The organism is Streptomyces sp. NPDC041122, from assembly GCF_055592445.1.
The window spans coordinates 50577-278478 of the sequence record NZ_JBVIYQ010000005.1 but is presented as its reverse complement, the minus strand read 5'-3'; the positions used below and the strand labels follow the sequence as shown (position 1 = coordinate 278478).

208 protein-coding genes, 3 tRNA genes and 1 riboswitch are annotated in these 227902 nt (G+C 71.5%); of the genes, 118 read left to right on the top strand and 93 right to left on the bottom strand.

Annotated elements, in window-relative coordinates:
• Positions 1-91 precede the first annotated feature (91 nt).
• From ACZ6B8_RS20120 to nudC, 5 genes are all read left to right on the top strand, one after another.
• Positions 92-3670: an ATP-dependent helicase gene (locus tag ACZ6B8_RS20120; protein ID WP_471608052.1), complete on the top strand. Its 3579-nt coding sequence runs from the start codon at positions 92-94 to the stop codon at positions 3668-3670.
• Positions 3671-3826: 156 nt separating this feature from the next.
• Positions 3827-4528: a hypothetical protein gene (locus tag ACZ6B8_RS20115; protein ID WP_471079180.1), complete on the top strand. Its 702-nt coding sequence runs from the start codon at positions 3827-3829 to the stop codon at positions 4526-4528.
• A gap of 97 nt (positions 4529-4625) precedes the next feature.
• Positions 4626-8381 (top strand): UvrD-helicase domain-containing protein, encoded by a 3756-nt coding sequence (locus ACZ6B8_RS20110; protein WP_471608051.1) that lies wholly within the window; start codon positions 4626-4628, stop codon positions 8379-8381.
• A gap of 10 nt (positions 8382-8391) precedes the next feature.
• Complete coding sequence (locus ACZ6B8_RS20105; protein WP_471608050.1) at positions 8392-9795, top strand: dipeptidase; 1404 nt, start codon at positions 8392-8394, stop codon at positions 9793-9795.
• A 90-nt stretch (positions 9796-9885) separates the two neighbouring features.
• A complete protein-coding gene (gene nudC / locus ACZ6B8_RS20100; protein WP_471079190.1) occupies positions 9886-10833 on the top strand; it encodes an NAD(+) diphosphatase in 948 nt (315 codons plus the stop codon).
• A gap of 33 nt (positions 10834-10866) precedes the next feature.
• Here nudC and ACZ6B8_RS20095 read toward each other — a convergent pair whose 3' ends face one another.
• A complete protein-coding gene (locus tag ACZ6B8_RS20095) occupies positions 10867-11109 on the bottom strand; it encodes a mycoredoxin (protein WP_471079193.1) in 243 nt (80 codons plus the stop codon).
• A 69-nt stretch (positions 11110-11178) separates the two neighbouring features.
• On the opposite strand from ACZ6B8_RS20095, the gene ACZ6B8_RS20090 reads away from it, so the two are divergent.
• From ACZ6B8_RS20090 to ACZ6B8_RS20070, 5 genes are all read left to right on the top strand, one after another.
• Positions 11179-13470, top strand: a complete 2292-nt coding sequence (locus tag ACZ6B8_RS20090; RefSeq protein ID WP_471608182.1) for an ATP-dependent DNA helicase UvrD2 — start codon at positions 11179-11181, stop codon at positions 13468-13470.
• 163 nt (positions 13471-13633) lie between these two features.
• Complete coding sequence (locus ACZ6B8_RS20085) at positions 13634-13975, top strand: hypothetical protein (protein ID WP_471079196.1); 342 nt, start codon at positions 13634-13636, stop codon at positions 13973-13975.
• A gap of 169 nt (positions 13976-14144) precedes the next feature.
• On the top strand, positions 14145-14513 hold the full coding sequence (locus ACZ6B8_RS20080) for a WhiB family transcriptional regulator (protein ID WP_055565619.1): 369 nt from the start codon (positions 14145-14147) through the stop codon (positions 14511-14513).
• Positions 14510-14833 carry a hypothetical protein gene (locus ACZ6B8_RS20075; protein WP_471079201.1) on the top strand — a complete coding sequence of 108 codons (324 nt, stop codon included), beginning with the start codon at positions 14510-14512 and terminating at the stop codon, positions 14831-14833. The genes ACZ6B8_RS20080 and ACZ6B8_RS20075 overlap by 4 nt, the downstream gene beginning before the upstream one ends.
• A 153-nt stretch (positions 14834-14986) precedes the next feature.
• Positions 14987-15178 (top strand): hypothetical protein, encoded by a 192-nt coding sequence (locus tag ACZ6B8_RS20070; RefSeq protein ID WP_471079204.1) that lies wholly within the window; start codon positions 14987-14989, stop codon positions 15176-15178.
• Positions 15179-15193: 15 nt separating this feature from the next.
• On the opposite strand, the gene ACZ6B8_RS20065 is transcribed toward ACZ6B8_RS20070, so the two are convergent.
• Positions 15194-16603: an ABC1 kinase family protein gene (locus ACZ6B8_RS20065; RefSeq protein ID WP_471608049.1), complete on the bottom strand. Its 1410-nt coding sequence runs from the start codon at positions 16601-16603 to the stop codon at positions 15194-15196.
• Between the two features lie 41 nt (positions 16604-16644).
• Positions 16645-17787, bottom strand: a complete 1143-nt coding sequence (locus ACZ6B8_RS20060; RefSeq protein WP_471608048.1) for a ThiF family adenylyltransferase — start codon at positions 17785-17787, stop codon at positions 16645-16647.
• Between the two features lie 201 nt (positions 17788-17988).
• Between ACZ6B8_RS20060 and ACZ6B8_RS20055 the strand changes: the two genes are divergently transcribed.
• The 4 genes from ACZ6B8_RS20055 (at position 17989) to ACZ6B8_RS20040 (ending at position 21870) form a co-directional block, all read left to right on the top strand.
• The gene (locus tag ACZ6B8_RS20055; RefSeq protein ID WP_471079213.1) at positions 17989-18612 is read left to right on the top strand and encodes a M48 metallopeptidase family protein; all 624 of its coding nucleotides are present in this window, start codon (positions 17989-17991) and stop codon (positions 18610-18612) included.
• 117 nt (positions 18613-18729) lie between these two features.
• On the top strand, positions 18730-20406 hold the full coding sequence (locus ACZ6B8_RS20050) for a TerD family protein (RefSeq protein ID WP_471608047.1): 1677 nt from the start codon (positions 18730-18732) through the stop codon (positions 20404-20406).
• An 11-nt stretch (positions 20407-20417) separates the two neighbouring features.
• A complete protein-coding gene (locus tag ACZ6B8_RS20045) occupies positions 20418-21098 on the top strand; it encodes an AIM24 family protein (RefSeq protein ID WP_362364508.1) in 681 nt (226 codons plus the stop codon).
• Between the two features lie 16 nt (positions 21099-21114).
• Positions 21115-21870, top strand: a complete 756-nt coding sequence (locus ACZ6B8_RS20040; protein ID WP_362364511.1) for an AIM24 family protein — start codon at positions 21115-21117, stop codon at positions 21868-21870.
• A gap of 118 nt (positions 21871-21988) precedes the next feature.
• On the opposite strand, the gene ACZ6B8_RS20035 is transcribed toward ACZ6B8_RS20040, so the two are convergent.
• Together ACZ6B8_RS20035 and ACZ6B8_RS20030 are read right to left on the bottom strand one after the other, a co-directional pair.
• Positions 21989-22513 (bottom strand): NUDIX hydrolase, encoded by a 525-nt coding sequence (locus tag ACZ6B8_RS20035; RefSeq protein WP_471608046.1) that lies wholly within the window; start codon positions 22511-22513, stop codon positions 21989-21991.
• Positions 22510-23994: a zinc-dependent metalloprotease gene (locus tag ACZ6B8_RS20030; protein ID WP_471608045.1), complete on the bottom strand. Its 1485-nt coding sequence runs from the start codon at positions 23992-23994 to the stop codon at positions 22510-22512. Before ACZ6B8_RS20030 ends, ACZ6B8_RS20035 begins: the two co-directional genes overlap by 4 nt.
• A 191-nt stretch (positions 23995-24185) precedes the next feature.
• On the opposite strand from ACZ6B8_RS20030, the gene ACZ6B8_RS20025 reads away from it, so the two are divergent.
• The 4 genes from ACZ6B8_RS20025 to ACZ6B8_RS20010 all read left to right on the top strand — a co-directional run bounded on the left by ACZ6B8_RS20025 (position 24186) and on the right by ACZ6B8_RS20010 (position 27607).
• Positions 24186-25298 carry an SDR family oxidoreductase gene (locus ACZ6B8_RS20025; RefSeq protein ID WP_355803030.1) on the top strand — a complete coding sequence of 371 codons (1113 nt, stop codon included), beginning with the start codon at positions 24186-24188 and terminating at the stop codon, positions 25296-25298.
• A 147-nt stretch (positions 25299-25445) separates the two neighbouring features.
• Complete coding sequence (locus tag ACZ6B8_RS20020; RefSeq protein WP_471608044.1) at positions 25446-25910, top strand: molybdenum cofactor biosynthesis protein MoaE; 465 nt, start codon at positions 25446-25448, stop codon at positions 25908-25910.
• A 173-nt stretch (positions 25911-26083) separates the two neighbouring features.
• A complete protein-coding gene (locus ACZ6B8_RS20015; RefSeq protein ID WP_471608043.1) occupies positions 26084-26422 on the top strand; it encodes a hypothetical protein in 339 nt (112 codons plus the stop codon).
• A 93-nt stretch (positions 26423-26515) separates the two neighbouring features.
• Positions 26516-27607, top strand: coding sequence for a YlbL family protein (locus ACZ6B8_RS20010; protein WP_471608042.1), 1092 nt, complete (start codon positions 26516-26518; stop codon positions 27605-27607).
• A gap of 118 nt (positions 27608-27725) precedes the next feature.
• Here ACZ6B8_RS20010 and ACZ6B8_RS20005 read toward each other — a convergent pair whose 3' ends face one another.
• Positions 27726-28265, bottom strand: coding sequence for a PPA1309 family protein (locus tag ACZ6B8_RS20005; RefSeq protein WP_358711577.1), 540 nt, complete (start codon positions 28263-28265; stop codon positions 27726-27728).
• A gap of 148 nt (positions 28266-28413) precedes the next feature.
• On the opposite strand from ACZ6B8_RS20005, the gene ACZ6B8_RS20000 reads away from it, so the two are divergent.
• The 4 genes from ACZ6B8_RS20000 to ACZ6B8_RS19985 all read left to right on the top strand — a co-directional run bounded on the left by ACZ6B8_RS20000 (position 28414) and on the right by ACZ6B8_RS19985 (position 33731).
• A complete protein-coding gene (locus ACZ6B8_RS20000) occupies positions 28414-31356 on the top strand; it encodes a UPF0182 family membrane protein (protein ID WP_471608181.1) in 2943 nt (980 codons plus the stop codon).
• 50 nt (positions 31357-31406) lie between these two features.
• A tRNA-Met gene (locus ACZ6B8_RS19995) sits at positions 31407-31480 on the top strand.
• Between the two features lie 243 nt (positions 31481-31723).
• Complete coding sequence (locus tag ACZ6B8_RS19990) at positions 31724-33544, top strand: tetratricopeptide repeat protein (RefSeq protein ID WP_471608041.1); 1821 nt, start codon at positions 31724-31726, stop codon at positions 33542-33544.
• A 113-nt stretch (positions 33545-33657) separates the two neighbouring features.
• A tRNA-Met gene (locus tag ACZ6B8_RS19985) sits at positions 33658-33731 on the top strand.
• A 76-nt stretch (positions 33732-33807) separates the two neighbouring features.
• Here ACZ6B8_RS19985 and ACZ6B8_RS19980 read toward each other — a convergent pair.
• The 4 genes from ACZ6B8_RS19980 to ACZ6B8_RS19965 all read right to left on the bottom strand — a co-directional run bounded on the left by ACZ6B8_RS19980 (position 33808) and on the right by ACZ6B8_RS19965 (position 37323).
• Positions 33808-34938, bottom strand: a complete 1131-nt coding sequence (locus tag ACZ6B8_RS19980) for an ABC transporter substrate-binding protein (protein ID WP_471608040.1) — start codon at positions 34936-34938, stop codon at positions 33808-33810.
• Positions 34939-34976: 38 nt separating this feature from the next.
• On the bottom strand, positions 34977-35873 hold the full coding sequence (locus tag ACZ6B8_RS19975; protein WP_471608039.1) for an ABC transporter permease: 897 nt from the start codon (positions 35871-35873) through the stop codon (positions 34977-34979).
• Positions 35870-36664 carry an ABC transporter ATP-binding protein gene (locus ACZ6B8_RS19970; protein ID WP_471608038.1) on the bottom strand — a complete coding sequence of 265 codons (795 nt, stop codon included), beginning with the start codon at positions 36662-36664 and terminating at the stop codon, positions 35870-35872. The genes ACZ6B8_RS19975 and ACZ6B8_RS19970 overlap by 4 nt, the downstream gene beginning before the upstream one ends.
• 242 nt (positions 36665-36906) lie before the next feature.
• Positions 36907-37323 (bottom strand): Fur family transcriptional regulator, encoded by a 417-nt coding sequence (locus ACZ6B8_RS19965; protein WP_471079252.1) that lies wholly within the window; start codon positions 37321-37323, stop codon positions 36907-36909.
• 143 nt (positions 37324-37466) lie between these two features.
• Here ACZ6B8_RS19965 and ACZ6B8_RS19960 point away from each other — a divergent pair, with 143 nt between their 5' ends.
• Positions 37467-38918 (top strand): catalase, encoded by a 1452-nt coding sequence (locus ACZ6B8_RS19960; RefSeq protein ID WP_471608037.1) that lies wholly within the window; start codon positions 37467-37469, stop codon positions 38916-38918.
• Between the two features lie 64 nt (positions 38919-38982).
• Here the strand turns inward: ACZ6B8_RS19960 and ACZ6B8_RS19955 are convergent, their stop codons facing one another.
• The gene (locus ACZ6B8_RS19955; protein ID WP_471079258.1) at positions 38983-39387 is read right to left on the bottom strand and encodes a CBS domain-containing protein; all 405 of its coding nucleotides are present in this window, start codon (positions 39385-39387) and stop codon (positions 38983-38985) included.
• 268 nt (positions 39388-39655) lie between these two features.
• On the bottom strand, positions 39656-40456 hold the full coding sequence (hisN, locus tag ACZ6B8_RS19950) for a histidinol-phosphatase (protein WP_471608036.1): 801 nt from the start codon (positions 40454-40456) through the stop codon (positions 39656-39658).
• Between the two features lie 142 nt (positions 40457-40598).
• Between hisN and ACZ6B8_RS19945 the strand changes: the two genes are divergently transcribed.
• Positions 40599-41204, top strand: coding sequence for a TetR/AcrR family transcriptional regulator (locus tag ACZ6B8_RS19945; RefSeq protein WP_471608035.1), 606 nt, complete (start codon positions 40599-40601; stop codon positions 41202-41204).
• Between the two features lie 7 nt (positions 41205-41211).
• Here ACZ6B8_RS19945 and ACZ6B8_RS19940 read toward each other — a convergent pair whose 3' ends face one another.
• The 4 genes from ACZ6B8_RS19940 to ACZ6B8_RS19925 form a co-directional block, all read right to left on the bottom strand.
• Positions 41212-41535 (bottom strand): DMT family transporter, encoded by a 324-nt coding sequence (locus tag ACZ6B8_RS19940; protein WP_355803005.1) that lies wholly within the window; start codon positions 41533-41535, stop codon positions 41212-41214.
• 111 nt (positions 41536-41646) lie between these two features.
• A complete protein-coding gene (gene rsgA, locus ACZ6B8_RS19935) occupies positions 41647-42657 on the bottom strand; it encodes a ribosome small subunit-dependent GTPase A (protein WP_471608034.1) in 1011 nt (336 codons plus the stop codon).
• A gap of 17 nt (positions 42658-42674) precedes the next feature.
• A complete protein-coding gene (aroA, locus tag ACZ6B8_RS19930) occupies positions 42675-44021 on the bottom strand; it encodes a 3-phosphoshikimate 1-carboxyvinyltransferase (RefSeq protein ID WP_471608033.1) in 1347 nt (448 codons plus the stop codon).
• A gap of 32 nt (positions 44022-44053) precedes the next feature.
• Entirely contained in the window at positions 44054-44776 is a 723-nt protein-coding gene (locus tag ACZ6B8_RS19925) for a M50 family metallopeptidase (protein WP_471608032.1), read from the bottom strand.
• 49 nt (positions 44777-44825) lie between these two features.
• On the opposite strand from ACZ6B8_RS19925, the gene ACZ6B8_RS19920 reads away from it, so the two are divergent.
• The 10 genes from ACZ6B8_RS19920 (at position 44826) to ACZ6B8_RS19875 (ending at position 54976) form a co-directional block, all read left to right on the top strand.
• Entirely contained in the window at positions 44826-45647 is an 822-nt protein-coding gene (locus ACZ6B8_RS19920; RefSeq protein ID WP_471079276.1) for an SOS response-associated peptidase, read from the top strand.
• A 1-nt stretch (position 45648) separates the two neighbouring features.
• Positions 45649-46290, top strand: coding sequence for an alpha/beta hydrolase family protein (locus ACZ6B8_RS19915; protein ID WP_471608031.1), 642 nt, complete (start codon positions 45649-45651; stop codon positions 46288-46290).
• Between the two features lie 230 nt (positions 46291-46520).
• On the top strand, positions 46521-47195 hold the full coding sequence (sigR, locus tag ACZ6B8_RS19910; protein ID WP_355802991.1) for an RNA polymerase sigma factor SigR: 675 nt from the start codon (positions 46521-46523) through the stop codon (positions 47193-47195).
• The gene (rsrA, locus tag ACZ6B8_RS19905) at positions 47192-47500 is read left to right on the top strand and encodes a mycothiol system anti-sigma-R factor (protein ID WP_355802989.1); all 309 of its coding nucleotides are present in this window, start codon (positions 47192-47194) and stop codon (positions 47498-47500) included. The genes sigR and rsrA overlap by 4 nt, the downstream gene beginning before the upstream one ends.
• 173 nt (positions 47501-47673) lie before the next feature.
• Positions 47674-49038, top strand: coding sequence for an HD-GYP domain-containing protein (locus ACZ6B8_RS19900; protein WP_471608030.1), 1365 nt, complete (start codon positions 47674-47676; stop codon positions 49036-49038).
• Positions 49035-50285, top strand: coding sequence for an HD-GYP domain-containing protein (locus ACZ6B8_RS19895; protein WP_471079287.1), 1251 nt, complete (start codon positions 49035-49037; stop codon positions 50283-50285). The genes ACZ6B8_RS19900 and ACZ6B8_RS19895 overlap by 4 nt, the downstream gene beginning before the upstream one ends.
• A 196-nt stretch (positions 50286-50481) precedes the next feature.
• On the top strand, positions 50482-51462 hold the full coding sequence (locus ACZ6B8_RS19890) for a tetratricopeptide repeat protein (protein WP_361722140.1): 981 nt from the start codon (positions 50482-50484) through the stop codon (positions 51460-51462).
• A 62-nt stretch (positions 51463-51524) separates the two neighbouring features.
• Positions 51525-52175, top strand: coding sequence for a peptide deformylase (gene def, locus ACZ6B8_RS19885; RefSeq protein ID WP_471079291.1), 651 nt, complete (start codon positions 51525-51527; stop codon positions 52173-52175).
• Positions 52176-52472: 297 nt separating this feature from the next.
• A complete protein-coding gene (gene cyc1 / locus ACZ6B8_RS19880; protein ID WP_471079945.1) occupies positions 52473-53603 on the top strand; it encodes an epi-isozizaene synthase in 1131 nt (376 codons plus the stop codon).
• Complete coding sequence (locus ACZ6B8_RS19875; RefSeq protein WP_471608029.1) at positions 53600-54976, top strand: bifunctional albaflavenone monooxygenase/terpene synthase; 1377 nt, start codon at positions 53600-53602, stop codon at positions 54974-54976. Before cyc1 ends, ACZ6B8_RS19875 begins: the two co-directional genes overlap by 4 nt.
• Positions 54977-55042: 66 nt before the next feature.
• On the opposite strand, the gene ACZ6B8_RS19870 is transcribed toward ACZ6B8_RS19875, so the two are convergent.
• The 8 genes from ACZ6B8_RS19870 to ACZ6B8_RS19835 form a co-directional block, all read right to left on the bottom strand.
• Entirely contained in the window at positions 55043-56080 is a 1038-nt protein-coding gene (locus ACZ6B8_RS19870) for a ribonucleotide-diphosphate reductase subunit beta (protein ID WP_471608028.1), read from the bottom strand.
• Complete coding sequence (locus ACZ6B8_RS19865) at positions 56080-58473, bottom strand: ribonucleoside-diphosphate reductase subunit alpha (protein ID WP_471608027.1); 2394 nt, start codon at positions 58471-58473, stop codon at positions 56080-56082. The genes ACZ6B8_RS19870 and ACZ6B8_RS19865 overlap by 1 nt, the downstream gene beginning before the upstream one ends.
• Positions 58474-58605: 132 nt before the next feature.
• Positions 58606-58728: riboswitch (cobalamin riboswitch) on the bottom strand.
• 62 nt (positions 58729-58790) lie between these two features.
• Complete coding sequence (locus tag ACZ6B8_RS19860; protein ID WP_471608026.1) at positions 58791-59297, bottom strand: GNAT family N-acetyltransferase; 507 nt, start codon at positions 59295-59297, stop codon at positions 58791-58793.
• 89 nt (positions 59298-59386) lie between these two features.
• Positions 59387-60946: a monocarboxylate uptake permease MctP gene (gene mctP / locus ACZ6B8_RS19855; protein ID WP_471079948.1), complete on the bottom strand. Its 1560-nt coding sequence runs from the start codon at positions 60944-60946 to the stop codon at positions 59387-59389.
• Between the two features lie 74 nt (positions 60947-61020).
• Positions 61021-61290 (bottom strand): DUF3311 domain-containing protein, encoded by a 270-nt coding sequence (locus ACZ6B8_RS19850; protein WP_362364584.1) that lies wholly within the window; start codon positions 61288-61290, stop codon positions 61021-61023.
• Between the two features lie 120 nt (positions 61291-61410).
• On the bottom strand, positions 61411-61608 hold the full coding sequence (locus ACZ6B8_RS19845; protein ID WP_471079310.1) for a CstA-like transporter-associated (seleno)protein: 198 nt from the start codon (positions 61606-61608) through the stop codon (positions 61411-61413).
• On the bottom strand, positions 61605-63746 hold the full coding sequence (locus ACZ6B8_RS19840) for a carbon starvation CstA family protein (RefSeq protein WP_471608025.1): 2142 nt from the start codon (positions 63744-63746) through the stop codon (positions 61605-61607). Before ACZ6B8_RS19840 ends, ACZ6B8_RS19845 begins: the two co-directional genes overlap by 4 nt.
• Positions 63747-63857: 111 nt before the next feature.
• Positions 63858-64640, bottom strand: a complete 783-nt coding sequence (locus ACZ6B8_RS19835) for a GntR family transcriptional regulator (RefSeq protein ID WP_471079951.1) — start codon at positions 64638-64640, stop codon at positions 63858-63860.
• 325 nt (positions 64641-64965) lie between these two features.
• Here ACZ6B8_RS19835 and ACZ6B8_RS19830 point away from each other — a divergent pair, with 325 nt between their 5' ends.
• The 4 genes from ACZ6B8_RS19830 (at position 64966) to ACZ6B8_RS19815 (ending at position 69784) form a co-directional block, all read left to right on the top strand.
• Entirely contained in the window at positions 64966-66240 is a 1275-nt protein-coding gene (locus ACZ6B8_RS19830) for an extracellular solute-binding protein (protein WP_471079316.1), read from the top strand.
• A gap of 199 nt (positions 66241-66439) precedes the next feature.
• Complete coding sequence (locus ACZ6B8_RS19825) at positions 66440-67429, top strand: carbohydrate ABC transporter permease (protein WP_471079319.1); 990 nt, start codon at positions 66440-66442, stop codon at positions 67427-67429.
• Positions 67426-68256: a carbohydrate ABC transporter permease gene (locus ACZ6B8_RS19820; RefSeq protein ID WP_471608024.1), complete on the top strand. Its 831-nt coding sequence runs from the start codon at positions 67426-67428 to the stop codon at positions 68254-68256. The genes ACZ6B8_RS19825 and ACZ6B8_RS19820 overlap by 4 nt, the downstream gene beginning before the upstream one ends.
• Positions 68257-68263: 7 nt before the next feature.
• A complete protein-coding gene (locus ACZ6B8_RS19815) occupies positions 68264-69784 on the top strand; it encodes a glycoside hydrolase family 3 protein (RefSeq protein WP_471608023.1) in 1521 nt (506 codons plus the stop codon).
• A 168-nt stretch (positions 69785-69952) separates the two neighbouring features.
• Here the strand turns inward: ACZ6B8_RS19815 and nagB are convergent, their stop codons facing one another.
• Both nagB and ACZ6B8_RS19805 read right to left on the bottom strand, forming a co-directional pair.
• The gene (nagB, locus tag ACZ6B8_RS19810; protein ID WP_471079328.1) at positions 69953-70738 is read right to left on the bottom strand and encodes a glucosamine-6-phosphate deaminase; all 786 of its coding nucleotides are present in this window, start codon (positions 70736-70738) and stop codon (positions 69953-69955) included.
• 380 nt (positions 70739-71118) lie between these two features.
• The gene (locus tag ACZ6B8_RS19805; protein ID WP_471608022.1) at positions 71119-71877 is read right to left on the bottom strand and encodes an SDR family oxidoreductase; all 759 of its coding nucleotides are present in this window, start codon (positions 71875-71877) and stop codon (positions 71119-71121) included.
• Positions 71878-71986: 109 nt separating this feature from the next.
• Between ACZ6B8_RS19805 and ACZ6B8_RS19800 the strand changes: the two genes are divergently transcribed.
• Entirely contained in the window at positions 71987-72622 is a 636-nt protein-coding gene (locus ACZ6B8_RS19800) for a TetR/AcrR family transcriptional regulator (RefSeq protein ID WP_471079334.1), read from the top strand.
• A 376-nt stretch (positions 72623-72998) separates the two neighbouring features.
• Entirely contained in the window at positions 72999-74465 is a 1467-nt protein-coding gene (locus tag ACZ6B8_RS19795; protein ID WP_471079954.1) for a sensor histidine kinase, read from the top strand.
• Positions 74466-74681: 216 nt separating this feature from the next.
• Here the strand turns inward: ACZ6B8_RS19795 and ACZ6B8_RS19790 are convergent, their stop codons facing one another.
• Together ACZ6B8_RS19790 and ACZ6B8_RS19785 are read right to left on the bottom strand one after the other, a co-directional pair.
• Positions 74682-74939 (bottom strand): WhiB family transcriptional regulator, encoded by a 258-nt coding sequence (locus tag ACZ6B8_RS19790; RefSeq protein ID WP_016639615.1) that lies wholly within the window; start codon positions 74937-74939, stop codon positions 74682-74684.
• A 317-nt stretch (positions 74940-75256) separates the two neighbouring features.
• Entirely contained in the window at positions 75257-76225 is a 969-nt protein-coding gene (locus ACZ6B8_RS19785; RefSeq protein WP_471079336.1) for a diacylglycerol/lipid kinase family protein, read from the bottom strand.
• Positions 76226-76305: 80 nt separating this feature from the next.
• Here ACZ6B8_RS19785 and ACZ6B8_RS19780 point away from each other — a divergent pair, with 80 nt between their 5' ends.
• A complete protein-coding gene (locus ACZ6B8_RS19780; RefSeq protein ID WP_471079339.1) occupies positions 76306-76764 on the top strand; it encodes a hypothetical protein in 459 nt (152 codons plus the stop codon).
• A 66-nt stretch (positions 76765-76830) separates the two neighbouring features.
• On the opposite strand, the gene ACZ6B8_RS19775 is transcribed toward ACZ6B8_RS19780, so the two are convergent.
• The 3 genes from ACZ6B8_RS19775 to ACZ6B8_RS19765 form a co-directional block, all read right to left on the bottom strand.
• Positions 76831-77862 carry an RNA polymerase sigma factor SigF gene (locus ACZ6B8_RS19775; RefSeq protein ID WP_471608021.1) on the bottom strand — a complete coding sequence of 344 codons (1032 nt, stop codon included), beginning with the start codon at positions 77860-77862 and terminating at the stop codon, positions 76831-76833.
• The gene (locus ACZ6B8_RS19770; protein WP_062782207.1) at positions 77859-78272 is read right to left on the bottom strand and encodes an ATP-binding protein; all 414 of its coding nucleotides are present in this window, start codon (positions 78270-78272) and stop codon (positions 77859-77861) included. The genes ACZ6B8_RS19775 and ACZ6B8_RS19770 overlap by 4 nt, the downstream gene beginning before the upstream one ends.
• Positions 78273-78519: 247 nt before the next feature.
• The gene (locus ACZ6B8_RS19765; RefSeq protein WP_471079347.1) at positions 78520-78780 is read right to left on the bottom strand and encodes a UBP-type zinc finger domain-containing protein; all 261 of its coding nucleotides are present in this window, start codon (positions 78778-78780) and stop codon (positions 78520-78522) included.
• A 46-nt stretch (positions 78781-78826) separates the two neighbouring features.
• Here ACZ6B8_RS19765 and ACZ6B8_RS19760 point away from each other — a divergent pair, with 46 nt between their 5' ends.
• Positions 78827-80425 carry a Na+/H+ antiporter gene (locus ACZ6B8_RS19760; RefSeq protein WP_471608020.1) on the top strand — a complete coding sequence of 533 codons (1599 nt, stop codon included), beginning with the start codon at positions 78827-78829 and terminating at the stop codon, positions 80423-80425.
• Positions 80426-80450: 25 nt separating this feature from the next.
• On the opposite strand, the gene ACZ6B8_RS19755 is transcribed toward ACZ6B8_RS19760, so the two are convergent.
• The 5 genes from ACZ6B8_RS19755 to ACZ6B8_RS19735 form a co-directional block, all read right to left on the bottom strand.
• Positions 80451-81401: a 1-aminocyclopropane-1-carboxylate deaminase/D-cysteine desulfhydrase gene (locus tag ACZ6B8_RS19755; RefSeq protein ID WP_471608019.1), complete on the bottom strand. Its 951-nt coding sequence runs from the start codon at positions 81399-81401 to the stop codon at positions 80451-80453.
• 74 nt (positions 81402-81475) lie between these two features.
• Positions 81476-82066, bottom strand: a complete 591-nt coding sequence (locus tag ACZ6B8_RS19750; protein WP_471079356.1) for an N-acetylmuramoyl-L-alanine amidase — start codon at positions 82064-82066, stop codon at positions 81476-81478.
• Between the two features lie 139 nt (positions 82067-82205).
• Entirely contained in the window at positions 82206-82442 is a 237-nt protein-coding gene (locus ACZ6B8_RS19745; protein WP_471608018.1) for a hypothetical protein, read from the bottom strand.
• A gap of 137 nt (positions 82443-82579) precedes the next feature.
• Entirely contained in the window at positions 82580-84967 is a 2388-nt protein-coding gene (locus tag ACZ6B8_RS19740) for a bifunctional lysylphosphatidylglycerol flippase/synthetase MprF (RefSeq protein WP_471608017.1), read from the bottom strand.
• Between the two features lie 51 nt (positions 84968-85018).
• A complete protein-coding gene (locus tag ACZ6B8_RS19735; RefSeq protein WP_471608016.1) occupies positions 85019-85186 on the bottom strand; it encodes a hypothetical protein in 168 nt (55 codons plus the stop codon).
• Between the two features lie 183 nt (positions 85187-85369).
• Here ACZ6B8_RS19735 and ACZ6B8_RS19730 point away from each other — a divergent pair, with 183 nt between their 5' ends.
• From ACZ6B8_RS19730 to ACZ6B8_RS19700, 7 genes are all read left to right on the top strand, one after another.
• A complete protein-coding gene (locus ACZ6B8_RS19730) occupies positions 85370-86776 on the top strand; it encodes a family 2B encapsulin nanocompartment shell protein (RefSeq protein WP_471608015.1) in 1407 nt (468 codons plus the stop codon).
• Between the two features lie 102 nt (positions 86777-86878).
• On the top strand, positions 86879-88015 hold the full coding sequence (locus ACZ6B8_RS19725) for a family 2 encapsulin nanocompartment cargo protein polyprenyl transferase (protein WP_471608014.1): 1137 nt from the start codon (positions 86879-86881) through the stop codon (positions 88013-88015).
• Positions 88016-88460: 445 nt separating this feature from the next.
• A complete protein-coding gene (locus tag ACZ6B8_RS19720) occupies positions 88461-89141 on the top strand; it encodes a GNAT family N-acetyltransferase (protein ID WP_471608013.1) in 681 nt (226 codons plus the stop codon).
• Positions 89142-89630: 489 nt separating this feature from the next.
• Entirely contained in the window at positions 89631-90401 is a 771-nt protein-coding gene (locus ACZ6B8_RS19715; protein WP_471608012.1) for a hypothetical protein, read from the top strand.
• Between the two features lie 179 nt (positions 90402-90580).
• The gene (locus ACZ6B8_RS19710) at positions 90581-91210 is read left to right on the top strand and encodes an HAD-IA family hydrolase (RefSeq protein WP_471079378.1); all 630 of its coding nucleotides are present in this window, start codon (positions 90581-90583) and stop codon (positions 91208-91210) included.
• A gap of 494 nt (positions 91211-91704) precedes the next feature.
• Positions 91705-92649 (top strand): oxidoreductase, encoded by a 945-nt coding sequence (locus tag ACZ6B8_RS19705; RefSeq protein ID WP_471608011.1) that lies wholly within the window; start codon positions 91705-91707, stop codon positions 92647-92649.
• A 228-nt stretch (positions 92650-92877) separates the two neighbouring features.
• Positions 92878-93822, top strand: a complete 945-nt coding sequence (locus ACZ6B8_RS19700; RefSeq protein ID WP_471608010.1) for a sigma-70 family RNA polymerase sigma factor — start codon at positions 92878-92880, stop codon at positions 93820-93822.
• A gap of 59 nt (positions 93823-93881) precedes the next feature.
• On the opposite strand, the gene ACZ6B8_RS19695 is transcribed toward ACZ6B8_RS19700, so the two are convergent.
• Entirely contained in the window at positions 93882-96140 is a 2259-nt protein-coding gene (locus tag ACZ6B8_RS19695; protein ID WP_471608009.1) for a GTP-binding protein, read from the bottom strand.
• A gap of 145 nt (positions 96141-96285) precedes the next feature.
• Positions 96286-97416 (bottom strand): lysostaphin resistance A-like protein, encoded by a 1131-nt coding sequence (locus ACZ6B8_RS19690; protein ID WP_471608008.1) that lies wholly within the window; start codon positions 97414-97416, stop codon positions 96286-96288.
• Between the two features lie 220 nt (positions 97417-97636).
• Here ACZ6B8_RS19690 and ACZ6B8_RS19685 point away from each other — a divergent pair, with 220 nt between their 5' ends.
• Both ACZ6B8_RS19685 and ACZ6B8_RS19680 read left to right on the top strand, forming a co-directional pair.
• On the top strand, positions 97637-100258 hold the full coding sequence (locus ACZ6B8_RS19685) for a histidine kinase (protein ID WP_471608007.1): 2622 nt from the start codon (positions 97637-97639) through the stop codon (positions 100256-100258).
• 178 nt (positions 100259-100436) lie between these two features.
• Positions 100437-101105: a response regulator gene (locus ACZ6B8_RS19680; protein WP_471079395.1), complete on the top strand. Its 669-nt coding sequence runs from the start codon at positions 100437-100439 to the stop codon at positions 101103-101105.
• Between the two features lie 143 nt (positions 101106-101248).
• On the opposite strand, the gene sodN is transcribed toward ACZ6B8_RS19680, so the two are convergent.
• Positions 101249-101644: a superoxide dismutase, Ni gene (gene sodN / locus ACZ6B8_RS19675; protein ID WP_078075133.1), complete on the bottom strand. Its 396-nt coding sequence runs from the start codon at positions 101642-101644 to the stop codon at positions 101249-101251.
• Between the two features lie 144 nt (positions 101645-101788).
• Here sodN and sodX point away from each other — a divergent pair, with 144 nt between their 5' ends.
• A complete protein-coding gene (gene sodX, locus ACZ6B8_RS19670) occupies positions 101789-102223 on the top strand; it encodes a nickel-type superoxide dismutase maturation protease (RefSeq protein ID WP_471608180.1) in 435 nt (144 codons plus the stop codon).
• Here sodX and ACZ6B8_RS19665 read toward each other — a convergent pair.
• Positions 102106-102756, bottom strand: coding sequence for a CGNR zinc finger domain-containing protein (locus ACZ6B8_RS19665; RefSeq protein WP_362364653.1), 651 nt, complete (start codon positions 102754-102756; stop codon positions 102106-102108). The two genes, sodX and ACZ6B8_RS19665, sit on opposite strands and share 118 nt — an antisense overlap.
• Positions 102757-102848: 92 nt before the next feature.
• Here ACZ6B8_RS19665 and ACZ6B8_RS19660 point away from each other — a divergent pair, with 92 nt between their 5' ends.
• A complete protein-coding gene (locus ACZ6B8_RS19660) occupies positions 102849-103646 on the top strand; it encodes a methyltransferase (protein ID WP_471608006.1) in 798 nt (265 codons plus the stop codon).
• A gap of 164 nt (positions 103647-103810) precedes the next feature.
• Here the strand turns inward: ACZ6B8_RS19660 and ACZ6B8_RS19655 are convergent, their stop codons facing one another.
• Genes ACZ6B8_RS19655 through ACZ6B8_RS19645 form a run of 3 tightly spaced genes read right to left on the bottom strand, consistent with a single transcriptional unit; the run spans position 103811 to position 106513 of the window.
• Positions 103811-104563, bottom strand: a complete 753-nt coding sequence (locus tag ACZ6B8_RS19655; RefSeq protein ID WP_471079960.1) for an amino acid ABC transporter ATP-binding protein — start codon at positions 104561-104563, stop codon at positions 103811-103813.
• Positions 104564-104574: 11 nt separating this feature from the next.
• Positions 104575-105516 (bottom strand): amino acid ABC transporter permease, encoded by a 942-nt coding sequence (locus ACZ6B8_RS19650; protein ID WP_471079404.1) that lies wholly within the window; start codon positions 105514-105516, stop codon positions 104575-104577.
• Positions 105517-105556: 40 nt separating this feature from the next.
• Positions 105557-106513 (bottom strand): ABC transporter substrate-binding protein, encoded by a 957-nt coding sequence (locus tag ACZ6B8_RS19645; protein ID WP_471079407.1) that lies wholly within the window; start codon positions 106511-106513, stop codon positions 105557-105559.
• 669 nt (positions 106514-107182) lie between these two features.
• Here ACZ6B8_RS19645 and ACZ6B8_RS19640 point away from each other — a divergent pair.
• The 4 genes from ACZ6B8_RS19640 (at position 107183) to ACZ6B8_RS19625 (ending at position 110522) form a co-directional block, all read left to right on the top strand.
• Positions 107183-108406, top strand: a complete 1224-nt coding sequence (locus ACZ6B8_RS19640) for an NAD(P)-dependent malic enzyme (protein WP_471079410.1) — start codon at positions 107183-107185, stop codon at positions 108404-108406.
• Between the two features lie 163 nt (positions 108407-108569).
• Complete coding sequence (locus ACZ6B8_RS19635) at positions 108570-109532, top strand: zinc-binding dehydrogenase (protein WP_471608005.1); 963 nt, start codon at positions 108570-108572, stop codon at positions 109530-109532.
• A gap of 88 nt (positions 109533-109620) precedes the next feature.
• On the top strand, positions 109621-109830 hold the full coding sequence (locus tag ACZ6B8_RS19630; RefSeq protein WP_471608004.1) for a sigma factor-like helix-turn-helix DNA-binding protein: 210 nt from the start codon (positions 109621-109623) through the stop codon (positions 109828-109830).
• A complete protein-coding gene (locus ACZ6B8_RS19625; protein WP_471608003.1) occupies positions 109830-110522 on the top strand; it encodes a Clp protease N-terminal domain-containing protein in 693 nt (230 codons plus the stop codon). The genes ACZ6B8_RS19630 and ACZ6B8_RS19625 overlap by 1 nt, the downstream gene beginning before the upstream one ends.
• Positions 110523-110838: 316 nt before the next feature.
• Here ACZ6B8_RS19625 and ACZ6B8_RS19620 read toward each other — a convergent pair whose 3' ends face one another.
• Both ACZ6B8_RS19620 and ACZ6B8_RS19615 read right to left on the bottom strand, forming a co-directional pair.
• Positions 110839-112065, bottom strand: a complete 1227-nt coding sequence (locus ACZ6B8_RS19620) for a PadR family transcriptional regulator (protein ID WP_471608002.1) — start codon at positions 112063-112065, stop codon at positions 110839-110841.
• Position 112066: 1 nt separating this feature from the next.
• A complete protein-coding gene (locus ACZ6B8_RS19615) occupies positions 112067-112981 on the bottom strand; it encodes a DUF4097 family beta strand repeat-containing protein (RefSeq protein WP_471608001.1) in 915 nt (304 codons plus the stop codon).
• A gap of 185 nt (positions 112982-113166) precedes the next feature.
• Between ACZ6B8_RS19615 and ACZ6B8_RS19610 the strand changes: the two genes are divergently transcribed.
• Positions 113167-114024 (top strand): hypothetical protein, encoded by an 858-nt coding sequence (locus ACZ6B8_RS19610; RefSeq protein ID WP_471608000.1) that lies wholly within the window; start codon positions 113167-113169, stop codon positions 114022-114024.
• A gap of 77 nt (positions 114025-114101) precedes the next feature.
• Here the strand turns inward: ACZ6B8_RS19610 and ACZ6B8_RS19605 are convergent, their stop codons facing one another.
• The 5 genes from ACZ6B8_RS19605 to ACZ6B8_RS19585 form a co-directional block, all read right to left on the bottom strand.
• Positions 114102-114284: a DUF6104 family protein gene (locus ACZ6B8_RS19605; protein ID WP_003961784.1), complete on the bottom strand. Its 183-nt coding sequence runs from the start codon at positions 114282-114284 to the stop codon at positions 114102-114104.
• Between the two features lie 119 nt (positions 114285-114403).
• A complete protein-coding gene (locus ACZ6B8_RS19600) occupies positions 114404-118207 on the bottom strand; it encodes a multifunctional oxoglutarate decarboxylase/oxoglutarate dehydrogenase thiamine pyrophosphate-binding subunit/dihydrolipoyllysine-residue succinyltransferase subunit (protein WP_471607999.1) in 3804 nt (1267 codons plus the stop codon).
• Positions 118208-118475: 268 nt separating this feature from the next.
• Entirely contained in the window at positions 118476-119561 is a 1086-nt protein-coding gene (locus ACZ6B8_RS19595) for a HAMP domain-containing sensor histidine kinase (RefSeq protein WP_471079431.1), read from the bottom strand.
• Positions 119562-119574: 13 nt separating this feature from the next.
• Positions 119575-120315 (bottom strand): response regulator transcription factor, encoded by a 741-nt coding sequence (locus ACZ6B8_RS19590; RefSeq protein WP_055701842.1) that lies wholly within the window; start codon positions 120313-120315, stop codon positions 119575-119577.
• 65 nt (positions 120316-120380) lie between these two features.
• Positions 120381-121058, bottom strand: coding sequence for a spermidine synthase family protein (locus tag ACZ6B8_RS19585; protein ID WP_471079434.1), 678 nt, complete (start codon positions 121056-121058; stop codon positions 120381-120383).
• A gap of 193 nt (positions 121059-121251) precedes the next feature.
• On the opposite strand from ACZ6B8_RS19585, the gene ACZ6B8_RS19580 reads away from it, so the two are divergent.
• Entirely contained in the window at positions 121252-122145 is an 894-nt protein-coding gene (locus ACZ6B8_RS19580) for a rhomboid-like protein (protein ID WP_471607998.1), read from the top strand.
• Positions 122146-122154: 9 nt separating this feature from the next.
• Here ACZ6B8_RS19580 and ACZ6B8_RS19575 read toward each other — a convergent pair whose 3' ends face one another.
• Together ACZ6B8_RS19575 and ACZ6B8_RS19570 are read right to left on the bottom strand one after the other, a co-directional pair.
• Entirely contained in the window at positions 122155-123192 is a 1038-nt protein-coding gene (locus ACZ6B8_RS19575; protein ID WP_471607997.1) for a methyltransferase, read from the bottom strand.
• Between the two features lie 264 nt (positions 123193-123456).
• Positions 123457-123834: a DUF6355 family natural product biosynthesis protein gene (locus ACZ6B8_RS19570; protein ID WP_471079443.1), complete on the bottom strand. Its 378-nt coding sequence runs from the start codon at positions 123832-123834 to the stop codon at positions 123457-123459.
• A gap of 220 nt (positions 123835-124054) precedes the next feature.
• On the opposite strand from ACZ6B8_RS19570, the gene lon reads away from it, so the two are divergent.
• Positions 124055-126475 carry an endopeptidase La gene (lon, locus tag ACZ6B8_RS19565; RefSeq protein WP_471607996.1) on the top strand — a complete coding sequence of 807 codons (2421 nt, stop codon included), beginning with the start codon at positions 124055-124057 and terminating at the stop codon, positions 126473-126475.
• Positions 126476-126556: 81 nt separating this feature from the next.
• On the opposite strand, the gene ACZ6B8_RS19560 is transcribed toward lon, so the two are convergent.
• Entirely contained in the window at positions 126557-127393 is an 837-nt protein-coding gene (locus ACZ6B8_RS19560) for a lysozyme (protein ID WP_471607995.1), read from the bottom strand.
• A gap of 257 nt (positions 127394-127650) precedes the next feature.
• On the opposite strand from ACZ6B8_RS19560, the gene ACZ6B8_RS19555 reads away from it, so the two are divergent.
• Positions 127651-128184 carry a MarR family winged helix-turn-helix transcriptional regulator gene (locus ACZ6B8_RS19555; protein ID WP_471607994.1) on the top strand — a complete coding sequence of 178 codons (534 nt, stop codon included), beginning with the start codon at positions 127651-127653 and terminating at the stop codon, positions 128182-128184.
• Between the two features lie 64 nt (positions 128185-128248).
• Here ACZ6B8_RS19555 and ACZ6B8_RS19550 read toward each other — a convergent pair whose 3' ends face one another.
• On the bottom strand, positions 128249-129094 hold the full coding sequence (locus ACZ6B8_RS19550) for a hypothetical protein (RefSeq protein WP_471607993.1): 846 nt from the start codon (positions 129092-129094) through the stop codon (positions 128249-128251).
• Positions 129095-129451: 357 nt separating this feature from the next.
• Between ACZ6B8_RS19550 and ACZ6B8_RS19545 the strand changes: the two genes are divergently transcribed.
• Genes ACZ6B8_RS19545 through ACZ6B8_RS19525 form a run of 5 tightly spaced genes read left to right on the top strand, consistent with a single transcriptional unit; the run spans position 129452 to position 135331 of the window.
• Positions 129452-132466 carry a sensor histidine kinase gene (locus ACZ6B8_RS19545; RefSeq protein ID WP_471607992.1) on the top strand — a complete coding sequence of 1005 codons (3015 nt, stop codon included), beginning with the start codon at positions 129452-129454 and terminating at the stop codon, positions 132464-132466.
• 8 nt (positions 132467-132474) lie between these two features.
• Positions 132475-133026, top strand: a complete 552-nt coding sequence (locus ACZ6B8_RS19540) for a roadblock/LC7 domain-containing protein (protein ID WP_471607991.1) — start codon at positions 132475-132477, stop codon at positions 133024-133026.
• Positions 133023-133436: a DUF742 domain-containing protein gene (locus ACZ6B8_RS19535; RefSeq protein WP_362364716.1), complete on the top strand. Its 414-nt coding sequence runs from the start codon at positions 133023-133025 to the stop codon at positions 133434-133436. Before ACZ6B8_RS19540 ends, ACZ6B8_RS19535 begins: the two co-directional genes overlap by 4 nt.
• Positions 133417-134034: a GTP-binding protein gene (locus ACZ6B8_RS19530; protein WP_471079468.1), complete on the top strand. Its 618-nt coding sequence runs from the start codon at positions 133417-133419 to the stop codon at positions 134032-134034. The genes ACZ6B8_RS19535 and ACZ6B8_RS19530 overlap by 20 nt, the downstream gene beginning before the upstream one ends.
• A 58-nt stretch (positions 134035-134092) precedes the next feature.
• On the top strand, positions 134093-135331 hold the full coding sequence (locus ACZ6B8_RS19525) for a styrene monooxygenase/indole monooxygenase family protein (protein WP_471079472.1): 1239 nt from the start codon (positions 134093-134095) through the stop codon (positions 135329-135331).
• Here the strand turns inward: ACZ6B8_RS19525 and ACZ6B8_RS19520 are convergent.
• The 4 genes from ACZ6B8_RS19520 to ACZ6B8_RS19505 form a co-directional block, all read right to left on the bottom strand.
• Positions 135301-136458, bottom strand: coding sequence for a C40 family peptidase (locus ACZ6B8_RS19520; protein WP_471607990.1), 1158 nt, complete (start codon positions 136456-136458; stop codon positions 135301-135303). The two genes, ACZ6B8_RS19525 and ACZ6B8_RS19520, sit on opposite strands and share 31 nt — an antisense overlap.
• A gap of 381 nt (positions 136459-136839) precedes the next feature.
• Positions 136840-137112: a hypothetical protein gene (locus tag ACZ6B8_RS19515; protein WP_358776839.1), complete on the bottom strand. Its 273-nt coding sequence runs from the start codon at positions 137110-137112 to the stop codon at positions 136840-136842.
• 35 nt (positions 137113-137147) lie between these two features.
• On the bottom strand, positions 137148-137873 hold the full coding sequence (locus ACZ6B8_RS19510) for a TetR/AcrR family transcriptional regulator (RefSeq protein WP_471079479.1): 726 nt from the start codon (positions 137871-137873) through the stop codon (positions 137148-137150).
• 83 nt (positions 137874-137956) lie between these two features.
• Positions 137957-138895, bottom strand: coding sequence for an AurF N-oxygenase family protein (locus tag ACZ6B8_RS19505; protein WP_471079482.1), 939 nt, complete (start codon positions 138893-138895; stop codon positions 137957-137959).
• Positions 138896-139021: 126 nt separating this feature from the next.
• On the opposite strand from ACZ6B8_RS19505, the gene ACZ6B8_RS19500 reads away from it, so the two are divergent.
• Positions 139022-140128, top strand: a complete 1107-nt coding sequence (locus ACZ6B8_RS19500; RefSeq protein ID WP_471607989.1) for a ferritin-like domain-containing protein — start codon at positions 139022-139024, stop codon at positions 140126-140128.
• Between the two features lie 21 nt (positions 140129-140149).
• Here the strand turns inward: ACZ6B8_RS19500 and ACZ6B8_RS19495 are convergent, their stop codons facing one another.
• The 7 genes from ACZ6B8_RS19495 to ACZ6B8_RS19465 all read right to left on the bottom strand — a co-directional run bounded on the left by ACZ6B8_RS19495 (position 140150) and on the right by ACZ6B8_RS19465 (position 146819).
• Complete coding sequence (locus ACZ6B8_RS19495; RefSeq protein ID WP_471079488.1) at positions 140150-141610, bottom strand: penicillin-binding transpeptidase domain-containing protein; 1461 nt, start codon at positions 141608-141610, stop codon at positions 140150-140152.
• Positions 141611-141635: 25 nt separating this feature from the next.
• The gene (locus ACZ6B8_RS19490; protein ID WP_471079491.1) at positions 141636-143000 is read right to left on the bottom strand and encodes an FtsW/RodA/SpoVE family cell cycle protein; all 1365 of its coding nucleotides are present in this window, start codon (positions 142998-143000) and stop codon (positions 141636-141638) included.
• A 75-nt stretch (positions 143001-143075) separates the two neighbouring features.
• Positions 143076-143423 (bottom strand): SH3 domain-containing protein, encoded by a 348-nt coding sequence (locus ACZ6B8_RS19485; protein WP_471607988.1) that lies wholly within the window; start codon positions 143421-143423, stop codon positions 143076-143078.
• 94 nt (positions 143424-143517) lie between these two features.
• Positions 143518-144771, bottom strand: coding sequence for an ATP-binding protein (locus ACZ6B8_RS19480; RefSeq protein ID WP_471608179.1), 1254 nt, complete (start codon positions 144769-144771; stop codon positions 143518-143520).
• A gap of 80 nt (positions 144772-144851) precedes the next feature.
• Positions 144852-145640 (bottom strand): hypothetical protein, encoded by a 789-nt coding sequence (locus ACZ6B8_RS19475; RefSeq protein ID WP_471607987.1) that lies wholly within the window; start codon positions 145638-145640, stop codon positions 144852-144854.
• 68 nt (positions 145641-145708) lie between these two features.
• Positions 145709-146299 carry a class F sortase gene (locus ACZ6B8_RS19470; RefSeq protein WP_471608178.1) on the bottom strand — a complete coding sequence of 197 codons (591 nt, stop codon included), beginning with the start codon at positions 146297-146299 and terminating at the stop codon, positions 145709-145711.
• A 145-nt stretch (positions 146300-146444) separates the two neighbouring features.
• Positions 146445-146819, bottom strand: coding sequence for a hypothetical protein (locus tag ACZ6B8_RS19465; protein WP_471607986.1), 375 nt, complete (start codon positions 146817-146819; stop codon positions 146445-146447).
• Positions 146820-147099: 280 nt separating this feature from the next.
• On the opposite strand from ACZ6B8_RS19465, the gene ACZ6B8_RS19460 reads away from it, so the two are divergent.
• Positions 147100-147909 carry a nuclease-related domain-containing protein gene (locus tag ACZ6B8_RS19460; RefSeq protein ID WP_471607985.1) on the top strand — a complete coding sequence of 270 codons (810 nt, stop codon included), beginning with the start codon at positions 147100-147102 and terminating at the stop codon, positions 147907-147909.
• A gap of 3 nt (positions 147910-147912) precedes the next feature.
• On the opposite strand, the gene ACZ6B8_RS19455 is transcribed toward ACZ6B8_RS19460, so the two are convergent.
• Positions 147913-148341 carry a DUF4440 domain-containing protein gene (locus ACZ6B8_RS19455; protein WP_471607984.1) on the bottom strand — a complete coding sequence of 143 codons (429 nt, stop codon included), beginning with the start codon at positions 148339-148341 and terminating at the stop codon, positions 147913-147915.
• 101 nt (positions 148342-148442) lie between these two features.
• Positions 148443-149330, bottom strand: a complete 888-nt coding sequence (ligD, locus tag ACZ6B8_RS19450; RefSeq protein ID WP_471607983.1) for a non-homologous end-joining DNA ligase — start codon at positions 149328-149330, stop codon at positions 148443-148445.
• An 87-nt stretch (positions 149331-149417) separates the two neighbouring features.
• Here ligD and ku point away from each other — a divergent pair, with 87 nt between their 5' ends.
• Positions 149418-150524: a non-homologous end joining protein Ku gene (gene ku, locus ACZ6B8_RS19445; RefSeq protein WP_471607982.1), complete on the top strand. Its 1107-nt coding sequence runs from the start codon at positions 149418-149420 to the stop codon at positions 150522-150524.
• Between the two features lie 24 nt (positions 150525-150548).
• Here the strand turns inward: ku and ACZ6B8_RS19440 are convergent, their stop codons facing one another.
• On the bottom strand, positions 150549-151334 hold the full coding sequence (locus tag ACZ6B8_RS19440) for a thioesterase II family protein (protein WP_471607981.1): 786 nt from the start codon (positions 151332-151334) through the stop codon (positions 150549-150551).
• A 317-nt stretch (positions 151335-151651) separates the two neighbouring features.
• Here ACZ6B8_RS19440 and ACZ6B8_RS19435 point away from each other — a divergent pair, with 317 nt between their 5' ends.
• The gene (locus ACZ6B8_RS19435) at positions 151652-152017 is read left to right on the top strand and encodes a hypothetical protein (RefSeq protein ID WP_471079515.1); all 366 of its coding nucleotides are present in this window, start codon (positions 151652-151654) and stop codon (positions 152015-152017) included.
• 397 nt (positions 152018-152414) lie between these two features.
• The gene (locus ACZ6B8_RS19430; protein WP_471607980.1) at positions 152415-152648 is read left to right on the top strand and encodes a hypothetical protein; all 234 of its coding nucleotides are present in this window, start codon (positions 152415-152417) and stop codon (positions 152646-152648) included.
• 364 nt (positions 152649-153012) lie between these two features.
• Here the strand turns inward: ACZ6B8_RS19430 and ACZ6B8_RS19425 are convergent.
• Positions 153013-153084 (bottom strand) — tRNA-Arg (locus ACZ6B8_RS19425).
• A gap of 212 nt (positions 153085-153296) precedes the next feature.
• Between ACZ6B8_RS19425 and ACZ6B8_RS19420 the strand changes: the two genes are divergently transcribed.
• The 14 genes from ACZ6B8_RS19420 to ACZ6B8_RS19355 all read left to right on the top strand — a co-directional run bounded on the left by ACZ6B8_RS19420 (position 153297) and on the right by ACZ6B8_RS19355 (position 169399).
• On the top strand, positions 153297-153845 hold the full coding sequence (locus ACZ6B8_RS19420; protein ID WP_471079573.1) for a response regulator: 549 nt from the start codon (positions 153297-153299) through the stop codon (positions 153843-153845).
• Positions 153846-154011: 166 nt separating this feature from the next.
• Positions 154012-155079, top strand: coding sequence for an ArgS-related anticodon-binding protein NrtL (nrtL, locus tag ACZ6B8_RS19415; RefSeq protein WP_471607979.1), 1068 nt, complete (start codon positions 154012-154014; stop codon positions 155077-155079).
• 222 nt (positions 155080-155301) lie between these two features.
• Entirely contained in the window at positions 155302-156693 is a 1392-nt protein-coding gene (gene lysA, locus ACZ6B8_RS19410) for a diaminopimelate decarboxylase (protein ID WP_471079579.1), read from the top strand.
• Positions 156694-156787: 94 nt separating this feature from the next.
• Entirely contained in the window at positions 156788-158080 is a 1293-nt protein-coding gene (locus tag ACZ6B8_RS19405; protein ID WP_471079582.1) for a homoserine dehydrogenase, read from the top strand.
• Positions 158081-158086: 6 nt separating this feature from the next.
• Positions 158087-159145 carry a threonine synthase gene (thrC, locus tag ACZ6B8_RS19400; protein WP_471079585.1) on the top strand — a complete coding sequence of 353 codons (1059 nt, stop codon included), beginning with the start codon at positions 158087-158089 and terminating at the stop codon, positions 159143-159145.
• 273 nt (positions 159146-159418) lie between these two features.
• The gene (gene thrB / locus ACZ6B8_RS19395) at positions 159419-160336 is read left to right on the top strand and encodes a homoserine kinase (RefSeq protein WP_471079588.1); all 918 of its coding nucleotides are present in this window, start codon (positions 159419-159421) and stop codon (positions 160334-160336) included.
• 394 nt (positions 160337-160730) lie between these two features.
• Positions 160731-162788, top strand: a complete 2058-nt coding sequence (gene rho, locus ACZ6B8_RS19390) for a transcription termination factor Rho (protein ID WP_471607978.1) — start codon at positions 160731-160733, stop codon at positions 162786-162788.
• Positions 162789-163109: 321 nt separating this feature from the next.
• The gene (locus tag ACZ6B8_RS19385) at positions 163110-164240 is read left to right on the top strand and encodes an LCP family protein (RefSeq protein WP_471607977.1); all 1131 of its coding nucleotides are present in this window, start codon (positions 163110-163112) and stop codon (positions 164238-164240) included.
• Between the two features lie 172 nt (positions 164241-164412).
• Positions 164413-164634 carry a 50S ribosomal protein L31 gene (rpmE, locus tag ACZ6B8_RS19380; RefSeq protein ID WP_471079597.1) on the top strand — a complete coding sequence of 74 codons (222 nt, stop codon included), beginning with the start codon at positions 164413-164415 and terminating at the stop codon, positions 164632-164634.
• Positions 164635-164750: 116 nt separating this feature from the next.
• The gene (gene prfA / locus ACZ6B8_RS19375; RefSeq protein WP_471079600.1) at positions 164751-165827 is read left to right on the top strand and encodes a peptide chain release factor 1; all 1077 of its coding nucleotides are present in this window, start codon (positions 164751-164753) and stop codon (positions 165825-165827) included.
• A 46-nt stretch (positions 165828-165873) separates the two neighbouring features.
• Positions 165874-166719 carry a peptide chain release factor N(5)-glutamine methyltransferase gene (prmC, locus tag ACZ6B8_RS19370; RefSeq protein ID WP_471079603.1) on the top strand — a complete coding sequence of 282 codons (846 nt, stop codon included), beginning with the start codon at positions 165874-165876 and terminating at the stop codon, positions 166717-166719.
• Positions 166720-166768: 49 nt separating this feature from the next.
• Positions 166769-167416, top strand: coding sequence for an L-threonylcarbamoyladenylate synthase (locus ACZ6B8_RS19365; RefSeq protein WP_355802798.1), 648 nt, complete (start codon positions 166769-166771; stop codon positions 167414-167416).
• Positions 167413-168066 (top strand): arsenate reductase/protein-tyrosine-phosphatase family protein, encoded by a 654-nt coding sequence (locus ACZ6B8_RS19360; RefSeq protein ID WP_471079607.1) that lies wholly within the window; start codon positions 167413-167415, stop codon positions 168064-168066. Before ACZ6B8_RS19365 ends, ACZ6B8_RS19360 begins: the two co-directional genes overlap by 4 nt.
• A gap of 76 nt (positions 168067-168142) precedes the next feature.
• Positions 168143-169399: a serine hydroxymethyltransferase gene (locus ACZ6B8_RS19355; protein WP_471607976.1), complete on the top strand. Its 1257-nt coding sequence runs from the start codon at positions 168143-168145 to the stop codon at positions 169397-169399.
• Positions 169400-169490: 91 nt separating this feature from the next.
• Here ACZ6B8_RS19355 and ACZ6B8_RS19350 read toward each other — a convergent pair whose 3' ends face one another.
• Positions 169491-169886 (bottom strand): hypothetical protein, encoded by a 396-nt coding sequence (locus ACZ6B8_RS19350; RefSeq protein ID WP_471607975.1) that lies wholly within the window; start codon positions 169884-169886, stop codon positions 169491-169493.
• Between the two features lie 502 nt (positions 169887-170388).
• On the opposite strand from ACZ6B8_RS19350, the gene ACZ6B8_RS19345 reads away from it, so the two are divergent.
• From ACZ6B8_RS19345 to ACZ6B8_RS19295, 11 genes are all read left to right on the top strand, one after another.
• Positions 170389-171717, top strand: a complete 1329-nt coding sequence (locus ACZ6B8_RS19345; RefSeq protein WP_471079613.1) for an MraY family glycosyltransferase — start codon at positions 170389-170391, stop codon at positions 171715-171717.
• Positions 171718-172004: 287 nt separating this feature from the next.
• A complete protein-coding gene (locus tag ACZ6B8_RS19340; RefSeq protein WP_471607974.1) occupies positions 172005-172454 on the top strand; it encodes a hypothetical protein in 450 nt (149 codons plus the stop codon).
• Between the two features lie 276 nt (positions 172455-172730).
• Entirely contained in the window at positions 172731-173501 is a 771-nt protein-coding gene (gene atpB, locus ACZ6B8_RS19335) for a F0F1 ATP synthase subunit A (protein ID WP_469250278.1), read from the top strand.
• A 72-nt stretch (positions 173502-173573) separates the two neighbouring features.
• On the top strand, positions 173574-173819 hold the full coding sequence (atpE, locus tag ACZ6B8_RS19330; protein ID WP_016643250.1) for an ATP synthase F0 subunit C: 246 nt from the start codon (positions 173574-173576) through the stop codon (positions 173817-173819).
• A 41-nt stretch (positions 173820-173860) separates the two neighbouring features.
• Complete coding sequence (locus ACZ6B8_RS19325; protein ID WP_469249699.1) at positions 173861-174415, top strand: F0F1 ATP synthase subunit B; 555 nt, start codon at positions 173861-173863, stop codon at positions 174413-174415.
• Entirely contained in the window at positions 174412-175236 is an 825-nt protein-coding gene (locus ACZ6B8_RS19320) for a F0F1 ATP synthase subunit delta (RefSeq protein ID WP_471607973.1), read from the top strand. Before ACZ6B8_RS19325 ends, ACZ6B8_RS19320 begins: the two co-directional genes overlap by 4 nt.
• Before the next feature lie 111 nt (positions 175237-175347).
• Positions 175348-176937, top strand: a complete 1590-nt coding sequence (gene atpA, locus ACZ6B8_RS19315; RefSeq protein ID WP_471079622.1) for a F0F1 ATP synthase subunit alpha — start codon at positions 175348-175350, stop codon at positions 176935-176937.
• Between the two features lie 21 nt (positions 176938-176958).
• Positions 176959-177876 carry a F0F1 ATP synthase subunit gamma gene (locus ACZ6B8_RS19310; protein WP_471079625.1) on the top strand — a complete coding sequence of 306 codons (918 nt, stop codon included), beginning with the start codon at positions 176959-176961 and terminating at the stop codon, positions 177874-177876.
• Complete coding sequence (gene atpD, locus ACZ6B8_RS19305) at positions 177876-179318, top strand: F0F1 ATP synthase subunit beta (RefSeq protein ID WP_471079628.1); 1443 nt, start codon at positions 177876-177878, stop codon at positions 179316-179318. The genes ACZ6B8_RS19310 and atpD overlap by 1 nt, the downstream gene beginning before the upstream one ends.
• A 131-nt stretch (positions 179319-179449) precedes the next feature.
• The gene (locus ACZ6B8_RS19300; RefSeq protein ID WP_355802780.1) at positions 179450-179821 is read left to right on the top strand and encodes a F0F1 ATP synthase subunit epsilon; all 372 of its coding nucleotides are present in this window, start codon (positions 179450-179452) and stop codon (positions 179819-179821) included.
• Between the two features lie 146 nt (positions 179822-179967).
• Positions 179968-180417, top strand: a complete 450-nt coding sequence (locus ACZ6B8_RS19295) for a DUF2550 domain-containing protein (protein WP_471079632.1) — start codon at positions 179968-179970, stop codon at positions 180415-180417.
• A 132-nt stretch (positions 180418-180549) separates the two neighbouring features.
• Here ACZ6B8_RS19295 and ACZ6B8_RS19290 read toward each other — a convergent pair whose 3' ends face one another.
• From ACZ6B8_RS19290 to ACZ6B8_RS19280, 3 genes are all read right to left on the bottom strand, one after another.
• On the bottom strand, positions 180550-182418 hold the full coding sequence (locus ACZ6B8_RS19290; RefSeq protein ID WP_471079635.1) for a glycosyl hydrolase family 18 protein: 1869 nt from the start codon (positions 182416-182418) through the stop codon (positions 180550-180552).
• A 181-nt stretch (positions 182419-182599) separates the two neighbouring features.
• A complete protein-coding gene (locus ACZ6B8_RS19285; protein WP_471079638.1) occupies positions 182600-183250 on the bottom strand; it encodes a response regulator in 651 nt (216 codons plus the stop codon).
• Positions 183247-184437 carry a sensor histidine kinase gene (locus ACZ6B8_RS19280; protein WP_471607972.1) on the bottom strand — a complete coding sequence of 397 codons (1191 nt, stop codon included), beginning with the start codon at positions 184435-184437 and terminating at the stop codon, positions 183247-183249. Before ACZ6B8_RS19280 ends, ACZ6B8_RS19285 begins: the two co-directional genes overlap by 4 nt.
• A gap of 153 nt (positions 184438-184590) precedes the next feature.
• Here ACZ6B8_RS19280 and ACZ6B8_RS19275 point away from each other — a divergent pair, with 153 nt between their 5' ends.
• Positions 184591-185175: a hypothetical protein gene (locus ACZ6B8_RS19275; protein WP_471079644.1), complete on the top strand. Its 585-nt coding sequence runs from the start codon at positions 184591-184593 to the stop codon at positions 185173-185175.
• On the opposite strand, the gene ACZ6B8_RS19270 is transcribed toward ACZ6B8_RS19275, so the two are convergent.
• The 3 genes from ACZ6B8_RS19270 to ACZ6B8_RS19260 are packed head-to-tail and all read right to left on the bottom strand — an operon-like array spanning position 185172 to position 187337.
• Complete coding sequence (locus tag ACZ6B8_RS19270) at positions 185172-185759, bottom strand: cob(I)yrinic acid a,c-diamide adenosyltransferase (RefSeq protein WP_471079647.1); 588 nt, start codon at positions 185757-185759, stop codon at positions 185172-185174. The two genes, ACZ6B8_RS19275 and ACZ6B8_RS19270, sit on opposite strands and share 4 nt — an antisense overlap.
• Positions 185760-185772: 13 nt before the next feature.
• Entirely contained in the window at positions 185773-186528 is a 756-nt protein-coding gene (locus ACZ6B8_RS19265) for an ABC transporter permease (RefSeq protein ID WP_471079650.1), read from the bottom strand.
• Positions 186529-186554: 26 nt separating this feature from the next.
• Positions 186555-187337, bottom strand: coding sequence for an ABC transporter ATP-binding protein (locus ACZ6B8_RS19260; protein ID WP_471079653.1), 783 nt, complete (start codon positions 187335-187337; stop codon positions 186555-186557).
• An 84-nt stretch (positions 187338-187421) separates the two neighbouring features.
• On the opposite strand from ACZ6B8_RS19260, the gene ACZ6B8_RS19255 reads away from it, so the two are divergent.
• The 4 genes from ACZ6B8_RS19255 to ACZ6B8_RS19240 all read left to right on the top strand — a co-directional run bounded on the left by ACZ6B8_RS19255 (position 187422) and on the right by ACZ6B8_RS19240 (position 192364).
• A complete protein-coding gene (locus ACZ6B8_RS19255) occupies positions 187422-188060 on the top strand; it encodes a TetR/AcrR family transcriptional regulator (RefSeq protein WP_471079656.1) in 639 nt (212 codons plus the stop codon).
• Between the two features lie 150 nt (positions 188061-188210).
• The gene (locus tag ACZ6B8_RS19250; RefSeq protein ID WP_127909439.1) at positions 188211-189059 is read left to right on the top strand and encodes a 3-hydroxyacyl-CoA dehydrogenase family protein; all 849 of its coding nucleotides are present in this window, start codon (positions 188211-188213) and stop codon (positions 189057-189059) included.
• A 196-nt stretch (positions 189060-189255) separates the two neighbouring features.
• Positions 189256-189579, top strand: a complete 324-nt coding sequence (locus ACZ6B8_RS19245; protein ID WP_055696792.1) for an STAS domain-containing protein — start codon at positions 189256-189258, stop codon at positions 189577-189579.
• 247 nt (positions 189580-189826) lie between these two features.
• Positions 189827-192364 (top strand): ATP-binding protein, encoded by a 2538-nt coding sequence (locus ACZ6B8_RS19240; protein ID WP_471607971.1) that lies wholly within the window; start codon positions 189827-189829, stop codon positions 192362-192364.
• A gap of 71 nt (positions 192365-192435) precedes the next feature.
• Here the strand turns inward: ACZ6B8_RS19240 and nucS are convergent, their stop codons facing one another.
• Positions 192436-193107 carry an endonuclease NucS gene (gene nucS / locus ACZ6B8_RS19235; protein ID WP_362364886.1) on the bottom strand — a complete coding sequence of 224 codons (672 nt, stop codon included), beginning with the start codon at positions 193105-193107 and terminating at the stop codon, positions 192436-192438.
• 253 nt (positions 193108-193360) lie between these two features.
• Here nucS and ACZ6B8_RS19230 point away from each other — a divergent pair, with 253 nt between their 5' ends.
• Positions 193361-193753: an SCO5389 family protein gene (locus ACZ6B8_RS19230; RefSeq protein WP_468557075.1), complete on the top strand. Its 393-nt coding sequence runs from the start codon at positions 193361-193363 to the stop codon at positions 193751-193753.
• 72 nt (positions 193754-193825) lie between these two features.
• Here the strand turns inward: ACZ6B8_RS19230 and ACZ6B8_RS19225 are convergent, their stop codons facing one another.
• Positions 193826-194860 carry an LLM class flavin-dependent oxidoreductase gene (locus ACZ6B8_RS19225; protein ID WP_471079664.1) on the bottom strand — a complete coding sequence of 345 codons (1035 nt, stop codon included), beginning with the start codon at positions 194858-194860 and terminating at the stop codon, positions 193826-193828.
• A gap of 209 nt (positions 194861-195069) precedes the next feature.
• Here ACZ6B8_RS19225 and ACZ6B8_RS19220 point away from each other — a divergent pair, with 209 nt between their 5' ends.
• Positions 195070-195402: an ATP/GTP-binding protein gene (locus ACZ6B8_RS19220; RefSeq protein WP_471079667.1), complete on the top strand. Its 333-nt coding sequence runs from the start codon at positions 195070-195072 to the stop codon at positions 195400-195402.
• Positions 195403-195424: 22 nt separating this feature from the next.
• Here the strand turns inward: ACZ6B8_RS19220 and ACZ6B8_RS19215 are convergent, their stop codons facing one another.
• From ACZ6B8_RS19215 to mce, 8 genes are all read right to left on the bottom strand, one after another.
• Positions 195425-196417: an ABC transporter permease gene (locus ACZ6B8_RS19215; protein WP_471607970.1), complete on the bottom strand. Its 993-nt coding sequence runs from the start codon at positions 196415-196417 to the stop codon at positions 195425-195427.
• The gene (locus ACZ6B8_RS19210; protein ID WP_471607969.1) at positions 196414-197613 is read right to left on the bottom strand and encodes an ABC transporter ATP-binding protein; all 1200 of its coding nucleotides are present in this window, start codon (positions 197611-197613) and stop codon (positions 196414-196416) included. The genes ACZ6B8_RS19215 and ACZ6B8_RS19210 overlap by 4 nt, the downstream gene beginning before the upstream one ends.
• A 127-nt stretch (positions 197614-197740) precedes the next feature.
• On the bottom strand, positions 197741-198583 hold the full coding sequence (locus ACZ6B8_RS19205) for a hypothetical protein (protein ID WP_471079676.1): 843 nt from the start codon (positions 198581-198583) through the stop codon (positions 197741-197743).
• 73 nt (positions 198584-198656) lie between these two features.
• Positions 198657-199427 (bottom strand): ABC transporter permease, encoded by a 771-nt coding sequence (locus ACZ6B8_RS19200; RefSeq protein ID WP_471079679.1) that lies wholly within the window; start codon positions 199425-199427, stop codon positions 198657-198659.
• 3 nt (positions 199428-199430) lie between these two features.
• Positions 199431-200441: an ABC transporter ATP-binding protein gene (locus ACZ6B8_RS19195; RefSeq protein ID WP_471079683.1), complete on the bottom strand. Its 1011-nt coding sequence runs from the start codon at positions 200439-200441 to the stop codon at positions 199431-199433.
• Between the two features lie 76 nt (positions 200442-200517).
• The gene (locus ACZ6B8_RS19190; RefSeq protein WP_362364906.1) at positions 200518-201453 is read right to left on the bottom strand and encodes a coiled-coil domain-containing protein; all 936 of its coding nucleotides are present in this window, start codon (positions 201451-201453) and stop codon (positions 200518-200520) included.
• 182 nt (positions 201454-201635) lie between these two features.
• Positions 201636-205640 carry a polarized growth protein Scy gene (scy, locus tag ACZ6B8_RS19185; protein WP_471607968.1) on the bottom strand — a complete coding sequence of 1335 codons (4005 nt, stop codon included), beginning with the start codon at positions 205638-205640 and terminating at the stop codon, positions 201636-201638.
• 238 nt (positions 205641-205878) lie between these two features.
• The gene (gene mce / locus ACZ6B8_RS19180; RefSeq protein WP_471079690.1) at positions 205879-206319 is read right to left on the bottom strand and encodes a methylmalonyl-CoA epimerase; all 441 of its coding nucleotides are present in this window, start codon (positions 206317-206319) and stop codon (positions 205879-205881) included.
• Between the two features lie 138 nt (positions 206320-206457).
• On the opposite strand from mce, the gene ACZ6B8_RS19175 reads away from it, so the two are divergent.
• On the top strand, positions 206458-207660 hold the full coding sequence (locus tag ACZ6B8_RS19175) for an acetyl-CoA C-acetyltransferase (protein ID WP_471079693.1): 1203 nt from the start codon (positions 206458-206460) through the stop codon (positions 207658-207660).
• A gap of 42 nt (positions 207661-207702) precedes the next feature.
• The gene (gene meaB / locus ACZ6B8_RS19170) at positions 207703-208659 is read left to right on the top strand and encodes a methylmalonyl Co-A mutase-associated GTPase MeaB (RefSeq protein ID WP_471079696.1); all 957 of its coding nucleotides are present in this window, start codon (positions 207703-207705) and stop codon (positions 208657-208659) included.
• A 71-nt stretch (positions 208660-208730) separates the two neighbouring features.
• On the opposite strand, the gene ACZ6B8_RS19165 is transcribed toward meaB, so the two are convergent.
• Positions 208731-209444 (bottom strand): PepSY domain-containing protein, encoded by a 714-nt coding sequence (locus ACZ6B8_RS19165; protein WP_471079699.1) that lies wholly within the window; start codon positions 209442-209444, stop codon positions 208731-208733.
• Between the two features lie 149 nt (positions 209445-209593).
• Here ACZ6B8_RS19165 and ACZ6B8_RS19160 point away from each other — a divergent pair, with 149 nt between their 5' ends.
• Together ACZ6B8_RS19160 and ACZ6B8_RS19155 are read left to right on the top strand one after the other, a co-directional pair.
• Positions 209594-210259, top strand: coding sequence for a response regulator transcription factor (locus ACZ6B8_RS19160; RefSeq protein WP_471607967.1), 666 nt, complete (start codon positions 209594-209596; stop codon positions 210257-210259).
• A complete protein-coding gene (locus tag ACZ6B8_RS19155) occupies positions 210256-211749 on the top strand; it encodes a sensor histidine kinase (protein ID WP_471607966.1) in 1494 nt (497 codons plus the stop codon). Before ACZ6B8_RS19160 ends, ACZ6B8_RS19155 begins: the two co-directional genes overlap by 4 nt.
• Positions 211750-211780: 31 nt before the next feature.
• Here the strand turns inward: ACZ6B8_RS19155 and ACZ6B8_RS19150 are convergent, their stop codons facing one another.
• From ACZ6B8_RS19150 to ACZ6B8_RS19135, 4 genes are all read right to left on the bottom strand, one after another.
• On the bottom strand, positions 211781-212257 hold the full coding sequence (locus tag ACZ6B8_RS19150; protein ID WP_471079708.1) for a MarR family winged helix-turn-helix transcriptional regulator: 477 nt from the start codon (positions 212255-212257) through the stop codon (positions 211781-211783).
• 117 nt (positions 212258-212374) lie between these two features.
• Complete coding sequence (locus ACZ6B8_RS19145) at positions 212375-213181, bottom strand: AIM24 family protein (RefSeq protein ID WP_471607965.1); 807 nt, start codon at positions 213179-213181, stop codon at positions 212375-212377.
• Positions 213178-213828 carry an AIM24 family protein gene (locus tag ACZ6B8_RS19140; RefSeq protein ID WP_471079714.1) on the bottom strand — a complete coding sequence of 217 codons (651 nt, stop codon included), beginning with the start codon at positions 213826-213828 and terminating at the stop codon, positions 213178-213180. The genes ACZ6B8_RS19145 and ACZ6B8_RS19140 overlap by 4 nt, the downstream gene beginning before the upstream one ends.
• Position 213829: 1 nt before the next feature.
• The gene (locus tag ACZ6B8_RS19135) at positions 213830-214468 is read right to left on the bottom strand and encodes an AIM24 family protein (protein WP_471079717.1); all 639 of its coding nucleotides are present in this window, start codon (positions 214466-214468) and stop codon (positions 213830-213832) included.
• 165 nt (positions 214469-214633) lie between these two features.
• Between ACZ6B8_RS19135 and ACZ6B8_RS19130 the strand changes: the two genes are divergently transcribed.
• The 7 genes from ACZ6B8_RS19130 (at position 214634) to glxA (ending at position 221490) form a co-directional block, all read left to right on the top strand.
• On the top strand, positions 214634-214984 hold the full coding sequence (locus ACZ6B8_RS19130; protein WP_358711779.1) for a DUF3817 domain-containing protein: 351 nt from the start codon (positions 214634-214636) through the stop codon (positions 214982-214984).
• Positions 214981-215274: an MTH1187 family thiamine-binding protein gene (locus ACZ6B8_RS19125; protein ID WP_355802719.1), complete on the top strand. Its 294-nt coding sequence runs from the start codon at positions 214981-214983 to the stop codon at positions 215272-215274. The genes ACZ6B8_RS19130 and ACZ6B8_RS19125 overlap by 4 nt, the downstream gene beginning before the upstream one ends.
• Before the next feature lie 144 nt (positions 215275-215418).
• Complete coding sequence (locus tag ACZ6B8_RS19120) at positions 215419-216129, top strand: hypothetical protein (protein ID WP_471079721.1); 711 nt, start codon at positions 215419-215421, stop codon at positions 216127-216129.
• Complete coding sequence (locus ACZ6B8_RS19115; RefSeq protein ID WP_471079724.1) at positions 216126-216815, top strand: DUF4166 domain-containing protein; 690 nt, start codon at positions 216126-216128, stop codon at positions 216813-216815. Before ACZ6B8_RS19120 ends, ACZ6B8_RS19115 begins: the two co-directional genes overlap by 4 nt.
• Complete coding sequence (locus ACZ6B8_RS19110; protein WP_471607964.1) at positions 216812-217465, top strand: TetR family transcriptional regulator; 654 nt, start codon at positions 216812-216814, stop codon at positions 217463-217465. The genes ACZ6B8_RS19115 and ACZ6B8_RS19110 overlap by 4 nt, the downstream gene beginning before the upstream one ends.
• A gap of 230 nt (positions 217466-217695) precedes the next feature.
• Positions 217696-219519 carry a glycosyltransferase family 2 protein gene (locus ACZ6B8_RS19105; protein WP_471079730.1) on the top strand — a complete coding sequence of 608 codons (1824 nt, stop codon included), beginning with the start codon at positions 217696-217698 and terminating at the stop codon, positions 219517-219519.
• Positions 219520-219522: 3 nt separating this feature from the next.
• Positions 219523-221490, top strand: a complete 1968-nt coding sequence (gene glxA, locus ACZ6B8_RS19100) for a radical copper oxidase GlxA (protein WP_471607963.1) — start codon at positions 219523-219525, stop codon at positions 221488-221490.
• Between the two features lie 30 nt (positions 221491-221520).
• On the opposite strand, the gene ACZ6B8_RS19095 is transcribed toward glxA, so the two are convergent.
• Complete coding sequence (locus ACZ6B8_RS19095) at positions 221521-222543, bottom strand: glycoside hydrolase family 6 protein (protein WP_471607962.1); 1023 nt, start codon at positions 222541-222543, stop codon at positions 221521-221523.
• A gap of 63 nt (positions 222544-222606) precedes the next feature.
• On the bottom strand, positions 222607-223608 hold the full coding sequence (locus ACZ6B8_RS19090) for an ArsR/SmtB family transcription factor (RefSeq protein WP_471607961.1): 1002 nt from the start codon (positions 223606-223608) through the stop codon (positions 222607-222609).
• Between the two features lie 128 nt (positions 223609-223736).
• On the opposite strand from ACZ6B8_RS19090, the gene ACZ6B8_RS19085 reads away from it, so the two are divergent.
• The 4 genes from ACZ6B8_RS19085 to ACZ6B8_RS19070 all read left to right on the top strand — a co-directional run bounded on the left by ACZ6B8_RS19085 (position 223737) and on the right by ACZ6B8_RS19070 (position 227726).
• On the top strand, positions 223737-225047 hold the full coding sequence (locus ACZ6B8_RS19085) for an MFS transporter (protein ID WP_471079742.1): 1311 nt from the start codon (positions 223737-223739) through the stop codon (positions 225045-225047).
• Between the two features lie 10 nt (positions 225048-225057).
• Complete coding sequence (locus ACZ6B8_RS19080; protein WP_471079745.1) at positions 225058-225567, top strand: MarR family winged helix-turn-helix transcriptional regulator; 510 nt, start codon at positions 225058-225060, stop codon at positions 225565-225567.
• Between the two features lie 52 nt (positions 225568-225619).
• Complete coding sequence (locus ACZ6B8_RS19075) at positions 225620-225952, top strand: DUF3817 domain-containing protein (protein ID WP_358713685.1); 333 nt, start codon at positions 225620-225622, stop codon at positions 225950-225952.
• A gap of 73 nt (positions 225953-226025) precedes the next feature.
• Positions 226026-227726: an acyl-CoA mutase large subunit family protein gene (locus ACZ6B8_RS19070; RefSeq protein WP_471079749.1), complete on the top strand. Its 1701-nt coding sequence runs from the start codon at positions 226026-226028 to the stop codon at positions 227724-227726.
• The last annotated feature ends 176 nt before the right edge of the window (positions 227727-227902 follow it).

Genomic DNA, 227902 nt, shown 5'->3' with positions numbered 1-227902 from the left:
GGCGTAGCGTCGACGTCACGCATCCCCTTCACCCCGCGGCCGTCGCGCAGCCGCTCTTCGACCAGCAGACCCACCAGGACCGGCGACCCACGTGAGTTCCCCCTCTTCCACTCGGCACATCCGGCACCCGTCGCACCATCCGGTACGACAGGGGGCCAAGGATGGCTACCGACTGGTGCGTACGCCACCGGCGCCGGTGGCCCCCCCTCGCCTGGACGCAGGTCAGCGCCGTGTGGTTGACCACGAGGGCGGACCGATGCTGGTGCTGGCAGGCCCGGGCACGGGCAAGACGACCACGCTCGTGGAGGCCGTCGCCGAGCGCGTCGCGCGGGGCGGGGACCCGGCGCGCGTCCTGGTGCTGACCTTCAGCCGCAAGGCCGCGGTGGAGCTGCGCGACCGCATGGCACTGCGCGTCGGGGCGGCGCACGCCCCGCAGGCCACCACCTTCCACTCCTTCTGCTACGCCCTGGTCCGCGCCCACCAGGACGCCGAACTGTTCGTGGAGCCGCTGCGGCTCCTGTCGGGTCCCGAACAGGACGTGGCGGTACGTGAGCTCCTCGCGGGCCAGATCGACCTCGCGCAGGAGGGACACGGGCACATCCGCTGGCCCGACGAACTGCGCGCCTGCCTGACCACCCGCGGCTTCGCCGACGAGGTCCGCGCGGTGCTCGCCCGCAGCCGCGAGCTGGGGCTCGGACCGGACGCCTTGGACGCCTTCGCGCGCCGCAGCGGACGGCCCGACTGGGGCGCGGCCGCGGCCTTCCTCGCCGAGTACCTGGACGTCCTCGACCTCCAGGGGGTCCTCGACTACGCGGAACTGGTGCACCGCGCGGTGCTGCTCGCCCGCCGCCCCGAGGTGGCGCGGGCGCTCGGCGCGCAGTACGACGCCGTCTTCGTCGACGAGTACCAGGACACCGACCCGGCGCAGGTGCGGCTGCTGCACGCGCTCGCCGGGGGCGGCCGCACGCTCGTCGCCTTCGGCGATCCCGACCAGTCGATCTACACGTTCCGGGGCGCCGACGTGAACGGCATCCTGGAGTTCCCGCACGACTTCCCGCGTGCGGACGGCACACCGGCGCCGGTCGAGGTCCTGACGACGTCCCGCAGGTCGGGCGCGGAGCTCCTCGGCGCCACCCGGCTGCTGACCCGGCGCATGCCGCTGACCCGGCTGCCCGCGGCGAAGGTGCGGGCCCACCGGGAGCTGGCCCCGGTCAGGGAGGGCGGCCGCGTCGAGGTGTACACGTACCCGACGGCCGGCACGGAGCTCGACAACATCGCGGACATCCTGCGCCGCGCGCACCTGGAGGACGGGGTCCCGTGGGGTGACATGGCCGTGCTCGTCCGTGCGGGCGCCCGCACGATTCCCGCGGTGCGCCGCAGCCTGAGCGCGGCGGGCGTCCCCCTGGAGATCGACGGCGACGACATCGCCCTGCGCCACGAGCCGGCGGTGACGCCGCTGCTGACGGCGCTGCGGGTGGTGGCGACGGCGGTGGCCACGGAGGCGGACGGGGAGGTCTCCCACGGGGGCGCGCTGGAGGGCGAGGGCTTCGAGGGAGAGCTCTCCGGAGACGAGCTCTCCCAAGGCGAGTTCTCCGAAGGAGACGTTCCCGAAAACGGGCTCTCCGGAGACGACGCCGAAGAGGCCGCTCCGGACGGGGCGGGTGACGGGGCCGGTGGAGGGACGGACGACGATACGGAAGGTGCCGCCCCGCACCCGGCGGCAGCCACCGTGCACCCGGCGGCAGCCACTGAGGCCCCAGGGGCAGCCACCGCGTCCGCCGTATCCGCCGCCCCCGCCTGGCTCGACACCGAGACCGCGCTCACGCTGCTCACCTCGCCGCTGGCCGGCATGGACGCCGCCGATCTGCGGCGGCTCGGCCGCGCCCTGCGCGAGGAGGAGCGCGCGGCGGGCAACCACGTGCCGCCGCCCTCCGACGAGCTGCTCGCCCGCGCCCTCGCCGAGCCGGAGCGCCTCGTCGCGCACGACCCGACGTACGCCCGCGGCGCCCAGCGGCTCGGCACGCTGCTCCGCAAGGCCCGCGAGCGCCTCGCGGGCGGCGGCACCGCCGAGGAGGCGCTGTGGGAGCTCTGGGACGGCACGCCGTGGCCCAGGCGCCTGGAGCGCACCGCGCGGCGCGGCGGCGCGGCGGGCCGCAACGCCGACCGCGACCTCGACGCGGTGTGCGCCCTGTTCGCCGCGGCGGCCCGCGCGGAGGAGCGCACCGGCGGCCGCGGCGCCCTCAACTTCCTGGAGGAGACCGAGGCGCAGGACATCGCCGCCGACACGCTCACCCGCCGGGCGGCCCGCCCCGACGCCGTACGCCTGATGACCGCGCACCGCTCCAAGGGCCTGGAGTGGCGGCTCGTCGTGGTCGCGGGCGTCCAGGAGGGCCTCTGGCCCGACCTGCGCCGCCGCGGCTCCCTCCTGGAGGCCGACCGCATCGGCCGCGACGGCCTCGCCGAGCCCCTCACCCCGGGGGCGCTCCTGGCCGAAGAGCGGCGGCTGTTCTACGTCGCCGCCACACGCGCGCGTGAGCGCCTCGTCGTGACTGCCGTGAAGGCGCCCGCCGACGACGGCGACCAGCCGTCCCGCTTCCTCACCGAACTCGGCGTCGAACCCAAGGACATAACGGGCCGCCCGCGCCGCCCCCTGTCCGTCGCCGCGCTCGTCGCCGAGCTGCGCGCCACCACCGTCGACCCGCGCGTGAGCGACACCCTGCGCGAGGCGGCAGCCCAGCGCCTGGCCCGGCTGGCCGCGCTCAGCGACGCCGACGGCCGTCCCCTCGTACCGGCCGCGCACCCCTACCGCTGGTGGGGCATGTATGAACCGACGGTGAGCGAGGTGCCCCTGAGGGACCGCGACAAGCCCGTCGTGCTCTCCGGGAGCGCCCTCGACCAGCTCGCCAACACCTGCTCCCTGCAGTGGTTCCTGGGCCGCGAGGTCAAGGCGGACGCCCCGGCCACCGCAGCCCAGGGCTTCGGCAACGTGGTGCACGTCCTGGCCGACGAGGTCGCCTCCGGACGCACCCCCGCCGACCTCGCCGTCCTCATGGCGCGCCTCGACTCGGTGTGGGACGCGCTCGCCTTCGACGCCCCCTGGAAGTCGGCGCAGGAGAAGGAGCACGCACGCGTGGCGCTGGAGCGCTTCCTCCAGTGGCACGTGATGGACCGCGCGAGCCGCACCCCCGTCGCCAGCGAGCACGACTTCGACGTGACCCTGGAGGCCGGTCCCTACGAAGTCCGGGTGCGGGGCTCCATGGACCGCGTCGAACAGGACGCGGAAGGCCGTGCCTACGTAGTGGACTTCAAGACCGGCAAGCAGGCCCCGACCTCCGCCGAGGTCGCCCGCCACCCGCAGCTCGCCGTCTACCAGCTGGCGGTCCGCGAGGGCGCCGCCGACGACCTCTTCGACGGCGTACGCCCACAGCCGGGCGGCGCCGAACTGGTCCAGCTGCGCCAGGGCGCCGCCAAGAAGAACGGCGGCGAGAGCCTCCCCAAGGTGCAGGCCCAGGAGGCGCTCTCCGGGGAGTGGATCGGCGACCTCCTCGCGACGGCGGCGGGCAAGGTGCTCGACGAACGGTTCACGCCCACCACTGGCCAGCACTGCACCCACTGCGCGTTCCGCGCCTCGTGCAGCGCCCTCCCGGAGGGGCGCCACGTCGTGGAATGACCCAGGCGCGGCCCTCGGGCGCGGCCCCGGGCACACCAGTGGCAATTGTCACGTCGGCCACCTGGCGACGTAGCAGCACCGCCGCCGATCTAAAGTCACTGTAAAGACATGCTGTGCGCCGCCTGTTGGTGCACCTTTTCTAGGAGATACGCGTATATGGCAGCCAATCGGAAGCTCCTGGCAGTGGCCGTCGTCTGCGCCGCCGCCGTCATCGGCGTGACGGGCTGCAGCAGCGACAGCGGCGACAAGGACCCCTTCGACGGCATGAGCGCCGACAAGATCGCCGACAAGGCGTCCAAGGCGTCCAAGGACGCCGGGTCCTACACGATGCAGGGCCGAATGAAGCAGGGCGGACAGACGAGCGACATCGAGTTCGCCGTCGCCAAGTCCGGCGACTGCAAGGGCACGATGGGCTCGGCCAAGTCGGGCAAGGCCGAGTTCCTGTCCGTCGGGGAGTTCCAGTACTCCAAGGGCGACGACAAGTTCTGGGAAGCCAAGGGCGGCGGCTCGACGGCCGAACTCCTCAAGGGCCGCTGGGTGAAGCAGCCCACCCAGGGCGGCAAGCCCATCTGCAACCCGGACGACATGTTCAGCAACAAGAACCTCAAGCAGCTGAAGCGCGAGGACGACGCCGACGTCGACGGCAAGAAGGCCGCCGTCCTCACCCGCACGAAGAAGGGCGAGACCACCACCTTCTACGTGGCGATGGAGGGCAAGCCCTACTTCCTGAAGGTCGTCAACAAGGGTAAGGAGGGCCCCGGCACCGTGACGTTCGCCGACTACGGCAAGGCCGTCGAGGTCAAGGCCCCGCCGGCCGACCAGGTCGTCGACCCGAAGAAGCTGGGTTCGGCCTCCTGATCCCACGCTCCTGACCTGACGCTCCTCATGAGCGGGCGGTGGCCGCCCGCAGCCGGGCCGGCCCCGGTTGTCGGTGGCCACCGCTAGCCTCTCTGACGTGTCACCTCGCCTCACCGATCCCGAGCAGCTCAAGGAGCTCCTCGGCATCCCGTTCACCCCGGAGCAGACGGCCTGCATCACCGCGCCGCCCGCCCCGCAGGTGATCGTGGCCGGAGCCGGCTCCGGCAAGACGACGGTGATGGCGGCCCGCGTGGTGTGGCTGGTCGGCACCGGCCAGGTCGCCCCCGAGCAGGTGCTCGGCCTGACGTTCACCAACAAGGCGGCGGGCGAGCTCGCCGAGCGTGTGCGCCAGGCCCTCGTCAAGGCGGGCGTCACCGACCCCGACGCGGTCGACCCGGACAACCCGCCGGGCGAGCCGGTCATCTCCACGTACCACGCGTTCGCGGGCCGTCTCCTGACCGACCACGGCCTGCGCATCGGCCTGGAGCCCAGCTCCCGGCTGCTCGCCGACGCCACCCGCTTCCAGCTCGCCGCCCGCGTGCTGCGCGAGGCCCCCGGCCCCTACCCCGCCCTCACCCGGTCCTTCCCCGACCTCGTCAGCGACCTCCTCGCCCTCGACGGCGAGCTCGCCGAGCACCTCGTGCGCCCCGAGCGGCTCCGCGCGTACGACACCGAGCTGCTGGCGGCCCTGGAGGACGCCAAGCTCTCCAACGCCGACCTGCGCAAGGTTCCCGAGACCGCCGCGGCCCGGCTCGAACTGACCGAGCTCGTCGGCCACTACCGCGCGGCCAAGCGCTCCCGCGACCTCCTCGACTTCGGTGACCAGATCGCCCTCTCCGCGACGCTGGCCCGCACCCGCGCGGAGGTCGGCGAGATCCTCCGCGAGGAGTTCCGCGTCGTCCTCCTCGACGAGTACCAGGACACCTCGGTCGCCCAGCGCATCCTCCTGTCCGGCCTCTTCGGCGGCGGCACCGGACACCCGGTGACCGCCGTCGGCGACCCCTGCCAGGCCATCTACGGCTGGCGCGGCGCCTCGGTGGCCAACCTCGACGACTTCCCCGAGCACTTCGCGTACGCCGACGGCAGCCCCGCCACCCGCCACGCGCTCAGCGAGAACCGCCGCAGCGGCGGCCGCCTCCTGGACCTCGCCAACGGCCTCGCCGAGCCCCTGCGCGCCATGCACGCGGGCGTGGAGGCCCTGCGGCCCGCACCCGGCGCCGAGCGCGACGGCGTGGTGCGCTGCGCCCTGCTGCGCACCCACGCCGAGGAGATCGACTGGCTCGGCGACTCCATCGCCCACCTGGTGCGCACCGGCAAGGCGCCCGGCGAGATCGCCGTCCTGTGCCGCACCGCGACGGACTTCGCCGAGATCCAGCGCGCGCTCGTCGCCCGCGACATCCCCGTGGAGGTCGTCGGCCTCTCCGGGCTGCTGCACCTCCCGGAGGTCGCCGACCTCGTCGCCGTCTGCGAGGTCCTCCAGGACCCGGGGGCCAACTCCTCCCTGGTGCGGCTCCTGACCGGCCCGCGCTGGCGCATCGGCGCCCGCGACCTCGCCCTCCTGGGCCGCCGCGCCCGCCTCCTGGTCCGGCCCGGACACGCGGCGCCGGACGACCCGGACCGCCGTCTCGCCGAGGCCGTCGAGGGGGTCGACCCGGCCGAGGTGATATCGCTCGCGGACGCGCTGGACACCTTCCTGGAGTCGCCCCTGGAGCCGGACGACGTCTCCGGAGGAGACGACGGGCTGCCCTTCTCGGCCGACGCCCGGGTGCGCTTCGCGCGCCTCGCCGCGGAACTGCGCGAGCTGCGCCGGTCGCTCTCCGACCCGCTGATGGACGTGCTGCACCGCGTGCTCGCCGTCACCGGCCTGGAGGTCGAGCTCTCGGCGTCCCCCGGGGCGCTGGCGGCCCGCCGCCGGGAGACCCTCTCGAACTTCCTGGATGTCGCCGCCTCCTTCGCCGCGCACGACAACGGCGCCACGCTCCTGGCCTTCCTCGGCTTCCTGCGCACCGCCGCCCAGTACGAGAAGGGCCTCGACAACGCCCTGCCGGGCGGCGAGAACACCGTCAAGGTGCTCACCGCCCACAAGTCCAAGGGCCTGGAGTGGGACGTCGTCGCCGTCCCCGGCCTGGTCGACGGCGTCTTCCCGAGCACCAAGGGACGCGAGAAGTGGACCTCGCAGGCCAAGGTCGTCCCGCACGAACTGCGCGGCGACGCGGCCACGCTCCCCGACGTCGACGCGTGGGACGCCAAGGGCATGAAGGCCTTCCACGAGGCGATGAAGGACCACCAGCACACCGAGGAGCTCCGCCTCAGCTACGTGACGTTCACCCGCCCCCGCTCCCTGCTCCTCGGCTCGGGGCACTGGTGGGGGCCCTCCCAGAAGAAGCCACGCGGCCCCTCGGACTTCCTCCTGGCCCTGCACGACCACTGCGCGGCGGGCCATGGCGAGATCGAGGCCTGGGCGGACGAGCCGGCCGAGGACGAGGAGAACCCCGCCCTGCGGGAGGCGACCGGTGACCAGGCGTGGCCGCTCCCGCTGGACGACGACGCCCTGGCCCGCCGCCGCGCCGCCGCGCGGACCGTCCTCGCCCACCTGGACCGGCTCACGGGCGAGGACGCGGTGGCGCCCACCGGCGCGGGGACCGCGGAGCACGCCCGCTCCCACGCGGAGGCCCACCCGTCGGCGTACGACGACGTGCCCCCGGCCGACGACCCCGAATGGCCGCCCCCTCCGGAGGACGACGAGCCCCCCTACGAAGAGGTGCCCTACGAAGAGGCCCCCTACGTAGAGGCCGGTCTCCCCGATGCCGACCCGACCGACTGGGAGTCACTGGCGACGGAGCGCCCGACGGTCCCACATCCCGCGGCCACACCGGGCGACGCGTCCACACACCCCGACGCCCCGGCCGAGGGGGACCCGGCGCGCGGGCCCGCCGCCAGTGAGCACGCCCACGCGCGCGGCCCCGCCTCCGGTGAGCACGCCCACGCACGCGTGCCGCACCCCGCCCCCGCACCCGACGCCCGTCCCCACCCCGCCGACGGCGCCCCGGTGACCCGCCCCGCTCCCCAGGAGCCGGGCCTCGCCCCCCGCCTCACCCCGGAGGAGGCCCGCACCCTCGCCTCCTGGGACCGCGACCTGGACGCCCTCACCGGAGAACTCCTGCGCGCCCGCGAGGCGGTCAGGGACATCCCCGTGCCGGCCTCGCTCACCGCGTCCGAGCTGATGCGCCTGGCCGCCGACCCCGAGGGCTTCGCGCGGGACCTGGCCCGTCCCATGCCGCACCCGCCGCAGCCCGCGGCCCGCCGCGGCACCCGCTTCCACGCCTGGATCGAGTCCCGCTTCGAAGAGCTCACCCTGCCGATGCTCCCCCCGGAGGAGCTGCCGGGCGGCGGCCCGGACGAGGCCGAGATCGCCGACGAGCGCGACCTGGAGGCCCTCAAGGAAGCCTTCGAACGCACCGAGTACGCGCACCGCGCGCCGTACCGCGTGGAGGTCCCCTTCCAGTTCGTCATCGCGGGCCGTGTCATCAGGGGCCGCATCGACGCGGTCTACAAGGAAGGCGACGGTCCCGGCACGACGTACGAGATCGTCGACTGGAAGACCAGCCGCACCCGTACCGCCGACCCCCTCCAGCTCGCCGTCTACCGCCTCGCCTGGGCCGAGCAGCAGGGCGTCCCCCTGGAGTCGGTGAAGGCGGCCTTCCTCTATGTCCGCAGCGGGGAGACCGCGCGCCCGCGGAACCTCCCGGACCGGGCCCGGCTGGAGCGCATCCTCCTGGACGAGCCGACCGCCGCTCCGGACGGAGACCCGGCGGACCATCCGCCGGACGAGACCGCCCCGGATGGCGGATAGGCTCGTGACCATGAGCGAGACACCGGACAGCGCCGTCCGCACGTACATCGAGAACCACCGTGCCGCCTTCCTCGACGACCTCGCCGAGTGGCTGCGCATCCCGTCCGTGTCGGCCCAGCCCGACCATGCCGGGGACGTGCGCGCCAGCGCCGAGTGGCTCGCCGCCCAGCTCGAGGAGACCGGGTTCCCGGTCGCGGAGATCTGGGAGACGCCCGGGGCGCCCGCCGTCTTCGCCGAGTGGTCCTCCGGCGATCCGCAGGCACCCACGGTCCTCGTCTACGGCCACCACGACGTGCAGCCCGCGGCCCGCGAGGACGGCTGGGACACCGACCCCTTCGACCCCGTCGTCAAGGGAAACCGGCTGCACGCGCGCGGGGCGGCCGACGACAAGGGCCAGGTCTTCTTCCACACGCTCGGCGTCCGCGCCCACCTCGCCGCCACCGGCCGCACCGCGCCCGCGGTCAACCTCAAGCTGCTGATCGAGGGCGAGGAGGAGTCCGGGTCCCCGCGCTTCCGCGCGCTCATCGAGGCCCGGAAGGACCGCCTGGCGGCCGACGCCGTGATCGTCTCGGACACCGGCATGTGGTCGGAGGACACCCCGACCGTCTGCACGGGCATGCGCGGCCTCACCGAGTGCGAGATCGAGCTGCACGGTCCCGACCAGGACATCCACTCCGGCTCCTTCGGCGGTGCCGTCCCGAACCCGGCCACCGAGGTGGCCCGCCTCGTCGCCGGCCTCCACGACGAGCACGCGCGCGTGGCGATCCCCGGCTTCTACGACGGCATCACCGAGCTCACCGACCGCGAGCGCGAACTCTTCGCCGAGCTGCCCTTCGACGAGGAGAGCTGGCTGCGCACGGCCAAGTCCCGCAGCGCCCACGGCGAGGCCGGGCACACCACCCTGGAGCGCATCTGGGCCCGCCCGACCGCCGAGGTCAACGGCATCGGCGGCGGCTACCAGGGCGCGGGCAGCAAGACGATCATCCCGTCGTCCGCCTTCGTGAAGCTGTCCTTCCGGCTGGTCGCCGGCCAGGACGCGGACCGCGTCGAGGACGCCGTACGCGCGTGGGCCGCCGACCGCGTCCCCGCGGGCATCCGCCACACCGTCACCTTCAGCGCGGGCACGCGCCCGTGCCTGACCCCGCTCGACCACCCCGCCCTGCAGTCCGTCGCCCGCGCGATGGGCCGCGCCTTCGAACAGAAGATCCGCTTCACGCGCGAGGGCGGTTCGGGGCCGGCGGCCGACCTCCAGGACGTCCTCGCCGTGCCCGTGCTCTTCCTCGGCATCTCCGTCCCGTCCGACGGCTGGCACGCGCCGAACGAGAAGGTCGAGATCGACCTGCTGCTCAAGGGCGTCGAGACGACGGCCTACCTGTGGGGCGACCTCGCGGAGCACTGGCGCGATGCCCGCTGAAGCCCGCGCCGCGGCCCCACCGGCCACCGCGCACGTCCCGCCGCACGCCCTGCTGAACCACCCATTCCATCGGGGGAGTTGGAAGCACCTGTGACCACCTGGACCGACAGCACCGCAGACCGGCCCGTCTCACTGACCGCCCCGAGCGGCATCGACCGCGCGGCCCACCACCGCATGGACGAGGCCTGGCTCGCCGCGGCCTGGAGCCACCCCACGACCCGGGTCTTCGTGGTCTCCGGCGGCCAGGTGCTCATCGACGAGACGCCCGAGGGCCGCACCGAACTGGTGATGACACCGTCCTTCGAGGCGCCGCTCACCGAGGAGCACCGCTACTTCCTGGGCACGGACGACGACGGCGTCAGCTACTTCGCCCTCCAGAAGGACGCCCTGCCCGGCCGCATGGACCAGTCGGCGCGCCCCGCCGGGCTGCGCGAGGCGGGACTCCTGCTCTCCCCCCGGGACGCGGGCCTGATGGTGCACGCCGTCGCCCTGGAGAACTGGCAGCGCCTGCACCGCTTCTGCTCACGCTGCGGCGAGCGCACCGTCATCGCGGCGGCCGGCCACATCCGCCGCTGCCAGGCCTGCGGCGCCGAGCACTACCCGCGCACCGACCCCGCCGTGATCATGGCGGTCAGGGACAGCGAGGACCGCATCCTCCTCGGCCGCCAGGTCCACTGGCCCGAGGGCCGCTTCTCCACCCTCGCCGGCTTCGTCGAACCGGGGGAGTCCATCGAGCAGTCGGTGCGCCGCGAGGTCTTCGAGGAGGCCGGCGTCATGGTCGGCGACGTCGAGTACGTCGCGAGCCAGCCCTGGCCGTTCCCGTCCAGCCTGATGCTGGGCTTCATGGCCGACGCGACCTCCTCGGAGATCAACGTCGACGGTGAGGAGATCCACGAGGCCCGCTGGTTCTCCCGGGAAGACCTGCGGGCCGCATTCGAGTCGGGAGAGGTCCTGCCTCCCTACGGGATCTCGATCGCGGCCCGCTTGATCGAACTCTGGTACGGCAAGCCTCTGCCGAAGCCGGGGTCAGTGGGCTGAGCCCTCGCCGAATAGCCGGTCAGGCGCCGAGCCTCAGGCGCCCAGCTTCTGCTTGACCTGCGCCAGCGAGGGGTTCGTGAGCGTCGAGCCGTCCGGGAAGAGAACGGTGGGCACCGTCTGGTTTCCGCCGTTCGCCTTCTCGACGAAAGCCGCCGAGTCCGGGTCGTGCTCGATGTTGATCTCGGTGTAACCGATGCCCTCGCGGTCCATCTGGCCCTTGAGGCGGCGGCAGTAGCCGCACCACGTGGTGCTGTACATCGTCACAGTGCCCGGCATGTCTTTCGTGCTCCTTCGTCGCTCGGGGTGCGTGGTCGCAATGGATCGAACGTACGCGACCGGGCCACCATTCCCGTATTAGTACGACCGGTAGCGCCCCCCTGTGGACAACCGGCTCGTCCGCCCCTGGGGACCTGGCAGCATGGCGGGGTGACATCAGCAACGCACTCCACCCTCTTCCCGCAGGTCCCGGACTCCCCGGACGCGGTGCTCGACGGGCTCGACCCTGAGCAGCGCGAGGTCGCCACCGCCCTGCACGGGCCGGTGTGTGTCCTGGCAGGCGCGGGCACCGGCAAGACCCGTGCGATCACCCACCGGATCGCCTACGGGGTGCGCGCCGGAATGCTCCAGCCCGCCAGTGTGCTCGCCGTCACCTTCACCAACCGCGCCGCCGGCGAGATGCGCGGCCGCCTCCGTCAGCTCGGCGCCTCCGGCGTCCAGGCCCGCACCTTCCACTCCGCGGCCCTGCGCCAGCTCCAGTTCTTCTGGCCGAAAGCGGTCGGCGGACCGCTGCCCCGGATCGTCGACCGGAAGATCAAGCTCGTCGCGGACGCGGCCGCCGCCTGCCGCATCCGCCTGGATCGGAACGAGCTGCGCGACCTCACCAGCGAGATCGAGTGGTCCAAGGTCACCCAGACCGTCCCCGCGGACTACGCGGCGGCCGCCGCCAAGTCCGGCCGCGACGTCCCGCGCGACCCCGCCGAGATCGCCCAGCTCTACGGGGCGTACGAGGACCTCAAGCGCGACCGCGCCGTCATCGACTTCGAGGACGTGCTGCTGCTCGCCGTCGGCATCCTCCAGGACCGCCACGACATCGCCGAACAGGTCCGCGCCCAGTACCAGCACTTCGTGGTCGACGAGTACCAGGACGTGAGCCCCCTCCAGCAGCGCCTCCTGGAGCTGTGGCTCGGCGAGCGGGACAGCCTCTGCGTCGTCGGCGACGCCAGCCAGACGATCTACTCCTTCACCGGCGCGACCCCCGACCACCTGCTGAACTTCCGCACCCGCCACCCCGGGGCGACGGTCGTCAAGCTGGTCAGGGACTACCGCTCCACCCCTCAGGTCGTCCACCTCGCCAACGGCCTGCTCTCCCAGGCCCGCGGCCGCGCCGCCGACCACCGCCTGGAACTGATCTCCCAGCGCGAGTCCGGCGCCGAGCCGGTCTACACCGAGTACGTGGACGAGCCCGCCGAGGCCGAAGGCGCCGCCCGCCGTATCCGCGCCCTGCTCACCGACGGCGTCCCCGCCAGTGAGATCGCCGTCCTCTTCCGTACGAACTCGCAGTCGGAGATCTACGAACAGGCCCTGGCCGACGCCGGCGTGCCCTATCAGCTGCGCGGCGCCGAGCGGTTCTTCGAGCGCACCGAGGTGCGCGAGGCCGGAGCCGCCCTGCGCGGCGCGGCCCGCTTCGGGGGCAACGACGCCCTCCTCGACGACGTGGTCGACCTGCCCTCCCAGGTGCGCGCCGTGCTCTCCACCAAGGGCTGGACGACCGAGCCGCCCGCGGGCTCCGGCGCGGTCCGCGACCGCTGGGAGTCACTGGCCGCTCTCGTGCGGCTCGCCGAGGACTTCGCGCGGGCCAGGCCGGAGGCGACCCTCGCCGACCTCGTGGCCGAGCTGGACGAGCGGGCGAGCGCCCAGCACGCCCCCACCGTGGAGGGCGTCACGCTGGCCTCGCTGCACGCGGCGAAGGGCCTGGAGTGGGACGCCGTGTTCCTCGTCGGCCTCGCCGAGGGCATGATGCCGATCACCTACGCCAAGACCGATGAGCAGATCGAGGAGGAGCGCCGCCTCCTCTATGTGGGCGTGACCCGCGCCCGCGTCCATCTCTCCCTCTCCTGGGCCCTCTCCCGCTCGCCGGGCGGCCGCCCCAACCGCCGCCCCAGCCGCTTCCTGGACGGGCTGCGGCCGGGCTCCGGGGCGGGCTCCGGGGCCCGCGCCGCGGGCGGTGGCCCCGGTGGGGTCGAGCGGGGCAGCGGGGGCGGCGGTACCGGCCCGGCCGCCGGGCGTCGGCAGCGCAAGGCCCGCACCCCGGCCCGCTGCCGGGTCTGCGGCCGGACCCTGACCGAGGCGGGTGAGATGAAGCTCATGCGGTGTGAGGACTGCCCGTCCGACATGGACGAGGGGCTCTACGAGCGACTGCGGGAGTGGCGTTCGGGCCAGGCGAGGGAGCTGGGACAGCCCGCGTACTGCGTCTTCACCGACAAGACCTTGATCGCCATCGCGGAGGCGGTGCCCGAGGACGAGGGCGAGCTGGCGCGCATCCCTGGGGTCGGCGTCCGGAAGTTTCATCGCTTCGGGGCCGACGTCCTGGCCATCTGTGCAGGTCAGGAGCGTGTAAGGGGCGCCGATGGAGAATGATTCAAACTCGTCGAAAAAATAGTTTGCGCATGCGCAAGGAAGACCCATAGGTTCTTAGCACGGAAACGGCGGGCTTCTCCGAAGCCCACCTTCCGTGCTGTACTTGACAGTCCGCGGATCGGTTCCGGCCGATCCCCTAGACGCCGAGAGGAGGCGAATTCCAGTGATCAGCATCAACGAGAGCTTCATCAGCACCGCGAAAATGACCGATCGCTCGGTCGTCGCTTCCTGCCTGCTCGGCTTCTCGAACCAGGGCACCGGTCTGTCCGGCGGCATTCCCGCCGCTCGTCCGATGTCCGCCTCCCTGCCTCTCGCCGGCCTTGCCGTCCGCGAGGCCAGCGAGCGCAATGAGCGACCGACCAAGGCACCGGAAGCAGCAGTAGCGGAGGCGCAGGCTCAGACCTATGCCTTTGCGGCAGCCGGTGCCGGATTCCGGAAGCAGACGACGCAGCACCACATGATGTGGGCCTTCCGTGGGCTCGAACCCTGGAGTGATCCAGTCTGATCCTCGATCAGACAGGCGCCTTCAGGGCCGCGGAACCCCACCCGGGATCCGCGGCCCTTCTGTTTTCCCCGAAACAGGGAGACAGAGCGAAGGGGCCGACAGCAAGACCCGGTACCAGCCGCCAACCGGCCGACCCAGGCCGGCACGACCAGACGAGGAAAACACCACCGTGCAACTCGAAGCGCACGCCCCGTCCGTACCGCCTTCACAGACGCTCCCCCCGCCCGCACCCACGGAGGACCCGACCTTGACCCCCCTGACTGCGCTCACCGCGCTCGACGACGCCATCGAGAACCTCGGCGTACCCGTTCCCTGCCGTGCCTACGACCCGGAGGTCTTCTTCGCGGAGTCCCCGGCCGACGTCGAGTACGCCAAGTCCCTCTGCCGGACCTGCCCGCTGATGGAGGCCTGCCTCGCCGGCGCCAAGGAGCGGCGTGAGCCGTGGGGCGTCTGGGGCGGCGAGCTGTTCGTCCAGGGCGTTGTCGTGGCCCGCAAGCGGCCCCGTGGCCGCCCGCGCAAGAACCCGGTCGTCGCATGAGCACCGCCGGAACCATCGACCGCCCCCTGACGCACGACCCCACGAAGCAGGCCCCGATGAAGGCAGCCACCAGCGAGCCCGCCGGCTCCGCCACACCAGACTTCACCATCACCGGCGCGCATGTTCCGCGCCAGAACAGGACCCGTGAGATGCAACTCATCCCAGAAGCCATGGCTCGTGCGCATATGCACGAACGCCTGCGCGAAGCCGAGGCCCAGCGCCCGGCCGAGCGCCTGATGGCGGCCCGCCGCATGCAGCGCCGCGCGGAGCGCGCCTCGCTGCGTGCCCGGCGCGCGCTCGCCATCGCGGTCATGCAGTGACGGTCGGCCGAAGCCGACTGAGGACATCGCGCCGATGAGCCGCCGAGGCGGCCCGGCGCGATGAAGGAAACCCACGGGGAGCGGTCCGCACGGACCGCTCCCCGCAGTGCGTTGTGTCCACCGAACGCGCGCGCACGGCGATAGGGTCGCCGAGTGGACCAGCAGAACCCCCGGCCCGCCCAGACGGAGAACCTCGTGTGCTCCCGCTGCGGTGCGGTCGCCGAAGGCACGCCCCCGACGTGGACCTGCTCCGTGGAGAACGGTGCCCGTCACTACTTCTGCGACGCCTGCTCCCGCGACAACATCAGAGCCATCGAAGGGCGCCTCGACTCCCCCTGGTGGTGAGCGCCTCCGAGTGGCTCAGGCCTCCGCCGCCGTCGACCCCTCCCGGGCCCCCACGCGCTCCTCTTCCCCCGTGAGCTCCTCGGCTTCCGCGTACTCCTCGGTCTCCGCCACGAAGCCCGGCAGCCACTCCTCCAGCTCGTCGCGCATCCGCACCGTCGCGTTCAACTGGCACAGCACGCCGATGGTGCTCACCGTCACCCGGTGTATCAGGAGATACGCCGGGGGCAGGTTGAGATACCGGCCCAACTGGTAGGCGGGGGAGCGGACGTCGGCCAGTCGCGCGGCGTGCTTGCGCATCCAGGCGCGGGTGAAGGTGTACTCGTCGACGGCCATGGGCTCGATGATCGGCAGCAGATAGTCGAGCACCGCCTGCGGCTCCAGGTCGACGGACTCCTTGACGAAGCCCTCCTCCCGCAACATGTCGTAGACGGCGTCGGCCTCGCCCTCCAGCGTCATCCGCAGGGAGGTCCCGATGGTCGGGGGCAGTCCGTCGGGCAGCCGGTCCACCGTGCCGAAGTCGAGCACCCCGAGGCGGTGACCGCCCTTCTCGTCGGGCAGCAGACGGAAGTTGCCCGGGTGCGGGTCGGCGTGCAGCAGCCCGGTGCGCGCCGGGCCGGAGAAGAGGAAGTGGGCCAGCAACTGACCCGCTTGGTCGCGCTCCTCGTGGGAGCCCTCCGAGATCACCTTCGACAGGGGCGTCCCGTCCATCCACTCGGTGACCAGGACCTGGTCGCTCTGGTGGACCACCTGGGGCACCACCACATGCGGGTCGTCCGCGAACTCCTCGGCGTGCGCCTGCTGGGCCTGCGCCTCCAGCTCGTAGTCGAGCTCCTCCGAGACCCGGTCGCGCAGCTCGGCGATGAGCGGCTTGATGTCCATCCCCGGGATCAGCGGCCCGAGCAGCCGGGCGAACCGTCCGAGCTGGTTGAGGTCGGAGAGCAGCGCCTCGCCCGCCCCCGGGTACTGCACCTTGACCGCGACCTCACGGCCGTCCGACCAGACGGCGCGGTGCACCTGACCGATGGAGGCCGCCGCGGCCGGCTTGTCGTCGAACTCCAGGAAGTACTCCCGCCACTCCGTACCGAGACGCTCCTCCAGGACGGTGTGGACGGTGCTGGTCGGCATCGGCGGCGCCGCTTCCTGCAGCTTCGTCAGCGCCGCGCGGTACGGTCCGGCGATCTCCTCCGGCAGCGCGGACTCGAAGACGGACAGCGCCTGCCCGAACTTCATGGCGCCGCCCTTCAGCTCGCCGAGCACCTTGAACAGCTGCTCGGCGGTGCGCTGTTGCAGCTCCCGTCCGACGATCTCCGCGGACTTGCCCCCGATCCGCTTGCCGAGCCCCCAGGTCGCACGCCCCGCGAAGCCGAGTGGCAGCGCGGCCAGTTTGGCGGTACGGGTGACCGCCTTCCGGGGAAGATCAGACATGCGCCCCTCCAAGTCCCAGACAGCCGCGCCCTCACAGGCGGTTACCCGGCCATTGTTGCGTGCGGCTTCTCGTCAGCGGCGGGCCGATCCCCCTTAACGGACGCGCCGGCCCCACAAGAGCATGATGGATGCGGCCAAATCGGGCTCGAGTGCCACTCGAATCCGGGGACGGCCGCCTTCCATCGTGCACCCGCGCAGGAGGAGGGCTCCCCGTCCAGAAAGGCCAGCGCGTGCCCCGCAGTCAACCCCGCGACCGACGTCGACAGGGCCACGTCGCACGCGGCCACCTGCCGTGTGGTCCCCGAGCGCCACTGGGCCAGCATCCGGGGCCAGGTGGGATCGTGGTCCGCGCGCTGCCGGAAGAGACACTCGGCGCACGCCGTCGTCCCCGGCAGGACGAGGGGGCCCACCACTCCCGTGCCTTCGATCACCCCCGCGTACAGATGGGGTGTGCCCGAGGCGAGGAGCTCCTCGGCCGCGGCGGGAGCGGGGGCGTACGCGTCGAGTCCGTCCCGCGGGGCGATGATCACGAGCGACAGGCCCGCGGTGCCCTCCGGCTCGGTGGTCCCCCGGTCCGGCCTGCCCGGCGCCGCCTGCCGCACGACCCGGCGCGCGGCCGCGTCCCTCCGCTCCCCGACGGACTCGGCGGGCAGACCGCCCGGTGCGACGTCCCACGGCTGCACCTGTCCGCCGTCCACCACATCGACCCGGCCGACGCCCGCGGCCGCCAGCACCGAGGCGACCGCGGTGCCCACCCGGCCGGCGCCCCGGACCCGGACCCGTATGGTCCGTCGGGCCGCCATCTTCGCGATTGCACCGCCCGGCTCGGGCGACTGGAGCGACAGTGAGGCCAGGTCGGCCCGCAGCCGGTCCATGGCCCCGCCCCGCTCGCGCAGGGTGTCGGCCGCGGGCCCGCCGCCCGTCGAGTCGTCGAGCAGGCCTGCGCGGGTCAGTTCGCCGAGCAGTCTGTCCACATGTCCCTCGGGCAGCCCCATCCGCCGTGCCTCCTCGCGCAGCAGCGGCAGCCCGCGGGTGCCGTCCAGCAAGGTGAGGAAGCTGCTCGTCGCCGTGTCCATCGGGCCCAGCACCAGGGCGTGCGCCGGTGCCACCCCGAACTGCACGGTGCTCAGGTCCCGCCAGCCGCGCCGCAGCGCGGGCTTCACGATCGGATGCGTCAGTCGCATGGTCGTCCCCCGTCGGCCGGTCGGCGCGGTCCCGTCGCCGCGCCGATCGAATGCCAGAATGCCCGCCCCGCCCGAAGCCTGCCGTGCGTTGTCCACAGGCAGGGGGTATTCGTCGTACTAATCCGGCGCGCGGGGTGCGGAACGGCGCCGAACCGTCCCGGAGGCGGGACTTCCCCCATGCCCAGCGGGTAACGTCGGGGCGTGCCCGCCGACCCGTCCTCACGCGTCGCTGGGGAGACCTCAGCGCGTCGCGCCGGAACTCCACAGCGCAGCACGACCAGCCCGGCGCCGTCCGGCGCGAAGACCAGCGCGGTGGAGGTCAGACGGAGCGCCCGCCGCCGCCGAACGGTCTCCGCGTACCGGGAGGGCGATCGCACCGTCGTCCTCATCCCCGCCCGCATGTCCGAGGCGGAGGAGCAGCGCTGGGTCACCGTGATGCTCGACAAGCTCGCGGCGCAGGAGAGCAAGCGGCTCCTCGGCGACGCGGAGCTCGCCGAGCGCGCCGGGCAGCTGTCCGACCAGTACTTCGGCGGCCGCGCCCGGCCGGCCTCGGTCCGCTGGGTCACGAACCAGAACACCCGGTGGGGCTCCTGCACCCCGGCCGAGGGCAGCATCCGCCTCTCGCACCGGTTGCAGGGCATGCCCGAGTACGTCGTGGACTACGTCCTCGTCCACGAACTCGCCCACCTCCTCGTCCCGGGGCACGGCCCCCGTTTCTGGCGGCTCCTGGAGGCCTACCCCCGCACCGAGCGGGCCAGGGGGTACCTCGAAGGAGTGGTGTCGGCCAGCCGGTTGCCCCATTTGCCCGCCGCGCGCGAGGAGTGAACGTCCGCCGGGTCCCGCAGTTGTGTAGCGGGTCTGTACCGGCTTGGCTCGCTGTCGGTCTTTGCGGTTAGCCTGACGCGACGTATTCACATTCGGGATGGGGGACGGTCGTTACGTATGGCCAGGGAATTCCAACGCGGCCACAAGGCCAAGATCAGTGATCTCACTGCGGGCACCGACCTGTACGTCGGCGTACAGATCTCCGCCCCCGGGCTGACCTTCGACATCAGCTGCTTCGGCCTGGACGCGGGCGAACGGCTCTCGGACGACCGTTACTTCATCTTCTTCAACCAGCCCAAGTCGCCGGAGGAGTCGATCCAGCTCCTGGGCGCGCAGGCGGGCGACACCGAGTCCTTCCGGGTCACGCTCGACCGCATCCCGCAGCAGATCCAGCGGCTGTCGTTCACGGCGACGGTCGACGGCGCCGGCCAGATGTCGCAGGTCGCCTCCGGGTACATCCGCATCGTCGCGGGCGGCGAGGAAGTCGCGCGCTACGCCTTCACCGGCGCGGAGTTCTCCACCGAGCGCGCCGTCATGCTGGGCGACTTCTACCTGAAGGACGTCTGGCGGTTCGCCGCCATCGGCCAGGGCTTCGACGGCGGTCTCGACGCGCTCCTGAAGAACTTCGGCGGCGAGGTCGCCGAAGAGGAGCCCGCAGCCCCGCAACAGGCGGCCTCGCCGTCCTTCGCCCCGCCCGCCCAGGCCCCGGCCCCGCCCTCGTTCGGCGCCCCGGCCGCCGCACCGGCGCCCCAGGCACCGGCCCCCGCGCCCGCGCAGAACTTCGCGCCCCCGCAGGGCACCACTCCGCCCCCCGCGCCCGCCCCTGCCGATCCGTCGGTGCACGCCGCGCAGACCGTCGTGGCGCCGCTGCACCAGCCGCCGGGCGGCACCGTGCCGCCTCCGCCGCCTCCCGCGCCGTACGGCCACCCGCCCCAGCAGCAGCCCCAACACCAGCCGCAGCAGCCGCAGTTCGGCCAGATGCCCGGCCAGCAGGCGCCGGGCCGGACCGCGCCGCTGCCCCCGGGGTACGGTCAGCAGCCCCAGGCCCCGATGCCTCCCGGGTACGGCCAGCAGCCCCCGCAGGGCCAGTTCCCGGGGCAGCCCGCCGCGGGCCAGGCGCCGCCTCCCCAGGGCGCCGGTGTGGCCGCGGCCCTCCAGAAGTACCGCGAGGCCCCCACCGGCCAGCGCTGGACGCAGCAGAACGAGAAGCTGGTCCGCGTCGACCTCGGCGTCGCCGACCAGCCGATCCTCGCCCGCCAGGGCAGCATGGTGCTCTACCAGGGCAAGGTCGAGTTCAGCTACAAGGGAGCGGGCTTCGCCGGCCGCATCGTGGGCAACGCCACCGGCCAGGAGATGCAGCTGATGCGCTGTTCCGGCCGTGGCCAGGTCTTCCTCGCCGAGGAGGCCACCCACCTGCACCCCATCGAGCTCCAGGGCGACGCGATCTGCGTCTCCGCGGAGAACGTCCTCGCCTTCGACGAGTCCCTGCAGCACGAGGTGCGCAGGATCGAGGGCCACGGCATCCCCGGCGGCGCGCTGTTCGTCATGCAGTTCCAGGGCACCGGCACGGTCATCGTGAAGACCCACGGCGTGCCCGTGGTGCTGCCCGTCACGCCGACGACGTTCGCCGACTGCCACGCCGTCGTCGCCTGGTCGGCCGCCGCACAGGCGATCGTCTCCAGCCAGGTCCGGCTGCGCAGCAACGCGTACGCGGGCTCCACGGGGGAGAGCGTGAATCTCCAGTTCCGTGGCGCGCCCGGCAATTTCATCGTCGTCCAGCCGTACGAGGTCTGAGGGAGCCCGTCATGAATCAGCAGCTCGCGGGCTTTGCTCCCGCACCTGTCGCCACCCGCATGGAGAACCATGGCCACCACATGGTCAAGGTGGCCATGCAGACCGGCAACGACCTTCTCGCGCGCGTGGGCTCGATGGTCGCCTACGAAGGCTTCGTGCAGTACGAGCCCAATCCGCCCGCCGTCCGTCAGGTCGCGCGCGAGTGGATGACCGGCGAAGGCGCGCCCCTGATGAAGTGCTCCGGAGACGGCCTGCTCTACCTGGCCGACTACGGGGCGGACGTCGTCGTCATCAACCTGGCGGGCGACTCCCTCTCGGTGAACGGCACCAACCTGCTCGCCTTCGACGCGTCCCTCCAGTGGGGCGTCGAGCGGGTCAAGGGCATGGCCAAGTTCGCCGGACAGGGCCTGTGGAACATCAAGATCTCCGGCCAGGGCTGGGTCGCGCTGACCTCCCGCGGCACCCCGATCGTCGTCGACTGCGGCAGCGGCGAGGACGAGACGTACGTCGACCCGGACGCCCTGATCGCCTGGTCCCCGAACCTCAAGGTGAAGGGCAAGCGCAGCTTCAAGGCCGGCTCCCTCATCGGGCGCGGCAGCGGGGAGGCCTACCAGATGGGCTTCTCCGGACAAGGCATCGTCGTCGTACAGCCCAGTGAGGACAGCACCGACCGCCTCCGAGCACGGGGCTGAGGGGGAGCAACACACCATGCAGAGCCCACTTTTCGCGCACGCCGAACAGCAGACGCAGGAGCGCTACTCGGTCCAGAACCCGCAGCTGCTCCGGGTCGCCCTGGAGGGGCACGACGACGTCCTGGCCCGCAAGGGCGCGATGGTCGCCTACCAGGGGCTGATCGAGTTCGACGCCGAGTACCAGAGCCGGGGCAACCAGCGCGCCCGCGCGCACACCGGTGAGGGCCTCGACCTGATGCGCTGCCACGGTCAGGGCACGGTCTACCTGGCCAACCTCGCGCAGTACATCCACGTGGTGGACATCGAGCAGGACGGCCTGACCGTGGACAGCAGCTACGTCCTCGCGATGGACTCGTCGCTGACCCACCAGGTCATCGCCGTGGACAGCCAGTACGGCATCTCCGGCTCCGGCAAGTACCAGCTCAACATCACCGGGCGCGGCAAGGTCGCCCTGATGACGTCGGGCCAGCCGCTGATGCTGCAGGTCACGCCGGACCGGTACGTCAACGCCGACGCGGACGCGATCGTCGCCTGGTCCAACGGCCTGCGCGTCCAGATGCAGGCCCAGACCCATTCCTCGGGCGTCTGGCGGCGCCGCGGCAACACCGGCGAGGGCTGGGAGCTCAGCTTCATGGGACAGGGGTACGCCCTCGTCCAGCCCAGCGAGATGCTGCCGCCGCAGCACGCGGTCATCGGGCGGGGCGCCCAGGCGCAGTTCGGGGTGGGCCAGCAGGGCGCCCGGGGGGCGAACCAGGGCAACGTCTGGAGCTAGGCCCTCGTCCGGGCAGGGGTGACCGAGGGGCGCGGGGATTTCTGCGGGCCGTATGTGGCTGGTCGCGCAGTTCCCCGCGCCCCTTCGAGAGCCCCTTCGGGGCGCCTCGACGGTCCCCCTAGAGGCGTGCCCTTGTCGCCTGCACCAGGCGTACTACCGACTCGTCCGCCACCGTCGCCACCTCGTCGTACGCGAACCAGCGCAGGTCCAGTGACTCGTCGCTGATCGCCTCGACCGCGTCGGGCGGGGCGAGCGCGGCGTACTGCACGTCCAAGTGCTGCGTGCACGGCCCCGGGATCGGGTGTCGGTCCAGGCGGACGGGGCCGCCCGCGAGCAGCGTCAGGCCGGGCACGCCGGACTCCTCCGTGGCCTCGCGCAGCGCCGCCGCGTCGAGCGTCGCGTCACCCGGCTCGCAGTGACCGCCCATCTGGAGCCACATCCGCAGCTTCTTGTGGAGGGTCAGCAGGACGCGCCCGCGGGAGGGGTCCACCACCAGCGCGCTCGCCGTCACATGGCCGTCCGTGCAGGACTTCCACATGCCGCTGTCGCCGTGCGCGCCCAAGTGGTCCAGGTAGACCTGGCGCAGCTCGGGCTGGTCCTCGTAGTCCTTGAGCGCGAGGACCGTGTCGTCGTACAGACTCACTTGCCGTCTTCGCCCTTGTCCTCGTCGGTCTTGTCGGCCGCATCGGACGCGTCGGACTCGTCCTTGGTGAGGTCCGGCTTCGCGGAACCGCCGCCCGCCGCCTCGCCGAGCATCTTGTCCAGCTCGGAGAAGTCCAGCTGCTCGCGGTGGACGAAACCGTCCGGGTCGTCCAGGTCGGAGGCGGTCGGCAGCATGTCCGGGTGCTCCCACAGGCCGTCGCGGCCGTCGACACCGCGCGCGTCGGTGAGCGAGGCCCACAGGCGCGAGGCGTCCCGCAGACGGCGCGGACGCAGCTCGAGGCCGATCAGGGTGGCGAACGTCTGCTCGGCGGGGCCGCCCGTCGCGCGGCGGCGGCGCAGCGTCTCCCGGAGGGCGTCGGCGGACGACAGGCGCGGCTTGGCGGCGGTGTGCACCACCGCGTCCACCCAGCCCTCGACGAGCGCGAGAGCCGTCTCCAGGCGGGCCAGAGCGGCCTTCTGGGCGGGGGTGTCCTCCGGCTGGAACATGCCCTGCTGGAGCGCTTCCTGCAGTTGCTCGGGGTTCTGCGGGTCGAGCTGGCCGACCACGTCCTCCAGCTTGGCCGTGTCGACCTTGATCCCGCGCGCGTACCCCTCGACGGCTCCGAAGAGGTGCGAGCGCAGCCACGGCACGTGGGCGAAGAGCCGCTGGTGGGCGGCCTCGCGCAGCGCCAGGTACAGCCGCACCTCGTCCTTGTCGACGCCGAGGTCCTTGCCGAAGGACTCGATGTTCACCGGGAGCAGTGCGGCCTTGCCGGACGGGCCGAGCGGCAGGCCGATGTCGGTGGAGCCGACGACCTCGCCCGCGAGCACGCCCACGGCCTGGCCGATCTGCTGGCCGAACATGGCGCCGCCCATGGAGCGCATCATGCCGATCAGCGGGCCCGCCATGGCCTGCATCTCCTCGGGCAGGACGTCACCCATGGCCAGGCCGACGCGCTCGGCGACGGGGTCGACGAGCTCCTTCCAGACCGGCAGGGTCGCCTCGACCCACTCGGCGCGGCTCCACGCCACGGCCGTGCCGGACCCGGACGGCAGCGAGGTGGCGTCGTCCAGCCACAGGTCGGCCAGGCGCACGGCCTCCGCGACGGCGGAGCGCTCCGCGGGGCCGACGCTGGCGTCATTGGTGCCGTCCGCCGTGCCCTGGGAGACGGTCTGGCGGGCGATGTCCTTGGCCATGTCCCAGTTCACCGGGCCGCCCTCGTACGAGAGCATCTGGCCGAGCTGCTGGAACGCGGCACCCAGGTCGTTCGGGTTCATCGAGCCGAACATCGCGGCGAACGGATTGTCTCCGCCGCCGGCGCCGCCCGCTCCCGGGAACCCCCCGAAACCGAACGGGTTCGCGGGGCCACCTGCGCCTTGTCCCCCGCTGCTGCCCTCTCCAGGGGATTCCTTCTTCTTGCCCTCGTCGCCGTCTTCCGGCTCCTCCGGCGGAAGGCCGAATCCGAATGGGGTGTCACTCACGGGATTCCTCGGCTCGTCAGGCCGCCGGTAATCTGCCGGCGGCGGCTGCCCTACAACACCACCCAGCGTAGACACCATGACGGGATCGGGCCTCGGTGCTTCGCCGACCGGTGGCCTGCGGCAGGATGGATGCCACCTGGTACGTACGCGTCATTCGGGTACGTACTGAAGACAACCGCTGGAGACGCCCGGTGAGTTCCCCAGATCCTCAGGTTCGCGCAGCGCGAAACCCGTCAACCCCTGCGCCCGTCCGAGGGCCCGTCGTCGCCGTGACCGGCGCGGCCTCCGGGGTGGGCGCGCTGCTGACCGAGCGCCTCGCGGCCTCGGAGGAGATCAAGCAGGTCATCGCCATCGACGAGCGCCGCGGCGACTGCACACAGGCGCAGTGGCACATCCTGGACGTCCGGGACCCGGCCATCGCCGAGAAGCTGCGCGGCGCGGACGTCGTGGTGCACCTGGCGCTCGACCTCGACCTGGAGACCGACGGCGCCGCCCGCACCGCGTACAACGTGCGCGGCACCCAGACCGTCCTGACCGCAGCCGCCGCCGCGGGCGTGCACCGCGTCGTGCTGTGCACCTCCGCCATGGTCTACGGGGCGCTCTCCGACAACGAACTGCCCCTCTCCGAGGACGCGGAACTGCGCGCCACCGCCGAGGCCACCGGCGTCGGCGACCTCCTGGAGGTCGAGCGGCTGGCCCGGCGGGCGCCCCGCGCGCACCCCGGCCTCAACGTCACCGTCGTCCGCCCCGCGACCCTGGTCGGCGGCACGGACACGGCCCTGACCCGCTACTTCGAGTCGCCCCGGCTCCTCGTGGTGGCGGGCTCCCGGCCCGCGTGGCAGTTCTGCCACGTCGAGGACCTGTGCAGCGCGCTGGAGTACGCCGTCCTGGAGAAGGTCGACGGCGAGCTGGCCGTCGGCTGCGACGGCTGGCTGGAGCAGGAGGAGGTCGAGGAGCTCAGCGGGATCCGGCGCATGGAGCTGCCCTCGACGGTCGCCCTGGGCGCCGCCGCGCGGCTGCACCGCATCGGCCTCACCCCGTCCCCGGCCGGCGACCTCGCGTACACGATGTACCCCTGGGTGGTCAGCGTCAGCCGACTGCACGACGCCGGGTGGCGCCCGCAGTGGACCAACGAGGAGGTCCTCTCCGAGCTGCTCGACGAGGTCTCCGGGCGGCGCACCGTGGCCGGCCGGCGCCTGGGCCGCAAGGACGCCACGGCCGCGGGTGCCGCGGGCGCGACGGTGGCGCTGCTGGGCGCGGCGGCCGTCGTCCGCAGGGCGCGCAAGGCCCGCCGCAGGATCTGACCGGCGGCCACGCCCGCGTGGCCGGTCCGGTCCGGCCACGTGATCCGGCCCCTGGTCCGCCCCTGTAGGGAGCTCCAACGCGGCACGCGCGCGTGCCGGGCGAAAGGTCTATTCCGTGATGACGGTCCCGTGCGGCACCATGGCCGCATGGCACGCACCACGATGGACCACCCCGGCGAGCAGGCCGCGCAGGACCCGATCCGGCTGCTCGCGATCCGCGACACCCCGCTCTCGCTGGACGAGGTCTTCCGGGCCGTCGGCGACGACGCGGCGGGCGGCACCGCGCTCTTCGTGGGAACCGTGCGCAACCACGACGGCGGCGCCGACGTCGACGAGCTGGGGTACTCGACCCACCCCAGCGCCGAGGCCGAGATGCGCCGGGTGGCCGAGAAGGTCGTCGCCGAGTACCCGGTGCGCGCCCTGGCCGCCGTCCACCGGATCGGTGACCTCGCCGTCGGTGACCTCGCGGTGGTCGTGGCCGTCTCCTGCCCGCACCGCGCGGAGGCCTTCGACGCCTGCCGCCGGCTGATCGACGACCTGAAGCACGAGGTGCCGATCTGGAAGCACCAGCGCTTCTCCGACGGCAAGGAAGAATGGGTCGGCGCCTGCTGAGGGACGCGGGGGAGCGACGGCCGGGACGGCTGTCCTCTCCGGGGGCCGGGATGACCCGGTTGGTCCGAGTGGCTCCGGTTGCGTAACTCGACCCCTGCCGTAAGCGTTGACCATGCGGATGGTTAATCTGCTGATCAGTCAGTTGCGGTGGATCATGGGGTCGGGAGGTCGACATGGCATCACTTGCCTGGTTGCTGATTCCGCTCCTGGCAGCCGTCGGGGCGGGTCTGTGGGGCAGCTGGGCCGCCCGCAACCGGAGGTCCGGACGTACGGGCGACACGTCCGAGCTCAACGGCTACGCCGCGTTCCGCGAGGCGATGGAGAAGACCCGCGGGGTGCCCGAGCGACCCCAGGAGGCCGCGGCGCACCACGAGGCGGCGGCGCCCCAGGACGTCGTCGACGTCCCGCGCGCGGACGACGGCGATCCGCAGCTCCCGACGGACACCGACGCGGCGGCCGTGGTGGCCGAGGAGGCCCACGGCCTCCGGGAGAAGTCGCACACCGGTACGTAGCAGGGCTTCGGCGGCTCCTCGGTGCCGCCGCCGAGCCCCCGTACGGACCGGCCCCGGGGGTGCTCCCACAGGCAGGTCCCGTACTGTCGTTCCATGCCACGCCGCACCGCGACGATGCTCGCCTCCACCCTGATGCTGATCGCGCTGCTCTGCGCCGGAGTGCTCATCAAAGTGCCGTACTCCGAGATGTCGCCCGGCCCCACGGTGAACACCCTCGGCGATCATGACGGCGAACCGGTTCTGCAGATCTCCGGGCACAAGACGTACCCCACGACCGGCAACCTCAACATGACGACGGTCAGGGTCACCAGCGCCGACTACAACATGAACCTCGCGGAGGCCGTGTACGGCTGGCTGGCGCACGACAGCATCGTGGTGCCGCACGACACGCTCTACCCGGACGGCAAGACCGAGCAGCAGTCCTCCCAGGAGAACGCCGAGGAGTTCAGCCAGTCCCAGGAGAGCGCCAAGGTCGCGGCCCTCAGGGAGCTCCACCTGCCGGTGAAGTCCCAGGTCATCGTCTCCACCGTCTTCAAGGGCGACCCGGCCGAGGGCAAGCTGCACGCGGGCGACGTCATCAGGGAGGTCGACGGCAAGCCCGTCAAGGCCATGGAGGACGTCGCCAAGCTCGTCACCCGGCACGAGCCCGGCGAGCCCGTCACCTTCAGCGTCGTCCCGGTCAAGGAGGCGGCCGCGGCCGAGAAGGCCGGCAAGGAAGCGACGAGGACCCAGGACGTCAGGATCACGACGAAGGCGGCGGAGCGCGGCTCCGATCGCGCGGTCGTCGGCATCAAGGCCGGCACCGACCACACCTTCCCGTTCACCATCGACATCAAGCTGGCCGACGTGGGCGGTCCCAGTGCCGGACTGATGTTCGCCCTCGGCATCGTCGACAAGCTGACCCCGGACGACCTCACCGGCGGCCACTTCGTGGCCGGCACCGGCACCATCGAGGACGACGGCAAGGTCGGCCCGATCGGCGGCATCGAGATGAAGACCGTCGGCGCGCGCAACAAGGGCGCCGAGTACTTCCTCACCCCGAAGGCCAACTGCGCTGCCGCTGCGAGCGACGTCCCCGACGGGCTCGAGCTCGTCAAGGTGAACACCATCGCCGACGCGGTGAAGTCCCTGAAGAAGATCCGCGAGGGCGACACCGCCGACCTGCCGAAGTGCACCGCCTCCTAGGACGCGCGCGGAGATCCGCACGGAGGACCCGCGCGGACAGCTGTGCGCGGGTGGGACGCCCCACCCGCGCACAGAACGAAGAACGCACGGAACGAAGAAGACCTGCCGCGGCGTACCGCTAGGCGAACGTCGCCGCCAGCGCCTCGGCGAGACCCGGCACCAGCGCCGAACCCGTGAGGACCTCGGTCGGCGAGTCCTTCTCGCGCAGCCGCAGCGCGGACTCGCGCGCGCCGTCGCGGAGCACCGCGACGGTCATCCGGACCTCCTGGCGGTCCGGGTGCTCGGCCACCCACTTCGCGAGCTGCGCCTCGCTGAGGCCGTCCGGGACGGACGTCTCGGCGGACGGCGGCAGCATCAGGCGCTCCACCGTGAGCGCGCAGCCGGCCACCGCGTCCGGCCAGGCGATGGTGCCGAGGAACTCGTCCAGCGGCTTGTCGGCGGGGATCTCCTCCTGCTCGATGGGGGTGAGACCGGCGTGCTCCACGCCGTCGTCGAGGCCGAGCTGGGAGGCGAGGCCGGGTTCCTGGGTACGCAGTCGCGCCGTGTCGACCAGCGCGAAGAGGCGGGCGGGCCGGTCCCAGCCGAGGCCGGATACGTACTCGTCGATCTCGAGGACCGCCCGAGTGAGGGGGCTCGCTGCCATGGGAGTGTTGGACATGGTCACAATCCTGCCTCGTTAGTCCCGAGAAACGGGAACCGAGTAAAGCGTAGGTAAGTTGCATAGGTGTGGGTCCGCGATCTCGGGGGCCTGACGGACCAACAGCGAATCAACAGCGAACTTCGAGGTGCGCACCTTGGCTTTCCAGATGCCGGACCGCGGCGGAGGCCCGACGGGGCCACGGATCAGAGTGGGCCGACCCTCCCGGCGCGTCCGGACCCTGCTCATGACACTGGGGGTCCTGGCCGTCCTGGCCATGGCCTTCGTCATGTTCTCGGGCTTCTGGACGGACTGGCTCTGGTACCGATCGGTCAACTACTCATCGGTCTTCACGACGACCCTGTGGACCAAGATCGGCCTGTTCTTCGTCTTCGGCCTCCTCATGGCGGCCGCGGTCGGCGTGAACATCTGGCTGGCGCACCGGCTGCGCCCGCCGCTGAGCGCCATGTCGATGGAGCAGCAGAGCCTCGACCGGTACCGCATGGGCATCGCCCCGTACAAGAAGTGGCTCCTCATCGGGATCACCGCTCTGGTGGGGCTGATCGCGGGCGCCTCCGCGGCGGGACAGTGGCGTACCTGGCTCCTGTGGGTCAACGGCGTGTCCTTCGGCCAGAAGGACCCCCAGTTCCACATGGACGTGTCGTTCTTCGCGTTCGACCTTCCCTGGTACCGCTTCCTGCTCGGCTTCGGCTTCGCGGCCACGGTGCTCTCCCTGGTCGCCGCCGCCCTGACGCACTACCTGTACGGCGGGCTGCGCATCACCAGCCCCGGCGCGCGCGCGACCGCCGCGGCCACCGGCCACCTCTCGGTGCTGCTCGGTGTCTTCGTGTCGCTGAAGGCCGTCGCGTACTGGCTCGACCGGTACGGCCTCGCGGTGAAGTCCAGTGACTTCAAGGCGACGGGCAACTGGACCGGCCTTCGCTACGTGGACGCCAACGCGTACCTGCCGGCGAAGACGATCCTGTTCTGCATCGCCGTCATCTGCGCCATCCTCTTCTTCGCGACGCTCTGGCGGCGCACCTGGCAGCTGCCCGTCATCGGCTTCGGCCTGATGGTGCTCTCGGCGATCCTCATCGGCGGGCTCTACCCCGCGATCGTCCAGAAGTTCCAGGTCCAGCCGAACGAGCAGGCCAAGGAAGCGCCGTACATCGAGAAGAACATCGAGGCCACCCGGAACGCCTACGGCATCAACGGCGTGAAGCCGCAGGAGTACAAGGGCGCGGGCAAGGTCGACGAGGACCCGAAGAAGAAGCGCGACAACGCGGACACGGCGGCCAACTACCGCCTGAACGACCCGAACATCGTCTCGCCCACCTTCCAGCAGCTGGAGCAGGAGCGCAGCTACTACCAGTTCCCGCGGACGCTGGACGTGGACCGCTACAACGGCCAGGACACCATCGTCGGCCTGCGCGAGATCGACGTGAACAAGCTCGACAAGCGCAACTGGATCAACGACCACTTCGCCTACACCCACGGCTACGGCATGGTCGCCGCCAAGGGCACGGAGACGAAGCCCGGCTCCAAGGGCGCCCCGGCGTTCACCGAGTCCGGCCTGCCCACCACCGGAAACCTCGGTGAGTACGAGCAGCGGATCTACTACGGCGAGAAGACCAGCCAGTACTCGATCGTCGGCGGGCCCCAGAAGGAGCTCGACTACGAGGAGAACGGCGGCGGTCAGAAGACCTACAGCTACAAGGGCGACAGCGGCGTCAACCTCTCCAACCCGATCAACCGCGCGGCGTACGCGGTCTCCTTCGGAGAGCCGCAGATCCTCTACTCGGGCGCCATCGGCGACGGTTCGCGGATCCTGTACAACCGCACCCCCAAGGAGCGCGTCGAGGCGGTGGCGCCCTGGCTGACCATCGACGGCGACGTCTACCCGACGGTGGTGGACGGCCGCATCCAGTGGGTGGTCGACGCCTACACCACCAGCAACGGCTATCCGTACGCCTCGCGGACGACGCTCGGCGACACCACGGCCGACTCCCTGTCGCAGGCGGACAGCCAGCGCACGGTGATCGCCCAGCAGAACCAGGTCAACTACATCCGGAACTCGGTGAAGGCCACCGTCGACGCGTACACCGGTGACGTCAAGCTCTACACCTGGGACGACAAGGACCCGGTCCTGAAGACCTGGAAGAAGGCGTTCCCGGGCACCGTCAAGGACAAGAGCGAGATCCCGCCGAAGCTGATGGACCACCTGCGCTACCCGCAGGACATGTTCAAGGTCCAGCGCGAGCTCCTGACGAAGTACCACGTCACGGACCCGGGCCAGTTCTACAACGCGAGTGACGCCTGGCAGGTGCCGAACGACCCGACGAAGAAGGACGACAGCGCGGTCCCGCCGTACTACCTGTCCCTGAAGTCGCCGGGCCAGACGCAGCAGCAGTTCTCCCTGACGACGACGTTCACGCCCAGCGAGCGGCCCAACCTACGGGCGTTCATGACGGTCGACGCCGACGCCAGAAGCAAGAACTACGGCAAGATGCAGCTGCTCAGAGTCCAGGGCGACGTCGACGGACCCGAGCAGGTCCAGAACAAGCTGAACTCCATGACGGAGGTCGGCAACTTCGTCCGCGACATGAAGGGCGCCGACTCCGACGTCCTCTACGGCAATCTGCTGACCGTGCCCCTGGACGACGGCTTCCTGTACGTCGAGCCCGTCTACGTACAGGGACGCAAGTCGGCGTATCCGCTCCTGAAGAAGGTGGCCGTGTCGTACGGCACGGAGACGGCGTTCTCGGACACCCTCGGCGAGGGCCTCAACACGGTCTTCAACGCCGACGGGTCCACCAAGCCACCGGGCGAGGACGAGGACGAGCCGACCAAGCCGCCGAAGACCAGCGACCCGACGGTCCAGGCCGCGCTCGACGACGCCCAGGAGGCGTTCGAGGACGGCGAGACGGCCATGAAGAAGGGCGACTGGAAGGCGTACGGCGAGGCGCAGGAGCGGCTCCAGGAAGCGCTGGAGCGGGCTGAGAAGGCCTCCGCCAAGGCCGGCGACAAGAAGGGCGAGAACGCCGGTCAGGGCGCCGACAAGGGCGGCGACAAGAAGGCCGACGGAGACAAGGCGGCGGACGGCACCGGCTAGCGCCCGGTCGGGCGGCCCCCTCGCGCCGTGGTACGGTTTGGACACAACGGCGCGGGGTGGAGCAGCTCGGTAGCTCGCTGGGCTCATAACCCAGAGGTCGCAGGTTCAAATCCTGTCCCCGCTACTGCAAGGTGAAGGCCCGGATCCTTACGGATCCGGGCCTTCGTCGTGTGTGGGGGACCCGTGCGGAGGCCGGTGCCGGTCGTGTGCGGGTGTCCTATGCCATGTCGTGCGAACGGCGCGTGGTCGGGGGAGAGTTGGGGGATCTGTGTTTGACTTATCTCTCTGTGGGCATGTCGACAAAACGCTGAAGTGACCTCACTGGCTGCGGTATACCAGGTGTACCCAGGTTGCAGGTGGTGCGACGATGGACGTTATGGGGGACAAGGCAACTCTGTTGGAGAGAGGGCGGTTTGTGCAGTCGGCCGACCGGGAGGATCCCGGGGCGGCCGCCGAGGAGATGCGCCATCGGCTGGCCGCCGAGGCCGGCGACGTGGACGCGATGAGCGTCCTCGGAAGCCTTCTGCTGCGCCGCGGTGATCTCGACGGGGCCGAGTCCCTGCTGCGCGCCGCGACCGCCGGGGGCGACCGCGCCGCGGCCAACAACCTCGGCGTCCTGCTCCACCAGCGCGGCTACGCCGACGAGGCGGCCGGCTGGTGGCGGGTCGCCGCCGTCGCCGGCTCCGCCGCGGCCGCGCACGCGCTCGGCCGCCACCACCGCGAGCGCGGCGACGAGCCCGCCGCCGAGTACTGGCTGCGGCAGTCCGCCGAGGACGGCCACACCCTCGGGGCGTACGCGCTCGCCGACCTCCTGGAGCACCGTGGGGACGTCGGCGCCGAGCGCTGGATGCGCGTCGCCGCCGAGCGCGGCCACCGCGAGGCCGCCTACCGCCTGGCCCGCGCGCTCGACCGGCGCGCCACCGCGGAGCGTGGCGAGCGCCCCCCGCGCGCGGACCACGCCGACGACATCGCGCGCACGCCCGCCGACGAGGCCGAACAGTGGTACCGCCAGGCCGCCGCCCGCGGCCACCGCAGGGCCGCGCTGCACCTCGGCGCGATCCTGGAGCGGCGCGGAGAGCTCAAGGAAGCCGGACGCTGGTACCTCAACTCCGCCAAGGACGGGGAGTCCCGCGCGGCCTGCGCGCTCGGCTTCCTGCTGCGGGACGCGGGCGACGAGGAGAGCGCCGCCGTGTGGTGGCTCAAGGCGGCCCAGGACGGCGACGGGAACGCCGCGAACGCCCTCGGCGCGCTGCACGCGGAGCGGGGCGAGACCCAGACCGCCGAGCGCTGGTACCGCGCCGCCATGGACGCGGGCGACGTGAACGGCGCGTACAACCTCGGCCTGCTCTGCGCCGAGCAGGACCGCACCGCACAGGCCGACCAGTGGTACCGCCGCGCCGCCTACGCGGGCCACCGCGAGGCCGCCAACGCGCTCGCCGTGCTGCTGCTCCAGGGCGGCGACGCCGCCGGGGCCGAGCCGTGGTTCTCCAAGGCCGCGGAGGCCGGCAGCGTCGACGCCGCGTTCAACCTCGGGATCCTCTACGCGAGCCGGGGCGACGAGGCCGGCGCCCTGCGGTGGTACGAGCGCGCGGCCGCGGCCGGGCACACCGACGCCGCGCTCCAGGTCGGCACCGCGCGGCTGCGCGCCGGCGACGACCAGGAGGCCGAGCGGTATCTGCGCTGCGCGGCGGGCGGCGGCAGCGCCGAGGCGGCCTACCGGCTCGGCACCGTGCTCGACGCGCGGCGCCCGGCGGAGGCCCCGCCCGCGCTGGGCGAGCCCGCGGCGGAGAAGTCCGAGTGCGAGGAGTGGTACGAGCGGGCCGCCGAGCTCGGGCACCGCAGGGCCCAGGTCCGGGTCGGCATGCTCGCGGCGGGCCGGGGCGACGTCGTCGAGGCCGCGCGCTGGTACCGCAAGGCCGCGGAGGCCGGCAGCCGCAACGGCGCGTTCAACCTCGGCCTGCTCCTCGCCCGTGAGGGCAGTGAGCCGGAGGCGGCGCTGTGGTGGACCAGGGCCGCCGACGCGGGCCACGGACGGGCCGCGCTCCGGCTCGCCCTGCTCTACGCGCGCCGCGGGCAGCTGGCGCAGGGGCAGCGGTGGGCCTCGCGGGCGGTCGATCTCGGGCCCGCGGAGGTCGCCGAGCGGGCCGGGCGGCTGCGGGAGGCGCTGCGCCAGGAGCTCTCCGCGTAGGGCGCCGGGGCCCGCCGCCGGCCGCCGTACGGGGGCCGGGCGGGGCCGGGCCCGGCCCGGATGGGAACGGATTTGCGCTGGTCGTAGCCCTGACGTACTGTTGTGTTCACCGACGCGGGGTGGAGCAGCTCGGTAGCTCGCTGGGCTCATAACCCAGAGGTCGCAGGTTCAAATCCTGTCCCCGCTACTGATGGTCGAGGGCCGGAAGCCGATGTGCTTCCGGCCCTCGACGCATGTGTGGCGCCTTACGCGGGGCCCGCCCCTCACTTGTGGCCCACGGCCTCCTCGTACAGCTCGCGGTCCACCGCCTTCTCCTCCGGGACCCTGGCTCCGTCGAAGACGCCCGCCGCGCGGTAGGCGTCCTGGAGCCGGTCCGTCGTACCCGCGCGTATCTCCCAGTCCATGCGCAGCGACGGCGTGGAGAGCAGCGCGTCCTGGTCCGTGTCGAGCAGCTCGGCGAGCTCCCGCGCGAAGGCCTTGTCGGCCTTGTAGTCGCCGGCGAAGTAGGTGTTCACGGTCCGGATGTACGCGCGCAGCAGGGCGACGCCGGCATCCGGGTCCTTCTTCAGCAGATTCGGGCCGAAGAGCAGGCCGCCGAGCGGCTCCCCGCGGGGCTGGCCGCCCAGGAACGCGTACTTCTTGTCGCCGTCGACCTTGCGCCAGACCGGGTCGAGCAGCCACGCCGCGTCGGTGCCGCCGTTGCGCAGCGCGGTGAGCACGTCCGCCGAGCCCAGCTGCTGGAACTGGATCTCGTCGAGGCCGCCGCCGTGTTTCTTCAGCGCCCGGTTCATGGGGTACGCGATGACGGATCCCTTGCCGATCATCGTGCCGAGCGTGCGGCCCGCCATCGGGACGTGGGCGGCGGTCTCGTCCTTCTTCAGGCGTACCCAGAGGCCGCTCTTGGAGTGGGGGCCGGGGGAGAAGTTGCCGGCCGTCCACTTGATGTCGAACCCGCTGGTGATGCCGTTCATGACGGCGGCCTCGGGGGCCGCCCACTGGGCGTCGATGTCGCCCTTGGCGAGGAGCGGGAGTGCGTCGGGGGTGGGCAGCACCTTCAGGTCGACGTTCAGGCCCTCCTTCTTGAACTCCCCTTCCTCCAGCGCCATCTGGAGCGGTGCGACGTACTCGGCGCTCAGGGTGCCGGTGGCGATGGTCAGGCTGCGCTCCTTGGGGAGGGGCTCGGAGGCGGGGGTGCGCGGGGCGCAGCGGGCCGGGGCGCGGTCGGGAGCCAGGTCGGCGGGGTCGGTCCAACTGCCCTTTCCGCAGCCGGAGACGGCGGTGACGGTGCGGGGTTTCGCGGGGGCGGGCGGCGCCTGGTCGTCCTTCTTGGCGCAGCCCGCGGCGAGCAGGGCGCCCGCCATGAGCAGGGGGAGTGCGGTGGTGCGGATGCGCATGGTGCCTCCGATTGCTCGGCTCCGTACATCGGTTCGGGTCATGACTGGCCGCGGCCGCGGTCGCGCGGGGCCCACGGGGTGAGCAACCGGCCCGCGATCCGCACCAGTTCGGAGAAGACGACGCCGAGCACGGCGACACAGACGATGCCGACGAACATCACGTCGTTCTGGAAGAGCGCGCGCGAGTCGAAGATGAGGTGGCCGAGGCCGTCCGCCGCCGCGATCTGCTCCGAGGCGACGATGACCAGGACCGCGACGCCCGCCGCGATCCGCGCGCCGACCAGGACGGCGGGCAGCGAGGCGGGCAGCAGGACGTGGCGGAACATCTGCCAGGGCGAGGCGCCGAAGACCTGGCCCGCGTCGCGATGGCCGGAGGGTACGGCGAGGACCGCCGCCATCGTCGATATCCAGACGAAGAAGAAGACCGTGGCGGCGACGAGCGCGATCTGCGGGCCCTCGCCGAGGCCGAACATGTTCAGGAAGACGGGCAGCAGCGCCAGTTTGGGGATGACGTACAGGGCGTCGAGGGTGGGTTCCAGGGCGGCGCGCACGACGGAGAGCGAGCCCATCAGGAGGCCGAGCGCATATCCGGCGACCGTGCCGATCGCGTACCCCGCGAGCACCCGTTTCAGGGTGGCCCACACGTCCGGCCACAGGTCGCCGTCGGCGGCGCGGTGCCAGCCGTCCTCCAGGATCGTCTGCGGTGCCGGATAGACGCGGTCGTCGATCCAGCCGCTCACGGCGGCGAGCTGCCACAGCAGGATGAGGGCGGCGGGCACGCCGACGGCGAGCGACAGTTCGAGGGCGCGGCGCCGGCGATGGGTGCGCACCGGGTGCAACTCCTGCGGTCCCGGCCTCCTGACCAGCACCTCTTCCTGCGGGGGCGGATGCTTGCCGGGGCGCGGGGCCGGGCTCTTGCCGGTGGCGGTGGTCATGCCGCGGCCTCCGTGCCGACCTCGTCCCGCAGCAGGTCCCACAGCTCGCTCTTCAGCGCGGTGAACTCGGGGGCCGCGCGGACGTCGCCGCTGCGGGGGCGCGGGAAGGGCGGGCGGCGCTCGGCGATGACGCGGCCGGGCCTGGCCGACATCACCAGGACCCGGTCGCCGAGCACGATCGCCTCCTCGAGGCTGTGCGTGATGAACAGGGTCGTGGTGCGGGTGGTCTGGGTGAGGGCGAGGAGCTCGTCCTGGAGGATGGTGCGGAGTTGGGCGTCGAGGGCCGCGAACGGCTCGTCCATCAGCAGGATCTCGGGCTCCACGGCCAGCGCGCGGGCGATCGCCACGCGCTGCCGCATGCCGCCGGAGAGGGTGGCGGGGTAGGCGCCGGCGAACTCCGCGAGGCCCATGCGGGTCAGCCACTCGGTGGCCCGCGCGTCGGCCTCGCGGCGCGGGACACGCTGGATGTCCAGGCCGAACCGGACGTTGGCCTGGACACTCTTCCAGTCGTAGATGCCGTAGTCCTGGAAGATCATCGCGACCGGCCGGCGTGCGGCGGTACGGATGGTCAGCTCGCCGGCGCTGGGGCGCAGCAGTCCGGCGGCGATCCGCAGCAGGGTCGACTTGCCGCAGCCCGAGGGGCCGACGATGCAGGTGAACTCGCCGTCGGCGACGGTCAGATCGACCGGTCCGAGGGCGTGCACCGCCTTGGCGGCGCGGCCGAAGGTCCTGGTCACCGCGCGGGCGTGGAGTTTGGGCGGGGCGTGGAACTTGGGGTGCGGGTCTCCCACGGGGTCTCCTCGCGGAGGGGTGGATGGCGGGCGCCGCAGAGAATATGACGGGGCGTCAGATCTTGGAAGGGGTGCGCCGTGGCCGGAATGCGGCGCCGCCCGCGCGCCGCGCGCTGTCGAGGCCCGGTCGCCGCACAGCCCTGAGGCCCCCGGCACCTTGCGGTGCCGGGGGCCTCAGTGACGTACGAAAAGGGTCCGCGTGGGAGGCGGCTGCCCGGGAAGGTCCGTGCGGAGGTGGAGGGCTACGCCGACGCGCAGTTCGGGCACACGCCGCGGTACGTGACCTCCACGTCCTCGACCGTGAAGCCGAAGCGCTCGGAGTCGGGGAGGGTCGCGAGCGGGTTGCCCGTGGGGTGCACGTCACGGATGGCGCCGCAGCGGGCGCAGACCAGGTGCTGGTGGGGGCGGTGGGCGTTCGGGTCGTACCGCTTGGCGCGGCGGTCGGTCGAGACCTCGAGGATCTCGCCGAGGCTCACCAGCTCGCCCAGGGTGTTGTAGACGGTGGCCCGGGAGATCTCGGGCAGCTTGTCCGCGGCGCGGGCGTGCACTTCGTCCGCGGTGAGGTGGACGTGGTCCCCGTCGAGGACCTCGGCCACGACGCGCCGCTGTGCGGTCATGCGCCAGCCACGTCCGCGCAGTCGTTCCAACAGGTCACTCATGAGGGCCAGCCTAACAGGCGAGGGGGTCAGTTCCGAACAGGTGTGACTTTGGATCGTCGCTTGACTTAGACAAAGTCTATCGTAGGATCGAGTACGAACAACGTCCAAGGACAGGACTTGCAGGAATGACGCAGGAGGCGCACGTGACGCAGGGACCGCTCACCACGGAGGCCGGGGCTCCGGTCGCCGACAACCAGAACAGCGAGACCGCGGGCGTCGACGGTCCGGTGCTGGTCCAGGACCAGTTGCTGCTCGAGAAGCTCGCCCACTTCAACCGCGAGCGGATCCCGGAGCGGATCGTGCACGCCCGGGGCGCCGGCGCGTACGGCACCTTCACGCTGACCCGGGACGTCTCGCAGTGGACGCGCGCCAAGTTCCTCTCCGAGGTCGGCAAGCAGACCGAGACGTTCCTGCGCTTCTCCACCGTGGCCGGCAACCTCGGCGCGGCCGACGCCGTGCGCGACCCGCGCGGCTGGGCGCTGAAGTTCTACACCGAAGAGGGCAACTACGACCTCGTCGGCAACAACACCCCGGTGTTCTTCATCAAGGACGCCATCAAGTTCCCCGACTTCATCCACACCCAGAAGCGCGACCCCTACACGGGCTCGACCGAGGCGGACAACGTCTGGGACTTCTGGGGCCTCAGCCCGGAGAGCACCCACCAGGTGACCTGGCTCTTCGGCGACCGCGGCATCCCCGCCTCGTACCGCCACATGGACGGCTTCGGCTCGCACACCTTCCAGTGGAACAACGAGGCCGGCGAGGTCTTCTGGGTCAAGTACCACTTCAAGACCGACCAGGGCATCAAGAACCTCACCCAGGCCGCGGCCGACAAGCTCGCCGGTGAGGACCCCGACTCCCACCAGCGCGACCTGCGCGAGGCCATCGAGCGCGGCGAGTACCCGTCCTGGACCGTGCAGGTGCAGATCATGCCGGCGGCCGAGGCGGCGGAGTACCGCTTCAACCCGTTCGACCTCACCAAGGTGTGGCCGCACGCGGACTACCCGCCGATCGAGATCGGCAAGCTGGAGCTCAACCGCAACCCGGAGAACATCTTCGCCGAGGTCGAGCAGGCCATCTTCAGCCCCGCGCACTTCGTGCCGGGCATCGGCCCGTCCCCGGACAAGATGCTCCAGGGCCGCCTCTTCGCGTACGGCGACGCCCACCGCTATCGCGTCGGCATCAACGCCGACCACCTGCCGGTGAACCGCCCGCACGCCACCGAGGCGCGCACCAACTCGCGGGACGGCTTGCTGTACGACGGCCGCCACAAGGGCGCGAAGAACTACGAGCCGAACAGCTTCGGCGGCCCGCACCAGACGGACCGGCCGCTGTGGCAGCCCGTCCCGGTCGCCGGCGGCACCGGCAACCACCCGGCCGCCCGGCACGCCGAGGACAACGACTTCGTGCAGGCGGGCAACCTCTACCGCCTGATGTCCGAGGACGAGAAGGACCGCCTGATCGGCAACCTGGCGGGCTTCATCTCCAAGGTCTCGCGCGACGAGATCGCCGAGCGCGCGATCGACAACTTCCGTCAGGCCGACGGTGACTTCGGCAAGCGGCTGGAGGCCGCGGTCCAGGCCCTGCGCGGCTGACCCGCCACTTGTCGTGGAAGAGCGACGGGCCGGATCCCTTCGGGGGGCCGGCCCGTCGCCGTGTTCAGCCCGGCATGCCCGCGGCCGCGGCGCGTCGCACCGGGGCCCAGCAGCGGATGATGTCGCGGACCGAGACGATCCCGGTCGGTTCGTTGCCGTCCATGACGATCAGGTGCCGGAAGCCGCCGTGGGACATGGCGTCCGCGGCGTCCTCCAGGGTCCACGAGGGGCAGGCGAAGACGACGTCCGTCGTGGTGTGGGTGCCGGCGGTCTCCTTGTCCGGGTCCTGGTCGAGGCCCAGCGAGACGAGAATGTCGCGTTCGGTCAGGATGCCGACTCCGCAGGTGTCGGGGTCCAGGACGACTGCGGCGCCGACGCGGCGCGCCGACATCAGCCGGGCCGCCTGGCGGAGTGTGTGGGCGGGGCCGATGGTGAGGACCATCGAGCTCATGGCGTCGCGGACGAGCATGGGCGTGAGCCACCTCCTTGGTGAAACCGCGGTCTCCCGGAGGGCGAAGGATTGCCTCCGCTACCGGCTCGTGAGAACGGATTCACAAGTTCACAAGTGGGGGGACTCATAGAGTCGCAGCCCGGCCCGGGGCCAGCAAGGGGGCGCGTGCGGTCAGTTCGGGGCGCGTGGAGACGAAGTCGCGCCCCGCGAAGGGGTCCGGACGACCTGTCAGGAGCGCTGGTTGACGTCCCCGAGCCTCAGTAGCGCTGGTTGACGTCCCCGAGCCTCAGTAGCGCTGGTTGACGTACCCGAGCAGCTCGTCGTGGAGCAGGCCGTTCGACGCCGCGGCGTTGCCGCTGTGCGGGCCGGGCCTGCCGTCCAGGCCGGTGAAGCGGCCGCCCGCCTCCGTCACCACGATCGCGGTCGCCGCCATGTCCCAGAGCGAGAGCTCCGGCTCCGCGCACATGTCGACCGAGCCCTCGGCGACCATCATGTACGGCCAGAAGTCGCCGTACGCGCGCGTGCGCCACACCGCGCGGCTCAGGTCCAGGAACCCGTCCAGCGCGCCCTTCTCCTCCCAGCCGGTGAGCGAGGAGTACGCGAAGGAGGCGTCCTGGATGCGGTTGACCTTGGAGACCTGCAGCCGGGTCGCCGAGGTCAGACTGCGCCCCGTGTAGGCGCCGCCGCCCTTCGCCGCCCACCAGCGACGGCCCAGCGCGGGCGCCGAGACGACACCGACCACCGGCTGGTAGCCGCCTTCGCCCGCCTCCATGAGGGAGATCAGGGTGGCCCAGACGGGGACGCCGCGCACGTAGTTCTTGGTGCCGTCGATCGGGTCGATCACCCAGCGGCGCGGCCCGGTGCCCTCGACGCCGTACTCCTCGCCGAGGATCGCGTCGCGCGGCCTGGCCCGCTGGAGGTTGCCACGGATCAGCTCCTCGGCGGCCTTGTCGGCCTCGCTCACCGGCGTCATGTCCGGCTTGGTCTCGACCTTCAGGTCGAGGGCCTTGAACCGGTCCATGGTGGCGGCGTCGGCGGCGTCCGCGAGGACATGGGCGAGACGCAGATCATCGTGGTAGTCGGGCATGGGTGAACAGTATCGATCCCGTTCGGCGCGATCCACAGCGCCGGGTGGCGGGAGCCCGCCCCTGCGCGCGCCGGAGCTATTGACAGTGCTGCCGAGCCCGTCAACTCTGGCACGGGAGCCCTCTGGGCCCGGGGAGGCGACGATGCCTGCAGCACGGGAATCCTTACTGGACGCGGCGTACACGGCGCTCGCGCGGCGACCGTGGCCCGGCGTGCGCATGGTCGACGTCGCGGCCACCGCCGGGGTCTCCCGGCAGACCCTCTACAACGAGTTCGGCAGCAAGGACGGCCTGGCCCGCGCGCTGCTGCGGCGCGAGACGGACGGCTATCTGCACGGCGTGGAGCGGGCGCTCGCCGAGGAGCGCGACCCCGCCGACCGGCTCGCCGCCGCGGCCGCCTGGACCGTGCGCGCCGCCCGCGCCAACCCGCTGGTGCGGGCCGCGCTCACCGACTGCTGGAGCGAGCGGCTGCCCGCGCCGAGCCGGGTCGCGGGCTCCATCTCACCGGTGCCGGCGCAGCGCCGCGCGGACGCCGGGGTGCCCTCCGCCGCGGAGCTGCTCGCGCTGGTCCGGGACCGCGCGGTGCTCGCGCTCGGCGGCCGCGGCCGGGCCAGGGACCCCGAGCTCGCCCTCGCCTGCGAGAGCGCCGTCCGCCTCGCCCTGTCGTACGTCGTCGCGCCCGCCGGGAACGACGACGACCCCGCGGAACTGGTCCGCGGGGCCATCGGGCGCTGGGTGGGTGTGCGTTAGTGCCTGGTCAGTGCGCCGAGCCCGACAGCTGCAGCCCGATCACGCCGATGATGACGAACGAGATCGAGACGATCTTGAGCGTGGAGACCAGGTCGCCGAGGAAGATCATGCCGTAGATCGCCGTGCCGGCCGCCCCGATGCCCGTCCACACCGCGTACGCGGGCCCCACGTCCAGCTTCCGCAGCGCCAGGGTCAGCAGACCGAAGCTGCCGAGCGCGAAGGAGGCGAACGCGATGGTCGGCCAGAGCCGGGTGAACCCGTGGGACAGCTTCAGACAGACCGCGAAGCCGGTCTCCAGAACCCCGGCCACGATGACCAGCAGCCACGCCATGTCCCTGCCTCCCGTACCCGTCCACGATCCGCGGCGGATTCGTCTGGCTTGAATCCGGCTTGGTGCGATTATGCATTTACCTTTGCCGTCGCGGCGCAAACAACGGGGAGGTCAGTCGCCGTCGTGCCGCTCCCGGACCTCGAGCAGCCTGCGCAGCGAGTACAGCCGCGCCGGGTCCGCGTGACCGTCGGCCACCCAGGCGTCGAGGGCGCAGTCCTTCTCGTCGTGGCTGCAGCCGCGCGGGCACTGTGCCGTCCCCGGCTCCAGGTCGGGGAAGGCGAGGATGACGCGGGACGGGTCGACGTGGTTGAGCCCGAACGACCGCACGCCCGGCGTGTCGATCACCCAGCCGTCCGAGCCCTCCAGCGGCAGCGCGAGCGCGGAGGTGGTGGTGTGCCTGCCGCGCCCCGTGACCGCGTTGACGTGTCCGGTGGTGCGCCGCCGCTCCTCGGGGACGAGCGCGTTGACGAGCGTCGTCTTGCCGACCCCCGAGTGCCCGACGAAGGCCGTGACCTTGCCGTCGAGCAGCTCGTGCACCCGCGCGAGCTCCGCGCCGTCGGTGAACTCCTCGCGGCTGGTGACCACATACGGGATGTCGAGGGTGGAGTACGTCTCCAGGATCTTGTCAGCCGGCGCCAGGTCCGACTTGGTCAGCACCAGCACCGGCTCCAGACCGCCGTCGTACGCCGCCACCACACAGCGGTCGATCAGCCGCGGCCGCGGTTCGGGGTCGGCGAGAGCCGTGACGATGGCGAGCTGGTCGGCGTTGGCGACGACCACCCGCTCGTACGGGTCGTCGTCGTCGGCGGTGCGCCGCAGCACCGACGTGCGCTCCGCGATCCGCACGATCCGGGCGAGCGTGTCCTTCTTCCCGGACAGATCCCCGACGACCGCGACCCGGTCACCCACCACGGCGGCCTTGCGGCCGAGCTCACGGGCCTTCATGGCCAGCACGATCCGGTCGTCGACCAGCACGGTCAGCCGGCCCCGGTCGACGGTGAGGACCATGCCCTCGGCCGCGTCCTCGTGCTTGGGCCGGATGTGGGTACGGGGGCGGTTGCCCTTGCGGTTGGGGCGGACGCGGATGTCGTCCTCGTCGGGGTTCTTGCCGTAGCGGCGCATGGTTCTCGATCCGCCCGTCAGTTCCCGAGCATCCCGGTCCAGAGGTCGGGGAAGTCCGGGAGGGTCTTCGCCGTCGTCGCGACGTTCTCGATCCGCACGCCCTCCACCGCGAGGCCGATGATCGCGCCCGCGGTCGCCATGCGGTGGTCGTCGTAGGTGTGGAAGACGCCGCCGTGCAGCGTGCGCGGCCGGATGTGCAGGCCGTCGGCGGTCTCGGTGACGTCGCCGCCCAGTTCGTTGATCTCCTTGGTGAGCGCGGCAAGGCGGTCCGTCTCGTGCAGCCGCAGGTGCGCGACGCCGCGCAGCGTCGAGGGGGAGTCCGCGAGGGCCGCGACCGCCGCGATGCCGGGGGTGAGCTCGCCGACCTCGCTCAGGTCCACGTCGATGCCGTGCACCGAGCCGGAGCCGGTGAACGTGAGGCCCCGCTCGGTCAGTTCGCAGGAACCGCCCATCTCGGTGAAGATCTCGCGCAGCGCGTCACCCGGCTGCGTGGTGCGGGCCGGCCAGTCCGGGATCGTCACGGTGCCGCCGGTGACCAGGGCCGCGGCGAGGAACGGCTGGGCGTTCGACAGGTCGGGCTCGATGGTCAGGTCGCGGCCGAGCAGCGCGCCGGGGGTCACCCGCCACACGTTCGGCTCGCCGCCCGCCTCCGGGGTGTCCACCTGGGCGCCGACGGAGCGCAGCATGTCGACCGTCATCCGGATGTGCGGCATGGACGGCAGGGCGCCGCCCACGTGCCGTACCTCCACGCCCTGGTTGAAGCGCGGGCCGCTCAGCAGCAGGGCGCTCACGAACTGGGAGGAGGACGACGCGTCGATCTCGACCCGGCCGCCCTCCAGGGCGCCGCCGCCGTGCACGATCAGGGGGAGCGCGCCGCGGCTGCCCTCCGTGTCGTCGATCCGGGCGCCGAGCACGCGCAGCGCGTCGATCACGCCGTGCAGGGGGCGCTCGTACGAACGGGGATCGCCGTCGAAGCGGATCGGACCGTCGGCGAGGGCGGCCACCGGGGGCAGGAAGCGCATGACCGTGCCGGCGTTGCCGACGTCGACCGTGGCCGGGCCGTGCAGCCCGGAGGGGATCACCCGCCAGGCCTCACCGGTGGTGCCGGCGCCGCCGGCGACGGGGGAGCTGGAGGAGACCGTCTCCTCGATGCCGACGCCCATCGCGCGCAGCGCGCCGGCCATCAGCAGGGTGTCGCGGGAGCGCAGCGGCCGGCGCAGCCAGCCGGGCTCGGCGGCCAGCGCGGCCAGGACCAACGCCCGGTTGGTGACCGATTTCGAACCGGGGACGTGGACCGTCGCGGTGACGGCTCCGCTTGCGTGCGGGGCGGGCCAGAGGGCGGTGTGCGCCGGGGTTTCGGTCATGCCCTCACTTTAGTGGCTGGCAGGGGCACCGCTCAGACGTCGAGGAGCCACCGTGCCCCGCCCATCAGCGAACACAGCGACACCGCGTGGAAGAGGAAGAGCCACAGCCCCGCGGGCACATGGGTCAGGCGCGACAGCTGGTCCGCGTCCGAGTCGCCCGCGCCGCCGCGCCTGCGCTTGGACTGCAGCTCGAAGGCGGGACGTACGCCGCCGAGGAGCAGGAACCACACCACCGCGTACGCGAAGGCCGCCTGCACGTCGGTGTTCGCCAGCCAGGAGACGAGCAGGAAGGTGCCGCCGGTGAGGACCACCGTCAGGGCGCCGTACGCGTTGCGGATCATCACCAGCATCACGACGAGCAGCGCCGTCGCGATCCACAGGAACGCCGTGATGCGCCCGGAGGCGAGCAGCCACGCGCCGCCGAGGCCGAGCAGCGGCGGCGCGGTGTAGCCCGCGGCGGCGGTCAGGATCATGCCGAGCCCGGACGGCTTGCCGCGCGAGACGGTCAGGCCCGAGGTGTCGGAGTGCAGCCGGATGCCGTCCAGGCGCCGCCCGGTGAGCAGCGCGACGAGGCCGTGGCCGCCCTCGTGCGCGATGGTGATGGCGTTGCGGGCGAGGCGCCAGATGGTGTGCGGGACGACGACGGCGAGGGCGACGACGCCGGCGGCTATGACGAGCCACTGCTCGGGCGCGGGCTGCGTACCGAAGACACGGTCCCAGAGGTCGGGCAGGCTGGCGTTGGCGGTGCTTTCCATTGCTGGGACGGCTCCCTCGGGTCGTGCGCGGTCTGGCAGTCTGGCACGTATGTGCGGACGGTATGCATCGAGTCGTAGGCCCGAGGATCTCGCGGCGACCTTCGGGATCGAGAAGTGGGAGGAGGAGCCCGAGGAGGAGTTCGCTCCCGACTTCAATGTCGCGCCCACGAAAGAGGTCTACGCCGTCCTCGACCGCCCCCTGAAAGACGCCGACGACCCGCGTCCGGTTCGCCAGCTGCGCACCCTGAAGTGGGGCCTCGTCCCGTCCTGGTCCAAGACGCCCGAGGGCGCGGCCCGGATGATCAACGCGCGCGCGGAGACCGTGCACGAGAAGCCGTCCTACCGCCGCGCCTTCACCTCCCGCCGCTGCCTGCTGCCCGCCGACGGGTATTACGAGTGGGTGACCGCGCCGGACGAGCGGCAGCTGGAGGTCGAGGGCAAGAAGAAGCGGCCGCGCAAGCAGCCCTACTTCGTGACGCCCGCCGACGGCTCGGTCTTCGCCATGGCCGGGCTCTACGAGTTCTGGCGGGACAGGACGCTGCCCGACGAGCACCCGCTGGCCTGGTGGGTGACGTGCACGGTGATCACCACGGAGGCGGAGACCGCGCCGCTGGCCGTCGCGCCCGACGAGGGCCCGCGCGCGCTCGCCGACATCCACCCGCGCATGCCGCTGATGCTGACCCCGGACCGCTGGGACGCCTGGCTCGACCCGGCCCGCACCGACGTCGAGGAGCTGCGCACCCTCCTGGAGCCGCCGCCGCACGGACTGATGCGCGCCTACCCGGTCTCCACCGCCGTCAGCAACGTCCGCAACAACGGCCCGGAGCTGCTCAAGGAGCTCGACGGCCCCGAAGAGGGCACACTCTTCTGACGTGACCAACAGCGAGACCGTCGAGACCGACGCCGGTGTGGCCAGGATCACCTGGCACCCGGCCACCGCCAGGAGCGCCCGCCTCGTGCTCGCCGTCAGCCACGGCGCCGGCGGCGGCATCGAGGCCCGCGACCTCCAGGCCCTCGCCGCCGCCCTGCCGGCGCACGGCGTGAGCGTCGCCCTCGTCGAGCAGCCCTGGCGGGTGGCGGGCAAGAAGCTGGCGCCCGCGCCCAGGACGCTCGACACCGGCTGGCGCGGGATCTGGCCCGCGCTGGCGAAGCAGGGCCTGCCGGTGATCTCCGGAGGGCGCAGCGCGGGCGCGCGCGTGGCCTGCCGTACGGCGGCCGAACTGGGCGCCGCCGCCGTGCTCGCCCTGAGCTTCCCGCTGCATCCGCCGGGCAGGCCGGAGAAGTCCCGCGCCGACGAACTGCTCGGCGCCGGCGTGCCCACCCTCGTCGTCCAGGGCGGCAACGACCCCTTCGGGAAACCCGCGGAATTCCCCGAAGGGGCGTACGAGCTGGTGGAGATCCCCGGGGGCGATCACGGGTTCGCCGTGCCCAAGCGGGCGGAGATCGGGCAGGACGAGGCCGTGAAGCGCATCACGGACGCCGTGACGCGCTGGACGGGAATGTTGGACGCGTGACCTCTGTTGTGCGGACAGACGGTAAACGCCGTCGACAGCTGTTCGTACGAGAGGGAGTCCGCCGCATGGGTTCGACCATCTGCCCGAACCGCTCCAGCGCCGCTGACCTGGAGTGGACGGTGCTGAGCGCACCCAAAACCGCATCTATTCGGGCGGCGCGGGGAGCGGGTCGTCGTCTATCCTCCGATTCGAGTGGGACTGCTCTCGGTCCCGCCATGTCGTTGGAGGAGGTGGGTCCGGTCACTGGGACCGACGCAGGGACCGAGCACGGTCAGGCGGAGCAGCCCCGAGAGAGTGCGGAGACGGCCGCGGAGCGTTCGGCCCGCTTCGAGCGGGACGCGCTGACGTTCCTCGACCAGATGTACTCGGCGGCGCTGCGCATGACGCGCAACCCGGCGGACGCGGAGGACCTGGTGCAGGAGACGTACGCGAAGGCGTACGCGTCGTTCCACCAGTTCCGTGAGGGCACCAACCTCAAGGCGTGGCTGTACCGCATCCTCACCAACACGTTCATCAACTCGTACCGCAAGAAGCAGCGCGAGCCCCAGCGCAGCGCCGCCGAGGAGATCGAGGACTGGCAGCTGGCGCGCGCCGAGTCGCACATGTCCACCGGTCTGCGCTCCGCCGAGTCGCAGGCGCTGGACCACCTGCCCGACTCGGACGTGAAGCGGGCGCTCCAGGCGATCCCCGAGGAATTCCGCATCGCCGTCTATCTGGCCGACGTCGAGGGCTTTGCGTACAAGGAGATCGCGGACATTATGGGGACACCCATCGGTACGGTGATGTCCCGACTGCACCGGGGCCGCCGCCAGTTGCGCGGCATGCTGGAGGACTACGCCCGTGAGCGCGGGCTCGTCCCGGCTGGTGCCGGGGAGTCGAACGGAACGAAAGGCTCGGGCTCATGAGCTGCGGAGAGCCGCACGAGACTGACTGCAGTGAAGTCCTGGACCATCTCTACGAGTTCCTCGACCACGAGATGCCGGACAGCGACTGCACCAAGTTCGAGACGCACTTCGAGGAGTGCTCTCCGTGCCTGGAGAAGTACGGCCTCGAGCAGGCGGTCAAGAAGCTGGTCAAGCGCTGCTGCGGTTCCGACGACGTACCCGTCGACCTGCGGGCCAAGGTGATGGGCCGCATCGACCTCATCCGCTCCGGGCAGGCCGTGCCCGACCAGGACGTCACGCACGACGTCACCGCGTCCGAGGCCTGAACACCCGGCTTCCGCACGCCGGTCGACCGCCGGAGCCCGCTCCGGCGGTCCGCCGCGCACCGCTCTCCCCTCCCGTCGCTTCCCGTCACTCGAACGTGCTAATTAACGGCAGCCGGGCGCTGCCCGGGAGGCCCCCGTTCTAGTCTCCGACCTGGAACGGGGAGGAGAGATCCATGCGGTCGGTGCCGGCGCGGGCCCGCGTCCACATCCTGTGCGTCGCCCTCGCCGGCGGCGCCTGCGCCGTACCCGCGCCCGGCACGCGCCCGCCGTGGCCCGCCGTCCTCCTCCTCGCCGTGCTCTTCGCCGGCTGCGAGCAGATCAGCCGCTGCCGGCCCGTCGGCCGGCGCGTGCCGCGCGGCCTCGGCACCTTCTTCCCCGTGCTGCTCGCCGCGGTGTTCCTGCTGCCCCCGTCGGCCGCCGCCCTCGTCGCGCTGCCCGGCGCGCTCTGCGCCCGCGTCGACCGGCACCCCCGCGGCCTGCGCCGGCTCTGGCGCGCCGCCCGGCTCGCCCTGGCCGCCTGGGTCTCCGCGTGGGTGTACGCGGCGCTGGGCGGCCCCGAGGCCGGTGCCGCACCCGACTTCCCGTACGTCCTCGGGCCCGCCGGGGCGGCCGTCCTCGCCTTCTCCGCCGTCCTCGCCGCCCTCGACGGCGGCATCCTCGTGACCGCCGAGCGGGTGCCGGTGCGGACCGCCTGGCGCGGCCTCTTCGCGCGCTCCCTGGCCCCCGTCACCGTGCACGGACTCGCCGGCCTGATGATGGCCGTGCTCTGGGCCAGTCCGTACGGCCCGGCCGCCGCCCTGCTCGTCCTGCTCCCGATGGGCGTCTCCTGCTGGGCCTTCGCGCAGTACCACCGCGAGCGCGCCGCCCACCAGGCCACCATCCGGGCCCTCGTCCAGGCCGTCGACATCAAGGACAAGTACACCCGCGGCCACAGCGAGCGCGTCGGCCGCGCCTCCGTGCTGATCGCGCGCGAGCTGGGCCTGGACGACGAGCGCGTCGAGGTCCTGCGGTTCGCCGGAATCCTGCACGACGTCGGCAAACTCGGCGTCCCCACCCGGCTGTTGCGTAAGGACGGCCCGCTGACCGAGCAGGAGCGGCGCGTCATCGAACTGCATCCCGAGTACGGCCACGAGATGGTGCGCGGCATCGGCTTCCTCGGCGAGGCGCGGGCCGCGATCCTGCACCACCACGAGCGCATCGACGGCAGCGGCTACCCGTACGGCCTCACGGGCGCGCAGATCCCGCAGTGCGCGCGGCTCGTGGCGGTGGCCGACGCCTTCGACGCGATGACCTCCACGCGCTCCTACCGGCGGGCCCGGCCCGTCGAGACCGCCGTGGCCGAGCTGCGGCGATGCGCCGGCGCGCAGTTCGACCCCGAGATGGTCGCCGCCCTCGCCCGGGCCCTGGACCGGTACGGCTGGCACCCCGAGGTCACCGCGGACGTTCCCGAGCAGAGCGGAAACGTGTCTGCCGGAGCCGACACAGCCGTCACACCCGCCCCGCCCGCCCCGGCGGTCTCCCGTCCGGCGGCCCGGTGAGGACCGCCTCCCGGCTGCCCGCGGCTCTCACCTGTCTGGCCGCGCTGCTCGCCCTCGCCTCCCTCGCCCACACCCTCCGGCACGGCGTCACCGAGGGCCGGGTCGCCCTCGCCTTCGGGATGCTGATCACCCTCGGCGAGCTGGCCCGGTGGGGAGGCGGCCGCAGCCGGGAGTCCGCGCCGCTCGGCGCCGCCGGGGCGCTGGCGTACGCGCTGCTCGGCGAGAACTCCGGGCAGGCCACGCACCACGGGGTGCTGCAGGTGGTCGCGGTGGTCGTCGCGGCGGCCCTGGTGGGCGCGGTGCCCCATGTGGCGCTCGGCCGCGGCCCCACCCCCGACCAGTTGGCCCGCCGTGTGCTGACCGTCGGCTTCGCCGCCGCCTGCTTCCAACCCCTGTACAACTCCGGGCAGTTGGAGAAGCTGGTCGGGCACGGGCCGTACTACGCGCTCGCCATCGTCGCGCTGCTGGTCCTCACCGCGCTCTGCGACGCCGTCCTGGCCGCCGCCACCGCGCACGCCCGCACCCGGTGGCCGTTCGGGCCGCTGCTGCGCGAGGAGCTGCGGGCCACCCTCGGCATCAGCTCCGCCGTCTGCGCGACGGGCGCCGTCATGGCGCTCGCGGTGGCCGTGGCGGGGCTCTGGGCGCTGCCCGTCTTCAGCCTCCCGCTGCTGCTCACCCAGCTCTCCTTCCGACGGTACGCCGCGGTGCGGGCCACCTACCGGCAGACCATCGCCTCGCTGGCCCGGGCCACCGAGATCGCCGGCTACACCCCGCAGGGCCACGCCCACCGGGTGGCGGGGCTCAGCCGGGCCGTGGGGCGGGACCTCGGGCTCTGCGCGGCGGACCTCGCCGTCCTGGAGCACGCGGCCCTGATGCACGACATCGGCCAGCTCTCCCTCGTCGACCCCGTCCCGGCCGGCGCCACCGCGGCGCTGCCCGAGGCGGAGCAGCGCCGGATCGCCCTGCTCGGCGGCGCCGTCGTCCGCCAGACCGGGGTGGACGCCGCCGTCGCCGTCGTGGTGGAGCGCCAGGCCGATCCGTACCGCGAACAGCCCCTCACCGCACGTATTGTGCGGACCGCGAACGCGTACGACGAGATGGCGCGGGGAGAAGGACCCTCAGGGGCGCTCGACGGCCCGCTCCAGGCCCTGGAGCGGCTGCGCCTGGCCACCGGCCACGACTACCAGCCGGAGGTCGTGGAGTCCTTGGCCAGGGTGCTGTCCAGGGACAGGGGAGGGGGCCCGTAAGGTCCGGGCGGGACAGGGAGGTCCCGCGCACGGGCCTTACCTGGTGCACGGCTGGGTAACCCATGGGTAATGAGCGGCCGTCCGACCGTACGTGGTTGGATGCGAAGAAGAGGGTGCGCGGGGGTTCTGACCCGCGCGGCGCCCCATCGACAAGTGACCGACGCAAGACGTGGCAGGCGGGAATCAGGCGGGAATCGTGAGGATCTTCGGCAAGGGACGGCACCGGCCCTCCGCCTCATGGCGGCAGGCGACCGACCGCGCGTTCACGCTGATCGGCGACGGCCGGTACGAGGACGCGGGGGCACTGCTCACGCGCGCGGCGGATCTCGAACCCTGGTTGTCCGAGTCCTGGTTCAACCTGGCGCTGCTGCACAAGTTCCGGCACGACTGGGAACAGGCGCGGGCCGCCGGGCTGCGCGCCGTGGCGCTCCTGGACCGTTCCGCGGGCGCCCCCGACTGGTGGAACGTCGGCATCGCGGCGACCGCCCTCCAGGACTGGCCGCTGGCCCGCCGCGCCTGGCAGGCGTACGGCCTGCGGGTGCCCGGCGGGGTGGCCGCCTCCGGCGAGCCGACCGGCATGGAGCTGGGCAGCGCGGCCGTGCGGCTCTCCCCGGAGGGCGAGGCGGAGGTCGTGTGGGGCCGGCGGCTCGACCCGGCCCGGATGGAGGTCCTCTCCATCCCGCTGCCCTCCTCCGGGCGCCGCTGGGGCGAGGTCGTGCTGCACGACGGCGTCCCGCACGGCGAGCGGACGACGGCGGCCGGGCACTCCTACCCCGTCTTCGACGAGATCGAGCTGTGGGCGCCCTCGCCCGTGCCGACCTGGGTGGTCCTGCTGGAGGCGGCCACCGAGGAGGACCGGGACGCCCTGGAGCAGCTCGCGGCCGACGCGGGCTTCGCCGCCGAGGACTGGTCGTCCTCGGTGCGGCTGCTCTGCCGGATGTGCTCGGAGTCGCGGATGCCGAGCGACGAGGGCGACGGCGAGCACCTCGACCCGCACGACCACAGCGAGCCGGGCCACCCGGGTCCGCTCGGCCACCGCAGTCCGGGCGCCCTCTGGGTGCCGGAGCGCGAGTGCGGCCTCGCGGCGCCCGCCGCCCTGGTGCGCGGGCTGCTGGACGGCTGGGTGGCGGACAGCCCGGATTCCCGGGACTGGCGGGATCTCGAAGAGGTCTGCTGACCGTTCGCCGTAGGCTGTACCGGCACAACTGACGAGGGTTTCACGGAAGGCGTACGGCGGACATGGCGCAGGACACTGAGCAGCAGTACTCGGACGGGGTGCTCCCCGTCGACGACGAGGGCTTCGTCATCGACACCGAGGACTGCGAGGAGCGGGAGACGGCCTACCGCGAGCGCGGCACGTCCCGGCCCATCACGGTCGTCGGCAACCCGGTGCTGCACAAGGAGTGCAAGGACGTCACCGCCTTCGACGACGAGCTCGCCCGGCTGATCGACGACATGTTCGCGAGCCAGCGCGTCGCCCAGGGCGTGGGCGTGGCCGCCAACCAGGTCGGCGTCGACCTGAAGGTCTTCGTCTACGACTGCATGGACGACGACGGCGTGCGCCACGTCGGCGTGGTCTGCAACCCGGTGCTCCAGGAGCTGCCCGCCGACAGGCGCCGCCTGGACGACTCGGGCGAGGGCTGCCTCTCCGTCCCGACCGCGTACGCCCCGCTGGCCCGCCCGGACTACGCCGAGGTGACGGGCCAGGACGAGAAGGGCAACCCCATCAAGGTGCGCGGCACCGGGTACTTCGCGCGCTGCCTGCAGCACGAGACGGACCACCTGTACGGCTACCTCTACATCGACCGCCTCTCCAAGCGGGAGCGCAAGGACGCGCTGCGGCAGATGGAAGAAGGCACTCCGCGCTACCCCGTGGTGGCCAATGACTGACGCACGCGACGCCTGAGAGGCGTGGGAACCGCGTGACACGAGCGGCCCCTGGTCGGGAACTACCCCCTGACCAGGGGCCGTTGGCGTGAACCGATCGCCTGTGCGAGCAGAACAGGCTGTCCGGGAACCATATTCAGTCACGTACGGGGAGGTTCTCGGCACCCGGGGGTAGTGAATGGCGCAAATCTGTTCCCTGAACGGTCAGTTGTGGTGCTGAATGGAAAGCGCGGGGATACGCAACGGCGCGCGCCCGGTACGACGGAAGGGGCGCGTGTCCTGAAGGCGGCTGAAAGGGGAATGTTCGTGCCTGCATATTCCGGAAGCACTTCTCAGACACAACCACACACACGGCCAGGCACACCGGTGGTTACCGTCCCTCCGGCGCTGGCCGTTCCGGTGATCGAAGCGACGTTCCCTCGCCGTCTGCATCCGTATTGGCCAGAGCTTCAGGAGAAGTCGCGGACCTGGCTGCGCGAAATGCGGCTGATGCCCGCCGACAAGGTCGAACGGTACGCGGACAGCCTGTGCTACACCGACCTGGTCGCCGGCTACTACATCGGCGCGCCGGACGCGTTGCTGACCGCGATAGCCGACCTCAGCAGCTGGTTCTTCGCGTGGGACGACCGGCACGACCGGGACTCGGTGCACGGCAGGGCGGCACAGTGGCGGCGGCTCTGCCGGGGTCTGCACGGCACCCTGAACGACCCCCGGCAGTACCTGCAGCACAAGGACCCGTTGGTCGCGGGCTTCGCGGACTGCGTCCGTCGCCTGTACTCCTTCCTCGGCCCCAGCTGGAACGCCCGGTTCGCCCGGCACTTCCACCCGGTGATCGAGGCGTACGACCAGGAGTTCAGGAACCGGCGCAGCGGCACCGTGCCCACCGTCGAGGCGTACGTGGAGCTGCGCCGCCTCACCTTCGCGCACTGGTCGTGGATCGACCTCCTCGAACCCACCGCCCGGTTCGAGCTGCCGAACGCCGTGCGCAAGCACCCCGCGTACCGGCGTGCGGCGCTCGCGACCCAGGATTTCTCGGCCTGGTACAACGACCTGTGCTCGCTCCCGAAAGAACTCGCGGGCGACGAGCTGCACAATCTCGGAATCAGCCTCATTCACCACCAGGGAATGACGCTCGAAGAGGCGGTGCGGGAAGTCCACCGGCGTGTCAGCCGGTGTGTCACGGAATTCATCGAGGCGGAGCGGGATGTTCTTCTGTTCGCCGACGCATTGGCGGACGGAAGTCAGCACGGCAGGGAACTCTCGGACGCGGTGAAATCATGCGTCTTCAACATGCGGAACTGGTTCTCGTCCGTCTACTGGTTCCATCACGAATCGGGTCGCTATCGGGTGGACAGCTGGGACGACCGGTCCGTACCTCCCTATGTGACGGAAGAAGCGTTGGCGGAAAACGAACTGGTGGGTGAGGAATGAGCATCGAGTCCGCAATACCTGCGTCGGCCACTTCCGGGCCGGACCCGTTGCGCACACCGCCCCTCGTCCGGGGCGGCGTGCCGCTGCTCGGCCACGCCTGGAAGCTGGTGCGCGACCCCCTCGGCTTCCTCGCCGCGCTGCGCGACCACGGGGATCTCGTCCGGATCAGGCTGGGGCCCAGGACGGCGTACGCGGTCTGCGACCCGGAGCTCGTGGGCGCCCTCCTGAAGAACCCCGACTACATCGTCGGGGGCCCGCTCTGGGACACCCTGGAGGTACTCCTCGGCAAGGGCGTGGCGACCAGCAACGGCAAGCTGCACCGGCGCCAGCGGCGCATGATGCAGCCCTCGTTCCGGCCCGAGCGGATCGCCGACTACGCCAAGGTGATGGAGGAGGAGGCGCGCGCCACGGCCGCCCGCTGGCAGCCGGGCGCCACCGTCGACGTGAGCGCGGAGATGTTCCGCACCGCCGTGCGGATCGTCTCGCGCTCGCTTCTGGAGGTCGACTCCATAGGGGAGAAGGCGGACCGCATCGCGGACTCGCTGCACACGGTGTTCGAGGGGCTCTACCGTCGCATGGTGCTGTCGGTGGGGCCCCTCTACCGCGTCCCCACCCCCGCCAACCGCCGCTTCGAGCGGGCGCTCGCCGATCTGCACGCGCTGGTGGACGAGATCATCGCGGAACGCCGCGCGGCCGGACCCGGTGCCCCGGACGACCTGCTCGCGGAATTGCTGCGGGCCAGGGACGAATCCGGGGCGCTCATAGCCGACCGGGAGATCCACGACAACGTGGTATCGCTCGTCGTGGCGGGTGCGGAGAATGTGGCGTCGACGCTGGCATGGACCTTCCATCTGCTCACCGAACACCCGGAGCAGGAAAGGCGGTTGGTTGAAGAGGTAAATTCCGTGGCCCCCGATCGCGCGATCACATTCGCCGATCTGGCGGACCTGCCGCACACCCGCAATGTCGTCACCGAGGCGATGCGCATACGGCCGGCCGCCTGGATATTCACGCGCCGGTCGGTGGCCGAAACCGAACTGGGCGGCTATTCGATTCCGGCGGACGCGGACATCGTCTACAGCGTCTACGCGATGCAGCGCGACCCGCGTTCCTTCGAGCGGCACCTGGAGTTCGACCCGGACCGCTGGGATCCGGAACGTGCCGACGCCGTACCGGAGTTCGCGATGATGCCGTTCAGCGTCGGCAACCGGAAGTGCCCCGGCGACCACTTCAGCCTGGCCGAACTCGCCCTGATCCTCGGGACGGTGGCCCCGAAGTGGCGCCTCGAACCGGTCGGGGAGACCGACACCGGCACCCGCGTCGGCATCACCCTGCACCCCAAACGGCTCGTCCTGCGGGCCACCCCGCGCTGAACACGGCCGTGTGCCCGCCCCGCCGGCTCCGGCGGGACGGGCACACCGAGGCGCCGAGCGCCAGACCTAGAACTCGTCGTCGAAGGAGACCGACCCCTCGACCGCGACCTGGTAGGCGGAGGGCCGCCGCTCGAAGAAGTTGGTCAGCTCCTGGACGCCCTGCAGCTCCATGAAGGAGAAGGGGTTCTGCGAGCCGTAGATCGGCGCGAAGCCCAGGCGCTGCAGCCGCTGGTCGGCCACGCACTCCAGGTACTCGCGCATCGAGTCGGTGTTCATGCCGGGCAGACCGTCGCCGCACAGGTCGCGGGCGAACTGCAGCTCGGCCTCGACGGCCTCCTTGAGCATGTCCGTGACCTGCTGCCGCAGCGCGTCGTCGAAGAGCTCCGGCTCCTCCTTGCGGACCGTGTCGACCACGTCGAAGGCGAAGCTCATGTGCATCGTCTCGTCGCGGAACACCCAGTTGGTGCCGGTGGCCAGGCCGTGCAGCAGGCCGCGGCTGCGGAACCAGTACACGTAGGCGAAGGCGCCGTAGAAGAAGAGCCCCTCGATGCACGCCGCGAAGCAGATCAGGTTCAGCAGGAAGCGGCGCCGGTCGGACTGCGACTGAAGCCGGTCCAGCTTCTCCACCGAGTCCATCCAGCGGAAGCAGAACTCCGCCTTCTCCCGGATGGAGGGGATGTTCTCCACGGCCGCGAAGGCGGCGTTGCGGTCCTCCGGGTCGGGCAGGTAGGTGTCGAGCAGCGTCAGATAGAACTGGACGTGCACGGCCTCCTCGAAGAGCTGACGGCTCAGGTAGAGCCGCGCCTCGGGGGAGTTGATGTGCTTGTACAGCGTCAGCACGAGGTTGTTGGACACGATCGAGTCGCCGGTCGCGAAGAACGCGACGAGACGGCCGATCAGGTGCTGCTCCTCGGGCGTCATCTTGGCCAGGTCGGCCACGTCGGAGTGGAGGTCGACCTCCTCGACGGTCCAGGTGTTCTTGATCGCGTCGCGGTAGCGCTCGTAGAAGTCCGGGTAGCGCATCGGACGCAGGGTGAGCTCGAAGCCGGGGTCGAGCAGGTTCTTCTCACCCGCGGTGGTGGTGTGCAGTTCCGACTGGGACATTACTGGCAGGCCTCGCAGGACTCGGGGTTTTCCAGGGAGCAGGCGATGGCGTCTTCGGGGGTCGCCTGCGCGGGGACGGGGGCGGTGGCCGCGGCGTTCGAACCGCCGGCCGCGCGCGCGATGCGGGTGGCGGGGCGCGAGCGCAGGTAGTACGTGGTCTTCAGGCCCTGCTGCCAGGCGTACGCGTACATCGAGGAGAGCTTGCCGATGGTCGGCGTCTCCAGGAACAGGTTGAGCGACTGCGCCTGGTCCAGGAACGGGGTGCGCGCGGCGGCCATGTCGATGAGCCCGCGCTGCGGCAGCTCCCACGCGGTGCGGTACAGCGCGCGGACGTCCTCCGGGATCCAGCTGAAGCCCTGCACCGAGCCGCTGGCCTCGCGCAGCGCCTCGCGGGTCTGCGCGTCCCAGACGCCCAGCCGCTTCAACTCCTCCACCAGATAGGCATTGACCTGGAGGAACTCACCCGAGAGCGTCTCGCGCTTGAAGAGGTTGGAGACCTGCGGCTCGATGCACTCGTACACCCCGGCGATGGAGGCGATGGTGGCGGTCGGCGCGATGGCGAGCAGCAGCGAGTTGCGCATGCCGGTCGCGGCGATACGTTCCCGCAGCGCCGCCCACCGCTCCGGCCAGGTCAGCTCGACGTCGTAGTGGTCGGGGTGCAGCACACCGCGTGCGGTGCGGGTCTTCTCCCAGGCGGGCAGCGGGCCGTTGCGTTCGGCGAGGTCGGCGGAGGCCTCGTACGCGGCGAGCATGATGCGCTCGGCGATGCGGGTCGACAGGGCGCGCGCCTCGGGGGAGTCGAAGGGCAGCCGCAGCTGGAAGAAGACGTCCTGCAGGCCCATCGCGCCGAGGCCCACCGGGCGCCACCGCGCGTTGGAGCGCCCGGCCTGCTCGGTCGGGTAGAAGTTGATGTCGACGACCCGGTCGAGGAACGTGACGGCGGTGCGGACGGTCTCGTCGAGCCGCTCCCAGGCGATGTCGCCGTTCTCCACGAACGCGCCGAGGTTGACCGAGCCGAGGTTGCAGACGGCCGTCTCGCCGTCGTCGGTGACCTCCAGGATCTCCGTGCACAGGTTCGAGGAGTGCACGGTGTGGCCGGGCTCGGCGGTCTGGTTGGCGGTGCGGTTGGCGGCGTCCTTGAACGTCATCCAGCCGTTGCCGGTCTGCGCGAGGGTGCGCATCATGCGGCCGTACAGCTCACGGGCCGGGATGGTCTTCTTGGCCAGGCCCGCCGCCTCCGCCGCGCGGTAGGCGGCGTCGAACTCCCCGCCCCACAGGTCGACGAGGTCGGGCACGTCGGACGGCGAGAACAGCGACCACGGCCGGTCGGCGGCGACCCGGCGCATGAACTCGTCCGGGATCCAGTGCGCGAGGTTGAGGTTGTGCGTGCGGCGCGCGTCCTCACCGGTGTTGTCGCGCAGCTCCAGGAACTCCTCGATGTCGGAGTGCCAGGTCTCCAGGTAGACCGCGGCCGCGCCCTTGCGCCGCCCGCCCTGGTTGACCGCGGCGACCGAGGCGTCCAGCGTCTTCAGGAACGGCACGATGCCGTTGGAGTGGCCGTTGGTGCCGCGGATCAGCGAACCGCGGGAGCGGATGCGCGAGTACGAGAGGCCGATGCCGCCGGCGTGCTTGGAGAGCCGCGCGACCTGGTGGTAGCGGTCGTAGATGGAGTCCAGCTCGTCCTGGGGGGAGTCGAGGAGGTAGCAGGACGACATCTGCGGGTGGCGGGTGCCGGAGTTGAAGAGCGTCGGCGAGGACGGCAGGTAGTCGAGGCGGCTCATCAGGCGGTACAGCGCGGCGACCTCGTCGAGGGCGCGGACGCTGTCGTCCTCGGCCAGCCCGCTCGCGACGCGCAGCATGAAGTGCTGCGGCGTCTCGATGACCTGCCGGGTGATCGGGTGGCGCAGCAGATAGCGGCTGTGCAGCGTGCGCAGGCCGAAGTAGCCGAAGCGGAAGTCGGCGCCGTCGGCCAGCGCGGACTCCACGAGCGCGTCGAGCCGGGCGGCGTGCGCGGTGACGAAGTCGGCGGTGCGGTCCGCGATCAGGCCCTCGCGGTGGCCGACCACGATCGACTCGGTGAAGGTGCGCACGCCCTGCGTGGCGGCCTCGGCGGCGATGGAGAGGGAGAGCAGCCGGGCGGCGAGCTTGGAGTACGCCGGGTCCTCGGAGATGAGCCCCGCGGCGGCCTCGGTCGCGAGCGTGCGCAGCTCCGCCTCGTCGGCCCTGGCCGAACGGCCGCGCAGCGCGGCGGCCGCGACTCGGCCGGGGTCGGCGTCGGGGAGGTCGGCGGTGAGGTCGGTCAGGGTGCGCAGCAGCGCGGTCCCCGGCGCGTCGGTCACCTCGGCGGTCGTCGGTGACGGCGCTGACGCAGGTTCGGCAGGCGCGATGGTCACGTGGAGCTCTCCCTCGCTCGGCTCTGGGCCTGGGGGGAGAGGACGGCACACACGGGCGCACCCGGACAGGGCGGCGTACCGCGTCCACCGGCCCATTCCACGAGGCCCGGACGGTCGGCACCCGGGCCGGACGGCTCGGGTGCACTGCCGGCAGGTCTTCGGACTGCGCGTACGACAAAGACGTACACGTCCACCGTTGCGGGACAGTTCCGGACTTGCACCGGATTCCCCTGCGGCGACAGCGAGCACGAGCATACATCTTGTGCCGCCTCACTGAAGCAGGCCCACATCTTGTGTCGGATCGCGAACGGTACGGCCTAGAGTGTCAACGCGTAGGTGAGCAGCGGGAGACCGGGGATCGGGTACCAGTCGCGCTCCGGGGTGCGGACGAAGCCGAGGCGTTCGTAGAGCCGGTGTGCGGTCCGCATGGAGGGCGAGGAGGACAGCACCAGCCGGGTGCGGCCCGCCTGCCTGGACCGCTCGACGCACGCGCGCACGAGCAGTTCGCCGACCCCGCGCCCGCGCGCCGCGGGCGAGACCGCCAGCATGCGGATCTCCGTCTCGTCGCCCCGCGCGATGTCGGCCAGGGCCCCGCCGGACGGCACGAAGGTGACCCCGCCGAGCAGTGCGCCGTCCGCCGCGCCGTCGGCCGCGGCCACCAGGATCTCGGCGTGCGCCGCGCGCCCCGCCACGTCCCGCAGCACGGGCAGGTAGCGGTCCTCGGGGCCGTGGTCCAGATGTCCGTCGTCGAGGTAGGCCTGCGCGGTGAGGTCGCCCAGTGCCGCGTACTCCTCGGGATGTGCCGCTCTGATCGTGATGTCCATGGGGCGCAGTGTGCAACAGCGCACGACGAAGGGCCGCCGGTTTTCCGGCGGCCCTTCGCGGTCGGTGCCTCAGCAGTGCGGGAGCGGGATCAGTGCGCGGCGCCCGCGGTCGCCGGCGGCAGTTCCTCCACGACGCCGGGATCGCCCGCGTCCGCCGTGTAGTCCGCCGGGGATGTCTCGTCGACGCCCTCGGGGGCCTTCAGCGCCTTCAGGACGAAGGTGAGGACCACGGTGACCACCACGTTCAGGACGAAGGCGGTCAGGCCGATGTAGCCGATCTCACCGATGCCCGGGATGGTGTCGGAGGAGCCGCCGAAGTGCTTCTGCGTGGGCGAGGCGACGCCGTACGCGGCCAGCGTGCCGTAGACCATGCCGACCGCCCAGCCGGCGAGCAGCGCCCAGCGGTGGAACCACCGGGTGAACAGGCCGCCGACCAGCGCGGGCATCGTCTGCAGGATCCATATGCCGCCGAGCAGCTGGAAGTTGATCGCCACGGTCTTGTCCATGCCGAGGACGAAGATGAGGGCGCCCACCTTCACCAGGAGCGAGACCAGCTTGGAGATCTTGGTCTCCTGCTCGGGCGTCGCGTCGGGCTTGATGAAGTCCTTGTAGATGTTGCGGGTGAAGAGGTTCGCGGCCGCGATGGACATGATGGCGGCCGGGACGAGCGCGCCGATGCCGATCGCGGCGAAGGCCACGCCGGTGAACCAGTCGGGGAACATGTCCTCGAAGAGCTGCGGGATGGCCAGCTGGCCGTTGTCGACCTTGACCCCGGCCGCGATCGCCATGAAGCCGAGCAGCGCGAGCAGGCCCAGCATCAGCGAATAGAGCGGCAGGATCGTGGTGTTGCGGCGGATGACGTTGCGGTTCTTGGAGGAGAGCGTCGCCGTGATCGAGTGCGGGTACATGAAGAGCGCGAGCGCCGAGCCGAGCGCCAGCGTCGCGTACGTCCACTGGCCGGCCTCGGGCGGCGCGAGGGCGCCGCGCGGTTTGCCCGTGCCCTCGTTGACCACCCCGAAGGCGTCGCCGGCCTTGGCGAAGATGTCGTCGAAGCCGCCGAGCTTGATCGGGATGTAGATGATCGCGACGGCGATGACGAGGTAGATCAGCCCGTCCTTCACGAACGCGATCAGCGCGGGCGCGCGCAGCCCCGAGGAGTACGTGTACGCCGCGAGCACCGCGAACGCGATCAGCAGCGGCAGGTCCTTGACGAACCAGTTGGTGTCGGGGCCGCCGCCGATGCCCATGACGTCGAGAACGGCCTGGATGCCGACGAGTTGGAGGGCGATGTACGGCATCGTGGCGAGGATGCCGGTGACCGCGACCGCCAGCGAGAGGCCCTTGGAGCCGAAGCGCCCGCGCACGAAGTCCGAGGTGGTCACATAGCCGTGCTTGTGCGAGACCGACCACAGGCGCGGCAGGAACGTGAAGATCAGCGGGTAGACGAGGATCGTGTACGGGACGGCGAAGAAGCCGGCCGCGCCCGCCGCGTAGATCGCTGCGGGGACGGCCACGAAGGTGTACGCGGTGTACAGGTCGCCGCCGAGCAGGAACCAGGTGACCCAGGTGCCGAACGACCGTCCGCCCAGGCCCCATTCGTCCAGGGACTCCGTCTCGGCCTTGCGCCAGCGCGCGGCCAGGAAGCCCATCGCGGTGACCGCGACGAAGAAGAAGATGAAGACCCCGAGGGCGACGCCGTTCACGCCGCCCGATGCGAGTGTGGTCACTTTCCGGCACCCCCCTGGGCCTGCGCGGCCTTGCGGGAGCGCTGGTCACGCTGCCACAGCTTGTACGCGGTCATCGTCAGCACCGTGGAGATGAGCACCCACAGCATCTGGTACCAGTAGAAGAACGGGATGCCGATCAGGGTCGGGTCGATCTTGGCGTAGGAGCTCACCCACAGCATCGCCACGAAGGGCGCGACAAGGCAGACGGCGATGACCACGCGGACCGGCGTGACGACCGGTCTGTTCACTTCCGGCGCATCTGACATGTCGCGGCTCCGTTCCCTCACTTATCCCATGCTTAACGTGCGGGAAATCTAAGCCACAGTCTCGCGGTATGGAACCCCCGTCCGGATAACGGACGGATCACCGCCGCGCAATGTCCCTGCTCAGCAGCAGCGGAATCCCTGCCGGGGGTCCGACTCCTGCCGGTCCGTCCGCATCCGCTCGAATGCGCGGCGGCTGGGGACGGTTGCGTGCGGATGGTCCCTGCGGATATGCGCCACGTACCGTTCGTACGCGCTCTCGTCGGTCAACTCCCTGACGTACCACCGCATCCAGCGCACCCCGCGCAGCAGCCAGATCACGGCGTCACCCCCTCCCGCTCCCGCTCGCGCCGCTGCTCCTCCTTCTCCTCGCGGGTCGCGAAGAGTCCGGCCGGGGCGGTCAACCGCGATTCCACGTACGGGGCTTCCTGGAGGCGGGAGGCCTCGGGGGCGCGGACGTGCCGGACGCAGACGCGTGCGGCGTCCACGATCACGACGACGACGAGCAGCGCGAGCACCGCCGAAAGGATGCCGTCCACCGTGGAGTTGGTGACGACGGTGTGCATGTCGTCCATGGTCTTGGCGGGCGGCAGGATCTTCCCCTCGTCGATGGCGTCCCGGTAGTTGGCGCGCTGCTGGAAGAAGCCGACGCGCGGATCGCTGGAGAACACCTTCTGCCAGCTCGCGGTGAGCGTCACCGTCGCGTCCCAGGCGAGCGGGATCGCGGTGATCCAGGCCCACTTGAGGCGGCCGGACTTGACCAGCAGCGTGGTGCAGACGGCGAGGGCGACGGCGGCGAGCAGCTGGTTGGCGATGCCGAAGATCGGGAAGAGCTGGTTGATCCCGCCGAGCGGCTCGTGCACGCCCACCCACAGGAAGTAGCCCCACAGGCCGGTGACGGCGGCGCTGGTCAGCAGCAGGCCCGGCTTCCAGCTCATGTTCCTGAAGGACTTGTGGACGTTGCCGAGCATGTCCTGGAGCATGAAGCGGCCCACGCGGGTGCCGGCGTCGAGCGCGGTCAGGATGAACAGCGCCTCGAACATGATCGCGAAGTGGTACCAGAAGGCCCGCAGCGAGCCGCCGGTGACCTTGGAGAAGATCTCCGAGACACCGACCGCGAGCGTGGGCGCGCCGCCGGTCCGCGACAGGAGCGAGGACTCCTCGACGTGCCGGGCGGCCTGCGCCAGATCGGCCGGCGAGATGGTGTAGCCGAACCCCGCGACGGCCTTCGAAGCCTCCTGGACGGTGTCGCCGACCACGCCGGCCGGCGCGTTCATCGCGAAGTACAGGCCGGGGTCGATGATCGAGGCGGCGACGAGCGCCATGACGGCGACGGCCGACTCCATCAGCATGGAGCCGTACCCGACCATCCGGACCTGCGTCTCCTTCTGGATCATCTTCGGCGTGGTGCCGGAGGAGATCAGGGCGTGGAAGCCGGACAGCGCCCCGCAGGCGATGGTGATGAAGACGAAGGGGAAGAGCGAGCCCGCGAAGACCGGCCCGTCGCCGCGCGAGGCGAAGTCGGTCACCGGGTCCATCTCCAGCGTGGGCAGCGTGACCACGACGCCCACGGCCAGCAGCACGATGGTGCCGATCTTCAGATAGGTGGAGAGGTAGTCGCGCGGCGCGAGCAGCATCCACACCGGCAGGATCGAGGCGATGAAGCCGTACGCCACCAGCCAGATGACCAGCGTCGAGGGCGCCAGCGTGAAGGTGTCCGCGAGGGAGGACTCGGCGACCCAGCGCCCGCCGACGAGCGCGAGCAGCAGCAGCGCGACGCCGATCAGGGAGACCTCGCTGACCCGGCCGGGCCGCAGGACGCGCAGGTAGAAGCCCATCAGCAGGGCGATCGGGATCGTCATCGCGATGGAAAAGGTGCCCCACGGCGACTCGGCGAGCGCGTTGACGACGACCAGCGCGAGCACCCCGAGCAGGATGATCATGATGGCGAAGGTGGCGAGGAGCGCGGCGGCGCCGCCGAACGGCCCGATCTCCTCGCGCGCCATCTGCCCGAGCGACTTGGCGTCGCGCCGCGTCGAGAAGAACAGCACGACCATGTCCTGCACGGCGCCCGCGAAGATCACGCCGGCGATGATCCAGATGGTGCCGGGCAGGTATCCCATCTGGGCGGCGAGCACAGGACCGACGAGCGGGCCGGCCCCCGCGATCGCCGCGAAGTGGTGCCCGAGCAGCACCCGGCGGTCGGTCGGGTGGAAGTCGATGCCGTTGTCGAGCCGCTCGGCGGGCGTGGCCCGCCGTTTGTCGACCTTGAGCACCTTGTAGGCGATGAACTTCGAGTAGAAGCGGTACGCGACCGCGTACGAGCCGACGGCCGCCGCGACCATCCAGGCGGCCGACACCTCCTCGTCGCGGGCGAGGGCCAGGACAGTCCAGCCCGCCGCGCCGATCAGCGCGACGAGGGACCAGATGACGATGGATCGGGGATTCGCGGTGCGCACCGGGTCGTCCTCCCGTTCATCTTGCGATGACGTTCATCGTGCGATGACGGGAGGAACGTAGAGCAGCGGGGTGTTGCGCGCCAGACCCCCTGGGGGCGCGGTGCGCGAACCTCAGTCCGTGGGGCGCTTGAGGCGGGCGACGAACTTGTACCGGTCGCCGCGGTAGACGGAGCGCACCCACTCCACCGGCCGGCCGTTCCCGTCCAGCGAGTGGCGGGAGAGCAGCAGCATCGGCAGGCCCACGTCGGTGCCGAGCAGCCCGGCCTCGCGCGGGGTGGCCAGCGAGGTCTCGATGGTCTCCTCGGCCTCCGCGAGGTGCACGTCGTACACTTCGGCGAGCGCGGTGTAGAGCGAGGTGTACTTGACCAGGGAGCGGCGCAGGGCGGGGAAGCGCTTGGCCGAGAGGTGGGTGGTCTCGATGGCCATCGCCTCACCGTTGGCGAGCCGCAGCCGCTCGATGCGCAGGACGCGGCCGCCCGCGCTGATGTCGAGCAGCCCGGCGAGGGTGTCGTCCGCGGTGATGTAGCCGATGTCCAGGAGCTGCGAGGTCGGCTCCAGGCCCTGGGCCCGCATGTCCTCGGTGTACGAGGTGAGTTGGAGCGCCTGCGACACCTTGGGCTTGGCGACGAACGTGCCCTTGCCCTGGATCCGCTCCAGACGCCCCTCGACGACCAGCTCCTGCAGCGCCTGGCGCACCGTCGTGCGGGAGGTGTCGAACTCGGCGGCGAGGGTGCGCTCCGGGGGGACGGGGGTGCCGGGCGGCAGCGTCTCCGTCATGTCCAGCAAGTGCCGCTTCAGGCGGTAGTACTTGGGTACGCGCGCGGTGCGGCCGACGGTGGGAGCCTCCGCGGGCACGTCGACCCCGGCCTGGGAACTGCCCGCCTCGCTGCCCATGATCTGCCTTCCCGGCTCCTGTGCTGCTGCCGTCACCGGCTCCTCCGTCTGTCGCGGCTCACATCGTGGCACGTACCGGGCCATGGGGGCGCCCCCTGGTCGAGCGAAGTCGAGAGCTTGTGGGACGACTCCGCCTGCTCAGGTGTCGGTCCGATAACGGACGCGACTGCCCTTCTTATACACCCTTGACACCCCTAAAGGTCTAGGCCAAGCTCCCCGTACTGGTCTACACCATTAAAGACCAGGTTCCAGTCCCACGGGCAGATCTCGGTCCATTCGGTCGCTGCGGGTGGGGGGTTGACTGGCATCCCTTGAGGAGGGTGACGTGAAGCGCAAGCTCATAGCGGCCATCGGTGTCGCGGGCATGTTGGTCTCGGTCGCGGCGTGCGGCGGTGACGACGACGACAAGAAGGCCGGGGGAGCCGACAGCTTCAAGGGCGAGACCCTGACTCTCTGGGCGATGGACGGCTCCACGCCGGACCAGTGGCAGAAGGACGTCACGGCGGCCTTCGAGAAGAAGACCGGCGCGAAGCTGAAGTTCGAGGTCCAGCAGTGGAACGGCATCCAGCAGAAGCTGACCACCGCCCTCTCCGAGGAGAACCCGCCGGACGTCTTCGAGATCGGCAACACCCAGACCGCCGCGTACGCCAAGACCGGTGGCCTCGCCGAGCTCGGTGACCTCAAGGAGTCCATCGGCGCCGACTGGACCGACTCGATGAACAAGGCCTCGGTCATCGACGGCAAGCAGTACGCCGCCCCGTGGTTCGTCCTCAACCGCGTCGTGGTCTACAACAAGAAGGTCTGGGCCGACGCCGGCATCAAGGAGCTTCCCAAGACCCGCGCCGAGTTCCTCAAGGACCTCAAGCAGATCGGCTCCAAGACCGACGCCGAGCCGATCTACCTGCCCGGCCAGAACTGGTACCACTTCGTCGGCCTGACCATCGGTGAGGGCGCCGAGCTCGTCAAGAAGGACGGCGACAAGTACGTCTCCAACCTGAGCGACCCCAAGGTCGCCAAGGCCATGAAGACGTACAAGCAGTTCGCGGACCTCTCCAAGGCCCCCAAGAACAAGGACGAGGCCACCCCGCAGCAGGCCGAGGTCTTCGCCAAGGGCAAGACCGGCGCCTTCATCGGCATGAGCTGGGAGGCCGCGACCGCGATCAAGGCCAACAAGAAGATCGAGAAGGACATCGGCTTCTTCACGATCCCCGGCGCCACCGCCGACAAGCCCGAGGGCGTCTTCCTCGGCGGCTCCAACCTCGCCGTCGCCGCGACCAGCAAGAAGCAGGAGCTCGCCAAGGAGTTCCTCAAGATCGCGCTGTCCGACAAGTTCGAGGGTCAGTTCGCCAAGGAAGGCGGCACGATCCCGAACAAGAAGGCGCTGGAGTCCAACCTCAAGGGCAACCCGGCCGCCGAGGCCGCCGCTCCCGCCACCGCCGGCGGCGGCACCACCCCGCTGATCCCGGAGTGGGGCGCGGTGGAGAACCCGCCGAACCCGATCAAGAACTACATGACCGCGGTGCTCAACGGTAAGTCGCCTGCCGCCGCCGCCAAGCAGGTCGAGGGCGAGCTCAACAAGCGCCTGGCGCAGAAGCAGTAAGAACGCGTCCCCTGCCGGGGGCGGCGGGTGACACGACCCCGCTGCCCCCGGCGCATCCATGCGCTCTTCGCGCACTGCGCTTTCCTCGCGCACTCCGCGTTCTTTGCGCACTCCGCGCACGCTGCGTTCTCCGCGCCGCCCCCAGCGCTCCTCGCGCCGACCTCAGCGCTTCGCATTGCCCACGAAAGAGATGGCGAGCATGACCGTGCAGAAGACCGAACGGCCGCCCTCCGGCCCGACGGAGGTGGAGACAATCGACGGCGGGCCACGGCCGACGGGTCCGCGCAGAACCTCGGGCCGCCTGGCCGGCCTGACGCCCTATCTGCTCCTTGCCCCCGCGATCATCGTCACCCTGCTGCTGCTCGGCTGGCCGCTGGTCAACAACGGGATGCTGTCGTTCCAGAACCTCAACATGCGGCAGTTCATCCTGCACTTGACCGAGTGGAACGGATTCGACAACTACAAGGACGTCCTCACCGGCGAGGACTTCTGGCGGGTCTCCGGCCGCTCGGTCGCCTTCACCGCCGTCAACGTCGTGCTGATCATGGTGCTCGGCACGCTGGTCGGACTGCTGCTCGCCCGCCTCGGCCGGAAGATGCGGACGTTCCTGCTGCTCGGCCTCGTCCTGGCCTGGGCGATGCCCGTCGTCGCGGCCAGCACGGTCTACCAGTGGCTGTTCGCCCAGCGCTTCGGCGTCGTCAACTGGTTGCTCGCCAAGGTCGGCTTCGACTCGATGGCCGACCACGACTGGCTGGCCACCCAGTACTCGACCTTCTTCGTCGTCCTGCTGCTCATCGTCTGGATGTCCATCCCCTTCGTGGCGATCAACCTCTACGCCGCCACGACCACCATCCCCAAGGAGCTGTACGAGGCCGCCGCGCTGGACGGCGCGGGTGCCTGGAAGCAGTTCACCCAGGTCACGCTGCCGTATCTGCGGCCCTTCCTCTACGCCACGACGTTCCTGGAGATCATCTGGGTCTTCAAGGCGTTCGTCCAGGTCTTCACGATCAACGAGGGCGGCCCCGACCGGCTCACCGAGATCCTGCCCGTCTACGCCTACATCGAGGGCATGGGCAACCAGCACTTCGGCATGGGTGCCGCGATCGCCCTGCTCACCATCGTCATCCTGCTGGCCATCACCTCGTTCTACCTGCGGATCGTGCTCAAGCAAGAGGAGGACGAGCTGTGAAGCGCTCGCTGACGGGCCGGCTCTGGCCCAACCTGGCCGCCGTCGTCATCTTCGTCTTCTGTGTCTTCCCCGTGTACTGGATGTTCGCCACGGCCTTCAAGCCGACCGGCGACATCATCGCCGAGGACCCGGTCTGGTTCCCGACCGACGCCACGCTGGAGCACTTCAAGAAGGCGATCGACGCCGACCACTTCTGGACCATGGTCGGCAACTCGCTCACCGTGACGATCCTCGCGGTCCTCTTCTCCCTCATCATCGGCGTGACCGCGGCGTTCGCTCTCGCCCGAATGCGCTTCAAGGGGCGGCGCGGCTTCATCATCGGCTTCATGCTGGCGCAGATGGCGCCGTGGGAAGTCATGGTCATCGCGATCTACATCATCGTGCGCGACGCGGACATGCTGAACAGCCTGATCCCGCTGACCCTCTTCTACATGGTGATGATCCTGCCCTTCACCCTCCTCACGCTCCGCGGCTTCGTCGCCGCCGTGCCCAAGGAGCTGGAGGAGTCCGCCATGGTCGACGGCTGCACCCGTATGCAGGCCTTCCGCCGGGTGATCCTGCCGCTGCTCGCGCCGGGCCTGATGTCGACCTCGCTCTTCGGCTTCATCACCGCCTGGAACGAGTTCCCGCTGGTCCTCGTGCTCAACAAGGAAGCCGAGTCCAAGACCCTGCCGGTCTGGCTCTCCAGCTTCCAGACCGCCTTCGGCGACGACTGGGGCGCCACCATGGCCGCCGCCTCGCTCTTCGCCGTCCCGATCCTCGTCCTCTTCGTCTTCCTGCAGCGCAGGGCCGTGGCCGGCCTGACCGACGGCGCAGTGAAGGGATAACTCCGCCATGACGACACTCACGCACGCCGGTGACACCCTCACCCGCAACGCCCTGGCCGTCCTGCAGCCCGGCTTCGACGGCACCGCCGCCGTACCGGACTGGGTGCGCCACCGTATCGACGAAGGCCTCGCCTCCGTCAGCCTGTTCGGCCGCAACGTCCACAGCGCCGGACAGGTCGCCGCCCTCACCGCGCAGCTGCGCGCCGAGCGCGACGACCTGCTGATCGCCATCGACGAGGAGAGCGGCGACGTCACCCGCCTTGAGGTACGCACCGGCTCCTCCTACCCGGGCAACCACGCGCTCGGCGCCGTCGACGACACCACGCTGACCCGTGAGGTCGCCGCCGACCTCGGCCGCCGCCTGGCCGCCTGCGGCATCAACTTCAACTGGGCGCCGTCCGCCGACGTCAACGCCAACCCCGACAACCCGGTCATCGGCGTACGGTCCTTCGGCTCCGACCCCGAGCTCGTGGCCCGGCACACCGCCGCCTACGTCGAGGGCATGCAGTCCGCCGGCGTCGCCACCTCCGCCAAGCACTTCCCCGGCCACGGCGACACCGCGATCGACTCGCACCACTCGGTGCCGGTCATCGACGTGGACCGGGACGTGCTGAACTCCCGTGACCTCGCGCCGTTCCGCGCGGCCATCGCCGCGGGCACCCGGGCCGTGATGAGCGCCCATGTGCTGGCCCCGGCCCTGGACCCGGACAACCCCGGCACCCTCTCCCGCCGCATCCTCACCGGCCTGCTCCGCGAGGAGTTCGGCTACGAGGGACTCATCGTCACCGACGGCATGGACATGCAGGCGATCGCCGGCACCTACGGCTTCGAGCGCGGCTGCGTCCTCGCCATCGCCGCGGGCGCCGACGCCATCTGCACCGGCGGCGGCCCCTCGGACGAGGGCACCGTGCTGCGGCTGCGGGACGCCTTCGTCGCGGCGGTGCGCTCCGGCGAACTGCCCGAGGAGCGGCTCGCCGAAGCCGCCGACCGGGTACGGGCCCTGGCCGGCTGGGCCGCGGCGTCGGCGGGTCGGGGAGCGGGGGCCGGTCTCGCGGCGGGCGTGCCGGGGGGCACGCCCGACACCGGGATCGGCCTGGTCGCAGCGCGCCGCGCCCTGGCGGTCACCCGCGGCGAGACCTACGCGGCCCCCGTCTCCGAGGCCCCCTACGTCGCCACCTTCTCGCCGCTGCCGAACATCGCGGTCGGCGACGAGACGCCGTGGGGCGTGACCGCCGAGCTGACGGCCCGCTTCCCCGGCACGGAGTCCGGCACCTTCTCCGGCGACGGCGCGGGCGCCCGGGCGCTGGCGGCGGCGGGGGAGCGGCGCATCGTCGCCGTGGTCCGCGACGCCCACCGGCACGGGTGGATGGCCGACGCCCTGACCACCCTCGTCGCGGCCCGCCCGGACACGGTCGTGGTCGAGATGGGCGTCCCGCAGTCCGCCCCGACGGGCGCGATCCACATCGCCACCCGCGGCGCGGCACGGGTCTGCGGCGAGGCCGCGGCGGAGGCGATCACGGGCGCCTGACCCGACGCCCGGGAACCAGAAACGCAGCCCAGAAGCACGGGCCAGAAGCACGGCCGAGAAGCACGGGCCAGAAACGCAGCCCAGAAGCACGGGCCAGCAACACCGCCCCGCAACGCCGGAAGGGGCGCCCCTTCCGGCGTTCCTGACTCGTGGGGTGAGCTGTTCCCCCTACAGCCCCTGCCAGTCCGGCTTGTTCACGTACGTGTGCCGGAAGTAGTCCGCGAGCTTCAGCTTGGAGGCGGCCGCCTCGTCCACGACGACCGTGGCGTGCGGGTGCAGCTGCAGCGCCGAGGCGGGCACGACCGAGGCGACCGGACCCTCGACCGTCGCGGCCACCGCGTCCGCCTTGCCCTCACCGGTGGCGAGCAGCACCAGGTGCCGCGCCTCCAGGATCGTCCCGATCCCCTGGGTGATGACGTGGTGGGGCACCTGCTCGATGTCCCCGTCGAAGAAGCGCGCGTTGTCCACCCGCGTCTGCTCCGTCAGCGTCTTGATGCGCGTACGCGAAGCGAGCGAGGAACAGGGCTCGTTGAAGCCGATGTGCCCGTCGGTCCCGATCCCCAGCAACTGCAGGTCCACGCCGCCGGCCTCGGCCAGCGCCTTGTCGTACGCCACGCACGCCGACTGCACGTCCTTGGCGCTGCCGTTCGGCCCCATGAACGCGTCCTCGCTCAGCCCGAGCGGCTCGACGACCTCTCGCAGCACCACGGAACGGTACGACTCCGGGTGCCCGGGCGGCAGCCCCACGTACTCGTCGAGCTGACAGATGCGCGCACGCGAGGCGTCCACGGCCCCGGACGCAACCTTGGCGGCCAGCGCCTCGTAGATGGGCAGCGGGGTGGATCCGGTGGCGACACCGAGCAGGGCGTCAGGCTTACGGCGCACCAAGGCGGCCATGGCCTCCGCGATGAGCTCGCCGCCTGCCTTGGCGTCCGGGACGATGACAACTTCCACGCTGGGCCTGCCGATCTGGAGAGGGGGACTGTGGGGACTGGTGTCCGGGCCTCTGAGGGGACGTCGCGCGAGATTCAGGGGCACTCAGACGCAGTTGGTGGTATAGACCAATCTAGCAGAGCCGTGCCGCCAGAACAGTCGAATCCTCCAGTCCATGCTCGACCCTCCCCGCCCTCTCCGCCCGTCGAGCGAACCGGGCCCCGGACCTCTCCGCCCCCTCCGCCCGTCGAGCGAACCGGCCCCCCGGACCTCCCCGCCCCTTCCGTCGTTGAGCGAATCGGGCCCCGGGTCTCTCCGTCGCCTCCCCCGCGTCGAAGCGGATCGCGTCGCTCCCTCCGTCCTGCGTCGTGTCCGCCCGCGAAGGGAGGGACCGCTCGGCGTCACAATCCCAGCGCCGACCCACCCGTCGCGTCGATGTACTGCCCGGTGATCCAGCGCGCGTCGTCCGAGGCGACGAAGGCCACGATGTCCGCCACGTCCGCGGGCTGGCCTATGCGGTCGAAGGCCGAGTACCCCGCCATGTCCGCCCGCTGATCGGCCGGGAGCCCGTCCATCATCTCCGTCTGGATGATCCCCGGCGCGACCGCGTTGACCGTGATCCCGCGCGGGCCCAGCTCCTGCGCCAGCGTGTGGGTCAGGACGTTCACAGCGCCCTTCGTCATCGAGTACGCGATGGTGACCGGGAACGCGATGCGCGTGACGCCGGAGGAGATGTTGATGATCCGGCCGCCGTCACGCAGCCGGCCGAGGCCCTGCTGCGTGACGAAGAAGAGTGCCTTGGAGTTGACCGCGAACACCCGGTCGAAGTCCGCCTCCCGTACCTCTCCCACATGGCCGTAGAGCCCGATGCCGGCGTTGTTCACCAGGATGTCCAGGCCGTCCGCGTGCCGGTCGAACTCCGCCCAGAGCGCCTCGGCGTCACCGGTCACCCCCAGTTCCGCGCCGATCGCGAAGGCGGAGCCGCCCGCGCCCTCGATCGCGGCGACGGTCTCCTTCGCCGCCACCTCGTTGCTGCCGTAGTGCACGGCGACCCGCGCCCCGTCCCGCCCGAGCCGCTCCGCGATGCCCCGGCCGATGCCGCGACTCCCGCCCGTGACCAGCGCCGTCTTCCCCGCGAGCCTGCCCGTCGATGCGCCCATGTCGGGGCACCCCCTCTTTCTCCAGTGGCCAGTTCTGTATCGGTCGCTACAAAAAGAACCGTACCCGACTCTGACCCCATTCGCTAGTGCCCGCTATACAATTCACCCCATGGCGACGAAACAGCGCGGCCGTCCCCGCTCCTTCGACCGCGAGACGGCGCTGGAGCAGGCGCTGCACGCCTTCTGGGAACACGGGTACGAGGGGACGTCGGTCTCCGACCTGACGCGCGCCATGGGGATCGGGGCGCCCAGCCTCTACGCCGCCTTCGGCGACAAGCGCCGCCTCTTCGACGAGGTCGTCGTGCGGTACGACCACACCCACGGCGCCTTCGGCGGCCGCGCCTTCGAGGAGGAGCCGACGGTGCGCGGCGCGGTCTCACGGATGCTGCGCGAGGCCGCGGCCGAGTTCACCGCCCCCGATCACCCTCGCGGGTGCCTGGTCATCTCGGCGGCCACCAACTGCACGACGCCGGAAGTGGAGGAGGCCCTGCGCGAGCGGCGCAACGCCAATCTCGCGGACATCGAGACCCGCGTCCGCGCGGCCGTCGCCGCGGGGGAGCTGCCCGACGACACCGATCCCGTGGCCCTCGCCCGCTATACGGGAGCCGTCTTCCAGGGGATGTCGCAGCAGGCGCGGGACGGCGCCACCAGGGGTGATCTGGAGGCAGTGGCCGAACTCGCGATGCGGGCGTGGCCGCGCTCACGCCCGGTGGGGGACTCCGCCGGGCGATCCGGTCGGGAATGAGGCCTGGCGTCCGGTGCGCGAGTGGGAGAAAGTGACAACAACAAACATCTGTCGACGCATAGACATGGGAGAATGGTCTAGTCCACAATGCGTGGGTAAAGCCTCCGCTCTTCCCGCACAGGAGAGCGGATCGAGGAACCGGCGCTCTCTGCCCTGACCGCGTCGGATCCTCCCGATCGGCCGCTCAGTACCGCACATTCTGACGGCCGATGCACCTGAAGGGCTGCGGTGCCGTGGGCGGGTTGAGGGTCCCGCCCTGGCGCCGCGGCTCGTCGGGATCGCCGGAGCCCTCGACGCACATCCGGCGCCATCCCGCCGGAAACTCCACGGAGCGGGCCCACCGGACGCGAAAGGTACGCTCGCACACGTGCCCTCCATGAACGACCTCGTACGCCAGCACACCGCTCTCGGTGACTCCGATCTCGAGTGGCTGCATCTGCTGGTCTCGGAGTGGCAGCTGCTCTCCGACCTCTCCTTCGCCGACCTCGTGCTGTGGGTCCCCACGCTCGACGGCACCCGCTATGTCTCCGTGGCGCAGATGCGGCCGAACACCGGTCCCACCTCCTACCAGGACGACATGGTCGGACACCTCGTACCGCGTGGCCGCCGCCCCCTCCTCGACGCCGCCCTGGACGAGGGCCGCATCGTGCGCGAGGGCGACCCGGAGTGGCGCGAGGAGGTGCCGGTGCGCGTCGAGTCCATTCCGGTACGCCGGGAAGGGCGCGTCCTGGGCGTCATCGCCCGCAACACCAATCTGCTGACGGTGCGCACCCCCTCCCGCCTGGAGCTGACCTACCTTCAGTCGGCGTCCGACCTCGCACAGATGATCGCCGCCGGCTCGTTCCCGTTCCCGGGGCAGCAGGTCGACATGGACGCCTCCCCGCGCGTGGGCGACGGTCTGCTGCGTCTGGACGCCGACGGCATCGTGCAGTACGCGTCGCCGAACGCCCTCTCCGCGTACCACCGGCTCGGCCTCGCCTCCGACCTCGTCGGCCACCACCTGGGCACGGCGACGGCCGAACTCGCCCCGTCCCGCGGCCCGGTGGACGAGGCCCTGGCCAAGCTGGCGAGCGGCTGGGCGCCGCGCGAGTTCGAGATCGAGGGCGGCGACGGAGTGATCCAGCTGCGCGCGATCCCGCTCAAACCCAAGGGCCCCCGCATCGGTTCCCTCGTCCTGCTGCGCGACGTCACCGAACTCCGTCGCCGCGAGCGGGAGTTGATCACCAAGGACGCGACCATCCGGGAGATCCACCACCGGGTGAAGAACAACCTCCAGACGGTCGCCGCGCTGCTGCGGCTGCAGGCGCGCCGCATCGACTCCGCCACGGGCCGCGAAGCCCTGGAGGAGGCGGTGCGCCGGGTGGGTTCCATCGCCATCGTCCACGAAACGCTCTCCCAGAACCTGGACGAGCGTGTGGAGTTCGACGAAATCGCCGACCGGGTGCTCGCGATGGTCGCCGAGATCTCGCCCGGCAAGGTCGCGGGCCGGCGCACCGGGCGCTTCGGAATTCTCGACGCGGAAGTCGCGACACCGTTGTCGATGGTGCTCACGGAAATCCTGCAGAACGCCTTGGAGCACGGTTTCCGCGAGGGGGACACCGGCACGGTCGAGGTCTCCGCCGTGCGCGGCGGCACCAGCAAGGAAGCGCGACTGCTGATCACCGTTCAGGACGATGGCGTCGGGCTGCCCGAGGAATTCGACCCGCACCGCTCCGGCAACCTCGGTCTGCAGATCGTCCGCACACTGGTCGAGGGCGAGTTGGGCGGCACCTTCGACATGGTCCGCGCCCCGGAACGCGGCACCCAGGTGATCCTCGACATCCCGGTCCGCGCCGACAAGTAGCGCCGGTGGACGGCACCGCCTGGTAGCGGCGGCAAACGCCCGGCCGCTCCAGCTGTGCCCCGCCGTACACAGCAGTGAGCCCCGGACCGATGGGTCCGGGGCTCACTGCTCACGTTGCGATGCGCATCGGGGGTACTGCGCGGCTGCGGCTCGGGGGCGGGAGTTGCGTACACGCTGTACGCGCCGCCAAGCTCAGGCTCGTAAGGGGTGTGGGCGTCAGGCGCTGGCCTGGCGTGCACGGTTGCGAGCGGCGCGGCGCTTCATTGCGCGGCGCTCGTCCTCGCTGAGGCCACCCCAGACGCCGGAGTCCTGGCCGGACTCGAGCGCCCACTGCAGGCACTGCTCCATGACGGGGCAGCGGCGGCAGACGGCCTTGGCTTCCTCGATCTGCAGCAGCGCAGGACCGGTGTTGCCGATGGGGAAGAAGAGCTCGGGGTCTTCCTCGCGGCAAACGGCGTTGTGACGCCAGTCCATGGCTGCTACCTCTCCTTGGTATTACATTCAGGTTGCTTGTGAATGTGAACGCTTTCACGAATCCCCCCGCACGGGAAGGGCCGACGCCCAGTTGACTGGTGTGGACCTTGTGATGGAGGAGGGGTTCTGGCTCTCTGCGGGGCCGTTGTTGCGGGCCGTCCCGATCGCCATGTAGAGATTCGCAAACCTCGGCGGCGGATACAACCCCTTCAGGAAAGTTTTTTTTGATTCCTCAGTGTCGACTGGGTCACAGCCGTACTTCCATGGGGTGGACCCTGGCCTAAACGTTCGAGTGAAAGGACTTTAGGCCCTTCTACTCACACAATCACACGCAGTGCACGGCGTACGCCTGTGAACGTCACGCTCGTCCGCAGCCCCAAGTGGTCGCCGTCCATCTGAAGGGGCAGGGGCACCTTCGAATGCAAGGTGAAGTCCGTGAGGTCGTGGAGCGTAACCGCGTGCTTACCGTGCGGTCCGCGGTCCGGCGTCGACGTCAGGAGCTGGGTGCCGTAACGCGCCACCGCGGCCGTCGAGAGCTTCTTCAGGCCCAGGACGTCCAGGCCCGTGTCGAAGGAGGCCTGCGGGGACGCGTACAACGGGCGATTGCCCAGGTAGGAGTAGGGAGAGGTGTTGCACACTATCGACATCACCAGGTCGGTCACCGGGTCCTCGCCGGGCCGCTCCAGGGTGATCATTCCGTGCCTGCGGTGCGGCTCGTCCAGGAACTGACGGAGCACCTGGCGCACATAGAGGGCATGCGTCGAACGCCGGCCGAGCTCGCGCTGCTGTTCGACTCTGCCCACTACGCCGCCGTCGAAGCCGAGTCCCGCGCAGAACGTGAACCAGCGCGAGGGCACCGCCTCGTCCTCCGTACCCGGCGTGCCGCCCGCGATGCCCAGGCCGACCGTGCGCTCGCTTCCCTCGCGCAGGGCGTCCAGGAGGGCGCCGGTGGCCTCCACGGCGTCGTTCGGCAGTCCGAGAGCGCGCGCGAAGACGTTCGTGGAGCCGCCGGGGACGACGGCCAGGCGCGGGAGGCGGTCGGGATCGGGCCCGTGGTGCAGCAGGCCGTTGACGACCTCGTTGACCGTGCCGTCGCCGCCGAGGGCGACGATCAGCTCGATGTCCTTGCTCTCCGCGGCCTGCCGGCCGAGGTCTCTGGCGTGCCCGCGGTACTCGGTGGTGACCGCGTCCAGCTTCATCTCGCTCGCGAGGGCGTGGACCAGCACATCACGCGTACGCGCACTGGTGGTGGTTGCCGCCGGGTTGACCACGAGGAGTGCACGCATGCGCAGCAGACTACCTAGCGGTCTTTACCCGGCCTAGACCGAGGTGCCGGGGCAGGGGTGCCCGGAGCTACCCTGCAGGGGTGAGTACTGAGCGGAAAACCACCCCCGAAACCCCCGAGGCGCCCGCGCCGGGCCCGCGGCCCGCGCGGGTGACCGCCGCCGCGGCCCTGGTGGCGCTGGAGGGGCTCGCGCTCCTCGTGGGGGGTGTGTACATGCTTGCGATGGGTCTCGCGGGATCGCCCGACGATCCGAAGCAGGCCGAGACGGGTGGCGTCACGCTGATCGTCCTCGCGCTGCTTCCGCTGCTCGCCGCGCGAGGGCTGATGAAGCTGCGGCGCTGGAGCCGGGGGCCCGCGATCATCACGCAGATCATGGCGCTTCCGGTGGCCTGGCAGCTGTTGCAGGCCGACAGCGCGGCGATCCCCGCCGGTATCGTCCTCGCCCTCGCGGCGGTCGCCTCGCTGGTGCTCCTGATCCATCCGGCGACGACCGAAGCCCTCGGGATCCAGGGCCCCGGCAACGTGCAGGACCAGAAGTAGCGCCGACTACGGAGAGCGACCGCACCCCCGCTACGGGGAGTGACTGCTCCTCCCGCGCGCTCCTGCCTACTCCTCGACGAGCAGCTTCTCCCGCAGCTGCGCGAGGGTGCGGGCCAGCAGGCGGGAGACGTGCATCTGGGAGATGCCGACCTCCTGTGCGATCTGCGACTGGGTCATGTTGCCGAAGAAGCGCAGCAGCAGGATGCGCTTCTCCCGCGGGGGCAGGTCCTCCAGGAGCGGCTTGAGCGACTCGCGGTACTCGACGCCCTCCAGGGCCTCGTCCTCGGCGCCCAGGGTGTCCGCGACGGCCGGCGACTCGTCGTCCGTGTCGGGGACGTCCAGGGACAGCGTGGAGTAGGCGTTCGCCGACTCCAGGCCCTCCAGGACCTCCTCTTCGGAGATGGCCAGCTTCTCCGCCAGCTCGTGCACGGTGGGGGAGCGGCCGTGCAGCTGGGACAGCTCGGCGGTCGCCGTCGTCAGCGCGAGCCGCAGCTCCTGGAGCCGCCGCGGGACGCGGACCGCCCACCCCTTGTCGCGGAAGTGCCGCTTGATCTCGCCGACGACCGTCGGCGTCGCGTACGTGGAGAACTCCACGCCGCGCTCCGGGTCGAAGCGGTCCACGGACTTGATCAGGCCGATGGTGGCGACCTGGGTGAGATCGTCGAGCGGCTCGCCGCGGTTGCGGAAGCGGCGGGCCAGATGCTCGACGAGCGGCAGGTGCATGCGGACCAGCTGGTTGCGCAGCTCCGCGTACTCCCGACTGCCGTCCGGCAGGGAGCGCAACTCGACGAACAACGCGCGTGCGCCACTGCGGTCCTGCGGATCGTGCCGACCGTGCTCGTGCTCGCTCATGTTTCCCACCCGTCGCCCGCCGCCCCGGCCGCAGAGCTGCTTGGGCTCGTCCTTGGCGGTCGGCTCTGCCTGCTCCGACACATCGGCCACCCTCAGCGGAGCCGAATGCTCCGGCTCCTGGGGGTGCGGTTTGGCCTGCTGCTCGGGGATTCCGGTGGTCATACGGCGCGTCCCCTCCCTGCCGCCGACGGGCAGACTCTGTGTGCCGCGCTCTTCGTCCCGCACCGGCCCGTCCCCGTTCCTCACGCCGGCCCGGGTCCCGCGCCGCGCTTCTTGTAGAGGCTGATCGAGACGGTGTTGTCCTCGGCGACGGCGGAGTCGACCTGGCCCGCGAGGGCCGACAGCACAGTCCAGGCGAAGGTGTCCCGCTCCGGGGCCCGGCCGTCGGTCGTGGGTGCCGAGACCGTCACCTCCAACGAGTCGTCGACGAGTCGGAAGACGCAGCTGAGCACGGAGCCCGGCACGGCCTGCTGGAGCAGGATCGCGCAGGCCTCGTCGACCGCGATGCGGAGGTCCTCGATCTCGTCGAGTGTGAAGTCCAAGCGCGCCGCGAGGCCGGCCGTCGCCGTCCGCAGCACAGACAGGTAGGCACCCGCAGCCGGAAGGCGGACCTCCACGAAGTCCTGATTCCCGGGCTCGCCTGCGATCTGGGACACCCTCACCTCCAAGGTGGTACAAGCACTTTCGGGGCTCCGGGACCGCTGTCCTGCGGTGGTCCCGGACTGCGTCACACGGGTAACGCGCCACGTCTTTCAGCGGTGACGCTACCGCGCTCCCCAGATCCGTGTCCCGGGGACCCCGCCCGATGCTGTCACTCATAGTAAGCCTATGAGTACGGACAGTGGCTAGGGGTCGCGCAGGCCCAATTGGAAAGAACGGGCGCCGGGTTGACGTACCCAGGCGTCAGACGATCGAACCGTCCACGAAGCACCAACGCCAGCTCTCTCCCGGCTCGAAGGTCCTCATCACTGGGTGTGAGGTCTCCTTGAAGTGCTCCGTCGCGTGCTGGAAGGGCGAGGAGTCGCAGCAGCCCACATGCCCGCACTCCAGACACAGCCGCAACTGGACGGGGTGGCTGCCGGCCGCCTGGCACTCGAGGCACGTTTCGCTCAGCGGGGACACCTCGGGGTGCGGCAGCGCGGCGACGTGCGGGCACTCGTTCATGATTGCCAGGTTACGACGGGAACGCGGAGGGCGGAGGGGTCTGCCGATGGATGTACTGCCCCTGGTGGCACTGATCGCGGCGAGCGCCGTGGTGGCGGGGGCCGCACGCAGGACCCCCGTACCGGCGCCGCTGCTCCTGGTCGGGGTCGGGCTCATCGCCAGTTACGTCCCCGGCGTGCCCGACTACCACCTCGACCCGCACATCGTGCTGCCGCTGATCCTGCCCCCGCTGCTGCACACCGCCGCCCTGGAGAGCTCCTACCTGGACCTGCGCGCCAACCTCCGGCCCGTCGCGCTGCTCTCCGTCGGCTACGTCCTGTTCGCCACGGTCGCCGTCGGCTGGCTCGCGTACCTGCTCATCCCCGACCTGCCGCTGACCGCCGCGCTCGTCCTCGGCGCCGTGATCGCGCCGCCCGACGCGGTCGCCGCGACCGCCATCGCGCGCAAGGTGGGGCTCCCCTCGCGGATCACCACCATCCTGCAGGGCGAGTCCCTGGTGAACGACGCGACCGCCATCACCGCCTACAAGGTCGCCCTCGCGGCGGCGGTCGGCGAGGGCGCGAGCTGGTCGGGCGGCGTCCGGGAGTTCCTGATGGCCGCTGTCGGCGGGGTCGGGGTCGGCCTGCTCCTCATGGTGCCGATCCACTGGCTGCGCACCCACCTGAAGGAGGCGATGCTGCAGAACACGCTGTCGCTGCTCATCCCCTTCGTTGCCTACGCAGCCGCGGAACAGGTCGGCGCCTCCGGAGTGCTCGCCGTCGTCGTGGTCGCCCTCTACCTGGGGCACCGCTCCTGGCAGGTCGACTTCGAGACGCGGCTCCAGGAGGCCGCGGTGTGGAAGGTCGTCGCGTTCATCCTGGAGTCGGCGGTCTTCGCGCTCATCGGACTGCAACTGCCTGTGGTCCTCAAGGGGCTCGGCGAGTACAGCGTGGGGGAGGCGGTCTGGTACGCGTTCGGGGTCTTCGTCTTCGTGGTGGTCGCGCGGTTCGTGTGGTCGTACCCGGCGACATATCTGCCGCGCGGTGTCTCGGCCCGCATCAGGGAGCGGGAGAGCGACCTGGACTGGCGGCGTCCGCTGATCGTCAGCTGGGCGGGGATGCGCGGCGTGGTCTCGCTCGCCATCGCCTTCTCGATCCCGCTCGTCATGGACGACGGCGAGCCCTTCCCGGCGCGCAATCTTGTCCTGTTTCTGACGTTCACCACGGTGATCGGCACGCTCGTCGTGCAGGGGCTCTCGCTGCCGTGGCTGATCCGTGTCCTGAAACTGCCGGGCCGTGACGCGCAGGCACAGACGCTCGCCGAGGCGCAGGCGCAGAACGCCGCCTCGCAGGCCGCGGAGGAGCGGGTGAGGGAACTCATGCAGGACGAGCGCAATCGCCTGCCACAGCCCCTCCAGGACCGTCTGAGCACGGTTCTGGAGCGGCGCCGCAACTCCGTGTGGGAGCGGCTCGGCCAACCCAACCCGGTGACGGGGGAGTCGGCGGACGAGACCTACCGCCGCCTCGCGCGCGAGGCGATCGCCGCCGAGCGCGAGGTGTTCGTCAAGATGCGGGACGAACGGCGCATCGACGACGAGATGATGCGGACGCTGCTGCGCAAGCTGGACCTGGAGGAGGCTGCCGCCCACCGGGAGATCGAGGAGTGAGCGGGGCGGTCGAGGACCGAGCCGGTTATGTCCGGCCCGTGCCGCTGGTCTCTGCGGGCTCCTCACGCGTGCCGGTGATGACCGCGGTGAGGCGGGTACCGGGGCGGAAGGCGCCCTCTTCGGAGAGGGTCGTCAGGGCGTACAAGAGCTTGGCGACGTAGAGACGCTCTACGGAGAGGCCGTTCGCGTGGCCGTGACGCTCCTCGAAGTCCTCGGCGAAGGCGATGAGTTCGGGCGGGGTCCGGGCGTAGCCGCCGCAGTGGAAGCGCTCGTCCAGGCGCCAGTTGGCGGTGGGCCCACCGAACGCGCTGCGCTGCAGGGCCGCCGTGTCGGCGCCCAGGAAGCCTCCCTTGAGGACCGGTATGCCGAGCGCCTGCCGGTCGGGGCCGAGGCCGGCGGCCAGGCCCGCGAGGGTGCCGCCGGTGCCGCACGCCACGGCCGCCACGTCGGTGTGCTCGCGCAGCTCCTCGCCGAGCGCCGTACAGCCCCGTACGGCAAGGGCGTTGCTGCCGCCCTCGGGGATCACGTACGCGGCCCCGGCGTCCGCCACGCGCAGGAGCGCCGCGAGGGTCTCCGGATCGCTCTTGTGCCGGTACGTGGCCCGGTCGACGAAGTGCAGTCGCATGCCGTCGGCCACGCAGCGCGTCAGGGACGGGTTCAGGGGGCGGTCGGCGAGCTCGTCGCCACGGACGACGCCGACCGTGGCGAACCCGAGGAGGCGGCCCGCGGCGGCGGTGGCACGCAGGTGGTTGGAGTAGGCGCCGCCGAAGGTGACGAGGGTGTCGTGGCCGGCGTCGGCCGCCGCCCGCAGGTTCAAAACCAGCTTGCGGTACTTGTTGCCGGGCAGGTCCGGGTGGATCAGATCGTCCCGCTTGAGCAGCAGACGTACGCCGCGGCGGGTGAAGCGGTCGTCCGCTATGGGCTGCAGCGGGGACGGCAACCGGGGGCGCAGGCCGACGGGCGGGGTGGGGCACACCCCGCCATTGTCCCCCGGGGCGCGCCACCCGGCAGCGGAGCCCCGCGCCGGGGGCTTCCCGGCGCCACCCGGGCCTACTTGAGGCGCTCCCCGATGCGGTCGCGCATCCAGGCCATCGTGAACCCGAGCGGGTCGATCTTGCCCGGCTGCCACTCCAGGTGGCCGATCACCGAGCGCTCGGTCCAGCCGTGGACACGGCAGACCGCGGCCGAGACCCGCTCGATGGCGTCCAGCTGCTCGTCCGGCCACGGATCCTCGCCGTCGCCGAGGTTCTCGCACTCGAAGCCGTAGAAGTGGGGGTTGCCGTCGGTGTTCGCCTCGTTGTCCGGCGGCAGCCCCTTCTCGGCGATGACCGCGCGGAGCACGTCGTCGTCGCCGAGCCCCGCGTGGTTGGCCCGGCCGTAGCCGACCAGGTGGACCCGGCCGTCCTTGGTGATGACGCCGTGGCAGAGCGGCCCCGGGAGGGCCTCGGAGCCGTCGCGGCAGAGCTCGACCGTCTCCTCGCTGCCCGATGTCGCGGTGTGGTGGATCATCACGCCGTTCACGGGGCCCCAGGGGCCTTTGTGGTTGCGGTTGTGATGCTCCCAGTCGCCGACCTCGACGACGGTCACGCCTTCGTCCCGCAGGGCGTTCAGGAACGTGCTCGCGGACATGGGTGGGGACATGGCCGACTCCTTTGCGAGGCGCGACGGTCGCCGGTCGCGGACCGCCTCGTACGCCCTGCTTGTACCGGAACTCCGGTGCCCTCACCAGCTGTTCGGAAGCAATCCGAGGCCTGTTCGGGCACCGTGCGAGCCGATCCGGTCAGGCGCCGTGCAGAAAACCGTCGCCGTTCGCCGCGACGTGGGCCTCCACGGCCTGCAGCGCCTGCTGGGTGGCCTGGGCGGATCCGGTGCCCCGGCGCTCCGCGTAGTAGGCGGCGCCGAGCTTCTTCAGGAGGGCGTCGCCGGCGCGCTTCTCCTGCACCTCGTCGATCTTCTGCTTGCCCTGGGTGAGGCCCCGCTGGGCCTGCTCTTTGGCGCGATCCAGGAAGCCTGCCATTGCTCTCTCCTGCCGTTGGTGCCAAGGGTGCGGGCGGTACGGACACCCCCGCATGGGATGGAACGGTTGTACAGATCCGGGAGTTCCCGGGCATTTCACGCCGCCCCCTCAGACGGCCGGGGAAGGGGCACTCTGCCCTAGGTGGTGAGTCTGCGCATCAGGCGCACCCCCTGGGCGGGCTTCATGTGCGGGAGGTAGGCCTTGCCGATCGCCCGGGTGATGCTGGGCAGGGCGGCGGGGTCCGGGTAGCACATGTACATGGGCCGGTACTGGGGCTGGAACTTGGCCTTGAAGTTGAGCAGCGAACGGAATCCGTAGACCGGTTCCAGGGTGCGGCCCGCGTAGTCCAGCAGGCGCTGCAGAGCGGCGGGCGGTTCGGCGGTGTCGGAGCGGGCGAGCGGCGCCCCGGAGAGGCTGAGGAACTGCGCGCCCTCCTCCTTGAAGCCGAGCGCGGCGGACGCGATCAGGAACTCCATCGAGCCGCGGAACCCGTCGGAGCGGCGCCGCATGAAGTCCAGGGTCCAGCCCACCGGTGCGACGGGCGACCCGTCCGTGGCAGCGCCGGAATCGCCGTAGACGGGCATCCAGCTCGTGATGCCGTGCACCGTGCGGTCTTCGTCGACCGCCAGCAGGCAGCGCACGTGGGGGTCGTCCAGCTCGTCGAGACCTCCGAGCGTGAAGCCCATCTCCGGGAGGCCTTTGTCCGCGACCCACTCCTCGGAGATCGAGCGGATCTGGTCCGTCAGCGCGATGGGCGCCTGCGGGAAGGTGTGCCACTCCGCGGTGATGCCCTCCTTCTTGGCCTTGTTCAGGGCTGTACGGACGTCCTGCCACTTCTTGCCGGTGAAGACCAGCTCCGGCAGCGGCACGACGGTGTCCTCGGCGACCTGCACGGAGCTCCAGCCCAGGGCGTCCGTACGGGCCTTGGCGTCGGCGGTCACGCTGTAGAAGCAGGGGGTCCAGCCGCGCCGGTCGCAGTAGGCGGCGAATCCGTCGATCGCCTCCCCGCGCGCGGACGGCTCCCCGAAGGGGTCACCCGTGGTGAGCGCGACCGTGGAGTGCACGCGGTAGGCGACCGCGGCCCGGCCGTCCGCCGAGAACCAGTAGTGGTTGCCGGGCCACGTCGTCAGATACGAGAGCGTGGAGCCGCCGTGCGCGGCGAGCAGCGCACGCGCGCGGGTGACCGCGTCGGCGTCGGCGCGCATCAGGGGCTGCCGGAACGCCATGAAGAGGGCGATCAGGGCGACCACCCAGAACAGCATCCCGCAGTACTCGTACAAGGACAGCGCGGTGCCGCCGACCGGGATGGGGGCCTGGCCGCGGAAGAAGAACGGTTCGTAGCTGGGCGGCAGGAACTGGGTGGGGAGCCCCGCGACCAGCTTCCAGAACCTCGCGTCGGGCGTGAACTGGTCGCGCACCGCGTAACCGATGCCCACGTACGCGACACAGGCCAGCAGCAGCGTGCCGCCGACGGTCCCCGCGAGCCAGGTCACGGTGGTGCGCGACAGGCGCTGGTCGAAGAGGCGGCGGGCGAGGAACAGCAGCACCAGGACGAGCAGCGGCAGCAGCATCTGCTCGACGACCGCCTGGATCATGGCCGCCTTCTGGTCGGACAGGTCGCTGCCCTGAAGGACGTACTGGTCCGGATGCGAGGCGATGTCGCTCAGCAGGAACGCCATGAGGCCCAGCCACACCAGTTGCGCGGCCACCGTGATCCGCCACGCCGGCCGCAGGCCGCGGCGCAGTCCGTCGGCGAGCACGAACAGCAGCAGCGGGATGGCGACGCCCATGAGCATCGCGGGAGAGCCGTAGAAGCGGTCCTGGGCGCGGATGCGGGCACAGTCGGCGCTGTCCGCCCGGACACAGGCGTCCGCGACGTCCTGCGGGCTCGGTCCGCCGGACACGTACAGATCGAGGACGTTGAAGGGGCCGAAGGAGTCCTTGTAGAGCGTCGCGATCAGGGGGCCGATGGCGGAGGCGGCCACCACGAGCGCGACCAGGACGCGCCCCTCGGAGTGCGATGCGTGCGGCATCCGCAGACGGTGCGTGTGCCGGTGCGCGAGGGCGCCCAGCCCGAGGCCCACGACGACGCCGCCGAGCCGCAGTACGCCCTGGAGATGACCCACATACAGCGCCAGCATCAGCGGGAACACGATCAGGCACAGCTGCAGCCTGCGCCGCCACAGGGCGTCGAGCCGGAAGCTGAGGAAGGCGCCGAGGGCGCAGGCGCCGATCCCCGGCGTCGCCGTCAGCTGGCCCGAGAGGTCGCGCAGCCAGTCGTCGCCGCCCAGCGCACCCAGCTTGACCACGCCGGTGCCGAGCAGTGAGCCGAGCACCTGTCCGAGGAACAGGACGACGGCGGTGCGCGCGGAGCCCATGCGCTGCTCCGCGGCTGAGCCGAGGAGCAGCAACAGCAGGGTGGAGCCGATGTAGTTGCCGATGCCCGGACACCACAGGACCGAGGTGAGGGGCGTCCACCACCGGCCGTCGGCGAGGGCGGGCACCCCCGTGCCGATGTCGTTCAAGAGCGTAGGGGCGGGGCCGGCACCGAGGCTCCCGGTCAGGGCGCCCACGGCCTACAGCGCCACCACGACGAACACGGTCACCGGAGCGCGGCGGACCGGCTCGAACGCTCTGCCGACCCCGTGGAGCCAACGCACTGGGCCGCGCTCGCTCGGTGGCGCGAGCGGGGTCGGCGGCCCCGGCTCCCGCGCACCGGGGTCGGCGGCCTCGGGGGTGGTCATCTCCCGAGCCCACCAGGCTGCCCCACCCGGCACACCCCGGGTTGCGCCGAACGGGTGGAAACGTGCCTACTGCCCCGTCCCGAGGTGATCCATTCCCGCTCTTTTGTGTAATGGCGCGGCCACGCTCCGTGCTGGAAAGGTGGGGGAAGCAGATCACCGCTGGTATCCGGGAGGGCAAAGCCAATGTCGGTAGGCGAAGAAGTCCGTACTGAGTCGGAGAAGCCGCAGCAGAGCCTCGGCACGTCCGCCGCGCGGAATCTGGCCACGACCACCAAATCCGCGCCACAAATGCAGGAGATCAGCTCCCGCTGGCTGCTGCGGATGCTCCCTTGGGTCCAGGTGCAGGGCGGTACGTACCGGGTGAACCGCAGGCTGAGCTACTCGGTGGGCGACGGCCGGGTGGCCTTCGTGAAAACGGGGGATCGTGTGCAGGTCGTCCCGGCCCAGCTCGGCGAGCTCCCGGTGCTGCGGGACTTCGGCGACCACGAAGTGCTCGGAGAGCTGGCGCAGCGCTGCCAGCAGCGGGAGTTCGCCGCCGGAGAGGTACTGACCTCCTTCGGCAGCCCGGCGGGCGAGGTGTATTTGCTCGCGCACGGCCGCGTCGAGAAAGTCGGCGCCGGTCCGTACGGCGACGACACGGTGCTCGAGACGCTCGCCGACGGCTCCTACTTCGGCGAGCAGGCGCTCATCGACCCCGAGACCATCTGGGAGTACACGGCCCGGGCGGTGACGCCCTGCACGGTCCTCGCCCTGCCCCGACAGGACCTCGAACAGGTCGCGGAGCGCAGCGACTCGCTGCGCGACCACCTCCACCGGCTGCGGTCCATCCCGGCCCAGCGCACCAACAAGTTCGGCGAAGCGCCCATCGACCTGTCGGCCGGCCATGTCGGCGAAGCCGTCCTGCCGGGCACCTTCGTGGACTACGAAGCGTCCCCGCGTGAGTACGAACTGAGCGTCGCCCAGACCGTGCTGCGCATCCACACGCGCGTGGCCGATCTCTACAACCAGCCGATGAACCAGACCGAGCACCAGTTGCGGCTGACCGTCGAGGCGCTCAAGGAGCGCCAGGAGCACGAGCTGATCAACCACCGGGAGTTCGGCCTCCTCAACAACTGCGAGTACGACCAGCGGATCCAGCCCCACGACGGCGTCCCCAGCCCGGACGACATGGACGAACTGCTCAGCCGTCGGCGCGGATCCAAGCTCTTCCTCGCCCACCCGCGCGCCATCGCCGCGTTCGGGCGCGAGCTCAACAAGCGGGGACTCGTCCCCGAGACCATCGACATGGGAGGCAGCAGGATCCCCACATGGCGCGGTGTGCCGATCTTCCCGTGCAACAAGATCCCGGTCACCGAGGCCCGCACGACATCCATCATCTGTATGCGTACCGGGGAGGAGGAGCAGGGCGTCGTCGGTCTGCGCCAGAGCGGCATCCCGGACGAGATCGAGCCCAGCCTGTCCGTGCGGTTCATGGGCATCAGCGAGCAGGCGATCATCTCGTACCTGGTCTCCACCTACTACTCCGCGGCGGTGCTCGTGCCCGACGCGCTCGGCGTGCTGGAGAACGTCGAGATCGGCCGCTGGAGGTGAGCCGGCGTCCGTGTCTCGGGGCGCGGCACGGGGTACACCCTCTCCGTACGCGCCCGCAGGCCGAGGAACCGCCACCGTCCACATCCTTCACGGGGTGAGTCCATGACGGACACGACGACGGACACGGCAGGAACAGTGGACGTGCCGGAGCGGGCCCCCGTGCCCGGGCCCGGTGAGCAGCACGAGGCCGTGGAGATCCTGGCGGCAGCGCGCCGGTACGTCGATCCGGAACTGCGCAGGGCGATCGACTCGCTGCCCGGATCGTTGCGCCGGATCGCGCTCTACCACTTCGGGTGGGAGCACGCGGACGGCACACCGGCTGCGGGCAACGCGGGCAAGGCCATCCGGCCGGCGCTCGTGCTCACCGCGGTCCGGGCGCTCGGCGGCGACCCGGCCACGGCGGTGCGGGCCGCGGCAGCCGTGGAGTTGACCCACAACTTCACGCTCCTGCACGACGACGTGATGGACGGCGACACCACACGCAGGCACCGGCCGACCGTCTGGACCGTGTTCGGCGAGCCCGGAGCGATCCTGGCCGGCGACGCCTTGCAGGCACTGGCCCAGCGGCTGTTGGCCGAGGACCCCCATCCGGGGGCCTCGGAGGCGGCCTCCCGCCTCACGGCGTGTGTCGTGGAGCTCTGCGCGGGGCAGCTGGCGGACTGCGCGTTGGAGGACCGCAGCCCGGACGAGGTCACGTTGGAGGAGTGCCTCGCCATGGCGGAGGCCAAGACCGGGGCGTTGCTCGGCTGCGCCTGCGCGCTCGGGGCGGTGTACGCGGGCGCGGGGCGGGACGAGACCGACGCGCTGGACGCGTTCGGGCGGGAGGCGGGCCTCGCCTTCCAGCTCATCGACGACGTCATCGGGATCTGGGGCGATCCCGGCCGTACGGGTAAACCCGCGGGAGCCGACCTGGCGGCCCGCAAGAAGTCCCTGCCGGTCGTCGCGGCCCTGGCGTCGGGCACGCCGGCGGCGGCGGAACTCGCCGAGTTGTACCGGCGGCTGCCCGGCACGTCGCGGGGTGAGGGGTCCGGCGGCGAGGGAGCGGGTGCCGATGCCCTGCGGGATGCGGCGCGGGCGGCCCGAGCCGTGGAGAGCGCGGGCGGCCGGGACTGGGCGCAGGTACATGCGGCCGACCGGATGTCCCGGGCAGTGGACCAACTCGCCAGGGCGGTCCCGGACCCGGAATCGGCGGGGGGCCTCTTGGCGCTGGCCGAGTTCGTGACGCGGCGCACGCACTGAGGGGGTGTTCGGGCGGGCTGGGGGCCGACCTCTGGAGGGCGAGTGTTCTGGAGGGTGAGCGTTCGCTGTGGGGGTGAGGTGTTCAGGTTGAGGGGGCGCTGAGGGGTGGTCCCGTTGAGGGAGGTGAGGTGTTCGGGGGAGGCATTCGGGGGTGAAATGTCGGGCTGGAGGCAAGGGGACGGGGGGAGCAGGACGGAGGGTGAGGGACGGGGACGAGAGGGGCGATGGAGGCACGGGGGGATAGGGGCGAGAGAGCGAGAGGGGTGAGGGAGCCGCAGGGGTGAGGGGCGAGAGGGGGCGGGGCCGGTCGGGGGGCCGGGGCCTGTCCGCTCACGTTCGTGATCACTTACGCTGCAACCGACGTGCCGAGGCCGGGAGTTGTGTCTCCAGGTCTTGAGGGAAGGGGTGCGCGTCGTCGGAGGCGGTGAGCGGTAAGGGGCGCGCTGTGGGTGTGGCGATCCGGAGGGCCGGGGAGGGCGACCGCGAGGACGTGGTCCGGTTGCTCGATGTGGCGTTCATGGATGACCCCGTCAGCAGTTGGGTCTTTCCCGAGGAGGGGCGCCGGCAGCGGATGCACGGCGGGCTGATGCGGGCGTTCTTCGACATCGCGCTCAGCGAGGGATTCGTCGACGTCACCGAGGACGGTGCGGCCGTGGCGATGTGGTGGTCCATGCCCGCGGGGACGCCCGAGGGCGAGTCGCCGGGGGTGGAGTCGCCGGGGGCGGCGGCTCGTGAGGGGCGTGAGGTACGTGAGGCAGGGACGCATGAGGTGGGGGAGAGCGGGGAGGACGGGCCGGCGATGTTGCGTCAGATCGTCGACCCCGGCAACGAGCGAGTGGAGCTCATCGGGCGGTTGACCGACGCGATCCACCCGACGGACCGGACGCACGAGTATCTGCACCTCATCGCCGTTCATCCGGACCGGCAGGGGGAGGGGCTCGGCACCGCACTCGTAGCCGAGGTGCTCGAACGGTGTGACCGTGAGGGTCGGCACGCCTACCTGGAGGCGAGCAACGCGCGTAGCCGCGATCTGTATGCGCGCCTCGGCTTCACCTTCACGGGGACCACGCTCGACCTTCCCGACGGCCCACGCATGTGGCCCATGTGGCGTGAGCCGCGGGCCTGAGCCTGAGGGGGGCGGTGGCCATGGGGCCGCCTGCCCGGCGGAACCGGGAGTGCGGGTCGGCCCGGGCGCGGTGGCGCCGGGCGATCCCGGTCACGGTTGGGGATTCCTGGTCGTATTCCCGGTCAAGGCCCGGCCGTAAGCGCGTCCCGACCTGCAAGGAGGGCGAGTAACTCCTTCTGGCTCGAGGTCGTTGTCCGTTCCTGGCTCAAGGTCGTCGCCCGTTCGGGACGGTGTCCGAACGCGGCGGTAAGGTCCCGCGGGCCGGTGATGAGGCCGTCCGGGAGGGGATCGATGAAGGTGCGGTGGGGCGTACTCGCCCTGGTGGGTGTGGTGTTGGCGGGGTGCGGAGCAGGGTCCGGTACGGAAGAGGGCGACGCCTCGCTGCCCGCGTACGCGCGAGAGCCCGGAGTGCCGCGCGTACGTAGTGCGGAGGATTTACCTGGACTCCCCTTGGACCGCTATCAGTTCAGCAGCAGGGACCACGAACGTATGGAGCGGGCACGGAATCTGATGCAGCAGCGGTGCATGCGGGCCTTCGGGTTCGATGACTTCCCGCTCGAACCCGACACATTCGGCAAGCCCCGGATGGCGCAGAGCTTCACGTCGTGGGCGTCGTGGGAGTCCCCGTACGGCAGTCTCGACCTCGACCGGGTCCGACGCTGGGGATACGGCTTCGACCCCGAGCGTGCTGAGGCTCAAGTGGCGGAGCTGATGCCGAAGGGGCGGGAGGTGACGGCGCGGGAGGAGCCGGTGCTGAACGGGACCGAGGCCGGGGAGGGCGGGCCCTTAGTGGTGCGTGGACGGAAGGTTCCGGTGGGTGGTTGTTCCGCCGAGGCGGAGCGGCGTACCGGGGCGGGGGCCGGGGGGAAGGATCCGTCGGACTACGTTCTCCGGCGCACCGTGGAGATCGACAAGGCTGTTGCCAGGGATGAGCGGGTCCGCAAGGCGTTCGGTGACTGGTCGCGCTGTGTCGAGGGCAGAGGCTTCAAGGGGTACGGGAGTCCGGCGCGGGCGGCGGGCGACAAGGCGTGGCGGGAGGGCCGCGAGGACGGCAATACGAACCGAACGGAGCGGGAGTTGGGGACGGCCGTCGCCGACGTCGAGTGCAACCGGAAGCTGAACGTCGCCGGTGTGTGGTGGGCGGTCAGCAGCGAGAAGCAGCGCGAGGACCTGCGCCGTGACAGATCCCGTTATGAGGCCGTGCGCAAGGAACAGGACCGGTTGCGGGCCAAGGTGCGTGAGGTGCTCGGCGAGGCGTGAGGGCCGCGGACCGTGGACGTGGATGACGCAGGTGGAGGGCGGGATGCCGCAGGTCGGGGGTGGGATTCCGCAGGTGGGGCGGGCGGTGGGGGCAGGGGAGGCGGGCGTCCGGCGGCCCGTGGGGGAGGCGGGGGAGGCCGGGCGTCAGGTGTGCCGGGGGCGCGTGATAGACACGGGGGATGACGAGCCGCGGCCGGGCGTTCGACGCCGTACTGACTGACCTCGACGGCGTGATCCGCTTCTACGACATGGCCGAGCTGGAGGAGCTGGAGCGCGCGGCCGGTCTGCCGCCGGGCAGCACGGCCGAGGTGGCCTTCCGGCCCGAGACGGACATGCCGTTGATGCGCGGGGAGATCACCAAGGAGCGGTGGATCGAGTCCATCGCGGACGGGCTCGCCGACCGGGTGCCGCCGGCGCGCGGTCATGAGCTCGGGACGACGCTGGCCGAGGCCAAGTTCCGGGCCGACGAGGTGGTGGTGGGCCTGCTCCGGCAGGTGCGTGGGGCCGGGCTGCCCGTCCTGCTCGTCACGAACGCGACGCCGTGGCTCGCCGACGATCTCGCCCTGCTCGGTCTGACCGGGCCGGAAGGGTTCCTGGACGACGTGATCAGCAGTGCGGACCTGGGCATCGCGAAGCCGGACCGCCGGATGTACGAGACGGCGGCGGAGCGGGCCGGGGTCGGGGCCCGCCGTTGCCTCTTCGTGGACGACCGCCAGGAGAACGTCGACGCGGCCGTCGAGCTCGGGATGACCGGCCTGCTCTACCGTGAGCCGGCGGACCTGCGCGAGGTGCTCGCCCCGCTGGTCTGACGGCGGCGGATGTGGTCTGACCCCGGCGGACGTGGGCGGCCCCGATCCCTGGACGGTGCGGGGCCACGCCCTGCCGAGTGCCGAGTGCCGAGTGCCGACCGCTGGCCGCTGGCTGTTGGGCCGACCGCCGCTGGCGCGCGATGCAATGAGTCCCCTCCCGGCAGCAGGGCCCCCCAACTACGGCCCAGGCGCCGTGAGTTGCTCGACGAGTTTGCCGCCCCCCTGCCCTGCGCCTAGTCCTCCAGGAGCCGGGCGTCGTACAGGGCTGGACTCTCTGGACTCTTCATAACCAACTGCGCCGCGCGCAAAGCCTGTTGTCCCGGATCCGTACTGGCGCTCACGAAGGCTCGAGCCGTGTGGCGTGACGCCACTGACACCGGCTCCCCGGCCGGGTGGGAGGCCGGCTCCGCACCCCCGCCCGGCCGCCCGCCCGACCCTCATGGCACCAAGAGAACTACTTGACACTGAGTGTCACGCGGGGCAAGTTGTGTCACATGAGTCATCAGCGTGGCTGGACCGCCGAGCAGATTTCTGATCAGAGCAAGCGCGTCGCCGTCGTCACCGGCGCCAACAGCGGCCTGGGGCTTGCGACCGCCCGGGCCTTGGCCCGCAAGGGCGCGCGCGTGGTCCTCGCGGTGCGGGACGAGACCAAGGGGCGGGCCGCGGTCGCGCGGCTCACCGCCGAGATACCGGGCGCTGCACTCGAGGTGCGGCGGGTCGACCTGGCGGACCTGGACTCCGTACGCGCCCTCTCCGAGCGGCTGCACGCGGATCACGCGCGCCTGGACGTCCTCGTCAACAACGCCGGTCTGATGGCGCCGCCGAAGCGGCTGCTCAGCCCGCAGGGGAACGAGGTGCAGTTCGCCACTAACCACCTCGGCCACTTCGCCCTCACCGGTCTGCTGCTCGACCTCCTGGGGGCCGGCGACGACCCGCGCGTGGTGACCGTGAGCTCGCCCAACCACCGCCAGGGCGAGCTCTTCTTCGACGACATCAACGGCGAGCGCGCGTACTCGCCGATGGGTCACTACAACCAGTCGAAGCTGGCGAACGCCGTCTTCGGCCGGCAGCTCCATCAGAAGCTGACGGCGGCCGGGAGCCCGGTGCGCAGCCTGCTCGCCCACCCCGGCTACACCTCGACCAACCTGCAGACGAGCTCACCGGCGGGCCTGGTGAAGTTCCTGTTCGGGCGCCTGCTGCTGCCGCTCGCCCAGACTCCGGCCCAGGGCGCGCTGCCCATACTTTTCGCCGCGACCGACCCGAGCGTGACGGGCGGTCAGTTCATCGGCCCCGGTGGGATGGCCGAGCTGCGCGGCGCGCCGACGACGGTGGAGCTGGCGCCCCGGGCCGCGGACGCGGAGAACGGCCGCAGGCTGTGGGACCTGTCGGAGGAGCTGACCTCCGTGCGCTTCGCGTTCCCGGCCGCCACCCGACCCTGAGCCGCAGGGTGCCGCCCGCCTTCCGCACCCACGACGAAGCGACGGCCGCGCATGGTCGGGTCACCCCGGACGAGGCGCTGGCCGGGCCCCGGGCGAGGCGCCTGCCGGGGCCGCCCGGTCGAGACACCAGGGCGGCCCACCACATCGCGTGAGCGCATCCGGGTCGAACGGCCGTCCGCGCAGTCATTACTGTTCAGTTCCGTTGGCCCATACGAAAGAAGGCGGCGGATGAACGCGAACGGATCGGCGCAAGTCGCCCTCGCGGCACGGTTCGAGGAGCACAGGCCCCGGCTGAACGCGGTCGCGTACCGCATGCTCGGCTCGCTGAGCGAGTCCGAGGACGCGGTGCAGGAGGCGTGGTTCCGGCTGAGCCGCACCGAGGGGGGACCGGACGCGGGTGAGGTGCAGAACCTCGGCGGCTGGCTCACCACGGTCGTCGGCCGCATCTGCCTCGACCTGCTGCGTTCGCGGCAGTCCCGGCGCGAGGACTCCCTGGACGCCTCCCTGCAGGCTTACGGGGACACGCACATCCCCGACCCCGTCGTGACCCGCGTGGACGTGGTCGACCCCGAGCAGGAGGTGCTGCTCGCCGACTCGGTGGGCCTCGCCCTCCTGGTCGTACTGGAGACCCTGGCGCCCGCCGAGCGGCTCGCGTTCGTGCTGCACGACATGTTCGCCGTGCCCTTCGACGAGATCGCGCCCGTCGTGGAGCGCTCGGTGGCCGCGACCCGGCAACTGGCCAGCCGGGCGCGGCGCCGTGTGCAGGGCTCCACGCCGGCCGCCGAGACCGACGTCGCCAAGCAGCGCGAGGTCGTCGAGGCGTGGATGGCCGCCACCCGCTCCGGCGACTTCGACGCGCTGCTCGAACTCCTCGACCCGGACGTCGTGTTGCGCGCCGACACCGGCGAGCTCACCTCGGGTCTTTCGAAGGTGGTCCGGGGCATCTCGGCCGTGGTCGGGCAGGCGGCGATGTTCGCGCCGAGCGCCGCGGAGAGCCAGCACATGGTGCTCATCAACGGTATGCCGGGTCTCATCGGGCTGCCCGGCGGCCGGGTGGCCTCGCTGGGGTCGTTCACGGTGGCCAACGGCAAGATCGTGGAGATCAACATCCTCGCGGACCGCGAGCGGCTGCGGCGTCTCGACCTTCCGGAGATCCCGATCCTCGATTCCTGACGCCGGCCCGGCCGACCGGGCTGGCCGGGCCGACCGGGCCGGTGGGCGGTCGTGGGCCGTCACGTCATCGAGTGACGGCCCCCCTCCCGCCCTTCACAGCCCTCGTGCCTCTCGCGGCCCTCCCGCCTCTCCCATCCCTCCCGTCCCTCGCGCCCGCCGCCCTGCGTCCGCCGCACCACCCGCAGCAGATAGTCCTTGCGGTGGAGCGGATCGTGGTCCGTGCGGCGGCGCGCCGGGACCGTGCCGCCCCGTACCGGCTCGTAGTGGTCGAAGGCGGTCTCCCACTCGCCCTCGCCGCGCGTCAGTCCGGGAAGCAGCTGCTCCAGGGCGTGCACGTGCTGAGCGGGCACGTCCCCTTCCAGGCGGTACGAGGCGCCGTCGGCCGAGGGCGTGTGCGGGACGGCCCGCAGCCGGGCGAGGGCGGGCAGGACCGCTCCGACCGTGTCGGCCGGCACGTCGAGCACGAAGCGGTGCATCGGTTCGTGCACCGTCGTGCCCGCCGCGCGCAGCGCGTCCATCAGGACGAGCGGCGTGAGGTTGCGGAAGTCGCCCGCGGTGCTCGACATGCTCTTGTCGAACGTGCCGTGGGCGTGACTCTGCCGCGGCCAGTACCCGGCGTGCGTCATCGTCACCGCGCAGTCGGGGACGCGCCAGCCGTGGACGCCCTGCAGCAGCGTCTCCCGGACGGTCTCCTCGACGGCACGGAAGAACGCGTACGGCATCGAACCGAGCTCGACCCCGAGCCGGAACGTCACGCCGGCGCCCACCGGCGCGGGCTCGACCTTGAGGCCGACCGTCGCGAGGAAGGGGTTCGGCTCCTTGTCGATGATCTCGTACGCCGAGCCGGTGCCGACGACCCGCTCCACGCAGATCGTCGTGGTCTCGTGGAAGGAGACGTCGAGGCCGAAGTCCGCGGCGAGCGTCGCCTGGATGACCTCCTTCTGGACCTCGCCGTAGAGCGAGACCGACACCTCCCCGCGGCTGTCGTCCTGCCGCAGGTCGATCAGCGGGTCCTGTTCGGCGAGTCGGGTGAGCGCGAGGTGCAGCGCGCCGCGGTCGGCGGGGCGCAGCGGGGTGACGACCGTCTCCAGGGTCGGCGGCGCGAAGAAGCGGCCGCCGGGGTCGACTCCCTTGCGCGGTACGCCGATCACGTCCCCGACGCGGACGTCGCCGAGCCCCCAGAGCCTGCCGATCCGCCCCGCCCGGACCTCCGCGGCCCGCACGTCCTCGCCCCGGTCGAAGACGCGCACGGCGGTCACCTTGCCCGCGCCGCCGTCTTTGCCGGCGCCCGCACCTGTACTCCTCTTGGCGTTCGCGCCGTCCCCACCGTTGCCGGTGAGCACGCTGTCGCGCGTGCGGATCGTGCCCGAGAACATGCGTACGTACGCGATCTTCTCCCCGGCCGCCCCGCGCTCCACCTTGAACACGCTCCCGGAGACCGGGCCTTCGGCGTCCCCCACGGCGGCGGGCAGCAACTCCCGGATGCCCTCCACGAGTTCGGGAACTCCGGAGCCGGTCGCCGCCGAGCCGAAGAAGACCGGGTGCACGAGGGTGTCGTGCGTCTGACGGACCAGTTCGGTGCGCAGCCGCTCGTACGGGAGGGGCGCCGCGCCGTCCACGTACGCGGCGAGGAGCGCGTCGTCGTGACCGGCGAGCACCTCGGTCAGCCGGGCGACGAAGCCGGCGTCCCCGTGCGCTGCCGTGTAGCGGGCCTCGCGCGTGCCGATGCCGTCGACCGTGCCCATCGGGACGATGTCCGGGGTCAGCCGCTCGGCGATGTGGTCCAGGACGCCGTCGTACCGGGCGCCTCGCCGGTCCGTCTTGTTCACGAAGATCAGGGTGGGGATGCGCAACCGCCGCAGCGTCCGGAACAGGACGCGGGTCTGCGCCTGGACGCCCTCCACGGCGGAGACCACGAGCACGGCACCGTCGAGCACGCTCAGGACCCGCTCCACCTCGGCGATGAAGTCCGGGTGGCCCGGGGTGTCGATGAGGTTGACCGTGACGTCGCGGGCGGCGGAGACATTCGCGCCAGGAGTGACAACCATTGCGGCGGTGGCATCCGTAGCGGCGGTGACGTCCGCTGCGGGGGTGACATCCGTGGCGGGGATGACGAAGGAGACGACGGCGGATTTGATGGTGATGCCGCGTTGCCGCTCCAGGGCGAGCGCATCGGTGCGGGTGTTGCCGTCGTCGACGCGGCCGATTTCGTCGATGACGCCGGCGGTGTGCAGAAGCCGCTCGGTCAGGCTCGTCTTACCGGCGTCGATGTGGGCCAGAACGCCCAGGTTCAGAATGTGCGGGGCAGATGAATGCACGTACCGTCATGTCCTTTGCGGAAGTGGAAATTCCTTTCGTGTGGGACATGCACGAACGCCGCATTTCCGTCTCCTCCGCAGATTCCGCCGGACTCTCGCCGACGCGCACCAGTGCAGCAGTCGGGCGTCGGACGCGGCAAATGAATTAGCGAGGGGGACGTGTGTCCAAGGGCCACCCCTGCGCGGGTGCCGCCGCTGCCGCGCCTCGCGTCGACCCCTGCGCGCCTGCCCTCACATCCGCACTCGCTCTCACGCCCGCACCCGCACCCGCACCCGCACCCGCTTCCGCCCCAGCCCCCGCCTTCGCACCCGTGCTCAGCGTCGCGACCCCGTGCCGGGCCGCCAGCCGGAGCACGATCGCCGCGTACGCGCACACCGCCGTCACGTCGACGGCCACATTGAGCCAGTCCATGTCCGCGGCCGTCTCGTCCGAGGCGAGGCCGCCCGCGACGGCGGCCGAAACGCCCATCGACAGCAGGTTGTTGACGACATGGAGGCCGACCGCGGCCTCCAGCCCGCCCGTACGGACCGTCAGCAGCCCCGCAACCAGGCCGAACACCACGAGATCGGCGAAGCCCCACGGCGTTCCCCAGCCGTGCGCGGCGGCGAACAGCAGCGCCTGCGGCAGGACCGCCACCCACGGCGAGCGGACCCACGCCCCCACGGCCTGGGTGAGCCAGCCCCGGAAGACGTACTCCTCCGCCGACGCCTGGAACGGCACGAGCACGCACACCAGCGCGAGACCGAGCAGGAAGTCCGGCAGCCCCGCCCACTCCGTACCGCCCGTACTGCTGCCCGCCGGCTCGGGCAGCAGCATCATGATGCCCAGCGACGCGGCCATCACCGGCAGCCCGACCACCAGGCACCGCGCCAGCCAGCGCCACCGCGGCCGGCCCGTCACCGACGTCAGCGTGCCCGCCGGGCGCCGCTGCGCCCAGCGCGCGGCCAGGAACACGACCGGTGTCAGCAGGGCGAGCGACAGCAGGCTCTGTCCCGTCTCCCCGATGCCGCCCCAGACGCGCAGCCCATCCCCGTCGACGGGACGGTCCAGGAGCGCGCCCGCGATCTCGCCGAACATCACCACCACGAGCGTCACGACGAGGGTGCCGCCGAGCACCACACCGGTCCCGGCCAGCGGACGCCACCAGCGGTGCCGGCCCGTCACGTGGGCGAGGCGGTGGTAGGGGAGTGGTTCGGGAGCGGGGAGGGGCTCGGGGGCGGGGAAGTACGGGCCGGGCGCATACGGGGGGCGGCCCGGGAACGGCGTCGTGGTCATGCCCACCAGCATTCCGGCGGTGAGCCGCCGTCGCGTCCGCCGCCCGCACGATCGTGATCTCCAACCTGGGATAGACCTGCCCCGCGCGCACTCCTCCCGGGCCGCTTCCGGCTTCCTTCCGGCCCCCCTCTGCCCCCTCTCCGTCTCCCTCCCAGGGCGTGCGGGACGGGCATAGCGGACTTCCCGGCGGAAGATCACCCTCCGTATCATCGGGGCCACCATGGAACGGATAGGTGACGGGCGGTCGGCGCGTGACCGGCGGCCGATGCGGGGCGGGGAGTCGGCGCGTGGCCGGGGGCTGGTGCGGGACTGGCTGCTGCCCGTCCTGCTGACGATCCAGCAGCTGGCCTACTGGCCGGGCCGCGCGCTGCTCGACCACGAGGCGGTGGGCGCCGGCCGACTCGCGGCGGGGCTCGCGGCCGCGGTCGTGATCACCGCGGGACTCGGCGTACGGCGGCGCCGTCCGGTCGTCGCCGCGGTCACCGTCGAGGCGGCGCTGGTGGCCTGTCTGCCGCTCCCGGAGGACGCGACCCTGCTGCACGCGGTGGCCCCGCTGGTCGTCCTGTACTCGGTGGCGGTGCGCCGGCCCGGGCGGACCGCCGCCCTCGTCGGGGGCGCCCTCGCCCTCTGCGAGTCGGGCCGTTCGGCGGTGCTGCTCGGGTCGGGACTGGAGGCGGGCGGCGAGGCCGTGCTCAACGGCGTGCTGTTCCTGGCCGTGGCGGGACTCGGCCGCACCCGGCGCCGTTGGCTGGCCGGGCGCCGGGCCGCGGCGCGGGAACTGGCGCGGGCCGAGGCGGAACGGGGCCGGGCCGCCCTCACCGAACGCGAGCGTCTCGCCCGCGAACTGCACGACGTCAGCGCCCACCACCTCACCTCGGTCGTGGTCACCGCGGACGCCGCGCTGCGGCTCGGCGCGCGCAGGCCCGAACTGACGGCGGACGCCCTGCGCTTCGCGGCGGACTCGGGCCGCGAGACGCTGACGGCGCTGCACCGCCTGGTGGCGATGATGCGGGACCCGGCGGCGGCCGGCGAGGAGAGCGGCCTGCGGGACCGTGTCGACGAACTCGCCGACGGCTTCGCCCGCCTGGGCCCCCGCCCCACGGTGGACATGACACGTGACCTGGCCCCGCTGGCGGGCCCGGTGGCCGACGCGACGTTCGCCATCGTCCGGGAGGCCCTCACGAACGCGCTGCGCTACGCGCCGGGCGCGCAGGTATCCATCCGCATCCGGACCGCCGAAGCCGACGGCGCGGTGGAGTTGAGCGTGGAGGACGAGGGGGCGGGCGCCGTCGGCACCACGGATGCCGGTGGCGCCCGGCGGTCGCTCGGGGTCGGGTCCGGGTGCGGTACGGCGGGGGTGGGGGAGCGGGCGGCGGCGTCGGACGGCACGTTGGCGGCGGGGCCGAGCTCACCTGGCGGGGCGGGTGTGGCCGGCGCCGGTGGGTGGTCGCTCGGGGCGGGGCGGGGTACGGCGGGTGTGCGGGAGCGGAGGGCGCTGGACGGGGGCGCGGAGGAGGCGGGGCCGTGCCCGGGTGGCGGGGTGGGTGCCGAGGACGCCGGTGGTGACCGGCGGTCATGTGGGTCCGGGTGCGGTACGGCGGGTGCGCGGGTGCCGGGGTCGGACGGGGTCGCGGAGGAGGCCGGGTCGGGTTCGGGTGGTGGGTGGTCGCTCGGGGCGGGGCGGGGGACGGCCGGTATGCGGGAGCGGGCGGTGGCGCTGGGCGGCACGTTGGGGGCGGGGCCGCGTCCGGGTGGCGGGGGCTGGGCCGTGCGGGCGCGGCTGCCGCGTACGTCCGGAGTTCTGCGCGAACGGGCCGCACGCCACGCCGTGCTGCGCGGCCTGGACCTGTCCGACGGGGCGGTCGCCCTCGCCGCGGTCGCGTTCCCGCTCTTCCTCGTCGTCGCCGAGGACCCGGGCTCGGTGGTGTCGGCCGCCGGACCGGCCGTCGCGCACGCCCTGCCCCTGCTGTGGCGGCGCCGGGCCCCGTGGGCGGTGCTCTGCGCGGTCCTCGCCACCGCGTGGCTCCCCGCGCTCGGCCTCGCCTTCGGGCTGCTGTCACCGGCCGTGGCCCTGAGCCTGCTGGTGACGGGCGCCGGGGCGGAGTGCGCGGCGGTGTACGCGGTGGCGGCGTTCGCGGGTCCGGCGCGCCGGACGTGGCCGGTGACGGCGGTGGCCGCCGCCGGGCTCTCGCTCTCCTCGATCGCCCTCGCCACGGCCGACGGCAGCCCGGACCTCGGGGCGGACGGAGGCCTCGGCCTGCTGGTCTTCCTCGCGGGCATCCTCGGCACGGTGTTCCTGGTGCCGATGGCCGCGGTGTGGGGCCTCGGCGCGGGAGTGCGTACGCGCCGCGAACGCGTTCGGGCATGGGAGGACCACGCACTGACGGCGACGGTGTGGTCGGCGGTCGCGGAGGCCCACGAGGAGCGGCGCCGTATCGCCGGGGAGCTGCGCGGCGAGGTCCTGCGGCACGCCGACGCGGTGGTCTCCCGGGCGGAGGCGGGCGACCTGGACGGGGTCGCGGAGGAGGCGCGGGCGGGGTTGTCGGCGATGCGGGATCTGCTGACGGCGCTACGGGGGGTCACGGCTCCGGGCCCCCACGGTGCCGTTGGTGCGTCCGGTGCGTCCGGTGCGTCCGGTGCGTCCGGTGCGTCCGGTGCGTCCGGTGCGTCCGGTGTCTCCGGTGTCTCCGGTGTCTCCGGTGTCTCCGGTTCGCCCGTGGCCCCGGACCGTGACCCGCGCGCCCGAGCTGCCTACGCCTCCCCCGCCCCCGCACCGGAGCCACCGGGAGCGGTCTTGTCTCCCGTATCCCCTCAGGCTCTTCCGCCCTCTCGGAACCCTTGAGACCCCCACACCCCTCGTAACTCTTGAAACCCCTACAGCCTCACAGCCCCCCCCAGCCCCCCCCAGCCCCCCAGCCCCCAAAGGAGCCCCCACCATCACCCCCGACCCTGCCCCCGGCAGAGCCGCACCGGACACCCCCACAGACGACCCCCGCGCCAAGAGTTCGCCGGTCCGGGTGATGGTCGTCGACGATCAGGCCGTCGTCCGCGCCGGGTTCGCCGCGATCGTCGACGCGGAGCCGGACCTCCACGTGGTGGCCGAGGCCGGGGACGGCGCCCACGCCGTACAACTGGCCGCCGAACTCGTCCCGGACGTGGTCCTCATGGACATCCGCATGCCGGGCATGGACGGCCTCACGGCGACCCACCTGCTCACCACCGCCCCCGCCCCGGCCGCCCCCACCCCCCGCGTCCTCGTCCTCACCACCTTCGACCAGGACGCGTACGTCCACGACGCCCTGCGCGCCGGGGCCTCCGGGTTCCTGCTGAAGGACGCGCGGCCCGAGGAACTCCTCGCCGGCATCCGCATCGTGGCCGCCGGCGAGGCCATGCTCGCCCCGACCGTCACGCGCCGCCTGATCGACGCCTTCGCCGGCGCGGTCCCCACCCACGCCCCCGCCCCGGACCCCGGACTCCTGCGGTCGCTCACGCCCCGCGAGCGCGAGGTCCTCACACTGGTGGCCGCGGGCCGGACGAACGCGGAGATCGCCGACTGCCTCGGCGTCACGACCGGCACGGTGAAGTCGCACGTGAACGCGGTGCTCGGCAAGTTGGGCCTGCGCGACCGCGTCCAGGCCACGATCCTCGCCTACGACCTGGGCCTCGCCCGCCCCCGCCCCGTCCCGTAGACGGCCCGGCCCGGCACAGCAAAAGACCGCACCCGGCCGGCACGGACGCCTTCGCTCGATGACGGCGACGGCGACGTGCGGACCGGGTGCGGTCGAAAAGGCGATGCGACCCGCGTATCCGCGGGCCGGCGACCCGGTGCGGGTCAGGCCTTCTTGGTCTCCCAGAAGATCTTGTCGATCTGGGCGATGTAGTCGAGCGCCTTCTGACCGGTGGCCGGGTCGGTCGAGCCCTTGGCGGCCGAGAGGGCCTTGAGGGCGTCGTTGACCAGCTGGTGCAGCTCCGGGTACTTCTCGAAGTGCGGCGGCTTGAAGTAGTCGCTCCAGAGAACCGAAACGTGGTGCTTCGCGAGCTCGGCGCGCTGCTCCTTGATGACCGTGGCGCGCGCCTGGAAGTGCGCGTCGTCGTTGCCGGCCATCTTCTCCTGCACGGCCTTGACCGACTCCGCCTCGATGCGGGCCTGGGCCGGGTCGTACACACCGCAGGGCAGGTCGCAGTGGGCGCTGACCTTCACCTTGGGGGCAAACAGGCGGGAAAGCATGGTGCTGTCCTCCTCGTGATCGTCTTCTCAGGTGGGACATTACTCCGTGAGAGGCGGCTTTTCGCGAGTGCCCCCATGGGCTTAGGACAAAAGTCCAGGGTCAGACTGGGACTGGTGGAGGATAGGACCGGGGAGGTGCCGGTGATGCCGGAGCTGTCGCAGGAGAGCGAGCGCGGTAGGGCCCTTGTGCCGTGGGGCGCGGCGGAGGTGACGGGCCCTTCGATGGTGCCGACGCTCCGGCACGGGGACCGTCTGCTGGTGCGCTGGGGGGCGCGCGTACGTCCGGGTGACGTGGTCATCCTGTGCCACCCGTTCCAGCAGGACCTGTTGGTCGTCAAGCGGGCCACGGAGCGGCGCGAGGGCGGCTGGTGGGTGCTCGGTGACAACGCCTTCGCGGGCGGGGACAGCACGGACTACGGCGTCGTCCCCGAGGAACTCGTCCTGGGGAAGGTGTGGTTCCGCTACCGTCCGCCGGCGGCGGGGCGCCGCTCGCCGCTGGCGCTCGCGCGCTGGGCGCTGGGGGCCGTGCGGCCGGTGCCGGCCGAACGCTCCGTCTCCAGGCGCTTGCGGGCGCGGTAGGCGGCGACGTTGGCGCGGGTCGCGCAGCGGTCCGAGCAGTAGCGCCGGGAGCGGTTCGTCGAGGTGTCGAGGTAGGCGTTGCGGCACGGTGCGGCCTCGCACAGGCCGAGCCGGTCCACACCGTGCTCGGTGAGGTGGAAGGCGAGCCCCATCGCGGCGATCGCGGCGTACCCCGCCGTCGCGTTCGAGGGGTGGTCCGCCAGGTGCATGTGCCACAGCGGGCGCCCGTCGTCGTCCCGGTGGTCGTGGCCCGAGATCTGCGGGCTGACCGGGAACTCCAGGAGCAGTGAGTTCAGCAGGTCGACCGCGAGCGTCTCGTCGCCGCCGTCCGCCGCCTCGAAGACCGCCCGGAGCCTGCCCCGCACGGACCGGAAGCGCGTCACGTCGGAGTCCGTGGCGCGGCGGGCCATCTGCGTGCTCGGCCCGAAGAGCTCCCTGATCGCCTCGACGGACGTCAGCGTGTCCTTGTTGCGGCCCGGCTCCTCGCTGTTGACCAGGCGTACGGCGTAGTCCGAGTAATAGGCCAGTTCCACTTGTAGTCCTTACGAGGGCGGGCTATGGTCATTCCTGTCAGCCGGTAATGGCCGATTGCGGTACCAGGGTATTACGTACTGGAGGGGTTCTGATGACGGATACGGGGACGGGTACAGGGACGGGGACCGGGACCGGCGCCACGCCCGGCACCGACTGGCGCGCCTGGCAGGACAGCTGGGACCGGCAGCAGCAGTGGTATCTGCCCGACCGCGAGGAGCGCTTCCGCATCATGCTCGACATGGTCGAGGCCGTGGTGGGAACCGCGCCGCGCGTCCTGGACCTGGCGTGCGGTACGGGAAGTATTACGGACCGGCTGCTCCGGAGGTTCCCGGAGGCCACCAGCGTCGGCGTCGACCTCGACCCCGCCCTGCTCACCATCGCCGAGGGCACCTTCGCCGGGGACGACCGGGTCACCTTCGTCACCGCCGACCTGAAGGACCCCGACTGGACCGCCGCGCTGCCGCACGACAGCTACGACGCGGTGCTCACCGCCACCGCCCTGCACTGGCTCTTCAGCGAGCCGCTGGCCGCCCTCTACGGCCAGGTCGCCGGCCTCGTCCGGGACGGCGGCGTCTTCATGAACGCCGACCACATGCCGGACCCCGCGACCCCGCGCCTGAACGAGGCCGAGAGCGCGCTGCGCCACCGCCGGATGGACCGCGCCAAGGCCGGGGGCGTCCTGGACTGGAAGGAGTGGTGGCAGCTCGCCGCGCAGGACCCGCACCTCGCGGAGCCCACCGCCAAGCGGTTCGAGATCTACGGCGAGCACGCGGACGGCGACATGCCCTCGGTCGAGTGGCACGCGCGGACGCTGCGCGAGGCGGGCTTCGCGGAGGCCCGCGCGGTGTGGTCCTCGCCGTCGGACTCGGTGGTCCTGGGCCTGAAGTAGGGCCCCGTTTTTCCGAGGGGCGCCGAGGGGTTCCGAGGGGCGCGGGGAAGCGCGCGCCCGGCCGCGACGCACCTGCGGCCGAAGAGCCGCACGCGAAGGGGCCGGTACGGATCCACGATCCGTACCGGCCCCTTCGGCGACCGCTGACTGAAGCCGGCGGAGCCTTACAGCACCTTCGACAGGAACGACTGCGTGCGCTCCTGCTGCGGGTTGGTCAGCACGTCGCGCGGGTGGCCGGACTCGACCACCACGCCGCCGTCCATGAAGACGAGGCTGTCGCCGACCTCGCGGGCGAAGCCCATCTCGTGCGTGACGACGATCATCGTCATGCCGGACTCCGCGAGGTCGCGCATCACGTCGAGCACGTCGCCGACCAGCTCGGGGTCGAGCGCCGACGTCGGCTCGTCGAACAGCATCAGCTTCGGGTCCATCGCGAGCGCGCGGGCGATGGCCACGCGCTGCTGCTGGCCGCCGGAGAGCTGCGAGGGGTAGTTGCCCGCCTTGTCGCCGAGGCCGACCCGGTCCAGGAGCTGACCGGCGCGCTCCCGGGCCGCGGCCTTGGTGACGCCCTTGACCTGGACCGGCGCCTCCATGACGTTCTCCAGCGCCGTCATGTGCGGGAAGAGGTTGAAGCGCTGGAAGACCATGCCGATGTCCCGGCGCTGGAGGGCGACTTCGCTGTCCTTGAGCTCGTACAGCCGGTCGCCCTTCTGCCGGTAGCCCACCAGGTCGCCGTCGACGTACAGCCGGCCGGCGTTGATCTTCTCCAGGTGGTTGATGCAGCGCAGGAACGTCGACTTGCCGGAACCGGACGGGCCGATGAGGCAGGACACCTCACCCGACTTCACTTCCAGGTCGATGCCCTTGAGGACCTCTACGTTGCCGAAGGACTTGTGGACGCCTTCGGACTTCACCATGGCGGTCGTCATCAGTGCCCCACTCCCGAGCGGTTGCCCAGCGACAACATGTTGGCCTTGATCTTCTGGAACGGCGTGGCCGGCAGCGAGCGCGACGAACCGCGCGCGTAGTACCGCTCCAGGTAGAACTGACCGACGCTGAGGATCGACGTCATGATCAGGTACCAGCAGGCGGCGAGCAGCAGCGTCTCCACCGTCGCGCCGGACGAGGTGCCGATGTCCTGGGCGTACTTGAGGAGTTCGTAGTACTGGACGGCCGCGACCAGCGACGTCGTCTTCAGCATGTTGATGAACTCGTTGCCGGTCGGCGGGACGACCACGCGCATCGCCTGCGGCAGCACGACGCGGCGCAGCGTCTTGTTGTGGCTCATGCCGAGGGCGTGCGCGGCCTCGGTCTGGCCCTCGTCGACCGAGAGCAGGCCGGCGCGGCAGATCTCCGCCATGTACGCGGCCTCGTTGAGGCCGAGGCCGAGCAGCGCCGTCAGCATCGGCGTCATGAAGTCCGACCACTCGTCCTTGTAGATCGGACCGAGGTTGATGTAGTCGAAGACGAAGCCGAGGTTGAACCAGACGAAGAGCTGGACCAGGACCGGCGTACCGCGGAAGAACCAGATGTAGAACCAGGCGACCGACTGCGTCACGGGGTTCTTCGACAGCCGCATGATCGACAGGAGCACACCGCCGACGACGCCGATCAGCATCGAAAGGAAGGTGAGGATCAGCGTCTCGCGGACGCCCTTGAGGATGCGCTCGTCGAAGAAGTTGTCGGGGATCGCGCCCCAGTTGATGTCGCCCTGGGCGAAGGCGAGGACGATCGCGGCGAGGACGCCGATCGCCAGGACGGCGGCGACGTACCGGCCGAAGTGCCGTACCGGGATGGCCCGTATGGCCTCCGCCGGGCGGGCCTGAGGGACGTCGTCCGCGGGGCCCTTCTTGGAGATGTCGGGGGTCACGTGCGTGGCCTTTCAGCGACGGGGATGGGGGAGGGAGGGGTCACTTGCCGCCGTTGACCTTGGCTTCCTTGACCGCGCCGTCGTCGACGCCCCACTTCTTGATGATCTTCGCGTACTCGCCGTTCTTGATGATGGCGTCGAGCGCGGCCTGGATGGCGTCCCGCAGCTCGGTGTTCTTCTTGGAGATCGCGATGCCGTACGGGGCGGCCTCGACCTGCTCGCCGACCAGCTGGAAGTCCTTGCCGCCGCCCGAGGTCTTCACCGCGTACGCGGCCACCGGGAAGTCGGACGAGCCCGCGTCGGCGCCGCCGGAGCGCAGCCGGGCCTGGGCCTGCTGGTCGTTGTCGTACTGCTCGATGGAGATCTTCTTGCCGCCCTTGCACTTCTTCGACTCGGCCTTGGCCAGGTCGTGCGAGACGGTGCCGCGCTGGACGACGATCTTCTTCCCGCAGAGGTCGGCCCAGGTCTTGATGCCCTGGTCGTCGCCCTTCTTGGTGTAGATCGAGACACCGGCGGTGAAGTAGTCGATGAAGTCGACGCCGGTGCCGACCTTCTTGCCGTTCTCCTCGTCGATGCCCTCCTGGCGGTTCTTGGTGTCGGTCATGGCCGACATCGCGACCTGGTAGCGCTTGGAGCGCAGACCGCCGAGGAGGGTGTCGAAGGTGCCGTTCTCGAACTCGAACTCCACGCCGAGCTGCTTGCCGAGGGCCTCGCCCAGATCGGGGTCGATGCCGACGGTGTTGCCGGACTTGTCCTTGAACTCGACCGGCGGGTAGGCGATGTCGGACCCGACCTTGATGACGCCCGCGCTGCGGATGTCCTGGGGGAGCTTGTCGGCGAGCGGTGCGTCGCCGGCCGAGTCGCTCTTCTTGTCATTGGTCTGGTCGCCGCAGCCGGAAAGCAGCAGCGTGCCGGCGACCGCGATCGCGCCGACCGCCGTCATCCGTGACTTAACGGACTTGACTGCGGTCCTACGACAAAACGAGCTGGCGGTCATGGTGGGTCCTCCGGCGGATGAGGGAGTTGCCGATGGGTCGGGCACACACCTTCGGGTGTCGCGACCTCGTGTGATGACGGCATCTTGCCATTCGGACCGTCCGATTCTGGGTGCCGAAGATGTCAAAATCGGATAACGGGCGAGCCTCGAATCCCACCATCCCGGTACGGCCCGGTCGTAGGGGGGCGGGAGCGAATCGCCGTTAACCGATGAATATCCGGTGAATCTCGCTATGCGGACCGCTGGGACGCACTATTCGGAGAATTCGGACATCGGTCGGTCGAGGCCGGTAGGGGATACGGCCTTTCCGGGCGAGCGGCCCCATGTCGGAAAAGGCCGGTTACGACGATCTTGATCGCGGAATGGGCGCTACCGGAGATGGCACCGAGTGCCGTCTTACAGGTCATCCGCCCGGACCAGTGACACTCGTCCCGGCCTCGAGGGACGTCTGCGGAGCTGGCTGCAACCAATGTCACTCGCCCGTGCCCGCCGCCTTCGGGTACAAAGGTTGGCTACACCCCTCATCCGGGGCCCAGGGCGCGTGTGCGGCGCGCCCGCGTGTCCGTACCTCCCTCCGCCGACAGGCGGGGAACGGACGCGGTGCCCGCCCACTTCTCAACCGGGAGTGGACACCCTCAACTGATGAATAAGACTTAAGGGGTCAGACAAGTGGCAGCGGAGATCGTCAATCCTCGCAGCGACAGCAGTACGGATCACGAGGGCCCCGCGGGTGCGGCCGAGCCCTTCGATCCGGCGTTTGCGCTGCACCGCGGCGGCAAGATGGCCGTGCAGGCCACCGTGCCGGTCCGCGACAAGGACGACCTGTCCCTGGCTTACACGCCCGGCGTCGCGAAGGTGTGCAGCGCGATCGCCGAGCGGCCGGAGCTCGTCCACGACTACACGTGGAAATCCAATGTCGTCGCCGTGGTGACCGACGGGACCGCCGTGCTCGGTCTCGGCGACATCGGCGCCGAGGCCTCCCTCCCCGTGATGGAGGGCAAGGCCATCCTGTTCAAGCAGTTCGGCGGCGTGGACGCGGTGCCGATCGCGCTCGCGACGACGGACGCCGACGAGATCGTCGAGACCGTCGTGCGCCTCGCGCCGTCGTTCGGCGGCGTCAACCTGGAGGACATCTCGGCGCCCCGGTGCTTCGAGATCGAGCGCAAGCTGCAGGAGCGCCTCGACATCCCGGTCTTCCACGACGACCAGCACGGCACCGCCGTCGTCACGCTGGCCGCGCTGCGGAACGCGGCGAAGCTGACCGGGCGCACGCTCGGCGAGCTGCGCGCCGTCATCTCCGGCGCCGGCGCGGCCGGGGTCGCCATCGCCAAGTTCCTGCTCGAGGCGGGACTCGGGGATGTGGCGGTCGCCGACCGCAAGGGCGTCGTGAGCCGCGACCGGGAGGACCTCACCCCGGTCAAGCGCGAGCTCGCGGAGCTGACCAACAAGGCCGGCATCAGCGGTTCGCTGGAGGCGGCCCTCGACGGCGCCGACGTCTTCATCGGCGTCTCGGGCGGCACCGTCCCCGAGCCCGCGGTGGCCTCCATGGCGCCGAACTCCTTCGTGTTCGCCATGGCCAACCCGAACCCCGAGGTCCACCCCGACGTCGCGCACAAGTACGCGGCCGTGGTGGCGACCGGGCGCTCGGACTACCCGAACCAGATCAACAACGTGCTCGCCTTCCCCGGCATCTTCGCCGGTGCGCTCCAGGTGCGTGCCTCGCGCATCACCGAGGGCATGAAGATCGCCGCGGCCGACGCCCTCGCGGACGTCGTCGGCGACGAGCTCTCCGCGGACTACGTGATCCCGTCGCCGTTCGACGAGCGCGTCGCCCCGGCCGTCACGGCGGCGGTCGCCGCGGCGGCCCGTGCGGAGGGCGTCGCCCGCAGCTGACACCGGGTTCGCGCCGCCACCGCGCCCCCTGCCGCGCACCTCGTGCGGCAGGGGGCGCGGTGCGTGTGGCGCCCGTGGGTGAGCGGCGGCCGGGGGCGAGCGCGGCGCGTGTCACAGCCGTACGAGGTTCCGTCCGGGCCGAGGTGACGCCTAGGGTCACCTCATGTTCGCTGCCTACGCTGCTCGTATCGACCGTGACCAGCCGCTCGACGGCCTCGAGTTGGGGGAACGGCCCGCCCCCGAGGCGCGCTCCGGCTGGTCGACCGTGAACGTCAGGGCCGCCTCCCTCAACCACCACGACCTGTGGTCGCTGCGCGGGGTCGGCCTGGCCGAGGAGAAGCTGCCGATGATCCTCGGCTGTGACGCCGCCGGGATCGACGAGGACGGGAACGAGGTGGTGCTGCACTCCGTCATCGGGCAGAGCGGGCACGGCGTCGGGCCCCGCGAGGGCCGCTCGATCCTCACCGAGAAGTACCAGGGCACCTTCGCCGAGCGGGTCGCCGTCCCCACCTGGAACGTGCTGCCCAAGCCGAAGGAGCTCTCCTTCGCCGAGGCGGCCTGCCTGCCCACCGCGTGGCTGACCGCCTACCGGATGCTCTTCACCAACGCCGGGGTACGGCCCGGCGATTCGGTCCTCGTGCAGGGCGCGGGCGGCGGTGTCGCCACGGCCGCGATCGTGCTCGGCAAGGCGGCCGGCCTGCGCGTCTTCGCGACGAGCCGGGACGAGGCCAAGCGCAAGCGGGCGCTCGAACTGGGCGCGGTCGAGGCCGTCGAGGCGGGCGCGCGGCTTCCGCAGCGGGTGGACGCGGTGATCGAGACGGTGGGCGCGGCGACCTGGTCCCACTCGGTCAAGTCGCTGAAGCCGGGCGGCACGCTGGTCATCTCGGGCGCCACCAGCGGCGACCGCCCCTCGCACGCCGAACTCACCCGGATCTTCTTCCTGGAGCTGAAGGTGGTCGGCTCGACGATGGGCACCAAGGACGAGCTGGAGGACCTGCTGGCCTTCTGCGCGGCCACGGGTGTACGTCCGGTGGTCGACGAGGTGCTGCCCCTGGACCGCGCCAGGGAGGGCTTCGCCCGGCTGGAGTCCGGCGACCAGTTCGGCAAGATCGTCCTGGAGGTCTGAGCTCACCCCTCCTCTCCTCGCTGCTCCCCACCCCTCCCGCGTCAACCAAGGTTGACGCCCGCATGCATGTCAACGTAAGTTGACATGCATGACCGAAGCAACGGATCTCGCCGAGCGCGCGGGCGACCGCGACCCACGGATCGGGCTCCGCGCCGTGACCGCGCTGCGGAAACTGGTGGAGCAGCTGGAGGCCGTACAGGTGCGCACCGCCCGCCTGCAGGGCTGGTCCTGGCAGGAGATCGCCGCCGAGCTCGGCGTCAGCAGGCAGGCCGTGCACAAGAAGTACGGGAGGCAGTGATGTTCGAGAAGTTCACGGACGAGGCCCGCGCGGTGGTCGTGGGTGCGATCGGACAGGCCCAGCGGGCGGGCGCGGCGTCGGTCGACGACGGCCATGTGCTGCTCGCCCTGCTGTCCCTGCTCGACGAAAGCCCGGGCGCGGAGCCGGGCACCGCGGTGAGTGCGGGCGGGGGCGCCGGGCGGCCGGTGGCCGGTCGGGCCGCGTTCGCGCTGCGGGCCCTCGGCGCTGCGGACCGGCGTACGTCCATCGAGCGGGCCCTCGCCGACGCGCGGCGCCGCGGCGGGCTCTCGCGGGCCGACGCGCAGGCCCTCGCCGACCTGGGTGTGGACGTCGACGAGATCGTCTCCCGGGTGGAAGAGGCGCACGGGGTCGGGGCGTTGGCGGGCGCGGGCGCCCGCGCGGGTGCCGATGCCCTGGAGGGTGCCGGTGGCCTGGAGGGTGCCGGTGCGGGTGCCGGCGCTGGGCGGAGGGGCTGGCGGGAGCGGTTCGGCCGGGCGCCCTTCGGCAGGGACGCCAAGGAGGTCCTCGTGAAGTCCCTCCGGCTCGCCACCGCACGCCGTGACCGGACCATCGGCGGACACCACCTGCTCCTGGCCCTCGCGGTCCGCCCCGGAGTGATCTCGGAGATCCTCGCGGACCACGGTGTGACTTACGCGGCCCTGGAGCGGGCCCTCTACGGCGAAGCTGCCTGACCTCGCGGTTCGGGCGGGGCGGGCGGGGTGCAGGGGGTGTACGGGCCGTCCCGGCGGTCCGTACACGGAGCTCTGGCCGGGGAGGACCGGCAAGGTGCAGCCCAGCCGCCAGCTCGCCGTGAAGCGCTCGCCGGCACAGGCGGCCAGGCGGCCAGGCAGCCAGGCAGCAGGGAGGCCAGGTCGCGGGCCCGGACCCGCCCCGGGCCCAGTGAGTCGGCGCGGGCAGGCGCGGCAGGCAGGGCGGTGCCCCGTGCCCTGGCCCGGTCTCAGCGCCGCGCGGGTTCAGGCGGCCCAGGAGGCCGTGGGTCCCCAGGCGTCACGGGGTGCGGTCCGGGGTGCGCAGCGTGGCGGCGATGTGGGCCGCTGCCCGGGACAAGTGGCGGCGGGACTCGCGGAGTTGGTCCTCCGTCACCCCGTGGTCCCGGGCCGCGTCCCGGATGTCGTCCCGGAAACGGTCCAGGAGGCGGTCGAGGTCCCGGCCGGGGTCACCGGTGGAATCCTCGCGGGCCCAGTTGGGCACGTACTCGACGGGGAGATCCTCGGGGGCCGAGGTGAACACGGGCCCGGCGCCCGCGTCGGTGTCCGGAGCCGGTGCCCGGGTCGGCTTCTCCGCCCCGGTGTCGGCGCCGGTCTCAGCCCCCGGCTCCGTCCTCGACCCGGCGCTGGAGTCCGCCGCGTCGGAACGAGCACCGAAGTTCTTGCCGAAGTCCCGGCCGAGCCCCATGCCGAACTCGCCGAACTCCCTGGCCAGTTCCGCCATGCCTTCGCGAACGCCCGTCGGCCAGTCGCCCCGCGCGAAGTGGACCTGGACCTGTTCCTGTACCCGCCGCGCGATGCGCTGGGCCTCCTCCTGGGCCTCGCGGGCCTGGGTGCGGGCCTTCTCCTGGGCCTCCTTGGCCTGGCGGCGGGCGCGCTGGGCCTCCTCGCGGGCGCGGCGGCTCTCGTCCTTCGCCCGGCGGGCCTGCTCCTTCCACTCCTGCTTGGCCCGCTTGAACTCCTCCTTCGCCAGCCGCAGGCTCTCCTTGTCGCCCCAGACCCCGTCGAAGAACTCGCTCGGATCCGGGAAGGGCCTGCCGTGTGCCGAGCCGTCCTGCGCCGGACCACCCGCGGCCGAGCCCTCCTGGGCCGAACCCCCGTGGCCGGCACCGCCCGCGGCGCGGGCCTCCTTCGCGGCCGCCCGCATCTCGCGGCGCAGCTCACCGGCGGCTCCTTGCACGCCGTCGCGGATCTCGGCGGCGAGCTCGGCGACCGAGTCGCGGATCTCCAGCTCCAGATCGGCCAGCTCGCCGCTGCGGTCGGCCAGTTCGGCGCGGCCGGCGTCCGTGATGGCGTAGACCTTCCGGCCGCCCTCGGTGGTGTGCGTGACCAGGCCCTCGGCCTCCAGCTTGGCGAGGCGGGGGTAGACGGTGCCCGCCGAGGGTGCGTACAGACCCTGGAAGCGCTCTTCGAGGAGGCGGATCACCTCGTAGCCGTGGCGGGGGGCCTCGTCGAGCAGCTTGAGCAGATACAGACGCAGACGGCCGTGGGCGAACACGGGGGGCATGTCAGAGCACCTTCTTGGGGGTCGGGTCGTCGTTCGGGCCGTCCGGCGGCGTGGGGGCGGCGTCCGCCGGGACGACGTCCAGGGGGACCTCGTCGTGATGATCTTCCTCTGTCTGCGGCCTGCGCAGGAGCGCGATGGAACCGGAGACGGTCGTTGCCCTCAACCGGCCCCGGCCGGTACCCAGCCGGCCGGTGATCCGCTTGGCGCCCCATTGGCCGCCCACCCGAAGGTCCTCGAAGGCGTTCGACACCGCGCCGCTCGCGGTGTCCACCTCGACCTCGGCGTCCGCGGGGTGCGGCAGCCGGACCGCTATCTCGCCCGAGACGCTCGTCAGGGCGACGTCGGTCGGGCCGCCCGCCGGCGCCAAGTCCACGATCATCGAGCCGCTCACCGAGTCGGCCCGGACGGCGGGGCCCGCGGCCTCGACCACCGTCAGGGCGCCCGAGACGGAGTTGAAGCGGAGGTCGCCGGTCACGCTCTGGGCCTCCAGGCTCCCGGAGACCGTGGAGGCGCGGACCGGGCCCGAGAGTCCGAGCAGGGTCGTGTCACCGGTGACGCCCTTGACCTCGGCGCGCCCCTCGATGCCGGAGACCACGGCGCCCGCGCCGACCACGCCCACCTCGACGCGGGTCCCCGCGGGGACGGCGACGGAGACCACCGCGCTGCGGTGCCAGCCCTTGCGGTCGAGCCACTTCAGGAAGCCCTTCCAGGGCAGGTCGTCATAGGCGACCGTGAGGACGCCGTCCTCGTGGGTGACCCGCAGGGGCGGGCCCGTCATCTCGGAGATCTCCAGGCGGGCGGAACCTTCGTCGGTGCCCACCACGTTCACGGTTCCGTTGACCACCCGGACGTGAAGTGTCGTCACGGGGGCGTCGAACGTGAGCTTCTGTGGCTCGGCGACGGACCACTCAGACATGACCTGACCTCCCTGGCGGGCCCCTGGCGAGACCTCAACGCGCCATATCGCGTTCTCTTCCATTCACGATATATCGCGGATCGCGGAAGTCAAGACACACGAGAGAGTGAACCCGCCCCGGCCCCCGCCCCTACCCAGGCCCCGGCCTCTGCGCCGATTGTGCCGATCTGTCCTAGCGTGGGGTCATGTCGTCCGATGCATCCACGCCCCGCGCCCCCGGGACCTCCGGAGCCTCCGGGACCGGCGCGGCCGCCGGCGCGCTGCTGCTCTGCCGGGCCGCGCCCGACACCGTGGAGCCCGCCGCCCAGCTGCTGCGCGAGCGGATGCTGCTGGCCGAGGCCGGTTACGGCTGGAGCGTGCTGGTGCCCGAGGGCAGCCCGTGGCTGCACGGCGAGGAGCCGGTCGACCGGGTGCTCACCGGGTGGGCCACCGCGCTCGCCGTCGGCTCCGGCTGGCCGGTGCTCGCCCTGTGGTGGGACCGCGACTGGTCCGGCTGCACCCTCGCCGTGGGGTTCCGGCGGACCGTCGGCTACGAATGGCTCGCGAACGGCACGGCCGTGGGGGAGGACGAGGCGATGCGGACACTGGCCGCGCGGCTCGGCCTCGACCCCGTACTGGACATGCAGTCCCTGGAAGCCCTCACCCGCCCCGACCGGTCGGCCGACGCCCGCGCCCGGATGCTCGGCCTCCTCGCGGTCCTCTCCCGCACGGGGCTCACCCTTCCGCCCGGCCTCACCCCCGGCGCACCGGCCGACCGGTTGCGCGAGGTGGCACGGGTGCAGGAGGGCGTACGGCAGGTGGAGTGGCCCGGCTGGCGGGATGCGGTCCGAGCGGAGTTCGTCGCCGTCGAGCGGAGCCCGCTGGGCCCCTGGGTGCGCGGGCCCCGGGCGCGGCTGCTGGCCACCGCGCAGATCGTGGCGGGGCTGCCGCTCGCGGCGCGCGCGGTACGGCTGCGCAGCGGCGGCTGGGCCACGGCGGCCGGGCTGCTGCTGACTCAGGGCGTCGCGGGCCTCGCGTACGACCGGATGCGGACGCGGGACTGAGACGCCCCCTCGGGGCAGGGCGCAGTCACCCCGTGGAACAGGCGGGCGGAAGGCGCCCCGGTCGACACGCCCGCCGGCTACTCGTCCTCGTCCTCGTCGTCCAGCCGCGCCAGCCAGGTGGCCAGGCGCTCGACCGGGACCTCGAAGTCGGGGTTGAGGTCCACGAAGGTGCGGAGCTGCTCGGCGAGCCACTCGAAGGTGACCTCCTCCTCGCCGCGCCGCTTCTCCAGTTCCTCGATGCCACGGTCGGTGAAGTACAACTCAAGCTCCTGGTGGGGTGGGACTTCTTCGCCTTCATGGTAGGCGCCGACGCCGAAGGGCCCGCCCCCGAGTTCGTCTGAACCCGGGGGCGGGCCCCTGTGCGGAGAACCGTCGAGGACTACGCCTCGAAGACCTCGCTGAGCAGCTGCTCCTGCTCGGCCTGGTGGCGCTTGGCCGAACCGACCGCCGGGGACGAGCTGTGCGGCCGCGAGATGCGGCGCAGGCGCTCGCCGTGCGGGATGTCCGCGCCGACCGCCAGGTCCAGGTGGTCGATGAGGTTGAGGGCGATGAAGGGCCACGCGCCCTGGTTCGCCGGCTCCTCCTGCGCCCACAGGTACTTCTCGGCGTTCGGGTACTTGGCGATCTCCGCCTGGAGCTCGGCCCCCGGCAGCGGGTACAGCCGCTCGATGCGGATGATCGCCGTGTCCGTGGCGCCGCGCTTCTGCCGCTCGGCCTCCAGGTCGTAGTACAGCTTGCCCGCGCAGAAGACGACCTTGCGGACCGCCGACGCCTCGACCGACGCGTCACCGATGACCGGACGGAAGCCGCCCGTCGTGAACTCCTCAGCCTTCGAGGCCGCCGCCTTCAGGCGCAGCATCGACTTCGGGGTGAAGACCACCAGCGGCTTGTGGTGCGGGTTGTGCACCTGCCACCGCAGGAGGTGGAAGTAGTTCGACGGCAGGGTCGGCATCGCGACCGTCATGTTGTTCTGCGCGCACAGCTGGAGGAAGCGCTCGATGCGGGCGGACGAGTGGTCCGGGCCCTGGCCCTCGTAGCCGTGCGGCAGCAGCAGCGTGACGCCGGAGTGCTGGTTCCACTTCTGCTCGGCGGCCGAGATGTACTCGTCCACCACCGTCTGCGCGCCGTTGACGAAGTCACCGAACTGCGCTTCCCACATGACGAGGGACTCGGGACGGGCCAGCGAGTAGCCGTACTCGAAGCCCATCACCGCGTACTCGGAGAGCAGCGAGTCGTAGACGTTGTAGCGCGCCTGCTCCTCGGAGAGGTACATCAGCGGCGTGTAGTCCTCGCCGGTCGCGCGGTCGATGAGGACCGCGTGGCGCTGGCCGAACGTGCCGCGGCGGGAGTCCTGGCCCGACAGGCGGACCGGGGTGCCCTCCAGGAGCAGCGAGCCGATGGCGAGGGTCTCGCCCATGCCCCAGTCGATCGTGCCCTCTTCGACCATCGTCGCGCGGCGCTGGAGCTGCGGCAGCAGGCGCGGGTGGACGGTGACCCGGTCGGGGATGTTGACCTGGGACTCGGCGATCCGCTTGACGACCTCCTGGGAGATCGCGGTCTCGACGTGCACCGGGAACTCGGCCTGCGGCGCGGGGACCTCGGCCTGCGCGGGCTGCGAGACGGCCTCGCGGACCTCGGTGAAGACCTTCTCCAGCTGGCCCTGGAAGTCCTGCAGCGCCTGCTCGGCCTCTTCCAGGGTGATGTCGCCGCGACCGATGAGGGACTCGGTGTAGAGCTTGCGCACCGAGCGCTTCTTGTCGATCAGGTCGTACATCAGCGGCTGCGTGAACGCCGGGTTGTCCGACTCGTTGTGACCGCGGCGGCGGTAGCAGATGAGGTCGATCACGACGTCCTTGTTGAACGCCTGACGGAACTCGAACGCGAGCCGCGCGACGCGGACGACGGCCTCGGGGTCGTCGCCGTTCACGTGGAAGATCGGCGCCTCGATCATGCGGGCCACGTCGGTGGCGTACATGGAGGAGCGCGAGGACTCCGGGGCGGCGGTGAAGCCGACCTGGTTGTTGATGACGATGTGGACCGTGCCGCCCGTGCGGTAGCCGCGCAGCTGCGACATGTTGAGCGTCTCGGCGACCACACCCTGGCCCGCGAAGGCCGCGTCACCGTGCAGGGCGACGGGCAGGACGGTGAAGTCCGTGCCGCCCTTGTTGATGATGTCCTGCTTGGCGCGGACGATGCCCTCGATGATCGGGTCGACCGTCTCCAGGTGGGACGGGTTGGCGGCCAGCGAGACCTTGATCTGCTCGCCGTCCAGGCCGGTGAAGGTGCCCTCGGCGCCCAGGTGGTACTTCACGTCGCCGGAGCCGTGCATGGACTTGGGGTCCATGTTGCCCTCGAACTCGCGGAAGATCTGGGCGTACGACTTGCCGACGATGTTGGCGAGGACGTTCAGGCGGCCGCGGTGGGCCATGCCGATGACGACCTCGTCCAGACGCGACTCGGCGGCGCTGTCGAGCACGGCGTCGAGCAGCGGGATGACGGACTCGCCGCCCTCCAGGGAGAAGCGCTTCTGGCCGACGTACTTCGTCTGCAGGAAGGTCTCGAAGGCCTCCGCCGAGTTCAGCCGGCGCAGGATGCGCAGCTGCTCCTCGCGCTCGGGCTTGGTGGCGTGCGTCCGCTCGATGCGGTCCTGCAACCAACGGCGCTGCTTCGGGTCCTGGATGTGCATGAACTCGACGCCGGTGGTGCGGCAGTACGAGTCGCGCAGCACGCCGAGGACGTCGCGCAGCTTCATCATCGACTTGCCGGCGAAGCCGCCGACCGCGAACTCCCGCTCCAGGTCCCACAGGGTGAGGCCGTGCTCGGTGATGTCCAGGTCGGGGTGCTTGCGCTGCTTGTACTCCAGCGGGTCCGTGTCGGCCATGACGTGGCCGCGGACGCGGTAGGAGTGGATCAGCTCGAAGACGCGGGCGGCCTTCGTGACGTCGTCGTCGTGCGAGGCGTCGATGTCCTTGAGCCAGCGGACCGGCTCGTAGGGGATGCGCAGCGCCTTGAAGATCTCGTCGTAGAAGTCCTGCTCGCCGAGGAGGAGGTTCGCGACGATCCGCAGGAACTCGCCGGAGGCGGCGCCCTGGATGACCCGGTGGTCGTAGGTCGACGTGAGCGTCATGACCTTCGAGATGCCGAGCTTGTTCAGGGTGTCCTGGGAGGTGCCCTGGAACTCCGCGGGGTAGTCCATCGAGCCGACGCCCATGATGACCGACTGGCCGGGCATCAGACGCGGCACGGAGTGGACGGTGCCGAGGCCGCCGGGGTTGGTCAGGGAGACCGTCACACCGGTGAAGTCGTCCATGCCGAGCTTGCCGTCGCGGGCGCGCCGGACGATGTCCTCGTAGGCCTGCCAGAACTCGAAGAAGTTCAGGGTCTCGGCCTTCTTGATGCCCGCGACGACCAGCTGGCGGTCGCCGTTGGGCTTCACCAGGTCGATGGCGAGGCCGAAGTTGATGTGCTCCGGCTTGACCAGGGTGGGCTTGCCGTCCTTCTCCACGAAGGAGTAGTTCATCGACGGCATGGCCTTGATGGCCTGCACCATGGCGTACCCGATGAGGTGCGTGAAGGAGATCTTCCCGCCGCGGGCGCGCTTGAGGTGGTTGTTGATGACGATGCGGTTGTCGAAGAGCAGCTTCACCGGGACCGCGCGGACCGACGTGGCCGTCGGGACCTCGATCGAGGCGTTCATGTTCTTCGCGACGGCGGCCGAGGGGCCGCGCAGCGTCACGTACTCGGGCCCGGCCGGGGCCTCCGTCGCGGGCTCCGCCTTGGCGGCGGGCTTCGCGGCCGGCTTGGCCTCCGCGGGCTTGGCGGCCTGCTTCGCGGCAGGGGCCGCGGCGGGCGCGGACTTCGCGGGAGCGGCCGGAGCAGCCGCGGCCTGGGCCGCGGGCTTCGCCGGGGCGGCGGGGGCGGCGGGAGCAGTGGTGGACGCGGCCCCCGCGGCCGTGTCACCCGCCGGCTCGGCCGGGGCGGCGGCACCGGAGGTGGCCACCCCCGGCTTGTAGTCGGCGAAGAAGTCCCACCAGGCTCGGTCGACCGAATTCGGGTCCTGGAGGTACTGCTGATAGATCTCGTCTACGAGCCACTCATTGGGACCGAAGGCTGCGGCAGGGTCCTTGCCCTGCCCGTCTTGGTCGGTCGAGATGCTCGAGCTACTGGGGGACTGTGACGACACGGCGGTAACCGCCCTCTTCCGCTTCACAAGGTGATGGACAGCGGAAATAAAGGCTACGCCTCCCAGGGCGTGAGATGCAGACCGGGCCCGGCATCCGTCGCGTAAGTCACACTGGATCGATGGTTTCGGCGCACTGAATGGCGGGAAACAAGCGAGGTTCTGCAACGCCAGATGGCCGCGCGGGTACGCCTGAGGGACGTCTACGCGCGGCAGCGGCTCCCGGGTGCCCGTGACCAGCACCGCGAAACGCTTGTACTCGAACCCTACGTCAACTTCGCGCCTCGGGCAGGCCCGGAAGAGTGACCTGGATCCGGCAGCCACGAGGGGATTCGGCCACCCCGATGTGCCCGCCGTGGAGGTCCACCGCCCACCGCGCGATGGCCAGGCCGAGGCCCGTTCCGCCGTCGTTGCCCGCCCCCTTCCCGGGGGCGCCGGCGTGGCTGCCCCGGTTGAAGCGCTCGAAGACGCGGTGCCACTCCGACTCCGGGATGCCGGGCCCCTCGTCGAGCACTTCCAGGTCGAGCGACTCGGGGCAGGGGCCGCGCCGGGCCCGGACCGTCACACGTCCGTGCGGCGGGCTGTGCTTGACCGCGTTGTCGATGAGGTTCGCCACGACCTGGTGCAGCCGCTCCGCGTCCGCGTGGGCCGTCAGCTCCGGCGGCGAGACGTCGAGGTGCAGATGGACGTCCGTACGGGTGTGACTGCCGGAGCCCGACGCGATGCCCGCGCGCGCGGAGGCCACCATGTTGGCCTCCTTCAGGACGCCCGACAGATAGGGCCACACCTCGAACCTGCGGGCCTTCAGCGGCACCACGCCGTTGTCCAGGCGGGACAGGTCGAGGAGCGTCTCGACGAGCCGTCCCAGGCGCTCGGTCTGCTTCAGGGCGGTGCGCATCGTCTCCGGGTCGGCGGCCGACACGCCGTCGACCACGTTCTCCAGGACCGCGCGCAGCGCCGCGATGGGGGTGCGCAGCTCGTGCGAGACGTTGGCGACGAGCTCCTTGCGCTGGGTGTCCTGCGCCTCCAGGTCGTCGGCCATGGCGTTGATCGTGGAGGCCACGTCGCCCAGCTCGTCGCGCCGGTCGGCGCCGCGCACCCGGCGCGTGTAGTCGCCGTGCGAGACGGCGCGGGCCACCGCGTTCATCTCGTCCAGCGGCGCGGTGAGGCTGTGCGCGACGAACTGGGTGATGAGGAGCGTGGCGATCACCGAGAAGACGGTGATGAAACGCAGCTCGGTCTCGGTCTTCGTGGCCACCAGGAGCAGGCCGGTGGTGATGAACACCGAGACGACCACGAGAGCGCCGAGTTTGGTCTTGATGGAGAACGGCCGCAGTCCTCCGAAGGGCCCGCTCATCACACGACCTGCCTCACGGAGTGGGAGTCTCCAGCGCGTACCCGACGCCGTGCACCGTACGGATCCGCTCGGCCCCGATCTTGCGGCGCAGCGCCTTGATGTGGCTGTCGACGGTCCGGGTGCCGGACGCGTCGGCCCAGTCCCAGACCTCCGCGAGCAGCTGCTCGCGGGAGAGGACCGCGCGCGGGGTGTTCGCCAGGCAGACCAGCAGGTCGAACTCGGTGGGCGTCAGATGGACGTCCTCGCTGCGCACCCGCACACGCCGCTGGGCGTGGTCGATCTCCAGCTCGCCCAGGCGCAGGATGCCGCTGCGGGGCGTGGTCGCGGCCAGCGCGGCCCGCTCGACGCGGCGCAGCAGCACGTGCACGCGGGCGGCCAGTTCCCGCATGGAGAACGGCTTGGTCATGTAGTCGTCCGCGCCGACCCCGAGCCCGACCAGCATGTCCGTCTCGTCGTCACGCGCGGTGAGCATGAGCACCGGAACGGGGCGCTGCGCCTGCACCCGGCGGCACACCTCCAGGCCGTCGAAGCCCGGCAGCATGATGTCGAGGATGAGCAGGTCGGGCTGCCACGCCTGGGCGGTGTCGACCGCCGACGGGCCGTCGCCCGCCGTTTGCACAACGAAACCCTCGGCGCGCAGCCGGGCGGCGATGGCGTCGACGATCGTCGGGTCGTCCTCGACCACCAGCACTCGGCGCTGGGCGCCCGGTGTCGCCGCCGTGGCGCCGTTGTGGGAGGTGTGTGTCTGCTCCATCGCCCGCCCCTGACACTGATCGCTTGTGTTCGGTCAGCAGAGTACGGGGCGCGAAGGGCCCTCGGCTACGCAGCCCTGACGCCGAGATGGACCACGTCCGGGACGCCTCGGGCAACGGGGATCTCTTCCGTCCGTACCCTCTGGAATCCGGCATTCCGTAGAGCGTCGTCGAAAGCGGACGAGGGTTGGGCGGACCAGACGGCGAGCACTCCGCCGGGGTTCAGACGTGCTTTGCACGCCGTCAGACCGGCTGCTGAGTAAAGGGAGTTGTTGCCCTCCGTCACCGTCCAGTCGGGGCCGTTGTCGATGTCCAGACAGAGCGCGTCGTACGTCCGCGCGGCCTCGGAGAGGTATGTGACGAGGTCGGTGTGAAGAATCTGCGAACGTGCGTCGGCGAGGGCGGCGGCGGACAGCTCGGCGAGCGGTCCCTCGCGGTGCCAGTCGATGATGGCCCGCTCGCGTTCCACCACGTCGATGCGGCCCCAGCGGGGATCCGCGGCGGCGTGGGCCAGGGAGAACCCGACCCCCAGGCCGCCGATGAGGACGGCGGGGGAGGGGCGGTCGTCGAGGGCGTCGCGGGCCGCGTCGACGAGCAGTCGCTCGGAGCGGCCGTCGGAGGTGTCCATCAGGAAACAGCCGTTGGCGATGATCTGCAGCAGCTCACCGTGGCGCCGCAGGACGACCTCGCCGTGAGGACCCTCGCGCCGGTCGATGACGACGGGGGCGGTGGTGGGGGTGCGCATGGGCGTCAGGGTATGGGCGGGCCGGCCGCGGCCGTAGCCGATTTCGCGGGCGGCGCGGGCCGCTCCGGAGGGTCGCGCGACGCAGAATGTGATGCGCGGGTTGCCTGTGAGACGTACCTCACGTGGTGCCCGTCATAGACAACGCCGGAAAAGAGGGCAAAGGGTGGGGCAGGACGGAAGGAGCGCCTCACCCGTGAACCAGAGCGTGCAGACCGCCGAGACCGCGACCGATGTGCGGACCGACGTACGGACGGACGCGCGGACGCCCGACTCGGCGGTGCCGGGCGGCCTGAACGGCATACCGCGGCAGTCGGCGTGCCGGCCCCGGGTGGTGCGGGCGCCCGCACCGGAGCCGCGGACCGGCCGCCCGCGCGCGGGGGGCGGTATCGCCGCCGCCGGGAGCCTCGCCGAGGAAAGAGCCGCGGGGAGCCCCGCCGAGGGAAGAGCCGCCGCGAGGATCGCCCGGCTCCGGCCCTGGCGCCTGTTGCCCACCCCCACCGGCACGCCCTTCACCTTCGGGTACGCCCTCGTGCTCGCCGTCACCTCGCTGGTCGCCGAGTTCGCGGACCCGGACCTCGTCTCCTCGCTCCTGCGCGGGTCGAGCACCGACGTGGCGCACCTCGCGCACACCCCCGTCCTCGTCCTGGTCGCCAGCGCCCTGTGGGTCGCGGGCGGCATCACGTCTCCGTACGCGATCGGCTTCCTGCTGGTGCTGACGGCGCTGGAGCGGCGCATCGGCGGGCTGCGCACCGCCGGGGTCTTCCTTCTCGGCCACGTCGTCGCCACGCTCGTGACCGAGGTCCCGGTCGGCCTCTCGGTCCTCGCGGGCCAGCTGCCCGACAGCTCGCTGCACCGCCTCGACTACGGCATCAGCTTCGGTGTCGCCGCCAGCGTCGGCGCGCTCGCGGGGCTCCTGACGCCGTGGCTGCGCTGGGTCGTCCTCGGCGGGTTCGGGTGCATGCTGCTCGACGACCTGATCGCGTTCACCGATCCGATGACGAACTGGGGTCATCTGCTCGCGCTGGTGATCGGCGTCTCCACCTGGCCGCTGCTCCGGCGCAGGCGGCCCCAGAGCGACTCCTGGTGAGCCGTCGCCTCAGGACGCCGCTTCCGCCTCCACGATCGACGGATACGTCTCGGTGGGCAGGATCCGCGTCAGGCGCAGCCCCGCCCTCGTGAGCAGCGCCGAGAACTCGTCCTCCGTCCGCTCCTGGCCGTCCACGACCGCCGCCATCGCCACATCCAGGGTCTTGCCCAGGTGCGGCGTGTTGCCGGACGGCAGGACGCAGTCGACGATCAGGAGACGGGCGTCCGGGGCCATCACCGCGCGGCAGTTGCGCAGGATCCGCAGGCACGCGTCGTCCGGCCAGTCGTGCAGGACGTGCTTGAGCACGTAGAAGTCGCCGCCCTCGGGCACCTCGGCGAAGAAGTCGCCGGGCTCGGCCCGCCAGCGTCCCCGTACCGCCTCGTCGTCGGCCAGTACATGCGTGTGCGTCACGGGCTCCTGGTCGAAGAGGACGCCCGTCAGACCGGGACGCCCGCGCAGCACCGCGCGCAGCAGGCCGCCGCGGCCACCCCCGACGTCCACCACGGTGCCCTTCTCCGGGAAGGGGTACGTGTCGGCGATCACCGCGTCGACCGGACCCGAGAGCGAGGCCATGCCGCTGTCGAACAGCTCCCGCAGCGCGGGGTCCTCGGCCAGATAGCTGAAGAGCGGCTTGCCGAAGAGGCGCTCGAAGGACGCGCCGGCCCGGCGCACCGTCTCCTCCAGGCCCGCCGAGGTCCGCTGGAAGGCGGGGTCGGTCATCAGGAGGACCGCGGCGTGCATCGAGTCCGGCACGTCCGTGCGCAGCGCATCCGAGAGCGGTGTGAGGTGGAAGGCGCCCGTTCCGTCCTCGCGGAAGAAGCCGCGCGTGGCGAGGTAGCGCAGGACGCGGCGGAGGTGGCCGGGGTCGGTCTCGGTCAGTTCGGCCAGCTGCCCCGCGGTGCGCGGACCCGCGGCCAGGTGGTCGGCGATCCGGCAGCGGACCGCCGTGCGCAGCGCGGCGGAAAAGAGGTGCCCCAGTGCGTGCTCCACGATCTGGCCGGCGATGTCCCGCACGCCGTCGTCGCCGGTCCCGGGTGTGTCCACCATGGATGCCCTCCTGATGAGTAGGAGGGTCCACGGTCCCAACGGAACGGCCGCAGGGGAACGCCGCCCGGCGGCCACCCCCGGGGACCGGCCTGATCGCGTACGGCATGTCCGGGAACGGCCCATGGGGGAGTGATCAGCGGAAAGCCGTGTCGGCCCCGATCTCCTCCACCGCGTCCAGCTCTTCGATACGTGACCGGAAATGGGCCCTGATCCGGCCGGAGGCCTCGGCCCATCCCCGATCGTGGCCGTGCGGGATCGGGACCGTCAGGGCCCGGTGTCCCCCGGGTGGGAGCAGAGGCCGCCCCGGTAGTTGCTGTCGTACCAGGCGCCGGTGGCGTCGGCGTCCAGGTTGGTCCGGCCGGGGCCGACGCAGCGGTGGTAGTTGGATCGGGGCCACCGCTTGACCTGGATCCACACGTTCGTGTTGGTGGCGCAGTGCTCGTAGTAGGCGCGTTCACCGCCCCTGCTCGCGTTCCAGCCGCAGTTCGCGAGGGCGGTCGCCGCGCCGGCTTCGGAGAGGGTCCGGGTGACCGGGGCCGGGGCCGCGGGCGTGTGCGCACCGGCGGAGGTCGGCATCAAGGCCAGGCCGCCGATGGTCAGCGCGGTCGCGACGGCGGCTGTCGTTGTCCTGAAGAAGGTCATATCGCCATGAATAGCGGATACCGCGCGGCCCGGAGCGAGGATGACGGACAAAGTCCCTCAATCAGGGGATCTCCGTCATTCGGGCTGAAAAACCGGACTTGGTCATGCCGGCTTGGGGCGGTTCCCGGGTGATCGCTCACGGCGAACACGGCGGGGGAACATCCTGGGGCTCACAAGCATTGAGTCGGTATAGCTCAACTTGAATGCCGAAGGGGAGATCATGGCTGCTGAGTCCACCACATACACGTCGCTCACCCTGCCGGTGCTGCCGCTCGACGACGAGGTCGTCCTGCCCGGCATGGTGGTGCCCTTCGATCTGTCCGACGCGGACGTGCGGGCCGCGGTCGAGGCCGCCCAGGCCGCCGCGCGGTCCGGTGGCGACAGCAAGCCGAAGGTGCTGCTTGTTCCGCGCATCGACGGGACGTACGCCGCGACCGGCGTCCTCGGCACCGTCGAGCAGGTCGGCCGGCTCTCCGACGGCGACCCCGGCGCGCTCATCCGCGGCCGCGGCCGGGTGCGGATCGGGGCCGGCACCACCGGTCCCGGCGCCGCGCTCTGGGTCGAGGGGCAGCGGATCGACGACGTCGTGCCCGAGCCGCTGCCGGGCGCCGTCACCGAGCTCGTCAAGGAGTACAAGGCGCTCGCCACCAGCTGGCTGAAGAAGCGCGGCGCCTGGCAGGTCGTCGACCGCGTCACGCAGATCGACGACGTCGCGGCGCTCGCCGACAACTCCGGATACTCGCCGTTCCTCACCACCCAGCAGAAGATCGAGCTCCTGGAGACCGAGGACGCGGTCGCCCGCCTCAAGCTCGCCACCGAGCAGCTGCGCGAGCACCTCGCCGAGCAGGACGTCGCCGAGTCCATCGCCAAGGACGTCCAGGAGGGCGTCGACAAGCAGCAGCGCGAGTTCCTGCTGCGCCGCCAGCTCGACGCCGTCCGCAAGGAGCTGCGCGAGATCAACGGCGACAGCAAGGACACGGCCGAGGAGTCCGACGACTACCGCGCCCGCGTCGAGGCCGCCGACCTGCCGGAGAAGGTCCGCGAGGCCGCCCTGAAGGAGGTCGACAAGCTGGAGCGGTCCAGCGACCAGTCGCCCGAGGGCTCCTGGATCAGGACCTGGCTGGACACCGTCCTCGAACTGCCGTGGAACGAACACACCGAGGACGCGTACGACATCAAGGGCGCCCAGGAGATCCTCGACGCCGAGCACTCCGGCCTGCAGGACGTCAAGGAGCGCATCACCGAGTACCTCGCGGTGCGCAAGCGCCGCAGCGACCGCGGCCTCGGGGTCGTCGGCGGGCGCCGCGGCGGCGCGGTGCTCGCCCTCGTCGGCCCGCCCGGCGTCGGCAAGACCTCGCTCGGCGAGTCCGTCGCGCACGCCATGGGCCGCAAGTTCGTGCGCGTCGCGCTCGGCGGCGTCCGCGACGAGGCGGAGATCCGCGGCCACCGTCGTACGTACGTGGGGGCACTGCCCGGACGGATCGTACGGGCCATCAAGGAGGCCGGGTCGATGAACCCGGTGGTGCTCCTCGACGAGATCGACAAGGTCGGCTCGGACTTCCGGGGCGACCCGGCCGCCGCCCTCCTCGAAGTCCTCGACCCGGCCCAGAACCACACCTTCCGGGACCACTACCTGGAGGTCGAACTGGATCTGAGCGACGTCGTGTTCCTCGCGACGGCGAACGTCCTGGAGGCCATCCCGGAGGCGCTGCTCGACCGCATGGAGCTGGTCAGGCTCGACGGCTACACCGAGGACGAGAAGGTCACCATCGGCCGCGACCACCTGCTCCCGCGCCAGCTGGAGCGGGCCGGTCTGGAGCAGGACGAGGTGACGCTCGACGAGAGCGCGCTGCGCAAGCTCGCCGGCGAGTACACCCGCGAGGCGGGCGTGCGCAACCTGGAGCGCTCCATCGCGCGGCTGCTCCGCAAGGTCGCGGCGCAGCACGAACTGGGCGACAGGGAACTGCCGTTCACCGTCACCGACGCCGACCTGCGCGAGCTCATCGGACGCCCGCACCACGTGCCGGAGTCGGCGCAGGACCCGGCCGAGCGGCGCACGGCGGTGCCGGGCGTGGCCACCGGGCTCGCGGTCACCGGCGCGGGCGGCGACGTCCTGTTCGTGGAGGCCTCGCTCGCCGACCCCGAGACCGGCGCCTCCGGGCTCACACTCACCGGCCAGCTCGGTGACGTGATGAAGGAGTCGGCACAGATCGCGCTCAGCTTCCTGCGCGCGCACGGCGCCGAACTGGAGCTGCCCGTCGGCGACTTGAAGGAACGCGGCGTGCACGTCCACTTCCCGGCCGGCGCGGTCCCCAAGGACGGGCCGAGCGCGGGTGTCACGCTGACCACCGCCCTCGCCTCGCTGCTCAGCGGCCGACTCGTCCGTACGGACGTGGCGATGACCGGTGAGGTCTCGCTGACCGGCCGGGTGCTGCCGATCGGCGGCGTCAAGCAGAAGCTGCTCGCCGCGCACCGCGCCGGGATCACCACGGTGATCATCCCGAAGCGGAACGAGGCGGACCTCGACGACGTCCCCGCCGAGGTCCTCGACAAGCTCGACGTGCACGCGGTCACGGACGTCCGCCAGGTGCTCGAACTGGCCCTGACCGACGCCGAGATCAGGGTCCCGGCCGCCGCCTAGGCCAGGCGCCGACGGACGGCGGAACGGCGGCCACCCCGCATCGGGGTGGCCGCCGTTCGCGTATCCGGGGCGGTGCCGCACTCAGCCGTTGGCGAGCGCCACCACCCGGTCGAGCGCGCCGTTGAACTTGTCGTGGTCGCCGACCGTCGGCCCCGACGAGGTGTACTGCCACATGGTCTGGAACCCCCAGCCGGCCGGGAGTTCGCCGGGGCCGGTGTTGTAGCGGGCGATCCACAGCGGGTTGCTGGCGCCGAAGCCGCTGTAGTTGCCGGTGCAGTCCTTCCACCAGCTGGTGGCGGTGTAGATGACCGCGTCGCGCCCGGTGCGCGCCTTGTAGGTGGTCAGGAAGTCGCGGATCCAGCTGACCATCGCGGACTGCGACTTGCCGAAACAGGCCGCCCCGTACGGGTTCCACTCGATGTCGAGCGCGCCCGGCAGCGTCCGGCCGTCGCGCGACCAGCCGCCGCCGCTGCTCGCGAAGTAGTTGGCCTGGGCGGCGCCGGAGGAGGTGTCCGGCGTTGCGAAGTGGTACGCGCCGCGGATCATGCCCACGTCGTACGAGCCGTTGTACTGCTGGGTGAAGTAGGGGTTCTTGTACGAGGTGCTCTCGGTGGCCTTGACGTAGGCCCACTTCACGCCGCTGTTCCAGAGCGTCTGCCAGGCGACGTTGCCCTGGTGGCCGCTGACGTCGACGCCCTCGGTCTGGGTCGCGTCACCACCCGTGGGCCGGCCGCCCTGGCCGTCGTGTTCGATGACGCCCTGGCCGAGGCGGGCGGAGCCGCGCTGCGGGACGTCGTCGTCCGCCCGGGCCGCCGTGGGGAGCGTCAGGAGGAGGGAGAGAGCGGACAGTGCTGCGAGGAGGACCCCCGCCGGCGACAAGCGCGAGCGGCGGGCCGTTCCGGGTCTGTGCACGGACATGGGCGTGCCTCCGAAGGCCTCGGTGGTGCTCGGTGGGGACCTGCCGACATGTCTGGTGTGAACATGTCACTTGAAAAGCTACGCACGTAGACCGGCGCCGGGGAAGAGGTCCGAGCTTCTGCCGTTGGTCCACTCCTGTGACGGCACCATCCGGGCGGCACGGTCGCCACCTTGCGAAATACTGGTCAGGCCGCTGTCGCCACGGCCGCGGCGCGAGGGCCTGTCGGCGATAACTTTCAGAATCGGGAAAGCGGGACATGGGTGCTGCAGAAGAGGGTGCGGAGAGCGGCGCGCGGGACGAGGTGCAACAGGGCCGGGCGGATCAGGGGGAACCGGCACAGAGCGAGGTGGAACAGGGCGAGGACCGGGAGTTCCTCTCCCTCGAACGGGAGTTGTCCCTCCTGATGCGCCGCGCGCGGGCGTCGTCCGGCGAGATGGCCCGCCAGGTCCATCCCGACCTGGAGCCCGCCGCGTACGGCCTGCTCGTCTGCCTGGACGACGCGGGCCCGCAGCGGGCCACCGAACTCGCCGCCTACATCGGCGTCGGCAAGGCCACGATGAGCCGCCAGCTGCGCGCACTGGAGGAACTCGGCCTGGTCTCCCGCGAGCCCGACCCGGCCGACGGGCGCGCCTGGCTCATCCGGCTCACCCCGGACGGCCGCACCCGCTTCCGCACGGTGCGGGCCGCGCGCCGCGCGCAGTACGTGCGCCGGCTCGCGAGCTGGGACCGCACCGAGGTCTCCGAACTGGCCCGGCTGCTCGGCCGGCTGAACGAGAGCGCGGACGCCTGACCCCGTATGCGGGCCGGCCCGCGTGCGCACGGCCCGCGCGAAGCCGCCGCCCAGGCGGCGGACGTCACCACTCCGCGTACACGACCGCCGCGTCGTCGTGCCGCTTCCCGCGCGGGTGGGCGAGGCGGTCGGGGTCGGCGCGCTCCAACTCACGCACCCGCTCCACCAGATGCCGCGGCCCCTGCTTGCGCAACAGCGCGAAGCAGTCCGCCCAGTCGCCCTCCCGGAACGTCTCGACCCACCGCCCGGCCCCGTCGGTGAGCGCCGCCACCGCCGTGACGTCCGCCCGGGCCAGCTCGCCGGTGACCGCGCGCCCCGCGGCCGAGGGGTCGGCGGCGGCCGTGAAGAAGCCGTCCTCGGCGTTGCGCAGCGCCTCGACCGCCGCGCCGTAGGCGCGGGCCGCCACGTCCCGCTCGGCCGAGCCGCGGGGCAGGGCGCGCACCTGGTCGCGCAGGGCCCGTACGGCGGGCGGCAGTTCGGCCAGGCGCCGGTCGAGCACGGCCGTCACCGCGCCGTCGGGGCCCCCGATGAGCAGCGCCGAGTCGGACAGGACCAGGTGCTCGACGCGCTCCGCGTCCCACCGCACGAGCACCACGGTTGCCTGCGGGGTGCGCGGGTGAGAAAGGTCACAGGTTGATCCATGGGCCTCGGCGGTACGGGAGATGGCGGCCGCCAGGACCTCAGGGAGCGTCATATCCCGGCGTGAAACGGACAGTTCCCCCAGCGCGCCGCCGAGCCGGGCGGTGAACCAGGGGACGGAATGCGGACATCCCACCGTGCCCTCGGGTGGCGTCACGCCGTCCAGGAGGACGAGTGAACCGCCCTGTCCGGACGCGGGAACCGCGACCGAGGCATAGTCCTCGTTGGGGCGTGCGGGGTCACCGGGTTCGGTGGCGATTTCGATGCGCATCCGGTCAGTCTGCCCGAGGGGCGCCCGTCGCTCACCAGGAGCGGGAAAGGGGTGCGCCACGGGCCCGTAGCGGCAGGTCCCGCGCCGGAATTCGACCGGAATGATCAACTCCGACGGGGTGTGGCGGCGCATCCTGCCAAAGCCTTCCGGAGACGTCCAACCGGCGCTCCGCACGGGCCCCGCGACCGCCACCGCGGGACTTGCCCGCCAACTCCCCGCCGATGTTCACTCCTTCGGGTGGCCAGGCAGGCGATGCACGACCGCCACTCACCGGCACTGGAAGGGTCAGGAGCCGTACCGGGGGAGCGCTCGTGTTGACAGGCCGTCACCCGGGCCCAAGGGCAGACGAAAACAGGAATGCGAGCACCGGTGCAGAAGATGCGGCCTGGGCGCAAAGGCAAGCAGAAGGCCCCGGAAGGGGCCACGCCGGGCGCGACCACTCCGACCGGGCGTGTGCCGGAGCGCACGACCACGGACCCCTCACCGGGCACCGGAGCGGACGCGGCCCCCGCCTCCGCGCCCGCCCCCGCGGTCCACGAACCCGCCGCGCGTGACGCCTCCGCGCGCGATGCCTCCGCGCCCCCCGGAGCCACTGGCACGCCACCCGCGGCAGCCTCCGCGCCCACGCCGTCCTCCGTCGTGCCGGCGCCCTTCGTCAACAAGGCGCCCACCGCGCGCGTACGCAATCGGCTGATCATCGCCGTGGCCGTCGTCGCCGCCGCCGTCCTGGGCGCGGGCGCACCCGCCGTCATCGCCGCGTCCGACCGCCTGAGCGACACCCAGAGCCTGGTGACGCTCGCCGAACAGACCCAGCAGGCGGTCTCCCTCGGCCACTCGCTCGCCGACGAGCGCGACGAGGTCACCTCGTTCATCGCCTCGGGCCGCCCCCAGGGCAAGGGTCTCTCCGAGAGCCGCAGCGCCCGCGTGGACCGGCAGATCGACGAGCTCCGCGATGCCGACGCGCCCGCCGCGCTGCGCCACGACCTCGCTGACATCGCCGCCGTCCGCAGAGCGGCGCTCACCGGCAAGAGCGGTGCTCTCCAGGCCCACGAGGCGTACAGCAAGGTCATCGCCGAGCTCCACGGCCTCTCCCGTGACCTGGCCGAGAAGCTGCCCCCCGAGGCGAACCGGGGCGCGCTCGCCCTCACCGACCTCGACCACGCCGTCGAGCAGGCCGCCGCCACCCGCGGCCTCCTCCTCGCCGCCCTCGCCCTGCCCGACACCACCACCGGCACCCCCGCCCTCGACCCGGTCACCGGCCTGCCGACCACCGGAACCGAGGAGTCCCGGGCCGAGACCAAGCGCCGCGACGAGCTGACCGGCGCCGCCCAGCAGGCCCGCGTCCGCGAGCTCGCCGCCCTCGACGACTTCCGGGACGCGGCGGACGAGCCCGCCCGCGCCACCTACGTGTCGACCGTCACCGGCGCCGAGGTCACCGCCGCGGAGAAGTACCTGGAGCGCCTCACCGACCGGCCCACGCTCTCCCCGGCCGAGCGGCGCTACGACAGGAAGAAGGTCGACGCCGCGCTCTCCGCCCGCATCGAGACGATGCGCGGCGCCGAGTCCGCGCTCGGTGTCGAGCGCACCAAGCACCTCGCCCGGCTGCGCGACGACGACGTCGAGGCGCTGGAGATCCGGATCGCCCTCGTCGGCGTCTGCCTGCTGGTCGCGGTCGGCGTCGCCATGGGCGCGGCCCGCTCGCTGACCCGCCCGCTCGCGGTCCTGCGCCTCGGCTCGGCCCGGCTGGCCGGCGAGCCCGCGCCCCAGGAGCCGATCCGCTTCACGGGCCGCGACGACGAGTTCGCCCAGGTCGTCCGCTCCGTCAACGCGCTGCACGGCCACGCGGCCGCCCTCACCGAGCGCCTGGGCACCCTGGAATCCGACCGCAAGCACCTCATCGGTCAGCGGCAGTCGATGGCCGACGAGCGCGCGGCACTGCGCGAGGAGCTCGCCGAGGCCTCCGCACACCTGGAGCAGGTCCGCCGGTCCATCCACGGCACCTTCGTCAACCTCGCCCTGCGCACCCTCGGCCTGGTGGAGCGCCAGCTCGCCGTCATCGAGAACCTGGAGGACCGCGAGCAGGACCCCGACCGGCTCGCCACCCTCTTCAAGCTCGACCACCTGGCCACCGTCATGCGCCGGCACAGCGAGAACCTCCTGGTCCTCGCCGGTGCCGAACACGGCCACCAGCACCCCGGCGCCGTCCCGCTCGTGGACGTCGTGCGCGCCGCCGTCTCCGAGATCGAGCGCTACGAACGCGTCCGCATCGCCACCCTGCCGCCGCACGCGCACGTGGCGGGGTTCGTCGCGGACGACATCAGCCACCTCACCGCCGAACTCCTGGAGAACGCCACCTCCTTCTCGCCGCCGGACGCCGCGGTCGAGGTCTCCGGCTGGCTCCTGGAGAACGGCGAGGTCATGCTCTCCGTCCAGGACGAGGGCATCGGCGTCCCCCAGGACCGGATGCGGGAGCTGAACGCCCGCCTCGCGGACTTCGATCCGGACGACGCGTACGACCAGGAGAGCGGGGACGGGCTCGGGCTCGGCCTCTATGTCGTCGCGCGGCTCGCGGCCCGGCACGGGGTGCGGGTGCGGCTGCGGGAGCAGAAGCAGGGCGGCGTCGCGGCGGTCGTGGTGCTGCCCACCGGGCTGCTCGCCGAGGCGCCGTCGCCGGGGGTGCCGGCCACCACGGTGGCCCCGGGGCGGGGCGGGGACGCCGGGCTCGTCCACCTGCCGGGCTCCGAGGCGGAGGCCAACTCCAACGTCATTCCGGGGCGGTTGACGGGCTCCGGGGCCGGGTCCGCGCCTGCCGCCGCCTCCGCCTCCGGTGAGGGCGGGCACCCGGATCCGCTGATCGCCGCGGCCGAGCGGACGATGGAGCTCGCCGCGCCGCCCGCGCCGCCCGCCGCGTCGGGAACGGCTGAGCCGGAGCCGGAGCGCGAGTCGACGCCGGAGCCCGAGCCCGAGCAGGCTGCCGAGCCCGAGCCCACTCCGGAGCCTGCCGAGTCCGATTCCGAGCCGGAGCCGGAGCCCGCGGCCAAGGCGGCCCCCGAACCCGACGCCCCCGCCACGACCGCCCCCGCTCCGCCCAAGTGGGAGCGCGTCACCGACAAGGGCCTGCCGAAGCGGACGCCGAAGATCACCGCGCCGGCCGCGCCGCCCAAGCCGCGCAGCGGATCCGTGGACGCCGACGCGCTCCGCCGCCGCCTCGGCGGGTTCCACCAGGGCGCGCAGAGCGGCCGCCGGGACGTGGAGGCGGAACTCGCCGCCGACGCCGCCCCCGGGGGACCGGTGGAAGCGCCGCAACGTAACGAAAAGAACACACAAGCCGCAGAAGTAATGGGGGACTCAGTCGAGGAGGCAAGCAGTTGACTGCGCCCATGCGCACGCCCAGTTCTTCCGCCGAACCCACCGCGCCCGCCGCGTCCGCCGAGCCCGCCGGGAAGACCGACTCCGGCGCGGCCGGCGCGTACGGACTCAGCAGCGAGGCCCGCAATCTGCACTGGCTGCTGACGAACCTCGTGGAGGAGGTGCCCGGCCTCCTCTCCGTCGCGGTGGTCTCCTCCGACGGACTGCTGCTGCTCTCCTCCGACCCCGGCAGAAACGCCGAGCGCCCGGCCGCGAACCCCACGGGCCCCCGGGGGTCCAGCGCCGACCTCGCCACCATCGTGTCGGGGCTCGGCTCCCTGACCATCGGCGCCGCCAAGCTCATGGACGGCGGCGCGGTCAAGCAGACCATGGTCGCGATGGAGGAGGGCAGCCTCTTCGTCATGTCGATCAGCGACGGCTCGCTGCTCGGCGTGCACGCCACCCCGGACTGCGACATGAGCGTCGTCGCGTACCACATGGCGCTCTTCGTCGGCCGCGCCGGGCACGTCCTCACCCCCGAACTCCGCAGCGAACTGCGTCAGTCGATGGAGAGCCCCCGATGAGCAGCAGGAGCAGCAGCCGTACGACGCCGAAGCTCCCGCAGCGCGGCGGCGGGAAGCCCGCTCGCGTCCGCCCCTACTCACTGACGGGCGGCCGCACGCGGTTTGGGCACGTGCTGCTCGTCGAGACGTTCGTGGCCGCGCTCGAAGCGCCCGAGGAGCGCCTCGAACTGCCCAAGGGCACGCTGTCGAAGGTGATGCCGGAGATGCGGGCGATCGTCGAGATCTGCCGCCGGATGCGTACCGTCGCGGAGATCGCCGCGCTCCTCAAGATGCCGCTCGGCGTGGTCCGCGTGCTGCTCAGCGACCTCGCCGACCAGGGAAAGATCCGGGTCTACGGAACGGGCCACGGCCCGGGCCAGCCCGACCGCGCACTGCTGGAAAGGGTGCTGAGTGGACTCCGCCGTCTCTGAACTCCTCGAGAACGAGGGTCAGTTGCAGGCCTGGCAGACGGACAGGTCACGCGCCCCGATCGCCACGAAGATAGTGGTGGCGGGCGGTTTCGGCGTCGGCAAGACGACGCTGGTGACCGCCGTCTCCGAGATCACGCCCCTCCAGACGGAGGCGCTGATGACGCAGGCGAGCGCCGACACCGACGACCTGAGCGGCACCCCGGAGAAGACGACCACCACGGTCGCCATGGACTTCGGGCGCATCACGCTCGACGACGACCTCGTGCTCTACCTCTTCGGCACCCCGGGCCAGCAGCGGTTCTGGTTCATGTGGGACGACCTGGTGCGCGGCGCGATCGGCGCCGTCGTGCTCGCCGACACCCGCCGCCTCTCCGACTGCTTCCCGGCGCTCGACTACTTCGAGAGCTGCGGCCTGCCGTACGTGGTGGCCGTCAACCACTTCGACGGCAGCGAGCGGTTCGAGGCCGTCGACGTGCGCGAGGCCCTGACGGTGCCCCCGCACATCCCGGTGCTGATCATGGACGCCCGGCAGCGGATCTCGGTGGTCGAGTCGCTGCTCGCCCTGGTCGGCCACGCGCTGGACGTCACCCCCGAATAGCCGACGCCACACCCCACGGCTCCGGCCGCTCAAGAACGTACGTAGGAGAAGTGCCCCCATGCGGAAGATACTTGTCGTCGGAGCCGGCCAGTCCGGTCTCCAGATCGCCCTCGGACTCCAGGCGCAGGGGTACGAGGTCACCCTGATGTCCAACCGCACGGCGGACGAGATCCGGTCCGGCCGTGTCATGTCCACCCAGTGCATGTTCCACACCGCGCTCCAGCACGAGCGGGACATCAAGGCGAACTTCTGGGAGTCGCAGGCCCCGAGGATCGAGGGCGTCGGCGTCTCGGTCGCGGGCCCGGACGGCTCCCGGGTCATCGACTGGGTCGGCAAGCTCGACGGGTACGCCCAATCCGTCGACCAGCGCGTGAAGATGGCGGGCTGGATGGACACCTTCGCGCAGCGCGGCGGCCAGCTGGTCATCCACGGTGCCGCGGTCGGTGACCTCGACTACTTCTCCCGCGCCTACGACCTGGTGCTCGTCTCCGCGGGCAAGGGCGAGCTCGTCTCGATGTTCGAGCGCGACGCCGCCCGCTCCCCGTTCGCCGAGCCGCAGCGCGCGCTCGCGGTGGCGTACGTGCACGGCCTCGGCCCGCGCCCCGAGCACCCCGAGTTCGACGCGGTGCGCTGCAACCTCGTGCCCGGGGTCGGCGAGCTCTTCGTCATGCCGACGCTCACCCTCTCCGGCCGCGCGGACATCCTCTTCTGGGAGGGCGTCCCCGGCGGCCCCCTCGACGTCTTCCAGGGCGTCAAGGATCCCTCGGAGCACCTGGCGCTGACCCTCGAACTCCTGGAGCGGTACCTGCCCTGGGAGTACGCGCGCGCCACCAAGGTCGAGCTGACCGACGCGGGCGGCACGCTGGCCGGGCGGTACGCCCCCACGGTTCGCAAGCCCATCGGCCGACTGCCCGGCGGCGGTCTGGTCCTCGGCGTCGCCGACGTGGTCGTCGCCAACGACCCCATCACCGGGCAGGGCTCGAACTCGGCCTCCAAGTGCGCGGCCGCGTACCTCTCGTCCATCGTCGAGCACGGCGACAAGCCGTTCGACGAGGAGTGGATGCAGTCGGCGTTCGACCGCTACTGGCGGACCGCGCAGCACGTCACCAAGTGGACCAACGCGATGCTGGGCGCCCCGCCGGAGCACGTCCTGAACATCCTCGGCGCGGCCGGGCAGCTCCAGCCGGTCGCCGACCGGTTCGCCAACGGCTTCGACGACCCGGCCGACTTCGAGAACTTCTTCTTCGACCCGGAGAAGGCCGCCGCCTACCTGGAGTCGGTCGCGCCGGGCGCCTGACCGTCGTACCCGAGGTCGCTGCCCGAGGTGGCGCCCGCGGGCAGCCTCGGCGGGGTGTAGCCGCGCATGGCCCGGCCCCGGGGGTCGGGCCGCACGGCGCCGAGCACCGGGTTCGCCGCGATCGGCGAGACCTTGACGCGGGCGCCGGGGCGCGGCGCCTGGACGACCTTGCCGTCGCCCAGGTACATCGCCACGTGGGTCGCCTTGGGGAAGTAGACGACCAGGTCGCCGGGGCGCAGCTGCGCCAGGGGGATGCGGCGCAGCTCCGCCCACTGCTCCTGGCTGGTCCGCGGGATCTCCCGGCCCGCGTGCGCCCAGGCCCGCTGGGTCAGCCCCGAGCAGTCGAACGCCTCGGGGCCCTCGGCGCCCCAGCGGTAGGGCCGCCCGATCTGCCGCACCGCGTAGTCGAGGGCCTTGTCGCCCTGCCGGGAGGGCGCCCGGGTGGCGGGGCTGCCGCCGAGCGCCCCGGACGCCATGAACCGCCGCTGCGCCTGCTCGGTGTCCGCCGTCTCGGTGTCCCGCAACGCGGTGAGCTGGTCGGGGGTGAGGGCGGAGAGCAGCCGCTCGACCTCGCGCAGCCGTCCGTCGACCTTGTCCCGCTGCTTCTTCTGCCGTGCCGCGAGGGCGCGTTGGGTGTCGAGCGCCTGCTTCGCCGCGCGCGCGAGGCCGTCCGCCTGCCGCTCGCCGCCGACGAGGCGCCGCACCGTGGCGGCCCGCCCCGCGGCCACCCGCCGGATGACGTGGCCCTGGTCCAGGGCGCGCTGCGGATCGCGGGCGAGCAGCAGCCGCAGATACGGCGAGAGGTCGCCGGCGCCCTGGTACTGCCGCCGGGCGAACAGTGCGGCGTCGCCCCGGCTGTCCCGCACCGACGCCCGGGCCCCGGCCAGCCGCCGGTCCAGCTCCGCCGCCTTCGCGCGCTGCTCCTTCAGCCTCTCCGCGGTGGCGTTGTACGTCTCCGTGGCCTCCTCCGCCGACCGGTACAGCCGCTGAAGGTCCGTCAGGAGCCGCGCGACGGGCCGCCCTTCCGGGCCGGGGGCCCCGGGCGCCGCGTGTGCGGGGGGCGCGGTGGTGCACAGGGCGCCGAGTGCGGCCCCGGTACAGACCCACCGCAGCAGGGTGCCTGACACGTCATCACCTCCGGTGCGCCAGGGCTCTCCTGCGCGCAGGGTGAGCATCCGTCCCGGTCGGGGAGTTCGCCTCCCGGCGGGGGCGGTCGGCGCAACTTGCGTCCCCCTTGCAGGGGGCTTCGGCGTGGTGGGTTGCGTCGCGCGGATGACGTCTGCGGGTACGTGGGGGCGGGCCGCGCAGTTCCCCGCGCCCCTGAAACGCCCCTGCGGGGCGCCCTCAGGGGTGCGGGGCGCAGGTACGGGTTTGAAGGGCGCGGGGAACTGCGCGACAAGCCCCCACGCACCCGCACGGACACTCCCTCCGAGGGGGCCCCGAAGGGGCGTTCAAAGGGGCGCGGGGAACTGCGCGACCAGCCACGACGGGCCCGCACCGATGGACGCTCAGCGGGCCCCCGGCTTCGACCAGGGCCACTTCAAGCCACCCCCCGTGTCGCCCCCCGGCGAGAACTCGTACTGCCACTGAGGGGTCAGCGTGAGCCGCCCGCCGGGCCTCGCGTCCACCCGCCGGTACACCAGAACGGTCGGCGGGCCGCCCGCGTCGTCGGGGACGGGGACCCGGTACACCTTCGGCGGGTGACCGGTCGGCCCGAGCAGGACCGGCAGCACCCGTCCGTCCAGGGGGCCGCCCACGAAGGGAGTGTCTTGGCTCTTCACGCCCCCAGTGTCACACCGGGCAGGTCAGCGCGGCATCAGAGGAGATGCGCCGCGTCGGCCACCACGGGCAGCACGTGCCGCGCGAGGTCGCCGACCGGACCGTCCGGGGTCTCCAGGGTGAGCGCCCACCGCACCACGTCCGCCGTCTGCGGATCCCGCCCCGCGGTCGCCACGAGCACCGCCATGAACTGCTCCACCAGCATGTCCCGCAGCTCGTCCAGCGGCGGATGCTTGTCCTCGTCGAGCCAGATCAGCGAGGCCGCCTCGACCGCCGTGATCCACATCCGTACGGTCATCCGCAGCCGCGGACCCGGCTCGGGCACGCCCAGGTGGACCAGGATGTGCTCGGCGGCGGCCCTGCGCACCCCGTCCACGATGGCGCTGGTCCGCGAGGTCTCGACCACGCTGCCGCCCTGCAGCAGCGCGCTGAACCCGGTGTCGTGCTGGTCGACGAAGGCCAGGTACCGGTCGAGCGCGCGGGAGAGGCGCCGGGTGAGCGGACCCTGCGGCGGCTCGGCGAAGCACTGCTCCAGGTCGTCGGCGGCGGAGCGCAGCGCGGCCTCGTACAGCTGCTGCTTCCCGCCGGGGAAGTAGCGGTACACGAGTGGCCGCGAGACGCCGGCCGCCTCCGCGACGTCGTCGAGGTTGACCTCCTCGGGCGCGCGGTGCGCGAAGAGGGTGAGCGCGGACTCCAGAAGCTGCCGCCGCCGGGCCTCGACGCTCAGGCGGCGGTACGCGGGGGTCGTGGCTGGCGAGGTCATGCCTCGCAGCGTACTTGGGCGGCGCCCGGCAAGGGGCGCGGGGAACCGCGCGACCAGCCACAGGCGGCCGGCGGCGACAAGAGCTAGGCCAACAACCCCGAACTCCGCCAGAGCCGTCGCCCGACCCCCCGCATGACCCCGATGTCGTCCAGGAAGTCCGTGAGCCGCTTCGCTCCGGTCTGCATGACCTCCCTGCGGTGGCCGCTCGCCTTGACCTGCGCGACGGCCTCCCGGCGGTCCAGGCCCACGTTCGTGTAGACCTCGGGGTTCACGAAGGCGAGCGAGAAGACGCGGGCGGCCTCGCCGCAGCTGAGACGGGTCAGCCGGCGCTCCCACGCGGGGGCGGTCACCATCTGGCGGCGCAGCTCCTCGCGGGCGTACCGCACATGGCGGGCCTCCTCGACGACGTGGATGCGGGTCACCCCGCGCACCAGCGTCTGCACCCGCTCGTCCGGGAACGTGAGGCGCTGCATCCAGTCGAGGATCTCCTCGCCGAGCAGCGTGCAGGCGAACGAGCCGGGGGTGGTGGAGACCGTCTTCAGGACGCGCGCGAGGTTGTGGTTGAGGCGTGTGACCGGGTAGGTCGGCGCTCCGCCCTTCTCGATCATCCGCGCGAACATCATCGAGTGCCGGCACTCGTCGGCTATCTCGGTGAGGGCGTACCGCACGTGCGCGCTGGTCACCGACTTGTCGTAGATGTGCCGGACCAGGAGCTGCATCAGGATGATCTCGAACCAGATGCCGAGCGAGGCCAGCGAGGCGGCCTCGTGCCGGGCCAGGTCGAACCGCTGCTCCTGCGACATCCGCTTCCACATCGGGGTGTCGTACAGGGAGACGAGCTCGGGCGGCCAGAACCACTTGCCCTCCTCGACCGGGGCGGCCCAGTCGAGTTCCTTGTCCGGGTCGAAGGAGTGCTTGGCGGACGACTCCAGGAGCCGGGCGGCGACCTGCTCCCGGTCCTTGAGCAGTCCGAGCGCGTCCCGCAGGCCGTCCAGCGAAACGTCTTCGGTCACGGTCGTCATGACTGTTCCTGCCTTGTCGCGGGGTTACCGGCGGTCAACTCTTATGAGACTGCTTGTCAGCAAGGCCGTCAATCCCTTGCGCACGACTTGTTGACCCCTTGTCCAGTAGCGTGTGAGCCTGCCGTCATGGCGACGAGTGAGCTTTACACCAGTCCACCGAATGGTCTCAACTGGCAAGTCCCGTCCGCCGGTTCGGCCCGCTTCAGCTGGGAGTACGACGAGGGACGCGAGCGCCTCCTCGCCCTCTACCAGAAGGGCAAGGACAAGCAGTGGGACGGCGCGAAACGCATCGACTGGGACCTCGAGGTCGACCCGCTCGACCCCCTCGGCACCCCCGACGAGGCGATGACGCTCTACGGCACGCCGCACTGGGCGAAGATGAGCGAACGCGACCGGGGCGAGCTGCGCAAGCACTACGCCTCCTGGCAGTTCAGCCAGTTCCTCCACGGCGAACAGGGCGCGATGGTGTGCGCGGCCCGCATCGTGGAGTCGGCCCCCGACCTGGACGCGAAGTTCTACTCCGCGACCCAGACCATGGACGAGGCGCGGCACGCGGAGATCTACGGCCGCTTCCTGCACGAGAAGATCGGGATGCTCTACCCGGTCAACGACAACCTGCAGGCGCTGCTCGGCGACACCCTGCGGGACTCCCGCTGGGACATGCCCTACCTCGGCATGCAGGTGCTCATCGAGGGCCTCGCGCTCGCCGCGTTCGGCATGATCCGCGACACCACGGACAAGCCGCTGCCTCAGCAGATCCTCGCCTACATCATGCAGGACGAGGCCCGGCACGTGGCCTTCGGCCGGATGGCGCTGCGCGACTACTACAAGCAGCTCACCGACGCCGAGCGGCGCGAGCGCGAGGAGTTCGTCATCGAGGGCTGCTACCTGATGCGCGACCGGCTGCGCGGCGTGGAGGTCCTGGAGAACTTCGGCATCCCCACGGCGCAGGCCGAGGAGTACAGCGAGCAGTCCGAATACCTCGCGCTCTTCCGGCAGTTGCTCTTCTCCCGGATCGTGCCGTGCGTCAAGGACATCGGCCTGTGGGGCAAGCGGCTCCAGGAGGCCTACGTCGACATGGGCGTCTTCGAGCTCGGCGACGCCAACCTCGACCAGCTGATGGCGCAGGACGAGGAGATCGCCGAGAAGCTGGACGCGGAGCGCTTCGCGGCCGAGGAGCGGGAGCGGGTGACGGAGGTACGGGACGCCATCGCCTCCGGCGGGACGGGCTGAGCGCCCGCCCCCTCCGGCCGGTCAGCGGGAGCCGATCGCCGCCTCCATCACGGCCTTCGCGATCGGCGCCGCACTGCCGCCGCCGCTGATGTCCCCGCGGTCCGCCGACGCGTCCTCGACGACCACCGCGACCGCCACCGAGGGCTCCGCCTCCCCCGCGGGCTGCGCCCAGGAGATGAACCAGGCGTACGGCGTACCGGTGTTGTCGATGCCGTGCTGGGCCGTGCCGGTCTTGCCGCCGACGGTCACACCGGGGATCGCGGCGTTCGTGCCGGTCCCCTTCTCCACGACGTCCGTCATCATCTCCCGCAGCTGCATCGCCGTGGCCGGATTCATCGCCTGGCCCAGGGTCTTGGAACCGGAGGTGTCGAGCACGTCGCCGTCGTCGGTCGTCGTACGGTCCACCAGGTGCGGGGACTTGACCGAGCCGCCGTTCGCCACCGCCGCCGAGACCATCGCCATCTGCAACGGCGTCGCCCGGGTGTCGTACTGACCGATGGCGGAGAGCGCGAGCTGCGCCTTGTCCATCGAGGTGTCGAAGTTGCTCGCCGCGACGGACGAGGGGATCCGCAGATCGCGGTCGTTGAAGCCGAAGCCGCGCGCCGTACCGGAGACGGGGCCGAGCCCGGTGTCGACCCCGAGCTTCGCGAAGACCGTGTTGCACGACCACTGGAAGGCGTAGCGCAGCGAGGCGTTGGTGCAGCCGTCCACCTCGTTGGTCAGCTGGGTGGTGGTGCCGGGCAGGGTGTACGGGCTGGGCGACTTGGTCGGTGCGTCGAGGTCCGTCACCGTGCCCGCGTCGAGCGCCGCCGCGGCCGTGACCACCTTGAACGCCGACCCCGGCGGATAGGTCTGGCGGATCGCCCGGTTCAGCATCGGCTTGGTCGGGGCGCGGTTCAGCTCCGCCCAGGCGTCCGTGGCCCCCCGGCTGGTCCCCGAGAGCCGCTCCGGGTCGTACGAAGGGGCGCTGACCAGCGCGAGGATCCGGCCGCTCGACGGTTCGAGGGCGACGACCGCGCCCCGCTTGCCGCCCAGGCCCGCGAAGGCGGCCCGCTGCACCGCCGCCTTCAGGGTGGTCCGCACGGCGCCGCCGGGGTTCTGCGTGCGCGTGATGTCGTTCCACAGGGGGAAGGGCGCGAGCATCGGGTCGGTGCCGGAGAGGACGGCGTCCTCGGCGTGCTCCAGGAACGTCGTGCCGTACACCTGGGAGGCGAAGCCGGTCACCGGGGCGTACAACGGCCCGTTGCTGTAGGTGCGTTCGTAACGGAGCTGCTCGCCGGTGTCCTTGGAGCCGGTGACGGGCCGGTCGTCGACGAAGATGTCGCCGCGCGGCTGGGCGAACCGGACGATGGTGTTGCGGCGGTTGGCCTGGTTGGCGTCGAGGGACGCGGACTGGACGACCTGGACGCGGGTGGCGTTGACGAGCAGGGCCACGAGCAGCAGCGCGCAGAAGGCGGCGGCATGCCGGATGTACCTGGTCACGCGGTCTCCTCGCGGTCGTGCCGGGTCACACGCCCTCCTCGCCGACGGGCTGGCTGCGCGCCGAGTCGCTGATCCGGATCAGCAGCGCCACGATGATCCAGTTGGTGACGACCGAGGAGCCGCCCTGCGCGAGGAAGGGCATCGCCATGCCGGTGAGCGGGATGAGCCCGGTGACGCCGCCCGCGATGACGAAGACCTGGAGCGCGACGATGGAGGCGAGCCCGATCGCGAGCAGCCGTCCGAAGGGCTCGCGCAGCGCGAGCCCGGAGCGGAAGCCGCGCTCCACCAGCAGCGCGTAGAGCAGGAAGATCGCGCAGAGCCCGGCGAGTCCCAGCTCCTCACCGGCCGTCGCCAGGATGAAGTCGGACTTCGCGGCGAACCCGATGAGGATGGAGTGGCCGAGCCCGAGGCCCGCGCCGAGCATCCCGCCGGCCGCGAACGCGAAGAGCGACTGGGCGAGTTGGTTGGGGCCCTGCCCCGCGTCGATGGAGGCGAAGGGGTGCAGCCAGTCCTCCACCCGGCTGTGCACGTGCGGCTCCAGCGAGCCGACCGCGAACGCGCCGAGGGCGGCGAGCAGCAAGCCGACCGCGATCCAGCCGGTGCGGCCCGTCGCGACGTACAGCAGGATCACGAAGAGCCCGAAGAAGAGCAGCGAGGTGCCGAGGTCGCGCTCCAGGACCAGGACGCCGACGCTCAGCAGCCAGATCGCCACGATCGGGCCGAGCACGCGCCCGGTGGGCAGTTGGAGGCGCTTGAACCGCCACAGGGTACGGCCGGTGTAGGCGAGCGCGTTTCGGTTGGCGGCCAGATAGCTGGCGAAGAAGACGGCGAGCAGGATCTTGGCGAACTCGCCGGGCTGGATGGAGAAGGCGCCGACCCTGATCCAGATCCGGGCGCCGTTCACGGCGGGGAAGAAGATCGGCACGATCATCAGGACCAGCGCGGCGACGACGGAGAGATAGGCGTACCGCTGCAGGACGCGGTGGTCGCGCAGGAAGAGCACGGCGGCGATGAAGAGGCCCACGCCGACGGTCGACCAGATCAGCTGCGCGGGCGCGGCCTCGTCCTTCGGCGTCTCCAGGTCGAGCCGGTAGATGAGCACCAGGCCCAGGCCGTTGAGGAGCACCGCGATGGGCAGCAGCAGCGGATCGGCGTACGGGGCGCGGAAACGGACGGCGAGGTGCGCGAGGAGGGCGAGCACACCGAGCCCGGCGCCGTAGCCGGCGGCGCCGGGCGGGACGGTGCCGTTCTTCGCGAGGCCGACGTCGCAGTAGCCGTACACGGAGAGCAGGACGGCGACGACAAGCAGGGCGAGTTCCGTTCCCCGGCGCCGGGGGACGCGAACAGCGGGGACCGCGGGGGGTGCGGTGCCCGTGCTCGTTCCGGCCATGCCGGGAACGTAGCAAGCAAATCACCCGGAAGTCGGCTTATGTCGTCTATGTCGGCCGGGTGGAGTGACGAGGCGTCAGCACCAGCGCGGCACCTGTCCGATGTTCGCGATGTAGTGCGCGGAGCCCCAGGCCCAGGTCCCGTCGGTGAGCAGGTACCAGATGCTGTTGTTCGACACCCGGTCGCCCCGCGTCTTGCAGAAGATCGTGACGACCTTGCCGCGCGGTACGGAGCGGATCACCTTGCTGCCGCGGGTCGGTGAGTTGCGCAGCAGCAGCCCGTTCTTGGCGGTGACGCGGCCCTTGTAGACGGGCGGGTGGTTGGCGTCGTCGAGGGCGGCGGCCGGGCCGGTGACGGTGAGAGCGGCGAGGGCGCCGGCGGCGGTGATCAGGCCGAGCCGGGTGGCGGTGGTCCGCGGGGACATGAGGCCTCCTCAGAAAAGGACGGATCGGAGCGGCCTGGCGGATGCTCAGATGCCGCGATTCCCACTAAAAACGGCCCTTTGTCCCCCCGCAAGCTCACGTTGCGCCGGGCGGCCCGCCCCGGTCGTCCGGGCCCCGCCGGCCGTCGTCGGCGGCGGACTCATCGAACGGCAGCCGCAGGGAGGCCACCGCGCCCCCGCCGTCGGCGTTGGCGAACGTCAGCCGCGCGCCCAGCACCGCCGCCTGGCCGAGCGCGATGGTCAGCCCGAGACCGTGCCCCTTCGACGAGGTGCCCTCGGTGCGGAACCGCTGCGGCCCGTGCTCCACCAGGTAGCCGGGAAACCCCTCGCCGTGGTCCCGCACCGTCACGACCGGCCCGTCGACGGTCACGAGCACCGGCGGACGCCCATGCTTGTGCGCGTTGGCGACGAGATTGCCGAGGACGCGCTCCAGGCGCCGCCGGTCGGTCTCCACACAGACGTCGGTCACGACGACGAGCTCCGTGCCCTCACCGGAAGAGCGCACCACCCGCTCCGCCAAAGGAGCGAGCCGGTGGGCGTCGAGGTCCACCCGTTCGCTCTTCGCGTCCAGCCGGGAGATCTCCAACAGGTCCTCGGTCAGCGTGCGCAGCGCGGCGACCCGGTCGCGCACCAGCTCCGTGGGCCGCCCCGGCGGCAGCAGTTCGGCCGCCGCGTGCAGCCCGGTCAGCGGCGTGCGCAACTCGTGCGCCACGTCCGCGGTGAACCGCTGCTCGCTCAGCAGCTTGCCCTGCAAGGTGGACGCCATGGTGTCGAGCGCCCCGGCGACCGCGGCCACCTCGTCCTGGCGGCGCGGCGCCCCGGTGCCGCCCGGCCGGGAGTGCGGGTCCCGCACCCGCGCGTCCAGGTCGCCCGCGCTGATCCGCCGCGCCACCTGCGCCGTCTGGTGCAGCCGCCGGGTCACCCGGGTCACGGCGAACGCGCCGACGAGCAGCGTCGCGCCGATGGCCAGCACCGAGGAGCCGAGGATCGCCCGGTCCAGGCCGTCGATGGTGCGGGCGCCCTGGGCGTAGTCGACCTGGACGGCGATGACGCGCTCACCGTCGGCCGGACCCGCCGCCCACATCGTCGGCCGGGACTCGTGGGCCGCGACCATCGTGCCGCGCCGCCCGTTCGCCGCGAGGTCGTGCAGCCGGTCGGGCAGGCCCGCCGGGTCGACGCCCGCCCCGGGACCGAGCCGGTCACCCGCCTCGTAGCGCTCGGTGACCTCCTTCAGGCGGGACAGGGCGCGCTCGCGGGCCTGGCCCACGGTCTGGTTGGTCACCGAGACATGGACGAGCGCGCCGAGCAGCGCGGCCAACGCGCAGCACATGACGGTGATGAAGACGGCGGCCTTCCAGGTGAGGGTCGCCGTCCAGGCGGGGAGCCGCGGCCCGCGCGGCGGACGGCGGCTCACCGCCCGCCGTCCGCTGAGGGCGTGCCGGAGGACGTGCCGGAGGGCGTGCCGCTCCGTGACGGCACCGGGCTGTGCGAGGGCTTGCCCGGCGAGGGCCGGGGCGACTTGGGCCGGGGCGCGTCAGTGGCGCGGACGATCTCGTCGCTCGTCGGCAGCATCGCCTTCTGGTGCGAGTCCCAGGACCAGACCGTGTGGTACTCGTACCCGGCGAGGCTGGAGATGGCGCGGATGATCAGATCGCGCCCGGCGAGCTCCACGCCGAGCACCGCGTCGCTCATCTCCATGATCTGCGTCAGCTGCCGGCCCTCCTCGGCGTAGACGCGGATGTCGAGGTTGTCGTCGGGTGTCGAGACGCCGACGACCAGGTCGTCCTTGCCGTCACCGGTCAGATCGCGGTAGTAGGCCTTGAGCACCGGGCAGCGGCCCTGCCGTCCCGAGTCGTCCGCGGCGCAGTCGTCGAGCCGCGCGACGGTCTCCTTGTACGCGCGGTCGGAGCGCTCGTACGAGCCGGGGTTCTCGGTGAAGTCCGCGCGGACGACGTCGACCGGGTCCACCTTGTGCAGGTCGCCCTTCGGCACCTCGACGCCCTTGACCTTGACGCTCTCTATGGCGCCGTAGTCCTCGGCGGGCACCGAGGGGGAGGGCAGGTCGGGCCAGAGGTGGGTGGGGCCCTCGGCGGTCGGTGTCGCGCCGGCGTCCCGCAGCCCGCCGGGATCGCCGCAGCCCGCCACGGCGAGCGCGGCGAGGACGGCGAAGGCGGCGGCCGCGAGCCGGCTGCGGTTCACTGCACTCCTGCCTGCCGCGGGGCGCGGCCTGTCGTGGCACCAGGCCTGCTGTCACGACAGGCGGGCTGTCACGACACCAGATCGGCGTAGAGGATGATGTTGTCCGACCGATGACCGCCGACGATGGGCCCGCCGCAGGTCAGCAGCCGCAGCTCGGGGCGGTCGGTCGTTCCGTACACCTTATTGGTGGGGAAGTCCTCCTTGTCGACCTGCTGGATCTCGCGGACCTCGAACGTCGCCGTGCTGCCGTCCGCGCGCGGGACCTCGACAGTGTCGCCGACCTTCACCTTGCCGACGTTCTTCATCAGCGCGGGACCGTTCGCCGTGTCGTAGTGCGCGACGATCACGGCGGGGCCCTTCTCGCCGGGGGTGACCCCGCCGGCCCACCAGCCGGGCTCGTCGGCCTTGTCCGCCGGCGGCACCTCCAGCTCCTGGTCCGCGCCGATGTTCAGATCGAGCATCGACCGCGCGTCGACACCGGCGGCTGGGATGCGCAGACCGGTCGGCTCGGACGCCTTCAGCGGGGCGACGGCGTGTTCGGCCGGGGCGGTGGCCGCGTTGTTCATCCGGACGTCGGGGGCCGGGTCGCCCTTGCCGCCCTGACCGCAGGCGATCAGACCGATGCCGAGCGCGGCGGTGAGCGCGGCGGCGGCCGCGATGCGGGCGGTGTGCGGGCGCCGGGGGGCGGGGGGCCGCGCCGCGTCGCAGGCGCCGGGAGCGTCGGGCTCGACGCCGGTGGGGGTGGTCACGGGGACTCCAGGGGCAGGGCGGGCGGGGGATGCGGAGGGGAGGCGCGAGGCGGGGTCAGGCGTCGGTGCGGCCGCGGCGCATCATCGCGTAGCCGAGCCCCGCGGCACCGGCCGCGGCCATCCCGCCGCCGACCGCCAGGAAGACGGGATCGCCGGCGTCCCGCACGCCCTGCGCGCCGGCCGCGACACCGCCCTTGGGCGAGACGGACCTGCCGCGCGGCCCCTTCTCCGGGCCGGGCCGCTGCGCGGGCTTCTCCGTCGGCCGCTGGGAGGGGCCGCCGTCCGGCGCCGGCGATGGGCTCCGCGTGGCCGTCGGCTGCGTGTCCGGCGCATCGGCCAGGGCGCTCGCGGCCGGTACGAGGAGCGCCCCGCCGACGAGGGTGGAGACGGCGGCGGTACGGAGGAAGCTGTGGCGGCGTTCGGTGCTCACGGGGTGGGTCCTTACGGTCGGTCGGCTGGTCGCTCCGGTGCGCGGGGGCGGCGTACAGCCACGACGTTAGATGTCCGCTATTGCGGCAATTCGTCGGCTATGTAACAGCGGCCCATAGCTGTGCGGGCGGTGCCGTTACGGGAGCGACGGCACGTCGCGCCCGGACGTGTACGGACCGGGCGGATCCGGCGCGAAGACGACGCGACTTCGCGCCGCCGCCGCGAGGTTCTTGCCGCGGGCGCCCACGGGCTGTTCCCATGGTCGAGGGGGGTGATGGCGCATGAGCGGACTGCGCGTCGTACCGGCCTGGCGGCACGGTCAGGAGCGGTTGTACGTGTGTCTCGCGGACGGCAGGAACGTCGCCTGGTACGACCGCGACTCGTCCCGCGTCAATCTGCTCGGCGAGGACCACGAGGAAGCCGTGCTCGACGCCCTCGCGCCCTTCCTGACCGGCGAGTTCACGGTGGGCCCACCACCTGTGCCGACCCCCGTCGAGCTGGCCAGGCTCGCCCTCCACCCGGACGACGACCTCGCCCCCAACCGCCCCGGCGAGGCCCTGCGGATCTCCCTCGACCGCGAACCGCCGCCCGCCCGCAGACTGCGCGCCGACGCCCGGCATCGCGCGCTCGCCGCGGAGCAGGCGGTCGGCGAGGCGCTGGACGCCCTGGAGAGCGGCGGCTGGCGGGTGCTGCACTCCGTGCCGCTGCCCGGCGGCGCCCGCATCCACCATCTGCTGATCGGCCCCGGCGGCCTCTTCTGCGTGGGCGCCCTCGCCGTCCGCAGGCAGCGGGTGCGTATCGCCGACCCGATGGTCACGGTCGGCCGCGCCGGACCGGTCCCGCTGCTGCGCTCGATCCGCTCCGACGCGGGCCGGGCCTCCTTCGCGCTGACGGCCGAGGTCCGCCCGGTCCTCGCGCTGACCGGGACCGGCGCCGCCGACCTGGACGTGCCGGCCCCGCCGCGCGACGTACGGGTGCTGCGCGAGACGGACCTGCCCGGGCTCGCCCGCCTCGGCGGGGTGCTGAAACCGGCCGATGTGGAGGCCCTGCACGCGCTGGCCAGGGACCGCAGGACGTGGGAGCGGGTCTGACGGCTACAGGGCGTCCCCCCAGCCGCCCTGGATCATGGTCTGGAAGGCCCAGGACCCGCCGCGCCTGACCAGGATGTCGGCGTAACGCAGCCGCTGCGTCCCGCCGTTCGCCGTCATCACCGAGTCGGTGAAGACGACGGCCATGGCGGGGGAGAGGAAGACGGGCGTGCGCGTGGACTCGAAGGTGATGTCCTCGCTCCCGTCCCCCATCACCTGCGTCATGGTCCGTACGAACTGCTCCCGGTCCCACTGCGCGGCGCGCCCGTCGCCCGCCGTGTCGTCGCTGACCAGGTTGAGCGGGAAAACGGCCAGATCGGCCATGCGCTCCACGTCGCGCCGTGCGCTGTGCGTGTCGTACTCGGTGAACCAGGCGGCCAGGCTCGCGCGGTCCTCGGCGGTGGGGGCGTAGCCGGTGTCGGGAAGCAGGGTCACACGATCTCCTCGTCCGAGTCATTGAGTCGTCAAGTTTGACTACTCCTTCGAAGGTATGCCGCTCGCGAGCATTGGTCAAACTTGATTACGGGTGGCGCCGGTCACACGGGAGGCAGCGGCGCGGCGAGCTCCGGGTCGAGGAGCGGTCCGAGCAGATCGCCGTGGCGCCCCAGCCGGGAGATGACGTCGTCCGCGGTGAAGGTGAGCTGCTCCGGCTCCGCGCACTCCTCCACCTCCGCCCAGGTCACGGGCGTGGAGACGGTCGGCCGGGGGCGGGCCCGCAGCGTGTAGGGCGCGGCGGTGGTCTTCGCGGCGGCGTTCTGGCTGAAGTCGACGAAGACCTTGCCGGGGCGCAGGCTCCGCGTCATGCGGTGCACGACGAGCTCGGGGAGCTCGCGCTCGGCCTCGACGGCCAGCCCCTTGGCGTACGCGGTGACCCGGTCGGACGGGGTCGGCTCCAGCGGTACGAGCAGATGCAGCCCCTTGCTGCCCGAGGTCTTGGCGTACACGGGGAGCCCGTCGGTGCTCAGCCGCTCCCGCAGCCAGAGCGCCGCCCGGCAGCACTGCACCACGGTGGCGGGCGGGCCCGGGTCGAGGTCGAACACCATCCGGTCGGCCCGCGCCGGGGCGTCCGCCCGCCACTGCGGCACATGGAACTCCGTCACCAGATTGGCCGCCCACATGAGGGACGGCAGATCCTGGACGAGGATCTGCCGCATGCCTCCCTCGGAGCGGGGCACCTCGGCCGTGTGCACCCAGTCGGGGGTACCGGGCGGCACGTTCTTGGCGAAGAACCGCTGGCCGTCGGGCCCGTCCGGATAGCGCAGGAAGGAGACGGGCCGGTCGCGGAGGTGGGGGAGCAGGGCCTCGGCCGCGCTCGCGTAGTAGTGCAGCAGCTCGGCCTTGGTGAAGCCGCTCGCGGGATACAGCACCTTCTCCAGGTTGCTGAGCGGGAGCCGTCGCCCCTCCACCTCGGTGATAGGCGTCATAGGATGAGAGTCGCATAAAACGCCTATAACGCCCATTACCCCTCTTGCCCTGCCCTCCCCGCCCCGGACCCCAGTGAGGTGTCGGACGTGCGATCCATATGGAACGGTGCCATCTCCTTCGGCCTGGTCAGCATCCCGATCAAGCTCGTGAACGCGACCGAGAGCCACTCGGTCTCCTTCCGCCAGATCCACACCGAGGACGGCGGCCGGATCCGCTACCGCAAGGTGTGCGAGCTGGAGGAGCGCGAGGTGTCGTCGGCGGAGATCGGCAAGGGGTACCAGGACGCGGACGGTTCGATCATCCCGATCACGGAGGAGGACCTGGCCGCGCTGCCGATCCCGACGGCCAAGACGATCGAGATCGTCGCGTTCGTCCCGGCGGACCGCATCGACCCGCTCCAGATGGACGCCGCGTACTACCTCTCGGCGAGCGGCACCCCCGCGGCCAAGCCGTACACGCTGCTGCGCGAGGCGCTGAAGCGGAGCAAGAAGGTGGCCATCGCGAAGTACGCGCTGCGGGGCCGTGAGCGGCTCGGCATGCTGCGGGTGGTCGACGACGTGATCGCCATGCACGGGCTGCTGTGGCCCGACGAGATCCGCGCGCCCGAGGGGGTGGCGCCGGAGACGCACGTCACCGTCCGCGAGGCCGAACTCGACCTGGCGGACGCCCTGATGGACACCCTCGGCGAGGTCGACATCTCGACACTGCACGACGACTACCGCGAGGCGGTCGAGGAACTCATCGCCGCGAAGGTCGAGGGCACGGCCCCGGCGGAGCGGACCCCGGCGGCCGAAGGGGGCGGCGGCAAGGTCATCGACCTGATCGCCGCGCTGGAGAGCAGCGTCCGCGCGGCGCGTACGGCGCGGGGCGAGGAGCCGGCGGACGACGCGGTGGCCGAGGTGACCCCGATCGCGCGCAAGTCGTCCGGTACGGCGGCCAAGTCGTCGCGTACGGTGCCCAAGCGGACGCCGAAGGAGGTGGGCGGCAAGAAGTCGACGTCGTCCGCGACCGCGGCGACGAAGAAGGCCGCGCCGGCCAGGAAACGGACGACGAAGACGACGGCCGCGAAGCCGGCCGAGACGAAGGCGGGCGCCGCCGGCAGGACGACGAAGAAGACGGCGACGGCGAAGAAGACGGCGGGGACCGCAGCGGCGAAGAAGACGGCCACGCCCAGGCGGCGGGCCTCGGCCTGAACCGAGCAGGTCTCCCTGGACGCCCTACCGCTCCTGTTCCCGCAGCCGCGCAAGCCCCTGGTCCTGGCCCCGGAGGGCGGATGCGAGGAGTTCCGTCACGTACGGAAGGTGCGCGTCGAGGAAGAAGTGACCGCCGGGCAGCACATGGCAGGAGAAGGGCCCTCGCGTCTCGCTCTCCCAGGCCCGGACGTTCTCCGCCGCGACGCGCGGGTCGGCGTCGCCGGCCAGGGCGACGACCGGGCAGTCGAGCGGCGGGCCGGGCCGGTGGACGTGGCGCTCCAGGAGCCGGTAGTCGGCGCGGACCGGCGGCAGGATGAGCGGCAGCAGATCGGGGGAGGACAGGACCTCGTCGGCGGTGCCGGACAGCTCCCGCATGTACGCGACGAGCTCACGGTCGGGCATCTCGCTGACCGGCCACCGCCCGGCGACGGGCCGCCGCGGCGCCGAGGGGGCCTGCGCGGCGGAGACGAACAGCGCCACGGGCGGCCGCCCTTCGGCGCTCATCCGCCGCGCGGTCTCGAAGGCGAGGACCGCGCCCATGCTGTGCCCGAACAGGACGATGGGCGTACCGTCACCCCGCCCGCGCAGCGCGCCGAGCACGGCGTCGACGACCTGGTCGGCCCGCTCGGCGAACGGCTCACGCAACCGCTCCCGGCGCCCCGGGTACTGGACGACCAGCGGTTCGACGGCCCCCGTGAGGGAGGCCGACAGCGCGTGGTGCGAACTGGCGGAACCCCCCGCGTGCGGGAAACAGACGAGCCGGGCGCGGGCGTCGGGGGCGGGGTGGAAGCAACGAATCCACTCGCTCACGAGCGAGCCTCCTTTCGTGCGTCGCCCGGGGCGACGCAGGTTCTCTGTACGGCGACGCCTGTCCACGGCACGACGCGAAGCGGCGCTCACCGATCGGAACTACCACCGCCGGCCAGCATGCCTGAAGCCGCCACCCCGCTGCTGACCGGGCCATGACCGTGGCGCCTGCTTGTCATCGGCGGGGGCGCTGAACGCGCGCAACGCGGCAACTTGCCCCGCCCACTCCCTGAAGGTGCGCAAACGTCTACTTGCGACCCGAACGCACTGATGTGGCGCCGGGGTGTCAAAATCTCCCCAACACAAAAAGGGGGACAACGGTGGATCGGCGCGCTGACATTCTGGGGGAGCTCGAGGCGGACAACGGGGTCATCGCCGTATCGATGGGATGGCTACGATCGCACTACGAGCCCGAGTGGGGGCGCCTCAGCGCCAGTCGCGCAGCCGAGATAAGCCGTTGGCTCACGAGCCAGGAGATCGCGCACCTCCCGTCGCCGCTGCCCTCGCGCGAGGTGGAGGAGGTGGTCCTTTACCGGCCGTCTTCCAAGATCGGTGTCTATATCAACGCGGCCCGTCTCGAAGGGCCGTTCAAGCACCACCCGGCCGCTGCCGCGTACTTCCTGCGGGACGTCGCCCTCAAGCTGAGCGGCGTCGCAGTCGGCCAGGCCGAAACCCCGCGCGACTGACGAGTCGCGCGCTTTCCCGGTGGTTAAGATCGCCTCTCACGGGTTGATGATCATGGGGGGCAAGATGACTGGGCCGTACGCTCGAAGAATCGCAGGCGTCGGCGTGATGGCGGTCTTCATCGGGACGGCTGTCAGCGCGTGCTCGTCGGCCGAGCAACTGCCGAACATGGTCGGGTCGCAGCTCCAAGTGGCACAAGACCGCGCGTAGAGCGCCGGTTTCCACAACCTGAGTTCCGAGGATGCGACGGGGCAGGGGCGCGCCCAGGTATGGGATCGGAACTGGCGCGTCTGCGCGCAGGACCCGAAGCCCGGCGAGGCGGACCCCGGCACTCTGGTCGTCTTCTCGGCGGTCAAGGAGGGCGAGAAGTGCCCCGCGTCCACGAAGGGTTACCTGGCGATGCCGGGTGACGAGATGCCCGGTTACGTCGGGCGCAACCTCATGGATGCGATGGACCAGATGGCAGCCCTCACTGGTGACGTGACGGCGGTGGACGTCACTGGAGAGGGGCGCAGTACGGACGACGAGAACGATTGGCGGGTCTGCCGGACCACTCCCGCAGCTCACGAGATCGTCGAGGACAGCGTGACCTTCGAGGTCGTGCCCAACGACGAGAAATGCCCCACGTCTTGAACCGGCACGCTCGGCGGTTGGCTTTGCGAGGGAGGACTCGAACCTGTGGCGTGAGGTCGTCGAGAGACTGAGCGGCTGGACCAGACAGTGCAGGGGATACGGTCCGGACGCCACTGTGGGGCGGCGCATTCAGTGGGAGGTGTTCATGGTGACGTCCATGACCGCATACCGAAAGGCTGATGCCGTGTAGCCGGCCTGTCGCCCTGCGCCCCGAACAGCGCGCCTCGTCACTCTGTCGCGCTAAGGCAGGCTGGTGGAAACCCTGACGTACGGCCGCTTCGGGGTGCATCCACCTGCACATACGCGAAGACCCCGGCCTCAGCGTTTCCGCTGGTGACGGGGTCTTCAGGCACCTACTACAAGGTGCCCCCGGCAGGATTCGAACCTGCGCACACGGCTCCGGAGGCCGTTGCTCTATCCCCTGAGCTACGGGGGCGTATCGACTCGCTTGTGCGGCGACGGGTAGAACCCTACCAGCTCTCCGGGGCTCATCATGAACAGGTATTTCTCCGGTTCCGGGGGACCCGGGGGCGCCCTGTGCGGAGGGGAGCCTCCGTATGGTCGGCTGCCTGGCGGGCCCGCCCTCGCACGGGGCGGAAGTAGGGAAAACCGGGACGCGGCGGTGGGCGCGGACCTAGTCTCGGAGTTGTGCCAGGCGTGCCCGGCCGCGTGCTTGTTGTGGACGACAACAAGGTCATCCGGCAGCTGATCAGGGTCAACCTCGAGCTGGAGGGCTTCGAGGTCGTGACCGCGGCCGATGGTGTCGAGTGCCTGGATGTCGTGGATGAAGTGCAGCCCGATGTCGTCACCCTCGACGTCGTGATGCCCCGGCTCGACGGCCTGCGTACCGCGGCGCGGTTGCGCTCCGATCCGCGGACCCGGCACCTGCCGATCGTCGTCATCAGCGCCTGCACGCAGTACGAGGTCGAGAACGGCCTCGAAGTCGGCGTCGACGCGTTCCTCGCCAAGCCCTTCGAGCCGAACGAACTGGTCGGCGTGGTGAGGCAGTTGCTCCGTTCGGACGGGGCCGATGCCTCTCGCGGAGTCGACCACGGGGGCCAGGAACATCACGCCGGACAGGAACATCACGGGTGCCAAGGGCATCAGGGGCACCAGGGGCATCAGGGGTACGGGCGTGACCGCCGCGGTGGCGGCTGCGCCGGCGAAACCGAGCGCGCCGCCCAGTCCGGAGGCTGAGCCACCCAGTCCGGAGGCTGACGGGATCGTCCGGACTCCGGGCCGGCAATAGAGCCTGCCCCGCCACCGGGTCCTTCCCCCCCCGCGACCCCACCCCCGTCCACATCCCGGACCATCCGCCAAACCGACTCGCCTCCCCACCCCCCTCCTCCCATACGCTGGTGCCGTGACCCCCGTCGAGCTCTCCCGCACCGTGCTGCACGCCCTGCGTGCCGCCGTCGATGCCGGGGAGCTTCGCGTGGCCGTGCCCGAGGGGGGCGCCGTGCGGGTCGAGCGGCCCCGGCCCGGCGGGTGCGGGGACTACGCCACCAATCTCGCCCTGCAGATCGCCCGTGCCGCCGAGCGTTCGCCGCGGCAGGTGGCCGAGGTGCTCTCGCCCCGGCTCGCCGCCGAGCCCGGCATCGCCGGCGTCGACATCACCGGGCCCGGCTTCCTCAACATCACCCTCGCGGACTCGCGCGGCGCCGCGGCCGCGGACCTCGTGCGCCGCGTACGCGAAGAGCGGCACTGTTACGGGCACGTCCACCCCGACACCGGAGAGCTCGCCCAGCTCCACGTGGACCGCGAGCTGCGCGCCCTCGTCCTCGCCGACAGCGTCCGCCGCATCCTGCGTTCCCAGGGCACCCTCGTCCGCGTCACCTGCGACGCCGAGCCGCCGGCCGCCTGGGGCGATCGGCTCGGGGTGCGGGTGGACGCGTGCGGACGGCCGCCCGAGCCGCTGCCCGCCCTGCGTCCCGTCCCCGCCCCGGAGGCCGCCACCCTGCGCCTCGGCCGGGACGCCGCCCGGTGGGCCCTGCTCCACCCCGCCTCCCACGACCATCCCCGCGTCACCCCTGAGCAGGGCGGCGACGGGCACCTCGTGCAGCGGGAGAGCAACCCCCTCTTCCGGGTGCGGTACGCCCACGCCCGCGCCCGTGCCCTCGGCCGCAACGCCGCCGCCCTCGGTTTCGACGCCGCTCCCGGCGAGGTCGACGCGCCGGAGCTGCTCGACGCCCTCGAGGCCCATCCGGCCGTCCTCGCCGCCGCGGCCCGCCACCGCGCCCCGGACCGCCTCGCCCGCCACCTCGTCGTCACCGCCGACGCCCTGCTCGACCTCCAGGGCTCCGTCCTGCCCCGCGGCGACGAGAAACCCTCGGCCGCCCACCGCGCCCGGCTCGCGCTCGCCGAAGCCACCGGGACGGTGCTCGCCGGTGGCCTGTCCCTGCTCGGCATCAGCGCACCCGAATACCTGTGAATGACCACCTGCCTGTGAGTACCCGGACATCCGTGAGCGAGACGCGGCGCACGTCGCCCCGCGAGGCGCGGCGCACGCCGCTCAGCGCGACACACGCGCTCATGAGGGAACATGTGACGCGTGCGTCCCCCTCATCGGATGCCTCGGACAGTGCACACGCACAGGTACACGCACACGCACAGGCACACGCACACGTGAGCACGTGAGAGAGACGACACAGCCATGAGCCGTTCCGCGCACCCCGCCGGTCCCCGTCACGCCGACGTACTGCCCGAGGGGCACTACTCCGCGCCGCCCGCCGACCTCAACGCCCTGGACCCCAAGGTCTGGTCCCGCACCGTCACCCGTACCCCCGACGGGGTCGTCGCCATGGGCGGCATCGAAGTGACCCGGCTCGCCGAGGAGTTCGGCACCCCGGCGTACTTCGTCGACGAGGCCGACTTCCGTGCCCGCTGCCGAGCCTGGCGCGACGCGTTCGGCACCGACGCCGACGTCTTCTACGCCGGCAAGGCGTTCCTGTCCCGCGCCGTCGTGCGGTGGCTGCACGAGGAGGGGCTGAACCTCGACGTGTGCAGCGGCGGTGAGCTCACCACCGCGCTCGACGCCGGGATGCCCGCCGAGCGCATCGCCTTCCACGGCAACAACAAGACGGTGGAGGAGATCGAGCGGGCCGTCACCGCCGGCGTCGGGCGCATCGTCCTCGACTCCTTCCAGGAGATCGTGCGCGTCGCGCACATCGCCGAGCGGCACGGCAGGCGCCAGCGCGTGCAGATCCGGGTGACCGTCGGCGTCGAGGCGCACACCCACGAGTTCATCGCCACCGCCCACGAGGACCAGAAGTTCGGCATCGCCCTCGCCGGGGGCCAGGCCGCCGAGGCCGTGCGGCGGGCGCTCAAGCTGGACGGGCTCGAACTGATCGGGATCCACTCGCACATCGGGTCGCAGATCTTCGACATGGCCGGCTTCGAGGTCTCCGCGCGGCGCGTCGTGCAGCTGCTCGCCGAGGTGCGCGACGAGCACGGCGTCGAGCTGCCCGAGATCGACCTCGGCGGCGGCCTCGGCATCGCCTACACCTCCGACGACGACCCGAGCGAGCCGCACGAGATCGCCAAGGCGCTGGGCGAGATCGTCACGCGCGAGTGCGAGGCCGCGAACCTCCGTACCCCACGCATCTCCGTCGAGCCCGGCCGCGCCATCGTCGGGCCGACCGCCTTCACGCTCTACGAGGTCGGCACCATCAAGCCCCTCGAAGGGCTGCGCACGTACGTCTCGGTGGACGGCGGGATGTCGGACAACATCCGCACCGCGCTGTACGACGCCGAGTACACCGTCGCCCTCGTCTCGCGCTCCTCCGACGCGGAGCCCGTCCTGGTGCGCGTCGTGGGCAAGCACTGCGAGAGTGGGGACATCGTCGTACGGGATGCTTTCCTTCCGGCCGATCTCGCGCCCGGTGACCTGATCGCCGTGCCCGCGACCGGCGCGTACTGCCGCTCGATGGCGAGCAACTACAACCACGCGCTCCGCCCGCCCGTCGTCGCCGTCGACGGCGGTGCGGCGCGGGTGATCGTCCGGCGCGAGACGGAGGAGGATCTCCTGCGTCTCGACGTCGGATAATGAAATAGTCGTCTCACGATCCGGACCATGGACGGAAAGTCCGTTCCGGTGGGTGAGACTGGTCCCACCGTAGATGTATGAGAAGTGAGGTCGGATGATGCGTACGCGTCCGCTGAAGGTGGCGCTGCTGGGCTGTGGAGTTGTCGGCTCAGAGGTGGCGCGCATCATGACGACGCACGCCGACGACCTCATGGCCAGGATCGGCGCCCCGGTGGAGCTCGCCGGGGTCGCCGTCCGCCGCCCCGCCAAGGTGCGCGAGGGAATCGACCCCTCCCTCATCACCACCGACGCGACCGCACTGGTCAAACGCGGGGACATCGACGTCATCGTCGAGGTGATCGGCGGCATCGAGCCGGCCAGGACCCTCATCACCACGGCCTTCGAGCACGGCGCGTCCGTCGTCTCCGCGAACAAGGCGCTCATCGCGCAGGACGGCGCCGCGCTGCACGAGGCGGCCGCCGAGCACGGCCGCGACCTCTACTACGAGGCCGCCGTCGCCGGTGCCATCCCGCTGATCCGGCCGCTGCGCGAGTCCCTCGCCGGCGACAAGGTCAACCGCGTCCTCGGCATCGTGAACGGGACGACCAACTTCATCCTCGACGCCATGGACACCACCGGCGCCGGCTACCAGGAAGCGCTCGACGAGGCCACCGCGCTCGGGTACGCCGAGGCCGACCCGACCGCCGACGTCGAGGGCTTCGACGCGGCCGCCAAGGCCGCCATCCTGGCCGGCATCGCCTTCCACACGCGCGTGCGCCTCGACGACGTGTACCGCGAGGGGATGACCGAGGTCACCGCGGCCGACTTCGCGTCCGCGAAGCGCATGGGCTGCACCATCAAGCTCCTCGCCATCTGCGAGCGCGCCGCCGACGGGGGCTCCGTCACCGCGCGCGTGCACCCCGCGATGATCCCGCTCAGCCACCCGCTGGCGTCCGTGCGCGAGGCCTACAACGCCGTCTTCGTCGAGGCCGAGGCCGCCGGACAGCTGATGTTCTACGGGCCCGGCGCCGGTGGCTCGCCCACCGCGTCCGCCGTCCTCGGCGACCTCGTCGCCGTCTGCCGCAACAAGCTCGCCGAGGCCACCGGGCCCGGCGACTCCGCGTACACCCGGCTGCCCGTGAGCTCCATGGGCGAGGTCGTCACGCGGTACCACATCAGCCTCGACGTGGCCGACAAGCCGGGCGTGCTCGCCCAGGTCGCGACGGTCTTCGCCGAGCACGGCGTGTCGATCGACACGGTCCGCCAGACGGGCAAGGACGGCGAGGCCTCCCTCGTCGTCGTCACCCACCGCGCGCCCGACGCCGCCCTCACCGGCACCGTCGACGCGTTGCGCAAACTCGACACCGTGCGTGGTGTCGCCAGCATCATGCGGGTTGAAGGGGAGTAAGCAGCAATGACCCACCAGTGGCGCGGAATCATCGAGGAGTACCGGGACCGTCTTCCGGTCTCCGACACCACGCCGGTCGTGACGCTCCGCGAGGGCGGTACGCCGCTCGTGCCCGCGACGGTGCTCTCCGAGCGCACCGGCTGCGAGGTTCACCTCAAGGTCGAGGGTGCCAACCCCACGGGGTCCTTCAAGGACCGCGGCATGACCATGGCGATCACCAAGGCCAAGGAGGAGGGCGCGAAGGCCGTCATCTGCGCCTCCACCGGCAACACGTCGGCCTCCGCCGCCGCCTACGCCGTCCGGGCGGGGATGGTCTGCGCGGTCCTCGTGCCGCAGGGCAAGATCGCGCTCGGCAAGATGGGCCAGGCGCTCGTCTACGGCTCGAAGATCCTCCAGGTCGACGGCAACTTCGACGACTGCCTGAACCTCGCCCGGGCCCTGTCGGAGAACTACCCGGTGGCGCTGGTCAATTCGGTCAACCCGTTCCGCATCGAGGGCCAGAAGACCGCCTCGTTCGAGATCGTCGACGCCCTCGGCGACGCGCCGGACCTGCACGTCCTCCCGGTCGGCAACGCGGGCAACATCACCGCCTACTGGAAGGGCTACAAGGAGTACGCGGCCGACGCGGTGTCGACCCGTACCCCCCGGATGTGGGGCTTCCAGGCCTCCGGCTCGGCGCCCATCGTGCGCGGCGAAGTGGTCAAGGACCCCTCGACCATCGCCACCGCGATTCGCATCGGCAACCCCGCGTCCTGGCAGCACGCGCTCGCCGCGCGCGACGAGTCCGGCGGTCTCATCGACGAGGTGACGGACCGTGAGATCCTGCGCGCCTACAAGCTGTTGGCGTCCCAGGAGGGTGTCTTCGTCGAGCCGGCGTCGGCCGCGTCCGTCGCCGGTCTGCTGAAGGCCGCCGAGCAGGGCAAGGTCGACAAGGGTCAGAAGATCGTCTGCACGGTCACCGGCAACGGCCTGAAGGACCCCGACTGGGCCGTCGCCGGCGCCCCGCAGCCGGTCACCGTCCCGGTCGACTCGGCCGCCGCCGCCGAGCGCCTCGGCCTGGCGTAACGCCCGAGGGCGTCGCGGGCCACGGCCCGCACCCGCGGGCCGAACCCGCAACTCCGTACAGGGGGTGGCACAGGGGGCTTACGACACGCATCGTGCGCCTCCTGTGCGCCCTATGTCGCCACAGAACCTTCCTTCGATAGGCTGTACCGAACCCACCCCGCGCATATGCCGGGTGCCGCCGTCGTCCGCGGCCTTCGGGTGTTCCGTACATGTGGCACGTACTGAAAAATACGGAGCCTCAAAAACACGCAGCTCAAGGAGAGTCATCGAGCGATGGCCGGTCCCGCGTTCCGCGCCGCCGCCGTCCGGGTGCGCACCCCCGCCACCAGCGCCAACCTCGGTCCGGGCTTCGACAGCCTGGGTCTGTCGCTGGGTCTCTACGACGACGTGGTCGTCCGGGTGGCCGACTCCGGCCTGAACATCGACATCGCCGGGGAGGGCAGCGACAACCTCCCGCGCGACGAGTCGCATCTGCTCGTACGATCCCTGCGCACCGCCTTCGACCTGCTCGGCGGACAGCCGCGCGGCCTGGAGATCGTCTGCGCCAACCGCATCCCGCACGGCCGCGGCCTCGGCTCGTCGTCGGCCGCCATCTGCGCCGGCATCGTCGCCGCGCGCGCCGTGACGATAGGCGGCGAGGCCCGTCTCGACGACGCGGCGCTGCTCGAACTCGCCACCGAGATCGAGGGCCATCCCGACAACGTCGCCGCCTGCCTGCTCGGCGGCTTCACGCTCTCCTGGATGGACGGCGGAACGGCCCGTGCGATCAGGATGGACCCGGCCGATTCCATCGTTCCGGTGGTCTTCGTCCCCGGAAAGCCGGTGCTCACCGAGACGGCCCGCGGGCTGCTCCCGCGCACCGTGCCGCACGTCGACGCCGCCGCCAACGCGGGCCGTGCGGCGCTGCTCGTGGAGGCCCTGACCCGGCGCCCCGAGCTGCTGCTGCCCGCCACCGAGGACCGGCTGCACCAGGAGTACCGCGCCCCGGCCATGCCGGAGAGCGCCGCCCTGGTGGAGCGGCTGCGCGCCGACGGCGTGCCCGCGGTGATCTCCGGCGCGGGCCCCACGGTCCTCGCGCTGGCCGAAGACAGTGCGGCCGACAAGGTCGCACGCCTGGCAGGCGAGGGCTGGGCGGCCAATCGCCTGGCGCTCGACGCCAAGGGAACGAGCGTGCTTCCGCTTGCGCCCTGACGCAGTGAACACAGGGAATTCGGGGTGTCCCGATCCCGAGAGGGGGAATGTTTGTTGGATCCGGTAGTGTTAATCTCAAGTCTGCACCCGACCTCACCATGGCGAGGTGCTTTGTGTCCCCGTCCGGGACAACCATTCTTCCGGGAGCCTCCCAAACTGCTTAGTGCCCCGCACTGAGCGGTCCTGAGCACGCTCCGGAACCGGCGTGACCGAGCCGGGTGACACCGCACTTCAGTGGCACCGCACCGGGAATCGCCATCACCAATGAATTCTTCCGCCGCGTTGGCGGACCACCGCCCCGGCACGGTCCACGGAAAAGCCAGGACCGCCGCCGGACAGCACAACCGGTCGCCGAGCCAGACAGGCCGACGTCCGCTCCAGGGAAGGACCCTTCGTGAGCGACACCACCGATCTGATGGGCGTGACTGCCGACACGCCCGCCACGGACGCCTCCGCGGCGCCTGCCACCGGTGCTTCGGCCGGGTCCCGGCGGCGCCGCGGCACCGGCCTCGAGGGCATGGTGCTGGCGGAACTGCAGCAGGTCGCATCGGGCCTCGGAATCAAGGGCACCGGGCGCATGCGCAAGAGCCAGTTGATCGAGGTCATCAAGGAGGCGCAGGCAGGGGGCGGAGCCCCGGCGAAGAGCGCCGCGGCCTCCGGTGACAGCGCCGAGAGCAAGCCCAAGCGCCGGGCCACCTCGAAGGCCCGTACGGGCGAGGACGCCGCGGAGCCCGCCGGCAAGGCGAGCACGGCGGCCACGTCCGAGGGCAAGGCCGAGAAGGCCGCCCAGCAGCAGATCGACATCCCCGGCCAGCCCGCGGGCGGCCCCGCCCGCGCGGGCGACGAGCGCGGGGACGGCGACCAGCCGGCCGGCGAGCGCCGCAGGCGCCGCGCCACCGCCGACGCGGGCAGCCCGGAGACGGCCGCCGCGGAGGCGAAGTCCGAGCCGAAGGCCGACGCGGCGGAGTCCAAGGGCGACAAGGGCGGCGACGGCTCGGGCGACAACAACGCCGACGGCCGCCGCGAGCGCCGTGACCGCCAGGGCCGCGGCCGTGACCGTGACCGCGACCGCCGCGGCAACAAGGGCGACGACCAGCAGGGCGGCGGACGCCAGGACCGGCAGGACCGTCAGCAGCAGGGTGGCGGCGGCCGTCAGGACCGTCAGGACCGTCAGCGCGACAACGGGCCGCAGGACGACGACGACTTCGAGGGCGGCCGCCGCGGCCGCCGCGGCCGCTACCGCGACCGCCGGGGCCGTCGCGGCCGCGACGAGCAGGGCTTCGGCAACGAGCCGCAGGTCTCCGAGGACGACGTCCTGATCCCCGTCGCGGGCATCCTGGACATCCTCGACAACTACGCGTTCATCCGTACCTCGGGCTACCTCCCGGGCCCCAACGACGTGTACGTCTCGCTGGCCCAGGTCCGCAAGAACGGCCTGCGCAAGGGCGACCACGTCACCGGCGCGGTCCGTCAGCCCAAGGACGGCGAGCGCCGCGAGAAGTTCAACGCGCTCGTGCGACTGGACTCGGCGAACGGCATGGCGGCCGAATCCGGGCGCGGGCGGCCGGAGTTCAACAAGCTGACGCCCCTTTACCCGCAGGACCGGCTCCGCCTGGAGACCGACCCGGGCGTGCTCACCACCCGCATCATCGACCTCGTCGCGCCCATCGGTAAGGGGCAGCGCGGTCTGATCGTGGCCCCGCCGAAGACCGGCAAGACCATGATCATGCAGGCGATCGCCAACGCGATCACGCACAACAACCCCGAGTGCCACCTGATGGTCGTCCTGGTCGACGAGCGTCCGGAAGAGGTCACCGACATGCAGCGGTCGGTGAAGGGCGAGGTCATCTCCTCGACCTTCGACCGTCCCGCCGAGGACCACACCACGGTCGCCGAGCTCGCCATCGAGCGCGCCAAGCGTCTGGTGGAGCTGGGCCACGACGTCGTCGTGCTGCTCGACTCGATCACGCGCCTCGGCCGTGCGTACAACCTCGCGGCGCCGGCCTCCGGCCGCATCCTGTCCGGTGGTGTCGACTCCACGGCGCTGTACCCGCCGAAGCGCTTCTTCGGTGCCGCGCGCAACATCGAGGACGGCGGCTCGCTGACCATCCTCGCGACCGCGCTGGTGGACACCGGTTCGCGCATGGACGAGGTCATCTTCGAGGAGTTCAAGGGCACCGGCAACGCCGAGCTCAAGCTCGACCGCAAGCTCGCCGACAAGCGCATCTTCCCGGCGGTGGACGTGGACGCGTCCGGTACCCGCAAGGAAGAGATCCTGCTCGGCAGCGACGAGCTCGCCATCACCTGGAAGCTGCGCCGCGTGCTGCACGCGCTCGACCAGCAGCAGGCGATCGAGCTGCTGCTGGACAAGATGAAGCAGACGAAGTCGAACGCCGAGTTCCTGCTGCAGATCCAGAAGACGACCCCGACGCCGGGCAACGGCAACGACTAGTCGTCCGCACCGATCGCACCGGGCCGCCCCGTCACAGCCGTGACGGGGCGGCCCTTTTGGTGCGCGAGGGACCGGAAAGAGATCTTGGCCACACGCATAAGAGATTCTCACGGTCACGGGCAGTAGCCCGGCGGCAGAAAAAGCCGCAGGTGAGGCCTGGAATCGAGGGGCAGGGGAACACGGTCCGTCACCGGTGGTGTCCGGGGCGCGCACAGTCCGCTGTGCAACCCTTCAAGCGGTTTCGCCGTCTGACAAGTGACGAGACACCGCTACCTGGCCCTGAAAGCAGGGGGTAACCGACCGACGAGGACTGAGGAGCGCATGACCGACGAGAGCACGCCCGCGGGTACGGACGACGCGAAGCCCAGGCGCTCCCGCGGCGGTGGCGGCGGCCGGCGCCGCAAGCCCCGTCGGCGCAACAAGGTCCTCGTCGCCACGGCCTGGACCGCGGCCTCGGTGGTCGTCCTCGGGGGAGTGGGCGCGGGGTTCCTGTACTTCAAGCTCAACGGCAACATCAACGGCGTCGACATCAACTCCGCGCTCGGCACCGACCGTCCCGCGGACGTCGACAACGGCTCGCAGGACATCCTCGTCCTCGGCTCCGACTCGCGCTCCGGCGACAACGCCAAGTACGGCAAGGACGAGGGCGCGGCCCGCTCGGACACCGCGATGATCGTGCACGTCTACAAGGGCCACAAGAAGGCCAGCATCGTCTCCATACCCCGCGACACCCTCATATCCCGGCCCTCGTGCAAGACCGACGAGGACAGGACCGACCCGGGCGGTCAGCGGCAGATGTTCAACACGGCGTACGAGGTCGGCGGGCCCGCCTGCGCCGTCAAGACCGTCGAGAAGATGTCCGGCATCAGGATGGACCACTACCTCGAGGTCGACTTCACGGGCTTCAAGAAGCTCATCGACACCCTGGGCGGCGTCGACATCACCACGAAGAAGGCCATCCACGACAAGGACAGCCACCTCGACCTGGACGCCGGCACCCACACCCTGAACGGCGAGCAGGCCCTCGGCCTGGTCCGCACCCGGCACGGCGTCGGCGACGGCAGCGACCTCGGCCGCATCCAGCTCCAGCAGGCGTTCATCAAGGCGCTCCTCGACCAGGTCAAGGACGTCGGCGTCTTCAGCAGCCCGAAGAAGATGTTCGACCTCGCGGACGACGCGACCAGCGCCATCACCACCGACTCGGACCTGAACGACGTCAAGAGCCTCGCGGGCTTCGCCAACGGCCTCAAGGGCATCGGCGCGGGCGACATGAAGATGGTCACGCTGCCCATCCAGTACGACCCGAACGACCCCAACCGCGTGCTGCCCCTGGAGAAGGCCGACCAGGAGGTCTGGGACGCCCTCAGGGCGGACAAGGCCATCCCCAAGTCGGCCACCGAGCAGTCCGCGGGCGACAAGGGCGACGCGGGCGACGTGGTCGCCGGCGGCTGAGCCGGGCGCGGGCCCGCCCCGGCGGGCGGTCGCGGGGCCCCCGGGAATAGATCGGCACCTACCCCGGTTTTGGGAGATACGGCCGGTCCTGGCAGACTGGTACGTCGGCCCCGGTTCACGTACGAGCAATCCGCGCGTACGACCCGGCGCCCTCCCGAAACTAGGAGACACCTTGAAGCGCGACATCCACCCCGAGTACTTCGAGACGCAGGTCAGCTGCACCTGTGGCGCGTCGTTCACCACCCGTAGCACGATCCCGAGCGGCACCGTCCGTGCCGAGGTCTGCTCCGAGTGCCACCCGTTCTACACGGGCAAGCAGAAGATCCTCGACACCGGTGGCCGCGTGGCCCGCTTCGAGGCCCGCTTCGGCAAGGCTGCGGCTGCCAAGAAGTAGCGAGCCACTGCGCCGGTCATCGGCCGCCCTCGGGAGGGGGTGGCCGGGACCGGCGCTTTTGCCGTCCCGCAGCCGATTCGCGTAGAACCACCGCGTAGAAAACCAGGAGCCCCCGAATGTTCGAGGCGGTCGAGGAACTGATCGGCGAACACGCCGATCTCGAGAAGAAGCTCGCCGACCCGTCGGTCCACGCCGACCAGGCCAACGCGCGCAAGCTCAACAAGCGCTACGCCGAGCTGACCCCGATCGTCGCGACGTACCGCTCCTGGAAGCAGACCGGGGACGACATCGAGACGGCGCGCGAGTTCGCCGCCACCGACCCCGACTTCGCCGCCGAGGTCAAGGACCTGGAGCGGCAGCGCGAGGAGATCACCGAGAAGCTGCGGCTGCTGCTCGTGCCCCGGGACCCGTCCGACGACAAGGACGTCATCCTGGAGATCAAGGCGGGCGCGGGCGGCGACGAGTCGGCCCTGTTCGCCGGCGACCTGCTGCGCATGTACCTGCGGTACGCGGAGCGCATCGGCTGGAAGACCGAGATCATCGACTCCACCGAGTCCGAGCTCGGCGGCTACAAGGACGTCCAGGTCGCCGTGAAGACCAAGGGCGGCAACGGCGCGACCGAGCCCGGCCAGGGCGTCTGGGCGCGGCTGAAGTACGAGGGCGGTGTGCACCGCGTGCAGCGCGTGCCCTCCACCGAGTCGCAGGGGCGCATCCACACCTCGGCGGCCGGTGTCCTCGTGACGCCCGAGGCCGAGGAGATCGACGTCGAGATCCACGCCAACGACCTGCGCATCGACGTCTACCGCTCCTCCGGGCCCGGCGGCCAGTCCGTCAACACCACCGACTCCGCCGTGCGCATCACCCACGTGCCGACCGGTGTCGTCGCCTCCTGCCAGAACGAGAAGAGCCAGCTGCAGAACAAGGAGCAGGCGATGCGCATCCTGCGCTCCAGGCTGCTCGCCGCCGCGCAGGAGGAGGCCGAGAGCAAGGCCGCCGACGCCCGCCGCAGCCAGGTGCGCACCGTCGACCGCTCCGAGAAGATCCGCACGTACAACTTCCCGGAAAACCGGATCTCGGACCACCGCGTCGGCTTCAAGGCGTACAACTTGGACCAGGTGCTCGACGGGGACCTCGACGCGGTCATCCAGGCCTGCGTCGACGCCGACTCCGCAGCCAAGCTCGCCGCCGCGTAAGGCACCCCCGCCGTACGACCCTTCACGACCGCCCCGGAGGACCAGCGTGAACCTGCTGCTCGCGGAAGTGGCCCAGGCCACCCAGCGGCTGGCCGACGCCGGCGTGCCCTCGCCGCGCAACGACGCGGAGGAGCTCGCCGCCTTCGTGCACGGCGTGAAGCGGGGCGAGCTGCACTCCGTCAAGAACTCCGACTTCGACGCCCGCTACTGGGAGACGATCGCGCGCCGCGAGGCCCGCGAGCCGCTCCAGCACATCACCGGGCGGGCCTTCTTCCGCTATCTGGAGCTGCAGGTCGGACCCGGTGTCTTCGTGCCGCGCCCGGAGACCGAGTCCGTCGTCGGGTGGGCCATAGACGCCGTCCGCGCGATGGACGTCGTCGAGCCGCTCATCGTCGACCTGTGCACCGGCTCCGGCGCCATCGCGCTCGCCATGGCGCAGGAGGTGCCGCGCTCGCGGGTGCACGCCGTGGAGCTGTCCGAGGACGCCCTGAAGTGGACGCGGAAGAACGTCGAGGGGTCCAGGGTCGAGCTGCGTCAGGGAGACGCCAGGGAGGCCTTCCCGGAGCTCGAAGGACAGGTCGACCTCGTCATCTCCAACCCGCCGTACATCCCGCTCACCGAGTGGGAGTACGTCGCCCCCGAGGCCCGTGACTACGACCCTCAGCTGGCGCTCTTCTCCGGCGAGGACGGCCTGGAGCTGATCCGCGGCATCGAGCGCACCGCCCACCGGCTGCTGCGCCCCGGCGGGGTCGTCGTCATCGAGCACGCCGACACCCAGGGCGGCCAGGTCCCGTGGATCTTCACGGAGGAGCGGGGCTGGGCCGACGCGGCCGACCACCCCGACCTGAACAACCGCCCGCGCTTCGCGACCGCCCGCAGGGCGATGCCGTGAGCACCAAGACGTCACGTCAGCAGTACGTTTCAGTGAGGAGTCCGGACTAATGGCACGGCGATACGACACCAACGACGCGACCGACCGTACGACCGGTCTGCGCGAGGCCGCGTCCGCCGTCCGCCGTGGCGAGCTGGTCGTGCTGCCCACCGACACCGTCTACGGCATCGGCGCCGACGCCTTCACCCCGGAGGCCTGCGCCGACCTGCTGGACGCCAAGGGTCGCGGCCGCAACATGCCCACCCCCGTCCTGATCGGCTCGCCGAACACGCTGCACGGCCTGGTCACCGACTTCTCCGAGATGGCCTGGGAGCTGGTCGACGCCTTCTGGCCCGGCGCCCTGACCCTCGTCGCCAAGCAGCAGCCGTCCCTGCAGTGGGACCTCGGCGACACCCGCGGCACGGTCGCCATCCGGATGCCGCTGCACCCCGTCGCCATCGAGCTGCTCACCGAGGTCGGCCCGATGGCCGTCTCCTCCGCCAACCTCACCGGCCACCCCGCCCCCGAGGACTGCGACGCCGCGCAGGAGATGCTCGGCGACTCCGTCTCCGTCTACCTGGACGGCGGCCGCACCCCCGGCATCGTCCCGTCGTCGATCGTCGACGTGACCGGCAAGGTGCCGGTGCTGCTCCGCGCGGGCGCGCTCGACGCGGACGAGCTGCGCAAGGTGGTACCCGACCTCGAGGTGGCGAATTGACAGCCCCTGAGACGGGGCGTGGCATAGCGGGCTTCCCGGGATCCGCGGGGTCCTTCCGCATCCTCCACGTCAGCACCGGCAACGTCTGCCGCTCGCCGATCACCGAGCGGCTGACCCGGCATGCCCTCGCCGACCGCCTCGGCGACCCGCTCACCGGCGGTCTGATCGTGGAGAGCGCGGGCACCTGGGGCCACGAGGGCGCCCCGATGGAGACCAACGCCGAGCAGGTCCTCGCCGACTTCGGCGCGGACGCCACCGGTTTCATGGGCCGCGAGCTCCTCGACGACCACGTCATCCGCGCCGACCTGGTCCTGACGGCGACCCGCGACCACCGCGCGCAGGTCATCTCCATGGGGCACTCGGCGGGCCTGCGCACGTTCACGCTCAAGGAGTTCACCCGTCTGGTGCGGGCCATAGACCCGACGACGCTGCCGGAGCCGGACGGCAACGGCGTGGTGGAGCGCGCCCGCGCCCTGGTGCGGGCCGCCGCGGCGCTGCGCGGCTGGCTGCTCGCGCCGAGCGTGGAGGCCGACGAGGTGTACGACCCCTACGGCGCCCCGCTGCCGTTCTTCCGGTCGGTGGGCGACGAGATCAACCAGGCCCTCGACCCGGTGGTGACGGCACTGACCGGGGTGGGCGCACACCGGTAGCCGCGGCCCCGCGCGCGCCCGCCCACGCAGGCCTACATTGGATCTGAGGTCACCCCTGCGAGGCCCGGAGCCCACGATGACGGTCAGCACCGCACCCCCCGCCCCCGCGGCGTACACGGATCTCGACGCGCTGCGCCGGCAGGACCCCGAGCTCGCCGAGGTCCTCATCGGTGAGGTCGCCCGGCAGTCCGACGCGCTGCAGCTGATCGCCGCCGAGAACTTCACCTCGACCGCGGTCCTCACCGCGCTCGGCTCGCCGCTCGCCAACAAGTACGCCGAGGGCTACCCGGGCGCCCGGCACCACGGCGGCTGCGAGCTGGTCGACGCCGCCGAGCGGATCGCCGTCGACCGCGCCAAGGCCCTGTTCGGCGCCGAACACGCCAACGTGCAGGCGCACTCCGGGTCCTCCGCCGTGCTCGCCGCGTACGCCGCGCTGCTGCGGCCCGGCGACACCGTCCTGGCGCTGGGGCTGCCCTACGGCGGCCACCTCACGCACGGCTCGCCCGCGAACTTCTCCGGCCGGTGGTTCGACTTCGTCGGGTACGGCGTGGACCCCGAGAGCGGCCTCATCGACTACGACCAGGTGCATGCCCTGGCCCGCGCCCATCGCCCCAAGGCCCTGGTGTGCGGCTCGATCTCCTACCCGCGGCACATCGACTACGCGGCCTTCCGGGAGATCGCCGACGACGTGGGCGCGTACCTCATCGCCGACGCCGCGCACGCCATGGGCCTGATCGCCGGGGGAGCGGCGCCCAGCCCCGTGCCGCACGCCGACGTCGTCTGCGCCACCACCCACAAGGTCCTGCGCGGCCCGCGCGGCGGCCTGCTGCTGTGCGGCGCGGACCTCGCGGAGCGGATCGACCGCGCGGTCTTCCCGTTCACCCAGGGCGGCGCCCAGATGCACACGATCGCGGCGAAGGCGGTGGCGTTCGGCGAGGCGGCGACACCGGCCTTCACGGCGTACGCCCATCAGGTGGTCGCGAACGCGCGGATCCTGGCCGAGGAGCTGGCCGCGGGCGGCTTCGCGATCACCACCGGCGGCACGGACACGCATCTGATCCTGGCCGACCCGACGCCCCTCGGCGTGGACGCGCACACGGCCCGCGGCAGGCTCGCCGCGGCCGGCATCGTCCTGGACACCTGCGCCCTGCCGCACGGCGAGCCCCGGGAACGGGGCCTGCGCCTGGGCACCGCGGCCGTCACGACCCAGGGCATGACCGCCACGGAGCTGACCCGGGTGGCGGGCCTGCTGCTCGCGGCGGTGCACGAGAACGCGAACGTGCGAGAAGAGGTACGCGAACTGGTGGGAAGATTTCCGCCGTACCCGCAGTGAGGCCTCTTCAGTAATTCTCGCACCCGCGCAGAAAAAGACGGGCCGGCCTGTAATGAATCCAGGCCGGCCTCGCCCTATTTCGCGTCGAACCTCAGCAACCCTTCACCTTGCGAGGGGTGTCCGGGCCGAAGTGGCCCGTCTCGTGATACCACTTGACCGTCTTGTGCGGCTTGACCTTCTTGCAGGAGAGGTCAGCCGCGAATTTGATGTCCACCTTCCGCTTCACCGTGCGGCTGCCGCAGTTCTTGTAGTAGATGTTCCAGCGCTTGTTGCCCCACGGCCCCGGGCCGTCGTGGAGCCGCTTGATGGTCCCACCACACCTCAGCCGCTGAGCATCGGCCCCGACGGCGGAAATGTTGGAGTCCTGCACCGTCACGGAGACGGCGCGGCTAGGGGCGTCCGCGTCATCGGCTGTCGCCGGGGCTGCGAGTCCCACAGTTCCTGCAATCATCGCTGCGGCTGCAGCGATGCCAATGGCCTTGCGCATTTTTCTCCTTGGTCAGAGGAAAAGAGAAGGCGTCGGGCAATTAGTTCCACATTGCTCCTGCCCCCGTTTGCGTTTTCTTTCTATCGCGCTCAAGAGGAAACACTCAACGAATTAAGGCTGCTTGAAAGGAGAACCTTATGTTCAATGTCTTGAATGATCCTTGCGGGGTTACCGCTTGACGATCAACGCCATCAGGGTCGATCAAGAAGAGGCAGGTCCGGTACTTGTGAAGTGGGGCCGTCCGCTTGCTGCGCCGGCGGCGCCGCGGGAACCTTGGCGACATCTCACCGGTCGTCGGGCGTGGCGCCCCGACCGGCCCCGGGCCGGCGATGCCTCGAGGGCACGCCCACGACGGAGGCGTCGGGGTCCAGCGGCCGAGGTCGCTCGGCCCCTCGTCTTCTGGTGAAGGCGAGGCATGGCGAGAATGTGAGGCGACACGACCGCAAGGCTCACGAGGCTAGGCTGTGAGCCGAGATGGCCAGCGAGACCTGTGGGGAAGCCCGTGCGTGAATACCTCCTGACGCTCTGCATCACGGCCGCGGTGACCTACCTGCTGACCGGCCCGGTGCGGAAGTTCGCGATCGTGGCCGGCGCCATGCCGGAGATCCGCGCTCGTGACGTGCACCGGGAGCCCACGCCCCGGCTCGGGGGCATCGCGATGTTCTTCGGGCTCTGCGCGGGCCTGCTGGTCGCGGACCACCTGCCGAACCTGAACACGGTCTTCGAGAACTCCAACGAACCGCGTGCGCTGCTCTCCGGGGCGGCGCTGATCTGGCTCATCGGTGTCCTCGACGACAAGTTCGAGATCGACGCCCTGATCAAGCTCGGCGGCCAGATGATCGCCGCGGGCGTCATGGTCATGCAGGGCCTGACGATCCTGTGGATCCCGGTCCCCGGCGTCGGCACGGTCTCGCTCACCTCCGGCCAGGGCACGCTCCTGACGGTGGCGCTCGTCGTCATCACCATCAACGCCGTCAACTTCGTCGACGGCCTCGACGGCCTCGCGGCGGGCATGGTCTGCATCGCCTCCGCGGCGTCCTTCATGTACGCCTACCGCATCTGGTACGGCTACGGGATCGAGGCCGCGGCCCCCGCCACCCTCTTCGCCGCCATCCTCATGGGCATGTGCCTGGGCTTCCTGCCGCACAACATGCACCCCGCCCGGATCTTCATGGGCGACTCCGGCTCGATGCTGATCGGCCTCGTCCTCGCGGCGGGCGCCATCTCCGTCACCGGCCAGGTCGACCCGGCCGCGATGAAGCTGAACTTCGGCGGCGGCCGCGACGCCACGCACGCGATGCTTCCGGTCTTCATCCCGCTCCTGATGCCGCTCACGATCATCGCGATCCCCTTCGCCGACCTGGTCCTCGCGATCGTCCGGCGCACCTGGAACGGCAAGTCGCCGTTCGCCGCCGACCGCGGCCACCTCCACCACCGGCTCCTGCAGATCGGCCACTCGCACAGCCGCGCGGTGCTGATCATGTACTTCTGGTCGGCGCTCATCGCCTTCGGCACCGTCGCGTACTCGGTGCACTCGACGAGCATGTGGATCCTGCTGCTCATCGTCGCGCTCAGCGCGCTCGGTCTCGTCCTGCTCCTGCTGCCGCGCTTCACGCCGCGCACCCCGCGCTGGGCCGAGGCCTTCGTGCCGCCGCGCTACCGGCGTCGCAGGGCGGCCGCACAGGACGTGCACGGGGCGGCGCACGAGGCCGACGCGACGGATGAGACGGTGGGGGAGGAACACGACGCGCGTGACTCGGAGCGAAAGACTCCGGTCACCGCGGGCGTCAACGGAGCGACCGCGGTCGGCAACCGTTCTCGCATCGAATAGGCGCGGGAAGCGGGTGCCTCACGTTGACGCCTGACCCGAAATCGCCCCATTACCAGACAACTTGCCGTCCCCGATGCACAGACGCGCGGATTACCTCTCATGTGTGACAGTCAGCACACCGAGCAGGTAAAGACCTCATCAAATAGTTTGTGATACGGTTCACGAGATCCCGGGATAGAGCCGAAGGACCGTAGTGCGACGGTCGATTGGCCCGAGGGACCCTCTCGACCCGGGTCTACGCTCGTCCATGACGACACCCTGCCCCCATCAGTAAGCGGAGCGCCGCCATGCCGTCTCAAGACACCCGAACTCTCCTCCAGTCTGCTGTGCCCACAGCTGCCGTCGGCGCGATCATCGCCGTGGTCAGTGGCGTGGTCGCCGGCGGCAAGGGAGCCATCGGGGCCGTCGTCGGCACCCTGGTCGTGATCGCGTTCATGGGGCTCGGGATGTTCGTCCTGCAGCGGACGGCAAAATCGCTTCCGCAGCTTTTTCAGGCGATGGGCATGATGCTCTACGTCGCCCAACTACTGTTGCTGCTCCTCTTCATGGGCTTGTTCAAGGACACCACCCTCTTCAATCCGAGGGCTTTCGCTGCGGCACTTGTGGCAGCGACCGTCGCGTGGATGGCCGCTCAAGCCCGGGCGCACATGAAAGCCAAGATCCTTTACGTGGAACCCGACTCCGGTAGTGAGTCCGTCAATAGGGACAAGCCGGAGAAGTCGGGGTCTTCGACGTGAGGGGTAGGGGCGGGATAAATGCCCGTTCGAGATGCTGCTATCGTCCGGTGCCAACTGCGGCACTGCGGGCGCGGGCATCTGAGCTGACGCCTGCACAATCGCGAGGCTCGATGCCTGAATGCCGCTCACACTTCCGAAACACCAGTCCGGTGCCGACCCGCGGCTGCGCGCCGCGCCGACACGACAACGAGGTTGCCGTACCTATGCGTCACGCCGAAGGAGCCCGCGGTGAGTGCTGACCAAACTGAGCTCGCCTTTGACTGGAGCTGTCGGATCATGTCCGACAACGGCTGTGGCTTCCCGGCTCCGGGCCTGCACTCGTTCCTCTTCAAGCCGTTCGCCACCGTCGGTGGGATCGAGCTCAACAAGGTGATGCTGCTCGCCCTGTTGACCACCCTCGTCGTAGTCACGTTCTTCTACATCGCGTTCGGCAAGGCCAAGATGGTCCCGGGCAAGGTGCAGATGATGGGTGAGGCCGGCTACGACTTCGTCCGACGCGGGATCGTCTACGAGACGATGGGCAAGAAGGACGGCGAGAAGTACGTCCCGCTCATGGTCTCGCTGTTCTTCTTCATCTGGATCATGAACATCTGGTCCGTGATCCCGCTGACCCAGTTCCCGGTCTCGTCGATCATCGCCTACCCCGCGGTGCTCGCGGCAGTCGTCTACCTGGTGTGGGTCCCGCTCACCTTCAAGAAGCACGGCTTCGTGGGCGGTTGGAAGAACATCACGGGCTTCGACAACTCGCTCGGCCCGATCAAGTGGCTCGTGTCGTTCATCGAGTTCTTCTCGAACCTGCTGGTGCGTCCCTTCACGCACGCGGTGCGACTCTTCGCCAACATGTTCGCCGGTCACCTGATGCTGGTGATGTTCACCGTCGCCTCCTGGTACCTGCTGAACAGCTGGCTGATCCCGGCCGCCGGTGTCTCCTTCGTGATGACCATGGCCATGATCGTCTTCGAGCTTTTCGTGCAGGCCGTCCAGGCGTACGTCTTCGTGCTCCTCGCCTGCTCGTACATCCAGGGCGCTCTCGCCGAGAACCACTGACGCCCTCCCACCACCCCCTAAGCGCCCGGTGGCCAACCCCCACCGGTCCATGAAAGAGAAGGAAGTAACGGCATGTCCGCGACTCTCGAGCTCGCCGCCCTCCAGGGTGACATCAAGGCCCTCGGCTCCATCGGCTACGGCCTCGCGGCCATCGGCCCCGGCATCGGTGTCGGCATTGTCTTCGGTAAGGGCACCGAGGCCCTCGCTCGTCAGCCCGAAGCTGCCGGCCTGATCCGTGCCAACCAGATCCTCGGCTTCGCCTTCTGTGAGGCGCTCGCCCTCATCGGCATCGTCATGCCGTTCGTCTACGGCTCCTGATCGCCCGAGACGATTAGTCCCGTTCGACGAAAGGCAATGATGTGATCGCCAACCTGGTACAGCAGGCGGCCGAGCACGCGGAGGAGCAGAACCCGCTCATTCCGCCCGGCCCCGAGCTGCTCGTCGGCGCCATCGCCTTCGCCATCGTCTTCTTCTTCTTCTGGAAGAAGCTCCTCCCGAACATCAACAAGGTTCTGGACGAGCGCCGGGAGGCGATCGAAGGCGGTATCGAGAAGGCCGAGGCCGCGCAGACCGAGGCCCAGAGCGTTCTTGAGCAGTACAAGGCTCAGCTCGCCGAGGCCCGGCACGAGGCCGCGCGTCTGCGCCAGGAGGCGCAGGAGCAGGGCGCCCAGCTCATCGCCGAGATGCGGGCCGAGGGCCAGCGTCAGCGCGAGGAGATCGTCGCCGCCGGGCACGCCCAGATCGAGGCCGACCGCAAGGCCGCCGCGCAGGCGCTGCGCCAGGACGTCGGCCAGCTGGCCACCGACCTGGCCGGCAAGCTCGTCGGCGAGTCCCTCGAGGACCACGCCCGGCAGAGCCGCACGATCGACCGCTTCCTCGACGAGCTCGAGGAGAAGGCCGAGGCTGCTCGATGACAGCGCACGGAGCGAGCCGCGAGGCCCTGGCCGCCGCGCGTGAGCGCCTCGACGCGCTGACGGACAGCACCTCGGTCGACGCCAAGCGGCTCGCGGACGAGCTGGCGGCCGTCACGGCCCTGTTCGCCCGCGAGGTCTCGCTGCGTCGGGTCCTGACCGACCCGGCGCAGTCCGGCGAGGCCAAGGCCGAGCTTGCGGGACGTCTGCTGTCCGGGCAGGTGGGCGGCGAGACCGGCGACCTGGTGGCCGGCATGGTGCGCTCGCGCTGGTCGCAGTCGCGTGACCTGGTGGACGCCCTCGAGGAGCTCGCCAACCTCGCCGACCTGACCGGCGCGCAGAAGACGGGCGCGCTGGACAACGTCGAGGACGAGCTGTTCCGGTTCGGCCGGATCGTCTCCTCCAGCACGGAGCTGCGGGCCGCGCTGACCGACCGCGCCGCGACCGGTTCGGCCAAGAGCGAGCTGCTGCGCAGCCTGCTCGGCGGCCGCGCCGAGGACGTCACGGAGCGGCTGATCGAGCGCCTGGTGACCGTGCCGCGTGGACGTAGCCTGGAAGAGGGACTCGAGTCCCTCTCCAAGCTTGCCGCGGACCGCCGCAACCGCATGGTCGCCGTCGTCACTTCCGCCGTTCCGCTCTCGGACCGGCAGAAGGAGCGTCTCGGCGCCGTCCTGGCCAAGGTGTACGGACGTCCGATGCACCTCAACCTCGACGTGGACCCCGAGGTCCTCGGCGGGATCACGGTCCAGGTGGGTGACGAGGTCATCAACGGCAGCGTCGCGGACCGCATCGCGGAAGCCGGTCGCCGCGTGGCCGGCAGTTAAGACAACAAGCACGACCTACGGCCCTAGTTGGGCCGTGCAGAGGATTCCTGGGGGCTGACCCCAGACCCCCCAAGAAAACTTCGGGCCCAACAAGGAGAGCAGGGAACCCAGATGGCGGAGCTCACGATCCGGCCGGAGGAGATCCGGGACGCGCTGGAGAACTTTGTCCAGGCGTACAAGCCGGACGCGGCCTCGCGCGAGGAGGTCGGTACGGTCACCGTCGCCGGCGACGGTATTGCCAAGGTCGAGGGCCTGCCCTCGGCGATGGCGAACGAGCTGCTGAAGTTCGAGGACGGCACCCTCGGCCTCGCGCTGAACCTGGAAGAGCGCGAGATCGGCGCCGTCGTCCTCGGCGAGTTCAGCGGTATCGAGGAGGGCCAGCCGGTGCAGCGCACCGGTGAGGTGCTCTCCGTCGCCGTGGGCGAGGGTTACCTCGGCCGCGTCGTCGACCCGCTCGGCACCCCGATCGACGGCCTCGGCGAGATCGAGACCAGCGGACGTCGCGCCCTCGAGCTGCAGGCCCCCACGGTCATGCAGCGCAAGTCGGTGCACGAGCCGATGGAGACCGGCTACAAGGCCGTCGACGCGATGACCCCGATCGGCCGTGGCCAGCGTCAGCTGATCATCGGTGACCGCCAGACCGGCAAGACCGCCCTGGCCGTCGACACGATCATCAACCAGCGCGACAACTGGCGCTCGGGCGACGTGAACAAGCAGGTGCGCTGCATCTACGTCGCCATCGGTCAGAAGGGCTCCACCATCGCCTCCGTGCGCGGTGCCCTCGAAGAGGCCGGCGCCCTGGAGTACACGACCATCGTCGCCGCCCCGGCGTCCGACCCGGCCGGCTTCAAGTACCTGGCGCCGTACACCGGTTCGGCCATCGGCCAGCAGTGGATGTACGAGGGCAAGCACGTCCTCATCATCTTCGACGACCTCTCCAAGCAGGCCGACGCCTACCGCGCCGTGTCCCTGCTGCTCCGCCGCCCGCCGGGGCGCGAGGCCTACCCGGGTGACGTCTTCTACCTGCACTCGCGTCTGCTCGAGCGCTGCGCGAAGCTCTCGGACGAGCTGGGCAAGGGCTCGATGACCGGTCTGCCGATCGTCGAGACCAAGGCGAACGACGTGTCGGCGTTCATTCCGACCAACGTCATCTCCATCACCGACGGCCAGTGCTTCCTGGAGTCGGACCTCTTCAACGCCGGTCAGCGCCCCGCGCTGAACGTCGGTATCTCCGTCTCCCGAGTCGGTGGTTCCGCGCAGCACAAGGCGATGAAGCAGGTCTCCGGCCGCCTCCGCGTGGACCTCGCCCAGTTCCGTGAGCTGGAGGCGTTCGCCGCCTTCGGTTCCGACCTGGACGCCGCGTCGAAGGCGCAGCTGGAGCGCGGCCAGCGCATGGTCGAGCTGCTCAAGCAGCCGCAGTACGAGCCGATGGCGACCGAGGACCAGGTCGTCTCCGTGTGGGCCGGTACGACGGGCCGCATGGACGAGGTGCCCGTGGGCGACATCCGCCGCTTCGAGCGCGAGCTCCTTGAGTACCTGCACCGCAAGGAGCAGGGCCTCATGACCTCCATCAAGGAGGGCGGCAAGATGTCGGACGACACCCTGCAGGCCGTCGGCGACGCCATCGCGGAGTTCAAGAAGCAGTTCGAGACCTCGGACGGGAAGCTTCTCGGCGAGGACGCTCCGGCCGCCGCCAAGTGACGTAAGGAAGGGACCTGACTCATGGGAGCCCAGCTCCGGGTCTACAAGCGTCGCATCCGATCCGTCACCGCGACCAAGAAGATCACGAAGGCGATGGAGATGATCGCCGCCTCGCGCGTCGTCAAGGCGCAGCGCAAGGTGGCGGCCTCCACGCCGTACGCGACCGAGCTCACCCGCGCGGTCACGGCGGTCGGCACTGGTTCGAACACGAAGCACCCGCTGACGACCGAGGCGGAGACGGCGACCCGTTCCGCGGTTCTGCTCCTCACGAGCGACCGCGGACTGGCCGGCGCCTTCAACTCCAACGCCATCAAGGCCGCGGAGCAGCTCACCGAGCGTCTCGAGGCCGAGGGCAAGGAGGTCGACACGTACATCGTCGGCCGCCGTGGTCTGGCCCACTACAACTTCCGCGAGCGCAAGGTCGTGGAGTCGTGGTCGGGCTTCACCGACGAGCCCACGTACGCGGATGCCAAGAAGGTCGCGGTGCCGCTGATCGAGGCGATCGAGAAGGAGACGGCTGAGGGCGGCGTGGACGAACTCCACATCGTCTACACCGAGTTCATCTCGATGATGACGCAGACGGCCATCGACGGCCGGCTGCTGCCGCTCAGCCTCGAAGAGGTCGCGGAGGAGTCCCCCACCAAGGGCGAGCTCCTTCCGCTCTACGACTTCGAGCCGTCGGCGGAGGACGTCCTCGACGCCCTGCTGCCGCGGTACGTCGAGAGCCGTATCTACAACGCGATGCTCCAGTCGGCTGCCTCCAAGCACGCCGCCACGCGCCGCGCGATGAAGTCGGCGACCGACAACGCCGGGGATCTGATCAACAGCCTCTCCCGGCTTGCCAACGCGGCCCGCCAGGCCGAAATCACCCAGGAAATCAGCGAGATCGTCGGCGGCACAGCAGCCCTGGCCGACGCGACCGCGGGGAGTGACAAGTAATGACGACCACTGTTGAGACGGCCGTTGCCACGGGCCGCGTCGCCCGGGTCATCGGCCCGGTCGTCGACGTGGAGTTCCCCGTCGACGCGATGCCGGAGATCTACAACGCGCTGCACGTCCAGGTCGACGACCCGGCCACGCCGGGCGCGAAGAAGACGCTGACCCTCGAGGTCGCCCAGCACCTGGGTGACGGCGTGGTCCGCGCGATCTCGATGCAGCCGACCGACGGCCTGGTCCGCCAGGCGCCCGTCACCGACACCGGCAAGGGCATCTCGGTGCCGGTCGGCGACGTGACCAAGGGCCGGGTGTTCAACACCCTCGGCGAGGTCCTGAACGACGACCCGTCCACGGTCGCCGACGCCGAGCGCTGGACGATCCACCGCAAGGCCCCGGCCTTCGACCAGCTCGAGTCCAAGACCGAGATGTTCGAGACCGGCCTGAAGGTCGTCGACCTCCTCACCCCGTACGTCAAGGGTGGAAAGATCGGTCTGTTCGGTGGTGCCGGTGTCGGCAAGACCGTGCTGATCCAGGAAATGATCGTCCGTGTGGCCAAGCTGCACGACGGTGTCTCCGTCTTCGCCGGTGTCGGCGAGCGCACCCGTGAGGGCAACGACCTCATGGTCGAGATGGAGGAAGCCGGCGTTCTGGACAAGACCGCGCTGGTCTTCGGCCAGATGGACGAGCCGCCGGGCACGCGTCTGCGCGTCGCCCTGGCCGGTCTGACCATGGCGGAGTACTTCCGCGATGTGCAGAAGCAGGACGTGCTGTTCTTCATCGACAACATCTTCCGCTTCACCCAGGCCGGTTCCGAGGTCTCGACCCTGCTCGGCCGCATGCCCTCCGCGGTGGGCTACCAGCCGAACCTGGCCGACGAGATGGGTCTCCTCCAGGAGCGCATCACCTCGACCCGTGGTCACTCGATCACCTCGATGCAGGCGATCTACGTCCCCGCGGACGACCTGACCGACCCGGCCCCGGCCACCACGTTCGCCCACCTCGACGCGACGACGGTGCTCTCCCGTCCGATCTCGGAGAAGGGCATCTACCCGGCCGTGGACCCGCTGGACTCCACGTCCCGCATCCTGGACCCGCGCTACATCGCGCAGGACCACTACAACTGCGCCATGCGCGTCAAGGGGATCCTCCAGAAGTACAAGGACCTCCAGGACATCATCGCGATCCTCGGTATCGACGAGCTCAGCGAAGAGGACAAGCTCGTCGTCGCCCGTGCCCGTCGCGTGGAGCGCTTCCTGTCGCAGAACACCCACGCCGCCAAGCAGTTCACCGGTGTGGACGGCTCGGACGTGTCCCTCGAGGAGTCGATCGCGGCGTTCAACGCGATCTGCGACGGCGAGTACGACCACTTCCCCGAGCAGGCCTTCTTCATGTGCGGTGGTCTCGAGGACCTCAAGAAGAACGCCAAGGAGCTCGGCGTCTCCTGAGCTCACAGCTCGATCCGGAGAGGGGCGGGGGCACCCCGCGCGGGGGCCGTGTCCCGCCCCTCTCCGTACGCCCACTAGAATTTGACCCAACACCCGGCGAAGCCGCCGGGTGGTGACCCGAGGAGCCACCCTTGGCTGCTGAGCTGCATGTCGAGCTGGTCGCAGCGGACCGCAGTGTCTGGTCCGGTGAGGCCACCCTGGTCGTCGCGCGCACCACGTCCGGCGACATCGGCGTCATGCCCGGTCACCAGCCGCTGCTCGGTGTGCTGGAATCGGGCCCGGTGACCATCCGTACGAGTGACGGTGGCACGGTCGTCGCCGCCGTCCACGGAGGATTCATCTCCTTCGCGGACGACAAGCTGTCGCTGCTGGCCGAGATCGCGGAGCTGTCCGACGAGATCGACGTCCAGCGCGCGGAGCGGGCGCTGGAGCGCGCGAAGTCGGAGGCCGACGCCTCCGCCGAGCGGCGTGCCGACGTCCGACTGCGTGCGGCGACGCGCTGAGACCAGCGCGCGCGGCGTAACGTGACTCAGCCGCGGCCAGGTCCGGGAACATTCCGGACCGGGTCGCGGCTGAGGCAATGCGGGTGCAATGTATTGGTCCGTTGTCGGCCCGTGGGCCGACGGTAGAGGCGAGGAGGTCGGTGCCGATGATCCTCACTCTGCTCGTGTGCGGACTTGCTTTGATCGTGCTGGTGTTGGTGGGGCTCTTCGTCTTCGGACTGCGGCGCCGGCTGATCCAGCGCTCCGGCGGCACCTTCGACTGCAGCCTGCGCTGGAACGCCCCGGAGAAGGGCGACACCTCCGGCAAGGGCTGGGGGTACGGGGTGGCCCGCTACAACGGCGACCGGGTCGAGTGGTTCCGCGTCTTCTCGTACGCGCCGCGGCCCCGCCGGGTCCTGGAGCGCTCGGCCATCGAGGTCGTGGACCGGCGCGCGCCGGACGGCGAGGAGGAGCTGGCCCTGCTCTCCGACGCGATCGTCCTCGGCTGCCTGCACCGCGGCTCCCGCCTGGAACTGGCGATGAGCGAGGACGCGCTGACGGGTTTCCTGGCCTGGCTGGAGGCGGCACCGCCGGGCCAGCGGGTGAACGTGGCCTAGCCGCAGTCTCCCCAGGGGCGCCGGGAACTGCGCGACCAGCCACACACGACCCGCAGTCGCGGTACACGAGAAGCCGGGAAGACAGGGGGCGATCCTGTCTTCCCGGCTTCGTTCGTGGGACGGCGCCGAAGGCTACTTCAGACCGTCGTTGATGGCGGACACCAGCTCCCCGTTGGCCGTATCACCGCTGAACTCCCAGAAGAACGCGCCGCCGAGCCCCTGCTGCTTGGCCCACGTCATCTTCGCGCCGACCGTCGCCGGGGTGTCGTACGACCACCAGTTGCTGCCGCAGTGCGCGTACGCCGTGCCGGCGACCGTGCCGTTGGAGGGGCAGGAGTTCTTGAGGACCTTGTAGTCCTCGATGCCCGCCTCGTACGTGCCGGGCGCCGCGCCCGTGGCCGTGCCGCCCGGCTCCTTCTGGGTGACGCCCGTCCAGCCGCGGCCGTAGAAGCCGATGCCGAGCAGCAGCTTCGCCGAGGGCACGCCCTTGGCCTTCAGCTTGGCGATGGCGGCGGCGGAGTTGAAGCCCTCCTTCGGGATGCCCGGGTAGGACGTGAGCGGGGAGTGCGGGGCCGTCGGGCCCTTGGCGTCCCACGCGCCGAAGAAGTCGTACGTCATCACGTTGTACCAGTCGGCGTACTGCGAGGCGCCGCCGTAGTCCGCGGCGTCGAGCTTGCCGCCGTCCGAGCCGTCCGCGGAGATCGCGGCGGTGACCAGGCTCTTCGAGCCGAACTCGGAGCGGAAGGCCTGCATCATGTTCTTGAAGACGGCCGGGCCGCTGGTGTCGCAGGACAGACCGCAGGCGTTCGGGTACTCCCAGTCCAGGTCGATGCCGTCGAAGACGTCGGCCCAGCGCGGGTCCTCGACCAGGTCGTGACAGGACTTGGCGAAGGCCGCCGGGTTCTTCATGGCGTCGGTGAAGCCGCCGGACCAGGTCCAGCCGCCGAAGGACCACAGGATCTTGACGTTCGGGTACTTCGCCTTGAGCTTGCGCAGCTGGTTGAAGTTGCCGCGCAGCGGCTGGTCCCAGGTGTCGGCGACGCCGTCGACGCTCTGGTCGGCGGTGTAGGCCTTGTCGATCGCGGCGTAGGAGTCGCCCATGGTGCACTTGCCGCCCTGGACGTTGCCGAAGCTGTAGTTGATGTGCGTGATCTTCGCCGCCGAGCCGGAGGTCACGATGTTCTTCGCGTGGTAGTTGCGCTGGTAGACGCCCCACTCGGTGAAGTAGCCGAGCTTGACCTTGTCGCCGGGCTGGGGGTCGGGGCCGCCGCCGCCCGTGGTGCGGACCTTGACGGCGCCGCTCGCGGGACCCGTCTGGTCGGCGGTGTCACGGGCCTGGACGGTGTACGAGTAGTCGGTGCCCGCGGTCAGGCCGGTGTCGCCGTACGAGGTGCCGGTGACCGTGGCGACCTTGGCGCCGTCGCGCAGGACGTCGTAGTTCTTGACGCCCTTGTCGTCGGTGGCGGCCTTCCAGTCGAGCTTGACCGAGGTGTCGGTGACGCCGGACGCGGTCGGGGTGCCGGGCGCGCTCGGCGGGTTGTCGCCGGGGACGCTGCCGCCGTCGCAGCTCGCGCCGTTCAGCTCGCACTTGGCGGGGGCGCCGGGGCCGCTGCCGTTGAACCCGAAGGAGACCGAGGCGCCGGGGGCGAGCGTCCCGTTCCAGCCGAGGTTCTTGGCGGTCCAGCGGGTGCCGGAGTTGGTGACGGTGGCGTCCCAGGCGGAGGTCACCTTGGTGTCGGAGGGGAAGTCCCAGGCGACGTTCCAGGAGCTGATCGTGGTGGTGCCGGTGTTCCGAATCGTCCACTTGCCCTCGAAGCCGCCGCCCCAGTCCTGGGTCTTGGCGTACGTGGCGGTGGCCGCGGGCGCGGCGTCCGGGGCGGCTTCGGCGGATCCGCCGAGGGCGACCAGGGTGGCGAGCGGCAGCAGCAGTGTGGTGAGTGCCGCCACGGCTCGGTGTCTGGATCTGACTCTCGGGCGTGCGGTGCTGTGAGTGAAGCGCACGAGTGCTCCTCGGGTGAGTTCCGGGGGTCTGAGGGGTTGGGACCCTGCGCCGCCCGTGAGCACGTGGAACACGTGGGGGAGTGCTCACCGCAGTGCGGCGAGAATAGAAAGGTCTGGACCATCGGTCAAGAGGTCTGAACCATTGGCCGGTTCGCGCCGGTCCAAACCTCGGCCGCGGCGGTCAGACCCCCAACTCCTGCGCCAGTACGGCGGCTTGTACCCGGCTGCGCAGTTCCAGCTTGCCGAGCATCCGGCTGACGTGCGTCTTCACCGTCGCCTCCGCCATGGTGAGCCGGGCGGCGATCTCCGCGTTCGACAGGCCCTCGCCGATGCAGGAGAGCACCTCGCGCTCGCGCCGGGTGAGGCTGTCCAGGACGGCCGGGTCCGGCGCGTTCCCGTCGCGTACGGCCCTCGACGGGGCGCCGAACTCGGCGATCAGCCGGCGGGTGACGGCCGGCGCGATGAGCCCCTCGCCGCGTGCGACCGTGCGGACGGCCTCCAGGAGGTCCTTCGCCTCGGTGTTCTTCAGCAGGAAGCCGGCGGCGCCCGCGCGCAGCGCCCCGAACACGTACGCGTCGAGGTCGAAGGTGGTCAGGACCAGGACGTCCGCGAGTCCCTCGGCGACGACCTGCCGGGTCGCCGACACGCCGTCCAGGCGCGGCATCTGAATGTCCATCAGGACCAGGTCGGGGCGGAGGTCGCGGGCGAGCGCGACGGCCTCCTCGCCGTCCGCGGCCTCGCCGACGACCTCGATGTCGGGGGCGCTGCGCAGGATCAGCACCAGCCCGGCGCGCACGGCCGACTGGTCTTCGGCGACCAACACCCGGATCATTCCTTGGCTCCTTCATCGGCGGGGTCGACGGGCAGGGTCGCGAAGACGTTCCAGGCCTTGCCGTCGGGGCTGCTCTCGGGGCCCGACTCGAAGGTGCCGCCGAGGAGTTCGGTGCGCTCGCGCATGCCGACGAGCCCGGCTCCCGAGCCCGGCGCGCGGGGCCCGGACCGATCACCGTACGGGCTGCTCACCCGGATCGTCAGGGCGCGGGGCCGCTGCTCCAGGGCGACGGTGACCCGGCCGGGCGAGGCGTGCTTGAGCGCGTTCGTCAGGGATTCCTGCACGATCCGGTAGGCCGCGAGCTCCACCGGCGCGGGCAGCTTCGGGCCCGCGGGGGTGCGGGCGTCGTCGAGCGCCACGTCGAGGCCGTTGGTGCGGAAACCGTCGAGCAGGGCGGCCAGGCCGTCGAGGGTGGGCGCGGCCGCCGGTTCCAGGTCGCCGCTCTGGTCGCGCAGGATGCCGATGAGGCGGCGCATCTCGGCGAGCCCCTCGACGCTGTTCTCGCGGATGACGGCGAGCGCGTCCCTGCTCGTCGCCGGGTCGTCGAGGGAGAGCGCGGCCGTGGAGTGGATGGCGATGGCGGAGAGGTGGTTCGCGACCATGTCGTGCAGTTCGCGGGCCATCCGCGCGCGCTCGGCGGAGACGGCCTGCACGCGGTCCATCTCGGCGAGCAGCGCGGTCTGTTCGGCCCGCAGCTTGGCCGCGGCCGTCGCCTCGCGGTGGTTGCGCACCAGCACGCCGGTGGCGGCGGGGGTGAAGCCCACGATCGCGGTCGCCACGCCGAGCAGGACCGCCTGCGGGTTCTGCCACCAGGCGAGGAAGGCGATGGTCAGGGCCACGGTGACGAGGCCCGTGATGATCGGGATGCGGCGGGCGGCGGCCGGGGTCCCGTAGACGACGGCCGCGTACATGATGTCCGTGAACATCAGGATCGACGCGAGGTTGCCCGCCGTGAACTGGTCGGCCACCAGCGCGAGGGTGGCGACGACGAGGGCGAACCGCGGTCGGCTGCTGCGCAGCAGTTCGAGCCCGGCCAGGACGAAGAGCGGCACCAGCGCCCAGTGGACGTCCAGCGGCCGGTCGCTCTGCGACTGGAGTCCGAGCGCCCACAGCGCGAGCCCGCACAGCAGGCTGGCCACGGCGATCCGCACGTCGACGCGCTGCGGACGGGGGAGGGTCGGGGCCATGTCCCCATCCAACACGGTGGGGTGGTGCCGTGCCTGGTCCTGAGGGTGGAACCGACCGCTACATCGAAGGATGCAGTGCCGTTTCGTCACTGACGACGATGATCGGGAGCCGGTCCGACGGAAGTCTGGAGGGGTGAACGAGAGGAGAGCGTCGTGATCGTCACGTTGATCGTCATCTGTGAGGTCGGCTTCTGGGTGCTGCTGGCGGCGGGGCTCGCCCTGCGCTACGGGGCGAAGATGCCGCGGACGAGCGTCGCGGTGCTGCTGTGCGAGCCGCTCCTGGAAGTGCTGCTGTTCGTGGTCACCGCGATCGACCTGAAGAACGGCGCGGAGCCGGACTGGAAGCACGGTCTGGCCGCGGTCTACATCGGCTACTCCGTGGCGCTCGGCCATTACACGATCAAGTGGGTGGACGTCCGGGTCGCCCACCGGTTCGCGGGCGGTCCGCCCCCGAGCACCCCGAAGTACGGCGCCGCGCGCACGGCGCACGAGTGGAAGATCGCCGCCCGCTGGGTCCTGGCCTCGCTGATCGCCATGGCACTGCTGCAGGGCGCGGTCTGGTACGTGGGCGCGGACGGCGACACCGGCTCGCTGCGCGGCTGGCAGCAGCGGATGGTGTGGGTGATCGGGATCAACCTGATCATCGCCGCGACGTACACGGTCTTCCCGAAGAAGGCGCCGGCCGGGCCGCCCGCGGACCGGGACCCGGAGCGCGGGGACTCCCTCAGCAAGCTCTAGCGTTCGCCGCCCGGCACCCACAGCACGTCGCCGACCGCCTTGTTCGCCGTGCGGGCGAGGATGAAGAGCAGGTCGGAGAGGCGGTTGAGGTAGGTGGCGGTGAGCGGGTTCATGCCGCCGTCCTCCGTACCCGCACCGTGCACCTCGAAGGCGGCCCACGTCGAGCGCTCGGCCCGCCGCACCACCGTGCACGCCTGGTGCAGCAGCGCCGCGCCGGGCGTGCCGCCCGGCAGGATGAAGCTGCGGAGCTTCTCCAGCTCCTCCAGGAAGCGGTCGCAGTCCGCCTCCAGCTTGTCGATGTAGGACTGCTCGACGCGCAGCGGCGGGTACTTCGGGTTCTCGACGACGGGGGTGGAGAGGTCGGCGCCCACGTCGAAGAGGTCGTTCTGCACCCGGACCAGGACCTTGACGACCTCCGCGTCGAGCCGGCCGAGCGCGATGGCGGTGCCGATCGCGGCGTTGGCCTCGTTGGCGTCCGCGTACGCCGCGATCCGCAGATCGGTCTTGGCGGTGCGGCTCATGTCGCCGAGGGCCGTGGTGCCCTGGTCGCCGGTCCTGGTGTAGATGCGCGTCAGATTGACCATGGGGTCAGCCTAGTTACGCGCCCGCCTTCCGGAAGACACGTGTGCCCACCGTCACGGACCCGAGCGTGAGGGCGGCCGCCGTCAGGACGCCGTACAGCATCGCTGTGCCCGCGTACTCGCCCACGTAGGCGGCCCGCACCGCGTCCACCAGGTAGCGGAACGGCATGAAGTGCGAGAGGACGTCCAGCCAGCCGGGGGCGAGCGCCATCGGCAGCATCAGGCCGGAGAGCAGCATCGCGGGCATGCTGACCGCGTTGACGACGGGACCGAACTCGTGCGGCTTGGAGACGAGCATCGCGAGCGCGTAGCTGAGGGACGCGAGGACGATCGTCAGGACCCCGACGAACGCGAAACCGACGAGGACTCCGGCGAGCGGCGCCCGCAGCCCCATCGCCACGGCCGCGAGGACGAGCAGCACCGCCTGGAAGACGAAGAGCGCGGCGTCGCGGAGCACCCGGCCGAGCAGCAGCGCGAGCCGGCTGACCGGCGTCACCCGCATCCGCTCCACCACGCCGAACTGCTTTTCGATGATGAGCGCGAACCCGCTGTACGAGGCGCCGAACAGGCCGAGCTGGAGCAGCAGCCCCGGCACGAGCACCTGCCAGGAGTCACCGCGCGAGCCGAGCGGCAGGCCGGTCAGGAGCGGGCCGAAGAAGAGCAGGTACAGCAGCGGCATCAGGACGCCGAAGAGGATCTGGAACGGGGAGCGCAGGGTCTGGCGGGCGTACCGCCCGAAGATCAGCGCGGTGTCGGAGAGAAACGCGGACATAGGTGGGGTCCCGGGTGTGTGAGGGTTCAGACGGCGGCCGGCGCCGCGTCCTTGGGGGCGAGGTCGCGGCCGGTGACGGCCAGGAACGTGTCCTGGAGCGAGGCGTCGATGGACCCGCCGTACCGCAGCTTGAGCGCGCTCGGCATGCCCTCGGCGACCACCACGCCCTTGTCGATGATCACCAGGCGGTCGCAGAGCGCGTCGGCCTCGTCGAGGTAGTGGGTGGTCAGGACGACGGTGGTGCCGTGGTCGTCGCGCAGCCGCCGCACCAGCGCCCACAGGTCGGCCCGGCTGCCCGGGTCGAGGCCCGTCGTCGGTTCGTCCAGGAAGAGCACCTCGGGCCGGTGCATGAGGCCCATGGCGATGTCCAGCCGCCGCCGCTGACCGCCGGAGAGGGTCGCGCACGCGCGGTCGAGGTAGTCGGTGAGGCCGAGGTCGGCCGCCAACTCGGCTGCGCGCGCCATGGCTTGATGCTTCGGCAGGCGGTAGAGCCGGCCCTGGGTGATGAGTTCCTCGCGTACACAGACGCTGAGGTCGACGCCGCCGGACTGGGCCACGTACCCGATCGCGCGCCGCACGGCGGCCGGGTCGCGGACCAGGTCGTGGCCCGCGACGGTGGCGGCGCCGCCGGTGGGGGCCAGGAGCGTGGTCAGCATGCGCAGGGTCGTCGTCTTGCCCGCGCCGTTGGGTCCGAGGAAGCCGAGGATCTCGCCGGGGGTGACGGTCAGGTCGATGCCGCGCACGGCGTCGACGGTGCCGCGCTTGGTCCGGAAGGTCCGGGTGAGTCCGGCCGTGCTGATGATTGCCATGGCGACCACAAAAACAGAGTCTCTTAAATTTTGCAATCACCCCAAGTTTTCAGTTGCCCAAGGGGCGGGCCCTAGGGTGGGGGCATGGCTGAAGGTCTCAGGGAGCGCAAGAAGCGGCAGACGAAGCAGCGGATCTCGGACATCGCGACGGGGCTCTTCCTGGAGCGCGGCTTCGTCACGGTGACCGTCGCGGAGGTCGCGGAGGCCGCCGACGTCTCCGTGAACACGGTCTACAACTACTTCCCGGCCAAGGAGGACCTCTTCCTGGACCGGGGCGGCGACGTCGTCGACCGGCTCTCCCGCCATGTCCGCGGCCGCCGCGCCGGGGAGTCCGCGGCCGACGCCGTCCTGCGCGAGCTGCGCGCCGACGTCGAGGGCGTCTCGCCGGCCGTCGGGCTCTTCCCCGGCTGGGCCGACTTCATGAAGGTCATCACCGAGGCGCACGCCCTGCGCTCCCGGCTCTGGGCGATCCAGCAGGAGGCCCTCGGCAACCTCACCGGAACCCTCGCCGCGGAGGCCGGCGCCGCCGAGGGCGACCCGCTGCCGGGGCTCGTCGCCGGACAGCTCTCCTGGGTGCACAGCACGCTCATGGCGTGGATCGGCGACGAGATGACCAAGGGCCGGGAGCCGGCCGACGTGTCCCGTGACGCCCTCGGCCTGCTGGACGAGATGGAGGACCTGCTGAGCGAGAAGGTCCTCAACTACGCGCCACGCGCCGCCTGATGAGACGTACCGGTGTGATGTCCGTCATTTGAGACGTGACGCGCGTTACTTCACTGCCACAGGCGCGCCCACGACCGCTAACGTGCGCCGGAGAGGCATACGTAAAGAGCGTGTGAGCCCAGCGTGATCAGCGGTAGGGGAGTCGGAACAGTGGCACGGAAGCTCGCCGTCATCGGAGCCGGACTCATGGGGTCCGGCATCGCTCAGGTCTCCGCCCAGGCGGGCTGGGACGTCGTCCTGCGCGACGTCACCGACGAGGCACTGACCCGGGGCACCGACGGCATCAAGGCGTCGTACGACAAGTTCGTGGGCAAGGGCAAGCTCGCGGCCGACGACGCCGAGGCGGCGCTCGCCCGCATCACCACGACCACCGACCTGGACGCGGTCGCCGACGCGGACATCGTCGTCGAGGCCGTCTTCGAGAAGCTCGAGGTCAAGCACGAGATCTTCCGCACCCTCGACAAGCTCGTGCGCGACGACGCCGTGCTCGCCTCCAACACCTCCGCCATCCCGATCACCAAGATCGCGGCCGTGACGGAGCGTCCGGAGCGCGTCGTCGGCGCCCACTTCTTCTCGCCGGTGCCGATGATGCAGCTGTGCGAGCTGGTGCGCGGCTACAAGACCAGCGACGAAACCCTCGCCCGCACCCGGGAGTTCGCCGAGTCCGTCGGCAAGACCTGCATCGTCGTCAACCGCGACGTGGCCGGCTTCGTGACGACCCGTCTGATCTCCGCGCTCGTCGTCGAGGCGGCCAAGCTCTACGAGTCGGGCGTCGCCACCGCCGAGGACATCGACATCGCCTGCAAGCTCGGCTTCGGGCACGCCATGGGGCCGCTCGCGACGGCCGACCTCACCGGCGTCGACATCCTGCTGCACGCCACGAGCAACATCTACACGGAGTCCCAGGACGAGAAGTTCGCGCCCCCGGAGCTGATGCGCCGGATGGTTGACGCCGGTGACATCGGACGCAAGAGCGGGCAGGGCTTCTACAAGCACTGAACCAGCACTGACGTACGCCGTCTGACGACCCGTCGGGCGCATCGGCGCCCCACGGGTCACCCCTCGGAGTGAATTCGGTATCGGTTCGCTTACAGACGGCAACTTCCTCGCCCACGCGGCAGTCAGTTGCAGTGACATACGCAGACGCCCTACGTATCGGGCGTCACAGCCGACACAGCACTCTCGGGGAGCGCATATGCACATCAGGGGCGACCAGGCCCAGCTGGTCGTCGGGGGACGCCTCGACGTACGCAGCGCGGCGGACGCCCGCACGGTCCTGCACTCGGCCGTCGACGACGGCGCCGGCGACCTGGTGCTCGACCTGTCCGAACTCGACTCGTGGGACGCCACGGGACTCGGCGTCATCATGGGCGCGCACCGCCGCGCCGGACGGTGCGGACGCAGACTCGTCCTGCGCCACGTGCCGCCCCAGATGCAGCGACTCCTCGTGGCCACCCGACTGCACCGCATCCTCGCCATCGAGGGCGGCATCGGAGTCGAATCGCTCCCCAGGGTCTGACGCACCGCCCGCGCACACAGCGCACCCGGAACCGCCCGACAGCACACCGGGAGCGCACAATCCTCACGAACCCGTGACGTCTCGGACGGGACGGTACCCCGCCCTCCCGGAGATACTGGGCGAACGTCTAGGGTTCGGTCGCCACCGATACACGAACCCGCACGGGGGCACCGGACCAGAAGCGACAGCGCAGTGTGCACGAAGGCCGGAGGGGGCTCTGCACACCACGCATCTGGGGGCTAGGACCATGAACCCGATGAACCGGGGACCCGAAGAGTACGGCCACGACGGCATGGACGACGACCACGGCGACGGCGCACCGGGCCTCGGACACCCGCCGCGGGAACCCACGACGCCCGACTTCGGCCGGCCGGCGCCCGCCCTGGCCCGCACCGTCCGGCTCGTCTCCGGCGACTTCCTGCTCACCGTCAACCCCGTCGACGGCAGCGAGATCGAACCCTGCCCGCCTGGGGGCACCTCCCGCTCGAGCGAAGCCGAGAGTGGGGGAGAGCGCCCCGAGCGCCCCGCCCGGCGCACCGCCGACGACCGCGCCGAGCAGCGCCGCGCCGCCCTGCCGCCCGTACCGCCGGGACCCGCGCTGCCCCGGCTGCCGCTCCTGGAGCGCCAGGAGGAGCGCGAGCGCCTCGTACGGCTCCTGGCCCGCGGCCGCTCCGTACGGCTGACCGGACCCGCCGGATCGGGGCGCACAGCGCTCCTGAACGCCGTCGCGGACGACTGCGCCGACCTCGCGCCCGACGGCGTCGTCCGCCTCTCCGGCTACCGCAGGACCGCCACCGAACTGCTCCACGACCTCTTCGCGGCCGTCTACGACGCGCCGCTGCACCGCCCCGAGCGCGGCCTGCTGCTCGACCTCGTCCGCGACATCGGCGCCGTCGTCGTCCTGGACGACCTGGAATTCGGCGGCGCCGGACTCGACGAGCTGCTCGACGCCACCCCCGAGTGCGCCTTCCTCGTCGCCACCACCCCCGACGTCGCCGCGCCCTCCGACGACTCCCACCTCGAAGAGGTCTTCCTCGGCGGCCTCGGCCGGGGCGGCGGCCTCGAACTCCTGGAGCGCGCCGTCGGCCGGATCCTCGACGACGAGGAGGCCAACTGGGCCGGCGACCTGTGGTTCGAGTCCGAGGGACTGCCGCTGCGCTTCGTCCAGGCCGGCGCCCTGCTCCGCCAGCGCGACCAGCTCCGCGCCGACCCGCACGCCTTCGAGGAGCACGGCCACTTCGGGGACACCCCGGCCGGCCCGCCCTTCGGCGACGACGTGCCGGACGTGCCCCTGCCCTCGCTCGCCGACGGCGCCGCGCCCGCCGCGCTGCTCGCCTCGCGGCTCAGCCCGTCCGCCCGCGCCACGCTGACCTTCGCCGTCGCCCTCGGCGGCGAGCTGCCGCACCAGGCCCACCTGCCCGCCCTCGTCGGCGACACCCACGCCGACGCCGCCCTCGCCGAGCTGGTGAGCTGCGCCCTGGTCACCCCGGTCGGCGCGCACTACCGTCTCGCCGCGGGGGTGCGGGCCCAGCTGGAGTCCGTCGGGTACGCCGACGAGGCGGCCGCGCACGCCCTGGCCGCCGCCCAGCACTACGCCTGGTGGGCCGGGCACCCCTCGGTCTCCCCGGAGCGGGTCGCCGCCGAGGCGGACGCCGTGCAGGCCGCGCTCGCCGCCCTGGTCGCCACGGAGAGCGGCGCCGCCGTGCTGCTCGCCAGGACCGCCGCGCCCGCCTTCGCCGGGGGCCTCGACTGGGCCGCCTGGGAGCGGGCCCTCAGGTCCGGCCAGGAAGCGGCGCGCAACGCCGGTGAGGTCGCCGAAGAGGCGTACTTCCACCACGAGCTGGGAATCCTCGCGCTCTGCGGCGGACGGCTCGACCGGGCCCGCGCCGAGCTCGAGGCGTCCATCGGGCTGCGCGGCGCGCTCGCCGACAAGCGCGGCATGATCTCAGGACGCCGGGCCCTCGCGCTGGTCGCCGACCGCTCGGGCGGCCCGCTGTCCGCCTCGGGCGGCCCGCTGTCCGCCTCGGGCGGCCACCCCGCGGCCGGCGAGGAGCCGCCCGAAGCCCGTCACGAGGAGCCGGCGTCGCCCCCCGGCGGCATCCCCGCCGCCTTCGCGCTGCCCGCACCGCCCGTGGAACCGGACACCGTGGTCACCCACAAGGTGACGCCCACCGTCGTCGCCCCGGGGCCCGCGCCCAGCCGCCGCTCCATCCTCCACGGCACCCGGCGCAACCTCGTCGCCGCGGGCGCCGGCGCCCTGCTCGCCGCCGTCCTCGGCACCGTCGTCACCCTCGGCGCCACCTCGGACAACGACGCCCCGCAGGGCGACAAGGTCACGACGGAGCAGTCGGCGACCCCGGAGGGCGAGGGCGACGGGACCAACGCCGACCCGCCCCGGCAGAACTCCACCAGCCGCCCCGTCGACCCGGGCGAGGACGGCGTCACCGGCACCGCCGACGACCCCACGCCGAGCGGCAGCGGCTCGCCCTCCGGCACTCCGACCGGCAGCGGCACGCCCTCCGGCACGCCGAGCGGCAAGCCGACGAAGCCGACGGACAAGCCGACGAGGCCCACGGACAAGCCGACCAAGCCCACCGACAAGCCCACCGAGCCCACCGAGGAGCCGACGGACCCGCCGACGCAGGATCCGACGGACCCGCCCACGCAGGAGCCGACGCCGTCGGACTCCAGCGACGCCCCCGCCTCGCCCGAGATCTCGAACTCGGCGAGCCGCTCCGGCGCGTCGCCGAGCGACTCGGGCGGCGCGTCGGCGTCGACGGGCTGAGCGTCCCGTACGCATGACGGAGGGCCGGGTCCACCAGGACCCGGCCCTCCGTCGTACTCCCCGCGGACAGGTCAGAACAGCCGCAGCTTGTCGTCCTCGATGCCGCGCAGCGCGTTGTAGTCGAGGACCGCGCAGCCGATCCCGCGGTCGGTGGCCAGCACGCGCGCCTGCGGCTTGATCTCCTGGGCCGCGAAGATGCCCTTGACGGGCGCCAGGTGCGGGTCGCGGTTCAACAGCTCCAGATAGCGGGTGAGTTGTTCGACGCCGTCGATCTCGCCGCGCCGCTTGATCTCCACGGCGACGGTCTGCCCGTCGGCGTCGCGGCAGAGGATGTCCACCGGGCCGATCGCCGTCATGTACTCGCGGCGGATGAGCGAATATCCCTCACCCAGTGTCTCGATCCGGTCGGCGAGGAGCTCCTGAAGGTGTGCTTCCACGCCGTCCTTGATGAGACCCGGGTCCACGCCGAGCTCGTGCGAGGAGTCGTGCAGGATCTCCTCCATCGTGATGATCAACTTCTCGCCGCCCTTGTTCACGACGGTCCACACGCCCGCGTCGTCCCCGGTGCCCTCCTTCAAGGTGCAGGGCGGCGACATCCAGTTGAGCGGTTTGTAGGCCCTGTCGTCCGCGTGGATGGAGACGCTGCCGTCCGCCTTCACCAGGATCAGGCGAGGGGCCGACGGGAGATGGGCGGTGAGCCGGCCCGCGTAGTCCACGGAGCATCGGGCAATGACGAGACGCATGGGGCGCAACGCTACTCGACTCGGGGCGGTGTACGCGATTCGCCCGCCGCCGGGCCGCCGCGGGCCCCGGCCGCGCGACTTGTCCGCCGATGGACCCGTTCGATCCTGGCCGGTTATGCGCCCAATCTCCTGGTGCGGTCACGGCCCGTTGCCTACCGTAGAAGCAAGAGGTCGTCATCCGTGCACGCTGCGTAGGCGGACTCCATCCCTGTCCGTAGGCCCCCGGCTCCACGGGGGTGTGAGAGGAGAACCCATGTCGCTCGACGTCTCACCGGCACTGTTGGAACAGGCCGAGCGAGGCGAGGTGGACGAAGCGGAATTCGTCGACTGCGTCCGGACCTCCCTGCCTTACGCATGGGAGATGATCAGCTCCCTGGTGGCCCAGCTCAAGGTTGACGGCGGCGAGTTCGCCGACAACCAGACCCCGCCGCCGGACGAGCAGGCGCGTGGCCAGCTGCTGCGCGCTCTCGCGAGCGACGCCATACGCGGTGCCCTGCAGCGGCACTTCGGCGTACGTCTCGCCTTCCAGAACTGCCACCGTGTAGCGGTTTTCCCGCTGGATCCCTCGGTGGACGAACGGCTCGCCCGCTTCACCTCGATCCGGGGCCAGTTGCTCAACCAGTCACCGGAACTGCGGGACTGCTGACGCTTGTTGCTGCCGCTCCGTACGCGGGAGGTGTTCAGTCCGGAGCGGCAGCTCCACCGTCGACGGCGGGTCTCAGCCGAGCTGGGGGAGTACCTCGGCACCCAGCCTGCGGACGTTCTCCTCGGTGGCCGCGAGGTCGCCGGAGCCCTCCACGAGCAGTGCGAAACGCGTGATGCCGGTGCGCTCCGCGGTGGCGGCGAGCCGGTCCGCGCACACCTGCGGGGTGCCCACCGGGTGCAGCCCGCAGAGCAGTTCGGTGTACTCCAGCGGATCCCGCATGGCGCGGTGGCGGCCGTCCACGGTCACATGGGCGTCCAGCCCCTGCTTCAGCCAGCCGGGCATCGCCTTCTGTAAGACCTCCGCCGCCTCCAGGCGGCGGTCGGCGACCTGGGCGACACCGGCCGAGACGTGCGAGGCGGCGGCGACGTCCTCGGGCGGGTGCCCGGAGGCACGCGCGTGGCGGTTCCACAAGGCCACCATTTCGGCCTTCTCGTCGTCGCCCACATGCATGCCGAGCAGCATGGGAAGGCAGCGCTGCGCGGCGAGCCGGACACTCGCCGGCGAGGTGCACGCGACGACCACCTCGGGGCCCTGCCCGCCCGAGCCGTCGAGGGACTCCTGCGGGCGCGGTACGACGGCGACCTCGCGGAAGGGGTACCGCTCCCCGCGGCCGTCGACGCGGGGCTCGCGCAGCCACCGCAGGAGCAGGTCGAGGGAGTCGGGGAACCCCTTCTCGTACGCCTCCAGGCCGGCTCCGAAGACCTCCAGGTCCACCCATGGGCCGCCGCGCCCGACCCCGAGCGAGAAACGCCCGCCGGACGTCACGTGCAACAGCGCGGCCTGCTCGCCGAGCGCCACGGGGTGGGCGGTCGGGAGTACGCTCACGGCTGTGCCGACGTGGATCCGCCGCGTCCGGCCGAGCAGCAGTGCCGCGAGGGTCACCGCCGACGGGCACGTGCCGTACGGCACGAAGTGGTGTTCGGCGAGCCAGACCGCGTCGAGCCCCGCCTCCTCGGCCACCTCGGCGGACCGCACCGCTCGGTGCAGCGCCTCCCCCTGGCCCTGACCGGGAAACTGGGCGGCGAGAACAAAACTACCTACACGCATCGAACTCCTGCCTCCTTGATGCCGACGCAGGCACTCCCCCTACGGGCAACAACGCATGACACGTGCCAAAGGCACGGCCTGGCATGAAGATTGTTGGATTTTCCGTGCAGTGGCCGGGGATCGGGGCCGCCCGTGCGGGACGGCTACCCCCCGGCCCGGCGCGTAGGCTGGTCACCCTCCTGACCGCCGTACAGCCCGTGAGGTGTTTCGTGTCCCCGCGTCGCAACCGCCCCAAGAGCGCCGGAGAGCCGAGGACGTCCGCGGACGCGGAACCGCCCGGCCGCTACGGCGGCTTCCAGAGCACGGAGAGCTGGCAGGGCGAGGAGTGGAGCGTGCGCCACGTGGCGGGTGCGAGCGCGGCGGGCAAGCGGTACCGCTGCCCCGGCTGCGACCAGGAGATCCCCTCGGGGCTCGCGCACGTGGTGGCGTGGCCGGAGCACTCGGGCGTGGATGAGCGCCGGCACTGGCACAAGGCGTGCTGGAACGCGAAGGACCGCCGCACGACGCGGGTGCAGCGGTCCCGTAACGCGCCGAGGTACTGAACCCGCCCTCGGGTGGCGCGCCTTACACGTCGCGCTTCTCCAGGAGGGCGAAGGCGCCGCCGACCGCGAGCACCGTCACGACGATCAGCACGACCAGCTGGGACGTGCCGTTGGAGCTGTCCATGCCGTCGGCTCCGAAGATCTTGGCGAGCGAGTTGATGGCGTTGTAGTCCGACATCTTCTCGCCGAGCGACTGCGTGCTCTCCCAGATCATCAGGAACGCCGGCAGGATCGCCGGTACGAGGACGACGCCGAGCATCGCCGTGATGGCGCCCGCGGAGTGCCGCAGCATGGAGCCGACGGCGAGCGCGAGGACGCCGAGCAGCGACACGTACAGACCGCCCTTGAAGACGGTGCCCGCCCACGGGACGTCGCCCGCCTCGGGGCCGCCGTTGATCGAGGACGTCGCGAGGCCCACGAGCAGCACGGAGACGGCGGAGACGACGAACGCCACGACGAAGAAGACCAGCAGCTTCGCCGTCAGGACGCGGTGGCGCTGCGGCGAGGCCGTGAACGTCGTACGGATCATGCCCGTGCCGTACTCGGACGACGTCACGAGGACGCCGAGCGTGATCAGGCAGATCTGGCCCAGCATCAGGCCGAAGAAGGCCGGGATGGTGAACGGCACGTCGGCGTAGTCGCTCGGCTGGGTGTTCGCGGCGGCGAGCAGCCCGATGCCGATGACCAGGGCGACGAAGATGCCGAGGGTCCACATGGTCGAGCGGACCGACTTGATCTTCGTCCACTCGGAGGCGAGGGCGTTGCCGAGGTGGGTCTTCCTGACCGGGATCGGCGAGGTGTAGGCGTTGGCCATCGCCTGCTGCCAGGCGGAGGGCGGCGCGGGGGCGGCGGGCGCGGGAGCCGCGGGGACGCCGGGGACACCCTGCACCGGGCCTCCCTGCACCGGAGCGCCCTGCGCGGGAGCGCCCGGCATCGGGGCACCCGCCTGTGCGTACGCCTGCTGGGGCTGCGCCTGCGGCTGCGGCTGCTGCTGCGGAGTCGGAGGCGTGGTCATCGCTGGTCCTCGCTGTCGCGCTTGGTCATGTCGGGGGCGGGGGCGGGGGCGGGGGCGGGGGTTGCGGGAGCGGCCGGGGGCTGCTGGGGCGCCGTCGCGTAGGGGTTCGGCGTCCCGGGCGCGCCCGGGGCCTGCGGCTGCGCGAAGGGCTGACCGCCCTGCTGGGGCGGCGGCGGGGCGTACCAGCCGGGCTGGCCCTGGCCGGGCACCGGCGGCTGCGGCAGGCCGGGCGGCAGCGCGCCGGGCGGCGCCTGCTGCTCGAAGCCCGCGCGCTGGTCGACCGTCGAGCGGTAGTCGACGGCGCCCTGCGTCATCCGCATGTACGCCTCTTCGAGGGAGGCCTGGTGCGGGGAGAGCTCCCAGATCCGGACGTCCGCGCCGTGCGCGAGGTCGCTGATGCGGGGGAGCGGCAGGCCCGTGACGCGCAGCGCGCCGTCCTGCTCGGGCAGCACCTGGCCGCCCGCCTCGGTCAGCGCGGCGGTCAGCTTCTCGCGCTGCTGCGGGTCGGTGTCCGGGGTCCGCACCCGCGCGAAGTCCGCGGAGTTGTGCGAGATGAAGTCCTTGACGCTCATGTCGGCGAGCAGCTGGCCGCGGCCGATGACGACGAGGTGCTCGGCGGTCAGCGCCATCTCGCTCATCAGGTGGGACGACACGAAGACCGTGCGCCCCTCCGCGGCGAGGGACTTCATCAGGTTGCGCACCCAGAGGATGCCCTCGGGGTCGAGGCCGTTGACCGGCTCGTCGAAGAGCAGCACCTGCGGGTCGCCGAGGAGCGCCGCCGCGATGCCGAGCCGCTGGCCCATGCCGAGCGAGAAGCCCTTGGAGCGCTTCTTCGCCACGTCCTGCAGCCCCACGACGCCGAGCACCTCGTCGACCCGGCGGGCCGGGATGCCGGAGAGCTGCGCGAGGCAGAGCAGGTGGTTGCGGGCGTGCCGGCCGCCGTGCACCGCCTTGGCGTCGAGCAGCGCGCCGACCTGGCGCGGCGCGTTCGGGAGCTTGCGGTACGGGTAGCCGCCGATCGTCACCTGCCCGGTGGTGGGAGCGTCCAGCCCGAGGATCATGCGCATGGTCGTCGACTTGCCGGAGCCGTTGGGCCCGAGGAAGCCGGTGACGGTTCCGGGCCGCACCTGGAAGGAAAGGTTGTACACGGCTGTCTTGGCGCCGTAGCGCTTCGTCAGGCCGACTGCCTCGATCATTCTCCGCACCCATCGAATGGTTCAGGACGTCGGGGCACACGCCCCCGTAAGGGTTAGGAGGATAACGGGGAGCTGACGGTTCCAGCCAAGCGCGAGCAGAACTCCGGGGCGGAGGGGAGAGACCGGATCAGCCGGGCGGAACGTGAAGTTCCGTCCAGGGCAGCACCCAGCCCTCCTCGGCGAAGACCAGGGTGCCCCGGGCCCGCAGCTCGGGGTCGCCCGCCGCCCGCCGCACCCACGTCGCGGCGTCCGGCCCGAGCAGCTCGCGCAGCCGCGGCGAGGCGTCGAGGAGCGTGTCGAGGAGGACCGCCTGGTCGCCGCCGCCCGGCCGGGGCCGTCCGGTGGCCGGGTCGGCGAGGAGGCCGCGCACGCTCACGTAGACGTGCGCCGCGTCGAGCCGCTCGCCGCTCGGCAGGGTCATCCCGTACGCCCCTCCGGGCAGCGCCACCCGCCGGTAGTTGGGGAGTTCCGTGGCGTCGACCGCGGAGAGCTGGGCCGGGTCCAGCCAGGAGACGACGAGCGTGCCGCGCGCCTCGGGGTCGGTGTAGGGGGCGGCCGCCACGTACCCGGCGCGGCCGATGTGCGCGGAGTGGCCGACGCCGATGCCGCGCAGCCGTACGGGCACCATCGGCACGGCTCCGGGGAGCCCGAGCCGGGCGAGCTTGTGGGCGAGCTGGCCGGGGGAGGCGTTCGAACCGACGGCGATCACGGGAAGGCGGCCGGCGACGGGCGGCTGCCCGAGGCCGTCGAGGACGTCGTCCAGGCAGGGATGGGGCCGGTCGCCGGGGCCGGCCTCGACACGCCACGCGCCGATCGTGCCGCGGGCGCCGGGCCGGGCGCGCAGCGGCAGCAGCTCGGCGCCGGTCAGCAGGGAGGGGACGGTGACGGGGAGACCCGGATAGGTGAGGGGCTGCAGGGCGGGCACGCCGTCGAGGCCGAGCGCCGCGAGTCCGCGGTCCTGCGTCGTCACACGCCCCCCTGTGGCCCCGCGGCCGTCCGCCCCCGCCCGGGCCCGCGGCCGTCCGCTCCTCGGAACGCCGCGATCACGCGTCCCGTTTCTTCAGCAGTACGTACCCACCGATCAGCGCGGCCACCACCCACACCAGCATGATCCCGAGACCGCCCCACGGCCCGTACGGGGTGTCGTCGTCGAACGGCGTCTTGACCTGCATGATCTTGCTGCCGGCCTGGTCGGGCAGGAAACGCCCGATCTTCTTGGTCGCCGAGACGTTGCCGAGGATGTTGGAGATCAGGAAGAAGAACGGCATCAGGATGCCCAGCGAGAGCATCGGGCTGCGCAGCATCGTCGCGACGCCCATCGAGAACAGCGCGATCAGCGTCATGTAGAGGGCGCCGCCGATCACGGCGCGCAGCACGCCGGGGTCGCCGATCTGGGCCTTGTACTGCCCCAGCATCGCCTGCCCCACGAAGAACGTGACGAAGCTGGTCGCCAAGCCCACCACGAACGCGAGCAGCGTGGCCACCGCGATCTTGCTGAACAGGAAGGTGGCGCGCTGCGGGACGGCCGCCAGCGAGGTGCGGATCATGCCGGTGCTGTACTCGTTCGACACGACGAGCACCCCGAAGACGATCATCGCGAGCTGGCCGAGCGACATCCCGGCGAAGCTGATGAAGGTGGGGTCGAACGTCAGCTTGTCCTCGGCGTCCAGACTGTCGTAGTCGTTCTTGGACAGGATGCTGATCAGCATGCCGAGCGCGATCGTGACGACGACGGCGAGACCGAGCGTCCAGACGGTCGACGCGACCGAGCGGATCTTGGTCCACTCCGACTTCAGTACCTGCGTCGCGGCCATCGCTCAGGCCCCCTTCCGCGGCTGCCAGCCTTCGCCCCAGCCGGGGTTCGCCGGTGGTGCGGCGCCGGTCGCCGGCGCGGCACCCGCCGGCCGTCCCGTGCGCTCGTGGTCGGTGTGCGCGTGGTACTCCACGGACTCCGCGGTGAGCTGCATGAAGGCCTCCTCCAGCGAGGCCTGCTGGGGGCTCAGTTCATGCAGGACGAGCTGGTGGCTCGCGGCGAGTTCGCCGAGCCGCTCCGAGGGCGTCCCGTCCACTTCGAGGGCGCCGTTGCCCGTCTCGACGGCGGTGATACCCGCCTCGTGCAGCACGTCGAGGAGGCGTTCGCGCTGCGGGGAGCGCAGTCTCACGTAACTGCGGGAGTTGCGCCGGATGAACTCCGACATCGACATGTCGGCGAGGAGGCGGCCCTGGCCGATGACGACGAGGTGGTCGGCGGTGAGTGCCATCTCGCTCATCAGGTGCGAGGAGACGAAGACCGTACGGCCTTCAGCGGCAAGGGACTTCATCAGGTTGCGGATCCAGTGGATGCCCTCGGGGTCGAGGCCGTTGACCGGCTCGTCGAACATCAGGATCTCGGGGTCGCCGAGCAGGGCGCCCGCGATGCCGAGCCGCTGGCCCATGCCGAGCGAGAAGCCCTTGGCCTTCTTCTTGGCGACGGCGGTCAGACCGACCGTGTCGAGGACCTCGGAGACCCGGGAGCGCGGAATGCCGTTGCTCTGCGCCAGACAGAGCAGATGGTTGTAGGCACTGCGGCCGCCGTGCATCGCCTTCGCGTCGAGCAGGGCGCCGATGTACTTCAGCGGGTCCTTCAGCTGCGCGTACTGCCGGTCGTCGATGCGCACGGAGCCGGCCGAGGGGTTGTCGAGGCCGAGCATCATGCGCATGGTCGTGGACTTGCCCGCGCCGTTGGGGCCGAGGAAGCCGGTGACCATGCCGGGGCGCACGGTGAAGGTCAGCTGGTTGACGGCGACCTTCTCGCCGTACCGCTTGGTCAGCCCCTGGAGCTCGATCATGCGGCCACGCTAGAACGTGACAGGGCCCCCTGCCACCGGAGCGGCAAGGGGGCTTCGCTGTCCTGCCCGGAGCGCTTCAGCGGGTCTGCTGCGCGGGAACGCCGCGCGAGACCGGCTCGTCGTCCGCGGGCGTACCCGCCGCGGCCACGGCCGCGCCGGTGAGTGTCGCCAGCATCTCGCGCACGTTGGTGAGCTGCGCGTTGATCGAGTCGCGCCGGTTCGTCAGGGCCGCGAGCTCGCGCTCGGACTCCGAACGGATCCGGTCCGCCTTGGCGTTCGCGTCGGCCACGATGTCCTCGGCCTGGCGCTGGGCGGTCTCGACGGTCTGACGGGCCCGGCGCTCGGCGTCGGTCCGCAGCTTCTCCGCCTCCAGACGCAGCTGCTCCGCGCGGTGCTCGATCTCCGCGAGGCGCTTCTCCGCCTTGGCCTGACGGGAGGCCAGGTCGCGCTCGGACTGCTCGCGGCGCTTGGCGAGGTTCGTCTCGAAGTCCGCGGCGGCCTGGGCGGCCTTGGCGCGGGTCTCCTCGAAGAGGGCGTCCGCCTCCTCGCGCTTGGACTGCGCGTCCTTCTGGGCCTCGGCACGCAGGGCGTTGGCCTCGCCCTTGGCCTTCTCGACGATCCGGACGCCCTCGTCCTCGGCCTTGGCCTTGCGCTCGGTGGCGAACGACTCGGCGTCGTTGCGCACCTGCTGGGCCGCGGACTCGGCGAGCTCACGGTGCTGCTCGGCCGCGCGACGGGCCTCCTCGCGCAGGTCCTTCGCCTCCTCCTCGGCGAGGCGGAGGATCTTCTCGACGCGGGCACCGAGACCGGCGTACGACGGCTCGGCGTCGGCGACCTGGGCCTGGGCGTTCTGCGTCTCGAGGTGCAGCTCCTCGATGCGCTTTTCCAGAGCAGTGATGCGGGCTAGAGCGCTGTCACGGTCGGAGACGAGCTTGGAGATACGTTCGTCCACCTGAGCGCGGTCGTACCCACGCCGCACAAGCTCGAAGCCGTAGGGGGAAGTGTCGCTCATGGGGTTCCTGTCGAATGAGACCGGTGAGGTGATAGAGGGAATCCTAGGGGTCAAGGCGGCGTGTCATCGAGCAGATGCCCGTTTGATCTGGAGAATGACACCCCTTTTGAGTGGCTAACCGCCAGAGCACTTGCCAGCGAAAGGGCCAAAGGTCCTCACAGAGCACGGCAGATGCTCTTTGGCTAGCCCTCGGACTGCTTGCCACCCGATCGTGTCGACCCCGCCGCGGCCCCGGCCTTGACGCCGCCCGCCCCGGAGCCGCCACCCGGCCCGGGCTTCGCACCGCCTGACGGGGCCTCGAAAGACTCCAACGCCTCCAGCACGTCCTGGACACGGGAGATCTCCGCATTGATGTCCTCCCGACGGCGGACCAGGACCTCCAGCTCGCGCTTGCCCTCCTCGACCGTACGCGTCGCCTCTTCCTCGGCGTCGGCCCGGATCCGCTCGGCCTCGCCCACCAGCGCGGCCTTCTTCGCCTCGGCCTCCTTCAGCAGGCCCTCGGCCTTCTTCACCGCGGAGATCCGCACCTTGCTCGCCTCGGAACCGGCGTCCGAGAGCAGCTCCTTGGCCTTCGCCTGCGCCTCGGCGAGCTGCTCCTCCGCGGCCTTGACCAGCGCGTCGCAGCGCTCGCCCGCGGTCTTCATCGCCTCGGCGGACTCGCGGCGGGCACGCTCGTGCAGCTCCTCGATCTCCGCGGTGATGCGGTCGCGCTGCTCCTCAGAGCGCTCCCTTATGGCGGTGGCGTCCCTGCGGGCGCCGATCAGCAGCTCGTCCGCGTCCGTACGGGCCTTCTCCACCAGGGAGTTGCCCTCGACGGTCGCCTCGGCGACCAGACGCTCGGCCTCCTTGCGGGCCGCGCCGACCATCGTGTCGGCCTGCGCCTCGGCGTCTGTGGTCGCTTTGAGGGCCTTCTCCTGCGCGTCGGTGGTCAGCTTGTCGGCCTCCGACGCGGCCTCCGTGATGAGCGTGTCGACCTGCTCCGCGGCCTCCTGACGGCGCTTGTTGGCGGCCTGGCGGGCCTCGTCGAGGGTCCGCTCCGCCTCCTCGCGCGCCTCGGACGTGAGCCGCTCGGCCTCGCGCGCCGCGTCCGCCTTGAGCCGCTCGGAGTCGCTGCGGATCCGCTCGGCGTGCTGCTGCGCGGAGTTGACCGTCTCGGCGGCCTCGGCGCGCAACCGCTCCGCGTCGCCGGAGGCGTCCGAGATGAGCTTCTCGGCCTTCGCCACGGACTCCGCGCGCACCCGCTCGGCCTGCTCCGCGGTCTCCGCCGCGAGCCGCTCGGCCTGCTCGGTCGACTCGGCACGCAGCCGCTCGGCCTCCGCGGTCGACTCCGCACGCAGCCGCTCGGCCTGCTCGGCGGCCTCCGTGCGGACCCGCTCGGCCTCCGCGATCGTGTCGTTCTGCAGCTTCTCGGCCTCGCTGCGGGCCTCGCCGATCAGGTGGTCGGCCTGGGTCGCGGCGTCGCCGCGGATGCGGTTGGCGTCCTCGCGGGCGTCGGCGCGGGTGCGCGACGCGTCCTGCTCGGCCTGCGCGATGGTGTCGGATGCCTCCGTGCGCACCCGCTGGGCGTGCTCCGAGGCGTCCGAGCGCATCCGCTCGGCCTCCGCCGTCGCCTCCGCCACCGTGCGCTCGGCCAGGGACTTCGCGGCCTCGGACGCCTCCGCGGCCTCGCGCCGGACGCGACTCGCGTCCTCGGTGGCGCGCTCCCGCTCGGCGTAGGCGTCGGCGCGGACGCGGTCGGCCTCCTCCTGCGCCTCCGTACGGGTGCGCTCGGCGGCGTGCTCGGCGGCCGAACGCAGCCCCGCGACCTCTTCCTGCGCCGCCTCGTGCAGCCCGGCCACGGAGTCCCGTACGGACTGGGCGGTCTGCTCGGCGGCCGAGACCATCTCGGTGGCGCGGCGGTCGGCCTCCTCGACCAGGCGGACCGCCTCGGCCTGCGCCTCCTCCACGCGCTTGCGCGCGGAGGCCAGCAGCTCCTCGCTCTGCTCGCGGGCGCGCTCGCGCTCCTGGTCGGCCTCCGCACGCGCGGAGCCCAGCGTCTCCTCGGCCTCGCGGCGGCGCCGGGCCGCCTCCTCCTGGGCGGCGGCCAGCTCCTCGGCGGCCTCCACGGCGACCCGCTCGGCGGCGGCTGCGGCCTCCGCGCGGACCCGGTCGGCGGACTCCTGCGCCTCGGTCTTGAGCCGCTCGGCCTCGGCGGCGGCCTCAGAACGCAGCCGTACGGCGATGTTCTCGCCCTCCGCGCGGGCCTGGGAGGCGTCGGCGGCGGCCTCGGTGCGCAGCCGCTCCGCCTCGGTCTCGGCCTGCGCCTGCAGCGTGCGGATCCGCTCGGCGGACTCCGAACGCAGCCGGTCGGTCTCCTCGGTGGCCTCCCTGCGGATGCGCTCGGCCTCCGCGCGGGCGTCGGTCAGCGCCTGCTCGGCGGCGGACAGCCGCTCCTCGGCCTCCGTGTGCAGCCGCGTCAGCTCCTCGGCTGCCTCGGCCTGCCGTGCCGCTATGGCCCGCTCGGTCTCCTCGCGCAGCGCCCGCGCGGCCTCCTCGGCCTCGGACCGCGTCGCCTCGGCCTGCTCGGCGGCCTCCTCGCGGTGCCGCTCGGCCTCCGCGCGGGTGCGCTCCAGGGTCTCCTCCGCCTGCGCGCGCAGGCTCGTGGCGCGCTCGACGGCCTCGGCGCGGACCCGCTCGCTCTCGGTGGTCGCGGCGGTGCGCAGCTCCTCGGCGTCGGCCTTCGCCTTGGCGAGCAGCTCCTCGGCGGACTTGGCCGCCTCCTCGATCTCCTTGACCGCCTCGCGCCGCGCCTCGCCGCGGATGCGCTCGCCCTCGGCGACCGCGTCCGCGCGCAGCTGCTCGGCCTCGCCGCGCAGCCGGCGCGCCTCCTCCTGCAGCTCGACGGTCTTGGCGCGGTACTCCTTGGTGTCGTCCTTCGCCGCGCCCTTGAGCTCCTCGGCGATGTCGTGCGCCTCGGCGCGCAGCCGGTCCGCCTCGGTCTCCGCCTCGGAGCGGATCCGCTCGGCCTCCTCGGTGGCGGCCTTCGTGGTCTCCTTGGCGTTCTTGGAGGCCTTGTCGAGGACCTCCTCGGCGGTCCGCGCGGCCTTCGCGAGCTGGCCCGCGGTCTCCTCCGCGGTGATCGTGCGCGCCTTCTCGGCGGCGTCCGCGATCAGCTTCTCGGCCTCCGCGCGGGCGTCGGCGACCAGTTGCTCGGCCTCGGCCTTGGTGGCCTCGGCCTCCTTGGTGGCCTCGCCGACCAGCCGGGCGACCTGCTCCTTGGCGGTGCGGGTGCGCTGTTCGTTGGCCCCCTCGGCGGCCGAGAGCTGCTTGGAGGCGGTCTCCTTGGCCTCGGCGAGGACCTTCTCCGCCTCGGCGCGCGCCGCGCGCAGCGCCGTCTCGGCCTCGGCCATCCGCTGCTCGGCGGCCCGGCTCGCCTCGGCGGCCTGCCGGCGCGCCTGCTCGGACTCGGTCGCCGTGGTGGAGCGCAGCTGCTCGGCGTGGTCGGTGACCTCCTGGGCCTGCGTGGACGCGGCGTTCAGGAGGCGCTCGGCGTCGGTGCGGGCGCGGCGCAGGATCGCCTCGGCCTCGGCGCGGGCGGCCTCGGCGTCGCCGGCCAGGCGCTGGCGGGCCTCCTCGGCGACCCGGGCGGCCTCGGCGCGGGCGGCGGCGAGGGCCTGGTCGGCCTCGGCGCGCGACTCGTCGATGAGCCGGCGGGCCTGCTGTTCGGTACGGGCCCGCAGCTGCTCGGCCCACGCCACGTTCTCGTTGACGTGCGACTCGACGGTCTGGCGGCGCTCGGCCAGCTCCTGGTCGAGCTGCTGGCGGCGGGACACGGCCTCGGCGTGCAACTCCGACTGCAGGCGGGCCTGCTGCTCGGCGTGCTCCTGGAGGATGCGCTGGGTCTGGGCACGGGCGTCGCGCAGCTCGCGCTCGGCGTCGGTGCGCAGCTGGTCGGCCTGGATCTGGGCATTGCGGAGCAATTGCTCGGCCTGATACCCGATGTCCGCGCTGTCGTAGGCAGGGCGGGACGCGAGGTTGCGGCGCGCCTCGTGCAGCTTGGCGCGCAACACCTCGACCTGGTAGCCGAGGTCCTCGGCGTGCTGGACGGCCTTCTCCCGCTCGGTCTTCAGCCGGTCCATCTCGGCCTCGAACCGCGACAGACTGTCGGTCTCAGCCCGCGAGTTCTCTTGGCGTTCGTAGCCCCGCACTGCGCGGTCCCATCCTTCCCCAAGCTCGTCGAGCAGGGGATACCCCAACCCTGGTCGCACGTCTCTCCAACGAGCCCCGTCCATCCGCCGGACGACGCCCCCGGGGGAATGGTGTCAGATCAACAGCAGAGCATGGGCTGCTGCCCCGACGCTCGTCCCCCGAAACCCGGACCCCGGCACGGGCCGCCCGGAACTTCGGACGGCCGCCCCTCACCCTACCGGCCCGGATATACGGAGGTCAGTGCTCCAGGGCCTCGGAAGGTGCCGAAGTGACAAGTTCGGTGAGGACTCCGTGACAGTCCTTCGGGTGCAGGAAGGTGATGCGCGAGCCCATGGAGCCGATCCGGGGCTCTTCGTAGAGCACCCGTACGCCCTTGTCCTTGACGGCCGCGGCGTCGCCGTCCACGTCCGCGGTGCCGAAGGCGATGTGGTGGACGCCCTCGCCGTTCTTGGCCAGCCACTTGCCCACCGCGGAGTCGTCGCGGGTCGGCTCCAGGAGCTGGAGGTAGGAGGCGCCTCCGTCGTCGGTCTCGTTGATCTTGAGCATGGCCTCGCGCACGCCCTGCTCCTCGTTGACCTCGGTGTGGAACACCTCGAATCCGTACGTCGCGCGGTAGAACTCGACGGTCCTGTCGAGGTCGAAACAGGCGATCCCGATGTGATCGATTCGCGTCAGCATGGTTCAAGTGCAGCGCTTCATGCGGTGATTACGCAACGTGCGCGCGATCACACCTGCCGCACGGTGACGGCGGGGGTACTGCTCAGTACATTCAGATAAACCCTCGTTAACTCCTCTCCTCCCAAGGGGTCGTCGCACATGGCAGGAACGACCGGCACCACCTCAGTGATCGTCTCGGGCGCTCGCACGCCCATGGGCCGCCTCCTCGGCTCGCTGAAGTCCTTCTCGGGTGCGGACCTGGGGGGCTTCGCGATCAAGGCCGCGCTGGACCGCGCGGGCATCGGAGGCGACCAGGTCCAGTACGTGATCATGGGTCAGGTGCTCACCGCCGGGGCAGGGCAGATCCCGGCGCGCCAGGCCGCCGTCAAGGCGGGCATCCCCATGAACGTTCCCGCGCTCACCATCAACAAGGTGTGTCTCTCGGGCCTCGACTCCATCGCCCTCGCCGACCAGCTGATCCGCGCCGGCGAGTTCGACGTCGTGGTGGCCGGCGGTCAGGAGTCGATGACCAACGCCCCGCACCTGCTCCCCAAGTCCCGCGAGGGCCACAAGTACGGCGCGATCGAGATGATCGACTCGATGGCGTACGACGGCCTGACCGACTCCTTCGACGGCATCGCCATGGGCGAGTCCACGGAGAAGCACAACACCCGCCTCGGCATCCGCCGCCCCGAGCAGGACGAGGTGGGCGCCCTCTCCCACCAGCGCGCCGCCGCCGCCCGGAAGAACGGCCTGTTCGAGGCCGAGATCACCCCGGTCGAGATCCCGCAGCGCAAGGGCGACCCGGTCCTCTTCTCCCAGGACGAGGGCATCCGCCCGGAGACCACCGTCGAGTCGCTCGGCAAGCTGCGCCCCGCCTTCGGCAAGGAGGGCACGATCACCGCGGGCACGTCCTCGCAGATCTCCGACGGCGCGGCCGCGGTCGTCGTCATGTCCAAGGCCAAGGCCGAGGAGCTGGGCCTCGCCTGGATCGCGGAGATCGGCGCGCACGGCAACGTGGCCGGGCCGGACAGCTCGCTGCAGTCGCAGCCGTCGAACGCGATCCAGCACGCCCTGAAGAAGGAGGGTTTGGCGGTCTCCGACCTCGATCTGATCGAGATCAACGAAGCCTTCGCGGCCGTCGCCGTGCAGTCAATGAAGGACCTCGGCGTGTCCTCGGAAAGGGTGAACGTCAACGGCGGCGCCATCGCCCTCGGTCACCCGATCGGGATGTCCGGCGCGCGCCTCGTGCTGCACCTCGCCCTGGAGCTCAGGCGGCGCGGCGGCGGCGTGGGCGCGGCCGCGCTGTGCGGTGGCGGTGGCCAGGGCGACGCCCTGATCGTCAAGGTGGCCAAGGCCTAGCCTCCGGCCGGCCGTGAGTCGTACGTAGCGAACGGAGCTGTGATGCAGGACGTCCCCTCCCTGGTGGCGCAGGCCCGCGAGGGCAGGCCGCGGGCCGTGGCCCGGCTCATCTCACTGGTCGAGGGGGCGTCGCCGCAGCTGCGGGAAGTGATGGCGGCGCTGGCGCCGCTCGCCGGCAACGCGTACGTGGTGGGGCTCACCGGCTCGCCCGGTGTCGGCAAGTCGACATCGACGTCGGCGCTGGTGAGCGCCTACCGCAGGACCGGCAAGCGGGTCGGCGTGCTCGCCGTCGACCCGTCGTCCCCCTTCTCCGGGGGCGCGCTCCTCGGCGACCGGGTGCGGATGTCGGACCACGCGTCCGACCCCGGCGTCTACATCCGCTCCATGGCGACCCGCGGCCACCTGGGCGGGCTCGCCTGGGCGGCTCCGCAGGCCATCCGGGTCCTGGACGCCGCGGGGTGCGACGTGATCCTCGTGGAGACCGTCGGCGTCGGACAGTCCGAGGTGGAGATCGCCTCGCAGGCCGACACCTCCGTCGTCCTGCTGGCCCCCGGCATGGGCGACGGCATCCAGGCGGCGAAGGCCGGAATCCTGGAGATCGGCGACGTGTACGTCGTCAACAAGGCGGACCGCGACGGCGCCGACGCGACCGCCCGCGAGCTGAACCACATGCTGGGCCTCGGCGAGTCCCGCGGCCCCGGCGACTGGCGGCCGCCCATCGTCAAGACGGTCGCGGCGCGCGGTGAGGGCGTCGACGAGGTCGTCGAGGCGCTGGAGAAGCACCGGGCGTGGATGGAGGAGCGGGGGGTCCTCGGCGAGCGCCGGGTCGCCCGCGCCTCCCGCGAGGTCGAGACGATCGCGGTCACGGCCCTGCGCGAACGGATCGGGTCGCTCCACGGCGATCTGCGTCTCTCCGCGCTCGCGGAGCGGATCGTGGCGGGGGAGCTCGATCCGTACACGGCCGCGGACGAACTGGTCGAAGGGCTCACGGAGGGCTGACGCACCGGTGACGCACGTCCGCGGACGGCCCGGACCTCAGGTCCGGGCCGTCCGCGCAGGTGGGGGCTGTATCAGTCGTCGGAGCCGTCGTCGTCGTGGTCCTGACCGTCGTGGTCGTCGTGGTCCTTGCCGTCGTGGCCGTCGTCGTGGGTGTCCGTGCGGTCGGCCGTGACCTTGCCGGTCTTCAGGTCGACGTCGTACTCGGACTCGGCGCCCCTGGCGCCGGTCGTCTCCACGTTCCAGGCGGTCGCCGTGCCGTCGTCGTCCAGGTCCACGGAGGTCACGGTGCCCTTGTCGGCGCCGGCCTTCGCGGCGTCCGCGGCGCTGACGGACGCGCCCTTCAGGGCGGCGTTCACGCGGGCGGCGTCGGCGGCGTCCTCCTTGGCGTCGTCCTTGTCGGACTTGTCGACCCAGGAGCCGAGGACCTTGCCCGTGCCCGGGTCGACCTCGACGTTGTGCCAGGTCTTGCCGTCCAGGACGTCGACGTCCCAGACCAGGCCGCCGTCCTCGTCGTCGAGCTCGGCGGAGACCGCGGTGCCGGAGGTGTCCGCGAGGGCGGCCTCGATGGCGTCGGCGGCGGTCACCTTGGCGGCCTTGGCCTCGGCGGTGTTCTCGGCGGCGTCGCCCCGGTCGTCGGAGTCGTTGTCGCGGTCGTGGTCCTTCAGCCGGACGCTCGACTTGCTCGCGGCGCCGTCGTCGTCACCGCCGACCGCGAAGGCGGTCGCGGTGCCGCCTCCGATCAGGGCCGCGGCGGCGACGGTGGCGATGACGATGTTGCGCTTCATGAGGGTCCTCCCGAGAAGTGGGCGGTGTGGGCGGCGGCCGGGGGCCGCTGCCGTTCGCTTTCGACACGGACCAATCTGGCCGAGCGACCCTGAACGCACGCTGAAGCGGCCTGAAGAACTCTTCAGCTTCCCTCTGCCACCCTGAACGCATGCGCCTGTTGATCGTGGAAGACGAAAAGCGGCTTGCCCTGTCGCTGTCCAAGGGCCTGACCGCCGAGGGCTACGCCGTCGACGTCGTCCACGACGGCGTCGACGGCCTGCACCGCGCGAGCGAGGGCACGTACGACCTGGTCGTCCTCGACATCATGCTGCCCGGCATGAACGGCTACCGCGTCTGCTCCACGCTGCGTGCCGCGGGACACGACGTGCCGATCCTGATGCTCACCGCCAAGGACGGCGAGTACGACGAGGCGGAGGGGCTCGACACGGGCGCCGACGACTACCTCACCAAGCCGTTCTCGTACGTCGTCCTCGTCGCCCGCGTGAAGGCGCTGCTGCGCCGCCGCGGCTCCGCGGGCCCCTCCCCGGTCCATACGCTCGGCGACCTCAAGGTCGACACGGCCGCCCGCCGGGTCTTCCGCGGCGAGGACGAAGTCACCCTCACCGCGAAGGAGTTCGCGGTCCTGGAGCAGCTGGTGCTGCGGTCCGGCGAGGTCGTCTCCAAGGGCGACATCCTGGACCACGTCTGGGACTTCGCGTACGAGGGCGACCCCAACATCGTCGAGGTGTACGTCAGCACGCTGCGGCGCAAGCTCGGCGCGGCCCTCATCACGACCGTGCGCGGCGCCGGTTACCGCCTGGAGGCCCCGCGATGAGGAAGCCCCGGAAGCTCTTCGGCTCGGTCCGCGCCAGGGCCACGCTGGGCGCGAGTCTGGTCGTCGCCCTCGCCCTCCTCGCCGCGGGCGCCGCCGTGCTGCTCTCGCTGCGGGCCAACCTCACCGACCAGGCGGACTCCCGCGCCGACTCCGCCGCGCGCAAGGTCGCCTCCCAGCTCGTCGCGGGCCGGCCGTACGACGATCTCGACCTGCCGGACGACGAGGACGCGCCCGTCCAAGTCGTCGACGACAAGGGCAGGCTGGTGGCGGCCGGCGACGACCTGCAGAAGATCAGCGGCACCGGTGTCGACGCCGTCAAGCCCGTAGCCGCCCCGCCCGCCCCGGCCTCCGGGAAGGGGCACGGGGGCGGGGGCGAGGACGAGAAGGCGGAAGCGGGGGACAGCGGCGACGACGAGCCCGGCGAGAGCGGCGACGAGCTCGGTGAGGTCGACGACGAGACCACGTACACCGACGGCACCGCCACCGTCGACGGCGAGAGCGGTGACTTCCGGTTCGCCGCGGTCGAGGTGAGCACCGAGGCCCGGGGCGATCTCACCGTCTACGCGGGCGGCTCGCTCTCCAGTCGGCAGAGCGCGGTCTCCACGGCGCTGACGTCCATGCTGATCGGCTTCCCGCTGCTCCTCGCGGTCGTCGCGGGCGTCACCTGGCTGGTGACACGGCGCGCCCTGCGCCCGGTGGCCGCGATCACCGAGGAGATGGCCGCGATCACCGCGTCGGAGGACCTGGCGCGCCGGGTGCCCGAGCCGGACACGCACGACGAGATCGCCGGCCTCGCCCGCACCACGAACGAGACGCTCTCCGCGCTGCAGACCTCCGTGGAGCGCCAGCGCCGGTTCGTCGCGGACGCCTCGCACGAGCTGCGCAGTCCCATCGCCAGCCTGCGCACCCAGCTCGAAGTGGGCGCGGCGCACCCGGAGTTGCTGGACGTCGACGGCGCCGTGGAGGACACCGTGCGGCTCCAGGAGCTCGCCGCGGACCTGCTGCTGCTGGCCCGCCTGGACGCGGGCGAGAAGCCGGGCGGCGCCCCGGTCGACCTGGCGGCCCTCGCACGGGAGGAGCTCTCGCAGCGCACCCGGGACCGCGTCGAGGTGCACGCGGACCTGACGAGCTGCGAAGTCACCGGATCGCGCGCCCAGTTGGCGCGGGTGCTCGGCAACCTCGTGAACAACGCCCAGCGGCACGCGCGCTCCCGCGTCACGGTCAGCACCCGGAGCGACGGCGCCTGGGCCGTCCTGGAGGTGGCGGACGACGGCAGCGGTGTGCCGGCGGACGAACGGGAGCGGATCTTCGAGCGGTTCGTACGGCTCGACGACGCGCGGACCCGCGACGAGGGCGGGGCCGGTCTCGGCCTCGCCATCGCGCGGGACGTCGCGGTGCGGCACGGCGGCACCCTGGTGGTGCGTGCGGCGCCGTCCGGTGGTGCGCTCTTCGAACTCCGGCTGCCCAGCCCTCAGTCGTCGGCGGAATGAGGGACGTCGCGGCCGGTGCCCGCGGTGCGGGTCAGGGCTTGCCGCGCTGGGAGCGCAGGTGCTCCGCGATCGGGGTCAGGGCCTTGCGCAGGTCCTCGAGGGCCTCGGGGGTGACGAGGTCGACGAAGTGCCGCCGCACGGAGGCGACATGGTGCGGCGCCACCTTCTGCATGGTCTCCATCCCCTCGTCGGTGAGGACGGTGTAGAGGCCCCGGCGGTCGGACTCGCAGTTCTCACGGCGCACCAGGCCCGCGTTCTCCATGCGGGTGATCTGGTGGGACAGCCGGCTCTTGGACTGCAGGGTGGCGGCGGCGAGATCGCTCATACGCATCCGCAGCTCGTCCGATTCGGAGAGATACACGAGAATGTCGTAGTCGTTCATGGTCAGGTTGAACGGCTGAAGGTCCTTTTCGAGCTGATACGTCAGCATCCGGTTGACCTCCACGTGGGTGCGCCAGGCGCACTGTTCCTCGTCGGTCAGCCACTGCGGGGCCGTCTCGGTCTCCATGGAATCGATTCTACCTAAGAAGTTGAAAGGTGAACGAATGGTGGGATGTGACACGCCTCGCACTCCCGCCTAGCGGAGGGGTACAGGCGTTCGCCGTCACACTCCGCAGACTACCGCTCACAGCCCGAAGCGACGCTGGAGGTCCCCCAGTTGTCCGGGAAGGCGCGGTACCCCCGGCTGCTGACCCGGTTGCCCCGGACTGCCCTGTCCGCCGGGTACGCCCGCCTGGTTCGGCACCTCTCCCGCTGCCCGCTCGGGCATCAGCGCCTCGGACGACTGGAGCAGCACCGTGCCGGCGCCCACGAACTCGAATTGGTGCTCCTCGCCCGACGAGCCGCCGACGCCGGTCAGCGCGCGCACGCCTCCGATCACGCCCGTGAGGTATCCGTGGTCGTAGTGATGGCAGGGGGAGGGGCAGTCGGCCCAGCCCACGAGGGCCTGTGGATCGACGCGGACGGGGGGTTCCATGAAGACCACCGGGCCGTTCGACGCGGCGACGAACTTGCCCGTCCCGATGAGGGTCAGAAAGCCCGGAACGATCGACTGCTTCAACGAGAGAGTTGGCTGAAAAGCGAGGAGGTTGCCGGAGCGAATGGTCAGGTTGCCCTCGTCCAAGTCATACGAATTCACGTCGAAGGCCCGGTCGGCGAGGAGCATCTTGCCCTGGCCGTCCGCCACCACCCAGTCGCTTGCGTGCAGCGGCGAATGAAAACTGGAGCGGACGAGACGGTCCAGGCGGCCGTGCCCGATGCCGTTGAAGTCGATCCGCCCGTAGTAGGCGATCATCTTTCCCTTCTGCAGGAACCACTGGCTTCCCTTGAGCTCCACGCAGAAGGTGTACGGGTTGACGTTGTCGTCGCTCGGCAGCGTCAGGGGGTCGAAGACGGCGGGCGCCCCCGCGGGGGTCGAGACGTTGGGGTTCACAGCTTCTCCTCCGAAGCCTGGACGTACACCGCGCCGCTGCCCGAGAGCTCCAGCTGGAAGGCCTCCCCGGAGCCGCGGCCCACCATGTCGCGCCAGCCGAGCGCCGTGGAGAGCTTGTTGCGCACGTCGCCGTGGTGCGCCACATAGGCCTGCGGGTCCACGTGCACGGGGCGCTGGGGGGTGATCGGCACCTCGATGACGCCGCCGTGCGCCATGACGGCGACCGCGCCGTGGCCCTTCAGGGTCGTGGTGAACAGGCCCTGGCCGCTGACCTGGCCGCGCACCATGCCCATCACGCCGCCCTGGGAGCCCAGGAACATGGTGCCCTGCTGAAGGGTGCCGTCGAAGGCGAGCAGGCGGTCCGCCTCCACGTAGAGCGTGTCTCCGGAGAGGGCGATCACCTGGATGTGGTGGCCGCCGTGCCCGAAGAGGACGGTGCCCCTGCCCTCGACGGTCATCAGGGGGGTGGCCTCGCCGGCGACCCGGCGGCCGATCATGGAGGCGAGGCCGCCCTGACCGCCCTGGAGGTTGGGGGTGAAGGAGACGTCCCCCTTGTAGGCGAGCATGGCGCCGCGCTGGCTGAAGATCCTGACGCCCGGCTCCACCGCGGCCTCGACCATCTTCGAGTTGATCTCCCGGAACGGCATCTCAGACGTCCCCCGCGATCGTCGCGCGCTCACTGGGCTGTACGTAGACCAGGCCGTCGCCCTCGAAGCGGATCTGGAAGGCCTCGCCGCCGCCCTCGCCCAGGAAGGTGCGGAAGGTGACGCCGGACTGGAAGCTCTGGTGGACGTCGCCCTGGTGCGCGATGTAGGCCCCCGGGTCCACCATCAGCGGATACTCACGGGAGACGCGGAGGACCACCGCGGGCCCGTCGGAGACGATCGCGGCCTGGCCGGTGCCCTCGACGGTCGTCGTGAACAGGCCGTTCCCCTGACTCGCGCCGCGCAGGCCGGTGAAGGTGGTGCCGGTGCGCAGCCCGGCGTCGGTGCACAGCAGATTGCTCGCCTCGACGTGCAGCTTCTCGCCCTGCAGGCGCACCAGATTGATCTCGGTGGCGCGGTCGGCGAACCAGCAGGTGCCGTGCCCCTTCACCTCCATGACCGTCATCTGCTCACCGGTGACGCGGCGGGTCACCATGCCGCGGATCCCCTCACCGCCGCCGGTCATCTTCTTGAAGGCCATCTGGCCGTCGTACGCGACCATCGAGCCGTTCTTCGCCTTCACGGTGTCGCCGGTCATGTCGACCGCGAGCACTCTGCTCCCCTGGAGCCGAAAGGTAGCCACGAAACGACGGTAGCCGTCGCGTACCCACCCAGAACAGGGTGAAGGGCCCTGAGCGAACCCGGAGAAGACCCCGATGTCACAATGGGAGTCGCTTGTGCGTCCGTTCACAAGATCGGCCGCCGAGCCCCGCACCCCTCCCGCCGCCCCACCCACCGAAGGTGACCCGTGGACATCAAGACCGCCTCCGCCCTCCGCCGCCTCCGCCTGGTCTCCGTGCCGGAGGGCATCTCGTGGATCGTGCTGCTGGTCTGCACGATCATCAAGTACACGGTCGCCGAGGGCTTCAACGCGGCGCCGGTGCTCGGGCCGATCCACGGCGTGCTCTTCATCCTGTACGTGATCTTCTGGCTGGACGCCTGGAACCGTACGAAGTGGGACGCGAAGACGGGCGTCCTCTACTTCGCGTTCTCGATCATCCCCGGCGGCGGGTTCATGGCCGAGCGCAAGCTGAAGCGTGAGGCCGAGGCCGCCGTCATCGCGTCGCGCGCCCGCAAGGAAGGCGTGGTGAACGCATGATCGTCGCCTTCTCCGTGACCCCGCTGGGGGTCGGTGAGGACGTCGGCGAGTACGTCGCCGACGCGGTCCGCGTCGTCCGCGAATCGGGTCTGCCGCACCGGACCGACGCCATGTTCACCTCCGTCGAGGGGGAGTGGGACGAGGTGATGGACGTCGTGAAGCGCGCCGTCGCCGTGGTCGAGGCGCGGGCGCCGCGCGTCTCCGTCGTCATGAAGGCGGACATCCGCCCCGGGGTGACGGACGGTCTCACCTCCAAGGTGGAGACGGTGGAGCGCCACCTCTCCGCGTAGCCGCTCTCCCGCCGGTACTCGAAGAGCCCCCGCCCTGCACAGGGCGGGGGCTCTTTCGTGCCCTCTGGCTTGAGCGACTGCTCAAACAGCTGTACCTTCCCTGTTGAGCGGTCGCTCAAAAAGGTTCTGACGTGGGGGTTTGTCGTGGGTCTGTACATCGAGACGCGGATACGCGCCGATCTCGACGCGCTCTGGGCGCGCACCCAGGAGCCCGACCGGCACCAACGCTGGGACCTGCGCTTCACCGAGATCGACTACCTCCCGCGCGAGGAGGGGCAGCCCCAGCGCTTCCGGTACGCCACGCGCGTGCTGCCGTTCCTCACGGTCGCCGGCACCGGCGTCTCGGCGGGCGAGAAGCGCCGCGCGGACGGCACCATGACCTCCGCCCTGCGCTTCTCCTCCCCGCACCCGCTCTCCCTCCTGGAAGAGGGCAGCGGCTACTGGCGCTACGTACCGACCGAGGACGGCACCGGAGTCCGCTTCCTCACCGGCTACGACTACCGCCCCCGCTGGGGCCGGGCAGGGAAGATCGCCGACCGCGCGCTCTTCCGGCCCCTGATGGGCTGGGCCACCGCCTGGTCCTTCGACCGCCTGCGGCTCTGGCTGGAGCGGGGCATCACGCCCGAACGGGCCCTGTGGCACGCGGTCGCCGAGACCGCGGCCCGGGTCCTGTGCGTGGTGGCCGCGGTGCTCCTCGCCCCCATGACCGCCCTCGCCACCGCGGCCCTGATGCTGTTCCTGCCGCCGCTGCCCACGACCCCGGCGGCCCGCCGCTGTCTGCGCACCCCACCGGCACGCGCGCGTGCGCCGCGCCTTCTCGCCACCCTCGCCCCGGCCGGGGAGCGGCGCTCATGACGCGGCACGCATCGATCTTCCGCACCGCGATGGGCGCCGACTTCGAACGGCTGCACCCGCAGCTCCGGCGGCGCTTCTCCGTCGGCCTGGCGAGCGGCGAGGCGTGCACGGGCCGGGGCGTGATGGACCGCATCTGGCACGGCGGGCACTTCGTGAGGCCCTTCCTCGCGCTCGGCGGCACCCGCAACATCCTCGTGCCGCGCGAGGGCAGGAACGTCCCCTTCGTGATCGAGAACGTGCCGTACACCGACACCTACGGCCGTGAGACGGTGACCTTCGTGCGCACCTTCGACCTGCCCGGCGGCCCCCGCCGCTTCGACGCCCAGATGGTCCTCGGCCCCCGGGGCGACCGCGTGCTCGACTACCTCGGCACGCATCAGCACCTCGCCAGCGACCTGCACTTCCGCGCGCAGCCCGACGGCTCGCTGCTGATCCGCTCCGGGGAGCACCGGTTCCGCGAGGGCCCGGTGGACTGCCGGGTCCCCGAGGTGATCGGCGGCGACGCGGAGGTGCGGGAGTCCTTCGACGACGAGACGGGCCGCTTCCGCATCCGGGTGCGCGTCGTGAACCGCCGCTTCGGGCCGCTCTTCGGCTACGAGGGCTCCTTCACGGCGACGTACGGCGACGTCCGGGCGTGCGGGGTGCGGCCCGGGCTGCGGCCGGTGCGCGAGGAGGCGCGGGCGTGAGCGCGGCCAAGGACCCGGCCAAGAGCGCGGAGACCCGCGCCAAGCTCCTGGAGGGCGCGCTGCGGACGCTCACGGAGCAGGGCATCGCCAAGGCGTCGGCCCGCAACATCGCGGCGGCCGCCGGGGTCAACCAGGCGCTGGTCTTCTACCACTTCGGCTCCGTCGACGACCTGCTGGCCGCGGCGTGCCGGCACGGTACGGAGCAGCGGGTCTCCCTGTACCGGGAGCGCCTCGCGGAGATCGGCTCCCTCTCCGAGCTCCTCGCCTTCGGGCGGGAGATGCACGAGGCGGAGCGCGCGGCGGGGCACGTCGCCGTGCTCGGCCAGCTGCTCGCCGGCGCGCAGACGCAGCCGCGGCTCGCGGCGGCGACGGCGGCGGGGCTCGCGCTCTGGATCGAGGAGATCGAACAGGTCCTGACCCGTGTCCTGTCCGCGTCGCCGCTCGCCGAGTTCGTCGACCCCGTGGGGCTCGCGCGGGCGGTGGGGGCGTCCTTCGTGGGCATGGAGCTGTACGAGGGGGTCGACCCGGAGGGTACGGCGCGGGCCCTGGACTCCTTGGAGCAGTTGTCGGTCCTCGTGACGGCGGTCGAGGACCTGGGGCCGCTGGCCCAGCGGGCGGTTCGTCACCGGTTGCGTCGTACGCGCGCCTGAGGGTCTCCCGTCCGCCCACCCGTTTGCCCCGCGACGCGGGGCAGGAGGAGGTACGGGTGGGCGGGTGTGCCCCCCAGCGTCCCCCGTTCACACCCCCCAACCCCCCGCAACCCCGCCAAAACCCCCCACCGTAAAACCCCTCGCACGGGCGAACTCCGTTCGACACGCCGGTGAAAGTCCACTTTTGTGTGGGTATCGGCTCGTTCGATCACCAGAACCTGGAGGGCGCTGTGCGGCAGCCGGAGGGCTACGACTACGAGACCCACAGCACGCTCGCCGGCCCGCTCACGGAGCCGGACGGCGAGGACGCGACAGGCGAGGGGAAGCGGGGTGCCGGGCCCTACCGGGTCCAGTACCGGTCCCTGCTGTCCGGTGAACCGCACCGAATACGCGCCGTCCTCCTGATGAGCCTGGCCCCGGTGCTCACCGGCCTGCTGCTCGTCTACCTCGTCTGGCCCACCCACTGGACCGAACGCGAAGGCGCCGACCGCTGGCTGATAGGCCTGGACGTCACGATGCTCGTGGCGATCGGACTGATCGAGCTCTTCATGCTCGTGAACGTCGTCTCCATCGCCCACGCCACAATGGTCGCGAGGGACCCGGTCCCCGTGTACCCCGAGGCCGGCACCCGCGTCGCCTTCCTCACCACGTACGTGCCCGGCAAGGAACCCCTCTCGATGGTCCGGGCCACCCTGGAGGGCGCCGTCCGCGTCCACCACCCCGGCCCCCTGGACGTCTGGCTCCTGGACGAGGGCAACACCCCCGAGGCCAAGGCCCTCTGCGAGGAGCTCGGCGTGAAGCACTTCACGCGCTTCGGGATCGAGGAGTGGAACCGCAAGAAGGGCCCGCACAAGGCCCGCACCAAGCACGGCAACTACAACGCCTGGCTGGCGCTGTACCACCGCGAGTACGACTTCTTCGCCTCGGTCGACACCGACCACGTCCCGCTCCCCAACTTCCTGGAGCGGATGATGGGTTACTTCCGTGACCCGGACGTCGCGTTCGTCGTCGGGCCGCAGGTCTACGGGAACTACACGACGCCGGTCACCAAGGCCGCCGAGTCCCAGCAGTTCCTCTTCCACGCGCTGATCCAGCGCGCCGGCAACCGCTACCGCGCCCCCATGTTCGTGGGCACGAACAACGTCGTCCGCATCAGCGCGCTGACCCAGGTCGGCGGCCTGCACGACTCGATCACCGAGGACATGGCGACCGGCTTCGAGCTGCACCGCCACCGCAACCCCGGCACCGGGCGGCACTGGCGCTCGGTCTACACGCCGGACGTGCTGGCCGTCGGCGAGGGCCCGGCCTCCTGGACGGACTTCTTCACCCAGCAGCTGCGCTGGTCGCGCGGCACCTACGAGACGCTGTTCAAGCAGTACTGGAAGGCGCCGTTCACGATGCCGCCGGGACGGCTCTTCTCGTACACGCTGATGCTCGTCTACTACCCCATGACGGCCGTCAACTGGCTGCTCGGGATCCTCAGTTGTGTGCTGTTCCTGTGGTTCGGCGCCAGCGGCACCCAGGTCGCCGCGTCCGTCTGGCTGATGCTCTACAGCGACGCCGCGGCCCTCCAGATCGGGCTCTACCTCTGGAACCGCCGGCACAACGTCTCCCCGCACGAGCCGGAAGGCTCCGGCGGTCTGGCGGGCATGGCGATGTCGGCGCTCTCCGCGCCCATCTACGCCAAGTCGCTCGGCGCGGCCCTCGTGCGCCGCCCCAGCCGTTTCGTGGTGACCCCCAAGGGTGGCGACGCGAGTCCGGACCGTCTGATGACCTTCCGCATCCACCTCTTCTGGGCGGTGCTGCTCGCCGGTTCGCTGGCCGCCTCCTTCGTGCTCGGCCACACCCACGCGGCGATGCGCACCTGGGCGGTCCTCGCGATGGTCATCTCGCTCGCGCCGGTCTCGATCTGGGCGTTCGGCCTCGCCAAGGAGCGCAGGGCGGCCCGGCTGGAGCAGCGGGAGCGGGCGCCGCGGCCGGCCCCGCTCGGCGAGGAAGTGGAGGGCGAGCCGGAGCCGGCGTTCGCCACCGGCACGACGACAGGAGGGAACTGAGCCATGGCCTACCGCCCCTCGAAGCGGACCAGGAAGACACTGTTCGGAGTCGGCGCGGGCGCCCTGCTCGTGGGACTGAACGCGCCCGCCGCGCTCTCCTTCGCCGAGGAGCAGTACTACGAGTACAAGATCTCCCAGCCCGGCTACAAGGCGCGGTACGGCTCCTGGAAGCAGACCGACATCCCCAAGGAGTTCCGTACCAACGCCATCCACGCGGCGCTGCTGCACACCGGCAAGGTGCTGATCGTCGCCGGTTCCGGGAACGAGCAGAAGAAGTTCGACGCCGGGTCGTTCGACACCATCCTGTGGGACCCGAAGAAGGACACCTTCAAGAAGATCCCGACCCCGGAGGACTTCTTCTGCTCCGGGCACGCCCAACTCCCCGACGGGCGGCTGCTGGTGGCGGGCGGCACCGCGCGCTACGAACTGCTCGACGGCGAGGTGGACCGGGCCGGCGGCGGCATGCGGGTGAAGAACGAGAACCCCGACAAGCCGGTGGTCCTGAAGAAGGGCACCAAGTTCCGCTCGCCGTCCGGGATCGAGTACGTCAGCAAGTTCGACGTCAAGGTCCCCAAGGCCAAACGGGACTTCGAGATCACGTACTCCAAGTCCGGGGTGATGCAGCCCTGGAAGACCAAGGTCAAGGCGAGCGAGACGCGCGTCTTCGTGGAGGCGGTCCAGGCCGGCGAGCAGTCGGTCACCGAGAAGTCGGCGCAGTACGAGATCGAGGGTCTGACCGGCGACGAGGCGGACAACACCTACGGCATCGCCGAGAAGATCGACATGGAGAAGCAGGACTTCCAGGGGATCAAGGCGGCGTACGAGTTCGACCCGAAGGCCGAGCGGTACATCCCCGTCGACCCGATGAAGAAGGCCCGCTGGTACCCGACCCTGGTCGGCCTGGAGGACGGCAAGGTGCTCGCGGTCTCCGGCCTCGACGACGTGGGCGTCATCGACCCGGGCGACAACGAGATCTACGATCCGAAGACGAAGAAGTGGACGGACGGTCCCAAGCGGTACTTCCCGACCTACCCGGCGCTCTTCCTCACCAAGGGCGGCAAGCTCTTCTACCCGGCGTCGAACGCCGGTTACGGGCCGGCCGACAAGGGCCGCGAGCCGGGCCTGTGGGACCCGGACACCAACACCTTCCAGAAGGTCCCCGGCCTGGAGGACACGGACCAGACCGAGACGTCCGCGTCCGTGCTGCTGCCGCCCGCGCAGGACCAGAAGGTCATGATCATGGGCGGCGGGGGAGTGGGCGAGTCGGACAAGGCGACGCCCCGCACGGCCGTGATCGACCTCAAGGAGGAGAACCCGTCCTTCAAGACGGGCCCCGAACTCCCGCAGGGCACCCGGTACCTGAACAGCGTCCTGATGCCGGACGACTCGGTCTTCACGTCCAACGGCTCGGGCGACTACCGGGGCCGCAGCGCCAGCAACATCCTCAAGGCGCAGTTCTACGACCCCAAGACCAACACCTTCCAGGAGGCCGCCGCGCCCAAGGTGGGCCGCAACTACCACTCCGAGGCGCTGCTCCTGCCCGACGGCCGGGTCGCCACGTTCGGCTCCGACCCGCTCTACGACAACGAGCAGAACACCAAGCTCGGCCACTTCGAGCAGCGCATGGAGATCTTCACGCCGCCCTCCCTGCACAAGGGCGGCGCGACCCGGCCGGTGCTCGGCGCGGGCCCGGAGCAGCTGGCGCCGGACGGCCGCGCCACGTTCCGCACCGACCACCCCGAGAAGATCGCCTCGGCCCGCCTGATGCGGCCGAGCGCGGTGACCCACACCACCGATGTCGAGCAGCGTTCGATCGCCCTGGAGGTCCACAAGGGCCGGGGCGCGGTGACGGTGGACGTGCCGCGCGGCGACGCGGCGCTGGTGCCGCCCGGCTGGTACATGCTCTTCGTGACGGACACCGACGGCACGTCGTCCGAGGCGAAGTGGATCCACGTCGGCGCGAAGGGCTGACGGGCACCCCGGGGCCCTCGGCGGCCGGGCTCAGGACTGCTTCGCGTTGCGGGCCAGGCCGAGCGCGTAGTCGGGCCACCACTGCCCCGCCGCCGGGCCGCCCCGGCACGGGCCGTCCGAGTCCCCGGGACGCTTGATCCACAGGACGGCGTCGAGCAGCGGCTCCCCGGTGCGGTCGGTCGGCGGGGTGCCGAGGCCGCGGCCCGGCGGGTTGCACCACGCGTCCTGCCGGTCGCCGACCAGGGGGCCGCGGCCGTTGCGGCTGGTGTCCATGACGAAGTGCTTGCCGTCGACGGTGGCCGACAGCGTACGGCCGTACCTCTTGGTCGTCGCGTCGCTCTGGAAGTTGGAGACGTTCAGCGAGAAGCCGTCGGCCTGCGCGACGCCCGCCCTGCGCAGCGGTTCGGTGAGCTTGTGCGCGTCGTCGATCCAGCCGGGGTTGCCCGCGTCGAGGTAGACCTTCACCCGCGGCTGCCGCTTGAGCCGCTGGATCGCCTCGGAGAGCAGCTGGTAGCGGTCGGCGTGGTACGCGGCCGGGGTGCAGCCGTCGGCGATGTGCGGGATCGCGTCGGGCTCCAGGACGACGAGCGCGGGGGCGTCGCCGATCGCGTCGGCGAAGGTGTTCAGCCAGTCCCGGTACTGCTCGGAGCTGCCGGCGCCGCCCGCGGAGTGCTGCCCGCAGTCCCGGTGCGGGATGTTGTACGCGACGAGCACTGCGGTGCGGCCGTCCCTCGCCGCGCCCCGGGTCGCCTCCTGGATGTCGGGCGTCGGATCGTCGCCGGCCGGCCAGATGGCCAGCGGCTGCTCGGAGATGCGCCGGAGCACCGCGGCGTCCCGGGTGCGCCCCTGCTGTTCCCACTGCTCGACCTGGCGGGCGGCGGCGCTGTCGGGGTCGACCCAGAAGGTGCCGGGCGCCGCGGCGGAGGCGGAGGCGGGGCCACGCCCGGCCGATGTCTCCTTCGTGCCGGAGCCGGAGTCCGAGGAGCAGCCCGCCGTGAGGCCGAGGGCGGTGAGGGCCGCGAGTGAGGTGAGTGTGCGGAGCAGCCGGTGCATCCAGCCCCCTTGGGCGGTGGTGACAGTGACGGTCAGTCGGCCCGGCAATCGTTACATAAAGGACTAATCAAGCTCTTGTGCCACACCGCCCCCGGTGCTGAGCGCGGTACCGAGCGGCGTGCACTCGTAGATCACCCGGTGCCCGTACCGGCGTGACACCAGGAGCCCGGCGTCCCGCAGTGCCGCCAGGTGCGCCGACACCGACGACGGCGCCAGCCCGAGCCGCTCCGCGAGGCCCGATGTGGTGTCCGGGGTGGCGAGCGCGGTCAGGACCGCCGCCCGGCCGCGGCCGAGGAGCCGGACGAGCGTGGCGGGCGTACGGGTCGCCGGCTCTGCCCACAGCCCCGCGATGCCCCGCACCGGATACGCCACCGTCGGCTGCCAGGGCGGGTCGTGGCCGCTCACCACGTCCGGCCAGGAGAAGACGCTCGGAATCAGCACGAGACCCTGCCCCGACAGATCCCGCACGTGCTCGCCGCGCCACTCCACGGTGAGCGTGCCGGCGTCCCACGACAGGCGCCGGTCCAGCTCGGGCAGCAGACCGCCGAGGCCGACCTCGGCGAGCCGCCGCGAGTGGTGGGCGACGTCGGCCTCCAGGAGCGCGCGCAGCCGTGGCCAGACCGGCTCGACCAGCGTGTGCCAGGCGGTCTCCAGGGCGTCCGCGAGCTCCCGGACGGCGCTCGCCGGATCGGCCAGCAGGGCCCGGCCCTTCGGCGAGGCGGCGGCGCCCGGGGTGCAGGCGAGCGCCCGCGCCATCTCCTCCTCCGCCGCCGCGGGGTCGGCCGCGCGGACGCCCGCGATCTCCTGCTCGAAGCGGGCGGCGGGGCCGATCGGGGGCGGCCCGAGGAAGTCCGGGGAATGCCCGCGCCGGGGCATCAGGAGCCACAGCGCGTCGAGGTCGATCGCCCGGCTCGCCTCGCGGATCCCGCGCAGCCACTGCGGGTGGTAGGCGTGGCGCTCGGGGCGCTTGAGGGTACGGACGGCCTCCTGCGTCTCCCACAGCGGTGACACCGCGAACCGGCAGCGCAGCAGGTCGTCCTGACCGAAGTGCAGATGGAACGGCACGCGAACCCCTCCCCGGGCACCGACGCGGCCCTGGCCTCCGGCCTCCCGGCGACGCGTCCCCGGCCGCCGAAGATTCGTCCGGGGCCGAAACTCTAGGGCAGCGCGCGCCCCCGCGTGAGGCTGCGGCCATGGCTCCAGAACCGCCCCCGCCCACGGCACGGTCCGCCGGCTACCTCCGCGTCCTCGCCGTGGCCGAGTTCCGCGCCGTCTTCGTCGCGCACGCGTTCTCGCTGCTCGGCGTCGTCGTCAGCGAGATCGCACTGACCGTCCTCGTCTACGGACTGACCGGATCGCCGCTGCTCAGCGCGCTCACCTTCGCCCTCGGCATGCTTCCGTACCTGGTCGGCGGCGCGCTGCTGGCCGGGATCGCCGACCGGTATCCGCCGCGGCGGGTGCTCGTCCTGTGCGACGCGGTGTGCGCCGGCTGCGCGGGTCTGATGGCGCTGCCCGCGACCCCCGTCGCCGGGCTGCTCGCGCTGCGCTGCGCCCTCGCCCTCGTCGCGCCCGTGTTCAACGGCACCCGGATGGCGACCCTCACCGACATCCTCGGCGACGGCGACCTGTTCGTGCTCGGGCGCTCGCTGCTGCGGATCGTCTCGCAGAGCGCGCTCCTGGCCGGGTTCGGCCTCGGCGGCGTGCTCCTCACCCTGGTGTCCCCGAGGGGCGCCCTCGTCGTCACGCTCTGCACGTTCGTCCTCTCGGCGCTGGTGCTGCGGTGCGGGACGCGGCGGCGGCCCGCGCGTGCCCGCGGCGGCGGGGCGCTCGTGCGGTACTCGCTGGGCGGCGCCCGGCAGGTGCTCGGCGACCGGCGGGTGCGGGCCCTGCTGCTGCTCTTCTGGGTGCCGCCCATGTTCCTGGTCGCCCCGGAGGCGCTCGCTGCCCCCTACGCGGACGAGATCGGCATCGGAGCCGGCGGTGTCGGACTGCTCATGTGTGCCCTGCCGGTGGGCACGGTCGCCGGCGAGCTCTGGGCCGGCTCGGTGCTGTCCGCCGCGGCGCGGGCCCGTATCGTCCTGCCGCTGGCCTCGCTCACGCTGGTGCCGCTGACCGTGTACGCGGCCACGCCCGGCGTGGTCCCCGCGCTGGCGGCGCTCGCGCTCGCCGGGGCCGGTTCGGCGTACACCTTGGGCCTGGACCGGTGGTTCGTCGAGGCCGTGCCCGAGGAGTTGCGCGGGCGCGCGATGACGGTGCAGGCGGCGGGGCTCATGACGATCCAGGGCGTCGGCATGGCGCTCGCGGGTCTGGCGGCCGAGTTCGGCGCGGTGAGCACGGTCGTCGCGGGCGCCGGGGCCATCGGCACCCTCTGCTGTCTCCTGCTGGCGCTGGAGGTGCGGCGCACGCGGGGCCCGGGGGAGCGGCCCCCAAGCCGTACGGAGGACACAGGGGAACGTACGCCCGAATTGCGAGACGGGGCTGACCAGCATGTGACCGACGGGTAAGGTCGATGGCGTGCCGAAGCCGCTCAGCCTCCCCTTCGATCCCATCGCCCGCGCCGACGAGCTCTGGAAGCAGCGCTGGGGATCGGTCCCGGCCATGGGCGCGATCACCTCGATCATGCGCGCGCACCAGATCCTCCTCGCCGAGGTCGACGCGGTCGTCAAGCCGTACGGCCTGACCTTCGCGCGGTACGAGGCGCTGGTGCTGCTCACCTTCTCGAAGGCCGGCGAGCTGCCGATGTCGAAGATCGGCGAGCGGCTCATGGTGCACCCGACCTCGGTCACCAACACGGTGGACCGGCTGGTCAGGTCCGGCCTGGTCGACAAGCGCCCGAACCCCAACGACGGCCGCGGCACGCTCGCCTCCATCACCGAGAAGGGCCGCGAGGTCGTCGAGGCCGCCACGCGCGAGCTGATGGCGATGGACTTCGGGCTCGGGGTGTACGACGCGGAGGAGTGCGCGGAGATCTTCGCGATGCTCCGGCCGCTGCGGGTCGCGGCGGAGGACTTCGAGGAGCAGTAGGAGCGCCGGGGTCGGCGAAGATCGCGCAAAACGGGCGGTTACGCTCGGAGGCATGAAATCCAGCGTGCTGACCCGCTACCGGGTGATGGCCTACGTCACCGCCGTGATGCTGCTCGTGCTGTGCGCGTGCATGATCTTCAAGTACGGCTTCGACAAGGGCGAGGGTCTGACGCTCGTCGTGTCGCAGATCCACGGCGTGCTGTACATCATCTACCTGATCTTCGCCTTCGACCTGGGCTCCAAGGCGAAGTGGCCGTTCGGCAAGCTTCTGTGGGTGCTGATCTCCGGCACGATCCCGACCGCCGCGTTCTTCGTCGAGCGCAAGGTCGTCCGCGAGGTGCAGCCGCTCATCGCCGACGGCACCCCGGTCACCGCCAAGGCGTAGCCGCACCGCCACGGACAGGTCCGTGGCGGTCAGCCATCGACATTTACTAGGACGTCCAAGTAAATTCGAAGGCATGGACGCTGACGCGATCGAGGAGGGCCGCCGCCGCTGGCAGGCCCGTTACGACAAGGCCCGCAAGCGTGACGCGGACTTCACCACGCTCTCCGGGGACCCGGTCGACCCCGTCTACGGGCCCCGGCCCGGCGACACCTACGACGGGTTCGAGCGGATCGGCTGGCCCGGCGAGTACCCCTATACGCGCGGGCTGCATCCCACCGGCTACCGCGGCCGGACCTGGACCATCCGCCAGTTCGCGGGCTTCGGCAACGCCGAGCAGACGAACGAGCGCTACAAGATGATCCTGGCCAACGGCGGCGGCGGCCTCTCCGTCGCCTTCGACATGCCGACCCTCATGGGCCGCGACTCCGACGACCCGCGCTCGCTCGGCGAGGTCGGGCACTGCGGCGTCGCCATCGACTCCGCCGCCGACATGGAGGTCCTCTTCAAGGACATCCCGCTCGGCGACGTCACGACGTCGATGACGATCAGCGGTCCCGCCGTCCCCGTCTTCTGCATGTACCTCGTCGCGGCAGAACGCCAGGGCGTCGACCCCGCCGTCCTCAACGGCACGCTGCAGACCGACATCTTCAAGGAGTACATCGCGCAGAAGGAGTGGCTCTTCCAGCCCGAGCCGCATCTGCGCCTCATCGGCGACCTGATGGAGCACTGCGCGCGCGACATCCCCGCGTACAAGCCGCTCTCGGTCTCCGGCTACCACATCCGCGAGGCCGGGGCGACGGCCGCGCAGGAGCTCGCGTACACCCTCGCGGACGGCTTCGGCTACGTGGAGCTCGGCCTCTCCCGCGGCATGGACGTCGACGTCTTCGCGCCGGGCCTCTCCTTCTTCTTCGACGCGCACGTCGACTTCTTCGAGGAGATCGCCAAGTTCCGCGCGGCCCGCAGGATCTGGGCCCGCTGGATGCGCGAGGTGTACGGGGCGAAGACCGACAAGGCGCAGTGGCTCCGTTTCCACACGCAGACGGCGGGTGTCTCGCTGACGGCCCAGCAGCCGTACAACAACGTGGTCCGCACGGCCGTCGAGGCCCTCGCCGCGGTGCTGGGCGGCACCAACTCCCTGCACACCAACGCCCTCGACGAGACCCTCGCGCTGCCCAGCGAGCAGGCCGCCGAGATCGCACTGCGCACCCAGCAGGTGCTGATGGAGGAGACCGGCGTCGCCAACGTCGCCGACCCGCTCGGCGGCTCCTGGTTCATCGAGCAGCTCACCGACCGCATCGAGGCCGACGCGGAGAAGATCTTCGAGCAGATCAAGGAGCGGGGCCGGCGGGCCTGCCCCGACGGCCAGCACCCGATCGGCCCGATCACCTCGGGCATCCTCCGCGGCATCGAGGACGGCTGGTTCACCGGCGAGATCGCCGAGTCCGCCTTCCAGTACCAGCGGTCCCTGGAGAAGGGCGACAAGCGGGTCGTCGGCGTCAACTGCCACGAGGGTTCCGTCACCGGTGACCTGGAGATCCTGCGGGTCAGCCACGAGGTCGAGCGGGAGCAGGTCCGGGATCTCGCGGGGCGCAAGGAGCGGCGGGACGAGGCGCGGGTGCGCGCGTCTCTGGCGGCCATGCTGGCGGCCGCGCGGGACGGCTCCAACATGATCGCCCCCATGCTGGAGGCGGTCCGCGCGGAGGCGACCCTGGGCGAGATCTGCGGGGTCCTCCGGGACGAGTGGGGCGTGTACGTGGAGCCTCCGGGGTTCTGACGGCTTTTCGCGCAGTTCCCCGCGCCCCTCAACCGCCCCTGCGGGGCGGGAACGCCCCTGCGGGGCGTCGCGCAGTTCCCCGCGCCCCTTAAAAGACCCCACCGGCGCCCTGGCTCGCCCCGGAGGGGCGCTCAGGGGCGCGGGGAACTGCGCGAGCAACCCCCACCCACCCGCGT

What these genes read in the sequence shown, in the direction of transcription:
- ACZ6B8_RS19585 (WP_471079434.1), bottom strand. Translation starts at nt 121,058, where the DNA reads ATGCGCACCCCCACCACCGCCCCCGTCGTCATCGACCGGCGCGAGGGT.
- ACZ6B8_RS19070 (WP_471079749.1), top strand. Translation starts at nt 226,026, where the DNA reads ATGGACGCTGACGCGATCGAGGAGGGCCGCCGCCGCTGGCAGGCCCGT.
- ACZ6B8_RS19630 (WP_471608004.1), top strand. Translation starts at nt 109,621, where the DNA reads ATGACCGAAGCAACGGATCTCGCCGAGCGCGCGGGCGACCGCGACCCA.
- ACZ6B8_RS20065 (WP_471608049.1), bottom strand. Translation starts at nt 16,603, where the DNA reads ATGTCTGATCTTCCCCGGAAGGCGGTCACCCGTACCGCCAAACTGGCC.
- ACZ6B8_RS19555 (WP_471607994.1), top strand. Translation starts at nt 127,651, where the DNA reads ATGGGTGCTGCAGAAGAGGGTGCGGAGAGCGGCGCGCGGGACGAGGTG.
- ACZ6B8_RS19705 (WP_471608011.1), top strand. Translation starts at nt 91,705, where the DNA reads ATGAGTCATCAGCGTGGCTGGACCGCCGAGCAGATTTCTGATCAGAGC.
- ACZ6B8_RS19505 (WP_471079482.1), bottom strand. Translation starts at nt 138,895, where the DNA reads ATGACGACCGTGACCGAAGACGTTTCGCTGGACGGCCTGCGGGACGCG.
- ACZ6B8_RS19730 (WP_471608015.1), top strand. Translation starts at nt 85,370, where the DNA reads ATGTCGGTAGGCGAAGAAGTCCGTACTGAGTCGGAGAAGCCGCAGCAG.
- ACZ6B8_RS19295 (WP_471079632.1), top strand. Translation starts at nt 179,968, where the DNA reads ATGATCCTCACTCTGCTCGTGTGCGGACTTGCTTTGATCGTGCTGGTG.
- ACZ6B8_RS19430 (WP_471607980.1), top strand. Translation starts at nt 152,415, where the DNA reads ATGCCGGGTGACGAGATGCCCGGTTACGTCGGGCGCAACCTCATGGAT.
- ACZ6B8_RS19200 (WP_471079679.1), bottom strand. Translation starts at nt 199,427, where the DNA reads ATGGCCGCGACGCAGGTACTGAAGTCGGAGTGGACCAAGATCCGCTCG.
- atpD (WP_471079628.1), top strand. Translation starts at nt 177,876, where the DNA reads ATGACGACCACTGTTGAGACGGCCGTTGCCACGGGCCGCGTCGCCCGG.
- ACZ6B8_RS19955 (WP_471079258.1), bottom strand. Translation starts at nt 39,387, where the DNA reads ATGCTCGTCCGCGACGCCATGAGCTCGATGGTCCTCACCATCGGCCCC.
- ACZ6B8_RS20060 (WP_471608048.1), bottom strand. Translation starts at nt 17,787, where the DNA reads ATGCGACTGACGCATCCGATCGTGAAGCCCGCGCTGCGGCGCGGCTGG.
- ACZ6B8_RS19590 (WP_055701842.1), bottom strand. Translation starts at nt 120,315, where the DNA reads ATGGAGCAGACACACACCTCCCACAACGGCGCCACGGCGGCGACACCG.
- ACZ6B8_RS19545 (WP_471607992.1), top strand. Translation starts at nt 129,452, where the DNA reads ATGCGAGCACCGGTGCAGAAGATGCGGCCTGGGCGCAAAGGCAAGCAG.
- ACZ6B8_RS19075 (WP_358713685.1), top strand. Translation starts at nt 225,620, where the DNA reads ATGAAATCCAGCGTGCTGACCCGCTACCGGGTGATGGCCTACGTCACC.
- ACZ6B8_RS19280 (WP_471607972.1), bottom strand. Translation starts at nt 184,437, where the DNA reads ATGGCCCCGACCCTCCCCCGTCCGCAGCGCGTCGACGTGCGGATCGCC.
- nucS (WP_362364886.1), bottom strand. Translation starts at nt 193,107, where the DNA reads ATGCGTCTCGTCATTGCCCGATGCTCCGTGGACTACGCGGGCCGGCTC.
- ACZ6B8_RS19745 (WP_471608018.1), bottom strand. Translation starts at nt 82,442, where the DNA reads ATGGCAGGCTTCCTGGATCGCGCCAAAGAGCAGGCCCAGCGGGGCCTC.
- ACZ6B8_RS20075 (WP_471079201.1), top strand. Translation starts at nt 14,510, where the DNA reads ATGAGCACCGCCGGAACCATCGACCGCCCCCTGACGCACGACCCCACG.
- ACZ6B8_RS19790 (WP_016639615.1), bottom strand. Translation starts at nt 74,939, where the DNA reads ATGGACTGGCGTCACAACGCCGTTTGCCGCGAGGAAGACCCCGAGCTC.
- ACZ6B8_RS19310 (WP_471079625.1), top strand. Translation starts at nt 176,959, where the DNA reads ATGGGAGCCCAGCTCCGGGTCTACAAGCGTCGCATCCGATCCGTCACC.
- ACZ6B8_RS19215 (WP_471607970.1), bottom strand. Translation starts at nt 196,417, where the DNA reads ATGACCACGCCTCCGACTCCGCAGCAGCAGCCGCAGCCGCAGGCGCAG.
- ACZ6B8_RS19560 (WP_471607995.1), bottom strand. Translation starts at nt 127,393, where the DNA reads ATGTCCGTGCACAGACCCGGAACGGCCCGCCGCTCGCGCTTGTCGCCG.
- lon (WP_471607996.1), top strand. Translation starts at nt 124,055, where the DNA reads ATGGCTGCTGAGTCCACCACATACACGTCGCTCACCCTGCCGGTGCTG.
- ACZ6B8_RS19510 (WP_471079479.1), bottom strand. Translation starts at nt 137,873, where the DNA reads ATGACCTCGCCAGCCACGACCCCCGCGTACCGCCGCCTGAGCGTCGAG.
- ACZ6B8_RS19285 (WP_471079638.1), bottom strand. Translation starts at nt 183,250, where the DNA reads ATGATCCGGGTGTTGGTCGCCGAAGACCAGTCGGCCGTGCGCGCCGGG.
- ACZ6B8_RS19245 (WP_055696792.1), top strand. Translation starts at nt 189,256, where the DNA reads ATGCACATCAGGGGCGACCAGGCCCAGCTGGTCGTCGGGGGACGCCTC.
- ACZ6B8_RS19260 (WP_471079653.1), bottom strand. Translation starts at nt 187,337, where the DNA reads ATGGCAATCATCAGCACGGCCGGACTCACCCGGACCTTCCGGACCAAG.
- ACZ6B8_RS19490 (WP_471079491.1), bottom strand. Translation starts at nt 143,000, where the DNA reads ATGGCCGGAACGAGCACGGGCACCGCACCCCCCGCGGTCCCCGCTGTT.
- ACZ6B8_RS19150 (WP_471079708.1), bottom strand. Translation starts at nt 212,257, where the DNA reads ATGGAGACCGAGACGGCCCCGCAGTGGCTGACCGACGAGGAACAGTGC.
- ACZ6B8_RS19570 (WP_471079443.1), bottom strand. Translation starts at nt 123,834, where the DNA reads ATGACCTTCTTCAGGACAACGACAGCCGCCGTCGCGACCGCGCTGACC.
- ACZ6B8_RS19710 (WP_471079378.1), top strand. Translation starts at nt 90,581, where the DNA reads ATGACGAGCCGCGGCCGGGCGTTCGACGCCGTACTGACTGACCTCGAC.
- ACZ6B8_RS19615 (WP_471608001.1), bottom strand. Translation starts at nt 112,981, where the DNA reads ATGTCTGAGTGGTCCGTCGCCGAGCCACAGAAGCTCACGTTCGACGCC.
- ACZ6B8_RS19735 (WP_471608016.1), bottom strand. Translation starts at nt 85,186, where the DNA reads ATGACCACCCCCGAGGCCGCCGACCCCGGTGCGCGGGAGCCGGGGCCG.
- ACZ6B8_RS19155 (WP_471607966.1), top strand. Translation starts at nt 210,256, where the DNA reads ATGAGGAAGCCCCGGAAGCTCTTCGGCTCGGTCCGCGCCAGGGCCACG.
- ACZ6B8_RS20040 (WP_362364511.1), top strand. Translation starts at nt 21,115, where the DNA reads ATGCAGAGCCCACTTTTCGCGCACGCCGAACAGCAGACGCAGGAGCGC.
- ACZ6B8_RS19115 (WP_471079724.1), top strand. Translation starts at nt 216,126, where the DNA reads ATGACGCGGCACGCATCGATCTTCCGCACCGCGATGGGCGCCGACTTC.
- sodN (WP_078075133.1), bottom strand. Translation starts at nt 101,644, where the DNA reads ATGCTTTCCCGCCTGTTTGCCCCCAAGGTGAAGGTCAGCGCCCACTGC.
- ACZ6B8_RS19385 (WP_471607977.1), top strand. Translation starts at nt 163,110, where the DNA reads ATGACCGACGAGAGCACGCCCGCGGGTACGGACGACGCGAAGCCCAGG.
- ACZ6B8_RS19870 (WP_471608028.1), bottom strand. Translation starts at nt 56,080, where the DNA reads ATGTCCCAGTCGGAACTGCACACCACCACCGCGGGTGAGAAGAACCTG.
- ACZ6B8_RS19095 (WP_471607962.1), bottom strand. Translation starts at nt 222,543, where the DNA reads ATGCACCGGCTGCTCCGCACACTCACCTCACTCGCGGCCCTCACCGCC.
- rsrA (WP_355802989.1), top strand. Translation starts at nt 47,192, where the DNA reads ATGAGCTGCGGAGAGCCGCACGAGACTGACTGCAGTGAAGTCCTGGAC.
- ACZ6B8_RS19850 (WP_362364584.1), bottom strand. Translation starts at nt 61,290, where the DNA reads ATGTCAGATGCGCCGGAAGTGAACAGACCGGTCGTCACGCCGGTCCGC.
- ACZ6B8_RS19700 (WP_471608010.1), top strand. Translation starts at nt 92,878, where the DNA reads ATGAACGCGAACGGATCGGCGCAAGTCGCCCTCGCGGCACGGTTCGAG.
- ACZ6B8_RS19680 (WP_471079395.1), top strand. Translation starts at nt 100,437, where the DNA reads ATGGTCGTCGACGATCAGGCCGTCGTCCGCGCCGGGTTCGCCGCGATC.
- ACZ6B8_RS19860 (WP_471608026.1), bottom strand. Translation starts at nt 59,297, where the DNA reads ATGGACATCACGATCAGAGCGGCACATCCCGAGGAGTACGCGGCACTG.
- ACZ6B8_RS19965 (WP_471079252.1), bottom strand. Translation starts at nt 37,323, where the DNA reads ATGAGTGACCTGTTGGAACGACTGCGCGGACGTGGCTGGCGCATGACC.
- ACZ6B8_RS19625 (WP_471608003.1), top strand. Translation starts at nt 109,830, where the DNA reads ATGTTCGAGAAGTTCACGGACGAGGCCCGCGCGGTGGTCGTGGGTGCG.
- ACZ6B8_RS19210 (WP_471607969.1), bottom strand. Translation starts at nt 197,613, where the DNA reads ATGATCGAGGCAGTCGGCCTGACGAAGCGCTACGGCGCCAAGACAGCC.
- ACZ6B8_RS20045 (WP_362364508.1), top strand. Translation starts at nt 20,418, where the DNA reads ATGAATCAGCAGCTCGCGGGCTTTGCTCCCGCACCTGTCGCCACCCGC.
- ACZ6B8_RS19815 (WP_471608023.1), top strand. Translation starts at nt 68,264, where the DNA reads ATGACGACACTCACGCACGCCGGTGACACCCTCACCCGCAACGCCCTG.
- aroA (WP_471608033.1), bottom strand. Translation starts at nt 44,021, where the DNA reads ATGACCGAAACCCCGGCGCACACCGCCCTCTGGCCCGCCCCGCACGCA.
- ACZ6B8_RS19175 (WP_471079693.1), top strand. Translation starts at nt 206,458, where the DNA reads ATGGCAGGAACGACCGGCACCACCTCAGTGATCGTCTCGGGCGCTCGC.
- ligD (WP_471607983.1), bottom strand. Translation starts at nt 149,330, where the DNA reads ATGACGCCTATCACCGAGGTGGAGGGGCGACGGCTCCCGCTCAGCAAC.
- ACZ6B8_RS19500 (WP_471607989.1), top strand. Translation starts at nt 139,022, where the DNA reads ATGGCGACGAGTGAGCTTTACACCAGTCCACCGAATGGTCTCAACTGG.
- ACZ6B8_RS19980 (WP_471608040.1), bottom strand. Translation starts at nt 34,938, where the DNA reads ATGCGCATCCGCACCACCGCACTCCCCCTGCTCATGGCGGGCGCCCTG.
- ACZ6B8_RS19660 (WP_471608006.1), top strand. Translation starts at nt 102,849, where the DNA reads ATGACGGATACGGGGACGGGTACAGGGACGGGGACCGGGACCGGCGCC.
- ACZ6B8_RS19190 (WP_362364906.1), bottom strand. Translation starts at nt 201,453, where the DNA reads ATGAGCGACACTTCCCCCTACGGCTTCGAGCTTGTGCGGCGTGGGTAC.
- ACZ6B8_RS19405 (WP_471079582.1), top strand. Translation starts at nt 156,788, where the DNA reads ATGATGCGTACGCGTCCGCTGAAGGTGGCGCTGCTGGGCTGTGGAGTT.
- ACZ6B8_RS20010 (WP_471608042.1), top strand. Translation starts at nt 26,516, where the DNA reads ATGCCACGCCGCACCGCGACGATGCTCGCCTCCACCCTGATGCTGATC.
- ACZ6B8_RS20050 (WP_471608047.1), top strand. Translation starts at nt 18,730, where the DNA reads ATGGCCAGGGAATTCCAACGCGGCCACAAGGCCAAGATCAGTGATCTC.
- ACZ6B8_RS19085 (WP_471079742.1), top strand. Translation starts at nt 223,737, where the DNA reads ATGGCTCCAGAACCGCCCCCGCCCACGGCACGGTCCGCCGGCTACCTC.
- ACZ6B8_RS19480 (WP_471608179.1), bottom strand. Translation starts at nt 144,771, where the DNA reads ATGTGCTGCGCGTTGGCCGCGCTGCTCGGCGCGCTCGTCCATGTCTCG.
- ACZ6B8_RS19340 (WP_471607974.1), top strand. Translation starts at nt 172,005, where the DNA reads ATGCCGTCTCAAGACACCCGAACTCTCCTCCAGTCTGCTGTGCCCACA.
- ACZ6B8_RS19460 (WP_471607985.1), top strand. Translation starts at nt 147,100, where the DNA reads ATGAGCGGACTGCGCGTCGTACCGGCCTGGCGGCACGGTCAGGAGCGG.
- ACZ6B8_RS20020 (WP_471608044.1), top strand. Translation starts at nt 25,446, where the DNA reads ATGGCACGCACCACGATGGACCACCCCGGCGAGCAGGCCGCGCAGGAC.
- ACZ6B8_RS19975 (WP_471608039.1), bottom strand. Translation starts at nt 35,873, where the DNA reads ATGACCACCGCCACCGGCAAGAGCCCGGCCCCGCGCCCCGGCAAGCAT.
- ACZ6B8_RS19750 (WP_471079356.1), bottom strand. Translation starts at nt 82,066, where the DNA reads ATGTCCCCACCCATGTCCGCGAGCACGTTCCTGAACGCCCTGCGGGAC.
- ACZ6B8_RS19165 (WP_471079699.1), bottom strand. Translation starts at nt 209,444, where the DNA reads ATGAAGCGCAACATCGTCATCGCCACCGTCGCCGCCGCGGCCCTGATC.
- ACZ6B8_RS19610 (WP_471608000.1), top strand. Translation starts at nt 113,167, where the DNA reads ATGTCGTCCGATGCATCCACGCCCCGCGCCCCCGGGACCTCCGGAGCC.
- ACZ6B8_RS19550 (WP_471607993.1), bottom strand. Translation starts at nt 129,094, where the DNA reads ATGCGCATCGAAATCGCCACCGAACCCGGTGACCCCGCACGCCCCAAC.
- ACZ6B8_RS19160 (WP_471607967.1), top strand. Translation starts at nt 209,594, where the DNA reads ATGCGCCTGTTGATCGTGGAAGACGAAAAGCGGCTTGCCCTGTCGCTG.
- ACZ6B8_RS19835 (WP_471079951.1), bottom strand. Translation starts at nt 64,640, where the DNA reads ATGGGCAGCGAGGCGGGCAGTTCCCAGGCCGGGGTCGACGTGCCCGCG.
- ACZ6B8_RS19800 (WP_471079334.1), top strand. Translation starts at nt 71,987, where the DNA reads ATGGCGACGAAACAGCGCGGCCGTCCCCGCTCCTTCGACCGCGAGACG.
- ACZ6B8_RS19785 (WP_471079336.1), bottom strand. Translation starts at nt 76,225, where the DNA reads ATGCGTGCACTCCTCGTGGTCAACCCGGCGGCAACCACCACCAGTGCG.
- ACZ6B8_RS19265 (WP_471079650.1), bottom strand. Translation starts at nt 186,528, where the DNA reads ATGTCCGCGTTTCTCTCCGACACCGCGCTGATCTTCGGGCGGTACGCC.
- ACZ6B8_RS19875 (WP_471608029.1), top strand. Translation starts at nt 53,600, where the DNA reads ATGAGCATCGAGTCCGCAATACCTGCGTCGGCCACTTCCGGGCCGGAC.
- ACZ6B8_RS19595 (WP_471079431.1), bottom strand. Translation starts at nt 119,561, where the DNA reads ATGAGCGGGCCCTTCGGAGGACTGCGGCCGTTCTCCATCAAGACCAAA.
- ACZ6B8_RS19940 (WP_355803005.1), bottom strand. Translation starts at nt 41,535, where the DNA reads ATGGCGTGGCTGCTGGTCATCGTGGCCGGGGTTCTGGAGACCGGCTTC.
- ACZ6B8_RS19125 (WP_355802719.1), top strand. Translation starts at nt 214,981, where the DNA reads ATGATCGTCGCCTTCTCCGTGACCCCGCTGGGGGTCGGTGAGGACGTC.
- ACZ6B8_RS19725 (WP_471608014.1), top strand. Translation starts at nt 86,879, where the DNA reads ATGACGGACACGACGACGGACACGGCAGGAACAGTGGACGTGCCGGAG.
- def (WP_471079291.1), top strand. Translation starts at nt 51,525, where the DNA reads ATGGCGCAGGACACTGAGCAGCAGTACTCGGACGGGGTGCTCCCCGTC.
- ACZ6B8_RS20000 (WP_471608181.1), top strand. Translation starts at nt 28,414, where the DNA reads ATGCCGGACCGCGGCGGAGGCCCGACGGGGCCACGGATCAGAGTGGGC.
- ACZ6B8_RS19690 (WP_471608008.1), bottom strand. Translation starts at nt 97,416, where the DNA reads ATGACCACGACGCCGTTCCCGGGCCGCCCCCCGTATGCGCCCGGCCCG.
- lysA (WP_471079579.1), top strand. Translation starts at nt 155,302, where the DNA reads ATGAGCCGTTCCGCGCACCCCGCCGGTCCCCGTCACGCCGACGTACTG.
- rsgA (WP_471608034.1), bottom strand. Translation starts at nt 42,657, where the DNA reads ATGCGCCGCTACGGCAAGAACCCCGACGAGGACGACATCCGCGTCCGC.
- ACZ6B8_RS19240 (WP_471607971.1), top strand. Translation starts at nt 189,827, where the DNA reads ATGAACCCGATGAACCGGGGACCCGAAGAGTACGGCCACGACGGCATG.
- ACZ6B8_RS19195 (WP_471079683.1), bottom strand. Translation starts at nt 200,441, where the DNA reads ATGATCGAGCTCCAGGGGCTGACCAAGCGGTACGGCGAGAAGGTCGCC.
- hisN (WP_471608036.1), bottom strand. Translation starts at nt 40,456, where the DNA reads ATGCCCGACTACCACGATGATCTGCGTCTCGCCCATGTCCTCGCGGAC.
- atpA (WP_471079622.1), top strand. Translation starts at nt 175,348, where the DNA reads ATGGCGGAGCTCACGATCCGGCCGGAGGAGATCCGGGACGCGCTGGAG.
- ACZ6B8_RS19635 (WP_471608005.1), top strand. Translation starts at nt 108,570, where the DNA reads ATGTTCGCTGCCTACGCTGCTCGTATCGACCGTGACCAGCCGCTCGAC.
- atpE (WP_016643250.1), top strand. Translation starts at nt 173,574, where the DNA reads ATGTCCGCGACTCTCGAGCTCGCCGCCCTCCAGGGTGACATCAAGGCC.
- ACZ6B8_RS20015 (WP_471608043.1), top strand. Translation starts at nt 26,084, where the DNA reads ATGGCATCACTTGCCTGGTTGCTGATTCCGCTCCTGGCAGCCGTCGGG.
- ACZ6B8_RS20095 (WP_471079193.1), bottom strand. Translation starts at nt 11,109, where the DNA reads ATGCCGGGCACTGTGACGATGTACAGCACCACGTGGTGCGGCTACTGC.
- ACZ6B8_RS19945 (WP_471608035.1), top strand. Translation starts at nt 40,599, where the DNA reads ATGCCTGCAGCACGGGAATCCTTACTGGACGCGGCGTACACGGCGCTC.
- ACZ6B8_RS19540 (WP_471607991.1), top strand. Translation starts at nt 132,475, where the DNA reads ATGCGCACGCCCAGTTCTTCCGCCGAACCCACCGCGCCCGCCGCGTCC.
- prfA (WP_471079600.1), top strand. Translation starts at nt 164,751, where the DNA reads ATGTTCGAGGCGGTCGAGGAACTGATCGGCGAACACGCCGATCTCGAG.
- ACZ6B8_RS19825 (WP_471079319.1), top strand. Translation starts at nt 66,440, where the DNA reads ATGACCGTGCAGAAGACCGAACGGCCGCCCTCCGGCCCGACGGAGGTG.
- ACZ6B8_RS20005 (WP_358711577.1), bottom strand. Translation starts at nt 28,265, where the DNA reads ATGTCCAACACTCCCATGGCAGCGAGCCCCCTCACTCGGGCGGTCCTC.
- ACZ6B8_RS19365 (WP_355802798.1), top strand. Translation starts at nt 166,769, where the DNA reads ATGGCACGGCGATACGACACCAACGACGCGACCGACCGTACGACCGGT.
- ACZ6B8_RS19685 (WP_471608007.1), top strand. Translation starts at nt 97,637, where the DNA reads ATGGAACGGATAGGTGACGGGCGGTCGGCGCGTGACCGGCGGCCGATG.
- thrB (WP_471079588.1), top strand. Translation starts at nt 159,419, where the DNA reads ATGGCCGGTCCCGCGTTCCGCGCCGCCGCCGTCCGGGTGCGCACCCCC.
- mctP (WP_471079948.1), bottom strand. Translation starts at nt 60,946, where the DNA reads ATGGGCTTCCTGGCCGCGCGCTGGCGCAAGGCCGAGACGGAGTCCCTG.
- mce (WP_471079690.1), bottom strand. Translation starts at nt 206,319, where the DNA reads ATGCTGACGCGAATCGATCACATCGGGATCGCCTGTTTCGACCTCGAC.
- ACZ6B8_RS19715 (WP_471608012.1), top strand. Translation starts at nt 89,631, where the DNA reads ATGGAGCGGGCACGGAATCTGATGCAGCAGCGGTGCATGCGGGCCTTC.
- ACZ6B8_RS19655 (WP_471079960.1), bottom strand. Translation starts at nt 104,563, where the DNA reads ATGGTGAAGTCCGAAGGCGTCCACAAGTCCTTCGGCAACGTAGAGGTC.
- ACZ6B8_RS19925 (WP_471608032.1), bottom strand. Translation starts at nt 44,776, where the DNA reads ATGGAAAGCACCGCCAACGCCAGCCTGCCCGACCTCTGGGACCGTGTC.
- ACZ6B8_RS19525 (WP_471079472.1), top strand. Translation starts at nt 134,093, where the DNA reads ATGCGGAAGATACTTGTCGTCGGAGCCGGCCAGTCCGGTCTCCAGATC.
- ACZ6B8_RS19645 (WP_471079407.1), bottom strand. Translation starts at nt 106,513, where the DNA reads ATGACCGCCAGCTCGTTTTGTCGTAGGACCGCAGTCAAGTCCGTTAAG.
- cyc1 (WP_471079945.1), top strand. Translation starts at nt 52,473, where the DNA reads ATGTTCGTGCCTGCATATTCCGGAAGCACTTCTCAGACACAACCACAC.
- ACZ6B8_RS19140 (WP_471079714.1), bottom strand. Translation starts at nt 213,828, where the DNA reads ATGCCGTTCCGGGAGATCAACTCGAAGATGGTCGAGGCCGCGGTGGAG.
- atpB (WP_469250278.1), top strand. Translation starts at nt 172,731, where the DNA reads ATGTCCGACAACGGCTGTGGCTTCCCGGCTCCGGGCCTGCACTCGTTC.
- thrC (WP_471079585.1), top strand. Translation starts at nt 158,087, where the DNA reads ATGACCCACCAGTGGCGCGGAATCATCGAGGAGTACCGGGACCGTCTT.
- ACZ6B8_RS19990 (WP_471608041.1), top strand. Translation starts at nt 31,724, where the DNA reads ATGGACGTTATGGGGGACAAGGCAACTCTGTTGGAGAGAGGGCGGTTT.
- ACZ6B8_RS19900 (WP_471608030.1), top strand. Translation starts at nt 47,674, where the DNA reads ATGCGGTCGGTGCCGGCGCGGGCCCGCGTCCACATCCTGTGCGTCGCC.
- glxA (WP_471607963.1), top strand. Translation starts at nt 219,523, where the DNA reads ATGGCCTACCGCCCCTCGAAGCGGACCAGGAAGACACTGTTCGGAGTC.
- ACZ6B8_RS19795 (WP_471079954.1), top strand. Translation starts at nt 72,999, where the DNA reads ATGAACGACCTCGTACGCCAGCACACCGCTCTCGGTGACTCCGATCTC.
- ACZ6B8_RS20105 (WP_471608050.1), top strand. Translation starts at nt 8,392, where the DNA reads ATGAGCGAGACACCGGACAGCGCCGTCCGCACGTACATCGAGAACCAC.
- ACZ6B8_RS19230 (WP_468557075.1), top strand. Translation starts at nt 193,361, where the DNA reads ATGTCGCTCGACGTCTCACCGGCACTGTTGGAACAGGCCGAGCGAGGC.
- ACZ6B8_RS19765 (WP_471079347.1), bottom strand. Translation starts at nt 78,780, where the DNA reads ATGAACGAGTGCCCGCACGTCGCCGCGCTGCCGCACCCCGAGGTGTCC.
- ACZ6B8_RS19575 (WP_471607997.1), bottom strand. Translation starts at nt 123,192, where the DNA reads ATGGTGGACACACCCGGGACCGGCGACGACGGCGTGCGGGACATCGCC.
- ACZ6B8_RS19920 (WP_471079276.1), top strand. Translation starts at nt 44,826, where the DNA reads ATGTGCGGACGGTATGCATCGAGTCGTAGGCCCGAGGATCTCGCGGCG.
- ACZ6B8_RS19320 (WP_471607973.1), top strand. Translation starts at nt 174,412, where the DNA reads ATGACAGCGCACGGAGCGAGCCGCGAGGCCCTGGCCGCCGCGCGTGAG.
- ACZ6B8_RS19805 (WP_471608022.1), bottom strand. Translation starts at nt 71,877, where the DNA reads ATGGGCGCATCGACGGGCAGGCTCGCGGGGAAGACGGCGCTGGTCACG.
- ACZ6B8_RS20115 (WP_471079180.1), top strand. Translation starts at nt 3,827, where the DNA reads ATGGCAGCCAATCGGAAGCTCCTGGCAGTGGCCGTCGTCTGCGCCGCC.
- ACZ6B8_RS19255 (WP_471079656.1), top strand. Translation starts at nt 187,422, where the DNA reads ATGGCTGAAGGTCTCAGGGAGCGCAAGAAGCGGCAGACGAAGCAGCGG.
- ACZ6B8_RS19485 (WP_471607988.1), bottom strand. Translation starts at nt 143,423, where the DNA reads ATGTCCCCGCGGACCACCGCCACCCGGCTCGGCCTGATCACCGCCGCC.
- ACZ6B8_RS19620 (WP_471608002.1), bottom strand. Translation starts at nt 112,065, where the DNA reads ATGCCCCCCGTGTTCGCCCACGGCCGTCTGCGTCTGTATCTGCTCAAG.
- sodX (WP_471608180.1), top strand. Translation starts at nt 101,789, where the DNA reads ATGCCGGAGCTGTCGCAGGAGAGCGAGCGCGGTAGGGCCCTTGTGCCG.
- ACZ6B8_RS19270 (WP_471079647.1), bottom strand. Translation starts at nt 185,759, where the DNA reads ATGGTCAATCTGACGCGCATCTACACCAGGACCGGCGACCAGGGCACC.
- ACZ6B8_RS19350 (WP_471607975.1), bottom strand. Translation starts at nt 169,886, where the DNA reads ATGCGCAAGGCCATTGGCATCGCTGCAGCCGCAGCGATGATTGCAGGA.
- ACZ6B8_RS19535 (WP_362364716.1), top strand. Translation starts at nt 133,023, where the DNA reads ATGAGCAGCAGGAGCAGCAGCCGTACGACGCCGAAGCTCCCGCAGCGC.
- ACZ6B8_RS19355 (WP_471607976.1), top strand. Translation starts at nt 168,143, where the DNA reads ATGACGGTCAGCACCGCACCCCCCGCCCCCGCGGCGTACACGGATCTC.
- meaB (WP_471079696.1), top strand. Translation starts at nt 207,703, where the DNA reads ATGCAGGACGTCCCCTCCCTGGTGGCGCAGGCCCGCGAGGGCAGGCCG.
- ACZ6B8_RS19225 (WP_471079664.1), bottom strand. Translation starts at nt 194,860, where the DNA reads ATGCGTGTAGGTAGTTTTGTTCTCGCCGCCCAGTTTCCCGGTCAGGGC.
- ACZ6B8_RS19760 (WP_471608020.1), top strand. Translation starts at nt 78,827, where the DNA reads ATGGATGTACTGCCCCTGGTGGCACTGATCGCGGCGAGCGCCGTGGTG.